Genomic DNA, 225,948 nt, shown 5'->3' with positions numbered 1-225,948 from the left:
ACATGGTCTGGACGCAACTGCAGCTTCAGCGCTGGACCGGGAGCCGCTGGGAACCGTTCGGCGGGATTCTTGACGCGACCTCAGAGTAACCCATCTGTCGCATGACGTTCCAGGCCTCGAGGTGCGGTCCAACGAGGGCCGGAAACGATCAGGATGAATCCACCATGGCTGACCTGCGGATATTCTCCTACTTGCCGAACCCCCGGGTCTGGAAGGCGACCATCGCAGCGCGGTTCTGCGGCGTGGAGGTCGAGGTCAGAGGAGCTCCCCCCAAGGAGCTGCGGGACTGGTTATGGGACTATGACGCCCGCCCATTGGCGGAGCATGAACGCGTCTCGCTATCTTCGCTGGCGCGAACCGGCCGGGTTGGGTTGACCGGTTCGCAACTCTTCAAGACCGATGCGTTTATGGAAGCGCAGCCGTTCGGCAATGTGCCTGCCGCTTTCGGGCCTAATGGCGAAATCGGGATCTTCGAATCGAACAGCATCATGCGGGCGGTGGCACGGCTCGGCGAGTCGAAGTCCACGCTCTACGGGCACGATGCCTATGAGGCGTCCAGGATCGACAGCTTTCTCGACGTCAGCCTGGTGTTTGCCCGAGATTCGCAGATCTATCTCCTGGCGCTGTCGGGCGGCACGGTCGATGCGGCCGTTCACGCGCGAGCAAGGGAAGCGTTTGCGATCTATGCATCGGGGATCGAGCAAGCGTTGTCCCCGCGGCGCGAGGCACTGGTGGGTACGGGATTATCGCTGGCCGATATCTGCTTTGCCGCAGAGTTTTCGCTGTTCATGAATGAGCATGCGCGGGCCGAGCAATTGCACAAGCTCGGGCTGGACAGGATCCTGCATCCGGCAGTGCAGGATGAATATCCGCGGACCTTTGCTCATTTCGCTCGTCTCGTCGAGCACGTGCATTTCCAGCCTGATCTGAAGCCATACGTCGAAAAGCTGTTGGCGAAGGCTGGCAACTGACCTGCCGGCCGAACGTGGAGGACTAATCGCATGACCGCGCCTGTCTGCCTGATATCCGGTGTCGGCCCTGGCACAGGTTCCGCTCTCGCCAGACGGTTTGCTGAGGGTGGCTATCGCCTCGCTCTGCTCGCCAGGAACGAGGAGCGTCTCGCTGCCCTTGAGAAGGAACTGCCGGGCGCGAAAGGATTCCGCTGCGATGTTTCCGATCCCGAGCAGATCGACGCGGTAGGGTCGGCCGTGGAGCGCGATCTCGGCTATCCCGCCGTGGTCATCCACAACGCCGTCGGTGGTGCGTTCGGCACATTTCGCGAGATCGATCCATCGATCCTGAATCGCAATTTCCAGGTCAATACCATGGGACTGCTGTATCTGGCGCGGCGGTTCGTCCCCGCGATGGTGACGGCCGGAAAGGGTGCGATCGTTGCCACCGGCAACACCTCGGCCCTGCGCGGCAAGGCCGGTTTCGCCGGCTTCGCGCCGACCAAGGCGGCGCAGCGAATCCTCGCCGAAGCGATGGCGCGCGATCTCGGGCCACAGGGCGTTCACGTCGCTTACGTCGTGGTCGATGCCGTGATCGACCTCGATTGGACACGGAAACGCTGGCCAGATCGGCCGGACGATTTCTTCATCAAACCGCGCGCCATCGCGGACGAGATCTGGCACGTCGCCCACCAGGATCGAAGCGCATGGTCGTTCAACGTCGAATTGCGGCCGTTTGGAGAAAGCTGGTAGCCGGGAGGAGTCGTTGCCGGTGGCATCGCGCCAACTCGAGGCGCTCTTTCGTCTCGTATTCCGGCGCTATGCCGAGAGATCATGGAGGAGGGTTGCGCAAGTGACCGCCTCGGCGGCGGTTTTCCCTCACCGCCGTCGCCGGCCTCTCTTGTCCGGCTTTGCTTCCCGCTGGTTGAAGCCCGAGGAGATGCCTTGCTGAACGTTTGCCCTGTCGTGGCCGCATATCACCGCCGCAATCGTTTCGGACCCTCCGGAACATCCGTTCGTCGCTCGTATCGGTCAGTCGTGCCCGGTGTTGGAGCTGGAGATCCTAGCACGCCATCGCCCTTCAAAAGTGTCAAAGTCCTCTTTCAGTGCCAACGCTTGGGCATCTAAGGGATTGCCGGGCTTGTCAGCAATGACAATGCCTGGAGCTTCTCCGCGAGATCCGAATTCGGGAAGCCGCTCTGTGGGCCATTCCAGCAATGCTTTCGATAGCATCGGCTTGCCTGCGTACCAGCATTTTCGTCCGTCGATGAGACGATAGGACCACCATTGCCCGTGTGGATTTGGCGGCATCGTGGCGTTGCATTGTTGCTTAGCGTGTCCACTAGTCATTTCGAGCGATGAGAGCGCGGCAATGCCAACTGTTAAAGCAAACGATCGAAGGGGTTTGCTCATGGGCCGCGCTCAACTGCCGTGTTGCTGCAATCGACTTAAAGCAACGATCAATGCAGGCCGTTCGAGAACTTCCACCAACTTTTCAAGGATACGCGCATTATCCTTGGGACAGGGCTGAAGGTATTCTTCCAGTATGAGTTGCGCGTCGTTAATCGCTTCCAAGGCTAATTGCTGATCAGTCATTGCTGCTTACTCATCAATTATTGGCGCCAAGGGTAACAGCGAAGGAACAGATCAAGTCAGCTTTGAGGAATATCCCCGCTCTTCTCTTCACTTTTTATTTCAAATTCTCGGCGCCTCGTCGTGCGTCGCGGTGTCGTCTCGGCGCTGCGAGATCCGCCTTCTCCATCCCCGCGCGTCGGAATTTGAAAGTTGCCGCAGTGTGAGGTGCGCGCCGAGGACGCGGGCGCCGCCAGCAGTGATCTTGAAAGGGAACTCCTCAGCGGGAAATTCGATCGAGACGTAGCCGGTGGCGATGATCGGTCAGCAGGTGTGCGCCGCCGAGGACCGCGGCCAGCGTTCCTAGCCCGGTCCCGCCGGCAATCAAGAACATGATCAGCAATTGATATTTTACCGCATCGACCGGCTCGACGCCGGCCAGTATCTGGCCAGTCATCATCCCCGGGAGGGAAACAAGGCCGATCGCCGCCATGCTGTTCATGATCGGCATGAAGCCGCTTCTCAACGCATCCCGTATGACTGGTAGCAGGGCTTGGTGTCGGGTGCCGCCGAGCGCAAGACAAGCTTCTATGGCGGCTCGTTCGCGCACCAGACTATTTGTCAGCACGTCCAGGCCCAGGCTTATGCCGGTCATGGTGTTGCCCAGGATCATGCCCAGCAAAGGCAGCGCATAGCGCGGATGATACCAGGGATCCGGGCGTAGCTCCGTCAAGAGCGCGAACATCGTGACGGTACCGGCGGCGAGCAGCGTGCAGCCGGCGCCCAAGCCGTAGCTCCAAATGCCGGGTAGGCGCCGCTTCTGCCGCGCGACGATCTCCCGCGAGGCGAAGAGAACCATGATGGAGGCGGCGAGGGCGGTCCAGAGCGGCGATACCGTGGCAAACAGGAACGTCAGCACGTATCCCACCAGGACGAGTTGAAGCACCATGCGCACGGTCGCGATGGCCAGTTGCCTCTCAAGCTTGAGGCGGAGAACAAGCGAGAGAACGCCGTCCATGACGACGAGGAGGGCGGGCAGGACTAGATCACCATACGAAAGCTGGATGTACGTCACGGCCGGTTTTCCTCGATGCCACCATCGGGGCTCATCGCAAATATCCTTGACCCGACGCGGCGGGCTTGGGCATCGTCGTGGGTACTCCAGAGGACGCTCGTTCCATCCGAGACGCGTTCGGCAATCAGCGCTTCCACGGCCGCAGCGGATGCTGGGTCGAGGGCCGAGGTTGGCTCGTCCAGCAGAAGCACCCGCGATCGCAGCATGAGCGCCCGCACGAGCCCCAATCGCTGTCTCTCGCCGGTCGAAAGTCTCTGGATCGGCCAAGGTCCGCAGTCATCTGGCAGCCCCACGCGTGTGACCAGCAGCAGGGCGTCATCCCATGCCGTGAAGTGTTCCTGCACGATGTCGGACCACCAGCCAGGCTCGGCGGCGAGATAGGTCACTTGTCTTCGCCACGCGGGGGCGGGCATCGCTTCTCTGAGCGTTCCGTCAAGCTTGACCGTTCCTTCGTTGGGATCGAGATCCGCGATGGAGCGAAGCAGCAAGGTCTTTCCGACCCCTGAAGGTCCCTGCAGGGCGACGCACTCACCGTCCTGCAGGTCGAATGATACCGAGATGTGCAGGCGCTTGAGCCCGCTGACCGTCAGCATGCGTCAAAGCTTAAGCTGCAGCCGATCGGCAACCCGCCTGGCGATCTCCGCCGGCGCCTCGCCTGGGTAGGGATGGACCGAACTGACGTTGATCTCGCCGAGCACGTAGCTGTCGCTCCCATCCGCCTGGACGGGGCCGAGCATAAAGTCGGCGTCCCAGATCGCGGGGAGGTCATCTCGCGCGATGTCCAGCAGCGAGGTTAACTGTGGCGTCCACTCGTCCTCCATCAACCGACGCAGCCGCTGGAAGCGCGGGTCTGCGTTTGACGTGTAGAGCCGCGGTCCAGCTTCGGAACGCGCGACCGGCGAGTCGACCAAGGCTTTGACTTTGTGGTGACCGAAGCCGGCGCAGCGATCGCCCGCCATGTAGCAGCGGACCACGCCCTCGCTCAGGCGAGGCTGGAACGCCTGGTCGATCACGCTGCCGTTCTCGAAATACTCCGCGCAGCGACGGACAAAATCATCCAGCGCCAGTTCCTCGGGTGCGTCCTTGGTCGCGTCCAGCACCTTTATCATGGAGGAGGTCGGCAGCTTCTCGACCTTCCAGACGCCTTGGCCGCCGTTGCCGCGGTTGCGTTTGATCACGCGCGGTCCGCTCGCGAGCCGGGTCGGCAACTCGGCGCGCATCGCCGCGGCGGTTTGATACAGCGCCGTGTCTGATCCCCAGCCCATCGAACGGGTACGATAGAGGACTTCCTTGGTACCTATCTTGAGGATGACATCGGGATGGGCGCTCACCCATACGCCCTGCGCTGCGACGTCGCGCAGCAGGGCGTCGAGACCGGCGCGGTTTCGGCCGTCTTGAATCGGGTTGACCCAGACGAGCACGCCGTCCACTGCGAGCAGTTGTTCGCGGACCGCGTCGGCGAAGCTTTCGTCGTAGATCGCGGGGCGCCCTTCCACGCCGACGGCGGCAAGCGCCTCGAAGACGTCGACGAAGCGGCCGTTTTTCGAGGTCGCGTCTCGACGCGCGATGGCGTCTCCTCGCGAGAGGATGGCGACGGTACGTCGGGGAGAGGGTTGTCGTTCGGTATCCATGCGCAAGCTCCACGTGTTGCGTGCTGCGCAGAACTTGGACCGAAGTCTCGCCGGGAGTCTGCTTGATCCCGCCCGGGCAGTCTACGTGAGGTCGCTTGGCCCCATCAAGTGGCCATTCGTCCTTCGGGATGCAAAGTCGGGTTCGCGCGCCGAGACCGACTTCTGGGCCGACCTACGGCTGGTTCAATTAGGGCTTCGACGTGCGCGACTTGAAGGAAAGCAAGACGCTGCTGGACGAACTCGGCGGGTGAATACGTGGCAATCCGCTCGATCCAGGTCTTGCCGGCGGCATTGCTTTCGCGCCGCGAAAGCCAGGCGCGTCCGGCCGGAAAGGGGGATTGCTCGATCGGCGGAGGGCGCGGTTTCCCCGAACAGCTCGCGGGATGAGCCTGGTTGAGGCACCCACAAAGTGCCTGCCTCGGGCGAAGGATTGGATGAGATATCGTAGGTTTGGTCGTGTGGGGAAAGGCGGTAGCGCCCCAGTGATTCGAACCCCCGACGTTTCCGATATCGATCTGCGCTAATCCCGACGCGCTCTTGCAGTTGGATGTTTCGCTGTAAGCCATTGATCTCTAATGATCGGATTTTGGCTTAGTTGGAAAAATTCTCTCGAAAAATCAACGGCCGTAGCATGTCTCTTAATCAGCGGGTCCCAGGTTCGAGCCCTGGTGCGCCCACCATATAATTCAAGACCTTAGCGAGAGAAACCGTTTGAGTAGGCCGGCCTAGAACGGTTTTTCAAACGGTGTTTTTCGTCCGTAAGGATCTCCGCAGACATTCCTTCCGCCGCCAGCGTGCGATTCAAGCCCGTTCGCTTTGTGCCGTGCCTGCCGCGCTGCGTTGACGACGCTTGGTGGTACGCTCAGGAGCAGGGCTCGTGGGCGGATTGTGCGGGGCTGGCTGATACCCCAGTCGGATCGACAGCAGCTCGGCATGGGTCATCACTGCACGTGCCAGCTCGGGCACACGTTCGGGCGTGACACGTCGGCTGGGGCCGCTCGCGCTGATTGCGGCGAAGACGCGGCCGGCGCTGTTGCGGATCGGCGCGCCAACGCAGCGCAGCTCAGGCTCGTGCTCGCAATCGTCGACCGAATAGCCGCGCGCCCTGATTGCCGCGAGCTCGGCCTTCAGCCGTTTCGGCTCGACGATGGTGTTCGGCGTGAAACGGGCGAGCCCGGCGCGGATGACGCGCTCGATCACGGCTTCGCTCTGGAAGGCGAGCGTGGCCTTGCCGACGCCGGTCGAGTGGCAGGGCGAGGCCTCCATCGTGATGACGGTGTTATGGGGCCGGGCAACCTGGTTGCGGCGGCTGACGAAGACCATCTGCGCACCGTCGAAGATGCACAGATGCACGTCCTCGCCGGTGAGCTTGGCGAGCGTGTCGACGAAGGGCGGCGCCTCGCGATAGAGCGGCAGGTTCGTCAGCGCGTTGCCGCCGAGCTCGAACAGCTTCAGGCCAAGCCGGTAGCGATCCCGGCTGGCGTCCTGCTCCAGGAAGCCGACGCTGCGCAGGCTGTCGACGATACGATGCACGGTCGTACGGGGCAGGCTGGTGCGCCGCGCGATCTCGACGACGCTGAGCTCCGGGTCGCTCGAGGAGAACGCCTCGAGCACTTCCAGCATCTTGAAGAGCGACTTCACGCTTTGTCGACTGCTGTCGGCGCTCGTCATGTCGGGACCTTCCGGGCGACGTGGCCTTGCGAAGCGCAGGCCACGATCAGGACCCCGGCTTAGACGGAATCGGGCGCGGCGGCAATGCGGCCGCGCCCGTTGTCGAATGCTCACTCGGCTGCGACCAGCCTCACGCTGCCTTCGACCTCCATCAGCGGCTTGAGCGCGGCGGCGATCGCCTCCTTCTGCCGGCTGGTCGGCGCCGGCATCGGTTGCCGCGGCAGGCCGCTCGGCGAACCCTGGAGAGTGAGGGCATGCTTCACGCAGGCCGGCAGGTTGTCGCCGACGATGGTGTTCCAGAACCGCAGCAGACGCTTGTGGATCTCGATCGCAGTGGCGTGGTCGCCGCGCTGGACAGCGTTCCACAGCGCGACGCAGGCGCCGGGCACGGCGGCCGGGTTGGCCGCGATCGTGCCGTGCGCGCCGAGCGCGAAGGACGGGTAGAGCAGCGCGTCGACCGCGGTCAGCACCACCTTGCCGGCGGGTACATCGAGCAGCAGGTCGGCCATCAGCTTGAGGTCGCCGGCGCTCTGCTTGACGCCGATCACGCCCGGCAGCTCGTTCATGATGCGCAGGAGCAGCGCAGGGCTGAGATAGTTCCAGGGCACGACGTTGTAGATGATGACCGGCTGCTTGACCGATTCCGACAGCGTCTTGAAGTGGCCGACGGTCGCATCCTCGTCCGGCTTGAACAGATAGTGCACCGGCGTGATCTGGAGCGCGGCGACGTTGACGTGCTCGACAGCACGGGCGCGGGCGATGGCTTCGCGGGTCGAGTTCGCGATGATGCCGGCGACGAGCGGCACCTTGCCGTTCAGCTCTTCCGCACAGGCCTCGATCAGGCGGCGGAATTCATCAGCGGTAAGCGTGTGACCCTCGCCGGTGCTGCCGCCGACACAGAGGCCATGCACGCCCTTGTCGAGCAGGAACTTTATCTGGCGGCGAAACGCCTTCTCGTCGATGTCGCCGTTCTGGTCGAACGGCGTGGTGAGGGGCGGAATGATCCCGGTGATCTTCGCTGGCATTTTTTCCTCCTTTGATTGTCCGGAATGTGAACATTCGAATACGACAAACGATCGCACGGCGTCAAGCATGGTTAGTTATGCGCTGGATTTCTAGCACTGTGAATTAGAACGAATGGCAAGCCTCGTCGAAAAATCTCCTTGACACGTGGGATAAGTCGCTGCTCATGATGTCCGCAATACGGACAAAACGTCCGCGGGGCCGTGCCCTGCCGAAGTCGGGAGATGACGTCATGAGCGAGATGGTTGGATCGATCGGGGCCGGCGCTGTTGCGGATCAGTCGTCCGCTGCGATCAAGGCGCGGGAGTCGAGCGACATCCGCAAGGTTGCGGTGGCAAGCGCCATCGGCAACATGATCGAGTATTACGACTTCACACTCTACGCGACCGCGACTGCGCTCGTGTTCAACAAGATCTTCTTCCCGAGCACCGATCCGCTGGTTGGCTCGCTGCTTGCCTTCGCTACCTTCTTTGTCGGCTATTGCGCGCGTCCGCTCGGCGGCGTGCTGTTCGGCCATTTCGGCGATCGCGTGGGCCGCAAGACCGCGCTGCTCCTCACCATCCTGATCATGGGGCTCGGCACGTTCCTGATCGGACTGATGCCGACCTATGAGCAGGTCGGCGTTGCCGCGCCGATCTGCCTGATCGGCCTGCGCCTGCTGCAGGGCATTGGCATCGGCGGCGAGTATGGCGGCGGCATGGTGATGACGGTCGAGCATGCGCCGGCCGACCGGCGCGGCTTCTTCTCGTCCCTCGTCCATATCGGGGTCCCCGGCGGCTTCCTGATCCCGATCGCGCTGCTCGGAATTCTCTCGACCTCGATGAGCGAGTCCGACTTCCTGGCCTGGGGCTGGCGGATTCCGTTCCTGTTCTCCATCGTCCTCGTTGGGATCGGCGTCTTCATCCGCTTCCGCATCGCCGAGACGCCGGCGTTCAAGCACGTGCTGAACGAGGAGGGTGCTGCCAGCGTGCCTGTCGTCGAGGCAGTGCGCAACCACGCCGGCAACATCCTGTTCGGCATCGGCGCCAAGATCGCCGAGAGCGGGCTGTTCAACATCTACGCGGTGTTCGCGATTACCTACTGCAAGACCAGACTGGGTCTTCCGAGCCAGACCATCCTGAACGGCGTCCTGGTCGGCTGCGCGCTGGAATGCGTGGCGCTGCCGGTGTTCGGCGCGCTGTCGGACCGGATCGGGCGCCGTGCCGTCTATGTCGGCGGCATGCTGTTCCAGGTCGTGCTCGCGCTCGTGTTCTTTCAGATGCTCAACACCGGCCACACCGGCATGATCTGGCTCGCGATCGCACTCGGTCTCGGGCTTGGCCATGGCTCGGTCTACGGCGTGCAGGGCGCCTATTTCTCGGAGCTGTTCCCGGCGCGTATCCGCTACAGCGGCCTGTCGCTGGTGCAGCAGCTCGGCCCGATCCTCGGCGGCGGCCTGTCGCCGCTGGTCGCAACCGCCCTGCTGGCCGAATACGGCTCGCCCGCCTGGGTCGCCGGCTACATGGCTGCCATGGCGCTGCTCTCGGCCGCCTGCACCTTCGGCCTGCGCCCACTGCGCGCAGGCGCTTGAGGTCCGACGTCCTGCTTTTGAAATCACCCGCCCGATCGAGGCGGGGCTCGTCAAAACATCGGAGGAAATTCCATGGTGTCTCCCGTGCACGTCTCTCGACGCAGTCTGATCCAGGCGCTCGCGCTTGCGCCGCTTGCCGCCCCGGCCATCATCGGCCGTGCCCATGCCGCCGATCCCATCCGCATCGGCATCTCAGGCCCGATGACCGGCCAGTTCGCCCAGAATGGCCAATGGATGAAGAACGGCGTCGCGATCGCCGTGAAGCAGGTCAACGACAAGGGCGGTATCAAGGGCCGCATGATCGACGTGCGGATCGCCGACGATCTTGGCCCGAACCCGACGGCTGCGGCCAACGCCGTCACCAAGCTCGCGACGCAGGACGAGGTGGTGGCGCTGGTCGGCCCGCACTACACGCCCGGCATTCTGCCGAACGTGCCGCTGCTCGGAAAATACAAGATCCCGGCTCTGACCGGCGCGACCGGTCCGGTGGTGACCCAGCAGGGCAGCCCCTGGGTGTTTCGCGTCCGCCTCAACGACGCGATCGGCGCGGATCTGCTGGTGAAATACGTCACCGAAGATCTGCAATGGAAGAAGATCGGCCTCGGCTACGTCAACACCGCATTCGGCCAATCCGGCATCGCCGTGGTGAAGGCCTCGCTCGCCAAGCGCAATGTCGAGCCGGTGCTGGTGCAGGCCCATACCGATGCGACCAAGGACTACACCTCGCAGATCCTCGCCTTCCAGCAGGCCGGCGTCGACGGCATCATCGTCTGGACCGACGACCAGCCGGCCGGCCTCATCGCCAAGCAGAGCAAGACGCTCGGCGTGAAGTTCGGCATTGCCGGCAATACCGCGTTCTCGCAGCCGATCTTCCTCGGCCTTGCCGGCGAGGGCGCCGACGGCTGCATGGCGATCGGCGAGTTCGTCAAGGACAATCCCGATCAGCGCGTGCAGGCCTGGAAGAAGCTCTACGCCGCGGCCTATCCCGGCGATGAGCCGGAGCTCTATGCCACCGTCTATCACGACGCCGCCAGGCTGATCATCGCCGCGATGGAGCGCGCCGACGCCATCTCGGGCGAGGCGATCCAGAAGACGCTCACCGAAATCCGCGACTTCCAGGGCATCGTCACCCGTTACGGCTGGACCGACAACGGCGACATGACCCATTCCGGCATCATCACCAGGGTCGCCGGCGGCAAGCCGGAGATCGTCAAGGTCATCACGAGCTGATGCGCGTGGCCGCCGAAGATCAGGCGGCCGACGCCCGCGATGGGATCATGCGATGTTGCAGACATTCATTCAAATCGTGCTGGTGGGATTGGCGGTCGGAGCAGCCTATGCGCTGGTGGCGCTCGGCTACACGCTGATCTGGAACGCGGTCTCACTGGTCAACTTCGCGCAAGGTGACCTCGTGATGCTGGGCGCCTTTGTCTCCGTCGGCTGGCTCGCCAACCGGCTCGGCATGCCGCTGTGGCTGAACCTCGTCACCATGCTGGTGATCCTCGGCATCTTCGGTGCCGCGCTCGCCTGGGGCATCTATCATCCCTTGCGCAACGCGCCGCAATTGTCGGCCATCGTGGCGACGCTCGGCCTGTCCATGGCGCTCCAGAACATCGCCGTGATCATCTGGGGACCGCAACCGCTCAACTTTGCCGGCGCGCTCGGCACGACCTCCGTGCATCTGTTCGGCTCGACGATCTATGCGCAATATCTCGTCATCCTGGCCGCGCTCGCGGCGATGATGGCGATCCAGCACGTGCTGTTCCAGCACACCGGGCTCGGCCGCGCCATGCGCGCCACCGCGCAGGATGCCGAGGCCGCGCGGCTGATGGGCATTCCGACCGCACGCATCATCGCCTTCATCTTCGCCTATGCCACCATGCTGGCGGCACTGGCCGGCTGGCTGATCGCGCCGCTGTCCTACGTCTCGTCCGACATGGGTGTGAACTTGTCGCTGCGCGCTTTCGCGGCGACCATTCTCGGTGGCTTCGGCTCGATTCCCGGCGCACTCGTCGGCGGCCTCGCCTTCGGCGTGATCGAATCGGCGGGATCCTTCTACATCTCCTCCGAATATATCGACGTCATTGCGTTCGGCGTGCTGATCGCGGTGCTGATGTTCCGCCCGCAGGGCATTTTTGGCGAACTCGAACTGGAGCGTCCCTGATGTCCGCCGATGCAAACGCCTTGACGATGCGCGCGCTCGCCGTCCTGGTGATCGCGACTGCGATCCTCTGCGGCCTGCTGCTGCCCCGGTTCCTGTCGGTGTACTATCTTCAGGTCGCCGACGTGACCCTGATCAACATCCTCCTGGTGCTCGGCCTCAACTTCATCCTGGGATTCGGCGGTCAGATGTCGCTGGCGCAATGCGCCTTCTTCGGCATCGGCGCCTACACCTTCACCTTACTCCAGGCCGCGGGCATGCCGGTGCCGGTCGCCGCGGTCGGCGCGATCGCGCTCTCCGCTGCGGTCGGGATGGCGCTGGGCTGGCCGACGCTTCGTCTGAAGGGCCATTATCTCGCGCTGTGCACGCTCGCTTTCGCGCTGATCGTCGAGCGCCTGCTGGTGAACTGGGAAGGCCTCACCAATGGTGCCAACGGCATCACCGCGATCCCCGGCATCGGTCTTGCCGGCGAGAACGACAAGATGCTGTGGGTTCTGCTCGCCATCGTGGCGATCGCCTATCTACTCCAGGTCTGGATCGCGAACGGCCCGCTTGGCCTGCGCATCCGTGCGCTGCGCGACGATCCGCTCGCCGCGCAAGCCGTCGGCGTCGACATCTCGCGGCTGAAGATCATGCTGTTCGTGATCTCGGCGGCCTATGGCGGTCTCGCCGGCATCTGCTACGTGCTGCTGCGCGGCTATATCAGCCCCGACGTGTTCTCCTGGCAGTCGACCTTCTCGTACCTCGCGATGGCGGTCGTCGGCGGTCTCGGCAGCCCGCTCGGTGCGGCGCTCGGCGCGATCCTCTACACCTTCGTGCCGGAGCTGCTGCGCTTCATGCAGGAATATTACTTCGCTGTGTTCGGCGTGATGGTGATCCTCGTCATCACCTTCTTCCCCGCAGGCCTCTCCGGCATGGTCATCTCCGTGGTCCGCAGCCTGCGTCGCCGCGAGAAATCCTTTGCACGATCGGATGTGACGCATCATGAACGCGCTGCTTGAACTCACCGGCGTCACCAAGCGCTTTGGCGGCCTGACCGCGCTCGAAGGCGTCTCGCTCTCGGTCGGACAAGGTACCATCCATGCGGTGATCGGGCCCAACGGCTCCGGCAAGACCACGCTGTTCAACATCATCAGCGGCATCTACACCCCGACTGAAGGCGAGGTGCGCTTTGCCGGTGCGGCAGTGACGTCGAAACCGCTGCATCAGCTCGCCGCGATGGGGCTGGCGCGTACGTTTCAGAACACCCGCCTGTTCGCCTCGATGACCGTGCGCCAGAATGTGCTCGCGGCGCGGCACGGGCGGGCGCATCCCTGGCGGTTCGACCAGGAGAACGCGCGCCGGGTCGAGGAGATAATTCAGTTCGTCGGCCTCGCCGACGTTGCCGATTCCAGCGCGGCCTCGCTGCCACAGGGGCAGCGGCGCCTGCTCGAGATCGCCAAGGCGCTGGCGCTGGAGCCGCGCCTCGTGCTGCTCGACGAGCCGCATGGTGGTCTCAACCACGCCGAAACCGCGCGCCTGATCGAGGTGATCCGCCAGATGCATGCGCGCGGCATGACCATCCTGCTGATCGAGCACGAGATGGAGGTGGTGATGACGCTCGCCGACCGCATCACCGTGCTCAATTTCGGCAAGGTTCTGGCCGAGGGGACGCCGGCGGAGATCCAGAAGAACGACGCCGTCATCGAGGCCTATCTCGGCCGCGCCGACCGCGAAGCCGAGCTTCATGCGCAAGTCGGCCGCGCCAGTGAGGGCACCGGCGCGCCGCTGCTGGAAGTCGCCGATCTCACCGTCCGCTACGGCGACATCGAGGCGGTGCGGAAAGTCTCCCTCAATGTCGGCGCCGGCGAGTTCGTGACGCTGCTCGGCAACAACGGAGCCGGAAAATCCTCGACGTTGAAGGCGATCGCGCGGCTTGCGCAAGCGTCCGGCTCGGTGCGCTTCGCCGGCCACGAACTGACAAAGGAGCCGACCGAGCGGCTCGTCGGCATGGGGTTGGCGCTCGTGCCCGAACGCCGCCGCCTGTTCGGTGGCCTGACCGTGATCGAGAATCTCAAGATCGGCGCCTATGGCCGTCCACATGCCGAGCTGGCCCGGTTGATCGAGGAGATGCTGGAGCTGTTCCCCAATCTCAAGCGCCTGTCGGCCTCGCTCGCCTTCTCGCTCTCCGGCGGTGAGCAGCAAATGCTGGCGATCGCGCGCGCCTTGATGAGCCGTCCGCGTCTGCTGCTGCTCGACGAACCTTCGTTGGGGCTGGCGCCGCTGCTGGTCGAGCAGGTCTTCGGCAAACTTGTCGAGGTCAACCGGCAGGGGACCGCGATTCTTCTGGTGGAGCAGAACGCGCGCATGGCGCTGTCGGTCGCGCATCGCGGCTACGTGCTGAGCTCGGGCCGCATCGTCGCGGAGGGAAGCGCCGCCGAAGTTGCGCGCGACCCGCGCCTGATGGGCGCCTATCTCGGCCACGGCGAGGCCGCGGAATAGGCCTCGGGATCAAATCAGTGCTCACGATCGCAAGCGACGTCGCGGGCAGGCACGGCATGGCCGTGCGCATTGTGGTCGCTGGAGTTGTCCGATGAAGAAATTGATGAATTCGCCCGACGCCTTCGTCGACGAGATGCTCGCGGGCCTCGTCGCTGCCCATCCGTCGCTGGCGCAGGAGGGCCGCGTCATTCGTCGTACGGGTGGAACGAAGAAGGGCAAGGTCGGCATCGTCTCCGGCGGCGGCTCCGGTCATCTGCCGCTGTTCACCGGCTATGTCGGCGACGGCCTGCTCGATGCCTGCGCTATCGGCGACGTGTTCGCGGGTCCCTCGGTCGATTCCTGCATCCAGGCGATCCGCGCTGCCGACGGTGGCGCCGGCGTGTTGCGGCTCTACGGCAATTACGGCGGCGACCGCATGAATTTCGACCTCGCCGGCGAGATGGTCGAGATGGACAGCATCCAGACCACGACCGTGCTTGGCACCGACGACATCGCCTCGGCCGCGCCGGAGGACAGCGCCAAGCGGCGCGGTGTCGCCGGCATCATCTATGCCTACAAGATCGCAGGCGCGAAGGCCGACACCGGCGCCGGCCTCGCTGAGGTGACGGCCACGGCGCAGGCCGCCGTCGGTGCCTGCCGCACCATCGGTGTTGCGCTCTCGCCATGTCAGATCCCCGGCGCGGCGAAGCCGACGTTCGAGCTGGGGGCCGACGAAATCGAGATGGGCATGGGCATCCATGGCGAGCCCGGCATTTGGCGCGACAAGCTGCGGCCGGCGGACGAGATCGCCGACGAGATGGTGCGGCGCCTGCTGGCCGATCCCGTCGCGCACGGGTCGGACCGCGTGTCCGTGCTGGTCAACAGCCTCGGCGCGACGCCACTGGAGGAGTTGTTCATCATCTATCGCCGCGCCGCCACGCTGCTGAAGAAGGAGGGCCTCGCCATCGTGCGCCCCTTGGTCGGACACTACGTGACCTCGATGGAGATGGCAGGATTGTCGATCAGCATCATCCGCCTCGATGCTGAACGCGAAAAGCTGCTCGCCGCGCCCTGCGCCTGCCCGTTCTGGAGGGTTTGACGTGGCGATCACGGCGAACGAAGTCCGCCACGCCGCCGCCCGCGCCAGGGAGGCCGCCGCGCTTGCGCAGGACGATCTCAACGCCGCCGACGGAAAGATGGGCGACGGCGACACCGGCGTGATGCTGCGCCGCCTGTTCGAGGCCATCGCCGCCGCCATCCCCGATCAGGAGACGGATATCGGCAGCGTCTTCCAAGCCTGCGCGAAAGCCTGTGCCAGCGGCACCGGGTCGAGCCTGGGAACGCTGGTCACCGTCGCGATGATGACGCTGGCCAAGGCGACGAAGGGGCGCGGTGAAGTCGGCTGGATCGAGCTCGGCCCATTGCTGGCATCGGTCCGCGATCAGATGATGGCGCGCGGCGGGGCGATGCTCGGTGACAAGACCGTTGTCGACATGGTCGATGCAGTCGCCGTGGCGCTCGTCGACGTCAGGACGCGCAAGGAGGCCGCTGAAGCCGCGCGAAAAGCCGTCCGCGAAACGCTCGATGCGTTTCGTAACCGTCCGAACCGGCTCGGCCGCGCCCGCATGTTCGGCGAGCGCACCATCGGGCTCGACGATCCCGGCATGCTCGCCTTTTCGCTCCTGCTAGTCGCCGTCGCGGCTTGATACGCGAAGGGCGCTCGTGCAGATGGGGGGAGAAAAAGGAGGCCGACATGAATGCCCAGGCCCTGCTGCGCCCGGCACCCGGGACAATTGCCGAGGTCAAGACAAGGCTCGCCGAGCGCTTGGGCGCGCGGGTCTCGGCCGCGCAGGCAGTGCTCAATCAGCACAGCCATGGCGAGGGCCTGCCGGCGATCGGCGTGCCCGATCTCGTGGTCTTCCCTGAGACCAATGAAGAGGTCGCCTTCATCCTCGCCCTCTGCAACGAATGTCGCGTGCCGGTGACGCCGTTCGGTGCGGGGTCATCGCTCGAGGGCCAACTCGCCGCGCTTGCCGGCGGCGTGTCGCTGGACATGGGCCGCTTCGACAAGATCCTGGACGTCTCGCCCGACGCGCTCGACTGCCGGGTTCAGGCCGGCGTCACCCGCGAGGCCCTCAACGCGCACGTCCGCGATACCGGGCTGTTCTTCCCGGTCGATCCCGGCGCCAACGCCTCGATCGGCGGTATGGCCTCGACCCGCGCTTCCGGCACCAATGCGGTGCGCTACGGCACCATGCGCGAGAACATTCTCGGCCTGACCGTCGTCACGCCCGACGGCCGCATCGTGCGCACCGGCAGCCGGGCGCGAAAATCCTCCGCCGGGCTCGATCTCACGCATCTCTATGTCGGCAGCGAAGGCACGCTCGGCGTCATCACGGAAGTCCAGCTCAAGCTTTACGGCCTGCCGGAGACGATCGTCGCCGCGGTCTGCCAGTTCAATTCGCTGGAGGGAGCGGTCGCCGCTGTCGTCGCGGCGCTCCAGTCCAACCTGAGGATGGCGCGCATCGAGCTGCTCGACGAGGTGCAGATGCGCGCCGCGATCCGCTATTCGAAGCTCGACTATGTCGAGACGCCGACGCTGTTTCTCGAATTCCACGGCACGCCGGCCGGTGTGCAGGAGGAGGTCGAGATGATGCAGGCGATCACGGCGGATCATGGCGGCGGCGAATTTCAGTTTGCCGAGCGTCCCGAGGATCGCAACCGCCTCTGGAAGGCGCGCCACAATTCCTACCAGGCGGTGATGGCGCTGAGCCCGGGCAAGAACAACATGGGCACCGACGCCTGCGTCCCGATCTCGGCCCTGCCGGCCTGCCTCCTGGAAACCAAGGCGGATATCGTCGCCTCTGGACTGACCGCGCCGATCGTCGGCCATGTCGGTGACGGCAATTTCCATCTCGGCATCCTGTTCGATCCCAACGACGCAGATGAGACCGAGCGTACCGAGGCGCTCGCCTTCCGCACCTCCCGGCGGGCGATCAGCATGGGCGGCACCTGCTCGGGCGAGCACGGCGTCGGGGTCCACAAGATCGTGCACATGCAGACCGAGCACGGCGAAGGCGTCGCGTTAATGAAAGCAATCAAGCGGGCGCTCGATCCGAACGGGATCATGAATCCGGGGAAGATCTACCCGTTGATCGACTGATCTTGCTGGCGAGCACGGCAGGACTCGAAGGTGCAACCCCACCGTCATGAGCGACGCGCGCAAGGTGAAAGGGGGAAATCGAGAATTTTGGTTATTCCGAATTTAGTCTAGCAGGACTCCGGCTCCGGCGAACTTGGCCAAATCCCTCCGTATAGTATAGTGTGTCAATTGCATAAGGGGCGCTGCCAAATAGCCGACTATACCGGGTTTTCTTCGGGAAAAAGCCGTGCAAGGGCAGCACAGGAGGGGTCCTGTGGAGACCATTGGCGTATGGCTCAACCGTCTCGGACTTGGGATGTACGAGACGGCGTTCGAGGCGAATAGGATCGATCTTGAAGTCGCTACTCAGCTGTCTAACGCCGATCTGAAGGATCTCGGTGTCCGCGCACTTGGCGACCGCAAGCGTCTGCTTCAGGCCATAGCGGACCTGCGGTCGAACCGCGAGCTGCTCGGCCCCAAACAATGGGAACGCCGGCAGCTTACAGTGATGTTTTGCGACCTGAAGGGGTCGACGGTTCTGGCGACGCAGCTCGATCCTGAAGATCTGGCGTCCGTGATCGGCGCGTATCAACGCTGTTGCGCGGCGGTGATCGCCCGATATGATGGATTTATCGCGCGTTATGTGGGCGATGGGATCATCGTCTACTTCGGATATCCGCAGGCTCACGAGGATGACGCCGAACGGGCGATACGCGCCGCGCTCGCGATTGTCGAGGACGTCAGCGCGCTCGAGGCGATTCCGAACCTGCGCGTCCAGGTTCGTGTCGGCATCGCGACCGGTCCGGTGATCGTGGGAGACGATAACGACGGAATGCTCATGGAGCGCCACGGGGTCGTCGGCCAAACGCCCAATCTGGCTGCACGCCTTCAGTCCATCGCAGAACCAAATGGCCTCGTGGTCGCGGACTCCACGTACAATCTCGCCGGTCACGTGTTTGAGTGTATCGAATTGGAGCCGCTGTCGCTGGCAGGTTTCGCGACACCCATCAAGGCATGGACCGTCGTCCGCGAGCGACCCTTTGCCGGCCGTTTCGAGGCGCGTCGCAAGGTTGGATTGACGCCTTATGTCGGGCGCAAAACCGAGATTGCCATGCTCACGAGCCGCTGGCATTCGGCATCCGGCGGATCGGGGCAAGTGGTATTGGTTAGCGGCGAGCCCGGCATCGGCAAATCCCGTCTCGTGCAGGAGTTTGCCGATCAGATCCAGCAGTCGCATCTGCGAACTGACTATTTCGGTTCGGAGTACTTGCGGAACAGCCCGCTCAGTCCGGTCATCGCACAGATCGAGCGCGATGCCGGGATCAGTCACGATGATCCTGCGCTGCAGCGGCGCGAGAAACTCGAGGCTTCACTCGCACCGACGCCGGAATCCCGCGACGGCAACGCGGCAGCCGTTCTTGCGTCCCTCATTTCATTGCCGCCCGCCGCTGCAGATCCTCCTGCTCATCGGGATTTGGAAGTTCGCAAGCGACGAACGTTCGAAATCATCGTCAATCTCATGGCCGAACGAGCCACGGCCGAGCCAATTCTGGTGGTGTGCGAGGAACTGCACTGGTTCGACCCGACAACGCTTGAACTGCTCGGCATCCTGATCGATCGCATCAAGACGCTTCCCGTCCTGATGATTTTGACGTTCCGACCGGAGTTTGCTTCATCCTGGCAAGGCCAGCATATCATGTCGCTTCCGCTCGAGCGACTTGACCGCAATGCGGGCGTCGTCATGGTCGACAAGATCATACAAGGCAAAACCGTACCCTCGGGAGTGCTGGACCAGATTGTCGCTCGATCGGACGGCAATCCCTTGTTCATTGAAGAGCTCACCAAGTCAGTGTTGGCTGCAAAGCTGAGTGGCGCCACCGGCGGAGCTCTGGCCGCCGAAATCCCCGAAACGCTCCAGGACTCACTGATCGCAAAACTCGACCGGCTGCAGGGGGCCAAAGACATTCTGCAAATTGGTGCCGCGATCGGACGCGAGTTCCGCGAGGATCTGATCGCAGCCGTTACGGCCATGAGCCGGGTCGATCTCCGGAGCAAACTCGACGAACTCATCAGGGGAGACCTGCTTTATCGTCAATCGCCGCGGTCCGGCACCATCTATGTCTACAAGCACGCTTTGGTGCGAGATGCGGCCTATGAGAGCATCCTCCATTCGCGTCGTCGCGACATCCACCGGCGCGTCGCGCAGACCCTGGAGGTCCATTTTCCTGCCCTCACGCAATCCCAACCGGAGTTGCTCGCCCAGCATTGGCAACGCGACAGCGACATCCGGAAATCGATTCACTATTGGGTACGCGCCGGCAAGTGGGCAGCCGAGCGTTCGGCGCCTGCCGAAGCCGACGCGCATCTCCGTCAGGCTTTGCGTCTTGTCGAGACGCTCCCCACCGGCCCGGAACGCGACGCCCTCGAGCTCGAAATTTGCGCGCGGCTCGGTGGCGTGCTGCGGGCAGTCGAGGGGCCGGCCGGGACCGAGACCGGAAAGGCGTTTCGTCGCGCAAAGGACCTCTGCTGGCAGACCGGTGACAAGACCTTGCTCGCACCTTGTCTGGCGGGTCTGTACGGATATCACCTGGTGCGGGCGGAAAATGCCGCCGCTGGCGACGCCGCGCGCGAACTGCTGGAGCTCGCGGAAACCCGCGCCGATCGGCTTTATCGAATGATTGGCCACAGGGCCGTCGGCGCAGTGTTGTTTCATAGGGGGCACTTCGCGGAGGCGCGCCAACACCTTGAACGTTCGCTTGCCTTGTATGACCCAGTCGAAGACGGGCCGCTGGCGTTTCTCTACGGCACCGACCATGGGCAAACGGCGTCGAGTTTTCTCGCGTTTGCGCTGCGGCTGATGGGTCTTCCTGACCAAGCCAATGATCGCGAGGAATGGACGCTCGCGCACGCAAAGAAGGTCGGCCACACGTACAGCCTCGTTCAGACGCATATGTTTCGTGGTGTCCTCCGGGTAGCCTTGGGGGAATGGAAAGCGGGCGCATCGGTAGCCCGTGAAATGCTCGAGCTGACCAAAGGACACTCCTTTCGCATGGCTGTGGCTGCCAGCGCCTTTTGTGTCGCCGCTTGTCGGCCTGCGCGCGGCCGGCTTCAGCGGCGGCTCGAGGAACTGCAGGATACGGCGGCAGATTGGTGGTCGACCGGCGCATTGAATTACCGCCCCATGCATCTGGCCCTCATTGCCGACGCACATGCGGCGGCTGGTGACCCGCTGCAGGGGCTGAAGGCGCTCGAGGAGGCTCACGCGATCGTCGAGGCAACGGACGAGCGCTGGATGGAAGCCGAACTGCACCGCCTGGTCGGCGAATTGAAAACGCTGGTCGACAAACCGCGCCTCGATGAAGCCGAAAGCAGTTTCCGCAAGGCAGTCGAAATCGCCAGACGACAATCCGCACGTGTGTGGGAGCTGCGGGCTGCGACCAGCCTTGCATCTCTGTTGCAGGCGATCGGCCGCGCGGCCGAAGCCAATGCAATCCTCAGGCCTGTTTACGATGGTTTTACCGAGGGCCGAGATGGCGCCGATATGAAAAAGGCACAGAAAATCCTGCGAGGCCTGAGCTCAAGCGTTCACTAGGATCTCACGCGCAATCATCCAGTCCAACAAGGCGTGGGCCTGCGCCGGCGTCGTCTGTCCGGACCATTCGGCGAGGATCGAAGCGGCGGGCCGCTTCGATCTGATTGCGGACAGGACGGTACCAAGGGGTACACCGCCAAGCCACGCAACTGGACGCTCCAGTCCGGGGTGCGTCAGAGCCGTGCGACGGCGAATCTCATCGCCTTCGATGACAGGCAGCGCGATCAGCCTGGCGTTCTGCGAGAGCATCAGCTCAGGATTGTCGGAAATCCTGATCGAGGCGGCAGGCTTCTTTTCCTCGAGGGATCGCGTGCTCGAACGCGATTGCCAGAATGACGACGCATACAGGGCCTGAGAGGCATAGACTTCGGACGCATGGCGATCGTGGACCTTGACCGCTCCCTGCAGCGTCGCGCGATAGAACTCCAGGGCCGCCTCCAGGTCCGCGCGGCGCAGGATTGTGTGAATGACGGCGCTCGCCTGCAGGCCGGAACGAATGGCGGCCTGAACTCCCTGAGAGGACAGCGGATCCATTGCGAATGCCCGATCCCCAACCTTGATGGAATTCGGCGTCACCGTTTCGTTGTCCACCCGAAAGGTGGCGTCGCGGATCCGGATATCGGCAAGCGACAAACCGCGCAGAAATTCTCGAGCCAGGCGCGACTGATCGAGCAGGGTGCGGTAGAGGGTAGCGCAATCCGCCGCGCCGCGGCGCGTATACGATTGCGGGTGTATGAACACCTGCGCAGTCGCGCTGTCATGTGAAAGCGGAGCTGCCCAGAACCAGGCATGCTCGCCAGCATCGATGCACATTTCCGCCGGCGATGAGGAAACCTTGCCCTGCCAGCGACCGCAGAGTGCGATGGTCGGCGCGCCGGCCGGCCGGCAGCCGCCGCGCCGTCCCGTCGCATCGACAAGGAATTGAGCCTCGACGACAAGGGCCCCCGCGTCCCGCGCGTCGATCGGAATAATCCAACGCTCGTCGACGAAAGCGGGCCGGCGCGCCCGCGCCGGACACAGGACGGTCACGCCAGCCTTTCTCGCTGCTTCGATCAGGAAGCGGTCAAAGAGCGTGCGGTCCACAATGATCGCGGCGTTATCCTGCTGCGATGCAGCCTCGTCACGCCATCTCGCGCGCATTCGATCGCAGCGCAAATAGCCAACCTGCTCGAGTCCTTCCCAGAGGTCGAGTTGCTCAAGCGGACCACGGATCGACGATGGAAGCGCCTCGGCCGCGGGCCGCCGTGACCCATCCTGACGCTCGATGAGGCAAACTCGATACCCGAGCTGGGCCAGGCGGCGCGAGACGGTCGTCCCCGCGGGCCCCCCGCCCACAACACACACGTCTTGGATCGAGCGATGCAGGCTCAGCTCCTCTCGGCGGAAAAGAAATCAGGTCGCTGCTCCATCACGTTGACATACGTGATCAGGCAATGGTGCAGCCATCCGCGGATGAAATCACATGCGGGTCGGCCGCGGTAAATGACCTCGTGGTGGCAACCACCGCCGCACAGATAGCGGGCCCAGCACTTGCTGCACGGCTCCTGGCGATGCACGTGGCGTTCTGCGAGCCAGGCGTTTCGCTTGTCGCGTTGCAGGCCGTCCTTGACGTCGCCGAGACGTCCATTCTCGTCGTCAACGAAGCGGTGACACGCAAAGAGACCGCCCTCCGCGGATACGCCAAAATACCCGGCACCGGCGCCGCAGGAATAGGGGCGGTGTATGCCGCGGTGGATCTGGCGAAGCGCCTCGGTCATGTTCGAGAACGGGTAGCGTCGACCGGCAACTGTCTCACTCTCGAATTTGCGAGCGCAGCCAATCATCTCTTCCAGCATCGTCATGAGATCTGGCTGGTTCAATTCCAATCGTCCCATCGGCGCGCTCAGCATCGGGGAAAAGCCGACACTGTGAAAACCCGTCGCAACGAATTCATCGAGCATGTCTTGCAGCTGGATGTTGAGCGGCGTCACGGTCACACGGGCCGAAACCTGCATGCGTTGCTGTCGGTCGAGCAACGGCTTCACTCGGGCCATGATCCTGGCATAGCTGCCGTCTCCTCCCCGGAACGGCCGTAAACGGTCATGGGTGTCACCGACGCCATCAAGGCTCACCGTTACCGCGAAGCCGTATTCCTCAAAAAAGGACGCGTCCTCCGCGCTCAGCAGCGTTCCGTTGGTGGTGATCGAGAATCCGACGCGGATATCCCTTGCCTTGGCCTGATCTGCGGCGAAGGCGGTGGCATCACGAACGAGCGCGCGGTTAACGAGCGGTTCGCCGCCGAGAAAGGCTAGATTTACGCGTTGCCCGGGTTCTGCAGCATCGATGAGTCGCTCGATGGCGGCGCGCGCGATGGGCCATGACATGTTCCTCGGGACGCCACCAAAGTCGCCGCCCTGCGCGTAGCAATAGGCGCATCCAAGATTGCACTTTTGCGCGACAGCAAGCGACAATGCGCGGATCGGCGGATCCTGCAACGGGACATCGTCGATGTAAGGGCTTGACGCGAGCCCATAGCGTTCAAGAAGGCGCGCCACCGCGTCCTCTCCCGCCGAGACGGCCGTATCGACCTCAAGCGCAAGCTCGGAGGCGAGATCGTAGATGCGTGACCCGTCGGGCACAAGAATGTGTCGCCCGCGCTGACTGTCGAAGGCGTGCACCAAGCTGGAATGCGCCGCCTCAGTCATCCCAGAACGGCACTCCAATGCCCCTCACTTCTGCAAGGTCCTCAGCCTCGTCGCGGAACATCAACATGGTTCTGCGCGCCGCGTCGATACAGGACCGCTCGAGCTTGGAGTTCCGTTCGGCCGCGTGCGCGTATGCCTTGCCGAGGTGGCCTCGTAGTTCTTCGAACAGTTCGAGCGCGCGTTCGCATTCGGTTTGGTCGCGTCGACCGCGTATCACCTTGCGCAAATAGGGGAAACTGCCGGAGCCGCCACCATAGGCCTGCAGGATTCGCTTTATGCCGAGGAAACGCTCGTAGTGATCCGTGCCCTCGCCGTCTATGCGCAGCGCCAGTTCGTAAGCTGCGACCGGGTATTTCGTGTTTCGCAGGGTGGCGACGCAGCGGCTGTAAGCCCGGGTAATCTCGCCGCTCGGTCTCTCGAGGTCGATGAAACGATCGAGCGTCTTTGGATTGAGCGGCTCCAGCCTGCGCTCGAGGCGGAGCGTTGGATAGTTCTTTGCCAGCTCGACGATGGGCGAGTAGCGCCAGCCATTCGGGCGGATGTTGGCCCGATCGAGCTCCCACAGCATCTCGTTGGCCCATCGAAGATGTGCCATCTCCCCGACTGCGACCAGCAGAATGAAATCCCGTACCACCTTGAGATCTGCTGCAAGACCCGGCCACTTGGCGTTACGGACCTCGGCCGACTTGGGATCACGCAGCGAGAGCAGGGCATAGAGGTATTCGAGCGCCAGCGTCAGCTCCATCCTCGCCAGCTCGCTCAATTCGTCGATGAGCTCTTGATCCGAGCCGTAGGGCTGGCCTGGCTCCTCCTGTCGCGGGCGATACTCCCGCCCGATCTCGCGACCTTCCAGAACGAACGGAAGCTTTTCCCATTTCTGGTTGATCTCGTAATGATCGATCTGGAACAGCCGGTTCTGGGCGATCGTCCCGGCAGCAGGAATGGTCGAGGTCCGGTCGACCACGGATAACCAGTCGACATACACCGTGGCCGCCCCGGCCTGCTCGACCGAGCCGGGAACGTCGCGGATCACCACGTCCGGGTGGTTCGATGCCCAGTAATGACAGGCACAATCGCGGAAATCATGCGACCACGGATTGCACATCGACTCCGTGAGCTCACCCGGCCGATAGGCTAGGTCGTACAGTCCGGCCGCATTGACATATCGGCGGCGCTCGCCGACCAGCTCGTAGTAGGGCTTGGGGTCCAGCGCATCCCGCCTGATGAGGCCGATGCGCAACTCCCCCTCGGGGCTGAGACCTCGAATGAACCGCCACGCGATCTCGCACGAGTAATAATTGCCCTGCGGGTCGGTCATCGATAAACGCTTGCCGTCCTGCTCGATCCAGTCGAGATACCAGCGTCCCTTCGAAACCGCCTGGGCCAGTTTGCCATTGGCATCGTAGTCGGTGAGAAGCTTCTTGACCCAAGACAACTCGCTGGTCTCGGGTAGCATCGGGTCGTTGAGGTAGTCGATGTAGAGCAGGCGCACGCCCTGTTGATTGGGGATCGTGCCCTCCTCCGGATAGAGCGGTTTCGTCACGAACCTGAACAGAAGTCCGGGAAAGAAACGGTTGTCGAGTGTTCGAACGTCAAACTCGAGGCCCGGAAAGCAATTGGCGACACCTGACTCGAGGCGGGTATTGGCGGGATTGCCAACCACTCGCTCCAGCGCACTGTTGCTCCGCGCGGTCAGATTGCGCGGAAAGATCTTGTTCCTGGCGGAGATCTCGTTGTCACTCATGAGGATTCGCTCACGTGCTTCCTGATCCGTTCGAGCCGTCATCCGGATGGGTTTGCAGATATTTGATCAAGGCGAGGAGGGTCCGATGTTGGCGATGGCTGAGCGAAAGCGGCTGCTGGGCGGCATCGCGCATATACGGAGGCATTCGCATATCGTGGAGCTGGTCGCGGAACACCCGCGGATCGCGATACTTCGCGTTGGCATTTTCCGGCGGATCCTCCGGCAATTGTGCAACCTTGCCGAAAGGCGGCCGGACAAGCTGCTCCACGAAATCGCCGCGGGTGCTCAGCAGGTCCATGAGAGCCGCGCGGTCCTGCAGCCGTGCATGGATCAACGGCAGGGCGGTCGTGTACGGAAGCGTATCGTTCGGCGACCCCTTGGTGAAATAGGAGGGCTCTTGCGGTGCGAGTGTCGGTAATTTGTCGCTATAGGGCCGGTCCTTGGCCGTCATGCTCTCCGGGCCCGCTTTCGGCTGGTCGATGCCGGGGCTGCCGGCGTGCAACGCAAAACGAATCTTGTTCTCCAGCAGCGCTCGCGCCCGCAACGCGTCGAGATTGAACAGGCTCGCCGTCTCGAACGCGCGCTGAAACAGGTCGAGCACCTCCATCTTTGTTTCTTCCATGGCGCCATCGCCGAGATCGATCGGCAGGTCGTCGCGATCGGCAATGTCGTCGGCGATGCTGAAGACCGGGCGACGATCCGGAGAAAAATCCGGTGGACTGGTGAAGACGCGTGCGGCCGCTTGGTAGCACCGGCCTCCAAAGGCCATGGTGGCCACGATGACGGAGTCGCTGATGTCGTCGACGCAGCCCCATGAGCGATGATTGCCGACGTTGGCGCCGTCGTAGCCGTCCTGAGGCTGTGGATCTTCGAATTGCCCGTTCAGCATGATGTATGCCGTCGACCAGGGCGTCTTGCTGCTCACGATTCGATGCTGCGGCGCGACGATCTCGTGGATACGGCCGTATTCGGCACTCGGCGCTTCGAACTGCCCGGGCTGAACCTGCGGAGCCGGGGCGGAGGTGGCCTCCGCGGGTCCGTAGATGATGCCTTTGGGAGGCGTGAAGCGGACGCGCAATATGCTGCGATCGACCTCCGGTTCGTCATCGCGTAAATCGACCCGTCCTTCGACCGGGCGCAGCACCTGAAAGTGGCCGATGGGAATCGGCTTGTCGGGCGAGACCAGCGGCTCCTGTCCGGAGGTGTGCGGGCTGAACGCCAGCAGCTCGCGTCGTTCGAAATCATCGCCATTCACCACTTCCCGAGCGGTGAAACCGCAGGGCGCGTAGTCGGTCCGGCGCGCGGCCTTGCGATTTGCGGCGACGATCTCATACTGAATGTCCTTGATCGAGGCGCCGAGTTCGGCCAGCAGCGTCGGCGTCAGCGGCTGCTCAAGCGTGCTTCCGTCCTCGACGGACTGCAGCTTCGCCCAGAGCTCGAAGAAAGGCGCGACCGGCCGGATCGCGCCGTCATCGTCCTTGAAGATGATCGAACGGGGGATGTACGGCGTGACGCTGCCGTCGGCTTCAACCTTTAGCGAGACCGCCGGCTCGATGACCGTATCGGCTTGCGCATGTGGCGAGTGGCTTTCCGTCCAGCGAAAGCTGTCCAGCGGCGTCGGACTGCTGCCGAGCCGCGCGATCGCCATCGGCGGCAGAAAGAACATCTCGAGCAGCTTGTGCATTTTCCCCCCTTTGCGTCCTCCTGCTGCAGGACCCCCCGCTAGTATGGTTCGGTTTCGATGCCCTCAGGAAGTTGCGGCAGATCGTAATGCGTCTCAGGGGTCTCCCGCGAGACGCTCTGAGCATATTGGAAGAAACTGTTCTTGTCGTATTTCAGCTTCACCGCGAGCAGCCGCTCGAACGAGCTGCCCCAATAGCGCCTGCGAAAATCCTGCTGCGTGCGACGCGGATAATTTTGATAAGAATGGTCGTTGAAATACGGCGCCATCATCGCCATGAATCGATCAAGGAAGGCGATCGCGTCTTTCCGCTGCTGGTCCTCCGACATCCAAAAGACATCGAGAAACAGATTCATGTCGACCTTGCGGTGAATGAATGCGTTCGAGGTTGCCGGTATCTCGTTGATGCGGCCGCCATAGGGCTCGATACAGACAAGGCTCGAACGGTTTGGGCTCGTCAGGAACACGCCGATGATGTGCGCCCAATCCTCGGCGTCCAGCTTTTTGTCGATGTAGCCGCACTGCTTTTCCTCCCGGGCGAGATCGGGGACCTGCGGCAGTCCGGGCGGACTCTCGATCAGCTTCAGGTCGAGGTCGGCATATCGGCCGACGCCGAAGTCCGTGTAGACAGGACCAAGACGCCGCAGCGAGTCGATCGCAAATTCGCCGTCCCGCTGCGGTCCCAGGTACATGCCGCGCATCACCACACAAGGCGTCTCGTCTTGCCAGGCCAGGAACGTCATGAATCCGAGCTCGGGAGGCGCCCCGGTCTGCATGTAATTGGCCTGCATTTCAGCGAGGGCGGCGGCGGCATTCTTGATGCCGTCCCTGCTATCGATCGACCATCGCAGCCCAAAACCCCACACGTCGCCGAGCTCATGCAGGTTATAGGTCACCTGCAGCAGAATACCGAAATTGCCGCCGGTGCCGCCACGGACCGCCCAGAACAGATCGGCATTCTTTTCGCTGTTGGCGACGACGATCGTTCTGTCGGCGAGCATCACCACGATCTCGTGCACATTGTCGCAATTCATGCCGAATTTGCGTGCAGTGAAGCCATAGCCTCCGCCCTGCATGTAGCCTGCGATGCAAACATCGCCGCAGCCGCCGCTCGGCACATGTAGGTTGTACATCTTGAGCGCGGCATTGAGGTCGCCGATCGTGGCTCCGGCACCGACGATGGCACGCTTCTCCTTCGGATCCACCACGACATGTTTGATTCGGCTCGTGTCGATGAGCATGCCGCTGTTGACGGAAAATCCGGCCGTGCTGTGTCCTCCGGAGCGGATGGTCACCCGAAGATCGTACTTTTGCGCAAATTCGAGGCATCGTCTCGCATCTTCGAATATCTCGCAAAAAACGATCAGCTGCGGAAACTCCTGAACCGCAAGGAGCGTCATCTGGCGATCTCGGTGATAGGTCAGATCGGTCGGCAGCACGACCGTTCCGTGGATCGCCTTTTGAAGGTCCTTTACGTCATCGACGCTGAAGCGCTGATCGAGAGGAATCGGCTTCTGCGCGCGCAAGGCCCGCAGCGTGTGAGCATCCTTGTCGCTGAAGAGAAGGTCGACCGAGGGCAGCGCATCCCAGCCAGCTACCCTGAGTTCTGCATCCTTGCGCTTCTTGCTTTTCCACTTCATCCCGCCCCCCCTCTGCACTGCGCCAAAATGATGAGCGCGCCCTAACAGCGAAGGCGCAAGGCCATGACGGTACAGGCCGGACACACTTTATGGATTGATTTCGTAAGGCCCCGTTCGCTCATTGTGGAGCGGCCGCGGGTCCATTGCAAATTTTGATGGGCTTGTGGACTCGAACAGATCCCAACGGTCCAAATGGTCAGGTGCATTGCTCGCGGCCTCGGATCGGCGGGCATTTTTCGGCTAGAACCATATTGCACGCGGCATCCTTGAAGTTGTGAAGTACTTCACATAAAGCCTAACTAATCATCCGGTTTAGCCCTTGGTCCGCGTCGGAGGATCAACAACATGGAATGGATTTGTGTTTGGGACGGCGACGTTTGGCCGGCTAAGTCGCCGTCGACAGGCAGTCAACGACGCATTATGAGCGTGCGACGAATACCCATTTCGGCCGGAAAACTCCGGTGATGCGATCTGTAAGTCATTGATTGTCCTCAGCCCGTGGCTGACTCTCTAATCAGCGGGTCCGAGGTTCGAGCCCTGGTGCGCCCACCATTTCCTGCAAGGCTTACCGCGGTTCGTGTCAGAACGGACCGTTTGGTTGGAAGCCGCCGAGGGCATATCGGCTTCAAAATGTGCCGGGATAGGCCCCGCCGTCGATCAGAATATTCTGTCCAGTGATGTAGCTCGCCTGAGCTGAACACAGGAAGGCGCAAGTCGCCCCGAACTCGTCCGGATGGCCGAACCGCTTGCTCGGGTTGCTGGCACGGACTTCCTCGGTGACCTCTGCGACGCTCCTTGACGAGTTTCGGGCGAGTGCCGCGAGATTGGATCTCAGCCGGTCCGTGTCGAACGTCCCCGGCAACAGGTTGTTGACGGTCACGTTGTGCTCGGCGACGGACCGTGCGAGACCTGCGACGAAGCCCGTCAGTCCACTTCGCGTGCCGTTCGATAGCGCGAGCATCGCGACCGGCGCCTTGACAGCGTGCGACGTGATGTTGACGATGCGGCCGAATTTGCGCGCGACCATCCCATCGATGGTGGACTTGATCAGCGCGATGGGCGCCAGCATGTTGCCGTCAAGCGCCCTGATCCAATCGTCACGCTCGAAGCTCCTGAAATCGCCCGGCGGCGGTCCACCGGCATTGTTGATGAGAATATCGGGCTCAGGGCCGGTCGACACGATGGCATCGCGTCCCTCGCGGCTCGTGACGTCGGCAAGAACTGTTTGAGGCCGGTTGCCCGTGGCCAGCTCGATCTCTCGCGCAGCACTGTCGAGGACCTCGCGCCGCCGGGCGACGATCACGACATCGACGCCCTCGCGGGCCAGCGCCATGGCGCAGGCTTTTCCAAGGCCCTGGCTCGCCGCGCAGACGATGGCCTTGCGGCCCCGCAATCCCAGATCCATGTGTCCTCGTCGGATGTTGCTGCGACCGCAGCGTGATTTGCTACTTGTTGGGGAGTGTCATGCCGGCGGGCTTGGAGCCCCACATGCAAAAGCTCGTCGGCTCAAACCCGAACTGGCGTGGGCGGTGCGTTGCCTCATCCTCGATTTCATCGACGCCCACCGAATATTCGAAAATCATCCCGTCTGGTCCTTTGAAATAGAGGAAGCGGGCCCCCGACGTCGGATGGCGCCCCGGGCCGAACACGATCGGCACGCGCCGTTCGTTGAGGAAGTGGTAGGAGCGCAGCACGTCGTCGCTGCTCTCGACCTGGTGATTGATGTGCTGGATGCCGGCTTGCGGGGCGCGGACCAGCGCGATGGTGTGATGGATGGCGTTGACGCGCATCAGCGGGATGTCGCCGATTCGATCGCTGACGCGGGCGTTGCAGATCTGGGTCCAGAATCGCTCGTCGCGCGCCGGATCGGTCGAGTTGAGGCCGACGTGGCTGAAGCCTGTGATACCCGCGTCGCGGCTTGCGAAGTAACGACGACCGCTGCGCTCCGGCCGCACCACCAGCTCGATGTGGTTGCCGCTGGGGTCACGGAAGCCGATGAACGCTTTTACCTTGCGCCGGTCTGCCTCCTCCGCGGTTCCCGCGTGGACGCCGTGGCCGAGCGCTTCGAGCGTGGCCGCCGCGTTCTGGAGACTTGCCTCGTCATCGACCTCGAAGCCGACCGTCTGGTCCTTCGGATTGCCTTCCGAGTAACACAGCGTGTGCGAGCGGTCGTCGGATCGAAGGTAGAGATCGGCCTTGCCGCGTTCGGCGATTTGCAGGCCGAGGCAAGCGGTGGCGAATTGCTCGGCCTGCTCGAGATCCGGTGATCCCAAGCGGACATAGCTCACATCCTTCAGCTGGATCATGCCTCTCTCCTCGGTTAGCTCTGCGCGCCTAGTTCGGAAACGCCCTTGCTTTCGCTGCCCCAATTGCAGAGTGAGCTTGCTGTGGGCGGGAATTGCCGGGGAGGGCGCGGCCTGCCGCCGGCCTCGGCTGTGCCGGTGACGTAAGACAGGATCAGGCCATCGGGCCCTTCGACATGAAGGAAGATCTGTTGCGAGGCCGGCTGCCGACCGGGGCCTTGTACGATCTTCACCTGGTTTTCCTGCATGTAGTAGCTGTTCTGCATGATCTGATCGAGCGCCTCGACCTCGAAGGCGGCGTAGAGCAGCCCGGGCCGCTGCGAGGGATAGAGCGCGATGCGATGGTGAAGATGGTCGATACGCAAATAGGCGATGTCGCCGACCCAATCGGCCACCTCGGCGCCGAGCAGACGCCAGAAGGCGAGATCGCGCGCGTGGTCGATGCTGCGCAGGCCGACGCCCTGGAATTGCACGATGCCGGCATCGCGCGGCGGAAAATAGCGACGGCCGCTCCGTGTCGGGCGGGTCACAAGATCAATGCGATTTCCGGAGGCATCGTCGGCAAGCAGGGCTGATTGCACATATCGCTGCTGGCATTCGTCCGGGCTTGCCGGTCTCACGGCAAAGCCCTGTGCACGCAGCCGTTCCCCGATCTCCTGGAGCGCTGCATCGTCCCAGGCCTCGATGCCGATGCTGGCGCCATCGGCTTGATCGCGGCTGAGGCTCACGGTGCGAAACCGGTCGTCCGAGCGGAAGGCGACCTCGCCGTCCTGACTCGCGACTTGCTGCAGGCCGAAGATCTCGGAGACAAAGCGCGCGCAGGCCTGCGGCTCCTTGACCGCGTAGCGGACGTAGCAGACCGACGTGATCAATGGCTTCGTGCCGTTCAACACGGCGATCATCGCAGCCGACCTCGCTTTTGCTCGGCTTCGATGAAGATCCTGATCATCTGGCGCCAGAGCCCGAACAGATGGTCGAACCATTTGGGATCGTTGTCCCAGAGCGTTCGCAATGCCATGCCGCGGACGACACCGAGGGTGAGTGCGACGATATCGGCCGCGACGGCTGCGGGAACACCGCCCGCCACCAGCGCCTCGGCCCAGGCCGCTTCGACCGGACGGCGCGCCTTGCGTGAGATGTCGAGGATCTGTTTGCGGACCGCCTGGTCGGTGGAGGTTGAGAGCACGATATCGATCGCCACCATGAAGTGCTCGCTGAAGAAGAATTCCCTGGCGTCGGCGATGACGGCCTCGGTCAGGTCGCGTGGCCGGTTCACCGCGGCGGCGCGGCGGCGGCTGAGGATCTGTGCTTGCTCGAACACATATTCGAGCGTTGCGACGACGAGGGAATCCTTGGTCGGGAAGTGATGGAGCTGGGCGCCACGGGAGACGCCGGCTTCGGCGGCGACCTCGGCAGTGCGAAATCGCGCATAGCCACGACGCCGGATCAGGTTGGCCGCTGCCTTCAGGATCCGCAGCCGCGTCTCGGCGGTCCGCTCGGCCTGGGTCCGGCGGCGCGGCGGCGCCAGCGATCGCCGTGCCGTCTTGAGCGGGGCGGGAGCGCGATTGGGTCGGGACGGCATGTCAAACCTCGATCTGGACTTTCCCGTCCGCGACCGTGACGGGATAGGTCTTCAAGGGAATCTCGCAGGGCATGCCGGTGGGCTCGCCCGTGGTGACGTCGAAGGTTCCGAAGTGGAAGGTGCATTCCACGATCTTGCCGTTGATGAGACCTTCCTCCGACAGCGAAGCCTCGCCATGGGTGCACATATCGGCCGTGGCGTAGATCGTGCCGGCCACGCGATACAGGGCGACGTTGGTGCCGTCGGGCAGGGGAGCCTGCTTGATTTCGCCTTCGACGACCTCGTCGGCAGAGCAGAGAATGACTGTTTCGGCCATGGCGAGAACCTAGAGCATGGTGCTGCCGCCATTGACGCTGATGACCTGGCCGGTCACGAACGACGCTTCGGCGGACGCGAGATAGGAGACCATCGAGGCGACTTCCTCCATTTCGGCTGGCCGCCCCATCGGGATGACGCTGACGAATTTGGCAGCGAGTGCCGGGTTGCTTTTGGTGATGGCGACCATCTGCGGCGTATTCACCGCGCAGGGAGCAACCGTGTTCACGGTGATGCCGTCCCGGGCGAACTCGCGCGCCATGCCGGTTGTGAGGCCGTGCACGCCGCCCTTGGCCGCGTTGTAGGCGGCATGATCCCAGAGGCCGTTGCGCACGGAATCGGCACCGAGATTGATGATGCGGCCATAGGCCTGCTTACGCATCACCGGCACCGCGTACCAGGAGCACCACAGCACGGTCCAGAGATTGCGATCGATCGTCGTTTTCAGCGTCTCCGGCGTATGTTCCGCGAACGGCTTGATGATGCCGCCGCCGGCATTGTTGACGAGGATGTCGAGGCGGCCGAAGCGTTCGCAAGCAAGCCGGATGGTCCTCTCGGCGGTGCCTTGCTCCGCGAGATCACCGGCTCCGCTCGCGACCTCCACGTCGAACTCATGGATGAGACGAGCCGACGCCTCCTTCAGCCCGGCCTCATCGAGGTCGGCGAGGATCAAGCTCGCGCCGTCCCTGGCAAGCCGCTCCGCGATCGCAAGGCCGATGCCCTTTGCGGCCCCCGTGACCACGGCAACATTGTTCTTGAGCTTCCTGTCCACGATCGAACGTCCCTAGAGGATGATGCTGACGCGCCCTTGCGTGCGCAGCCCTTCGCTGTCGAGCAGGCAGCGCTTCTCCTTGATGCGGAGGCGCCCATTGTCGGTAACCAGCCGATACCGGTTGCTGCCGAAATAGGTATCGGTGACGCCATCCTTGGTGCGATAGGTGATGAAGGCGGCGGCGACCTCCATCTCGCTGTCACCGCGGCTCCGGATCCGCACATTGCTGACCAGGTGCCGCGTCCGCGAATGGGGAAATTCGGCGTGCGCGGTACGCTTCATCAGGCGCTTGACGCGTTCGCTGAGGCGAAAGCGGTCATCGGCCACGTAAAACAGGTTCTTGTCGGGCGAGGAGTCCGCGGGAACGTCGGTGGATGGTACGTAATAGATGGCGTCGTCCGTGAACAGTTCGAGCCATTCCGGCAACCGCCATTCGTCAAGCAGTTCGGCCTCGGCGAACAGGAAATCCTCGACGTCGTCTCGGGTGATATTCTGCATGTGCCTCTCCTGACTCACGCCGATGCCGCGAAGACGTGCTTGTTCCAGTTCGACCAGAACGCGCGCATCTGCAACTCGTCGTCATAAGCGGGCGTCTCCTTGCCCATGCCTTTTGAAATGTCGTTCCACTGCGCCTCCGTGGCGTTGCGGAAGCCGCGCTGGCACTGCTCCAGCGCCTCGACGTCGTCGGGCGTCGCGAAGCCGCCGGGGCCCAGGAATTCAAGGAAATTGAACAGGCGGTACTTGCGCGCCCAGTCGGTCTCTTCCCGTGGTGCCAGCGCCCATGCGCTGACGGTCATGAAATCAGGCGCCTGCGGATAATAGGTGCGGATCGTCACGGCCATGATGTCGTTGACGACGAGGTTGGGGAACACGAACAGATTGCGATTGTAGAGCGCGATGCGCTTGGCGCGCTCCTCGCCGAAGCGGGTCACAAGTCCCTGGTAGAGCCGGTCGATCTCGCGCTTGCCATCGTCGCCCCACATCGGAACCCATTGTGCGACCGGACGTCCCCACGGCGCCTTGTACTCCAGCACTGCATGTCCATTGCCGAGATCGCGCGCGGCACCCTCCAGCGGCACCGGCACGAGGCCGCCATTGGTGGCTTTGAGGTAATCGAAATAAGTCGCGTGGGTGGTGAGTGCGTGATAGCCGTCGATCGAGTTTTCGGTGAGCAGCTTCCAGTTGGCGCGCATCGAGTATTCTTGCGTGCCGCCGACGATGGTCATGCTGGTTTCGGCCTGGTCGCCGATGATGTCGAGATATTCCTTGACCGGGCCGAGATAAGTGTCGAGCGTCTCGGCGTTCCGGTCGAAGCATACGAAACAGAAATCGCGGTAGGTTTCGAACCGCGGCACCGGCTGCATGTTGGACGTGCTGCGCTCCTTGAAATCAGGCGCATAGGAAGCCTCGCCGGGCTGACTGCGCAACGCGCCGTCGAGCCCAAAGACCCAGCCGTGATAGAAGCACTGGAAGGACTTTGCGTTGCCGTGCTTCTCGCGGCAGACCTGCGCGCCGCGATGCGGACAGGTGTTGAACATGGCGCGCAAGCCTCCCTTGGCGTCGCGCGCAAACAGAATGCTGCGCCCGCCGACCTGGCGGGTGACGAAATCGCCGGACTTGGGAAGCTCGGAGGCATGGCCGAGATAGAGCCAGCATTTGTCGAAGATGCGCGCGCGCTCGGCCTCGAGAATGTCGGGGTCGACGAAAGCCTGGCGGGAGACCTTGAAGATCTGCCTGGCCTCGTCGACCATCAGCGCCGTGTTCATTCGCTGGAACGCATTCATTGCAGTCCCTCCCTCGAATATCTCAATGTGATTTCAGCGCGGATCTGAGGTCGTAGCCCGGAGCCTCCAGATCGGCGCGCCGCGGCCTTGCGTTGGCGGCGATGACCCGCCGCAGCATCGCCATGTCCTTCGCCGCGTTCACCGAGAGCGCACCCACAAGCTCGGCGCCACGCATGGCTATGATTGAAAACCGATCGCCGTTCGGATCGCCGCGGGCGACATGCTCCGCATCGCGCATATCTCCTGTGACCTGGATGTTCAGGTCGTATTGGTCGGTCCAGAACCACGGAGGATCATTGTATTCCACGGTCTCGCCAATCATGTTGGCGGCGACCGAGATCGCCTGGTTCTGGGCGTTCGCCCAGGTCTCGACGCGGATCGCGCGGCCGTGGCATCGGCTCCATTGCAAGGCGGCATCACCCGCGCAGAAGATGTCGGGAGCAGCGGTGCGGCCGCAGGCATCGACGGCAATGCCTTCGGCCGCGGGCAGACCGAGCCGGACGGCGAGTTCGGCCGAAGGGGTGACGCCGACACCGACCAAAACCAGATCGGCGGCGATCTCCGCGCCGTTGCTCAAATCGACCGAACGTGACGTGCTTCCGGTCACCGTCGCGCCGAAGACAAACGTGACACCGTGACCGCGGTGCCTGTCGGCAACGAGGCTGCTAACCAGAGGCGGAAACGCGCGTGCGAGGAGGCGCTCCTCATTCTCGATCACGGTGACATGGCAGCCGCTCCTGGCAGCGGCGCAAGCGGCTTCGAGGCCGATGACGCCGCCTCCGACGATCGCAATGCGCGACTTTGCCTGGATATGACGACGAAATCGGAGCGCGTCCTCGACGCTGCGCAGATACTGCACCTCGATCTGCGCATCTTCCAGCGCGGAGAGCCGCCGCGGCCGCGTTCCGGTCGCAAGCAGCAGGCCGTCGAAACGGAAGTTGCGGCCGTCCGCAGTCGACACGATGCGGCGATCGGCATCGCACTCGATGGCCGCAGCGCCGGTCTCGATGCGGATATCAAGTGTCTTGGTCCAGTCTGCGGCCTGCTTGATGTAAGCGACAGGCGCATCAGAAGATTGCAGCAGGCTCTTTGAGAGCTGCGGCCGTTCGTAGGGTGGATGAGGCTCTTCGCCAATCATGGTGATCGAGCCCGTGAAGCCGCGCGCCCGCAGCGCTTCAGCTGCCCGCGCCCCGGCCTGGCCGGCTCCAGCGATCACGATGTCGTTCATCGTTCGCGCCACGCTCGCTTCGCTCCCTGATGCGATCGCCGACCGCACTGTTCGTTAGATTGTGCACTAGCATACGAATATTGGATTGCATAGATAATAAAAACAGTCCAACCTGCTTGTAAGTGGCCGGCCCTGCATGTTCCGAGCTGTCTGGTCGCGGGCGCAGCATTCAAATCTGTCGGGGAAACGTCTTGGTCGAAGCGATCGACACCCATACTCATTTCGTCCCGCGGCACATTCCGGCGGACTCCGCCCGCAATCCGCTCTGGCCCTCGGTTGAGCTGCGGGACGCATCGGCCGCCGTCATGGTCGGCGGTAAGGTGTTTCGGGTGATCGATTCCCGAAGTTGGGACGCGCGCCGCCGGCTCGACGATATGGCGATCGACGACGTCCAGATTCAGGTCCTCTCGCCCATGCCGGAATTGCTGTCACACTGGTTTCCACCTGCCGACGCGGACGCGTTGTGCCGCCATGTCAACGAGGGGATTGCCGCGCTATGCGCGGACCATCCGCGGCATTTCGTCGGCATTGGAATGGTTCCCATGCAGGATGTCGCGCTTGCCGTGCGGCACATGGACGACATCAGATTGCTTGGTCTGCGCGGCATCGAGATCGGCACGCACATCAACGGCGTGCCGCTCGGCGACGTGCGCCTCGATGACGTCTATGCCGCGGCGGAGCAGGGCGGGTTGATCGTGATGATCCATCCGCTGCATCCTCTCGGGCTTGATCGAATGGGCGGTCGCCCAGAGCTTGCGGCTGTGGCCGCATTTCCATTGGAGACGGCTTTCGCCGCCGTGTCATTGATGACCGGCGGTGTGCTCGAGCGCTTTCCCTCCTTGCGAATCCTGCTCAGCCATGGTGGCGGCGCGCTGTCCTGGCTATTGCCGAGATTGGGCCACGCTTTTGGGATGGGACCACCGCTGGAGAGCCTGTTTGCAAGGAATCCGACAGAGATCGCTCGATCCTTCTACTACGACACGATTCTCTACGACGGTGCGGCGTTGCAATACCTGGCCGACAAGGTCGGCACGAATCAGCTCGTTGTGGGATCGGATTATCCGTTCACGATCAAGCAGGACAAGCCTGCGCAATTCGCCGAACAAGTCCTGTCTGTTGCGCGTGCGGAGCTATCCGCCAATGCGAAGCGGCTGTTTGCGCTCCGGTAGGGAGGAGAGATTGGGACAGTGCTATTCCTATCGCCAATTCTGCTCGCTCGGCCCGTTGCCGCCGCGCACGCCGGCGCGGCCGGATCCGCAGGTGCCGAAGGACTACAAGCTCGGTCCGTGCGCGCACGGCAAGATCGGCGCGTTCTACTTTTACGCCGAGGGCTCGAAGGATGACCCCGCCTTCGGCTTCTGCGAGATCGAGCTGTCGGTCCAGCGCGTGGCTGAGAACAGACTGCGGCTCGAACTCTACTGCATCGCCGACGGCTATCAGAGCGCGCGCGGGGTGGGGACGAGCCATCCGCTGAAGATTGCGGTGCTCGCTGGCGAGACCGTTCTGGGGACCACGAGCTGGCACTTTCCCGACGTGATCTGCGGCCACGCGGATCCCATGCACTTTGCGGCCGATATCGGCCTCGACGACGCGCTCTTTCCGAGACTCGATCGTGTCGAACTGAGCAGGACGAGCGGCGAGTCGGCGCCGTGCAGCTAGCGAGACATGCATCGGACGCAGGCGGATGTCCGGCCGATGGACGAACGTTCCTCCAGATCGTAAAGTAGAGTACGATCAGAACAAATCGGGGACTGCGGCCACTGCTGTGCCGCAGCGTGGGAACGTCAAGCGCTTCAGGCCCAAGGAGAATCCATGCGAGTTCGGGATGCGATCGTTCTGTGCCTGATCACCGTGTCGATCGCGGCGTCCGGATGGCGGCAGGCCGCAGCGGAATCATACCCGTCGCGACGCATCAATCTCATCGTGCCGTTTCCGGCAGGCAGTGCAACCGATGCCGTGACGCGGCGTCTTGCCGAAAGCATTCGCATCGAGACCGGTGCGACCGTGCTGATCGAGAACAAGCCGGGAGCCGATGGCAATCTGGCGGCGCTTGCGGTTCTGAAGGCTGAGGCGGACGGTTACACCGTGTTCGTCACCACGAACTCGACGCAAGCGGCCAATATCAACCTGTTCAACGCGATGCCCTATGATCCCGCGGCGGACTTTGCGCCCGTGGCGGGGATCATGACCATTCCGATGATGCTGGCCGTCAAGCCGGAGTTTCCGGCACAGAGCGTCGCGGAGTTCATCGCCATGGCGAAGACGCGCGAGAAGCCACTCTCATTCGGAAGCGGCAACACGTCGAGTCGGGGTGCTGCGGAGTTGTTTCGGGCCAGGGCCGGAATCAACATGCAGCATGTTCCGTATCGCGGGATGCCACAGGCTCTGACGGATGTGCTGGCGGGCGAGATCGATTGCGTCTTCGCCGATCCGGCGAGTGCGCAGGGCTTGATCCAGGATGGTCGGTTGCGCGTCCTTGCCGTGACGAGCAGCGATCGGCTGGCGGGGATGCCCGACGTCCCAACGCTCGCGCAGGCCGGCCTATCTGGTGCCGAGCTGACCGCCTGGGTCGGCGTGTTCGTGCGGACAGGCACCGCGTCCGACATCGTGGCGAAGCTCAGTCAGGTCGTGCTGGCCTTCGTCAACAACAAGGAGACGGCGGACTATCTCGAATCCGTGGGGGCCAAACCGTTTCCGGCCGGAGCCGACCGGCTGAAAGCGTTCGAGGAAGCCGACACACGACGCTGGGCAGAGATCGTCGCGATCGCGAAGATCGAGAAGAAGTAGGTCAATCGCGGAGCACCGCCGTTCCCCGGTCGAGCACCACGACGTCGCGCTCGATGACGCGTGAGCGAAAGCGGATTTGGCCACCGACGGAGAGGAATTCCGTTCGGATAGTCTCTCCCGGAAAGACCGGACGACTGAAACGGGCCGATAGCGAGAGAAGGCGTTCGGGGCGGCCATCGGCGAGGGTGGCGACGACCGCGCGCGTTGCGATTCCTAGCGTGCACAGGCCGTGGAGGATCGGGCGGTCAAAGCCGGCCCTTGCGGCGGCGTCGGGATCGGCGTGTATCGGATTGTAGTCGCCGCTCAGCCGATAGATCAGTGCACTTTGGGGCAGCGTCGCGATGTCCTGGGTCTGCGAGGGGGCCTGTTCCGGAAGGGCGGTAGGCTCGGCCGGGACATTGCCAAAGCTGCCGCAGCCACCGTCGCCGCGCAGAAACGGCACGCTGTGAACCGTCGCCAATTTCAGTCCGCTGATGGCGTCGTCGAGTGTCTTGACGAGGTGAAGGATCGCGCCTTTTCCTGCACCCTTATCCGCCACGCTGACAATCTCATAGCTGGCTCTCACCGTGCCTTCGGCCGGCATCGGAGCGTGAATTTCGAAGTGCTGCTCACCGTGCAGGAGCTTTAGCCAATCGATGCCGAGCTCGGGCCGTTTCGCCCAGAACCCGGGATGAGCGAGCACACAGCAGATCGACGGCACGGCCTTGAGATTTGCCTCATAGACGAAATCGAGCTGCGCCGGGTCAAGCGGATCGGAACCAAAGCCGAGGCCGAGCGCGTACAGCATGGTGTCGCGACGGGTATAGCTCTGCGTGACTGGCTCAAAACGGAAATTTCGTACGGCTTCGAGGTTCAAGATGTCCTCCCATGCTGGCGAGTCCCGATTCATCGGGGTGCGGTTCGAATGGCAGTTGCAATCATGCTCCATCACATAGTACACAAGCGTACTAATTCGCGAATGGCGACGCAATGGGAGCGGAAAGGGAGAGCGCCGTGAAGTGGGATGCTGGCCATTCAAGTCGGGCGGCCCGTGTCGCGAGCCTTTGCAGGCGGCTTTTTGGCGGCCCCGGAGGTCGCGACGCCGTCCGGGCCGCGGCGGTGATCCTGGTTGGTCTGCACGCAAGTCAGGCCGCGGCTGGAGAGAAGCGATATGGACCGGGTGTCACCGACACCGAGATCAAGATCGGCAACACGTCGCCCTATAGCGGCCCGGCGTCCGCCTTCAGCATGGTCGCCAAGACCGAGGAGGCCTACTTCCGCAAGGTCAACGCGGAGGGGGGCATCAACGGCCGGCGCATTGTCTTCCTGTCATACGACGACGCGTACTCGCCGCCGAAGACGGTCGAACAAACGAGGCGGCTGGTCGAGAGCGACGAGGTTCTGCTGGTCTTCAACGCGCTCGGCACCGCGGCCAACTCGGCCGTGCAAAAATATCTGAACGTCAGGAAGGTGCCGCAATTGTTCGTCTCGAGCGGAGCGGCCAAATGGAATGATCCTCAGAACTTCCCCTGGACGATGGGATTTACCCCAAGCTACGAGACCGAGGGCTACATCTACGCAAGATACGTGCTGCGGGAACGGCCGACGGCGAAGATCGCGATCTTCTTTCAGAACGACGACTTCGGAAAGGACTACCTCAGGGGGATCAGGAAGGCGCTCGGCGACAAGGCCGCTTCAATGATCGTCGCGGAGGAAGCCTTCGACGTGTCGGAGCCGACGATCGATACGCACCTCGTCAAGCTGAAGGCGACCGGCGCGGACGTGTTGTTCGACATTGCGACACCGAAATTTGCGGCGCAGGCGATCAAGAAGGTGTCGGAGCTCGGCTGGAAGCCGCTGCATCTTCTCAGCTATGTCTCGGCATCGATCGGAAGCGTGATCAAGCCCGCAGGATTCGAGCACGCGCAAGGCCTGATCTCGGCAGCCTATTTCAAGGATCCGAACGACCCCGCGTGGGTGGACGATTCCGGCCTCAAGGAGCTCAACCGATTTCTGGACGGCTATTTTCCAGGCGCTGATCGCAGCGATACGCTGATCGTGAACGGCTACAACACGGCGCAGGCGCTCGTCCATCTGCTGAAGCAGTGCGGCGACGATCTCACGCGCGAGAACGTGATGCGGCAGGCGGCCCAGCTGAAAGAGGTCGAATTGGGCATGCTGCTTCCCGGCATCCGCTTGAATACGTCACCGGGCGATTTCGCCCCGGTGAAGCAATGGCAGTTGATGCGCTTCGAGGGAGCGAACTGGCATCTGTTCGGCGACGTCATGAGCGGCGAAATGAAGAACTAGGCAGGGAGACGACAAATGGGACGACTATGCGCCGGGCGGGTTGCGATCGTGACGGGTGCCGGCCGCGGGCTCGGTCGCGAATACGCGCTGATGCTGGCAGAGCAGGGCTCTAAGGTCGTCGTCAACGATCTCGGCAGCACTGCTGCGGGTGAGGGCGCCGATCTCTCGCCCGCACAAGAGGTTGTCGATGAGATCAGGCGCGCCGGCGGCGAAGCCATCATGAACGGCAGCGACGTCAGCAACTGGGCCGGCGCCAAGGCGCTGATCGATGCCGCCATCGACGCTTTCGGCCGGCTCGACGTTCTCATCAACAACGCGGGTATTCTGCGGGATCGCATGATGGTCAACATGACCGAGGCGGAATGGGACGCGGTGATCAAGGTGCATCTCAAAGGTACCTTCGCCCCGTCTCACCACGCCGCGCAGTACTGGCGCCAGGAAACCAAGAAGCAGGGAGCGCCGGTCAGCGCCCGCCTGATCAATACCTCGTCGGCCTCCGGATTGTTCGGCAATGTCGGCCAGAGCAACTATGGGGCTGCGAAGGCCGGTATCGCCGCCTTCACCATCATCAGCGCGATGGAGCTCCGCCAATACGGCATCACGGTGAATGCGATCGCGCCGCGCGCGCAGACCCGCATGACCGAAGGATTGCGTGAGCGCACCGAGGAGGAGATCAAGCGACGGAATCCGCGTTGGGTCGCGCCGATCGTGGTCTGGCTCGCGAGCGAAGAGTCAAAAGACGTGACTGGTCGCGTATTCGAGGCCGGCGATGGGATTCTCAAGGTCGCAGAGGGCTGGCACGCGGGCCCGGGAATTGACCCGGTCGAGGATCCCAACGAACTCGGCCCTCAGGTGGCGAAACTGATGCAGGAAGCGCGGCCCAACGCCGATATCTGGGGGCGCGACATCGTCTCATGAGCTTCCCAAGGACTCCTCCCGGAGCACCTCGGGCGGGTGGCTGGCCTCAGGCCGCCGCCCGCCGTTTTTTCCGGGTTTTGGACCGCGGCGCCTCTTCCTCCTCGTCCTCGCCGCTCTCGGTCTCCGTGCCATCCGACATGGCCAGAAGGTTGTGCTTCATCGCAAGGAGGGCCTCCGAAGCAGCTTCCAGCTGCTTGCGGTCGATGCCGTTGACGATCCTTGCATTGAACTTGTCGGTTTCCTTCCGGAGCTTTTCGAGGAACCCGCGGGCCTGCTTGGTGACATAGACGCGCTTGATCCGCCGGTCGACCGGATCGGCCTGCCGTATCACGAAGCCCGATGTCTCCAACCGGTCAATCAAGGCCCCGACGGCGACCTTGCCGACGTCGAGCTCGTTGGCGAGCTGCACCTGGGGAAGGCCGTCCTTGCGCGAAATGAACGCCAGGACCCACCATTGCGAGCGTGTGATCCCGAGCGGCGCGAGCGCGCGATCGAACATCATCCTCCTGAGCCGCGATACGTCATGGATGAGATATCCAAGCCGAAGATCCCAATCGGGCTGTTCAACCATCGATGTTTCCCTTGAGGCGAGCCGGAGGCAGAGGTTCAACTAATACCATACACCAGCGTATTTTAAAGGAAAGGTCGCTGGATCGGGCGGAAATCCCCCGATTTACTTGGCGGAGCGAGGATTTACAAAAGAAGTACGCTAGTGTATTAGTTTTTGCAGGGTGCCGGTCCTTTGGACGTAGAAGCGCCCGCCTGACGGGAAGCCGATCGCAGGAAGGAAGTGCCCATGTTCGATGCTGCTGTGCTCAAGGGAAAGCGCATCCTGGTTACGGGCGGAGGGACTGGCCTCGGCAAGGAGATGTCAGTCGGTTTCGCCGCCCACGGCGCTCACGTCTACATCTGCGGGCGGAGGAAAGAGGTTCTCGATCAGGCCGTGCGCGACATCGCCGAACGGTCAGGGGGAACGGTCTCCGCGCTGCTTGCCAACGTGCGTGATCCCGACAGCATAGAGGCTATGATGTCCAGCATCTGGGCGGAGGGGCCGCTCACCGGGCTCGTCAACAATGCCGCGGCCAACTTCCTCGCCCCCACTGAAAGCCTCTCGCCGCGCGGCTACGAGGCGGTCCGCTCCACGGTGATGGATGGCTCGTTCTATGCCTCGCTTGCCTGCGGCAAGCGGTGGATCGCCGCGGGCCTCCCAGGCAGCATCATCAGCAATCTGGTCACCTGGGTGTGGACCGGATCGGCCTATGTGGTGCCCTCGGCGATGGCGAAGGCCGCCGTGCACGCCATGACCATGTCGCTCGCGGTCGAGTGGGGACCCAAGGGGATCCGCGTCAATGCCATCGCGCCTGGCCCGTTCCCGACTGAGGGGGCGTGGGACAAGCTCAATCCGCTCGCCGAGACGGGCGTCGGCGCGACCCAGGCCGAGGAGGTGCCGCTGCGCCGTTTCGGCAAGATGGATGAGCTGCGCAATCTCCTGATCTTCCTGATGTCGGATGGCTCAAGCTACATCACGGGGGACACGATCAGCATCGATGGCGGGCATCATTTGGCCGCGCCGAGCACTTTTGCGGGGCTTTCAAAACTCTCGGCGACCGACTGGCAGCGTGCGCGCGAAGCCATTCAAGCGTCGGTCCAGAAGGAGAAACAGGCGCGCTCGATCTGAGCTTCTGGCGGGCGGGATTTGAATGCATCGAAGGGAAGAGCCAATGGGACTGGCCATATCGACCAAGAGCTTTGAATGCACCATCGACGGTGGTCTTGCCCATATCGCTCTGGATCAGCCCGCCCGTGGCAACCCGATCGATGGTGACTTCTGCCGCGAATTCGGCCTGGCGATTGCTGAGCTGAGCGAGCGTGCCGACGTGCGGGCCGTGCTGCTATCCGCCCGTGGGCGATTGTTCAGTGTGGGCGGCGACCTGATGGCGCTGGTGAAGCAGGGCGACGCGCTGCCTGCAACGATCAAGGCCTGGACCGCCGATCTTCACGTCGCGCTCGCAAGGATGGTGCGCATGCGGTCCCCCGTTGTCGCAGCAGTTCATGGCAACGTCGCGGGCGGCAGCGTATCGCTGATGGCGGCCGCGGACCTCGTGGTGATGGCGGAATCGGCGAAGATCTCGGCTGCCTTCTCCAGGATTGGCTTCAGCCCGGACAGTGGGTCGACCACGACCGTTACGCGGCGCATCGGCGTCGCGCGCGCAAGGCGGTTTTTCCTGCTCGGCGAGACGCTCGATGCTGCGACGGCGCTGTCGCTCGGATTGGTTGATTTCGTCGTTCCGGATGCTGCGGTGCGGACCGAGGCTGCGCAGCTCGCAAAGGAATTTGCGGCTGGCCCGACCGAGGCGTTTGGCGCGATCAAGCGTCTGTTTTCGCAAACGGCCGATCGGTCGTTCGAGAGCCAGCTCGAGGAGGAGGCGCAGACGCTCGCCGCGATGTCGCGAACGGCCGATGCGCAGGAAGGCGTCAGGGCCTTCGTCGAGAAGCGAAAGCCGGTGTTTTCCGGACGATGAATACCGCCGGAAGCGACAATTCGACCATTGGCACCAAATCGTACGCTACAGTAACGTATCATAACGAATGAATAATCCGGCAATGAGCCGGAAAGGACACCAGTAGAGGGAGAAATGATCGTGGTCGCGGCCCTACGAGACACGTCTCATGCGAACTTTCGGCAAGCCGGCTACTGGCTGGACAAAACCGTCGATCAGCTTCTGACGGAAGCCGTTGCGAGAGCTCCCGACAAGGTCGCGATGGTCGCCGACCGCGCCGATCGCGACCAGGCCCCGCGCTTCACCTATAGGGAGCTGGATGATCTCGCCAATCGGGCCGCGAGTTCGCTGCTGCGGCTCGGCGTCGGGCGTGGCGATGTCGTCACCGTGCAATTGCCCAATTGGTGGGAGTTCGTCGTCACAGCGTTCGCATGCAGCAAGATCGGCGCGGTCATGAATCCGGTGATGCCGATCCTGCGCGAGCGCGAGCTGGTCTACATCCTGAACTTCTGCCAGGCGAAGGTTTTCATCGTACCGAAACGCTATCGCGGCTTCGACTACGCGGCGATGGCGCAGGGCATGCGCGCCGAGCTGCCGCATCTGAAGCACGTGATCGTTGCCGACGGCGAGGGCGAGACTGGTTTTGAGAGGATGCTGCTATCAGCCGACGCGGGCGAGCTCCCGGCCGGCTTGCGCCCGGACGACATGGCCGTGCTGATGTTCACGTCGGGCACGACCGGCGAGCCCAAGGGCGTCATGCACACGTCGAACTCACTGATTGCATGCTGCAAGGCATTGTCGGGCCGGTTCGGTCTTGATTCCAGCGACGTGCTGCTGGTGGCCTCTCCGGTCGGCCACATGACTGGCTATGCTGCGATCGTCCTGTTGTCGGTCTATCTCGGCGGCACGATGATCCTTCAGGACATCTGGGAAGCCAAGCGTGGCGTCGGCCTGATGGCTCGGGAAGGGGTCACCTATACCGCGGCGTCGACGCCGTTCCTGAGCGACATCTGCGAGGCCGTGAAAGGTGGTTCGCCGCAGCCGAAGAGCCTGCGCTCCTTCCTGTGCGGCGGGGCGCCGATTCCGTCGGCTCTGATCGAGCGTGCGGCCGGTGAACTCGGTCTCAAGGTCTGCTCGCTCTGGGGCATGACGGAAGTGTTGTCGGGGACGCTGACAGAACCGTCACGCGCGGCCGACAAGTCGGCGAGCACGGATGGCCGATCGCTGGAGGGAATGGAAGTCAGGATCGTCGACACCGAAGGCAATCCGGTGCCTGCGGGCGAGCCGGGTCGATTGCTGGTCCGAGGCGCCCAGATGTTCAAGGGCTATTACAAGCGGCCGGAACTGCCGACCTTCGACGGCGACGGCTGGTTCGATTCCGGCGACCTCGCCTATATGGACAAGGACGGATACATCCGGATCTCCGGACGCGTGAAGGACATCCTGATCCGTGGCGGCGAGAATGTGCCGGTCGTCGAGATCGAAAACCTGCTCTACAAGCATCCCGCGGTTTCCGCCGTCGCGGTCGTTGGTTTTCCGGATGCCCGGCTCGGCGAACGTGGCTGTGCATTCATCGTGCCTCGCAGCGGCAGCACGATCGACCTGACGGCGGTACAGGCCTATCTCGGCGAAGCGAGGATGGCGAAGCAATTCTGGCCGGAACGTATTGAGCTTGTGGCCGAGCTTCCGCGCACGGCCAGCGGCAAGATCCAGAAATTTAGACTGCGCGAGCTTGCAGCGGCGTTTGCCGAAGCAAAGTAGGCTATTGGTCGGAGTAGGTCGGAGTCCGTCGCTCGCGAAACGCGGCGACTGCTTCCGCATGATCATCGGTTTCGAGGAGGATGACCTGCTGCCGGTCCTCCATCATCAGCGCCGCATCGAGGCTCGGCGCGTCGATCAGCGTGTTGAGGGCCTGCTTGGTCATGCGCAGCCCCATCGGCGACACGCGCAACATATCCTCGGCGAGCGCGAGGCCCTTGGTGAGAAGATCTTCGGCAGGAACGACGTCGCTCACCAGCCCGATCGCTTTCGCCCGTTCAGCCTTGAGGAAGCGGCCAGTAAGAAGAAACTCGGAGGCCACCGACAGGCCGACCAGGCGCGGCAGCAGATAGCCCGAGCCCATGTCGCAGCCTCCGACGCCGATGCGGATATAGGCGGCGTTCATCCGCGCGTCCGGCGTCGCAAAGCGGACGTCGCAGGCGAGCACGAAGGAGAATCCGGCGCCGCATGCTGCGCCGTGGACGAGCCCGATGATCGGCTGCGGACACGACCGCATCAAGCGGATCACGCCGGAATAGTTCTGCTGCATCTTGAGCTGACGTTGAGGGCGGCCCGTGCCGGGTGCGGCAAACGCATCCGATCCGAGCTCGGCGCCGGCGGAGAATTGAGGCCCGTTGCCGCGAAATAGCACGACGCGCGTCGTCGGCCGGTCGTGCAGGCCGGAGAAATAGGCGGTCAGTTCCGCGATCATGTCGGGGGAGACGGCGTTGAGCTGGGCCGGCCGGTTCAACGTCAGGATATCGATCGCGCCGCGGCTCTCGACGGTGATGGTGCTCGGCTGCGTCATGGGCTCGCTCTCCATCGTTGATTGTCTTTGATGGCAGATAGTAATAAAGTGTACGATCATGGAGTGCAATGCCGTCCTCGCAGCGAGAACGGCCAACGATACGACCTTCAAGGGAGACAGGAGATGCCATACCAGTCCGTGTTCAGGCCGGACCTGTTCGAGGGGCAAACCATCATCGTGACCGGTGGTGGCAGCGGGATCGGGCGCTGCACCGCTCACGAGCTCGCGGCCCTTGGCGCGAACGTCGCAATTCTCGGCCGTACCATGGAAAAGTTGGTCGAGGTCCAGCGCGAGATCGAGGACGATGGCGGACAGGCGATGAGCCATGCCTGCGACATCCGCGATGAGGCCATGGTGGTTGGCGCGATCGATGCCGTGCTCGCGCGTTATGGACGTATTGATGGCCTCGTCAACAATGCCGGTGGGCAATTTCGTGCGCCTTTGAAGACGATCTCGACCAAAGGGTTCGAGGCTGTCGTGCGCAACAACCTGACCGGCGGCTTCATCTTCATGCGCGAAGTCTATAATCGCTGGATGGAGGCCAATGGCGGGTCGATTGTGAACATCATCGCCGATATCTGGCATGGCTGGCCCGAGTTCGGCCACTCCGCGGCCGCCCGCGGCGGCATGCTCACCTTGACCGAGACGGCCGCGTGCGAATGGTCATCCTCAGGCGTCCGCGTCAATGCGGTCGCCCCCGGCGGCATCGTCTCCAGCGGGTTCGATACCTACACGCCGGAGATGCAGAAGAAGCTGCATGACTTCACTGCAGGCGTGCCGCTTCAGCGCTTCGGCACGGAAGCCGAGATATCGGCCGCAATCACCTACCTGCTGTCGCCGGCGGCCGCCTATATCACCGGATCCTGCGTCCGCGTTGATGGCGGCACGCCGAATGCCCGCACGACATGGAAGCTCGAACCGCACAGCCGCAGCCTGCCGTTCGAAGGCTTCCATCGCGCGAAACTGCCCGAGGTGATGAAGCGGAAGGCCAGCGCGTAGCGGCCCGCCGCCGAAAGCGCGATGAGATTGGGGTGAATCGTCATCGCGCTTTAGGTTGTTGTTTGAGCATGATCTCTTCGGAAAACCGCTCCGCACTTTTCCGGATCATGCTTTAGTCCACCGCGATGATCAGCTTGCCCTGGTTCTCACCGCGGTAAAGCCGTGCGATCGCGCTGGGGGCGTGCTCCAGTCCCGGCAGGACCTCCTCGTCGTGGACGATCTGGCCGGCAAGCGCGAGCTCGGCGAGGCGCGCTGCGGCGGCGTCGAATTCCGCGAGATGATCGAAGATGATGAAGCCTGACCAGCGCAGCCTGCGCGTGAGGATCTCACGTTCGGGGCGCGGGCCGGTCGGGACGGGAGTCCAGGACGCGTTCGCGGCCGTGCCGCACTGGATGATGCGTCCACGCAGCCGCATGGTCCGGATGGCGGCATCGGCGATTGCGCCGCCAGTGTTGTCGAAGAAGATGTCATTGCCATCAGGGCACGCCGCGCGAATGGCCGCGCCGAGGTCGCCAGCCTCGCGGTAGTTGATCATGTCCTGATAGCCGTAGCGGGCCTTGGCTTGTGCCATCTTGTCGGCGGAGCTGGTGAGCCCGACGGCGCGGCATCCGGCAATGCGTGCGAGCTGGCCGACAAAGCTTCCGACGCTGCCGGCAGCGGTCGACACCAGAACGTGCTCGCCGGGCTTGGGATCGCCGAGGCCGTGAAAGGCAAGATAGGCGGTCAGGCCGTTCATGCCGAGTACGCTGAGATTGGCGCTGAGCGGGAGGGCGGACGGAACGACGCGCCGCAGAACGGCGTCGGGTGTGGCGACGCAATAGCGCTGCCAGCCAAACCATCCATAGACGAACTCGCCTGCGCGAAGCTCCGGCACATTGCTTTCGATAATTTCCCCCACGGCCAGCGCGCGCATCGGCGTGTCGAGTGGCACGGGGGCGCTATAGTTCCCCTCATCATTGGCCCACCCGCGCTGCGCCGGATCGACCGAGAGATAGCGGTTTTCGACCAGGATCTCGCCTTTGCCGGGTCCGGCCACGGGCTCCGTCATGAGTGAAAAATGCTCGGCTTGCGGTATCCCACGTGGCCGGGCCGTCAGCCGAACCTGTCGATTTTCGCGGGCGGACATGAGCGATCCTCATAAATAGTACGCTTGTGTACGATATGAGTATACGGTAGAACTTGGTCGGGAGACAAGGACATCGCGGCGGCTGCGGGCCGCCTCACCCTCCAAATAGATGACAAGAGGCAAGCAATGGCGGGGCTCTATTTCGAGCAGTTCTCGGTCGGACAGACCTTCGTTCATGAAATCCGGCGCACCGTGACGGACATGGACAACATCCTGTTCTCGTCGCTGACCTACAATCCGGCGGCGGTCCATATCGATCACGACTACGCCAAGGGCACCGAGTTCGGGAAGCCCTTGATGAATTCGATCTTCACGCTCGGCCTGATCATCGGACTATCGGTTCAGGACACGACGCTGGGAACCACCGTCGGCAATCTCGGAATGGAGGACACCAAATTTCCGCGGCCGGTGTTCGCCGGTGACACGCTGCGAGCCGAAACCAAAGTCGTTGCCGTCAGGGAAAGCAAGTCGCGTCCGACGCAGGGCATCGTGACGTTCGAGCATCGCGGCTTCAATCAGCGCGACGAGGAAGTGGTTTACTGCCGCAGGAGCGGGTTGATGATGCGGAGGCCCGCATGAAGCTCCGCTCGCTGCTCTTTGTGCCTGCCGATAGTGAACGCAAGTTCGCCAAGGCGGACGGCATCGGCGCCGATGCGCTGATCCTCGACCTCGAGGACTCCGTGGCCCCGGGACGCAAGGCTTTTGCGCGAGGTGCCGTGAAGGATCTGTTGGGCGGCGGGCCGCGCAACTGGTCGTTCCTGGTCCGCATCAATCCGTTCGGGACGGGGCTCACGCTGGAAGACCTGGCGGCGGTGGTTCGTCCGGGTCTCGATGGTCTCCTCATCCCGAAGGTCAACGGCATCGAGGACGTCGACCTCGTCTCGCACTATGTCGATGTGCTGGAGGTCGCGACCGGTATTCCGCCGGGGGACGTCAAGCTGCTGGTTGTTGCGACTGAAACACCGGCCGCCATGATCGGGTTCAACGGCTACGCGCGCAAGAACGAGCGGCTGGTTGCCATGACCTGGGGGGCGGAAGACCTGAGCGCGGCCCTGGGCGCGCTCACGAACAAGGAGGCGGACGGCAACTGGACCTTCCCCTACCAGGTGGCGCGCGCGCAATGCCTGTTCGCCGCGGGTGCAGCCGGCGTCGCCGCGCTGGATACGCTCTATGCGGACTTCAGGGATCAGGATGGCCTCGCCGAAAGCTGCCGGCTGGCGCGCCGCGACGGTTTCGTCGGCCGCGTCGCGATCCACCCGGCTCAAGTCGCGACCATCAATACCTGTTTCACGCCCTCAGATGCCGATCTCGCGCATGCACGTCGCGTCGTCGCGGCGTTTGCCGCGGCGCCTGATGTCGGCACGGTCGGGATCGACGGGAAGATGTACGACATTCCGCATCTGGTCGCAGCGCGGCGCACCCTGGCGTCGGTCGGGGAGGGACATTCGAATGGATAGCAGGTCATTTTCCAACCAGCTCGACGTTCCGGAAGATCACGCCGCAATCCGCGAAGGCGTGCGCGCGGTCGTCACGCGGTTCGATGACGAGTACTGGCTGGCCCGCGATGACGACGGCGAGTTTCCCCGCGAATTCCATCGCGCCATGGCGGACGCCGGCTGGCTCGGCATTACCATGCCCGAGGAGTATGGCGGTGCAGGGCTCGGCGTCACCGAGGCCGCCATCATGATGCATGAGGTCGCGAGCCATGGCGGCGGGATGACGTCGGCGTCGGCCGTGCATATCAACCTGTTCGGGCCGCATCCGATCGTGGTGAAGGGGACTGACGAGCAGAAGCGCCGCTGGGTGCCGCGCCTGGTGTCGGGCGAGGACCAATGCTGCTTCGGCTTCACCGAGCCGGATGCCGGACTGAACACTACCCGTATCAAGACCTTCGCCGAGAAGGTCCCCGGTGGTTATCGCGTGCACGGACAGAAGGTCTGGACGTCCACGGCACAGATCGCGAACAAGATCATGCTGCTGACGCGGACGACGAAGTTCGAGGACTGCCAGCGGCCGACCGATGGCATCACCATCTTCTATACCGATCTCGATCGTTCCAAGATCGAGGTGCGGCGTATTCCCAAGATGGGCCGCAAGGCCGTCGATTCCAACGCCATCTTCATCGATGGCCTCTTCATCCCCGACGCGGATCGCATTGGCGAGGAAGGCAAGGGCTTCTCCTATATCCTGCACAGTCTCAATCCCGAGCGCATCCTGATCGCGGTCGAGGCGATCGGAATCGGGCAGGATGCGCTGCGACGCGCAACTCGCTATGCCAAAGAGCGGGTCGTGTTCGACCGTCCGATCGGCCAGAACCAGGGCATCCAGCACCCGCTGGCCGAGAAATGGATGTACCTCGAGTCGGCTTGGCTGATGGCGATGCGCGCCGCCTGGCTCTACGATGCCGGAAAGCCGTGTGGCGCCGAGGCCAACAGTGCCAAGTTCCTCGGTGCGCGCGCGGGGCATGATGCCGCCTGGCAGGCGATCATGACGCATGGCGGCTTTGGCTATGCAAAGGAGTATCACGTCGAGCGGCTGTTCCGCGAAGTCTCGATCACCCGCCTTGCACCGATCACCGAGCAGCTCATGCTGAGCTTCATCGCCGAGAAGGTGCTCGACCTGCCGAAGAGCTACTGAACGCGCCTCAGAGATTGCGGGAGATCAACTCCCGCATGATCTCGGACGTGCCGCCATAGATCCGCAGCACGCGTGCGTCCGCAAACAGGCGGCAGATCTCGTATTCGCGCATGAAGCCATAGCCGCCGAAGAATTGCAGGCACTGGTCGACCAGTCGCCCGTGCATTTCGGTGACCCACAGTTTTGCGGTCGAGGCGGCGTAGGTCGTCAACTCTCCACGAACGTGCTGGGCGAGGCACTGATCGACATAGGCCCAGCCGACCTGAAGGTCGGATTTGAGGTCCGCGAGCTTGAAGCGCGTGTTCTGATAGGAGCCGATCGCCTGTCCAAACGCCTTGCGCTCGAGGACGTAGGCCCTGGTGATGTCGAACGCCTTCTGCGCCGATGCGATTGAGTGAAGGGCGATCGTCAGGCGCTCCTGCGGCAGTTCGCTCATCAGCGCGGCCATTGCGCCGCCTTCCGAGCCAAGCAGATTGGTTACGGGAACGCGGACCTGGTCGAAGAATAGCTCCGACGTATCGGAAGAGAGATGACCAAGCTTGTCGAGGTTGCGACCGTGGCGAAATCCGGGCCGATCGGTTTCGACGAGGATCAGGCTCATGCCGCGCGATCCGCCGTCCGGATTGGTGCGCGTCACGGCGATGACGAGATCGCACATCTGGCCGTTCGAAATGAAGGTCTTCTGACCGGAGATGACATACTCATCGCCTTCGCGCACGGCACGCGTGCGAATGCCCTGGAGATCGCTGCCGGTTCCGGGCTCGGTCATGGCGATGGCGCAGACGGCCTCGCCCGAGATCATGCGCGGCAGCCATTTCTTCTTCTGCGCCTCCGTGCCGTAGCTCAGGAGATATCCGCAGCAGACGTCGTTGTGGACGGAGAAGTCGGTCGCCGGACCCGCAAAGCCCGAATAGGCGAGTTCTTCGATGACAACGGCATTGTGCCGGAAATCGCCGCCGATGCCGCCGTACTGCTCGGGCACCTGAGGGCAGAGCAGGCCGGCTTGGCCTGCCGCCGGCCACAATGCGCGGTCGATGATCCCGGCCTTCTCCCAATCCTGGAAGTGCGGCGCGATCTTCGCGGCGGCGAATCGCCGGACGCTTTCGCGCAGAAGGGTGTGCTCTTCGTCGAATACGGGGCGATTGGGCAGCATGTCTGTCGGCCACGATTTGAGAGTTGGAAGCGTTGAGAGTTAGAAGGCGACCTTGTCGCCGCCCTTGAGCTGAAGGATTTCACGCGCTTCGTTGGCACTCGCGATCTCGAGCCCAAGTCCTTCGATGATCTTGCGCACCTGCGTCACCTGCGCGGCATTGGTCTCGGCGAGGCGGCCTGCGCCGAGCCATAGGCTGTCCTCGAGCCCGACGCGAACGTTGCCGCCCATCGCCACTGCCATGGCCGCAACCGGCATCTGCGCGCGCCCGGCGCCAAGGACCGACCAGCGGTAGTTGTCGCCGAATAACCGATCCGCCGTTCGTTTCATGTGCATGACGTCGTCCGGATGCGAGCCGATGCCGCCGAGCAGTCCGAAGCACGTCTGGATGAAGAGCGGCGCCTTCACCAGCCCTTCCGTCCAGAAATAGTGCAGATTGTAGAGATGGCTCGTGTCGTAACATTCGAACTCGTAGCGCGCGCCGGAGCTGTTCAGCGTCTCCAAGGCGTAGCGGATATCCTTGAACGAGTTGCGGAAGACGAGGTCGTGGGAGCCCTCCAGCATCTGCGGCTCCCAGTCGTATTTGAACGACTTGTACCGCTTCAGCATCGGAAACAGGCCGAAGTTCATCGACCCCATGTTGAGGCTCGCGACCTCAGGCTTCCAGGTCGCGGCCGGACGCACACGCTCCTCGACCGTCATGTACGGCGAGCCGCCCGTCGTCAGGTTTACGACGACGTTGGAGCTCTGCTTGATCACGCGCAGGAACGGCTCGAACGCCTCCGGCGACTGATCCGGCCGTCCATCGGCCGGATTGCGCGCGTGCAGGTGCACGATCGCGGCCCCAGCCGCCGCAGCGCCGAGCGCGGCCTCGGCGATCTCAGCCGCGGTCACCGGCAGATGCGGTGACATCGTCGGCGTATGGATCGATCCCGTAACCGCGCAGGAGATGATGACCTTGTGGGGCGCCATGAGCGGCCTTTAGCGCGCAAATTTGTGGAAGTCCGGGTCGCGCTTCTCGTTGAAGGCCGCGACGCCTTCCTTCGATTCCGCCGTGTCGTAGAACAGCTTTACGGCGTGGAGCGCGAAGTTGCTGATGCCGCGGATATTGTCGGAATCTGCGTTGAAGGACCGCTTCGCCAGCGCAAGCGCAGTCGGCGAGCGCTGCGCGAGCTTGTCGGTCCAGTCCTTCACGGCAGCGTCGAGCTGCGCCATGGGGACGACCTTGTTGACGAGACCCATCTCGCGCGCCTGTTCGGCGGTATAGCGCTCATTCAAGTACCAGATCTCCCGCGCTTTCTTGTCGCCGACATGACGGGCGAGGAAGGCCGTTCCCCAGCCTGCATCGACTGAGCCGACCTTGGGGCCGACCTGGCCGAACTGGGCGTGCTCTGCGGCGATGGTGAGATCGCAAAGGGTTGCGAGCACGTTGCCGCCGCCGATGGCAAAGCCATTTACCCGGGCGATCACCGGTTTCGGTACGTCGCGGATCAGGCCCTGGATCTCGTCGATCGGCAGGCCGACCACGCCGCGGCCGTCGTATTGGCCTTCATGGGCCGATTGATCGCCGCCGGTGCAGAACGCCTTCTCGCCGGCGCCGGTGAGCACAATGCTGGCGACGTTGCGGTCGTTGCCGGCGAGCTGGAAAGCCTGGATGAGCTCGTCCAGCGTCCGCGCGCGGAATGCGTTGTAGACCTTCGGACGGTTGATGATGATCCACGCGGCGCGATCGCGGATTTCGTAGATGACGTCGGTGAATTCTTTGGGATCGGTCATGGGATTTCCTCGCGCAGGTTAGATCATGTTCATTCCGCCGGAGACGGAGATGGTTTGCCCGGTGATGAATTTGCCGTCGTCGGAGGCGAGCATCGCGACGATCCCGCCGTAGTCCTCGGGCTCGCCCATGCGACGCAGCGGGATGCCTCTGAGCATGGCATCCTTCCATTTCACCGCGTGCTCGCCTTCGCCCAGCACCGCGGCCATCATCGGCGTGTTGGTGGGGCCGGGGCAGACGGCATTGAGCAGGACGTTCTTGCGCGCCAGCTCGCGCGCCAGCGACTTGGTAAAGGAAATGAGTCCGCCCTTGCAGGCGGAGTAGACGGCCTCATCGCTGGTGCCAACGCGTGCCGCATCGGACGCGATGTTGACGATCCGGCCGCCGCCGCGCTCGGCCATCAACGGTGCAATTGCCTTGTGGGTGTTGAGCGGCCCATAGAGGTTGATGCGGATGATCTTGTCCCACAGCTCGCGATCGGTCTTCAGGAACGGCATCGGCCGGTCCCACCCGGCATTGTTGACCAGGAGCCAGATCGGCCCGAGCTCGGCCTCGACCTTGGCGACCGCGGCGTTGACGGACTCCGCATCGCCCACATCGACGGCATAGGTCTTGATGACGGCCTGCGGTGCGAGCTTTGCGGTCTCTTCGCCGCCTTGCGGGTTGATGTCGAAGATCGCGATCTTGCAGCCCTCTTCGGCCAGCCGCAGCGTCAATCCTCGTCCGATGCCCTGTCCGCCGCCGGTCACGACGGCAACTTTTCCCGATAGGCCCTTCAACGTCGATCTCCCTTGTCGTTTGTCGTTTCTTTGGCGGCCTTCGATGGGCCGAAGGCGTCGGCCCTATGAGGCGGACCCGTTCTTCTGAATGTCGTATCCGCGCTGCGAGTACATTTGTCGCGCGATGATCGTCTTCATGATCTCGATCGAGCCGCCGGCGATCTTGACGACGCGTGCGTCGGCATAGGCCCTCGCGATCGGATACTCCCACATATAGCCCCAGCCACCGAACAGCTGCAGACACTCGTCGACCGTCTCGCAGTGCAGCTCTGACGTGAACATCTTGGCCATGGCGGCGTCGACGGGATCGAGCTTTCCTTCCATGAAAAGGGCGATGCACTTGTCGGTGAAGACGCGCGCGACGGCGGCCTTGGTCCTGAGCTCGGCCAGCTTGAATTGCGTATTCTGGAAATCGGCGAGCTTCTGCCCGAAGGCGCTTCTTTCCGAGGTGTATTGCAGCGTCCAGTCGATCACGGTCTCGGCAACGGTCGCCGACCGGATGGCTTGCGCCAGACGCTCCTGCGATAGTTTTGTCATCATCTGCGCAAAGCCCCGGCCTTCCGCGCCGAGCATGTTTGTGGCGGGAATGCGGACATTGTCGAAGAACAGCTCGGAGGTATCTTGCGCCCTCATGCCGAGCTTTTCCAGATTGCGGCCGCGCCTGAAGCCGGGCCGATTGCTTTCGACGATGAACAGGGTCACGCCCTTGGCGCCGGCCTGGCCGTCGGTCTTGGTCGCGAGCACGATGAAGTCGCACAGCTGGCCGTTTGAGATGAAGACCTTCTGGCCGTTGATGACGAACTCGTCGCCGTCGCGCGCAGCGCGGGTGCGGATCGCCTTGAGGTCGCTGCCGGCGTGAGGTTCCGTCATACCCAGAGAGCCGATGGCTTCGCCGGATACCATCTTCGGCAGCCATTTGCGCTTTTGCGCCTCGCTCCCGAAGGACAGAAGATAAGTCGCGACCAGGTCGGTGTGGATGAGAAAGCCGGGACCGCTGGCGCCGGCCCGCCATAGCTCCTCGAACACGACGACATCGAAGAGGTAGTCGAGGCCCATGCCACCATATTCCTCAGGGACAGTGCAGCAGAGCAGGCCGGCCGCGCCGGCCTTCAGCCACAAATCCCGCGGGACGATGCCGTCCTCTTCCCATTGGGCGTGAAAGGGCACGATTTCGCGCTCGACAAAGCGGCGGACCGTCTGCCGGAAAATCTCGTGTTCCTCGCGAAAGATCGTGCGTTCGATCATTGTCAAAGCGCTTCCTGTCTGATTTAGTTTGCTAGTGTACAGTATTTGATCGTGTCGTACAACTCGAAAAGACAGGCGTGCAAGTACGATCGTACACCAACGAACGGTAACGGGAAGGGAGAGGAAGCAATGACGGTCGGGCCGGAGCTGAAGCAGTTTCGCATCGAATTGTCGGACCAGCGCGTCCTGCACCTCATCTTCGACATGCCGGGACGGTCGATGAACGTGTTCTCGAATGCGGCAATCGAGGAGCTTGGCCTGTTTGCGGACTGGCTCAGGCAAAGCGATGTGGTGGGCGTCGTCATCCGTTCCGGCAAATCATCCGCCTTCTGCGCAGGCGCCGATCTGGCCGAGCTGGAAACGGCCTATGACATGATCATGGCCGCGCCAGCAGGCGAGCGCGATCGGCTTGCCTTCGATCATTTCTTCCGATTGAGCCACGGTCTGCGCAGGCTCGAGACGGCTGGGAAGCCGGTCGCGGTTGCGATCGCCGGGCTTGCCTTGGGCGGCGGCTGCGAATTTGCCCTTGCGGCGCATCACAGGGTCATCGCCGATCATCCGCAGGCGACGTTCGGCCTGCCGGAATCACTTGTCGGATTGCTGCCGGGCGGCGGTGGAACTCAGCGTTTGCCTCGCCTGATCGGGATCGAGGCGGCGCTGCCCGTGTTGCTCGATGGCGCGCGGATCGGCGGACAGGCGGCGATCGCGGCGGGACTTGCGCAGGAATTGGTAGCGCCAGGCGAAGAAGTCGCCGCGGCCGAGCGTTGGGTGCTGTTGCGACCGCAGTCCGCGCAGCCTTGGGATCGGCCGAATTGGCATGCGACGGACGCGCAGCAGGTCGGGACGACGATCGAAGCGAAACGAAGCAAGATGCTGGCCGAGACGCTCGGCCATTATCCGGCGCTTTCCGCCGTTCTCGACTGCGTCGAGCAGGGGCTCCCGCAGGACTTCGATATGGCCATCCGCACTGAGATGCAGATCTTCGCAAAGCTGATCCAGCGGCGGGAGCCACGCAACATGATCAGGACATTGTTTCTCGGCCGGCTCGACTATGAACGGATGAAGAAGAAGGGCGCAAATCCCAGGATCACGGAAGCCGTGGCCGCGGTCTCGGAGGTGCTCGGCGTCCAGTCGGAGCGTGGCAAGGAGCTGGCGGAGGCGTTTGCGCGGGCAGGCTTCCGGGGCGAGCAGACGCACAAGGTCGAGTTCGATGGGGGTGTCGCGGGCGCCGTCTATTGGCATGACGATGAGCCGAGGACCTGGGGCAAGGAGCTGCTGCGCGCGCGGCTGGCGGATGCCGAGGCCGCCGCCACAGGCTGGCGATCCCAGCTTGACGAGTCCGAGCGTCGCGCTGCGGACTATGTCCTGGTCACGCAGGCGGGCTTTCCAGCCTATCTCGGCGGCCTGTTTGCAGCCGGGCTGAGCTAGTGGGTTTTTCGAAGGAGAGACGTCGTGTCCAGACCTCTTGAAGGGATCAAGGTTCTCGATCTGTCGAAGGTGCTCGCAGGTCCGCTCTGCGCGCAATACCTTGGTGATCTCGGCGCCGAGGTGATCAAGGTCGAGGCGGTGGGGCAGGGGGATGAGACACGCGGCTGGCCGCCGTTTCCGGCGCCCGGGCTCGGCACTGTGTTTCTAAGTGCCAATCGCAACAAGCGCAGCATCGCGATCAACATGAAGTCCGACAAGGGGCGCAAGCTCGTGCACGAGCTCGCGAAGTCGGCCGACGTCGCGATCGAAAGCTTCGGCACGGGCGTCGCCGAGCGCTTGGGAATCGATGCCGCGAGCCTGTGCGCGCTGAATGACCGCCTGGTCCATTGCAGCATCTCGGGCTTCGGCCGGACGGGCCCGCTCAGGAGCTCGCCCGGCTACGATGTGATCCTGCAGGCCTTCAGCGGCATCATGTCCATGACTGGCGACGAGGGCGGCGGCTATATCCGCAGCCCGATCTCGCCGATCGATCAGATGACCGGCGTGCATGCTTTCAGCGGTATCCTTGCGAGCCTGTTTGCGCGAGAGAAGTCGGGCAGGGGAGCGGCGATCCAGGTGTCGCTGTTCGACACGGCTCTGGGGCTTCTCGGCTACAATCTCCAGACGTTCTGGGAGCGGGGAACGCAGCCGGCCAAATGTGGCTCGAGCCATGAGTCCCTATGTCCTTATCAGGCCTTCGAGGCCGCGGACGGACCGATCATGATCGGGGTGGCCAACGACAATCTCTGGCGCAAGTTCTGCGCCGTCGCGGGCTTGAACGCGATCGTGGATGACCCGAAATTCCGCACCAATGCGGATCGAGTCAAGCAGCGCAATGAAACATTGCGCCACGTCCAGGCGGTGATCTCGACCAGGACAGTCGAGCATTGGAATGCAGCGCTGAACGAGGTCGGCATTCCCTGCTCGCCGATCAATACGCTGGCGCAGCTTCTCGACCATCCGCATACAAAGGCAGACAAGCTGATCATGCAGTACGATCATCCCAACGTAGGGCGGCTGAATTGCGTCGGACATCCCGTGACGTTTGTCGGAGAAGAGCGCAACCCCGGCCTGCCGCCGCCGACCCTTGGGCAGCACACGGACGACGTGCTGAAGGACTTGGGTCTTTCCGCCGCGAGCATCGCCGAATTGCGCCGTGAGGAGATCGTCAGTTGACCGGCGCACGTGCGACTGCGTCCGAAGATAGAATGGTCCGTCGCATCTACACCGGTGTAAAGAACGGCAGTGGCGCCCCGTCGGTCGGCTTGAATACCACCTTCACCTTCTGGCCGATCCTCAGCTTCTCGAGATCGCAGTCGACGAAATTGGTCTGGAGCGACGGCCCCTCCTTCAGCGTGACGTAGCCGATCGCGTAAGGACCGGTCGGCGACTTCCGCATCAGGCTCCAGGTGTAGATCGTCCCCTCGCCCGACGCCTCTTCCCACATCGTCTTGTCGGAGTAGCAGAACGGGCAGATCGAGCGTGGGAAGTAATGCGCTTCACCACAGGCAGTACAGCGCTTGATCATGAACTTGCCCTGCTTCGCCGCATCCCAGAACGCTGCGGTCTCGGGGTTCGTCACCGGGGCCGGATACTTTTTCGCTTCGCTCATCACACGCGCTCCAGAATGGCCGTCGAGGCGGCGTGGCGAACACCCAGAAGGCCGCCGGTGCCGTGGGCGATGGCGAGATCGCAATTCTTGACCTGCACCTTCGGATGCGCTTCGCCGCGCAGCTGCCTGGCGGCCTCGATGATCTTGGTCATGCCGCCGCGGTTGACGGGATGGTTGCTGCAGAGGCCGCCGCCATCGGTGTTGAACGGCAGCTTGCCGACACCCGAGATCAGATTGCCGTCGGCGACGAACTTGCCGCCGTCGCCCTTCTTGCAGAAGCCGAGGTCCTCGAGCTGCATCAAGACGGTGATGGTGAAGCTGTCATAGATCGAGGCGTATTTGATGTCCTTCGGCGTAATGCCGGCTTCCTCGAACGCGCGCGGGCCGGACCAGACGCCGGCGGAGTAAGTGAGATCGAGATCCTTGCCGCCGCGCGGGCCCTTCATGGCCTCGCCATGGCCGATCAGGCGGACCAGCGGCTTCTTCAGGCTCTTGGCGATCTCGGGCGTGGTCACGATCAGCGCGCCGCCGCCGTCGGTGACGACGCAGCAGTCGAGCCTGTGCAGCGGATCGGAGATCATCGGCGAGTTCACGACATCCTCGACGGTGACGACCTCCTTCAGCATTGCGTGCGGATTGTATTGGGCGTGATGGGAGGCCGCGACCTTGATCCAGGCGAGCTGCTCGCTCGTAGTGCCATAGTCGTGCATGTGGCGCATGGCGCACATGCCATAGGCATTGTGGGTCGTTGCGCCATAGGCGGTCTCGAAATCGGCTTCGGCGCCCGGAGCGCGCACCTGCGCCGGACCGGTGCGCGGCTTGCCCGCGAGCGTGATCAGCGCGATCGAGCACTTGCCTGCGGCAATGGCTTCCGCGGCGTGACCGAGATGGATGATGTAGGAGCAGCCGCCAGTGTCGGTGCTGTCGACATGGCGCACCTTCAGCCCGAGATAGTCGACCATCGGCCAGGCGCCGCCGGGCGCGTCGCCGGAGAGAAAGTAGCCGTCGATGTCGTCCTTGGTCAGCCCCGCATCCTCGATCGCGCCCTTGGCAACCTCGGCGTGAAGCTGCGCGGTGGATTTGTCCGGCGCATGCCGGGTCGGGTGCTCATAGATCCCGGCAATGTAGGCCTTGCCCTTGATGGTCAAAGAAAGTCTCCGTTGGGGTTGTCTGCCTTGCCGCGTGTTACGCGGCAGGGCAGTGCCATCGCTAGTCCTCGAGCAGCCTCCAGGACGTCTTGTCGAAGATGGCCATGCGCAAGGAGCGGTAGGGGGCGTAGTTCTCCTTGGAGTTGGTGAGTTCGATCCCCGGGAGCAGCATGCCGACCCGCTCCTTGTTGAAGCTCGTGGCCTGAGCAAGCAGATTCTCGCGGGTCAGATTGTCGCCGCATCGCTGCAGGCCCTTCGCAATCGCTTGCGCATTGATGTAGCCGGATAGCGCAATGAAGTCGTTCGGGCTGTCGTTCGGCGCCCATTTCTTCATGAAGGCGACATAGTCCTTGACCTCGGCATCCTCGGCCCAGGCGGGATCGTTGGCCTGCTTGGCGAATTGGGTCGTATAGGCGCCCTGGACGTTGTCGAGCCCGGCAGGCGTCAGCACGCCCTGGATCGAGTTGACCGGACTGGCGAGGAACTGGACCGGCTTCCAGTTCAGCTCATTGGCCTTCTTGATGCCCTGGGCGGCAAATTTCGGCGTCGTGAAATAGACCAGCGTATCGGCGCCGGCTGCCTTGAGCTTGAGGATCTCGGAGTCGATCGTGGGATAGCTGAGCTCGTAGGAAGCCTCCGCGACGATCTTCGCCTGGCCGTCGGAGCCCAAGCCGGCCTTGAGGCCCGTGAGGTAGTCCTTCCCATAGTCGTCGTTCTGGTAGAGCACGGCGATCTTGGCGTTCGGCAGCTTCTTGAGGATGAATTTGCCGAACGTGGCTCCCTCCATCTCGAAGGGCGGATAGAAGGGGACGGTCCACGGAAAACTCTTGGGATCGTTGAAGCGGCGGCCGCCTGCCGAGATGAAGACCTGGGGTACCTTGTTCTGGTTGAGATACTTTTGAACGGCGACGTTGGGAACAGTGCCCACGGTGCCGACCTCAGCCAGAACGCCGTCGTCGTCGATCAGCTTGCGGGTCTGTTCGATGGCCTTTGGCGGGCTGAATGCGTTGTCAAGCGAGATCAGGTTGACCTTCCTGCCGTTGATCCCGCCTTGCTCGTTCAGCATCTGGAAGTAGCCGGTCATCACGCGGCCGTAGCTCGAGAATGTCGACGCCGGCCCGCTATATGGAACGGTCTGGCCGATCTTGATCTCGGTGTCGGTAACGCCCGGACCATATTGCTTGTCGGCGGCTCCCGCCTCCACGGCTGCGCTGGATAGGAACAGGACCGAGGCGCTCACCAAAATCGAAGTTCTCATGCTGGCTCCCATATCGCTTCTTGTTTTATGAATTAAAGAAGTACACTATAGTACGATATCTTTGGAAGTCGAAAAATGCGGAATGTGCCGGCGCCGGAGGCCTCGAAATGTGTCGCGCTGCAACCAGGAGGCTGCTGGCCGTTGATCCGCATCTCGGCGCTGGCGCCGCCTTGACGTCAACGCGATTGTGGTTCAGATAGTACGTAAGCGTACGAAATATCGGGCGCGCGTCGCAAGCGCTGCGGCCGCTCACCGGAAGGGAGGGACCATGGCTGCATCGGGTGCAACGGCACTGGCTGCGCTCAGGATTGGCGGACGCGTCGCCTTCGAACGCCTGGTGCGGCCGAAAGCCCGCCGCGCGGAGGATGTTCCGTGCTCGCCGGGGGCCGTCACGCCGGAGTGGCTGACCGCCGTGCTCTGCCAGGAAAGTCCCGGTGCTGTCGTCACCGACGTCGTGGTGAAGCCTGCGAGCGCCGGGACGCACGAACGTCACCAATTGATCGTCAGCTACAATGACGCGGGTCAGCGCGCAGGCTTGCCGCAGTCGATGTTCACGAAGTCGCTGCCGAGCGTCGTCACACGCATGATCGGCGGCTTCAACGGCACCGCGCGGGTCGAGGGACGCTTCTACATGCAGCTGCGACCGCAGCTCGAGATCGAGGCGCCGGTCGGCTATCATGCGGCGTTCGATCGCCAGACCTACGCCTCGATCCTTCTCCTGGAGGACATGGTCGCAACCAAGTCGGCGACCTTTTGCAACTACAAGACCTATGTTGACCGCGAGATGGCGGAAGACATGGTCGACGTTCTGGCCGCGCTGCATGCGCGCTTCTACGGCGATGGCGAGCTTTCGGCACGGTATCCGTGGGTGGCCAGCTATCCGCGCTGGTTCACCATCGGTGCGGAGAAGATGAGCCTCGAGCACTACACCCGGAAGGCGTTCGACGCTGCCGCCCACGTCATTCCGAACAGCGTGCTCGCGCAGCGAGACGCGGTCTGGCCGGCCGCCGTGCGGGCGCTTGCCGTCCACGACAACGAGCCGCAGGGACTGATCCATTCCGACGTGCATATCGGCAACTGGTATCGCACCGGCGCGGGGAAGATGGGCCTGTGCGATTGGCAATGTCTTGCCCGCGGTCACTGGTCGCGGGACTTTTCCTATGCCGTGACGGCGGCGCTGACGCCAGAGGATCGCCGCAACTGGGAGAAGGATCTGCTCCGTCGCTATCTCGATCGGTTCGCCGGATTGACGGGGACCAGGCCGAACTTCGACCGGAGTTTCCTCAACTATCGGCAGCAGATGGTGCATGCGCTGCTGATGTGGACGATCACCTTGTGCCATTCGCCCTTGTTGCCGGCCATGCAGTCGGAGGCGACGACGCTCGCGATGATCGAGCGAATCTCGACGGCGATGGCGGATCTGGATTCCTTGCGCAGTTGAGGGGAGCGGCAGCCTGTCAGGCCGCCGTCAGCCGGCATTCGCCGCGATCGATCACCATGGTGTGGCGCTCCGCCGCCCAGGCCCTGAACCTGATGACGTTGTCTTCCTCGAACATGTCGATCCGGATGGTGTCGCCGGGAAAGGCTGGCGCGACAAATCGGGCTGCCATCGCCTCGACCAGCTCGGGACGTCCCGGCGCGTAACGTTTCAGGATGGCGCGGCAGGCGAGGCCCAGCGTGTTCAGGCCGTGCGAGATCGGGCGGTCGAAGCCGGCATCGCGGGCAATCGCCGGGTCGGCGTGGATCGGCATATAGTCGCGGCTGACAAGCCGATAGAGCAAGGCAGCCTGCTGCGGCGTTCGATAGACGATGCTGGCGCTGGGTCTGTCGCTACCAATCCGTGCGATTGCGGCGGGCGGCAAACCGTAGTTGCCGCAGCCGCCATCGCCGCGCAGGAACTCCGTCGCCCGAAGAGTGGCCAGCCGCTCACCGCTGGCGGCGTCGAACAGCTCGGTATCGAAATAGAGGAGGGCGCCGCGGGTCGGCCCTTTGTCTTCGACCGCGCTGACACGGTGTTCGGCGCGGATGGATGCGCTGACCGGAATTGGGCGATGCAGCGTGAGGCGCTGCTCGCCATGCAGGGCCTTGGTCCAGGCAATCCCCGTCTCGGGCTCGGCGATCCAGAGCGGCGGCCAGCCCAGCGTCACGCTCATGCTGGGCACGGCGCGTTGATCGCGGCCTTCGTACACGTAGGGCAGTTCGTCCTCATCGAGCGGATCGTCGCCCATGCCAAGGCCGAGCGCATAAAGGGCGCAATCGCGCCAGTCGTAAGATTGGCAGATCGGCGCGAAGCGCCGAGCGACGACATGATCAAGGTCCATGGAAGGATTCCGGTAATGCTCGCGCTTCTGACCTGACGCCGCTGTGCACGAGATGCCGCAGCGCAGGTCCCGATTTGGGTTTGCGGTGAACACTAGTATATGATAAACCAGTGTACTAATCGAGCATTGAACTCGAGATCGTCCGACAGGACGGGGAAATGCTGAAGGCCGGCACGGAGCGTGATTGAAACGCGCTGCGGCGCCGCGCAATGGCAGGAGGGCCCTTTGCGAGGTCAAGCGCGCAGACTGGCGCATCGGACGGCCGCATGCCGTCGCGGAATGCACCCGGGCAGGAGACCGCGGCCATGATCGCGCTGCTGATCGCGAATTCGCTGGCGCTTGCGTCACTGCTGATCATGCTGTCGAGCGGACTCGCCTTGATCTACGGCCTGCGCGACGTCATCAATTTCGGCCACGGCGCGATCTACATGCTCGGCGCCTATCTCGGCTACACGATTGCCCTCGTCGGCGGATTCTGGCTGGCGCTGCTGCTCGTTCCAATCCTGCTGGCGATTGTCGGAATAGCCTTCGAGTATCTGGCGCTGCGGCCGCTGCAGCGACGCTCGCATATCGAAGTCGCGCTGGTCACCTTGGGCCTGGGCATCATCCTCGGCCAGATCATCATCTACTTCTACGGCGGAGAGGCGCGCAGCGTCGATGCGCCGAAAATCCTGTCCGGCTCCGTGACCATCCTGCACCTGTCCTATCCGGTCTATCGTCTCTTCCTGATCGTGACGGGGCTCGGGTCCTGCGCGCTGCTCGCCTTGTGGCTGCGATGGACGGCGTCGGGGCTGTATGTCCGCGCAGTCAGTCAGGATCCGTCGGTCGCGCGCATGATGGGCATCAACGCCGACCGCCTGAGCCTGCTTGTGACCAGCCTCAGCACGGCGTTCGCCGGCATCGCGGGTGTGCTGGCCGGACCCTATTTGTCGGTCGATCCGGGAATGGACGTCGTGATGATCGTGAACTGCCTGATCATTGTCGTGATCGGCGGCACCGGCAGCATCGGCGGTGCAATCATTGCAGCTCTGCTGTTCGGCTTCGTTCAGGTCGCGGGGTCGGTGTTTCTGCCAAACCTTGCGGCGCTGGTGCCCTACATCCTGCTGATGGTCGTGCTGCTGATCGCGCCGGGCGGGATCGGACGCGGGAGGGTGCTGAGTTGAGCAACGGCACGATGACCGACGACCTGCATGCATCTGCGACGGCGACGGGCGGCGGCGCGTTGCCGCGGGTTTCGCTCGGCATTGTGGTCGGCCTGATCGGGCTTGGCGCCGGTGCCGTCGTCCCGACCTATTTCGCCAGCGATTTCATGCTTCGGCTTGGCAGCGAAGGCCTCCTGCTGGGCTTGCTCGCGCTCAGCGTCGCTTTCCTGATGAACCAGGCCGGCCTCGTTGCGCTCGGCGCGGCCAGTATCTATGGCGGCGCCGGATATCTGTTTGCGATCGGCATGAGCGATTGGGGCTTGACGCCGACTGCCGCGCTATGCGTCGCGTTCCTGATCCTTCTTGCCTATTCCGCCATGCTCGGCGCATTGATCGTCAGGACCAATCCGCTCGCCTTCATGATGTTGACGCTCGCCGCCGGCGAAATGATCAGTCATGCCGTTCTGCTCGAGGGACTGCGCGATTATACCGGCGGCGCAGACGGACTGGTTGTGCGGACCACCGGAACCGTCCTCGGCATCGACGCGGTTCGCTTTGCCGATCCCGCGCAATTCTGGTCGCTGGCCTGGGTCGTCACCGTCCTGGTCGGACTGGCATTCTGGGCCATCGCACGTTCCCGTCTCGGCGCGGTGCTTCGCGCCATCAGGGAGAACGAGGAGCGCATGCGCTTCTCGGGCTTCAATACCTTCCTGCCAAGGCTGATCGGGTATGTGGTCGTCAACATCGCGGCTGCGATCGCTGGATTCCTGCATGTGCTCAATGCCGGTTTCGTCTCGCCGGAGAGCCTGGGGCTGTTCGTCAGCACCAATACGCTGGTGGCCGCGCTGATCGGCGGCATCTCCGGTTCGCTCGGCCCGATTCTCGGCGGGCTGATCTTCTCCTTTGCGCAGGACGAGTTTGGCGCGCGCGGGGCTCACGCAGCTTCTGACCGGTGTTGCGATCGTCGTGTTCATTGTCGTGTTCCCGCGTGGTGTCGTCGGCGGGCTGTCGGGCCTGTTGAAGCGGCTCGGCTGGCGGCGGGAGGCATCCTGACATGCTCGCGATCGAAAAGCTGTCGGTGAGCTATGGCTCGGTGCGGGCTTTGACCGATGTCGATCTCGATATCCGTGGCGATGGCCTGCTTCACGGCATCATTGGTCCGAATGGCGCCGGCAAGTCCACCTTGCTTGATGCGATCTGCGGCCGACGGCGTCCGACCTCCGGCCGAGTTCGCTATTGTGGCGAAGACATCACGCGGCGTTCGATCAGCTGGCGCCGCCGGCAAGGCATGGCGCGATCGTTCCAGCGCACCAGTATCTTCCAGGACCTGACCGTGCACGAGCAGCTGCAACTCGTTGCACAACATCTCGGCGACGACAGGGTGGATGACGTCGTCGAGGTCATGGATCTCGGCGGCTATCTCGACCAGAAGGCCGGGCGCATCGCCTATGGGGTGCAGCGGCGGGTCGACGTCGCGCTGGCCCTGATCGGGCGTCCGCGCCTTCTCCTGATGGACGAGCCGGGAGCCGGTCTCTCGGCCACGGAGACGTTGCGCCTGTTCGAGCATGTACGCGATCTCGTTCGCGAGCGCAGGATCGCGGCCGTCGTGGTCGAGCACGATGTCGACGCGGTGTTCGCCTGCTGCGGCATGGTCACCGTGCTCGATCTCGGACGGCACCTTGCCACGGGAACGCCTGAAGCTATCCGCGCCGACCATCGCGTCATCGCGGCGTATCTGGGGACCGCGGCATGAGCGCGCTGCGGATCCACTCGCTGTTCGCCGGCTATGGCGCCTCGACCGTGCTGCGCGGCATCGACCTGACGGTCGAAGAGGGCGAGTCGGTGGCGTTGGTCGGCCGCAACGGCGCCGGCAAGTCGACGCTGCTGCTGTCGGTCTTTCGCGAAACAAATATCTTGTCGGGCGAGATCTGGGTTCGCGACCGCCGGATCGATGCGCTGCCAGGCTATACGGCTGCCAAGCTCGGTGTGGCGATCGCACCGCAAGGACGGCGCGTCCTTCCGAACCTGACCGTGAAGGAGAACCTGCTGCTAGGTCGATCGACCGGCAGGGCAGGGCACTGGACGCTGAAGACCATCTACGAGCTATTTCCGGTGCTCGAGGAGCGCGCCGACCGGCTGGGCACGATGTTGAGCGGCGGCCAGCAGCAAATGCTGGCGATCGGTCGTGCCTTGATGGCCAATCCGAGCCTCATTCTGCTCGATGAGCCCTCTGAAGGCCTTTCGCCCGTTCTGATCGATGGACTGGTCGACACGCTCAACAAGATCCGCGGCGCCGGCACCGGCGTGCTGGTCGTCGAACAGCACCTCAGCCTCGTCAAGCGCGCCACCGATCGGTTCGTCATCCTGGCAAAGGGCGAGGTTGTCGGTTCGGGCACGATCGGCGCCATCGGCAAGCCGGAGAACCAGGCGCTCATGGCGCTCTAGCGCAACGTCGAGATAACGGAGGAGGGAGGAACATGAAAAAATCATCCATGCGGCTGGCTTTCGGCATGCTGCGCGCGGCGACCATTGGCGCAACGATGGCCGTTGCCGTCGCGACCGCAGCCTCGGCCGAGGACACGGTGAAGATCGGCGTTCTCCTGATCGATAGCGGACCGCTCGCCGGCCTGAAGGACACCCAGGTCAAGGCCGTCAACCTCGCGATCGAGCAGATCAACGGCGCCGGCGGCGCGGCGGGCAAGAAGCTGGAGGCGACCTTCATCTCCTATCCCGGCACGCCCGATACCGCGGTGGACGGTGCCACCCGCGCCGTCCAGAAGGAGGGGGCAATGTTCATCACCGGCATGGATACCTCCGCTGTCACGCCTGCGCTTCAGGCCAAGCTTCCGGCGCTGAAGGCCTTGATGCTGGAGGTGATGGCCAATGCCGACGGACTGACCGGAAAGAACTGCTCGCCGAACTACTTTCGGGTCAATGCCAACGACTCCATGATCATGGGGACGTTCAGGGAATTCCTGAAAGATCAGGGCATCAAGAAATGGGACATCATCGCGGTCGACTATGCCGCCGGACGCGACTCCGCGGACAAGTTCAAGGCGCTGGTGACCTCGCAGGGCGGAACGATCGGAAAAACCTTGTTCTCGCCAAACGGGACGCCGGATTTCGGCGCCAAGATTTCGGAGCTGGGAGCCGAACCGGCCGACGGGCTGTTCGTGACGATCTTCGGCAGTGACGCGATCAATCTCGCCAAGCAGCAGCAGCAGTTCGGGTTGTTCAAGAAGTACAAGATGGTGCTGGGCAACTCGTTCGTGATCCCGCAGACACTGCCGGCGCAGGGCGAGACCGTGCTCGGCGTCTATCAGAATATCGGGTTCGTGGCCGGCTTCCCCGGCGCGCAGGCCGAAGCCTTCGTGAAGGCATATAAGGAAAAATACAACGGCGAGCTCCCGCCTTACACCAGCGCCGATCAATACGCGGCCATTCAGCTGATTGCCGCTGGGCTTCAGAAGGCGAACTCGACCGACATCAACGCGGTTCGCGCCGCGCTGTCCGGCCTCAAAGCCGAAACGGTCCTCGGCGATGTCGAGATCCGTGCAGCTGACCATCAGGTTGCGCGGCGGATGGCGATCAGCCAGATCGTGATGGGTCCGGAGGGCAAACCGATGTACCAGATCAAGAAAATCGAGCCGGGACAGGACATCATCCCGCCCGTCGATCCTGCCTGCAAGATGTGATGCACCGACGCTGTTGATCTTAGGTCGCTCGTGGCGCCGAAACCTACGCCACGAGCGACACTTTGCCAAACTGCGCCCCGGAGGCGAGATGGGCAAGCGCCGCAGGAGCGTCTGCCATCCGGAACGACGAGTCGATCACCGGCCATACCAGGCCGCGATTGAACACATCGAGCAACTGGCGGAACTCCGCGATGCTGCCGCCCGTCGAGCCATAGATCTCGAGCTGGCGGATGAAGACTCGCTGCAGATCGGCTGGTGGGTTCGAGCCAGTCGTGGCACCGCAGGTGACCAGCCGGCCGCCACGACGCAAGGAACGCAGCGATTCACCCCAGCTCGCTTCGCCGACGCTGTCGATCACCATGTCGACACCGCCGCCGCTCATCTGCTGGACGGCGGCCGACACCTTGTCGCTCCGATAGTTGACGCCGCCATCCGCGCCCATCGCGAGGGCCCTGGCGATCTTGGCGTCGCTGGAAGAGGTGACGAAGACGCGGGCGCCCACGAGCTTTGCAAGTTGCAGGCAGGCCACCGCGACGCCGCCACCGATGCCCACGATCATGACGCTTTCGCTGGGCTGCAAGGCGCGCTTGCCGAACAGCATCCGCCAGGCCGTGAGATGGCCCGTCATCAGGGCGCCCGCCGCCACCAGATCAGCATCATCGGGCAGGGGAAAGAAGCAAGCGCTGGGCATCGCAATGTAGTCGGCGAAGCCGCCGTTGCGATGCTCGCCCATGATCTTGACGTTCTGGCAAAGCGGCTGGTCGCCGGCCAGGCAGTATCGGCACCTGCCGCAAAACGCCTCGGAGAAAAGCACCGCCTTCATGCCCGGCTTCAAGCCGCTGCCGGGCGCGGCATCGACGATCTCCCCGGCGGCCTCGACCCCCATCACCTGCGGCAATGTGTGGGTGATGCCGCCGCCATTGTCGCGCATGTAGAGATCGACGCGATTGACCGAGGATGCGGCCACCTTGAGCACCGACTCGCCCGCAGCCGGTGTCGGGTCGGGGAAATCGCGCCAGGTCACGCCGTCCAGTCCGCGTCGTTCCAGCACTGCCGCCTTCATGGCCGCCTCCCTGCTTCCGGTCGCGTCGCCGAACTAATGCACTAGCTCACGAAAAGTCGAGCGCCGTGCCCGCTGCCGATGAGTGTGCGGCCGAATTTGATGTTGCAGTTCACTTTAAATATAATACACTAGCGAACTAATATTCCGTCAAGTGCATCGATCAATCGTCATGGAGGCAACGTCATGAGCGAAAGCCGTTTCGATCCCGTGACGCATGCGCGCGCGATGCGTGTCAGCGGTTTCTGGGTCGACAAGAGCTTTGACGAGTTCCTGCAGCAAGCGATCGCCGCCACGCCCAGCAAGCTCGCGTTGATGGCGGATCGCGCCGATCGCGACGCGCCGAAGCGTCTGACTTACGCTGAGCTGGGTGACATGATCTCGCGTGCGGCGGCGGCGCTACGTCGTCTTGGCATCGGCCCGGGGAATGTCGTGTCGGTCCAGTTGCCGAACTGGTGGGAATTCGCGGTGATCGCGCTGGCGGCGTTCCGCGTCGGCGCCGTGGTCAATCCCCTGATGCCGATCTTTCGCGAGCACGAGCTCAGCTACATGCTGGGCTTTGCCGAGACAAAGCTGCTGGTCGTGCCCAGGCTGTTCCGCGGGTTCGATCATGAAGCGATGGCGCGCTCGCTGCAGCCGGCCTTGCCCAAGCTTGCGCATGTCATCGTCGTCGACGGCGAGGGGCCCAATGGCTTCGAGCAGGCCTTGTTGTCCGGCAGCGAACGCCTTGGCCCGCCGCCGGTCGGTGAGATCGGCGCGCTGCCCGCGGACCGGATGGCCGTGCTGATGTTCACGTCGGGAACGACCGGCTCGCCGAAGGGCGTCATGCACTGCCTCAACACGCTGATGGGCTGCTGCATCGGACTTGCCGGGCGCTTCGGCCTCGACGCCGGCGATACCATGCTGGTCTGCTCGCCGCTCGGCCACATGACCGGCTTTGCCGCCGGCATGCTGCTCGGCTTGAAGATCGGTGCGACCGTGATCTTCCAGGACATCTGGGAGCCGAAGCGCGGCGTCTCGATCATGGCCAAGGAGGGCGTCACTTATTCCGCCGGCGCGGCGACGTTCCTGGCCGACATGTGCGAGGCCGTTGCGGCTGGCGCGGCGAAGCCTGCCGAGCTGCGCAAGTTCCTTTGCGCGGGCGCCCCGATCCCGCCTGCGCTGATCGATCGCGCCTATCGGGAGCTCGATCTCAAGGTCTGTTCGCTCTGGGGCATGACCGAGTCGCTCGCGAGCACGTTGACCGAGCCGGAGCGTGCGCTGGAAAAATCCTCCAAGACCGACGGACGTCCGGTCGAGGGCGTCGCGGTGAAGGTCTTGCGCATGGACGGCTCTCCGGCCGCGGCCGGCGAGCGCGGTCTGCTCAAGGTCCGCGGCGCGCAGATGTTCCTCGGCTACTACAAGCGCGAGGACATGGAGCCGTTCGATGCCGAGGGCTGGTTCGATACCGGCGACATGGCCTATATGGACGACGAGGGCTACATCCGCATCGACGGCCGGATCAAGGACATCATCATTCGCGGCGGGGAAAACGTTCCCGTCTTCGACATTGAAAACCTGATGTTCAAGCTTCCCGCCGTGCTGTCCGTGGCGATCGTCGGCTATCCGGACCCGCGGCTGGGAGAGCGGGCTTGCGCCTTCGTCGTACTGCGTCCCGGCACGACGCTCGATCTCGCCGCCGTGCAGGCCCACATGGCCGAGCACAAGGTCGCCAAGCAATATTGGCCCGAGCGTCTTGAAATCGTTGCCGACCTGCCGAAGACGCCGGCCGGCAAGGTGCAGAAATATCAGCTCCGCGAGATTGCCAAGGCGTTCGCCGAGCCGTCTCGCAAGGCCAGCGCATGAGTGCCCGTCTCAAGGATCGGGTCTGCGTCGTCACGGGCGCGGCGCGCGGCATCGGCTTTTCCATTGCCGAGCGCTTCGGCCGCGAGGGTGGCCGCCTCGCCTGTGTCGATATCAGCGCAAAGCGGCTGGAGCCCGCGGTCAGCCGGCTGACGGACATGGGGTTCGAGACCAGGGGATACGAGGTCGATGTCGGCCGTCGCGATGACGTTCATGCGCTGTTTGCCCGCGTCGAGCGCGAATTCGATGCGCCGGTCGCGGTGCTCGTCAACAACGCCGTGTTCGCGCGCTTCGAGCCGCTGGCGGAGATCGCTGTCGACACGGTGGAGCGGATGTTCGCCGTCGGCGTGCATGGCCTGATCTGGGCGACGCAGGCGGTGGTGCCGCAAATGGAGCGGCGCGGCGGCGGTGCGATCGTGAATCTCAGCTCGGTGTCGGCGTTTCATCCGGCCAAGGATTCGATCGCCTATTCCGCGCTGAAGGCCGGCGTCGTCGGCCTCTCGCGGGCTTCCGCTATCGAGCTTTCCGCCAGGAAGATCCGCGTCAACGTGATCGCGCCAGGGATGATCGGAACGCCGGCCTCGATCGCGCAGTTCGACGAGGCGACGATTGCGGCACGTCAGGCCGAGATGCCGGCGGGGCGCTTTGGCCAGCCCGAGGAGATCGCTTCGCTCGCCGCCTTCCTTGCGAGCGACGATGCCAGCTACATCCAGGGCGCGGTCATCACCGCCGACGGCGGTTGGACCGTTCCTGCAAAATAGGAGAAGGCGCATGAAGCGGCTCGAAGGCAAGCGCGCGGTCATCACTGGCGGTGGAAGCGGGATCGGCCGCGCCAGCGCCATCCGCTTCGCGCGCGAAGGTGCATCCGTCCTGGTGGTCGGCCGGGCCGGCAATGCCGAGGAGACCGCGTCGGCGATCCGGGGCGAGGGCGGCATCGCATCCGCCATGATCACGGATGCCGCGGTTGAGGAGAATGTGGCCGCAATCGTGTCGCGCTGCATCTCGGAGTTCGGTGGGCTGGAGATCTTCTTCGCCAATATCGGGGTTACCGGGACCAATACGCCGTTGCTGGAGCAGACGGTGGAGGAATGGTCCGAGGTCTACCGCATCAACACGATCAGCTGCTTCCTCGCCATCAAATATGCGGGACGCCATATGACCGCGCAGGGCTATGGTTCGATAATACTGACCTCGTCCGCGGCCTCGCTCCGCGCCAATGCCGGCGCGATCTCCTATAGCGCAAGCAAGGCGGCGGTGAACAATCTGGCGCAGACGGCGGCGAATGCCTTTGCCGGCACGGGCGTGCGGGTCAATGCAGTGTTGCCAGGCCTCGTCGAGACCCAGCTGACCCGCAAGGTCTTCGAGGACGCACGCGCACGAGGCATCGAATCCAAGCTCGGCCACGTCACACCGCTGAAGCGGCCGGGCCGCTCCGAGGAAATCGCGGCCGCCGCGGCGTTCCTGGCGAGTGACGACTCTTCATATGTCGACGGCCAGTTGCTGTCCGTCGATGGCGGTGTCAGCAGCACCCATCCCCATGGCCGGATCGCGCTCTAGCGGATTGGGCGGCCCAACAAGAACAGAGACAGGAGAGGCGCCGTGGATTTCGAGCTCCCGAAGGAGATCACCGACAAGCTCGCCGAGCTTGACGCGTTCATCGAGGCGGAGATCAAGCCGCTCGAACGGGACAATATCAAGTTCTTCGATCACCGCCGTGAGAACGCGCGGACCGACTGGGACAATGACGGCCGTCCCCGTGATGAATGGCGGGCGCTGATCACCGAAATGGAGCGCCGCGCCGACAAGGCGGGGCATCTGCGCTACGGCCTGCCTAAATCATGCGGCGGGCAAGGTGCCTCGAATCTCGCGATCGCCGCGATCCGCGAGCATCTGGCGGCCAAGGGGCTGGGTCTGCACAACGACTTGCAGGACGAGTCGTCGATCGTCGGCAATTTTCCGATCATCCCGGCGCTGGCCGACTATGGGACCGAAGAGCAGAAGACCTACATCGAAGGCATCATCACAGGGAAGAAGCATCTGTCGTTCGGCCTGACCGAGCCGGGGCACGGCAGCGACGCGACATGGCTCGAGACCACCGGCGTGCGCGACGGAAACCATTGGGTCATCAACGGCCGCAAGCGCTGGAACAGCCAGGTCGCGCGCGCCCATGCCAATCTGGTGTTCGCCCGCACCTCGGGCAAGCCAGGCGAGGCCAAGGGCATTACGGCCTTCGTCGTGCCGACCAACACGCCCGGCCACAACGTGCTCTACAATCACTGGACCTTCAACATGCCGAGCGATCACGCGGAAACCGAGCTCGTCAATGTGCGCGTGCCGGAAAGCGCGATTCTGCACAGGGAGGGCGAGGGGCTCGTCGTCGCGCAGCGTTTTGTGCATGAGAACCGCATCCGTCAGGCCGCCGCCAGCGCCGGCGCGGCGCGCTATTGCATCCAGGAGGCGGTCAAGTACGCCAAATCGCGCGTCGCGTTCGGCGAGCCGCTAGCCAAGAAGCAGGCCGTTCAGTTTCCGCTCGTCGAGCTCTGGGCGGACTATCAGATGCTGCGCAACTTCATCTTCCGCACGGCGTGGCAGATGGATCGCCGGAACCCGCTTGAGATCAGCGATATGGTCTCGATCTGTAACTTCCGTGCCAACCGGTTGTGTTGCGAGGCCGCGGACCGTGCGATGCAGGTGCATGGCGGCATGGGCTATAGCCGCGCCATGCCTTTCGAACACATCTATCGGCACCACCGCCGTTACCGCATCACGGAGGGAACGGAGGAGGTGCAGATGCGGCGCGTGGCGCAGTATCTGTTCGGCTTCAGCGGCAAGAGCGCGAGCTGATTGCGATGAACGGGCAGGCGAGCGATGGCGATCTGGATTTCGACCTTCGTCGGCTCGATGGCTATTTGAAGGATTGGCTGGGTGGAAGCTCAGCGACCCGCGTGACGCGAACCAGTGGGGGAATGTCGAACCCCACCTATTTCGTGATGCGCGGCGATTGGCGTGCGGTCCTGCGCAAACAGCCGAACAATGTGCTGATGCCGTCGGCCCATGCCATTGATCGCGAATATCGCGTGTTGACCGCGCTTCAGGACAATGCCGCCCCGACGCCGAAACCGTATCGGTACTGTGAGGACCGCGACGTCCTCGGGACGCCCTTCTACCTCATGGAATGGCTGGAGGGACGCGTGGTCTACGACTACGCGCTGCCCGGCTTCGGACGCGACGAGCGCATCGCATGCTATCGCTCAATGTGTGCTGCGCTGGCCGCGATCCACAAGCTCGACTTCCGGGCGGTCGGGCTCGCTGACTTCGGCAAGCCCGGAAATTATTTCGCCCGCCAGCTCAGCCGCTGGTCGAAGCTGTGGACCGAGTACCGCCGTGGCGACGACGACAACCCCGCGCTCGACAGCATGGTGCGCTGGCTCGCCGAGCGTGTGCCGGAAAGCGAACGCCTGGCGCTGTGCCATGGCGATTTCCGCATGGCCAATCTGGTGTTTCATCCGACCGAGCCACGTGTGGTCGGCGTCCTGGATTGGGAATTGTCGACCTTGGGCCACCCGCTTGTCGATCTCGCCTTCAACAGCCAGGCCTGGCGCATGGCGTCGGACGAGAATGGCGGATTGCTCGGTCTGCCACTCGACGACATGGGCATCCCGCGCGAGCAGGATTACCTCGAACTCTATTACCAGCTGTCCGGTGCGACCGAGCGCCTGACGGTCTTCCACCAGGTCTTTGCCATGTTCCGCGGTGCGGTCGGAAGTGCCGGCGTAGCGGCCCGCGGCGATCTCGGCAACAACGTCCTGCCCGATGCCGCCAATGTCGGACGACGGCTCGCCCGCGCCTACGCGACGCGGGGCTTGGCCCTGATCGAGAGCGAGTCATGAGCATGCTGGAACGACCGTCGATGAGCGTCGATGAAGCGATCCGCCAGCGGCGTTCCGTGCGCGGCTTCTTATCCCGCGAGGTGCCGAACGCGGTCCTTCGCGAGGTCTTCGCGCTGGCGCAATGGTCGCCATCGAACTGCAACGTGCAGCCGTGGGTCCCTCACGTGGTGTCGGGAGACAGGCTCAAGCAGCTTCGCGACGCGCTCGTTGCGGCGGGAATGCGCGACGAGCCGATCAAGCCGGACTGGCCGGCCGACGGCAAGTTCACGGGAATCTATCGCGAACGGCAGGTCGGTGCCGCGCAGGCGCTTTATGGCGCGATGGGTGTAGTGCGAACCGACGCGGTCGGGCGCAAGCTGGCCTATATCCGCAACCACGCCTTCTTCGATGCGCCCCACGCCGTCTTCATCTTCATGCCCGAGCCGTTCGATACGCGCGAGGCCGCCGATATCGGCATGTACGCGCAAACCCTGATGCTCGCGTTCATCGCCCGCGGCATCGCCTCCTGCGCGCAGGGCGCACTCGGATTGTTTCCGGACATCGTTCGCGAGCAGCTTGGAATTCCCGGCCATCAGAAACTGCTGTTCGGTGTCTCGTTCGGCTATGAGGATGTCGACGTCAAGGCCAATACGGCGCGCGTCGATCGGGCCCCGATCGATGACGTCGTGCGCTTCCACCGCTGAGATTTCCCATCAGAGGAGATGTCACCTTGACCGGACCGTTGGAGGGCTTTCGCATCGTCGAGATGGGCGGGATCGGCCCGGCGCCCTTTGCCGGCGCGCTGCTCGGCGATCTCGGTGCAGACGTGCTGCGGATCGATCGCGTTCCCCGGCCGGGCGTCGAACCGGACCTGCCGGCGCGGTTCGATTTTTACAACCGCAACAAGCGCTCGGTCGCGCTGGATCTCAAGCAGCCGCAGGCCGTCGCAACAGTGCTGCAGCTGGTTGCGCAGGCCGATGCGCTGATCGAGGGCTTCAGGCCCGCGGTGATGGAACGGCTTGGGCTTGGGCCCGACGCCTGCCATGCCGCGAACCCGCGTCTGGTCTATGCACGCATGACCGGCTGGGGGCAGCAAGGGCCGATGGGGCAGGAGGCGGGGCATGACATCAACTATCTCGCACTGACCGGCGCGCTGCATTGCCTGGGAGAGGCGGGTCGCCCGCCGCCGCCTCCGCTCAATCTCGTTGCGGACCTCGGAGGCGGCGCGCTTTATCTCACCGTCGGCCTGCTTGCTGCGGCCATGGAGGCGCGGCAATCGGGCAAAGGACAGACCATCGACGTCGCCATGATCGACGGCGTGACGCATCTGGTGTCGGCGTTCCAGGCGTTCCGCCAGCAGGGCAGCTGGACTGAGCGGCGCGCCGACAACATCGTCGACGGCGGCGCACCGTTCTACGGCAGCTACGCGACAAGCGACGGCAAGTTCATTGCTGTCGGAGCGATCGAGCCGCACTTTTACGCCAATCTGCTCGACGTGATGGGGCTCAGGGCTGCCGAATTGCCCGACCAGAACGATCGCGCCTCCTGGCGGCAGATGCGCCGGCGCTTCGCAGAGATTTTCGCCGGGCGTACGCGCGACGAATGGGTTGCTGCTGCGATGGGGCGCGACGCCTGCCTTGCGCCGGTCTTGACCATCGACGAGGCGCCCGCACATCCCCAGATGCAGGCGCGTGGCGCCTACGCCATGTTCGATGGGGTTCGACACCCGAGCCCCGCGCCGCGATTCTCGCGCACACCGTCTGCGCTTCACACACCGCCACCGCCGCCGGGGCGCGATACCCGGCAGGCGCTCGCGGACTGGGGCGTTTCGCCGGAGCAGATCGCGGTGCTGGAGTCGGTCCGCGCCATCGTGGAATGACGCGGTGACATCAACCTCGATCTAGTCCGCCGATACCGGATCACCCGACAGCGTCCAGCTCGTGCCGTCGAATGTGGCGATGCGCAGCACCCTGAAGGGCGTGTAATCCCCGGGCGACGTGCTGATCGAGATGCCTGGGAGCATCAGCGGCATCCGCTCGCCATGGAGGGAGGTGGCCTGACGGATCAGGTTGTCGCGCGTGAGCTGGTCACCGCATTTCTTCAGCACCGTCGTGAGCGCGTTCACATTCATGTAGGCGACGAGCACCGAGTAATCGTCCGGATTGGCTGACGGCGCGTACTTCTTCAGGAAGTCGTGATAGGCCTTCACTTCGGCATCGTCCGCCCAGGCGGGATCGCCGGGCTGCTTCAGGAACAGCGTGGTCACGAGGCCCTTCGAAGCTTCGAGCCCTGCAGGACGCAGCACGGTTTCGACCGATGCCGTCGATCCGCCGATGACATGCAGGGGGCTCCAGTTGAGCTCGCGCACCTTGCGGATCGATTGTGCGGCCGCCTTTGCCGAGGACTGCTCGATCAGCGTATCGACGCCCGCAGCCTTGAGCTGGACGACCTGGGAATCGATGGTGGGATCGGCGAGCTCATAGGAGGCTTCGGCGATGATCTGCGTTGCCTTTGCCCCGAGGCCGGCGCGCAACCCCTTCATGTAGTCGCGGCCAAAATCGTCGTTCTGGAACAGGATGCCGATTTTGGCGTCCGGCCTGGTGTTGCGGATGTAGTGCGCGATAACGCGGCCTTCCGTTTCGAAGTCCGGATAGAACGGCACGGTCCACGGGAAATTCTTCGGATCATTGAAGCGCCGCCCGCCGGCGGTGATCAGCAGCTGCGGCACCTGCTTGGAGTTCAGATATTTCTGGATGGCGACATTCGGAACCGTGCCGATGGTGCCGACCTCCGCGAGCACGCCGACATCCTCGACCAGCTTGCGCGACTGCTCGATGGCCTTTGGCGCGCTGTAGGCATTGTCGAGCTGCGTGAAGCTGATCTTGCGGCCGTTGATGCCGCCCTGTTCGTTGATCATCTGGAAATAGCCGACCACCGCGCGTCCGGCGCCGGCGCCGAACGCCGATGCGGGGCCGCTCAGCGGCGTCGATTGTCCGAGCTTGATTTCCGTGTCGCTGGCCCCCGGACCGTAGGCGTTCTGAGCGACGACCGGCGCGGCGGCGAGCGCTGCCGAGGCTGCGACGCCTCCCAAAATCCGTCGAAAGCTTCTATTCAAGGCGTGTCCTCCCGCTGATTGTCCTGGTTTGTTATCGAAGAAGCTCGCGCGCGATCACCATGCGCTGGATTTGATTGGTGCCCTCGAAGATCTGGGTCAGTTTCGCATCGCGCATCATGCGCTCGACCGGATAGTCCATGGTGTAGCCGTAGCCGCCGAAGATCTGCACGGCATCGGTCGTCACCTTCATGGCCATGTCGCTACCGACGCATTTCGCCATGCTGGCGAGCACGTTGAGGCGCTTCCAGTCGCCGGCATCGCCCGCGCGCGCGCATTCATAGACGAGGGCGCGTGCCGCCTCGATCTGCATGGCCATGTCGGCGAGCATGAACTGAATGCCCTGGAATTCGGAGATCGACTTCTTGAACTGTTTGCGCTCTTTGGCATAGGCGACGCAGGCATCGAGCGCGCCCTGTGCGAGGCCAACGGATTGCGCGCCGATGGTCGGACGGTTGAGGTCGAGCGCCCGCATCGACGCCCGAAAACCCTTGCCCTCCTCGCCGACGAGGTTCTCGACGGGAACCTGGACATTGTCGAAGAAGATCGGGGTGTTCGGCGCGCCGCGAAAGCCCATCTTGCGCTCGTGCCGGCCGAAGGTGATCCCCGGCATTGTCTTCGGCTCGACGATGAAGGCGCTGATGCCGTCGGCGCCCGAACTGTCGCTCGTCCGTGCCATCACCACGATGAAGTCGGCAACGACGCCATAGCTGCACCATTGCTTCCGCCCGTTGAGGACGTAACAGTCACCATCGCGTTTGGCCCGCGTGTTGATGGCGGTGACATCGGAGCCGGCCTGCGGCTCGGAGATCGCGATCGCGGTCACGACGCCACCCTTCGCGATGATCGGCAGATACCTCCTTCGCTGCTCCTCCGAACCGAAATGGAGCAGGGGCATGATGAACATGGTGTTGAGGCATGCGATGGAGGCGCAGGCCGGCGATATCCTGGAAATCTCCTCGCGCGCGATGCACGCCATGGTCAGGTTGCCGTTGGGGCCGCCATATTGCTCGGGCACCCAGAGCTGCATCAGACCCATCTCGCCGAAGAGCTTCACGAGCTCGAGCGGGAAGCGGTCGGTCTCGTCGATCTCGGCGGCGATCGGGGCCACGTGCTTGGCGGCCATTCGGCGGACGTTGTCGCGAAATGCGATCTGCTCCTCGGTGAAGCTCATGGACAACCTCCGCTGATTTTTCTGTTGGGAGGCCCCAAAAAGGGGCTTCCATTGAATGGGTGATCCATTTAATAATTCATCCCATGTCGTCCAAGTCAAGCCCCCGCACATCCTCCGGCCCGCGGCCGATCCCTGCCTCGCGGCGCGACCGCCCGTCCGATCACCGCACCGCCGGAGCGCCGGCCGCCCCGACGTTCCGGCCGATTCACACCAAGCGGGCGTTCGAGGAGATCTGTGCGCGCATTCGCGAGCAATTGGCGCTCGGCGTTCTCAAGCCCGGAGACAAGCTGCCGGCCGAGCGCGACCTCGCGCAGCAGCTCGGCGTCAGCCGCAATGTCCTGCGCGAGGCGTTGCGCAGTCTCGAGATGGCGGGCGTGCTTCGCCTGCAGAAGGGCGTCAAGGGCGGTGCCTTCGTCCAGGCGGGCGATACCAGCCGCATGAACGTCGTGATGCGCGACATGCTGAGCCTGGGGACGATCTCGGTGCGGGAATTGTCGGAAGCGCGCGTCCATGTGCTGGATCTCGGCGTCCAACTGGCTTGCGCCAATGCGCGGCAGTCCGATTTCGAGGCGCTTGAGGCTAATGTCGAGCGCACGGAGCTCGCGACGCGCGAAGGTCGGCTGCTCGACCGGGTCGAATGTGCCCGGGAATTCTACAAGCTGCTCGCAGAAGCGAGCGGCAACAAGGTGATCGCCATGATCATGGACTCGGTCACCGAGATCCATATGCGCTTCGTCTACGCCAAGGTGGCGTCGAGCGGGGTCGCGATGGCCGGGCTGGTCGAGCGGCGCCGCAAATTCCTGGCGGCGCTGCGCGAGCGGGACGTGTCATCCGCGACGCGGCTGATGCGCAGCCATCTTGGCGCCGTGCAGCGCATGCTAGAGCAGGATCCCGGCGCGATGTCGCTTCAGGTTGCGCTGGCGGAGATGCAGCCGGGCATGAGGCGATGAGAGACGATCCAGCGACGAGATAGATCGCGCGTGAACAAGAAAAATAGACGGAGGAAGTCATGTCCCAGTATGCCAAGTACGAATGCTTGAAGGTCGAGGTGGCCGACAAGGTCGCAATCGTGACGTTGAACCGCCCGCAGGCGCGCAACGCGATCAACCAGAAGCTCATCCGTGAGCTGCGGACGATCTGGGACGATCTGGCCGACGATCATGCCGTCAACGTCGTCGTGCTGACGGGTGCCGGCGAATTCTTCAGCGTCGGCGGCGACGTCAAGGCAATGTCCGAGCGCCCGGGAGGCGATGTCCTCGAGGAGGGCGAGGTGCACGATCCCATGATCAGCCGCCGCGGCGTCACCCGGCAGCTCGAGCTCGACAAGCCGATCATCGCCGCCATCAATGGCGATGCCATCGGCCTTGCGGCGACGCATGCGCTGCTGTGCGACATCACGGTGATGGCGGACGACGCCCGGATCGGCGACACGCACGTCTCGCGCGTCGGTCTGGTCGCGGGCGACGGCGGCACGGTGATCTGGCCGCTGCTCGTCGGCATCAACAAGGCCAAGGAATTCCTGATCCGCGGGACGCTCCTGAAGGGCGTCGAGGCCGAGCGTATCGGGCTGGTCAACCACGTCGTGCCGCGCGTGGAGGTCCTGACCAAGGCGCGCGAAATCGCCATCGAGCTCGCCAACGGTCCGACCTGGGCAATCCGCTGGACCAAGCTGTCGATCAATCAAATCGTCAAGGACCGCGTCAACATGCTGCTCGAGGCGTCAATGGCGCTCGAGCAGGTCACGTTCGAGACCGCAGACCACAAGGAGGCGACGATGTCGTTCAAGGAGAAGCGCAAGCCGCGATTTGGCCGGGGCTAGGTCGCTCCTCATGGTCGTGGCAGGGTCTGCGGACGACGACATCGGGGACATGCTGCGGGAGTCCCTGCGCGGGTTTCTCGGCGAGCAATGGAACGCCAATTGTATCAGGCTCGGACCGGCGCCGCAGGACATCGCCGGGATATGGACCAAGCTTGTCGGGCAGGGTGTTGCCACTCTCGGCGGCAAGCCCGATGCGGGCGGCCTCCGTGAAGCTGTGGTCGCGCTCGCAGAGCTCGGCCGCGCGGCGTGCCCAGCCCCTCTGTGGTCTGCGGTGCTCGCCAATCTCGCGCTCTCGACCTCCCCGTCAAAAGTTGCTGTCGATCTTCTGCAGGCGCTGCACGCAGGCTCGGCCTGCGTGGCGTTTTCGTTCGGGACGCTCGATCCCGATCCGGCAGCGGGCACGCTTCGCGCCTCCGACGGCCGTGTGGACGGATTGGTCCGCTTTGTCGAGACCGCGGGAAGTTGCACCCATCTGCTCGTCGCAATCGATCGGTCGAGGCTGGGGCTTGTCGCGCTCGATGGAGCAGGTGTGGAGATGGTCCCGACCCGCGCCATGGGCGCGTGGGGCCTTTACGAGGTCCGGCTGAATACGGCGGCCATGTCCTTCATAGCGCTGGACGACGGCGTCATCGACGATCTCCTGCCCAAGGGAAAACTGATGCTGGCCGCGCGGGCGCATGGCGCGGCCCGGCGTGCGTTCGAGCTGGTGGCGGACTACGCCAGGGAACGTCACCAATTCGGCCAGCCGATCGGGAGGTTCCAGGCGATCCAGCACAAGCTTGCGAATGGGCTCATCGCCCTCGAAGGCGTGCGCCTGATGGTCGATCATGCCGCGAAACTGCACGATGTGGACGATCGCGACTGGCGCCACTTTGCGAGCTGCGCCATCACCTTCGCAAGTGACGCCTTGCGGCGGACCTCGCTCGAGACCCAGCACGCGTTCGGGGCCATTGGCTACGCCGACGAACACGAGGCGCCGCTGCACTTCAAGCGCGTGCATCTCGACATGATGGCGCTGGGTGGAGCCTCGCATGCCAAGCGCTCGCTCGCCTCGTCCTTGCTGGATGCCGATAGCTCGGGCCTGCCCGAGTACGATCTCGGCCCAGCCGGCAACGCGTTGCGCGAGCAGGTAAGGGGCTGGCTCGAACAGAACTGGTCCGGAGAACGGAAGGCCGCGTTCGAACGGCGGCCATTCTCCAGGCGCGAGTTCGATGCCGGCTTTGCCCGCGATATCGGCGAGACCGGCTGGATCGGTCTCGGCTGGCCCGAGAAGTTCGGCGGCCAAGGGCGTTCGCCGCGCGAACAGATCGCTTTCATGGAGACGATGGAGCGGGGCGAAGCGCCGCGGATCGGCGCGGCGATCCAGGCCAATGCGCTCATGATGTTCGGCACGCCCGAGCAGCAGCGAAACTATCTGCCGGACATCCTGCAGGGCGAGGCCATGCACGGCATGGGCTACAGCGAACCGCAGGCCGGCTCCGACCTCGCCGCGCTGCGCACCAGCGCAGTGCGCGACGGCGATCACTGGGTGATCAACGGCCAGAAAATCTGGACCACCACCTGGTGGGGCAAATACATGTTCCTTGCGGCCCGCACCGACAAGGATGCCAAGCCGCCGCATGCCGGGATCAGCATGTTCATCGTGCCGATGGATGCCGAGGGCATCACGGTTCGGCCGGCAACCACGATGTATGACGGCAGTTTCGCCAATATCTTCTACGATAACGTCCGCATTCCCCTCGAGAACATCGTCGGCGAGGTCAATGGCGGCTGGAAGGTCCTGACCGGCGCGCTCGCGTTCGAACGCGGCCTGGTCGGCGGCGGCATCGTGCTGAAGGTCGCCCACGCCTTCGAGCAATTGCGTCGTCTTGTCATGACAAGGGACGATACCGGGCGTGCGCTCGCCGATGACCCGATCGTTCGCGATCGCATGGCGACGCTGGCGGCCGAGATCGAGGTCGGCCGCCAATTGATGATGCATTGCGCCGATCTGGCCGCTGACGGCATGACGCCGCCGGAATATGGCGCGATCAGCAAGGTGTTCTCCGGCGAATTGATGGAACGGTTCGGCGAGGCTGCGCTCGACATTCTTGGCATGCGCGCTGCGCTCTCGGAGCAGATGCCCGGCGCGATCGACAACGGCCGGTTCGAGCAGAACCTTCGCCACTCGCTGATGTGGGTCATCAGCATCGGCACCAACGAAATCCAGCGCAGCCTGATCGCCCAGCGCGGGCTTGGGCTGCCCAGATAGGAGCAACCGCATGCAGCAGCAAACCGCGAGTCGGCCTCTCGAAGGTGTGCGCGTGCTCGATTTTTCGATCATGCTGGCGGGACCCTATTGCGCGCGGTTGCTTGCCGACGTCGGCGCCGAGGTGATCAAGATTGAACCGCCGGAGGGCGACGACATGCGGTTGCGGACGCCGCTCCGCGACGGTCACAGCGCCTATTTCGGGCAGCTCAATGCCGGCAAGCAGAGCCTTGCGCTCGACCTGAAGAGTGCCGAAGCGATCAGCCTAGTGCATCGACTGGTCGCGGAGGCGGACATCCTGGTCGAAAATTTCCGGCCGGGCGTGATGGATCGCCTCGGCCTCGGCTACGACGCTCTGCGCGCAATCAATCCGCGCCTGATCTATTGCTCGATCTCGGGCTACGGACAGTTCGGCCCTGCGGCCGAGCGGGCGGCCTACGCCATGATCGTCCATGCCGAAAGTGGCTTCGATCGATCCCTGATGCGCTATGCCGGCGACCGCGATCGCCCGGCCGCCGGCGCGATCTTCGTTGCGGATGTGCTCGGCGGCATCTTCGGCTACGCCGCGATCCAGACCGCGCTCGTCCAGCGTGCACGAACGGGCGAGGGGCAGCGGATCGACGTTGCATTGATGGACTGCATGCTGAACCTGTTGGTCTATGAACTGCAGGAGGCGCAATTCCCGAGCCCGGTGCCGCGCGCGGCTTATGGGCCGGTGCGCGCCGTCGATGGCGATATCCTGATCGCGCCGATCACGCCGCGGAACTTTGCCGCGCTCTGCGAGGTGACTGGGCAAAGCGAGCTCGCCGATGATCCCCGCTTCAAGACGGTGCCGGGACGCGGCGCGAACTGGACCGCGATGATGCAGGTCGTCGAGAAATGGACCGAGCGGCATTCCGTCCGCGAAAGCATGGATGCGCTGGGTAAGGCCGGCGTGCCCGCCGCCGAGTATCGCGATCCCGGCGCGGCGTTCACCGATCCGCATCTTCTGCAACGCGGTGTATTCGAGACGATTGCTGACGGAGCAGGGGAGTTCATGGGAGTAAACGCGCCCTGGAAGATGTCGGGTGCGGCGGCCACTTCGATGCAGCGGGAAATCCCCGCGATTGGTGCTCATCGCGATGAGGTGCTCTCGCGCGTCCTCGGCCTTTCGGCGGGGGCAATTGCCGACCTTGCCCGGGCAGGAGCATTTGGAACGACGGCGGACTAGCCGACCTTCAGGTGACGAACGGCGTGGCATGGGTGCGCCGCGAGCTGTCCCTCGTGAGGCTACGTTGGTGCCCAATATCCAAGGTCTGACGGGATCGCAGCGAGATCGGTCGCGGCCTTTTCAGTCACGCCAGTGTCGCGATCGCTTGCGGTCCGCTCACGTCGCGAGAGCGAGGCTTGCCATCATCAGGCCGATCGCAGCGATCCAGCCTCCGAGGGCGCGAACGGCGATGAACCGCCAGGATGCTGAATTGTCGGGCAGCGTTTGCCTGAACATGGCGGTCAGCGCCATCGTCAGCGTGATCACTGTGTAGCCCACACAGGCGAGGCCTGCCGCAAACAGCAGCCGATCGGTCTCGGGCCCGAGCTCGGCGCCGTTCGCCGCGCCCCGTATCACGGCGACCGCGAACGCAATTGCGCACAGCACGACGGTGGGAACTTGCGCGGCTGCTGCGAGCAGCATGCCGATCGCAAGCATCATGGTCGCGTCGGCGAGCTGCGTCGCGGCCGCGCCGAAGAAGGACGCGAGCGGCAGCCCGGCCAACAGGCCGAGCGGAAACACCAGGATGAGCCAGCGCCCTTTGGTGGCGCCAAGCGTGCCTGCCAGCACGCCGGTCGCGGTCCAGAGCAGGACATCCTGAAGATCGGTGAGCGGGTGCGAGGCTCCCATGTAGAAATCACCGAGGCGGGCCGCGACGATATGGGCCTCAGCTGCGTTCGCCCCGGTCAGCAGCAACGCTGCGGCGGTCAAGGCCCGTGCAAGGTGCAATCTCATGCGACGGCTCCGAGACCCTGCGCGAGGAAGTAGCAGCCGATCCCGGCGATGCCGGCGCCAAGTCCCTGAATGATGCGCTCGCCGGCGGGCCAGCGCGTCAACGTGCCGATCATGATGCCGCACAGATGCAGCAGGCCGGTGGCGGTGACGAAGCCGACGCCGTAGGCCAGCGCATTCGCCGCGCGGGGAAGCTCGGCGCCGTGCGCATGTCCATGGAAGATCGCGAAGATCGCGACGATCACGGCGGCCACAGCAAAGGGCAGGCGCAGCCGGGCCGCGACAGCGACACCGAGGATCACGGCGGAAATGGCAATCATCAGCTCGGGCATCGGCAGCGGAACATGCAGCACGCCCAGCACCCCGCCGATCGCCATGACGAGCGGGAACGTGATCGGCAGGATCCAGATGGCGGGCGCGCCGAGCTGCGCGCCCCAGATCCCGACAGCCACCATGGCAATCAGATGGTCGATGCCGGTGACCGGATGCAGCAGGCCGCTGGCGAGGCCGCCGGCCACGCCAGCCTGCTCGTGCGCGAAGGCCGGTTGCGCCAGTGCGAACGAAGCGATTGCGATCGTGAGGGCTCGGGAAACGCGTAAAGACATCATGTGCGACTCTCGCTCAGATCACGGCGAACACGCGCGCCAGACGGCCGAAGAACCAGAACATCGACACCGACCCGATGAGATAGGCCGGCAGCGCCTCGCCCCAGCGCGGCACGACGGCATCGAGCCGCCGATGCGCCCAGATCAATGCAAGCACCAGCAGCACGAAGGCAAGCTGTCCGATCTCCACGCCGATGTTGAAGAACAGCAGCGCCGCCGGCAGCAGGCGGCGTTCGAGCCCAAGTCCCGCCAGCGCGCTCGCGAAGCCGATGCCGTGAACCAGACCGAAGCTGAAGGCAACCATCCAGGGATAACGCGCGGTGAGCCCGATCTCGCCGCGTTGCTGCTTGACGATCTCCACCCCGACGAAGGCGATGCTCAACGCGATGCAGGCGTTGAGCGGGCGTTCCGGCACGCCGATCAGGCCGAATGCCGCCGCGGCCAGCGAAGCGCTGTGCCCGATCGTGAAGGCGGTGATGGTCTTCACCAGCCGCCAGCCGCCGCCGACGATCCAGATCAGGCCGAGCACGAACAGCAGATGATCGGCGCCGAGCAGAATGTGATCGATACCGTAATTCACATAAGTCTTGGCCAGCTCGATCCAGGTCTCGAGCGTCGGCGCGCCGGTACCGAGCACGGAGACGACGGGATTGGCCGTCGAGATGGTGTAGCTGCGCGGCTCGCCCTCGATTGGGATGACCTTGATCAGGACGACCGACATGTTGGAGCCGAGATTGGTGATGGTGATCGGACCAATCAGCCCCTTCTGGCCGCAGTTCATCTCGGGCAGGCGCAGGAAGCAATGCGGCGGCACCCGCAGGTCGACCCGCGAGGCGCCGATCGACGGCTCTATGCTCCAGCGGCCGACGAAGGCGCCGGGCCGAACCTCGCGGAATTCGAGCACGCCCATCGCCGCTTCATGCGCATGAAGCGCCGACGGCCGGATCAGCACAGCCAGCGCGAAGGTCAAGGCCAGCAGCGCCAGCCGCAAATATCGAATCGCGGTCACGGCTCGTTCCGCACTTGATAGGATGCCTTGAGCCGCTTGACCGCTTCCCAGGCGCGCTTGCGGGTTTCCTCCGTGTGCCAGTTCCTGGCGGCCTCATCCCGAACGCTGTCGAGACTGGCAAGGTTTCCGGCCTGGCGCGAATCCAGCCGGGCGACGTGCCAGCCATCCTTGGACTGCAACAGTTTCCACTCGCCCTGCGGCATCGCCAGCAATCCGTCACGGAAGCTGTCGCCAAAGGATGCGGAGAGACTCTCGACGGGGCGGCCGAGGATGGCGCGCGTGAGCTTCTGCAACTCCTCGGATTCGCGCTGCTGGGTGATGTCGTCGAGCTGACGTTGCGCCGTCTCCTGATCCGTCGGCGGGGTGATGTAGAATGAGACGCGCTCAGGCTCGTCGAAGCGGGCGTGATTTTCCGCGAACCATGCTTGCAGCTGCTCGTCGGTGGGACGCGGCACGCGGATCTGATCGAAGATTAGCAATTGCATCTTGTAGGCGACCCGGTCGCGGATCGTCTCATCGCCGCGATCCACGGCAAGCGCTTTGCCTTCGCGATAGAGAATCTCGCTCGCGACCCAGCTATCGATCATCTTCTGGAGCTGCGCCTCGGAAGGAGCGCGTTCCTTGTCCTCGTCGAAATTGTCGATGAAGGACTGCCGCATCGCCTTGGTGACGGTGATGACCTTTTCGTCCTTGGCCGGCGGATGCAGCACCGCGTCGATGCCGAAGATGATCGCCCCTAACAACGTGAAGTGCAGCAAAGGCTCACGCGAGAGCCGCACCAGTGTCGAGACGAACGAACGCGAGGACTTCGTTGCTCCATGCGCGATATCATTCGGGTCTGAACCTTCGATACGCGATATCGGAAAGGGCTGCACTTCAACTGGTGTCGCTGGCATTGACATACGGTTGTCACAAACTTTCTTGGCACGCGCGTTCGCCGCGTCTTATGCGGCAGTGCTTTTCATCTGTCATCCTCTATCGCTCATGCGGCGAAGAAAAATGCAATGGGAAAACGCAAGAGACAAGATGCCGCACATGCAGCGCGCAGTTGTCGCGGTCAAACACAAATCCTTCACGAAGCTGTATCGTAACTCTGGCCAGTATCGCCGCGTGCAGGGAGCCGCGCACGCGGATGAGCCAAACGGCTCTCAACTCCCCGCACCTCTGACGAATTTTCTCGATATATGACACGAGGGGCGATAGATGTTTCCATCCGGCAAGACGATCCTGTTGACTGCAGCATCGGCAACCTTGGCGCTGACGCAGAGCGCTGCAGCCGACGACTGGGGGCGCGGCGAGCGCCGCGGCAATCCCTATGTTGCCGGTGACATGCACAACCACAACACCTGCACCGATGGTTCGGTCGCAGCCGGCTACACGATCGACCGCGCGGTCGGCCGCGGCACCGCGTCTGCCGGCGGAAATAACTTCGATCTCGACTGGTTCACGCTCGGCAACCACGGCGGTTCCGGCAACCGCGACTGCCGCTTCAGCGACACCAGCGCCAATCTTCCGGGACAGACCACGACGACCTGGAGCCAGACGCTCGGTCAGACCATCGACGGCATCACCATCAGCAGCCTGAAGGGCACCCCGAACGGCACCGGCAGCGGCGCGCAGATGTGGCGCTGGCAGTCGATCCGCGAGGTCGAGTATCCGACCATCGTCAATCGCACCAACACCTACGATAAGGTGCTGATCGAAGGTCTCGAGTGGATCGCGCCCGGCCATGAGCACGTCGACGTCGCCGTGATCACCGGACAGCACCCGAAGCACCCGCGCAAGTCCGGCAACGCGGACAAGATGGCGGAATTCGAATACCGCTTCGACCGTGCCGACACCGATGCGATCGGTCCCACCATCGACGCCGGCGGCAACCAGCTCTGGCCCGGCAAGGACAACGTCAACAACACGGGCACTGCGGGTCACCAGAAGGCGCTCACCGGCATCAAGTGGCTGCAGCAGAACTATCCGCTGCAATCCTACGTCATCCCGACCCACACCGAACGCCAGGGTCCGTTCAGCGCGACCGCCAACAAGGGCTATAACATCGAGCACTTCCGCGACTTCAACAACGCGGGCCCGACGGTGGCATTCGGCATCGAATCGCCCGGTCACTTCGCTGAGGGCGGCGCCACGGGCGGCTCCGGCTCGTACACGACCGGCGCGGTCGGCGGCGGCACCTACGGCATGAGCGGCATCTACACCGCGAAGGTCGGCGGCCTCTGGGACGGTCTGCTCGGCGAAGGCCGCAACTTCTTCATCTTCGTGAGCTCCGACTGGCATAGCCGCGGTGCGGGCGGTGCGCGTGATTCCTTCACGACGGCCGACTTCATCCCCGGCGAGTACACCAAGCTGTACGTTCCGAATGCCGGACGGTTCTCGTCGCAGCACGTCGTCGACGGCATGCGTTCGGGCAACTCGTACTCGGTCAACGCCGACCTCATCGGACCGGATCTGGTGTTCCGCGCCAAGGCGCGTGGCGACGACTGGAAGACGATGGGCGAGACGCTGGTCGTGCGGCCGGGCGACAAGGTGACGGTCGAGATGGAGATGACCGTCCCGGCCGAGAACAACGCGCCCTACAGCTTCAACAACCCGCTGCTGCTGCCCGTCGGCATCAAGCAACCGCTGAACAAGCCGTCGCTCGACCACGTCGACCTCATCACCGGCAAGATCACCGGCGTGGTCGCGCCCGATGCGGCCGGCTATGCGGTTCCGAATGCGGCCGGTACGGCTGGTGCGGCGATCGTGTACAATCCGACGGCGACCATCGCCCAGCAGATCCTGGCAAAGCAGATGCATCGCGAGCATCGGGACCATGGCGCTGTCCGCCTGAAGTTCACGACGACGTTCACCGCCGGCAACACGCCGTTCTACATCCGCGCGCGCGGAACCAACATTCCGAACGGCACCCCCAACGTCAGCGACACCGCCGGCAACCCGCTGGTCGACGCCAACAACGCGCTGGTCAGCTGCACCGATCCGGCTTGCCCCGCGCATCTCGAAACGGTGAACGGCGCCAAGAAGGTGACCCACGACGTTCAGGCCTACTCGAACGTCTGGTTCTACGCCAACCCGATCTTCGTGCGGCCGGAACGTTCGCCGAAGCTGCTGGTCGAGACCAATGCCGAGCTGGCTCGCCGGCTCGGGCAGCGCGCGGACAACGATCATGATCACGATCATCACGACCATGATCACGACGATCATCATCACGACCACCACTAACGCGATGATTTGAGGCCATCCGGCGGGGCGCATGACAAATGCGTCCCGCCGTACTTTCTTTCGCAATGCGCAAGTCCGACAGCACGACCTCGATGTATCTGCTCCGTATCTCGATCTGCACGCTCTCGTTCCTCCTTGCCGGCTTCGGCTGCGCCCTAGCCACCTCCGGTGCGGTGCCTGCCTCGGACGAGCCCACCCGGGAAGACTGCAACGCCGCGGTTGCGGAGGCGCGCGCGTTGGCGGCCGATCTGCCGCCGGATCATCTGTCCCGCTACTTTGCCGAGCGGCATTTGCACCAGGCGCTGGTCGAAGCCGGCAATGGCGAGTTCGACGAATGCGTCGATATGGCCGCGCGTGCCTCCGACGAGGTGCGCGAACGGCGCCATGAGCTGCAGCCGGGCGAGCAGCTGAGAGTGCTCAAGCCCAACGAGTAGCGGGAGCGGAGATCTTGCGCGCTGTCATTGCAGCGTCATCTTTCCCCGCGCATTGTTGGCCGAGCTTCACCAACAGGTAGATGTCGCGACATGGATCAGATCGAGCCGCTTTTCCCGATTCCCCTCATGCGCTCGCCTGGGCTGCTGCCGCCGTCGCTGAACGAGGCCGCCGTCACCGCGATCCGCAGCACCAAGATCGAAGGCAATCTGCGCTCGGGCCAGCTGTTTCACACCGAGGTCGCCGATCCCCGCGACAACGAGCTGTTTCGCCAGATCGCCGAGCTTGCCATGCCGAAGCTGGTCGATTTCGGCGTCCTGCTGTTCGGCGAGCAGCTGCGCTGGACGGTCAAGGAGATGTGGACCAACATGCTCGAGACCGGCGGAAACCAGACGCTGCATTCCCATGCCAACAGTTTCGTGTCCGGCATCTTCTATCTCACGCCGTCACACGCGGCGTGCAAGACGGTGTTCGTGCGGCCGCCCGGTGGCTCCGACTTCTCCTTCCGCCACCACACGCGCAGTGCTGCCATCGGGCCGTTCAATGCGGGTAAATACGTCTTGCCGGAGGCCGAGCCCGGCGATCTCGTGCTGTTCCCGAGCTATCTCTACCACGAGGTCCCGCGAAATCCGGGCGGACAGCGGATCACGATCGCCTTCAACGCGATTCCGGACCATCTGGACTGTTGGGGCTATCGCATCAACTTCGCGCCGTGAGGCCGTCGATCACTCGTTTCTCAGGCCGAACTCGCGAAGCAGCAGGTCCCTTGCCTCGCGGCGGGACGGCGCCGCCTCGTTGATCCTGCGCAGCAGGCGTGCGGCGGCCGCGCGGTCCGAGCCGAGCAGGGATTTTGCCATCCCCATCAGCGGCCCATAGGCCGGATCGAACTCGGCGCTCAGGCGAAGCGCGTCGATAAGGCCAGGCGCGGCCGCGTCGATCAGCGCGGCTCCGCGCGGATCGCCTGGCAGAGATGCACCGGCCTCGAGAAAGCGGTTGCGCGCGGCCCAGTAGGCATTGAGGCGCGTGCCCAGCGCGTCGCGCTCGGCTCCGCGGGCGAGGAGTTCATTCGGATCCGGGCGAATCTCCTTCGTGACGGCAAGCAGCAGTGACCAGGGTGCTGCCGTGAGCGCACGGACATTTCGGCGCGCATCGAAGGTCACGAACGGATAATCGTCGGTGTTGCGCGGACCCTCGCCGGCGAAGGCGGAGAGGGCTTGCGGGCCTGCCACATACTGGCCGAGGATATCGATCGGCGCCTCGAATCCGAGCGGTCGAACGACGGGCGCGATGGCGGGATCGCGAAGCCGTGCAGCCAGCGCGTCGGTGTCGAGATGGCCGCCGTCCCGCGTTCCGATCAGCGCAAGCATCGGTGTGCGGACGCTGTAGTGATTGAGCCAGGCCGCGCCGTCGGGATAGATCTCGAGAAAACCGCGGACGATGGCGCGCAGCGACGGCATGTCGAGCTGGTACAGCGGCAGCCATTGGCAGAAGATCCCGCCGGGCGCGAGGCGCCTTTTCACGGCTGCGAAATGCTCCACGGTGTAGAGCGCGCCGCTGCCGTCGAGCGCGGGATGAAACAGGTCGGCGATGATCACGTCGTGCTGGCCGGTGTCCGCAGCGACGTAGCGGCGGGCATCCGCCACCGTCACAAGCGGCGCTGAGGCTGGCGGCGGATTGACGAACCAAGGAAGCAGGTCGACCACCTCGCGCGACAGCTCGACCGCACGCACGCTGACGCCGGGCATCTGCGCGCCGCCGACCATGGTGGCGCCGGTACCGATGCCCAGGAACAGGGCGTGGTGCGGGGCTTCGTGCAGCAGCAGCGGCAGCATCGCCTGCCGGTAATCGGAGCGCGTCGAGCTCGTTCCGCCCATGCGGAAGTGGCCGTTGATCTCGAGGTAGCGCACGCCCGCGGCGTCATCGACCACGCTGGCGGTCGCCATCGGCCCTTCACGCACCGCCAGCAGCGCTCCACCCGGCGGCACGCGCGTCAATGATGGCGCAGGATTGAGCCACAGGATGAGCGCGGCGATCGCCGGTACCGCGGACCACAGCAGCGCCGATCGGCCGGGCGGCAGCAGCAGCAGATAGCCGATCGCAACGGCAAGCAGCGCCGTCCAGGCACCAAGGGCCGGAATCAGGAATTGCGCCGCCAGCAGCGGCGCGATGCAGGCGCCAAGGCTGTTGATGCCGACCGCCGCTCCGACCGAGCCGCGCTGATCGCTCACCCGCTGCGCCAGCAGGCCGAACAGTGCACCCATGGCGGTTGCGGGGACCAGGAACAGCGCGATCGCGACGGCCAGCTCACCGAAGATATCCGCCGAGGATACGGTCTCGACCAGACGGCCGGCATAGGGTGCAAGCGCCGCGGTCGCGATGCAGGCGAGTGCGGTTGCCGCGAGCAGGCCGCGGAGGTTTCCATCCCCCGCACCGCGCCCGGATCGCTGCCAGAGCAGGCTCCCCGCCGCGGTGCCGAGCAGATAGGCGGCGAGCAGCCCAGCGAACGTGTAGACAGTGTCCTCCATCACCTGCGCGGCGAGCCGGACCACAAGGACCTCGAAGGTGATTCCGAGCAGTCCCGTGGCGAACAAGGTGATGGTGAGCCGCACATCGCGGATGCGTTCCGGCCGGCGTTCCTCAGCATCGGCCTTGGCTGCTGGCGATCCGAGCGCAAGCGCGCCAAGCGCGCAGAGCGCGTTGACAGCCGCGAGGCAGAGCAACGTGCCCGAAAATCCCAGCGCCGGGATCAGGAGGAATGTCGAGACGAGCGTGCCGGCCAGAGCCCCGGCCGTATTCGCGCCGTAGACACCGGCCGTGACGCGGGCTTCGCCACGCGCGTCCCGCATCAACCGTTCCAGCGCGGCCAGGGTTCCGCCCATCGCCATCGTTGCCGGCAGCAGCACGAGGGTCGGCAGCGCCAGGCTGCCGGCCCAGAGCAGGGCAGGCGACGGCTCGGTGCCGAGCAGGGGAGCAAGAGCACGCCCCGCGGCGGGCAGCAACCAGACGCTGATCAAGCCCCACACGGCGATGACGGCTTCGAGCATCGCATAGACGCGCCATGGCGATGTCGCGCGGCGGATCGGCCGATCGAGCGCGAACGCGCCGAGAGCTAGGCCGCCGAAGAACCCGGCGATGACCCCAAGCACCGCCATCATCTCGGTGCCCAGCACAAGGCTCAACTGGCGCGTCCACACGATCTCGTAGCCGAGGCCCGCAAAGCCCGACGCCGTCACGATCGGCACGAGGGCCCGGGCGCGGCTTGCAGCCTGGCGCGCGCGCGCCGGTGCGGTCTCGCTCTGGACCGCGCCCGCGAACCGGCCAGCCGAAGCGATCGCGATGCTGTCCGGCTCAGATTGCATTCCCCTCACTCCTGTTCGAACGCGACCGCTTGCGCGAGGCAAGCTGAGCGCTTTGCATCGGCCGTCGTTCTCAGGGCCGATCAGAGCATTTGCTCTATGTCAGATTTTTTCAGGATTTGTGACGGCAGGTCGGCGCCGGTTGCCGGTGCGATCAGAATCTCGCCGCCACCGTCAGCCGCACCGCAAGCGGCTCAGCCGGATGGACGTGACGGTCAGCGACGCCGTCGATGGGCTCTCCCGGCAGGCGGGACAGATAGTAATATTCGATCTGGTTGGTCTGGGCGTTGAAGAGGTTGAGCACGTCGAGCTGCACCTTCACGCCATTGTCGAACCTGTAGCCGGCGCGTGCATTGAAGATCAACGACGACCGCGAACGGACGCTGTCGTCCTCGATGAGCGGACGCGGACCGAAATAGCGCGCCTTCAGGCTGCCGAACCAGCCGGTGTCGCCGCCCAGCGTGATCGCGCTGCTTGCGACCCACGCCGGTGCGCCGGGGATTCGGGATCCGGCGGGGTCGAAATCGGTGAAGCGCGCGTGGGTCTGCGCGACGTCGAGATCGACCGTCATCCACGGCAGGGGCTTGTACTCGTTCGTCCACTCGACGCCGACGCGGCGGCTGGGCCGGCTCGGCTCGGTGGTGCCGGCGTCCCCGACGAACAACAGCTCGGAGTCGAAGTCGAGCACGAACACTGCCAGCGAGCTGGTGAGGCCCTCGATCACCTTGGTACGGATACCGAGTTCGGCGCCGCGCGAGCGCACCAGCAGCGGCACGCGGTCGAGCGGGGTCACCTTGTCGTTGGGATCGACGGTGATCGTCGCGCCGCGGATGTCGTTGCTGTGCAGGCCGTAGCCGGCATTGCCGTAGAACTCGGTCTTGTACCAGGGGCCGAGCACGATGCCGGCCTTCGGGCTCGCCATCGAGGCCTGCGCGTTGCCCGAATTCTGCGGCGTATCGCTGAAGACGTGTCCAGCGAAGAAATCCTCGCGGATGCCGGCCGTGGTGTGCAGCCAGTCGTTCCAGTGCGTGGTCGTATCGGTCCAGAGGCCGACATTGCCCTCCTGCACACGGTCGTCGCGCACGGTCAACAGCCAATTGCGCTGCTCGGTCTTGAACAGGCCGACATGGATGTCGTCGTAGCGGCTCTGCAGGCCGACGCGGGTCTGCGATTCGAGGCCGGCAAAGCGCCAGTCGAACGTATGGCGCGCATCGAAGCCGCCGAGCGTACGACCGTCGAGCTGGCTGAACTGGTCGCCATTGACGGGATTGTCGAGGAAGTAGGTGAAGTTGTTGAACAGCCGCAGGTCGGAGCGCACGACATAGGCGCTGACATTGGTTTGCCCGTACTCGCTCGACTGCGCCCAGTTGCTCGACAGGCTGAACCGGCTGGAGGTGCCGCCATCGGTCGGATCGAGTGTGCCGAGACGGCTGATCAGACCCTGGTCGATCGCGCGTTGCGGGACCTGATCGGTCGAATTCCAGCCGTTGGAATAGGCCATTGCCGTCAGCGTCAGGCCGTCGGTCGCGGTGCCCTGGCTGTAGCGCATGACGCCATTCAGCTTGCGGACATCGTCGGGGATGTCCCACGGCCCGTCATACTTGTTGGCTTCGAACGCCGTCAGCAGCGTGCCATCGCCGACGCGGGTCGATCCCGCCGCCAGTGCGCGCCGATAGCCGAAGCTGCCGAAGGTCATCTCCGCGAAATTGTGCGGCAGCTTGTTGACATAGTCGATCGCCACGGCGCCGGCGGATGCGAAGTCGCCCTGGTCGGCGAAATACGGTCCCTTGCGGACGTTGACCGACTGGATCAGCTCCGGGATCAGGAAGTTGATATCGGCATAGCCTTGCCCATGACCGTGGGTCGGCATGTTGACGGGCATGCCGTCGACACTGATCGCAAGATCGGTGCCGTGATCGAGATTGAAGCCGCGCAGGAAATACTGGTTGGCTTTACCCTCGCCGGAATGCTGCGTGACGATCAGGCCCGGCACCACTTCCAGCGCCTCGCCGGGGCGCGAGAACGGGATAGCGTTCACCTGCGCGCCGCTGATGCGCATTGCGCTGGCGGCTGTGGGTTGCAAGGCGGTCGAACCGGCCGGCGCTGCGCCGGCCGCACCGCCGCCCTCGGCCTGGCTGTCCGCGCGAGCGGCAGTCTGGCTGTGCACACCAAGGTCCTTCCGCGGTTTTCTGCGAGCGTGTCGTTTGGGATGCTGATGGTCTGCCGCCGCAATGGTGACCGGCGGAAGCTCGGCGGGTGCGGCCGAGCTGCTCTCATGGGCCGGAGCCGGGAACGCGCAAAGGGTGGACGATGCGGCGGCGGAAAACACCCGCAACAAGACCCTACGCACCACGATATCTCCGCACGACAACCATTGCAGTCCAATGGCCATACTATGGCAGGTGAGTATGACGATCCAGCAACAATATCATACTAGACCTCAGGCGGCCATTGCGAGTAGCGAATTGTTACAGTTACAACCAAAAAGGCGCATTGCCGGCGGCTTGGACGCTCAAATTCATCTCTGCGCCGTTGCAGTCGGATAAGCCGTTGAAACATCGGGCAAGGTAATCGCCGCTTCGCACGGTTGTCACATCGGTAACCGATAAGCCTTGCTTCCCTCGGCGCTGCCTGTCCTGCATATGCAGGCCGCCAGCTTTGCGTGACTGAGAAACTTGTACTGCTGGCAATTGGCTGATGACGAGGGACATGCGAGCACATCGGGCGATACGGCGGATCTCGGCATGGTTCGCGCCCATGCTGGCGGCATTGCTTGCCGTTTCCGCTCCGACCTTTGCGCTGCCGTCGGATTTTTCGGATGCCGACGCGCCAGCCTACCTCGTGCCGGCGCCTGACCGCCCGCTTCCGGAAGTTCCCGCAACACCGGCATCGGCCGTCGGCCCTGCGGCGCGATCAGCCTCGCCAGTCAAGCGGGAGGCGATGAAGGGCAATCCGCTTTGGGCGGTGCCGCTCGCAACGTTGTCGGAGACGGGCGAGCGACCGATCTTCTCGGCCTCGCGGCGCCCGCCACCGCCCGTGGCTTCGGTCGCCGCGTCGAGCGCGCCGCCACCGCCAACGCCGTCCGGCCCGCCGCAGGCCGAGTTGCATCTGGTGCTGGTCGGAACGGTCATCGGCGGCGACCAGAGTGTCGGGATTTTTGTCGACGAGGACAGCAAGACCACACTGCGCCTCAAGCTCGACGGCGACTATCAGGGCTGGAAACTTCTTTCGGTGCATCGCCGGGAGGTGATCATGGCGCGCGGCGAACTGACCGAGACCTTGGAGCTCACGAAGACGGGCCAGGGCGCGTCCGCAAACGTGTCGGCAGTTGCGGAAAGCACCGCAAAGCGCGGAAGCTCGCACACGGCGCAGTACGATTAGGTGAGTTGGTTTACGCGCGTTCGATATGAGCCCGGATCGCGGCTCGCTCGGCGTCGATCCAGCCATGCTCGCGGGCCTTGGCCACCATCTCGGCGTAGCGCTGGTCCCAGCTCGCATCGTCAGGACGGCCGGTCAGGGTCGGCACGAGATCGATCGCGACGAGCGCATCGCGCTCGTCGAGTAGCGTGATCCCTTTCCAGCCCTGCGTTTCGGGCCGGGCGCCGGCATGCAGCACCAGCTTGAACCTGCGGAAGTCCATCGGCTCCGTCAGCCGGACGATGCCACCCTCGAAGCATTCGATGATCACGACGCCGCTCCCTCGTGCGATGCCCGGCTAGAGCGTGATCCGGAAAAGTGCGCAGCGGTTTTCCGAGAAGATCATGCTCAAACAATACCCTAAAGCGCGATGACGATTCATCCTGATCTCATCGCGCTCTAGGCTTGCGGCAAGGCGCGTAGCGCGCCCTGGAAATTGACGAGGGGATCGCCATTCCCGCCGCGCGTCGCCACGATCCTGCCGATGAAGAGACCGTGCGTGCCGACCACCTGGTGGTGATGTAGCACGCATTCCAGCGCGCCGATCGCCGGTTCGAGCAGCGGCACGTCGAGGACACCTTGCTCCCACGGCGCCGTCGCGAAGCGCTCGAGGCCCTTGATGCCGCCGGCGAAACGCAGCGCCAGATCTTCCTGACCCCGGCCAAGGAGGCTCACTCCGAAGCGGCCGTTGGCGAGGATGGCGGCGTGCGTTTCGGAGCTCGAGTTGACGCCGACGAGCAGACAGGGCGGGTCCATGCACAGCGAGGTGACGGAGCTGACCGTCAGCCCGCGCCGTGTGGTTTCCGTTCCCGTCGCAACGATCGCTACGCCGCTCGCGAGATTACGCATGGCCAGCCGGAATTCGGCGGCTTCGACGGAGTGGAAATCGGTCATCTGCGAGATCTGACATCCCATGACGTACCTCCGGGCCTGCGCTCGCGCTGAGCTATGCCGAAACCGCTTCGCCCGCGACTTTGCCGCGACCGGATTTCAGCTCCTTCCGGATCGCGGGAATGATCCTGCTGCCCCACAATTCGATCTGGCGCAGCATCGTGCGCTGATCGAAGTCGCCGAGCTGGGTCTGCAGCGCGATGTGGGTCGGCTTGAGAATGCTGATCTCTTCCAGCATGCGGTCGATCACCTGGTTGACGTTGCCGACCGGCAGGTTGCTGCGCATCGTCTCCAGGCTCATGTCGTTCGGTCCGGCTTCCTCCTTGATCAGGTAGCCGTCGTCGCTCTGGGCGCGGCGGAACTTCAGGCTTTCGGAGAGCCGGCGCTGGAAGCGCGCGTTGTCGAGATAGGACTGGATCTCGCTGTCATTGTCGCTGGCATAGGCACAGCGCAGGAAGCCGAAATGCGTATCGTCGATGGAGCGGCCTTCCTTGGCCGCGATTCCCTCGAGACGTTCGCGCAAGGCCTTGATTGCGTCGAGGCCGTTCAAGAGCGCGGTGACGAAGAGGTTGTGGTTGTCGCGGATGGCGCGGCCGAGCGTCTCGCCGTGGCCGGACGTGACCCAGATCGGCGGCATCGGTTTCTGCACCGTGCGCACCGCGATCGCCGTCGGTGGCATCTTCAGGTGCTCGCCGGAATAGGAGAAGATGCGCTCGCGCATGCCGGCCTGGAGCACGTCGTAGAACTCGGCGAACAGCGCATGCGAATGGTCGAGGTCGACGCCGAAGCGGTCGAACTCGAATTTCTGGTAGCCCGAGCCGATGCCGAGATCGAGCCGCCCGTTCGAGACAATGTCGGCAAAGCCGATTTCGCCGAGCAGTCGCGCCGGGTTGTAGAGCGGCAGCACGCAGACGGCCGAACCGAGGCGGATGCGCTTAGTGAGGCCCGCGCAATGCGCGACCATCATCAGCGGCGAAGGACACAGGCTGTAATTGTTGAAATGGTGCTCGGCATACCAGGCCTTATCGAAGCCGGCATGCTCGGCGGCAACGGTCTGCTCGACGGCGTTGTTGATCACCTGCTGCGAGGTCTGATGATAACCGCGCTGCTGCGCCAGAATGAATACGCCGAATTCCATCGGTTGCCTCCTCCACCCAATTGCGGTCGCTCTTGCGACGCGTTCTCATGAGATTATGGCCTTGAGCTTTTTCGAACAATTGGCGTAATCTGAGCATGTCTTTTGCAAAATCTGAAAAGATCGATGAATCGCCTCCAGGCCATGGAATTGTTCGTCAGCGCCGTCCGTGAGGGCAGCTTTTCGGCGGCCGGGCGCCGCGTCGGGCTCTCGCCGGCGTCGGTGTCGCGCTACATCGGCGAGCTCGAGGCGCAGCTCGGCGTGCAGCTTTTGAACCGCAGCACGCGCCATCTCGGCTTGACCGATGCGGGCAAGATTTTCTTCCAGCGCACCGAGCAGGTGCTGCACGGCATCGAGGATGCCGAGGCTGCAGCGCTCTCGCTCCAGACCGCGCCGCGCGGAACGCTGCGCGTGCACTCGCGGACGCTGTTCGGCATCAAGGTGCTCTCGCCCCTGATCCCGGGCTTTCAAAAGCTCTATCCGGAGCTGAAGGTGGAGCTGCGTCTGTCCGAGCGGCGCCCTCAGCTTCGCGAAGATGAATTCGACGTCGACTTCCAGATCCAGGCAGCGAAGGACCCAGGCCTCATGCAGCGAAGGCTGCTGCGGAGCGAGCGGATTCTCGTGGCCTCACCGGACTATGTCGGCCGGATGCCGAAGTTGCGCGAACCGGAAGACATCACCCGCCATCATTGCCTGACCTACTGGATGGGCCCGGACGATGTGGTCTGGAAGTTCATGCGCAGGAACAATTTGCGCGAGATCGTCGTACCGTCGTCCCTCAGCAGCAACAACGGCGTGGTGTTGTGCGATCTCGCCGTCACCGGGCACGGTATCGCGCTGCTCGACGATTACACTGTGGCGGAGGAATTGAAGAGCAGGCGCCTGGTCCGTCTGTTGCCCGGCTTCCGGGTGACGAATTCCACCTTCGACGAAGGAATCTACGCGACGTTTCTCCAGAGCAGCTATCTGCCGGAGAAGATCAGAGTCTTTGTGGACTACATGGCGGAGAACGTGCCGAAGCAGATCAAGAGGTCGGCGCACTAGAGCAGAGGCGCTCAGTCGGGGCCAAACCTGTGCGCCGGCAGGCCGCGGACGCCGAGGCCTTCGACCGCGAACAGCCCGCCGGCATCGGGGTGATCGTCACCGAGCGCGTGGCTGCGCGAGATCGAGGTCACGTAGAGAACATCGAGATCGGGCCCGCCGAAGGCCACGCTGGTGGGGTGACGGACCGGCATGTCGATCGTCCGCACCATTGTCCCATCCGGTGCGAACCGCGCGATCTTGCCGATGCGCACCAGCACCGACCAGAGACAGCCTTCCGCATCGACCGTTGCACCGTCGCATCCGGACCCTTGCGCCTCGGTATCGACGAAGACGCGCTTGTTCGCGGGCGGACCGTCCGGACTGTAGTCATAGGCCCAGATGATCCGTCTTGCGCTGTCGGCGAGATAGAACGTCCGTCCGTCCAGACTGAAGCACGGCCCGTTGCTGACCGCGAGATCGGTGTCCAGCAGCTCCAGCGCGCCCGATGCGTCCAGCCGATAGAGACCGCCGAGCGGCGCCTCCTCCTGGGCGCGGTCGCCGTGCATCGTGCCTGCCACGAAGCATCCATGGGGATCGGCCTTGCCGTCGTTCAGCCGCACCTTGGCGTGGTCGAGCCCGATCGAGGGACCGTCGGTCAGCGCGCGCGTGTCGAAATCAAGGTGCGCAAATCCATGGCGCAGCGCCAGCACCGCGCCGCCGTCGCCTCGCAACGCCAATGAGCCGATTGGCGCGGGAGCGCCGAATTCGTCGATAGCGCCGGTGACGGGATCGAGCGTGCGAATCAATCCGGCGAGGGAATCGATCCAGAACAGGCGCTGCCTGCGCTCGTCCCACACCGGGCTCTCGCCGAGCTGGTCCCTGGTCGTGCCGACGCGCGTGATCCGTACCATGCTCATGGTTCCTCGCATGGGAATCGCCGGGCTTGACCGATCGGTCGGTGAAAACCTAGTTTCATTCTAAAGACTCGCTGGCTGATGAATGGATTGCGGAGTTCATGACTGAACTGTCAACGATGAAGGATGGCGTTGCGAACCAGGCCGAGGCCTCTGATCGCGTGCTTCAGATCCTCGCCGAGGCCGGCCGGCTGTTCGCCAGCAAGGGATTCGAAGGAACCTCGATGCGCGACATCGCGCTCGCCTGCGGTATCTCCAAGTCGCTGCTCTACCATCATTTCTCCAACAAGGACGAGATCTACGCGCGCGTGGCGGTCGGCTCGACGCTGGAGCTCTATCTGTTTGTGCGCGATCGCATTCCCGACGGGCCGCCGTCGCAGAAGATCCGCGCGTTCATGGTCGCCACGGCGGAATATTTCCGCCGCTACCGCTGGGCCTGGATCGCTTCGACGACCGCCTTCTGGAACGATCCCGACCGGCACCGGCACAAGGAACGGCTGACGCGGCGCGACCGCTTCGAGAACTTTCTGCGCGGCCTGATCCAGGAAGCCATCGATGCCGGCGAGATCCGCAAGGTCGATGTGCCCATGACCGGCCGGCTGATCCTGTCCTCGCTGAACTGGATGCATCGCTGGTACAATCCCAACAAGTCCGCAACCCCCGAGCAGATCGCGGACATTTTCTTCGACATGATCTTCAATGGTCTGCGCAGCGGCGAACTTGTCGAGCTTCCTGGGGCTGAGCCGCCCAAGGCCGGCCGGCGCAAGTCGCGCTGACCGGCGAGCGGCGGCCGCGCCTCATTCCAGAACGATGTTCTGCGCCTTGATCACCGGTCCCCAGAGCGCGGCATCCTTGGTCAGTTGGGCGTCGAGCCGTTCCGGCGCGCCGGTGTCGACCATCAGGCCATCGGTATCGAGCTGCTTTGCAATCTCCGCCTTCTGCATCGCGGCGTTCGCTGCCGCATTCAGCCGCGCGATGACGTCGCGCGGCGTGCCGGCGGGCGCGTGCAGCGCGGTCCAGAACGACGCCGTGAGGTCGGGATGGCTGGATTCGGCCAGCGTCGGTATCTCGGGAAAGCTTGCCATGCGCTTTTCCGAGGACACCGCGAGAATGCGGAGCTGACCACCGCGCGCGTGCTCGATAACGGCGGCGGGCGTTGCGAAATTGAGATCGCACTCTCCCGACAGCGTCTCCATGATGGAGGCCGGATTGTTGCGATAGGCAACCTCGGTGACGGAAAATCCCATCGACTTGCCCATCATGATCCCGAACAGATGCGTGACGCTGCCCGGGCCTAGCGTGGCGTAGAACAGCGGCTTGTCGCGGCCCTTGGCGTAGGCGACGAAGCTCTTGACGTCGGTGGCTGGCGTCCGCGCGTTCACGGTCAGCGACAGCGGCCCGTTGCAGAGCATGGCGACAGAGGCGAAATCCTCGAGCTTGTAGGGCAGGTTCTTGCGTAGCAGCACGTTCAGCGAAATCGGCCCGGTGCCGCCGGCCAGGAGGACCGAGCCGTCCTTCGGCGCGCGCGCCACATATTGCGATCCGACGATGCCGTTGGCGCCGGGCTTGTTGTCGACGAGGACGGGTTGATCGAGGTTTTCCGCCATCGCCTTTGCGATCGAGCGCATCAGGCTGTCGATCGAACCGCCCGGCGCATAGGGCACGATGATGAAAATCTGCGACGCTCGCGCCCTGACGATTGCGGGTGCGCCAAGCGGCGCGGCGAGGGCGCCGGCGATCAGAGCTGTCGCCTGGCGTCGGCTGATCCTGGGCATGGAAAATCCTCCTCAAGGTCATTCTTGCTTGCCGTGAACCTAGCGGCTGACCGATCGGTCGGTCAATAGGAGCGCGAGAGGATGTTGCAAGCAGGTGCGGTTGGTGTTATCAGCACAAAAAGCTGACCGGTCGGTCAGGCGTAGCGATACGACCCCAAGCAAGACGAACAGAAGCCAGGAGGAAGCCCAATGTCAGGAGATATCGTCACCCTCGAAGTGTCCGACAACATCGCGCTGGTGACGCTGAACCGGCCTCCGGTGAATGCGCTCGATCGCGCAATGCGCGACCGCATCGTGGCGGTGTTCGACGAGATTTCCGAGCGCCAGGACGTCAGGGTCGCGATCCTGACCGGCGCCGGCAAGGTGTTCTGCAGCGGTGCGGATCTGAAGGACCGGCCGGACCCGACCAAGATCGGCGCGTTTCACAGCCATAACCGCATCACGCGCGAGACCGGCAATTGCATCCGTGAATGCGCCAAGCCCGTCATCGCGGCGATCAACGGCGTCGCGCTCGGCGCGGGTGTGGGCCTGATGGCCTCCTGCGACATCTTCTACGCCTGCGAGGAAGCCGTCTTCGGCATGCCCGAGATCAATGTCGGTCTCGCCGGCGGTGCTGCGATGCTGAATACGATATTTGGCCGCTCGCTGATGCGTCGCATGTTCTTCACCGGCTATCGGGTGCCGGCCGCCGAACTCTATCGGCTCGGCATTATCGAGGCCTGCACCACCAAGGAGAACCTGCTCCCCGAGGCGATGAAGCTCGCGCGTGAGATCGCGTCCAAGAGCCCGATCGCGATGGAATACGCCAAGAACGCGGCGAACATGGTCGAGCTGATGCCGCCGCGCGATGCCTACCGCTTCGAGCAGAACATCACCATGGCCCTGTCCAAGACCGAGGACGCCAAGGAGGCGCGCATGGCGTTCCTGGAGAAGCGCGCGCCGGTGTTCAAGGGGCGCTGAGATGCGGGCGGGGGAGGGTCTCGACGCGCTGATGTCGCCGCGCTCGATCGCGATCATCGGCGCCTCGCAGGAGGCGACGAAGATCGGCGGTCGGCCGGTCGATCTGTTGCGTCGTCACGGCTATGCCGGCCGGATCTATCCGGTCAATCCCAGGGCTGCGACGGTGCAGGGGCTGCAAGCCTACGGCTCCGTCGCCGACCTGCCGGAAGCGCCCGACCTCGCCATCATCGCGGTCGATGCGGAACGCGCCGGCGAAGCGGTCGAGCAGTGCGCCGCCCGCGGCGTCCGCAGCGTCGTCGTCTTCTCCTCGGGTTTTGCCGAGCTCGGCGAGCAGGGTCGCGCCATGCAGGACCGGCTGCGCGTCGCCGCACAGCGCAGCGGCATGCGCCTGCTGGGGCCGAACTGCCTCGGCGCGGTCAGCATCGCCGAGAAGAGCATCGCGACCTTCTCGATCGTGCTCGAGCACGGCATGCCGGCTGCGGGTTCGCTCGGCATCGTGTCGCAGAGCGGCAATCTCGGCAGCTACACCATGCGTCTCGCCAGCGAGCGCGGCGTCGGCGTCAGCCGCTTCATCACGACGGGCAACGAGTGCGACATCGACATTGCCGACGGCATCGCCTGGATGGCGCGCGACCCCGCCACCAAGGTGATCCTGTGCTGTCTCGAAGCGTGCCGCGACGCCGGCCGCCTGATCGCCGCGCTTGAGGAGGCACGCGATGCCGGCAAGCCGGTCATCGCCATGAAGATCGGCACATCAGCGGCAGGCCAGGCCGCCGCGGCCTCGCACACCGGCGCGATGGCGGGATCGGATGCGGTGTTCGACGCGCTGTTTGCCCGCTGCGGCGCGGTGCGGGTGCGCAGCATCGACGAGCTGATCGATCTCGGCCATGCCGCATCGATCCTGCTGCCGGACCGGCTGCCGAAGGGGCCGGGCATCGCGATCCTCACGGCGTCGGGCGGTTTCGGCGTGCTGCTCGCGGATGCCGCGCAGTCGGTTGGGCTGACATTGCCGGAGCTCGGCGAGGAGACGCAGCGCCAGATTTTGGAATTGGTGCCCTTTGCATCCGCCCGCAACCCGGTCGACGCCACCGCGCAGATGTCGAGCCGTCCTGATCTCCTGGAGAAGATCATGACTGCCGTCGTGGCGGACGAACGGACCGACACGGTGATCCTGCCGCTGCCGTTCTCGCTGCATCTGCCGCGCCTGCGCTCCATCTACATGGACAGCTTGCGCAACATGCGTGCGCAATTTCCTCATCGCCCAATCGTCCTGTGCGTGGACGGCCCGGATGATGCGCTGGCCGAACTGCACGCGCTCGGCTTTCCGACCATCGCCAGCTTCGATGGCTGTTGCGCAACCGTTGCCGCACTGGTGCGGTTGCAGGCCGCATCGCAGCGTCCGCAGGACGCGCCCGAGGCAGTCGCGCAGGCGGCGCCGCTTCCGGCAGGCGCATTCCGCCATGAGCTTGGCGCCAAGCGCGCGCTTGCCGACGCCGGCGTTCCGGTGCTGGTCGAACATCTCGTGCAGGATGCGGATGCGGCAGTGCGCGCCGCCACCGAGATCGGTTATCCCGTGGTGCTGAAAATTGCCTCGCCCGATCTGCCGCACAAGACCGAGGCCGGCGGCGTGGTCGTCGGCCTCGGCTCGGAAGCCGACGTCCGGCGCGCCTATGCCCAGATGCGCGATCGCGTCGCCACCCGCGCGCCCACGGCGACGATCGACGGCGTGATCGTGGCGCCGATGGCCAAGGGTGTCGCCGAGCTGATCCTCGGCAGCCGCATCGACCCCGTGTTCGGACCGGTGGTAATGGTCGGCCTCGGCGGCATCTTCGCGGAGATCCTCCACGATTCCGCCGTGCAGATGGCACCGGTCAGCGAGGCGCAGGCCATGGCGATGCTGAGATCGCTCAAGGCCTTCGCGGTGCTCGACGGCGCACGCGGGCGGCCGCGTGCCGACCTCGACGCCGCGGCCCGGGCCGTTGCCGCACTGTCGCGCTTTGCCGCAGCGCATGCCGACACGGTCGCCGAGATCGACGTCAACCCGCTGCTGCTGCGCGCCGAGGGCGAGGGGGCCGTCGCGCTCGACGCGCTGCTGATCCGGCACGGCGCGCAGGCACGACACTGAATTCAAAACCACAAGAGGCCGCACAAGCCGGCCCAGAGGAAACGCGAAAAGCAGGAGGAAACGGTGAAGAGATCGACGATCGCTGCGCTCGGCATGATGGCCTTGCTGCTCACGAATGCGCCCCTGCACGCGCAGGGTATTTCCGGCGATGTCGTCAAGATCGGCATCATGAACGACCAGAACGGCCCCTACGCCGACAATTGCGGCCTCGGTTCGGTCGCGGCGGCCAAGCTCGCGGTCGCGGATTTTGGCGGAACGGTCGGCGGCAAGAAGATCGAGCTCGTGATCGCCGATGACCAGAACAAGCCCGATGTCGGCGTCGCCATCGCCATGCGCTGGGTCGACAATGAAGGCGTCGATGCCATCGTCGGCTGCTCGGCGTCCTCGATCGCGCTTGCGGTGCAGGAGATCATGAAGAACCGCAAGAAGCCCTACATGCTGGCCGGCACGGCGGGCTCATTCTTCACCAACGACAAATGCTCGCCGATGACGACGCAATGGGTGGTCGATACCTACGCCCAGCCCAAGGCCACCGTGAAGGCGCTGCTCGCGCAGGGCGTCGACAGCTGGTTCTTCCTGACGGTCGACTACGCTTTCGGCAAGGCTTGGCAGACTGACGCGACCAACTTCATCAAGGCCGGCGGCGGCAAGGTGGTCGGCTCGGTGCTGCATCCGCTGAATGCGTCGGATCTCTCCTCGTTCCTGCTGACGGCGCAGGCCAGCGGCGCCAAGGCGATCGCGCTCGCCAATTCCGGCTCTGATTTCGCCAACACGATCAAGCAGGCTCAGGAGTTCGGGCTGACCAAGTCGCAGCTGCTGGTCCCGCTCGGTCTCATGATCAGCCAGACTCACGGAATTGGCCTCAAGGACCTCCAGAACGTGCGGCTGACGACGCCGTTCTATTGGGACATGACGCCGGAAAGCCGGGCCTTCGCCAAGCGCTATGCCGAGGCGACGGGCGGTCAGTTGCTCAACGAGGGCAAGTCGGCCACTTACAGCGCCATCACGCATTATCTGAAAGCCGTCGCCGCCGCGGGGGCCGACGACGGCGAGGCCGTGATGCGGCAGATGAAGAACACGCCGGTCAACGATTTCGAGATGAAGAACGTCAGCATCCGGGCCGACGGCCAGGTGATGCGCCCGCTCTATGTCGCGCGGATCAAGACGCCGGCGGAATCCAAATACACCTACGACTATTACGAGATCACCGGCACGATCGCGCCCGAGGACGCGTGGCGGCCGGCATCGGAGAGCGCCTGCGACCTTCTCAAGTCGCAGTGAGCAACGGGTAGCCGGACATGCCGGCACGGATGGCGAAAGCAGGAAGCAGGCGATGAGTGTAGTTGAAGCGGTATCGATGCAAGCGGTCGCGGGCGAGAACCTGACGGGCGAAGCCTATCGCGATGCGATGCATCGCTGGCTGCATGCCAATCTGCCCGCCAGCTTCCGCAGCGACAGCGCCGCGTTCGCGGCGCCCACGCTGCAGCAGTCCGTCGCCTGGGAGGCGGCGATGTACCGCGCCGGCCTCACCGGCATCACCTGGCCGCAGGCCTATGGCGGGCATGGCCGCTCCTTGCGCGAACATCTCATCGCCAATCAGGAGATCGGCCGGCTTGCGATGCCGGAGAGCGTCAACTCGATCGGCAAGGAGCTTGCCGGTCCGATCATCCTGGCCGTCGGCACCGAGGAACAGAAGCGGCGCTTCCTGCCGGCGATCCTCGAGATGCGCAACATCTGGTGCCAGGGCTTCTCCGAGCCCGAGGCCGGTTCCGACCTTGCGGGCCTGCGCACCCGTGCCACGCGGGATGGTGACGGCTGGCGTATCAACGGCCAGAAGATCTGGACCAGCGGCGCCTATCGCGCACAGCGCTGCCTGGTGCTCGCGCGCACCGGACCGCTGGAGGACCGCCATCGCGGCCTTGCCATGTTCGCGGTGCCGCTCGATGCCAAGGGCGTGCGCGTGCGCACCATCAAGTCGATCGACGGCCGCGAGAGTTTTTGCGAGGTGTTCTTCGACGAGGTCGAAGTTGCCCAAACGGATGCGATCGGCGCGCCCGACGAGGGCTGGGCCGCGGCGATCCGCGTGCTCGAGATCGAGCGCGCGACCAACCGGATGTACCGCGCCTGGCGCTTCGAGAACGAGCTGCGCCATCTGATCTCCGCCAGCAAGACCGACCCGGTGCTGTCGGCGATGGTCGCGGACCGCCACTATGCGGTCCGGCTCGGCGAAGTCGCGGTCGATATCGAGGTGCTGAAGGCGCATGTCGAGACGGCCGTGGAAGCGCTCGCGAGCGGCGACAAGATCGGGGCGCGCGGCAGTCTTGCGAAGCTGTACTGGAGCGAATCGCATCAGCGCTTCGCTGCGCTCGCGATCGAGCTGCTGTCGCAGGCCTCGCTGCCGCAGAACCCGGCGATCAAGGTGGCACGGCGACGCTTCGAGACCATCTATCTTCAGGCGCGTGCCGAGACGATCTATGCCGGCACCACCGAGATTCAGCTCGGTATCATCGCCGACCGGATCCTCCAGCTGTCGCGAGGCAAATAATGGCCGCGCAGGGTCAGGTCGCGGGCCTGCTGCACGATCGCCGCGTCGTGGTGACGGGGGCGGGGCAGGGGATCGGACGTGCCATCGCGCTCGGCGTCGCCGCTGCCGGCGCGAAGGTGGTCGTGACCGATTTGCGGCAGGACCGGGCGGAGTCTGCCGCGCGCGAGATCAGGGACGCGGGCAAGGAGGCGCTGGCCTGCACGCTCGATGTGACCGATGCTGCGGCCTGCGGCGAGTTGGCGAAGCGCGTGGACGAGGAGATCGGTCCCGCCGACGTCGTCGTCAACAGTGCCGGCATCATCATCCGCGAGTCGATCGACAGCCCGCGGGCACACGAGAACTGGCGCCAGGTTTTCGACGTCAACATCAACGGCACCTTCAACGTGGTTCATGCCTTCATCCCCGCGCTGCGCAAGACGCACGGGTCCATCATCAACGTTGCCTCGGTCGCGGCCTTTGGCGGCATGAATGGTGCGCTCGGCTATTCGCCGTCCAAGGGGGCGGTGCGGTTGTTCACGCAGGCGCTGGCCCGCGATCTCGCGCCCGACGGCATCCGGGTCAACGCCGTTGCGCCCGGCATCATCGCGACCGAGATGAGCGAAAGCACGCGCGACAATCCGGCGCGGCTCTCCGGCCTGATGGCGCGCACCCCTATGAAGCGCGTAGGGCAGCCCAACGAGATCGCTGGACCCGTGATCTTTCTGGCATCGGCGATGGCCTCCTATGTCAACGGCGTCATCCTGCCGGTCGACGGCGGGTATCTCGCCTAGTGAACGATTGTAGTCGCAGGGTTTTGAGAAGAGGACGATGATGAGCATGGCCGAAGGACTTCAGCCCGCCGAGTTCGCGGCAACCGCGACACGCGCAGTGATCGCATGCGCGGGCCTGGACGTTCGCGAACAGGCGCGCAACCTCGCCGGCGACGGTTTGCTCGGCGTCATCGCGGATGAGGAGGTGGGTGGGCTTGCCCTGCCGCTCGGCTTCGCAGTGCCGGTGATCGCGGCCGCGCATTCGGGATTGCTCGGCTTCCCGCTGCTGGAAACCATTCTCGTCAGCCGGCTGCTCCAGTCGTCGCTGACGCGTCTTGCCGGTGCGATCGTGTCCGGCGAGAAGCTGGCGACGATCGCCTGGCAGGGCGAGGCGATCGCCGACCGGGAAGACGGACTGCTGATGCTGAGCGGTACGCTCGCGCGCGCCCCTTGCGCTGCATCGGTCGACCACATCCTGGTACGGATGAGTGGTGGTGCGGCAGCGCTGATCCCGGCCAATGCCAAAGGCGTCCTGGTGGAGGACGCGGCCGGCCTCGACCTGACGGTGCCGGAGCACGTGGTGCGGCTTGAGAAAGTCGAAGTTCCCATCGGCTCCGTCCTGCCGGCCGGAACATGGAATGGGCTCAACTCGGATGCCAATGTGCTTCGTGCCGCGGCCATCCTGGGATCGGCTGAGGCGTGCCTGGCGCTCGCGCAGGAGCATGCCTCGACGCGCCGTCAGTTCGGCCACGCCTTGTCCTATAATCAGGCCATCCGCCATGCGCTGGCGCGCCAGAAATTGGGATTAGAGAGTATCCGTCATGCGATCACGCGCGGCCTGTCCGAGGGCGGTGGCCCGGTTCAGCGTGATGCGGCGTTCCTGGCGGCAGCGACCTATGGCAGCTCGATCAGCGAAGGCGCGCTACAGATGCATGGCGGCATGGGTTTCACCTGGGACGTGCCGGTGCATCGCCATTTGCGCCGCATCCGCACGCTCCAGGCACAGGGCGATGCCAGCGGCCTGATCAGCGCATTCGGCCGCCGTTACGTGTCGGAAATTGCACCGTTCGCAGAGACGGGAGCGTGAGGAGATAGTCATGACCGAGATCAAGGATCAAACCCTCGCAGGCCGCATCGCCCTCGTCACCGGCGCTGGCAATGGCATCGGCCGCGCGACCGCGCTCAAGCTGGCCGCGCGCGGCGCGATCGTCGGCGTCAATGATTTGAAGCCGGAATTTGTTGATAGCACGGTGGATGCGATCAAGGCAGCGGGCGGCAACGCGGTTGCCGTCACGCAGGACGTTTCCAGCCGCGACGGCATGCGGCAGGCGGTTCTCGGATTGGCGGAGCGTCAGAGGCGTTTCGACATCCTCGTCAACAACGCGGCGTGGGTGCGCTATCAATCCGTCCCGGACATCGCTCCGGAAACCATCGATCGCATGCTCAACATCGGCTTCAAGGCGATCATCTGGGGAATCCAGGCCGCCGCGGAGGTCATGGACGCCGAGCGCGGCGGCGCCATCGTCAACGTCGCCTCGGTGGCCGGCCTGATCTCAGCCAAGAACAGCATCGTCTATAGCGGCATCAAGGCCGGCGTCATGGGCATCACGCGGGCGGCCGCGGCCGAGCTCGGCGCGCGCAACATCCGCGTCAACGCGGTCGCGCCCTCGGCGATTCCGACCGAGGGCACGATGCGCAACCGCAACGCCGAGCTCGATGCGCGCCGGGTCGCGCGGACGCCGCTGGGGCGGCTCGGCACCGTCGACGACATCGCCAAGGCGATCTGCTTTCTCGCCGGCGACGAGAGCGGCTTCATCTCGGCGCAGGTGCTCACCGTCGACGGCGGCATCACCCTGACCAACATTGCCTGACGGGACGATCGCGATGTCCAATCTGACGCCGGAACAGCAGGCGCTGAAGGACGCCTACGTCAAGGCCCGCGGCTATTGGCGGCCCTGGACGGAAGGCCTGTTGCGCCTCGATCCCGAATTTCTCCAGACCTACGGCAGATATGCGGGCTATGCCGCGGAGAAGGGGCCGCTGTCGCCCAAGATGCGGGAGCTGATCTATGTCGCGCTCGACGGTTCGGCAACGCATCTGTTCCGTTCCGGCCTCGCGCTGCACCTCGTTCTTGCGCTTCAGGCGGGAGCCTCGGCGCAGGAGATCATCGACGTATTCCGGCTCGCGACGGCTCAGGGGCTCGACGGCAGCAATGTCGGCATCAATATCCTTGCCGAGGAATTGGCAAGCGCGGGCCTCGCGGTCGATCAGCCCGAGCTGACGGACGGGCAGAGGGCGCTCCGGAGCGCCTATGTGGCGAAATTCGGAGACTGGCCCGACTTCTGCGAGCAATGGCTGCGGCACGATCCCGGCTATTTCGCCGTTATGCTCGATCTCCTCGCGGGCGGGCACGCCGAAGGTGGTCTCGACCAGCGCTCGCGATGTCTGATCTCGATCGCATTGAACGCCTGCTTCACGGGGCTCGATCCGCACGGGCTGCGTGTGCAGATCAGGCGCGCCCTGCGGCTTGGCATCGACCAGCGCGAGATCGTGCAGGTCCTTCAGATGACCGCACATCTCGGCGTGCACGCATGCGCCGTCGGCGTGCCGGTTCTGATGGAAGCCCTCGACGAACGCTCCAGAACCGGCGCAGGCAAGGGCGAGGCAGGAGGAGCGGAATGAAGGGATTGGCCATCCGCAACCAGCGGGCGTTCGCGTCCGGCGCGCTGTTCCTCGCCTTTGCGATCTTCTTCTTCCTGGTCGCGCTGGAATATCCCGCCGGCACGGCTGCGAAGATGGGGCCGGGTTATTTCCCGCGCATGCTCGCGATCGTGCTCGCTGCCATCGGTCTCGTCGTGATGCTCGGGGCGATCAAGCCGGGCGCAAGTCGGGAGGCGCTGCGCCAATGGGATCTCAAGGGGCTCGCCTGGATCACCGGATCGGTGGTGCTGTTCGGCGCCCTGCTGTTTCCGCTCGGCCTGGTTGGCGCCTTGTTCGTCCTGATCATGGTGTCGAGCAAAGCCAGCCCTGAATTCACCTGGACGGGCGCGCTGACCAATGCGGCGGTGCTCATCGTGCTGTGCCTTGCCGTCTTCGTCTATGGTCTCGGGCTGCCATTGCCCGTCTGGCCTTCCCTTTTCAACTGAACGAGCCGGTCGATGGATCTCTTCCACAATCTGGCGATCGGCTTTGCGACGGCAGCCCAGCCCGCCAATCTGCTCTACGCCTTCTTCGGCTGCCTGCTCGGCACCTTGATCGGCGTGCTTCCCGGCCTCGGTCCGCTCGCGACCATCGCGATGTTGCTGCCGATCACCTATGCGCTGCAACCGGACGCCGCGCTGATCATGCTCGCCGGCATCTATTACGGCGCGCAGTATGGCGGCTCGACCACGGCCATCGTGGTCAATCTGCCCGGCGAGTCCTCGTCCGTCGTCACCACGATCGACGGCTACCAGATGGCGAAGCAGGGCCGCGCCGGCGTCGCGCTCGCGACCGCGGCGATCGGCTCCTTCTTCGCCGGCTGCGTCGCGACGCTCGCTCTGGCGGCCCTCGCGGGCCCGCTGACTGCGACCGCGCTGCTGTTCGGCCCGAAGGAATTTTTCGCGCTGATGATCCTGGGCCTGATCCTTGCCTCGGTGCTGTCGAGCGGTCCCTTCATCGAGGGCATCGGCATGGTCGTGCTCGGCATGCTCCTGAGCCTCGTCGGCACTGACCTCAACAGCGGCAGCCAGCGCTTTGCCTTCGGCATTCCCCAGCTGTTCGACGGCCTCGATTTCGTGCCTTTGGCGATGGGCATCTTCGGCTTCGCCGAGATCGTCAAGAATCTCGAGCAGGACGACAAGCTGTCGCTGGTGACGCAGAAGATCACCAATTTGTTTCCGACCCGCGACGACTTCCGTCGCATGGTGCCGGCGATGCTGCGCGGCACGGCGCTCGGCACGCTGCTCGGCGTTCTGCCCGGCGGCGGCGCGGTGCTGTCGTCGTTTGCGTCCTATACGCTGGAGAAGAAGCTGTCGCGCCACCCCGAGCAGTTCGGCAAGGGCGCCATCGAAGGCGTTGCCGGCCCGGAATCCGCCAACAATGCCGGCGCCCAGACTTCGTTCATTCCATTGCTGACCCTTGGCGTTCCCTCCAACGTCGTGATGGCGCTGATGGTCGGCGCCATGAACATCCATAACATCCATCCGGGCCCCGAGGTGATGACGAAGAACCCGACCCTGTTCTGGGGCCTGATCGCCTCGATGTGGGTCGGAAATCTGATGCTGCTGATCCTCAACCTTCCGCTGGTCGGATTGTGGGTGAAGCTGCTCACGATTCCCTATCGCTATCTATTCCCCGCGATCATGGTGTTCTGCTCGATCGGCGTCTATTCCATCAACAGCGGAACGTTCGAGGTCTATGAAGCTGCTGTGTTCTGCGTGTTCGGCTATATCCTGATCAAGCTGCAACTGCCGGCGGCACCGCTGCTGCTGGGCCTGGTGCTGGGTCCGGCCATCGAGGAGAACTTCCGCCGCGCCATGGTGCTGTCGCGGGGCGATGCCACCGTGCTGCTGACCTCGCCGCTCTCGGCGAGCCTGCTGGCTGCCGCTGCCATCGCGGTCCTCCTGATCATGCTGCCGACAATCCGCGCCCGGCGCGAGGAGGCGCTCCAGGAATGAGAGACTTCGGAAGGCTTCCGTCATGATCCGTGAACCTGCCGCCTTCGAGGCCCTACTGGAGCGTGTCCGCTGCTTCGTCCGCGACATCGCCATTCCGACCGAGGCACGCGTCGAAAGCTGCGATGAGGTCCCGGCGGACATCGTCGCCACCATGCGCGAGGAAGGCTTCTTCGGCTGGAGCATTCCCGAGGCCTATGGCGGTGCCGGGCTCACCACGGAGGAGCTCGTCCTTGCCGCGTTCGAGCTGTCGCAATGCTCGGTCGCCTTCCGCGCCCGCGTGGGCACCAACACCGGCATCGGTTCGGAGGGAATCGTCGCCGATGGCACCGAGCAGCAGAAGCAGACCTATCTGCCGCGCCTTGCCAGCGGGGAATGGACCGGCTGCCTCGCGGTGACCGAGCCCGACGCCGGCTCGGAAGCTTCGAACGTGCGGACCATCGCCCGCCGCGAGGGCGATCACTACGTTCTCGACGGCGAGAAGTGCTTCATCACCAATGCGCCCGTCGCTGATGTCTTCACCGTCACCGCGCGAACCGACCCGCATTCGAAGGGAGCAGCGGGCGTCTCGGCCTTCATCGTCGAGCGCAGTAGCCCGGGCCTTGCGACCGGCGCGCCCTATCGCAAGATGGGGCAGGCGGGCTCGCCCGTGAGCGCGGTCTATTTCAACCAGTGCCGGGTGCCCGCGGCCAATCTGATCGGCGGCCGCGAAGGCGCGGGCTTCAAGACCATCATGAAGGTGCTGAACAAGCAGCGCATTCATCTGGCCGCCCTGTCGACCGGGCCGGCGATCCGGATGCTAGACATGGCGATCCGCTACACCGGCAGCCGTGTTCAGTTCGGCGAGCCGGTCGCGAATTACCAGCTGGTGCAGGCGATGATCGCGGACTGCCGGACCGAGATTTTCGCGGCGCAGTCGATGATTCTCGAGACCGCGCGCAAACGCGACCGCGGCGAAGACATCGCGCTCGAAGCGTCGATGTGCAAATATTTCGCGACCGAGATGTGCGGCCGCGTGGCCGATCGCTGCGTGCAGATGTTCGGCGGCGCCGGCTACGTCGCCGATCACTCCTCGATCGAACGCTGGTACAGGGACGTCCGGCTGTTCCGTCTTTACGAGGGCACCAGCCAGATTCATCAGCTCAACATCGCGCGCCTGCTGCTGCGGGACGCAGTGTGAGCCGTCAAGCCAAATTGAGGAAGTGAGATGAGCGGGCCGCTCGAAGGACTGAAGGTCCTGGACATCGCGACCATCGTCGCTGCGCCGTTCGCGGCAACGCTGCTGGCCGACTACGGTGCCGAGGTGCTCAAGATCGAGATGCCCGGGCAGGGCGACGGCGTGCGCGCCTTTCCGCCGTTCAAGGACGGCAAGCCGTTGTGGTGGAAGAGCGTCAACCGCAACAAGAAGTTCGCAACGCTCGACCTGCGCAAGCCGGAAGGCGTCGCGCTGTTCAAGCGGATGCTGGCGCAATTCGACGTGCTGATCGAGAATTTCCGCCCCGGCACGCTCGACCGTTGGGGATTGTCGAAGGAGGTGCTGTGGCAGATCCAGCCGCGCCTCGTCATCCTGCGCGCCACCGCGTTCGGCCAGGACGGACCGTATCGCGACAGGCCCGGCTTCGCGCGGATTTTCGAGGCGATGGGCGGGCTCACCTACATCACCGGGGAGGCCGCCGGTCAGCCGATGCATCCGGGCTATCCGATCGGTGACGCGATCGGCGGCCTGTTCGGCGCGGTCGGCGCGCTCGCGGCGCTGTGGAAGCGCGCGAAAAATCCGGATGCACCGGGCGAGGAGATTGATCTCGCGCTGACCGAAGCCGTTTTCCGGCTGCTCGACGTTTTGCCGATCGAGTTCGATCAGTTGGGAGAGGTGCGCGGCCGGATCGGAAACGGCAACGCGTATTCCGCGCCCGCCGCGGTCTACCGGACCCGCGATGATCGCTGGGTCACGCTGGCGGGCTCGACCAATGCGCTGTTTGCGGCGAATTGCCGGGCCATCGGCCGGCCTGACCTGATCGAGGATCCCCGTTTTTCCAACAACGCGCGCCGCGTCGAGCATTCGGCGGAGTTGAATGCGATCTTCTCGCAATGGTGCGGCGACCATACGCTCGAAGACGTGCTTGCCGCCTTTGCCGCCGAGGAGGGCACGCTGGCGCCGATCTATGCGATCGACCAGATCGCCGCCGATCCGCAATCCCTGGCGCGCGAGATGATCACCCGCGTTCCCGACCGGGATTTCGGCTCGGTGGCGATGTCGAATGTCGTGCCGCGTTTCACGGTCGATCGCGCGCGGTTGAAGACATCCGCGGGCGACATCGGCCAGGACAATCGCGAGATCTACCAGCGCTGGCTCGGGCTTTCAGAGGCCGAGATCGATCGCCTCGCCGAGCTGAAGGTCATCTGACAAGGTCGCGAGGGCCGCAGGGCGAAGCAGGCTCGGCGGCGCTATTGCCGGGCCGCGATCGCGGTCATCTCGAGCTTGACGCCCGGACCGAGATCGGCCACGCCGATTGCAGCGCGCGCCGGCAGATGCGCTTCCGCGAAGTGCGCCTTCCAGGCCGCGTTGAACTCGGCCTTCTCCTTGAGATCGGTCATGTAGATGGTCACCTGCAAGACCTTGGAAACATCGGACCCGAGGGTCTTCAGCAGCTGCGCCAGCTGCCGGAGGACGTCGTTGGCCTGGCCCGACATATCGAGGCTCGTATCCTCGGGGACGATCCCGCCGATGTAGAGCACACCATTGTGCTCGACCACTTCGTGGAGAAGTCCTTCGTAGGGCAAGACGCGATTTATCATGATGAGACCGATACTGCTCGGGGGGATGCGTGGCGTATCGCATATTCCGACCACCATTGCGAGACCCTTACCTCACTCGCCCTCCGCGCCTTCTGATCATGAGGAGGAGCGGGGGACGCAGCAAGGTGCATTCCCGCTTTGCGGCCGGTGCTGCCGCGCACGGCTTTGACCGGAAATCAGGAAGCTCGCCAGCGCCAGCATCCAGACGGAAAGCCCGCCATAGAGCATCACCAGCCTGAAGCCGTGGATCAGCGCATCCTGCAGGACGGCTTCCGCCGCCGGCGTCAGGCTCAGCTCGGGGATATCGGACGCGCGGACGGCACCGCCGGCGATCTTCTGCGCAACATCTTGCAGGCGGCCGGCGTCGAGCGCGGCGGGAAGTGTGCTGCTCAGCCGGGACGAAATGCCCGCGATCAGGATGAAGCCCATCAAGGCGATGTTGATCGCCAGCGAAATCATGCGGGCGCTCATGTCGATCCCTGAGGCCATGCCGGCCCGCGTGCTCGGCACCGATGCGGTCGTGACGTTGGTCACCGGCGTATTGGTGAGACCGAGGCCGACGCCTGCGAGGAGGCATCCCGGCGCCAGCGTCAGCCAGCTGACATGCGCGACGCCGCTGCCGGTCCACATCAGTAGGAAGCCGAGACCGATCACAAACAGGCCGGCCGGGATGGCGATGCCGCCGCCAAACCTCAGCAAGATCCGTTCGCCGAACGGCGGAACGACGAGCGTCGGAAGTGTGTAGGCGAGCAGCGCCAGGCCTGCCGCGATGTTGTCGTAGCCAAGCGCGCTACGGAAGAAGATCGGCAGGTAGATCATGAACGGCCAGAAGCTGAAGTTCATGCCGGCCGACCCCAGCAGGGCGCCAGAGAAGGCGGGTATGCGCAGGACCGAGAAGTCGAACATCGGGCGGGCGCTACGCGTCTCCGCCAGCACGAAGGCGACGAAGCTGAGAACCGCCGTCGCGACAATCGCAAAGCCGGTCGGACTGGTGAAGCCGAAATCAGGACCCTGCGTGATGTAGAAGGCCACACAGAACACCGAGGTTGAGAGCGTCGCGATCCCCGCGACATCGAGATGCGTCGCGTCGGGATCGCGCGACTCCTGCACACCGGTCGCGGCGAGCGCAGTCGTGGCAATGGCGATGACGGCATGGACCAGGAACACCCACTGCCAGCCGGAGACTGCGACGATCGCCGCCCCGATGATGGGGCCGAAGCCAAGGCCAATTCCGAAGATGATCCCCCAGGCCGCAAAGGCGCGAGCGCGCTCCGGTCCTTCCTGGAATTGATGTGAGAGAACGGCAACCTGGCAGATCAGCATCGCACCGCCGCTCATGCCCTGAAGGAAGCGGCTCACGATGAGGACCAGGGCGTCCTGTGCGAGGCCGCAGACCAGCGAGGCAAGTCCGAACACGACGATGCTGACGACGAACACAAGCTTTCTGCCGTAGCGATCCGCCAGCGTCCCCGTCGCCATCAGAACCGTCGTAACTGCGATGGTGTAGGCGTTCATGATCCACTGGAGCTGCTGGAAGGTTGCGTGCAGCACCGTCTCCAGTGTCGGCAGGATCGTCGGCACGCTGGAGATCTCCAGGCCGAACATGAGGGACGCGAGGCACGCCGCGGCGAGGGCAATTGTGTTTCGTCGTGATGGTGAGACCGTCAAAGCTGTGACCTCCAAACTTGGTGCCGATGACGGACGTGCAGGCGCGACATCCCTCGATCGAAGGATGCTGCTTTCCGCTGCGCTGCCGTGCGTCTGGCCGCGCGAACATAGGGGGGCCTTGACCACAACAAAATCCGATCAATATTGATTTCAGAGACAACAAAGCCGGATGTTGGAATGCTCTCGCTCGATGTCGATGCCGTCAGGGCTTTTGTGATGGTGGCGGATCTCCACAGCTTCACGCGCGCCGCGAAGGCTTTGGGGACTACGCAAGGGGCGATCAGCGTGAAGCTGAAGCGGCTCGAGGATCGCATCGGTCATCGCTTGCTCGAACGCACGCCGCGCTCGGTGCGGCTGTCGGCGCAGGGAACCGCCTTCCTCCAGGGCGCGCGGGACTTCATCGCGGCTCACGAGCGCGCGATCGCGGGACTCACTGCGCCGCCGCGTCACTTCGGCCTCGGCATTGCCGCGCATGTCGCAGGCCCGGAGGTTCCGTCCTTGCTGTCGCGGCTCCATGCGCATGATCCGAATTTGACCATCGAGGTCCAGCTCGACAGTTCGCGAAACCTCCTCGATCTGTTCGATCAGGGACGGCTGGACGCGGCCATCGTCCAGCGCGAGGACGATCGTCGCGACGGCGAGACGCTTGCACACGAGCGCTTCGGCTGGTTCGCAGCGCAGGGGTTCGAGCACAGGCCGGGAGAGCCCTTGCGCCTCGCCGCGCTGGCCGCGACCTGCGGTGTCCGCAACATCGCCACGCAGGCACTGGACGCTGCCGGCATCAAATGGACCGAGGTGTTTTTGGGAGGTGGCTCCTCTGCGGTCCACGCCGCGGTTGTGGCCGGACTCGCAATCGCACCGTTGTCGTATCGGATCGCTCCTGGCGGCACGATCGACATCGGCGAGCGGCTTGGGCTACCAAAACTTCCACCGTCCGAGGTCGTGCTTCATTCGTCCTTGACGGATCGACGGTCGCGGGCTGCCCTGGCCGCATTGGCGGCCGCATTCCGCGAGCATCGTGCGCCGGCGTGAGCCCACGCGAAGCCAGCGACTGTCGTTCCAACGAAACGTTCACCAGACCGCACGGCGTACAGGGGAGCCCCGCGTCTACGTCAGCCTGATCGCCATGACATCGGGATGTGGATCGGTATACTGCCACCACGCACCGGAACAAGGATCTCGCGATGGACGATACGATTGGCTTCCCCGACCCGGGCCTCGACCTGTCGGACGGCTTCAAGCCGCACACCTCGCATTGGGGCGTGTTTTCCGCGCGTCACGGCGAAGCCGGGCTCGAGGTCAGGGCCTATGCGGGCGATCCTGATCCGAACGGCATCATCGAAAATTTCCCCGGCGCGCTGCGCCACCAGGCGCGCATCGCCCAGCCGGCGATCCGCCGCGGCTGGCTCGAGCGGGGTCCAGGTCCGGACGATCGCCGCGGCCGCGACGAGTTCGTCTCGGTGAGCTGGGAGAAGGCGCTCGATCTGCTCGGCGACGAGCTCGGCCGCATCCGCGACACGCGCGGTCCCGGCGCCGTGTTCGGCGGCTCCTATGGCTGGTCGAGCGCGGGCCGCTTCCATCATGCCCAGAGCCAGGTGCACCGCTTCCTCAACATCGCCATGGGCGGCTATGTGCGCTCGGTGAACACCTACTCGTCGGGTGCGTCCTCGGTGCTGCTACCGCAGATCCTCGCGGGCTACGAGGACATCACCAAGCGCAACGTCACTTGGGAGCAGATCGCTGCCGAGACCGACATCGTGCTCGCTTTCGGCGGCATGGCGCTGAAAAACTCCATGGTGGCCGGCGGCTCGATCAGCAAGCATGTCGAGCGCGGCGCGATGGAAGCTGCGCGTCGGCGCGGCTGCGAGTTCATTCTGGTGAGCCCGCTGCGCGACGATCTTCCCGTCGAGGCGGGCGCGGAGTGGATGACCTGCGTGCCCGGCACCGACACCGCCCTGATGCTCGGCATCGTCCACACGCTGGTCGCGGAAAACCTGCACGACCAGGCCTTCCTCGATCGCTATACCGAAGGCTGGCCGGTTTTCTTGCGCTATCTCCTTGGCGAGAGCGACGGGCAGCCCAAGCACGCCGACTGGGCCGCATCGATCTCAGGCGTCGACGCCGACGCCATCCGCTCGCTTGCGCGCCGCGCTGCCGGCAAGCGCGCGCTGATCACCGTCTCGCATTCGCTCCAGCGCGCCGAGCATGGCGAGCAGCCGGTGTGGATGGGCATGGTGCTGGCGGCAGCCCTCGGCCAGATCGGACTCCCCGGCGGCGGCTACGCCTATTCGCTCGGCGCGATCGGCTATTACGGCCGCCGCGTCAACGACGTGCCGGGGCCGACGCTGGGGCAGGGCCGCAACGGCGTTGCCGATTTCATTCCAGTGGCGCGCATCGCCGACATGCTGCTCAATCCCGGCACCACCTATCGCTACAATGGCGAGACGCGGACCTATCCGGACATTCGCCTCGTCTACTGGGCCGGCGGCAATCCCTTCCATCACCACCAGGACATCAACCGCCTGCGCAAGGCGTTTGCGCAGCTCGATACCTTCGTGGTGCACGAGCTCGCCTGGACTGCGACGGCGCGTCACGCCGACATCGTGCTGCCGAGCACGATGACACTCGAGCGCGAGGACATCGGCTATTCCACCAACGATCCCCTCATGGTCGCGATGCACCGCATCGCCGAGCCGTTCGGCCTTGCACGGGACGATTACGAGATATTTGCCGATCTCGCCGAGCGTCTCGGCGCCCGCGAACCCTTCACCGAGGGCCGCACATCGCGGCAATGGCTGGAGCATCTCTACGAGCCGACCCGCGCCTCGCTGGCCAAGCGCGGTCTTGAGGCCCCCAGCTTCGAAACATTCTGGCAGCGCGGCAGCCTGGTCGTGCCGCAGCAGCCCGACGATGGCGGCCGGCTGCGCCGCTTCCGCGAGGATCCCGTGAATCATGCGCTGCCGACGCCGAGCGGCCGCATCGAGGTCTTTTCGCAAAAGATCGCCGGCCATGGCGATGCGGATTGCCCCGGCCATCCGGTCTGGCTGAAAAAGACCGACATGCCGAGACCGGGCGCGCCGTGCTTCCTCGTTGCCAACCAGCCGGTGACCCGCCTGCACAGCCAGCTCGATTTCGGCGGCCATTCGCTTGGCGCAAAGCATCGCGGCCGCGAGGTCGCGCGCATGAACCCGGTTGATGCAAATGCCCGCGGCATCAAGGATGGCGACATCATCCGCCTGTTCAACGAACGCGGCGCGTGCCTTGCCGCCGTCCACGTCACCGACGGCATCGCGGCCGGTGTCGTGCAGCTTCCGACCGGCGCCTGGTACGATCCGATGGATCCCGAGGACGAGGCGCCGCTCTGCGTGCACGGCAATCCGAACGTGCTCACCCGCGACATCGGCACGTCGTCGTTCGCGCAAGGCTGCACGGGGCAGCTGACGACGGTGGAGGTGGAGAAGTTCACCGGCAATCTGCCGCCGATCCGGGCGTTCGATCCGGTGTAGGGGGAAGGCGCCTTCGCCTTCCTGTTTGCGGAAGGGCGCCGTTGCCGGCTACGCATGACTCTGCCGGGCGCCCTGCTGAACGGCCGCTGATGCGCTGCATCAAAAACGATAGCGCAAATGACTGGGGCCGACGCAAGTACCTGCAAGGACGCGGCTTGTAGCGATTTCGCCCCAGTGCATCTTCAAAACGCATCGGTCGTGGTCCCACGAAACCTGTCTGCACGCCCAGCGTCCAGGACGCGCCCCTACACCTCTGGATTGTACGATCGAACAGGAATATACTGGCTAACTGCGCCCCCTTTTTATTAGGCGCCCCGTTGATACGCTTCCACGTTGCTTCCTGCGAATTGCGCGCAGGCGCTGATGCGAACGAAGACTTTTTCCGTATTACAAATAAAGATTTTGAACATGTCGATTCCAGCAGCTGCGGCCCCGCCACGAGGAAGCTTTCCGTTTGTCGTCTGCTTGGTTTGCCTGGCGGCTTACTTCAGCTACCATCTTGTCAAATTCTCCCCGCTCTCGGACTACTTCCTGTACACGGCGGAGTTTGCGCACGACAATTTCGGCTGGCGATTGATCGCTCAATTCCTGCTCTGCATCGGGTTGTATCTGATCTTCGCCATTCTGCTATTTCGCAGAGTCATTTCGCGTGCAAAGGGCACCGCGCTCTCTCCGGCACCATCGGTCATCGAACGATTGGCGCGGTTGATCATTCTCGTCATGCCGGCCGTTGCTCTCAGCTATTTGCTGATCGATGCCGCGGGCCAAGCCGCCGGCGGGTCATGGGTGATCTGGCTGGCTGCCTCCGTTGTCATCATTACCACCGTGATTCAGGCGATCATGGCCTCAATTCCGATAAATCAAGAGCAGCGTGTTGCGTCCGTCGGGAAAACGCTGGCCATTCTGGTGTTGGCCGGCGGCTGCGCGCTCGCGCTTTATTTTTGGCTTTGGTACGACGTGATCGGTGCAACCTTCTTCATCGGTGGCGTCGGAATCATCCTGCTGTTTCTCGTATGTCTGTTGCTGCTCGGTGAGGCCCTCATTTGGTTGAACGGCATCGTTTATGGGGCCACTGCTTGGCTCCTTGTGATAGTTCTGCTGAGCCAATTCATTGGCGGTTCATCGCCTGAATTTCCCTACAGCGTCGTTGACATCGGCGACGCAAAGCCGGAAACGCCCGCAGCGATCGAAAGCACCGTTCAGAATCGCCAGGTGCCAAGCCTTGTTCCTGCTTTCCGCAGCTGGCTGGAGCAGCGTCATGTTTCGGCAGGATCGGGTGAGCAAGGACGGAAATATCCGATCTTCATCGTAGCAGCGCAGGGAGGCGGTCAGTACGCCGCCTATCACACGGCACTCTCCCTTGCCCGCCTCTATGACAGTTGCCCGAAACTCAAGGACCACGTCTTCGCGATCAGCGGCGTCTCCGGTGGAAGTCTGGGCGCGAGCATCTTCAGCGAACTGTTGCGTCGATCTGAACCGCTCGGGGACGGGTGCTCCGCTGTTCCGGTCAATGACGGCAAGCTGGAGAAATCCGTCCGCGAGTTCTTTGAGTACGATTTGGTGACCCCGGTCGTCGCGAGCGGACTTTTCTTCGATGTGCCAACGCTCGCCATTCCGCAACTGCATCTTGCTCCGGACCGGGCAAACACGCTCGAGCTAGCCGTCAAGAACGCGATCAACGCCGTAACGGGCTCGAACGGAGACGGCAGCTCGACACAGTTCTATTCGTCATGGTCTGCCGCAGGTGTCACTCCAGCGCTGTTCTTGAATACGACCAGCGCGAACTATGGAAGGTCGACCCTGATTTCGCAGCTATATATGACAGACAAGCGTACCGCAGTTGCGTTCTCCGACCTGTTCGCCCTCGTTTGGGGCCGGCTCACACAACAAACCGAGAAAGATCCTGAGCGGCTGAGGCTTGTTCAGCGCATGGTCACCGCTGGGATTCGTTCGAGCGAGTATTCGCGGCCGGCCTATTTCAACATTCTCGAATATCGCCCCAATCTTCAATTGTCGCTTCTGACGGCAGCAATACTGAGCGCGCGCTTTCCCTATGTAACGCCGCCCGGCGTGTTGTACGCAGACAAGAAGATCGTAGCCGCGGACGCGACATTGCGGGAGACCACCGGGCTTCAATTGATCGACGGCGGTTTCTGGGACAACAGCGGCATCGCGACCGCTATCGAGATCATCAAGCAGTTGCAGGCTGCCGAGGATACCAAGACCCTCGTGTCAAATCTCGAACTTCATCTGATTTCGTTCGGGCATTCGAATGCAGCATTGCAATTGGAGGGGCAGCGAGGTGCCCAATCAGAGCTCGTCGCGCCGATCACGACATTCGAAGCCGTGAGGACCGCGCGCAGTCTCCGCCAGGCCGATGCGTTGGCTGCCGGATTCAAGTTCGTGCACGGCTATCAACTCTTCGATCATGAATTTCAGGCGCCTTTGTCATGGACGCTGTCGGCTCGTATGCGGGCTCAGATTGAGGCGCGGAGCGGCGGCCGTGCTGATCCGTCGCTATGTTGTATGCTGAACCTGCCGCCTATTGCCTCAAACATCATGACTTTGCTCGGTTCCATTCCTGAGTTCGTTCTGGACGTGCATCTGTTCAAGAAGTACCTGGACACGAGCTCCGTCTCCGATCTGCAGCGACAGGGCCTTAAGCTGTTTGCTCCGAACGCGCGGCAATTTGCGGACGTTGTCCGGGCGGTTCGTGAAAATTCAGAGATCCCAAGGCAGCCTTCGAAATAGCTCGCAGGCTGGAATATCGGCCAAGCGGTGCGCCGCACCGGCGCGCATGAGCGGTTCCCGACGGGAAGAGAATGGGGCCGTCCTGTGTGGGCGCAGGGACGGCCCCGAGAGGCTCGCGGGGACCCGGGAGGAGGAGGGTGCGAGCCGGCGCAAGTGCTACGCGGCGGCGCTCGTGATCCAATCCCCATCGGCCGAAGGACGGCGTCGCGGCAGCGCTTCGACCTCGAAGCGCTGGTTCTTGCTCGCAAGGCGCCAGCGTGCCGGAGACTGGCCGCTGATGCGCTTGAACACGGTCGAGAAATGCGCCTGCGTGCTGAAGCCCACGGCGAGTGCGATCTCGGCCAGCGGCCGTCCGGTCGTCGCGAGCAGCGTCTTCGCGTGCTCGATCCGGTATTTGAGCAGATATTCGCGAGGACGATAGCCGGTCGCGGCGCGGAATTGTGCCGCAAAGTGCATCCTGGACAGGCCGGCGACATTGGCGAGCTCGGACAGGCTGATGCAGCGGTCGAAATGATCGGCGATGTATTGCTCGACCCGACGCAACCGCCATTTCGGCAAGGCATTGACCCGCGCGCGCGGCAATTCCAGCCGGGTCAGATGCATCGCGAGGGTCTGGCCGATGCAGAAGGTGAATTGGTGGTCGGCGGCATCGCCACGTTCGATCAGCGCCTTGGCAAGCTCGGCTGCGAGCGGGTCGCGCAGCAGCACCAGATCGTTCAGTCCCTCGGCCGCGGCGAGTTGCGCCGGAAAATGGTCCGCGGAGATGTGGAAGTGCAGGAAGGCGCACGGCGACTGGAATTGCACGGCGAGGGGTTTTGATGGCGCGGTGACATACAGCGTGCCCTCGGGCATGGTGCCGTCGAAAACGACCTGGCGGTCCCGGGTCAATTTCGCGCGTGTGGACTTGAGGGCGATGGCGACGAAATAGCAATCCTCGGGCGTCGTCGCCTGATGCGAGGAGGTGCTTCGCGCCTCTTCCCATCGCGAGATCGTGATGTCCGCGATGTCGGCCTGCGGACTGCGGACGACCTGACGCCATTGGCTTTCCCGGGCGATAGCCTCTGTGGCTCGGGACATCTCGTGATCCCGCGAGCGGATCGGAAAATCAATCGAGCCGTGCGCCGCGTGCAAATTGATCGACATCGTTGGTCCTCTCCTGGCTCTGCCGCTCTTGCAACGACGGGCGAGCGCGCAAACCCATTCCTTTTCATGCTGGGAGAATAGGCGCGACTTGGCCAGGAAGCCCGTTAGGGGTGATTAGGATGTGTTAGTTTTTGTGCGTGCTCACTGGGTGCGACAGCCCGCCGCAGTAGCTCTGATTGCGCTCAGTTTTTCAGACAATTGCGTGGATGCCTCGTCATGGGACAGCGCAGCGATAGTCGCGCGGCGATCGATGCGGCCCGGCACGGCCTAACCGAACAGCCATGCCGGACCAAACTGGATGAGCACGAGAAGGACAACGACGAGGAGAGCCGTCGCGGCAAGCAACCTGCGCATGCTTCGTCTCCCGTTGCTGCGGACCTCGCGGGCGTCATGGCTAACTTGCGGCCGCCACGTCCAGGATAGCGTCGGCAAAGGCCTTCGGTGCCTCCTGCGGGAGGTTGTGGCCGATGCCGCCCTTGATGGTCCGGTGCGAATAGTGCCCCGAGAACTTCTTGGCATAGGCCGACGGCTCCGGATGCGGCGCGCCGTTGGCGTCTCCCTCCATGGTGATGGTGGGCACGGTGATCACGGGCGCCTGCGCCAGCTGCGCCTCGTAGGCGTCGTATTTCGCCTCGCCCTCGGCGAGGCCGAGCCGCCAGCGGTAATTGTGGATGACGATCGCGACGTGATCCGGATTGTCGAAGGCCTTGGCGCTGCGCTCGAAGGTGGCATCGTCGAAATGCCATTGCGGCGAAGCGAGCTGCCAGATCAGCTTCGAGAAGTCGCGCCGGTACTTGTCATAGCCTTCGCGGCCGCGCTCGGTCGCGAAATAGAACTGATACCACCATTGCAGCTCCGCCTTCGGCGGCAGCGGCATCTTGCCGGCCTGCTGGCTGCCGATCAGATAGCCGCTGACCGAGACCATCGCCTTGACGCGCTCCGGCCAGAGCGCCGCGACGATGTTGGCGGTCCGCGCGCCCCAATCGAAGCCGGCAAGCGTGGCCTTTTCGATCTTGAGTGCGTCCATCAGCGCGACGATGTCGGTTGCGATCGCCGCCGGCTGGCCGTTCCGCATCGTCGCGTTGGACAAGAAGCGCGTGCTGCCGTAGCCGCGCAGATAGGGGACGATCACGCGACGCCCGGCCGCCGCGAGCATCGGTGCGACGTCGACGAAAGCGTAGATGTCGTAAGGCCAGCCGTGCAGCAGGATCACGGGCGGCCCGTCGGCCGGCCCCGCTTCGGCATAGCCGACGTTGAGGAGGCCGGCGTCGATTTGCTTCAGCGATGCGAAGCTCGTGTTGGCTCCCGGCTTGATGGCGCCGGCGGACTTCGCCGGCTTCGCCGTCTCCGCGGCGGCCGTCGCGGTCAGCGAAAGCTGCGCTGCCGCGAAGGTCATGGCCGCGCCGGCGAAGAACTGGCGGCGTTCACGGTCGATCTTGTCGGACATGTCGATCTCCTCTCGTCCTTGTCTTGCAGGACGTGCGGCCGTTCGCCGTGCTGTTGGTACCGGCTGTCGCCGCCGCTACTCGAACACGGCGTCGAAAATCTCGACGTCCATCAGTACGGGCTTTGCGATCACGCTTCCGTCAGGGCGCAGCGCCTGCGCGCGTCGAAGCGTCGGCACCACGATGCCGCCAAAACTGTCATGCGCCCAGGAGTAATGCGCGACCTTCGTTCCAAAAAGATCGTGATCGGTCCGCCGCTGCAGCGCGTTCTCGTCGAAATAGAAGATCTGCTCGGGCGCGAGCGTGATCAAATGCGGGGGGAATTGCGCCCGTAGCCGCCGCCACGTCTCGGTGTTCTCGCGCCATGGCGCAAGCTCTTCGGTGACGACATCGGGATGGGCGAGCAGGAACGGATTGGTCAGGTAGTTCCAGATCGCGACGCCGCAGAAGAAGACGAGGTGCAACTCGTCGGCGAGCGCAGGGGAGCCGACCTCGGGAAACGCAAGGCTCGGATTGCGCCAGGTCCGCAGCACCTCGCCGTCCACGCTCTCGATCGTGATCGCATCGGGCTGAAAGGTGCCGGAATGTTCGCCCCCGGTGATGCCGGTGAAGCGGACCGATTGCGTGCGGGTCGAGCCTTCCGCGGTCACGTCCTTGAATTCCCTGGCATGCCCAGCGCTGGTGAACAGCGTGCCGCCGACGGAAAGGTGGAGCGTGAACCGGTCCAGGCTGTTCCAGTGGGCCATGCCGCCGCAGGCATCGATTGCATCGTCAAGAAGCGCCATATCCCGTCATGTCCGCCGTGAAGCGGCACCACCATGGCGGGGCGCATGCGGCTTGGCATGTTAGAAGTTGTTAGGAGTTGCGAGCGCTTGGGATGGCAGTATCTCGTTGAAGACGCTCTCAATTCAGCGTGTTCAGCAATCCCTTTGCGGCGACCAGATCGCGGCTCTGAAGACCCTCTTGATATTGCGCGACGAGCGGGGCGAGCAGGGCGCGTGCTTCGCCTGCTTTTCCGGCCCGCTGCCAGATACGGCCGAGGCTGATCGCGCCGCGGAGCTCCCAGCCGAGCGCGCATTGCCGCCGCGCCAGATCGAGCGATCTGCGCAGATAGCTCTCGGCCTCTGCCGGATTGCCCGACCGCGCCAGGATCTCGCCCTTGACCCTGAGCATCTCCGGCATGTCGAACGACTCGCCGTGATCGGGGACCTGACCGATGGCCTCATTGATGGTCTGCAAGGCCTCTTCGGACAGGTCTTGCGCGGCGAGACCCTCGGCGAGCGCGGTCGCGAACACCGTCGTCATGATCCGGTGCCGTGTCACGTACAGCGTCGCCTGGCTGCGGCGGAGGTGCTCGATTCCCGCAGCAACCTCGCCGCGGCGCAGCATCAGCTCGCCCTTCTGGCCGATGCCGACCGCGTGATAGGGACCGAGGAAGTGCCGCGCCGAATGGTCGATCAGCCGCTCGATCAGGATCTCGGCATTGGCGAAGTCACCAACCCAGAGAAACACGTAGATCGTCCAGACCAGGGAGATGCCGAGCGTCAGCGGCTGTTCGAGCAGCTCGGCCTCGCGCACGGTGTATTCGGCCGCCTCGATCGCGCGATCGGGCCGGCCGGTGAGCCACAGCCCGCGTGCCAGCGCCACCAGCGCGACGATGCGGTCGTCATAGCCGAGATGGCCGATATTCAGCCGCTGCGAGCCGGGATTGTGCAGCATCGCGCTTTGGCAGAACTGCACGGCCTTGTCTTGGTTGCCGATCAGATGATGCGCGACGCCCAGCATCCATTCGACGTTCAGCGTCGCGGCGGGATCGTTCAGCTTGCGCGCGACGCTCTCGCCCTGTTCGCCGGTCCCGAGCGCGCCGTGAAAATCTCCGACCCTGGTCAGGTAAATGTGCAAGCCGCGCAGCAGCCAGAGCTGCCAATGCAGATCCCCGAGCTCCCGTGCCAGCTTGAGGCTGCGCGTGAATGCTGCCCGGACCGCGTCGGTATTGCCTTGCGTGAACATCACGGAGACGCCAAGCGCAGCCTGCAGCGTCATCTCCTGGCGGTTGTCCATCGTGCCCGTGTCGAGCGCCTGCTGGGTCCAGCGATAGCACTCCGTCAGCAATGTCAGCTCGAGGAAGAACTGGGCTGCGGAGGCCGCCAGATCCACGCCGATCGTCCGGTCGCCGCCATCCGAGAAGCTCCAGGTCAGCGCGGCCCGGACATTGGGCAGGTGGTCGGCATAGGGAAGGAAGCCGCCTGCCGTCTGCATGCCCGTGGACTTGAGCGCGATGTCGCGCAGGAAGTCGCGGAAATATTCGGCGTGGGCACGCGCGACGCGGGTCGCTTCGCCGTTCTCGACAAGCTTGTCGCCGACGAAGGTGCGGGTGGTGTCGAGCAGGCGATAGCGCAGCCGCCGCTCCGCCGGCGAGGTCGCGATCAGGGATTTGGAGAGCAGGTTCGAGATCGCCTCGGCGGCTTCAGACTCGCTGATGCCCTGGCTGCATGCGACGGCCAGCGCAGCCTCCAGCGTGAAGGGGCCGACGAACACCGACAGTGCGCGCAGCGCCGCGCTTTCGGTCGGCGGCAGCAGATCGTAGCTCCAGGCCAGCGCGGCGCTCAGGGTCTGGTGCCGCGGGATCGCGGTGCGCCGTCCGCGCCACAAGAGCGAGAAGCGGTTGTCGAGCAGCGAGGCGGTCCCGGCGATGCCGTAGGCGTTGACGCGTCCGGCCGCGAGCTCGATCGCGAGCGCGATGCCGTCCAGCCGCCGGCAGATATCGGCGACGAGCGGGGCGTCCTCCTCGCTGAGCTCGAAGTCACCCAGGCTCTCGGCGATGCGCTCCACGAAGAGCTGGCTTGCGGGATAAGCAAGGATGTCGGCGATGCCGAGCCCGTCGCGCTGTGGCGGGCAATCCAGCGGAAACAGCCGATGAACGCGTTCGCCTTCGGTGCGAAACGACTCGCGGCTGGTGGCAAGAACATGCAGCTCGCCCGCCTCGCGGATCATGCGCTCGGCCAAGGGCGCCAGTTCATCGATGATGTGTTCGCAGCTGTCGAACACCAGCAGCATCCGCCGGCTGCGCAGGAACGTCAGCAAGCCAGGCATCGGGTCGTCGGAATTGACGGTCAGGCCGAGCGCGGCCGCAATCGTCCCGGGAACGAGCCGCGCATCGGTCAGCGCGCCGAAATCCACGAAGCTCACCCGGCCGTCGAAAGCCTGGAGCTCGCCATGCGCCACGGCGAGCGCGACCGAAGTCTTGCCGATCCCGCCGGGGCCGACGATGGTGACGAAGCGATGCTGGGCGAGCTCGGCGGAAATCCGCTCCACCGCCTCGTCCCGCCCGATCATCTTCGCAAGCTGCGCGGGAAGTGCGTGAGGAGCGGGGACCGCCGGGCTCGGCCGCCGCTCCGGAGTTTCGGACCGCTGCAGCGGAGCCGCGAAGCAATAGCCGCGTCCGGGCACGTTGACGACATAGCGCGAGCCTTCGCCGGCATCCCCTAAGGCCTTGCGCAGCGTCGTGATGTGGAAGCGCAGACTGCCCTCGTCGACATTCACGTCGGCCCAGACGCGCTTGATCAACTCCCGCTTGTCCACGACCTCGCCGGCGCGCTCGGCGAGAAAAATCAGGATGTCGAGCGCGCGGCCGCCGAGGTGAAGCGGCGCGCCGTCCTTCTCCAGAAGGCGAGACTTGGCGAACAGGCGGAATGGCCCGAAGGCAATAGCCGAATCCTGGTCGCTAATGTTCGGCACGGGCCGTCGATTCCAGTGAAAGAGCTGACATCTGCGCTTTGGTCTAGCAGAACGAGGTCGTCAGTAAACTAACCGAAAGTGGCGAAATCGCGCGGCAATCTGTCAGCCGATCTGTGGCAAATTTTGCTTAAACGCGAGCGGCTTACCGCGCGGTCTGCGACGATTCGTCAGCCTGCTTGACCGTGCAGAGGACAGCTTCGCTGCCACTCTCTGTTTGCAGCCGATCATAACAGAATCTTGCAACGTCTAACGAGCAATGCGCGCAGACTGCATCCAGTATGGCCTCCGAGTTCAGCACTACGTCAAACGGGGAGGCTATGATGTCCGGTATCGGCGCTCGACCGAACGACCACGTTGTTCGACCTGAATTCGTAGCCAGTCTCGACGATCAGTTGCGCGATTGGGAACTCGTGCTGCGGGAATCCCACCATCGGATGAAGAACACGCTGACGCTGCTGGGCGCGTCAGTCCGTCGCGATTTCACGCGGGCAGGGCCAAGGGACGTCTCGGTTGCGTTGGACCGGTTCGAGCGGCGCATCGTCGCCTTCGGCAGGCTTTATCAGCTGCTGTCCGACAACGACGATCCCGCGCCGGTTTCGATCGGGGTCTTCTTCGAGAATTTGTGCGGAGCGCTCTCCGAGGCGGTGCTGGCGCCTGCGGGCATCCGCTGCGAGGCTGCGATCGCGAGCGGCACGCTGTCGGCGTCTCAATGCCATCGGCTCGCGCTGATGTTGACGGAGCTGGTGACGAATGCGGCAAAGCATGCCTTCCCGAACAAGAAGGGTGCGTTGATCCGCATCGACATGGCGCGGCACGACGGCGCCTGGCTCTGTACCGTCGCCGACAACGGCATCGGTGCGACCGGTCCGCTTCAGGGCACCGGCAGCCGCATCCTCGAGGGGCTTGCACGCAGCGTCCAGGCGCGGCTGCATGGCGAGACGGGACAGGGCGGCACGCGGGTAACCATCGTGATGCCGGCGGCCGCCTGAAAAACCATCTCTCTCTTCGCAATCGCTGCACCTCACACCTGGGAGTTCCACATGGCCACACTCGATATCAACCGCGACGCCGCCTCCAAGCCCTCGACATCGCGCAGCGTCGATCTGAAGCTCGAGGTCATCGTCATCCCCGTGTCCGACGTCGATCGTGCCAAGGCGTTCTACACGCGTCTCGGCTGGCGATTGGACGCAGACTTTACATCCGGCGACGACTGGCGGGTGATCCAGTTCACGCCGCCAGGTTCGGCCTGTTCGGTGATCTTCGGCCGGAACGTCACGTCCGCGGCGCCCGGCTCGATGCGTGGCCTGTACCTGATCGTCGCCGATCTGGAGGCGGCCCGACAGGATCTGCTCGACCGCGGCATCGCGGTCAGCGCACCGTTCCACGGCGGCGGCGATGTTCACGCCGGGCTGGACGAGCCGTATCTGTTCGGCAGCGTTCGGGTCAGCGGCGCTGACCCGAAGCACGGCAGCTATAGCTCGTTCGCCTCGTTCAGCGATCCCGACGGCAATGGCTGGTTGTTCCAGGAAGTGACGTCGCGGCTGCCTGGACGCATCGAAGGAGGCAGCACGACATTCGCCTCGACGGCCGAGCTCGCGGCAACATTGCGCCGCGCGGCGGCGGCGCATGGCGAGCACGAGAAGCGGACCGGCGGGCATGACGAGAACTGGGCGGATTGGTACGCCGACTACATCGTCCGCGAGCAAGCCGGCCAGCCGCTGCCGTCTTGAGCATGCGTCGCAAAGAAGAAGCGCAAGTGGTCGGCACGCCGCTCGCTTTGTTCTGCATCGGAACCGCTGCGGCGCTCGACCGGTTGGAACGGCCGCAGGCGGTCACGCCGATGTCGCCTCCACCGGTACGGAGCGCCGGTGCTTGAAAACAAACAAGGAGAACCGAGATGATCCGCAAGGCAAAAGCAGTCTGGAAGGGCACTGGTCGCGACGGCACCGGCCATCTCTCGAGCGAATCCGGCGTGCTCACTGATACGCCCTATTCGTTCAAGACCCGCTTCGAGAACGAGAAGGGCACCAATCCCGAGGAATTGATCGCGGCGGCCCATGCCGGCTGCTTCACCATGGCGCTGGCCTTCGGACTGCAGATGGCCGGCTTCACGCCGGACGAGCTGTCGACGGAAGCCGCCATCACGCTGGAGCCGGAAGGCAAGGGTTTCAAGATCAGCAAGTCGGCGCTCACCCTGCGGGCCAAGGTGCCGAATCTGGACGAGGCAGGATTTGCCAAGATTGCCGGCGAGGCCGAGAAGAACTGTCCGGTGTCGAAAGTGCTCAACGCCGCGGTCACGCTGGACGCCAAGCTGGGCTAGCCGCAGGCCTTCAACGCTTGTCCATCCGGTTTTGAGGAACCGGGTGGACATAGGCGAACGGCCCGCCTTTCGGACGGGCAGCCGAATGCATATGATAAGACAGATGCAGGGCGATCAATCGGGAGCGGAGAGATGACGACGGAGCGTGCAGTTTTGGCCGGAGGCTGTTTCTGGGGCATGCAGGATCTGATCCGCAAGCAACCGGGCGTGATCTCGACCCGAGTTGGCTACACCGGTGGGCACGTCAAGAACGCCACCTATCGCAACCACGAAGGCCACGCCGAAGCGATCGAGATCAACTTCGATCCGGCCAAGACCAGCTTCCGGACCATGCTGGAGTTCTTCTTCCAGATTCACGATCCCACCACGCTCAACCGTCAGGGCAACGATCTCGGCACGAGCTACCGCTCGGCGATCTTCTACACCAGCGACGAGCAGAAGCGGGTCGCCGAGGACACCATTGCCGACGTCGAGGCGTCGGGCCTGTGGCCGGGCAAGGTTGTCACCGAGGTCGCGCCGGCGCGCGAGTTCTGGGAAGCCGAGCCGGAGCATCAGGATTATCTCGAACGTTATCCCGATGGCTACACCTGCCACTTCATCCGGCCCAACTGGAAGCTGCCGCGGCGCGCGGCTGCCGTGGGCGGCTAGATCTACTCCGACGGCAGGCGCGAGAAGCGGAAATTGCAGTGGCTCGCGCCGCCGGCCAGCGTTTGCGTCCGTTCCAGGCGGATCCCTCGCGTCGCATACGCGTCGAAATCAAGCCCGCAAATGTTGGGCAGGATGTCCTTGTCGCCATGGCGAGCGGCAAATTTGCAGAAGCCGCAAGCCTTGTAGTTGATGCCGAATTCAAACTTGTCACCCGGGCCGGGCTCGACGAAATCGTAGACGAAATCTTCCGGAAATGCGTCCTGGTGGCTTGCGTTCGTGCTTTTTGCAGCCTGCTCGCGCAGCAAGGCCTGGTTCTCTGACGACATAAATTGGCGCCCCGAAGCGAGACGTTCCGCTTCGGGGACGGTGAGCAATTGCGCCTTGTAGGTTTCGCGCTCGATCTCGCCGATCACGGGCAGCGGTACACCATGCCGCCGCAGCACCCGGCTGATCGCCATGAAGCCCATCAGGCGCATGAAGAAGTCGCTCATGCGGCTCGCCGTGCCGCCCACATAAGGCATCTGGGTGAGCACGATCTCGAATTCGTCCATCACCTCTCGTCTGATCGCGTGGATGTCGGAGACATGCGCGCGCTCGCAGAGCATCGCTTCGGCAAGGTCGAGGCGATGGCGCATGGCGGCCTCCATGGCGTTGCGATGCTGCGCGTAAAAGGGATGGACGGTCTCAGCCATTGGACACCTGACAAGTTTGGCTCATCGCAAAGTCGGCGAAGCCGGTTTCATTCCGCCGCGATTGCCTCGATCTCCAGCAGCCATTTGCTGTTGACGGTCTGGGCGATCACGACCGTCACCGCGGGCTGATGGTCGCCGAGCATCGCGCGGCGAATGGTGCGGTTGGTCACGAGCTGAGCCCGGTCAGTCAGGAACGTGGTGACCTTGACCAGATGCTCGACGCCAAGGCCGGCGGCGGCGAGCACCTCCTTGACGTTGCGCCAGGCCTGCTCGCATTGCGCCTCGAATCCTTCAGGCACGGAGCCGTCGGATCTCTCGGGCACCTGGCCGCTGATGAACAACAGGCGGCGATGCTGCGTCAGTTCAAGTCCCATGCAGTAGCCGCCGGCGGGAGGGTAGACCGTTGCGGGATTGTGGCTGACGATATGAGGTAGGGGCATAGGGTTTCTCCGGATTGCGGCGTAACCGTACCCGGCGACATCGCCGCGGCGCAAAGCATCATTGCTGCGGTTCAGCGCAAGAAAATCTATTGCAAGGCCGGCGCCTATCAGTGTCAAACTTGCGGTGCGATGACCTACGCCCTTCCACCACTCAACGCGCTTCGCGCCTTCGAAGCCGCCGCACGGCATCTCAGCTTCAAGCTGGCCGCGCACGAGCTGCATGTGACGCCCGCCGCCGTGGGGCAGCAGGTGAAAGCGCTGGAGGCACGCCTCGGCGTGCAGCTGTTCGAGCGGCTGCATAAGCAGCTGATCCTCACTGCGGCCGGGCAGGCCTATCTGCCCGGGGTGTCCGAAGGCTTTCGCCACATTGCCGAGGCAACCTCGCAATTGAAGCCGTCAGGTGCAGTGTTGTTGCAATTGGGCGTCCATGCCAGCTTCGACCTGCGCCGGCTCGATCTGGCGGCGTTTCGCAGCGCGCATGCCGACATCGGCTTGCGCGTGCTGCAGCCCGCCGGCCTGCACGAGCTGGTCGAGGGCAAGGTCGACCTCTTGATCGCCCGCGGTCTCGGTCATCATCCGGGCTATCGCGGTGACCGCGTCGATGAGGGATCCGGCCTGGGAGACTGGCTGATCGCGCCCGAAGGCACCGCGGATTGTCCTGAAATCGTCAGCTTCCGCGCGTGGCTGCGCGCTGTGATCGCGCAGAGCCCGCACACAAACCGCCGCCCTCGACTGGTCGGCGGTGTCGGAATTTGAGGCGCCGTCAGCTCCGCAATTGCGCGATCAGGTCGCGCGCGATGCGCATGTCGGCGATCTCCAGGCCCTCGGCAAACGCGGCGCAGGCGTGCTCGAGAGCCGGCAGGGCTTCCGTGGTCCGGCCGGCCCCGATCATGAATCGCGCGAGGCTGGTCGCACAGCGCAGCTCCCAGAACCGCGCGCCCTGCTGGGCCGCAATGCCCATGGCCTCGCGAAAGCGCGCCTCGGCGTCGCCGGCGTGCCGCGGGCTCCTCAGCATCAGCTCGCCCTTGATGCGGATCAGCTCCGGCAGATACCAGAGCTCCTGCCGGTCGTTGCAGCGGGTCAGGACGTCCTCGATCACGTCGAGGCCGCGGTCGATCTGGTCGGCCTCCAGAAAGCACGCGGCGAGCTCGCCGAGCAGCGGCAGGAAGCGCGGCAGGAAGCGCGCATCGCCGGCGCGATTGAGTTCTTCGCGCAGGAGCGGCAGGCCTGTTGCGATATCGCCCCGCCTTGCGATCACCGCGGCGTTGAAGGCCCGCGCCCACAGCCCCCACAGCCGGATGGCGTGGCGCTCGGTGTGTTCGACGAGCTCGGCGCCGTGGCGCTCCGCGGCCTCGAAATCGCCGGCCCAGAACGCGATCGGGCAGGTGGCTTGTCCCAGCACGCTGCAGAAGGTCAGCGCGTGGCCGTTGGCGCGGCCCTCCTCGATGTTCCTGGCGGCGAGCGCCTGGGCCTGATCGGCGAGCCCCTGAAGCCACAGGATGCGGGCGCGGAAATATTGCGTGGATATCCGCAGGTCGAGCGGGAAGATTTTTGGCTTCTCCGCCAGCACATGCAGCGATGCATTCACCCGGTCGATGCAGACGCGTGCCTCGTTCTGCTCGCCGAGATAGTGCAGCGCCACGGCCATCAGCCGGTCGCCCAGCATCACATCGGTCCTGTCGGGCGAGTTCGCCGCGGCATTCGCAAACCGATCGGCCAGGGCGCGGGCCTTGCCGAACTGCCCGTTGTTGAACTGGTCGATGCACAAGCCCCAGAGCGCGCGCAGCCGGAAGTCCTTGTCGTCGAGCCGGTCGGCGAGCTCCAGCGTCGTCTCCAGGATCGGACGCGCCTCGCGGGCGCGGCCCTCGCCATACATCAGCGACCAGCCGAGCGCTGACAGGAGCTGCATGCGGACACGCTCGTCGCCGGCATCTCCGAGCGCCGTGAGCGCCGTTCTGGCGCGCTCGCGGCATTCGGCGAACAGCGACAGGCGCACCCACATCGTGACCGCGGCTGCGGTCAGCGCGATTCCCAGCGCAGCGTCGCCGTCGGGCGCGAAGGCCCAGTCCAGCGCCGCGCGCACATTGTCCAGCTCGGCGCCATAGATGCCGAGCCATTCCGGCAGCGGCGTCGACGAGTCGGCTTCGGCGCGCTGGAAGAAATCGCGAAAATGCTCGGCGTGGCGCCGCGCGAACTGCTTGGTTTCGCCGAGCTCGGCGAGCTTTCCCTGCGCGTAGGTGCGCGTCGTGTCGAGCAGGCGATAGCGCAGCATCCGCGAGCCCGACGGCGAGATCAGCGATTTGGTGACGAGGCTATCAATCGCCTCCAACGTCTCCGAGGTGCTGAGGCCGTCGCCGGATGCGACCGCCGCGGCCGCCTCCGGCGCGAACGGGCCGGCGAAGACCGAGAGCCGGCGCAAGGTGGCGCTCTCGGCGGGAGGCAGCAGGTCGTAGCTCCAGTCGAGCGCTGCGGCGAGAGTCTGGTGTCGCGGCACGGCTGTGCGCCGCCCCCGCCATTGCAGCGAAAAGCGGCTGTCGAGCAGCGATGCCGTGCCGGCGATGCCGTAGGCGTTGACGCGGCCCGCCGCGAGCTCGATTGCGAGCGCAATGCCGTCGAGGCGCCGGCAGATGCTGGCGACAAGCGGCGCCTCTTCCGCGCTGAGCTGGAACGGACCCGAGCTCTGCGCGATGCGCTCGACGAAGAGCTGCGCCGCGGGATAGGCGAGCACATCGTCGACACCGAGGCCCTCGCGCTCGGGCGGGCAATCCAGCGGGAACAGCCGGAAGATGCGCTCGCCTTCGCTCCGGAACGATTCGCGGCTGGTGGCGAGCACGCGAAGCTGCGGCACGTCGCGAACGATGCGCTCGACCAGCGGGGCGAGCGTATCCAGCACATGCTCGCAGCTGTCGAAGATCAGCAAAGCGGGGCCGGTCTTCAGGAAGGTCAGCAGGGCCGGCGTCGGATCCTCCGCGCTGATGGTGAGGCCAAGCGCGGAGGCGACGGTGGTTGCGACGTGGCTGGCATCGCGCAGCGGACCGAAATCGACGAAGAAGACGCGCCCGCCGAAATCCGCCGAGCGGCGATGCCCGACGGTGACCGCGACGGCGGTCTTGCCGATGCCGCCGGGGCCGACCACGGTCATGAAGCGATAGAGCGAAAGGCCGTTCGATATTTTTTCGACGATCTCCTCCCGTCCCACCATCTTCGAGAGCGGCGCGGGGAGGGAGCGGGGCGGCAGGATGTCGACGGTGGGCGGCGCGGCCGGCGCCGTGGCTTGGGCGAACGAGGCGACGAAGCAATAGCCGCGGCCGGGCACGTTGACGACATAACGGGCCGACTTGCCGGTATCGCCGAGCGCCTTGCGCAGTGCTGCGACATGGAAGCGCAGGCTGCCCTCGTCGACATTGACGTCGGCCCAGATCCGCTTGACCAGCTCGCGCTTGTCGACGACCTCGCCGGGGCGCTCGGCCAGAAAAATGAGAATATCGAGCGCACGGCCGCCGACATGCAGAGGCGAGCCCTCTTTTTCCAAGAGCCGGGACTTCGGAAACAGTCGAAATGGCCCGAAGGAAATGGCCGAGTCTTCGCTACGATCTGGCACGCGCCATGGCCCCCGCAACGGGAGTCAAAAGGTATGACTTTCTGCTCTATCAGAACGAGGCGTACAGTAAACTGGCCGAAAGCAGTGGGGTGGGGCTGGCAGCCCTGCGTGCACCGCTTGGGTCAGAGGGGCAGCGGAATCCTGGTTGAAAAGGAATGGGTTAGCAGAATATGACACGGCAATGACGCTGCCGACTTATCCGGAGGGAGCATTGACGGCGGTGAATCATTGCTGCGATGGAAGGGTTCTGGAGCCGGCCCCGCCTCGACAGTGACAACCGACGTCCGGATTCGAACATGCCTTCCTTCTCGCGGCGACAGATCGTCCATGCATTGCCGGGCGCGGCGGCGCTTGCCGCAATCCCGCGCAGTGGACGAACCGCCGACTATCCGTCGCGTCCCATTCGCCTGGTGATTCCCTATGGGGCAGGCGGATCGGGCGACCAGATCGGGCGTCCCTGGGCGGAGAGGATGTCCTCGCTGCTCGGACCCGTCTTCATCGAAAACATCACGGGTGCAGGCGGCGCGATCGGGACAACCGCGGTCGCGCGCGAGAAGCCCGACGGCTACTCGCTGCTGCTCGGAAACGACAGCACGCAGGCGGCCATTCCGCTGCTCGCGCAAAACCCGTCCTATGCAATGGACGATTTCCGCGCCATCTACCGCCTCATCACCAGCGCGCTGGTTTTCGCCGTCCATCCGTCGCTGCCCGTCAAAGACCTGCGCGAACTGGTAGCCTACGCAAAAGCCAATCCGGGAAAGCTGTCCTACGGGACGCCCGGCATCGGTAGTGGAAATCACCTCGTCGGCGAGGCCTTCAAGCTGCAGACGGGTGCGCTGGACATTGTTCATGTCCCGTATCGGGGCATCGCGCAGGCCAGCAACGACCTCCTCGCCGGTCAGATCCCCCTCATCATTGCCGTGATGTCGGTGCAACTGCAGCAGTGGAGCGAGGCCGGCAAGATCCGGATGCTTGCGGTCGCCACCGAAAAACGGCTGAGCGTTGCGCCGGACATTCCGACCGCCATCGAATCCGGCATGCCGGGCCTGCGCTATGATGGCTGGTTCGGCCTGTTCGCGCCCCGGCAGACCGACGATGCGATCATCGACCGGATCGCGCAGGCGACGCGCCTTGCCATGGCCGACAAGGCGATGCAGGCCAATTACCGCGCCGAGGGCATGGAGCCGGACAGCGACTCCAACCCGGCCACATTCCAGCGCCTCGTCGAGGCGACCTCGGCGAGCCTCGCGTCCATGATCAAATCGATCGGACTGGAGAGGTTTTGACGGAGCTCACGCCGCAGGCCGCGTGACGATGCGCGCCGACAGCGTGACGAGACCCATCAGCGCGGCCAAGAGCCAGAACGCCAGCGGCAATCCCCCGATACGCGCGACGAAGCCGACGCCTGCCGGGCCGATGAGGATGCCGGCATAGCCCGCGGTGGTGATCGCGGCCACCGCAAGCCCCGTCGGCATCACCGTCTGCCGCGCCGCCCGGCGGAACAGCACCGGCACGAGGTTCGAAGCGCCGAGGCCGATCAGCAAGAAGCCGGCGATCGCGACCGCAGCCACCGGCGCCGTGAGCAGGACGACGAACCCCGCGATCGCAATGAGGCTGCCCCAGAGCAATGTCGCGCGGTCTCCAACGCGCGCGACGACGACATCGCCGCCGAGTCGCCCCATCGTCATCGCGATCGAGAACACGATATAGCCGATCCCGCCTTGCGTTTCGGAGACGAGGCCCGCGCCGATCACGAGCAGTGCGCCCCAGTCGAGCATTGCACCTTCAACCAGGAAGGTGATGGCGCCGAGCAGCGCCAGCAGCAGCACCGAGCCGTGCGGCAGCACGAACAGCGGTCCCTCCTGCACCTGCACGGAGCGAAGCAAACGCGGCCAGGCGACGAGCATCGCGATCAGCATCAGGGCGGAGCAGACCAGTGTACATGCAAGCGCGGAGAGTTGCAGCGAGAGCAGCGCGGTCATCAATGCCGATCCGGCAAAGCCGCCGATGCTGAACAGCGCGTGGAAGCCGGACATCAGCGGCCGGCCCGCGTCGCGCTCCACCTCCACCGCGTGGATGTTCATGGCGACGTCGATCGAGCCGAGCGCGGCGCCGAAGGCGAACAGCGCCAGCGCCAGCGTTGCCGGCGCGCTCGCGACCGCCAGCAGCGGCAGCATCAGCGCAAGGCCGAGGCCTCCCGCGATGATGATCGGCCGGCTGCCGTAGCGCGCGCTCATGACGCCGGTCAGCAGCATCGCGAGCACCGAGCCGATGCCGAGACTGAGCAGCAGCAGACCGAGCACGCCGTCGTCGACGGCGAGCCGCGCCTTCGCGAACGGCACCAGCGGGGCCCAGCAGGCGATGCCGAAGCCAGCGACGAGAAAGGCGAGCCGCGTCGCAAGACGGGTCGCCGGCCGATCGGCAGAATGCATGGGAACTCCGGGAGATGAAGCCAGGCGGGAGCCGCCGACAAGCCCCAGAATTGCCGCGCCTTTATGTCCGAGCGGTGCTCGAATTGTCGCGGCCGGCGCGAGCGAGCTGCAGGCGGACGCGCAAGCCCTTTGGCGCATTGTCGAGCAGCTCGAGCGTTCCGTCATGCGCGGTCACGATCGCCTGCGCGATCGAGAGGCCAAGGCCAAATCCCGATGTCTCGTCCATGGTACGGGCTTCCTCGCCCCGCACGAACGGCTCCAGCATCGCCGCCTTCTTGTCATCGGGAATGCCAGGTCCATTGTCGGAGACGTCGATGACGAGCCGATCTTCGGCCATCACCAGCGCGACCTCGACGTCGGTACCGAAGCGCGTCGCGTTCTCGACGAGATTGGTCACCGCGCGGATGATCTCGTCGGGCCGCATGACGAACGCGGCCCTCGCGGGCCCCGAATAGGTCACCGCATGGCCGCAATCCGAGAACTGCTCGCAGACCATTTGCAGCAGCGCGGCAACATCCACCAGCGTCGGCTTGACCTGACTCTCGTTGCGCAGCAGCGACAGCACCGATTCCAGCATCGACTGCATCTGGTCGAGATCGCGCACGGTTTGCGTGCGCTGGGCCGGATCCTCGATATATTCCGAGCGCAGCCGCAGCCGCGTGATCGGCGTGCGCAGATCGTGGCTGATGGCCGCGAGCATGCGGGTGCGGTCGTTCATCAGCGCCGTAATGCGCTCGCGCATCCGGTTGAGCGCGCGCGCTGCGGACTTGATCTCCTCCGGTCCGTTTTCAGGGAGCGGCGCGGACGACCGGCTCAGGCTGAAATCCTCCGCCGCGCGGGCGAACGCCGACAAAGGCGAGGAGAGCGCGCGGCCGGCCCAGACGCCGAGCAGCGTGACGCTCGCGACCAGGAACAGCAGCGTGGAGGTCCACAGGCCGCTGACGAAGGCCGGCATTTTCGGCGAGCCGATCGTTGCCTCGAGCACGTCGTCCTTCGACAGGTGAAACCAGACGCGATCGTCTTCCGACGTGCTGCCGCGAATGAGGTCGACTTCGCCATTGAGCGGCGAGGGGACGTTCAGCGTCCGCTGCGGCAATGGCACGGTGGAGGCGGAAACGCCTTCTAGCAAGCGGAGCCTCAACGCCGGAAAGGTCCGGCTGACGCTCTCCAGCACGGTCGCTCGCTCGGCCTGTGGCGTGTTGGCGATGATCCGAACGATCAGCGCGAACTGCTCCAGCGGCCTGTCCGCCAGAAGCTTCGGCCTGTTGAGCAGGAAATATCCGCCGATCAGGACATGGATCAGGACCAGCGAGAACAGGACCAGCGCGGCGATCTGGCCGCTGATCCGCCTGAAGCTGAACAGCGCGATGACGTCGGCAACGCGCCTCATGCTTCCTCCACGACCGGCGTGAAGATGTAGCCGCCGGTGCGGATGGTCCTGATCATGGACGTGCCTTCCGTCCGGTCGAGCTTGCGGCGCAGCCGGCTGACCAGCACGTCGATGCTGCGGCCGAAGCTGCCGCCGGGACGGCCGCGCGTCATGCTCAGCAGATTGTCGCGGCCGAGCACGCGGCCGGCACGTTCGCAGAAGGCTTGCAGCAGATCGAACTCGGCGCTGGTCAGCGGCACCTGCGCGCCTTCGGGGTCGCGCAATTCCCTGAGGCGCAGATCGATGGTCCAGCCCTGGAACTTCAGGCGCGTCGCGGTGGAGGCGGCAGTGAGGCCGCTGGCGTTCCGGCGCAGCACCGCATTGATCCTGGCGAGCAGCTCGCGCGGGTTGAACGGCTTCGGCAGATAATCGTCGGCGCCCATCTCGAGGCCGAGGATGCGGTCGAGGTCCTCGCCCTTGGCGGTGAGGATGACGATCGGCGTCATGGACTCCATGCGCAGCCGGCGGCACAGGCTGAGCCCGTCCTCGCCCGGCAGCATCAGGTCGAGCACGATCAGATCGACCCGGTTCTGCGAGAGGTAACGGTCCATCTCCTTGCCGTTCGTGACGGTGCTGACCGCAAACGAATGGTCGCGCAAATAGCGCGCGATGAGGTCGCGGGTCGGCTGATCGTCCTCGACGATCAGGATGTTCGGCGTGCCGTTGGTCATGGTTGAAATCGCATCGGGATCGCCGATCGTTGGTCGATTTGCGGACGGTTGTCTCGTCCGAAGAACTACGGGCATGGTGCAATCCTAGAGTTAGTCACGGCTGAGCGCCACCACGGGGTCGAGGAAGGCGGCACGGCGGGCGGGGAAGAAGCCGAAGGCGATCCCGATCCCGGTCGAGGTCAGGAACGCCGCGCCGACCGAGAACATCGAATAGCTGACTTGGAATCCAGGCACCGCGGCGTTGATGGCGACGCCGAGCAGGATCGCGATCAGAATGCCGGCGATGCCGCCGATCGAGGAGATCAGCGTCGCCTCGACCAAGAACTGCTGGAGGATGTCGCTGCGCCGCGCGCCGACCGCCATGCGCACGCCGATCTCGCTGATGCGTTCGGACACCGACACCAGCATGATGTTCATCACGCCGATGCCGCCGACGACCAGCGAGATTACCGCGATCGCGGCGACCAGGAAGGCGAGGGTCTGCGTCGTGCTGGTGATGGTGCGGCGGATGTCGTCGGTATTGAGGATGACGAAATCCTTGGTGTTGTGCCGCTGCCTCAGAAGCGTGGTGACCGCATCCTGAGCCAATGTGGTCGAGATCTCGTCGCTGATCCGCAGCAGCACGCTGCGCAGCGCGCGGTCGCCGGTGAATTGCGCCTGCACGGTGGTGTAGGGCAGATACACAGACAGGTTCTGGTTCGAGCCGAACCCGCCCTGCTGCTGGGCGATGACGCCGACGATGCGGCACGGCACCTTGCCGAGCCAGATCACGCGGCCGATGCCCGAGGTCTGGTCGTCGGCGAAGAAGGTCTTGCGGGTGTTGTCGTCGATGACGGCCTGCCGCTCGATGTTGCGGACCGCATCGGCGTCGAACAGGCGGCCTTTTGCCAGCTTGGCGCCCTTGACCTGGAAATAGCTTTCGCCGACGCCGTTCACCAGCACGTTGGATTCGTTGCCGCGATAGCGGACGGTTGTGCTCGTCGAGACCGTCGGCGTGACGCCGGCGATAAAACTCTGCCGGTCGAGCGCGCGGGCATCGTCGAGCACCAGCGTCTTGATCTTGCCGGCGCGCGCATCGCCAAAATCCTTGCCGGGAAATACCTCGATCGTGTTGGTGCCGAGGCTTGCGATGTCCGACAGCACCTTGCGTTGGGACGCATTGCCGAGGGCAACCACGGACGAGACCGCGGCGATGCCGATGATGATGCCGAGCATGGTCAGGAACGCGCGCAGCCGGTGCGCGGCCATCGCGACCAGCGCCATGCGCGAGGCCTCCCGCAGGCGCCGCAATCCGCCGGACCAACGAGCGCCGCCGTTCCCTGAGGTCCGGGACGCCGGGGCAGGCGGCTCCGCCATGGCCTCGCTCTCCGTGCGGCGATCGGAGACGATCTTGCCGTCGCGCAGCTCGACGATGCGCTCGGCCCGCGCGGCGACACCGGCATCGTGGGTGACGATGATGATGGTCCGCCCCTCGCGGTGCAGCTCTTTCAGGATCTTCAGGACCTCCTCGCCGCTGCGCCGGTCGAGTGCGCCGGTCGGCTCGTCCGCCAGGATCACCTCGGCGCCGTTGATCAGCGCTCGCGCGATCGAGACGCGCTGCTGCTGGCCGCCGGAGAGCTGGTTCGGGCGATGGCCGCTGCGTTCGCCGACGCCGAGCCGCGCCAGCAGCCGGTCCGCGCGCGTGCGCCGCTCCCGCGCCGTCATGCCGGCATAGACGGCGGGAATCTCGACGTTGTCGGCCGCGGAGAGATCACCGAGCAGATTGTAGCGCTGGAAGATGAAGCCGAAATGCTCGCGCCGCAGCGCCGCCAACTGATCCGCATCCAGCTCAGAGACGTTCTTGCCCGCGACCCGATAGGTGCCTGACGTTGGACGGTCGAGACAGCCCAGGATGTTGAGCAGCGTCGACTTACCCGACCCGGACTGACCGATGATCGCGACCATCTCGCCGGGCTGGATGCTCAGCGAGAAATCATCGAGCGCCACCACAATGGTGTCGCCGGCCGCGAACTCGCGGCGGATGTCCTTGAGATCGATGATCGGGTCGGTCATCTCACGGACCTCCACCTCCGGGCGGGCCGCCGGGCATGCCGTGCGATGCGGTCTGCTCGTTGGCTTCCCCGGTGACGACCCGTTCGCCCTCGTCGAGGCCGGATCGGATCTCGACGGTGGTGCGATCGTTGAGGCCGGTCTTGACCTCGCGCTCGCTTACGTCACCGGATGCGGCAAGCGTCCGCACCGTGCTGCGGCCGTCGGATTTACGCATCACCGCCAGCGCGGGGATGACCTTCACCCGCTTGGCCTCGCCGGTGACGATGTGCACCTCGGCGGTCATGTAGGTCCGCAGTGCATAATCCTTGTTCGGCACGTTGAAGACGCCGATGTAGTAGATCGCCGTGCTGGTCGAGCTCGATGAACTGGACGAGCTCGAACTCGACGTGGTGGTCGAGGAGAAGCTGGCGTCGTTCTTGATCGATTCCGGCGCCGGCTCGATCTGTTCCAGGCGGGCCTCGTAGCGATGGTCCTGGTCGCCGAGGATCGTGAAATAGAGCGATTGTCCCGGCCGGACCTTGACGATATCGGCCTCGGAGATCTCCGCCCGCACCGTCATCGTCTCCAGTTGGCCCAGCACGACGATGGTCGGCGCGGACTGCACCGCGTTGACCGTCTGTCCCTCCTGCACCACGGTGGCGAGCACCGTGCCGTCGATCGGCGCGGTGATGCGGGTGTATTCGAGATTCACCCGCGCGGTCTGGACGCTGGCCTCGGCGCCGACGATCAGCGCCTCGAGGGCTGCGATCTGGGCGCGGGTCTGGCGCACGGTCGAATCCGCGCTGTCGAAATCGCTGCGCGAGGTCGCGCGCTGCGCCAATGTCGCCTGCTGGCGCACGAGGTTCGCCTCGGCCAGCACCAAGGCGGCCTCCTTCTCCTCCTTCTGCGCGCGATAGTTCTTCAGCGAGGCTTCCGAGCTGCGCAGATCGTTCTGCTTGGTGACGGGATCGATCTGGGCGATGACGTCGCCGGCCTTGACGGTGTCGCCGACGCGGACGTTGAGCGCGGTGATGCGGCCGGACACCTGGGCGCCGACGGCGGTCAGCCGCGCCGGTTTCAGGGTGCCGCTGGCGAGTACCTCCTCGCGCAGATCGCTGATCGTGACGGGTGCCGTGATGTAGGATTGCGCCTTGCTCGACGTTCCCGGGAAACGCGAGGCCGCGACGACGCCGGTCGCAACGACGGCGACGATTGCGGCGGCGACCTTCATGTGCCTGGCGGTGATGAACTCGGTCACTTCTGCACCTCCCGGAGATGCGGTCCGGTGTTGGTGTCCACGATGATCGGCCTCGAGACGTCGACTGGATCGGTCCAGCCGCCGCCGAGCGCCTTGGCGAGCGAGATGTAGTCCTTGGCCGCCGCGACCTTGCTCTGGATCAGCGAATCCTCGGCCGAATAGAGCGATCGCTCGGCATCGAGCACGTCGATGAAGCTGGCGCTGCCGGTCTCGAACAGCGAGCGCGACAGCTTTGCCGCCTCGCGGTAGTTCGTCGCCGCTTCGGTCAGCTTGCTGGCGCGGACGCGTTCCTGGGCCAGCGAGACCAGCGCGTTCTCGACATCTTCGAGCGCGGTGAGCAGGGTCGAATGGAACGTGGCGAAGGCCTGGTCGCGCTGCGCTTCCGCGATCCTGACCGTCGCGAGGCGCTTGCCCGCATCGAACACTGGCACGGTGACGGAAGGGCCGACCGACCAGCTCACGCTGGAATATTTTGCGAGATCGCCGACGCGCATCGCCGAGGTGCCGACCGAGCCGGTGAGCGACACCGCCGGGTAGCGGTCGGCCTCGGCCGCGCCGATCTTGGCGGTCACCTGCGCCAGCTTGCGTTCGGCGCTGGCGATGTCGGGGCGGCTCATCAGCAGATCGGCGGGCAGCCCCGTTGGCAATGGCATGCGCGGCGCCGGCACCGGCGCGGACTTCGCCAGCAGCGCCGCGACGCCGTTGGGCGGGCGGCCGAGCAGGATGCCGAGCCGGTGGATGTCGGCGGCAAGCGCCGCCTGATAGGTCGGGACGTTGGCTTCGGTGCTGGCGGCCTGCGCCGTCGCTTTGGCAAGATCGACGGCGTTGCCGCTGCCGGCGTCGTATTTGCTGCGGGTCAGCTTCTCGGTGTCGCGCTGCGAGACCGATGTGCGCTCTGCCAGCGCGATCCGGGCCTGATAGCCGCGCGCCTCGACATAGTAGGCGGCGACGTCGCCGATCAGGGTGACGAGGCTGTCGCGCAAATCCTCCTCGGCGGATTGTTCGCCGCGCACCGCCGCCTCGATGCTCCGCTGCGTGCCGCCGAACAGGTCGAGCTCCCAGCTCGAATCGAAGCTCCCCTGGTGCAGCGTGTAGGGCGCGCTGTCCGCGATGGCCGAGGCGGAGCCGGAGCTGGTCTTGTTGTTCGTCCCCGAGGCCGTGCCGCTCACGGACGGAAACAGGCCGGCGCCGGTCTGCTGCACGGTTGCGCGCGCTTCGCGCACGACCGCTTTCGCCTTGGCGACGCTGGGATTGGCTTCGACGGCCTCTTCGATCAGCCGGTTGAGCAGGGGATCGCGCAGGCGCAGCCACCAGCGATCAAGCGTGCCGGCATCTCGCCGCGAAGCGGCCTTGGTGCTCCAGTGCGAAGGCAGGTTCAGCCTTGGCGGACCGGCATAGTCCGGGCCCACCGCGCAGCCGGTCAATGAGCTACCCAGCATCAGCGCGAAGCAAACTGATCCGCCACGCGACAGGGCGGCGCGCAACAGGCTGGGCGTTGGATGGGGATTCTCCTTTGCGGATGGCACGGGGATTGCGACGAACGAGTGAGACGGCATCAAATCGGCTGAGATCCATTGGCCTGGCCCGGGAAGGAACGGCGCCCATCGTCCTCGGAGGCGGGGTCGAGGCAGGAACCACTAGCCGGGCGATCGTGGCCTTTCGGCAGCCCCAATGTTTCTGAATGTAAACAGATATTGCGCGGCATCTCGGCGCTGGCGGCACGGTGCCTGCCGGGAAGAACATCGGCCCTGTGTCGCCGCCTGGTCAAGCCCTCTAGACAAAAATATTCCACTTTACCGAAATTCGGATTTGTCGTATGTCTTGCCCAGCCCGGCTCATCCTTGAGGGGCGATCGTGAGGTCGTCATGTTCGCGAGCCGGGCTTGCGGTGGACGCGGCAGCGTCGGGCGCGAGAGGTTAGGGCAGGGCGGATTGCTCTCCGCGAGCCCGAAACCGCGCGTGGACGAACGGCGCTGTCAGGTTCGTCTCGCCTGTAAGTTTCCGGCTCTGTCGACAGGGCTGGGAAAACTGCGGCGAATAGCGGGCCGTGCGTACGGCAAAACCGTGTGGTCCTGGCCGTCGTTGCTACGGTCAAGCTCTTGCGGATGCGGCAGTTGCGTCAACCGGCGCGCTGCCGGCGACTTTCGTGAGGGTGAGGGAGGCCAGAACGAACTCGGCTCCCGGGAGAGCACGGCATAAGCCGTCCAACCATCGCGCAGGGAAGGCCGTGTGTTGGGCTTCACCTGTATGCTGCTGTGCGGTCTCCTTGCGCTACCTATTCGCGCAGCGGACCGCGGGTGCTAGCCGGCACCCGGCCTTCCCTGCGCCCTCTTGGCTTTGAGGGTGGAATGACCAAGCAAAGCTCGGGTGAATTGAGCCGCGAGAAGGCGAAGGCGCGTCCGCAGCGCCGTAGGATGGGTAGAGCGAAGCGAAACCCATCATGCTTCGGCGCCAACGAGTCGATGGGTTTCGCTTCGCTCTACCCATCCTACAAGAGCGGAAATCTGAGATGCCGCCTCCGGGCGTTGCCGCGTGTCCGGGACACGTCTGGTCACCACGAGATCGGGATCCTTTGCACAAATCCACCGAGATCCGAGTCAGGGCTCAGCGGCTGCCGATCGAGCGGCCGGTTGTTGTTGCCGCGCGCGAACGACGTGCCGGGCGGCAGGGCGTAGTCGGTGAACTTGCGCTCGCCGGGAAGCACCTCGGTCCCGCCATCCAGCCACGACCGCTTGCTCACATAGATGCGCGTGTGCGGGCCTGAGGGGTAGGAGCGGTTGGGGCCGTTCGGACCGTACTCATAGGCGGCATTCTGCCTCGTCGGCGATTGATCGCGCTTGCCGGCTGTCTCGGCATGCGCGGCGAGGGTCGAGGCGAGGAGGGCGACCAGCGCCGTTCTGGTCATGACAATCGCGTTCATCGGCAAACACCCCATGCGAGTTCCTGATGCCGCCGCCTCTCGCACCGGATCGGGGGCCTGTAAAGAATTCGGGCGTTGCGCGATGTTGCTGAAGCTGCACATGGGGCAGGCCGCTTCGCGGCGGCTTCAACCTCAGCCAGCCGCCATTGATGGCCCGCGCCGTCATCGTGGCGGCAACGCCGACGCGGCTGATCGGCCAATCAAATTCAACGACCGGAAACAGTACAGCAATCTCAAAGCCACACCGCGGCCACAGCCGTTTCGTTTGAGCAGGTGACGTGCTCTTGAGGTGTGGAATGTCGGTTTTGCGGGCCTGGCTGATCGCGGTGGCGATGAGCGGTGTATCGATTGCGAGTTCAATTCCGGTCGCGCTGTTGCCGCAACCGGCCGCCGCGCAGAGCGTGGAGACGATCGTGGTCGAAGGCAATCGCCGCGTCGAGGCGGAGACGGTCCGCTCCTACTTCAGGCCCGGCCCCGGCGGACGGCTCGATCAATCCGCGATCGACGACGGTCTCAAGGCGCTGATCGGGACCGGCCTGTTCCAGGACGTGAAGATCAGCCAGGCCGGCGGCCGCATCACCGTGTCGGTGGTCGAAAACGCCGTGATCGGCCGCATCGCCTTCGAGGGCAACAAGAAGATCAAGGACGAGCAGCTTTCGGCCGAAATCCAGTCCAAGGCGCGCGGCACCTTCTCCCGCGCCATGGTGCAGTCCGATACGCTGCGCATCGCCGAGATCTACCGGCGCTCGGGCCGCTACGACGTCCACGTCACGCCCGAGATCATCGAGCAGCCGAGCAACCGCGTCGACCTGATCTTCACCATCGAGGAGGGCGCCAAAACCGGCGTCAAGTCGGTCGAGTTCATCGGCAACAACGCCTATTCGGCGGCGCGGCTGCGCGACGTGATCAAGACGCACGAAAGCAACCTGCTCAGCTTCCTCGGTAACAACGACATCTACGACCCCGACCGCGTCGAGGCCGACCGCGACCTGATCCGCCGCTTCTATCTCAAGAACGGCTATGCCGACGTCCAGGTCGTGGCCGCGCTCACCGAATACGATCCGGAGAAGAAGGGCTTCAACGTCACCTTCAAGATCGAGGAAGGCCAGCAATATCGGGTCGGATCGGTCGACTTCCGCTCCAGCATCCCGAATTTCGACGCAAGCTCGATGCGTTCCTATTCGCGCGTCGGTACCGGTTCGCTCTACAATGTGGAAGCGGTCGAGAAGTCGACCGAGGAGATGCAGATCGAAGCCTCGCGACGCGGCTATGCTTTCGCCATCGTTCGGCCCAGCGGCGACCGCAACTTCGAGGCGCATACAGTGTCGGTCGTCTTCAACGTCGACGAGGGGCCGCGCACCTATATCGAGCGCATCAATCTGCGCGGCAACACGCGCACCCGCGACTACGTGATCCGCCGCGAATTCGACCTCTCGGAAGGCGACGCCTACAACCGCGCCCTGGTCGACCGTGCCGAGCGGCGGCTGAAGAACCTCGACTACTTCAAGAGCGTGAAGATCACGACCGAGCCGGGCTCGTCGAGCGACCGCGTCATCCTGGTCGTGGAGATGGAGGAGAAATCGACCGGCGACTTCTCGATCTCGGGCGGTTACTCCACCACCGACGGCGCCCTGGCCGAAGTTTCGGTCTCCGAACGCAACCTGCTCGGCAAGGGGCTCTACGCCAAGGCATCCGTCAGCTACGGCCAGTATTCGCGCGGCATCTCGCTGTCGTTCGTCGAGCCCTATCTGCTCGACTACCGGCTGGCGCTCGGATTCGACACCTATTGGCGCCAGCAATTGTCGAACAGCTATACGAGCTATGGCGTGACGACGCTGGGCTTCTCGCCGCGCCTCGGCTTCGCGCTGCGCGAGGATCTCTCGCTCCAGCTGCGCTATTCGCTCTATCAGCAGAGCATCACGCTCGCCAGCGCCTACAACAACTGTAACAACAACGCATCGAACAGCTCGCTGGCCTTCAATCCGACGCCGGCCTACATCAAGAACGTCCTAGGCGGCGTGGACCCGACCAATGCGACGGATTCGGGCGTCTATGGCTATGGCTGCTATGGCGACGGCGAGTCGAGTCTGCCGGTCCGGAAGGAATTGGCGAACGGCGCGACCTGGACTTCGGCGCTCGGCTACACGCTGAACTACAACACGCTCGACAACAACAAGAACCCGACCGACGGTCTGCTGGTCGACTTCCGGCAGGATTTCGCCGGGGTCGGCGGTGACGTCACCTATCTGAAGACCGCCGTGGACACCAAGTACTACACGTCGCTGGTGTCCGATATCGTCAACGTGATCCACCTCCAGGGCGGCATCCTCAACAAGATCGGCAACAACGATCTGCGCATGCTCGATCACTTCCAGATGGGCCCGAATCTCGTCCGCGGCTTCGCTTCCAACGGCATCGGCCCGCGCGACATCACCTATTACAATTACGGCACCGCGGGCGATGCGCTCGGCGGCACCAAATATTGGGGCGCGTCGATGGAATTGCAGATGCCGTTCTGGTTCCTGCCGAAGGAAGTCGGCCTCAAGGGCGCGGTCTATGCCGATGCCGGCTCGCTCTGGGGCTACCAGGGGCCGACGTCATGGTCGGCCACCGGCGAGGTCAACACCAAGGCCTGTCCGACCTGCGGACTGCAATATGACGACGGCAATGTGGTGCGCTCGTCGGTCGGTGTCGGCCTGATCTGGGCCTCGCCGTTCGGGCCGCTGCGTTTCGACTATGCGGTGCCGATCACGAAGGGCAAATACGACATCGTTCAGGAGTTCAGGTTCGGCGGCGGCACCTCATTCTAGGACGCGGTGCTGCGGCGGGACGCCGCGGCATGCCTCGTGCGTTTGTGAAAATCTGTGACGGGCTTGTTGCGCGCAAGCGTGGACAGCTATTGGCGAATGTCCGATAATGCGCGCTGCAATTGCAGGGCCCTGTGGCCTGCACTTGAGTTTCCACAGAAGGACGATCCCGATGACACAGGTAGGCGCCTACGGGCAGAGGCTTGGGCAATTCCTGCGTTTGAAGGATGCGCCGCCCTCGCTGGTCACGCGCTCGCTGCGCAGCGCCGCGCTCGCGGTCACCGAAACCCGCAATGACCGCCCGGTGCGTGGCCTGTCCGGCTCGCTGACCGCCGAGGATGCCTTTCTCGTCAGCCTGAAGCTGCACGATTATCCGGACTGCGAGCTCTGGGAGCGCGGCAAATGCATCATGCGGGCGGATGTCCGCGCCGGGACGACCTATCTCTACGATCTCAAGCGCGATCCGCGCTACGTGATCGACAAGCCGTTCCACTCGCTGTTCTTCTACATTCCGCGCTCGGCGCTCGACAGCATCGCCGAGCAGTGCAATGCGCCGCGCGTCGACGAGCTCGACTGTCAGATCGGCATCGGCCATGACGACGGAATCATCCGTCACATCGGCGCCTCGCTCCAGGAGGGCCTGCGCAGACCGGACGAGGCCAATCAGCTGTTCATCGATCACATGATGCTCGGCCTGACCGCCCATGTCGCCCAGACCTATGGCGGGCTTCAGCGTACGACCGCATCCGCGCGCGGCGGCCTCGCGCCATGGCAGGCGAAGCGCGCCTGCGAGCGGCTCGAATCCGACCTCAGCGGCAAGCTCTCGTTGCAGAAAGTCGCGGCCGAGCTCGACCTCTCGGTCAGCCATTTCTCGCGCGCCTTCCGGATTTCGATCGGCCTGCCGCCGCACCAATGGCTGCTGCATCAGCGCGTCAAGGCCGCCAAGCAGTTGATGAGCGTTCGCGACCTGCCGCTGTCGGAGATCGCGATGTCGGCCGGCTTTGCCAATCAGAGCCATTTCACGCGGGTGTTTTCCTCGATCGTCGGCGTCAGCCCGGCGGTATGGCGCCGCGAGGCGCTTGGGGCCTCGCGCGTCGGGGCTTGAAATCGGTGATGCCGTGCGCCTCAGCGGCGCTTGGCCAGTGAAATGGTGTAGGCGGCGCGCCGCGCCGCAAAGATCTCGTCCGGCGGGTGGCCGATGCCATCGGCGAGATTGGCCGGATTGAAAATGGAGGCGTCGCAGGCCTCGTTCGGCTCGAAGCCGGTGATCACGATCGTGCCGAGGCGCACCTCTTCGCGATCATCCTCGTCGGGCCAGCGGATCGTGACGTCCTTGATGGGATCGCCGGGACGATCGAGCAGCGCCATCACGTTGAAGCGGGCATGGCCTGCCGCGATCCGCGTGCCGAGATCGTCGCGCAGGAAATCGGCCGGCTTCGCTCTCGCTTCGTCCTCGCTCAGCGTGATGTCGCCTCCGGCCGGGGCCACCTTGAACTTGATGAAGCGCGTCTCGCCTTGCTCATTCGTTGCCGGAAAGGCGTGCACGCCCCAATAGGTCGTACCGGCAAGGCTTCCGGGCAACGGGCGCGCAGCGATGTAGTTCGCCTGATTGAGTGTCTCGGGATTGGCCACCGAGAACGCCTTGACCTTTGCCATATCAGGCTTGCCGTCGGCGCCCGGAACGCGCGCCTTGAGGAAGGCCAGCATCTGCTCGAGCGTTCGCGCAAAATGCACCGGCGCGCTCTCGACGAGAATGTCGGATCGATGATCCTCGTCGCCGAGCTTGAAGCTGAAGCCGCGCAGCACCAGATTGTTGGTGTCGGCGACGCCAGGATTGCCGCCGCCGACCGAGAAGCGGGCTAGCACACGCGATGGCCTTGTGAAGCTCTGGGATCGCGTGATCTCTCCCGCGCGGTCCGATGGAGTGTAGGTGCCGCGAACGCACCAGCCTTTGGCGAAACTCGCGCGCACCTTCGGCGGATTGCCGGCAACCGCCTTCAGGGCATCGACGATGGCGGCGGGCGTTGCCGTGGAACTCCGGGGCATGATGGGCCTTCTCGCGTGGGGGCGCGCAGATTAGGCCTCGTGCGAAATCAGAGTCTTTCCCGAACCGATCGCGCTTGGCACGATCCTGCCCAAGATGCGTGCATGGCTGAGCGCGCGGACTTGGCCGCCGCGCCGGCTGGACGGCGCCCGGCTAACCGCCGAGGATCCGCCGGCAGGCGTCGACGAACACCTGCGCGCCGGTGACGATATCGGCGTCGGCAGTATTTTCGGTCCAGTGGTGGCTGATGCCGCCGATCGACGGCACGAACAGCATGCCTGCGGGCATCACGGTTGCCAGCATCTGCGCGTCGTGGCCGGCGCCGCTCGGCATGCGAATGGAGCGTCCGTCAGCGAGAGCCTTGCTCGCAGCCTCGATCGCGTCCTGAATGCCCGTGTTCATCATGGCGGGCGCGCCGGTGCGGATCTTCTCCACGGTGACGGTGCAGGGGCCTTTCGCGCTGGCCTCGTCGGCCATGGTCCGCAGCAGCTCCTCCAGCCGCGCGATCACGGCCGGGTTGTCATCGCGGATCTGGAACAGCATCTCGGCGCCGCCCGGGATGATGCTCGGCGCACCGGGATCGAGCGTGATGCGGCCGGTGGTCCAGACGGTGCGGGGTCCGCAGGCGCCCGGAAAACGCTCGTCGATCGCGACGCAGAATTTGGCCAGCGCGAGACCGGCGTCCTTCCGCACGGTCATGCGCGTGGTGCCGGCGTGGTTCTGCTCACCGGTGAAATTGATCTTGTATTGCCAGATGCCGACGATGGAGGTCACGACGCCGATCGCAAGCTTGCCGCTTTCGAGCGTGTCGCCCTGCTCGATATGCGCCTCCAGATATCCGAGGTGCCGGCCCGGCTCGGCGGCAACGCGCGCCCGCCCGGCGAGACCCATGTCGGCGAGGGCCTCGCGCATGGTCCGGCCGCTGGTGCGGTCGCGCGCGGCGTCGATCTCGGCTTCGGTCACTTGTCCCACATAGGACCGCGAGCCGAGAAAGCTGCCGAAATGACCTTCTTCGTCGCACCACGCTGCGACCTCGACCGCGCCCCTGAGCGCGGGATCGGCGTTGAGCACGCGGGCGGCTTCAAGCGCATAGACGACGCCGAGCGGGCCATCGAGCCAGCCGGCGTAATTCTGGCTCTCCAGATGCGAGCCGGCGAGCAGTTTTGGCCCCGGCTTGGCGCTGGTGCCGAATACGTTGCCGATGCCGTCGATCGCGGCGGCAAGACCGGCGTCGGGCAGCTTCTGCACCAGCCAGTCCAGCGATTGCCTATGCGGCTCGGAGAAGGTCGGCTTGTGCACGCCGGTCTTGTAGGCGCCGATGGCGCGGAGGGCATTGAGGTCGGCGAGGACGCGCTCGCCATTGGCGCGCGGCTTGGTGTTAGGCATGTTCGGCAACCTTCAACGCCTCGGTGCGGATCTCCTCGACCAGCCGTTCCTTGAGCTGGACGAATTCCGGCGTGGTCTTGATCTTGTAGGAGCGCGGATGCGGCAGGTCCACATTGATCTCGGCCTTGATCCGGCCCGGGCGTGCGCTCATGACGATGACGCGGCTGCCGAGGAAGATTGCCTCCTCGATGTCGTGGGTTACGAACAGCACGGTCTTCTGGTCGCGTTCCCAGATTCCCAGCAGCATTTCCTGCATCAAGGCGCGGGTCTGGTTGTCGAGTGCGCCGAAGGGCTCGTCCAGCAAGAGAATCTTGGGATCATTGGCGAGCGCACGCGCGATCGCGGTGCGCTGCTGCATGCCGCCCGAGAGCTGTTTCGGCCAGTGATTCTCGAAGCCGGACAGCCCGACCTGGCGGATGAAGGCATCCGCGATCTTGTTTCGCTCCGCCTCGGCCACGCCGCGCTCGCGCAGGCCGAAGGCGATGTTCTCGCGCACGGTCAGCCAGGGGAACAGCGTGTAGGACTGGAACACCATGCCGCGATCGGCGCCGGGTCCGATGACCTCGCGGCCGTCGAGCGTGACGCGGCCGCTGGTCGGACGGTCGAGGCCGGCGACGATGCGCAGCAGCGTGGACTTGCCGCAGCCGGACGGCCCGAGGATGGTGACGAAGTCGTTGTTGGCGATGGTGAGGTCGGTTGGCTCCAGCGCCCTGGTCGGCGCATTGCCGTGGCGCGCGGGGAAGGTTCGCGAGACCTGCTCGATTCTGAGCGTGGTCATGCGAGCCTCCACGGAAACAGCCAGGCGTTGAACGCCTTGAACATGAAGTCCGAGAGAAGGCCGATCAGTCCGATCACGATGATGCCGAAGATGATCTGCCCGGTGTTGAGCAGCGCCTGGCTGTCGGTGATCATGTGGCCGATGCCCGAGGACGAGCCGATCAGCTCGGCGACGATGACATAAGTCCAGGCCCAGCCCAGCACCAGGCGCAGGATTTCCGCGATCTCGGGCGCGGAGGAGGGCAGCAGCACGCGGCGGATGATGCCGCGATCGCTGGCGCCCAGCGTATAAGCCGCCTCGACCAGATCGCGCCGCGTGGCACCGACGGTGACCGCGACCATCAGGATGACCTGGAATACCGAGCCGATGAAGATGACGAGCAGCTTCTGCAACTCGCCGATGCCCGCCCACAGGATCAGCAGCGGAATGAAGGCGGAGGCGGGCAGATAGCGTGCAAAGGACACGAACGGCTCGAGGAACGCCTCGACCGGCTTGTAGGCACCCATCAGCACGCCGAGCGGCACCGCGATGATGGCGGCGAGCGCAAAGCCGCCGACGACGCGCCAGATCGTCATGCCGATGTCGTAGATGAATCCCTGCTTGGCCAGGAGGTCATAACCTTCCTGCACCATGGTCAGCGGATTGGCGAGGAAGGTCTTCGACACATGGCCGCCGAGCGTCGCCCATGACCAGAGCGCAACGAACAGGACAAAGAACGCAAGGCCGTAAACCATGCGCTGCTTCGATGTAACAGGGTCCAGGGGACGCATCGACGATCTATCCAGGCGGTGAACAGATTTGCCGGCCCCGCCGCGAGACGGGGCCGGCAGCTCCAAAGTGACTTACTTGATGTAGCTCGCGTCGAAGAGGTCCTCGACCTTCGGCGCGGCCTTGATGATGCCGATCTCGAGCAGAAGGTCCGCGGCCTCCTTGTTGAAGGTCAGGAAGTCGCCGGCGAAGAATTTCTGGTTCGCGGCCTTGTCCTGCCAGCGCAGGTACTTTGCCGAGTTGCCGAACTGCTCGCCGCTCTGCTTCACGTCCGCGCCCATGATCTCATAGGCCTTGGCCTGATCCTTGGCGATCATGTCGAGCGCCTCGAAATAGCTGTCGGCGAGCGCCTTGGCGGCTTTCGGGTTCTCGCTGAGGAACTTCGGCGTGCAGCCAAAGGTGTCCATGACCATGGGATAGTCGAGCGTGGTCGCGATGATCTTGCCCTTGTCGGGCGCGGCGCGGACCGTCGACAGATACGGCTCATAGGTCATGGCGGCATCGTTCTGGCCGGAGACGAAGGCTTGCGCGGCCGCGGCCGGCTCGAGGTTCACGACGGTGACGTCCTTCACCGACAGACCATTTTTCTTGAGCATCCAGGCCAGCGCGAAATAGGGCGATGTGCCGGGTGCGGAGGCTGCGACCGTCTTGCCCTTCAGCTCCTTGATCGCGCTGACGTCGTTGCGCACGGCCATGCCGTCGGCGCCATAGCTCTTGTCGAGCTGGAAGATCTGCTTGGTCGCAACGCCGTTGGCGTTCCAGGAGATCCAGGTCTCGACCGTCGTCGCCGCGCATTGGACGTCGCCGGAGGCGATCGCGAGATGACGATCCTTCTGCGGGATCTTCTTGATGGTGACGTCGAGGCCGTTCTTCTTGAAGATGCCGGCCTCCTTCGCCAGCGTCAGCGGCGCGAAACCGGTCCAGCCGGAGATGCCGATGCCGACCTTGACATCGTCGGCGAGCACGGGAGTGGAGGCCGCAAGAGCAATGATTGTCGCAAAAATCGTCGAACTACGCATGATTGTCGTCCTCTTGCCGATCGATGGATTGACGTCCTGTTGATCTCTGTCGGCCCCTACGGACCGTTGCCCGAAGCATTGCACGAATTGTGCCGACATTGCTCTCTCAACCTCCCTTGAATCGGGCGACAAGGCGGTGGGAGTCACCGGGATAGAGCAGGCGGACCGCGGTGATCGTGCGCGCGCTGCGCCAGGTATAGCGGTCGATCACGAGACAGGGCGCGCCGATTGCGATGTCGAGCGCTTCCGCCGTGCGATCATCCGCGACGATGGCGCTGATCGTATGCTCGGCCTCTGTCCATGGGACATGATGAAGCAGCCACGAGCCCGGCGGCTCGCGCGAGAAATCCGCGGTCGCAGCACTGGGCACGGAGGCGAGATCGATCAGCCTGTCCTCGACCGCGAATGGCACCTTGTCGGCGCTGTGACGGCAGGTGATCGCGACGACCTTGCCGGCTTTCTTGACGCCGAGACGCTCGCGGTCGGCGGCAGTCGCCGCCCGCAGCTTGCGGCCGATCAGCTCGTAGCCGTAAGCGCGCCCGAGCGCGGTGATCTCGGCGCGGATGTCGGCGATCTTGAGCACGGCTGACTGATGCTGCGGTCGCCGTACGAACGAGCCGGCGCGCCGCCGTCGCTGGATCAGATCGGCTTGCGCCAGTTCCGACAGCGCCTTGTTCACCGTCATGCGCGAGCAGCCGTAGCGCGCGACGAGCTCGTGCTCGAATGGAATGCGATGTCCGGGCGGCCATTCGCCGGTGAGGATCCGCTTCTCGATGTCGGCGCGGATACGCTTGTAGAGTGTCCGCTTGTCGGCGGCATCGCTGGCAAGGCTCATGCGACGAGCCTCCGCACCGCCGCGTTGAATCGCTCGCGCGCGGCCTGGCGTAGCCTGTGCCGACCGCGCTCGACGACTTTGTGGCCGCCAGCCCAGACGCAATCGATCACGCATCCGCTGGCGGCAAAGATCCAGCCGTCGATGACCGCGTCGTGCGTGCGGCCGGCCAGCGACGGATGCGCCGCATCGAGCGTGACGATGTCCGCGCGCGCGCCCGGCGTGAGGCCGACCATCGCCTGCGCCATTGCCTGTGCGCCGCCGGCGAGCGCTTGATCGAATAGCGTACGCCCCGTCGAGCGGCCTGCACCGCTGGAGAGAACGTTGCGCTGGCGATGCTTCAGGCGCTGGCCGTATTCGAGCTGGCGCAATTCGTCGGCGACGCCGACCAGCACGTTGGAATCGGTGCCCACACCGAACGCGCCGCCGGCGGCGAGAAATTCGCGCGCCGGAAAGATGCTGTCGCCGAGGCTCGCCTCGGTGATGGGGCAGAGGCCAGCAACTGCACCGGTCTTCGCGAATGCCGTGATTTCCGCATCGGTCATGTGGGTCGCGTGGATGAGGCACCAGCGCTGATCGAGCGGCGCGTGCTCCAGCAGCCACTGCACCGGGCGCCGGCCGGACCAGGCGAGGCAATCCTCGACCTCCTTGACCTGCTCGGCGGCGTGGATGTGCACCGGCCCGCCGTTCGCAAGCGGAATGATCGCCGCGAGCTCGTCCGGCGCGACCGCGCGCAGACTGTGAGGCGCAATGCCGATATTGGCGCCCGGCAATGTTGCGATCGCCTTGCGCGATGCATCCATCAACGCGGCGAATTCATCGACCGAGCAGATGAAGCGGCGCTGGCCGTCATGCGGCGCCGCGCCACCGAAAGAGCCGTGCGCGTAAAAACTCGGCAGCAGCGTCAGTGCAATGCCCGAGGCCTCGGCAGCCTGCGCAATGCGCCCGGCCATTTCGCCGATATCGGCGTAATGCGAGCCGTCGCGATCATGATGCAGATAATGGAATTCGCCGACGCGGGTAAAACCCTGTTCCAGCATCTCGACATAAAGCAGCGTGGCAACGGCGGTAACGTCATCCGGGGTCATCGCCAGCGCGAAGCGATACATCGTCTCGCGCCAGGTCCAGAACGTGTCGGTGCTGTCGCCGCGCAGTTCCGCAAGTCCGGCCATGCCGCGCTGGAAGGCGTGGCTGTGCAGGCTCGCAAGTCCGGGAAGTGCGATGGCGTGGCGTTCGTCGCCGGCGGCCGGCGCCACGCCTGGCGTCACCTCCGCGATCGCGCCGGCGGTGATCACCACCTGCACGTCATTGGCCCAGCCCGAGGGCAGGAGCGCGGAGGCGAAATGCAGTCGGGTCATGATTGATTACACGCCGGCTGGACAGAACCGCCTTACGATTATATGTCTAGACATATAAGTCAAGCATCCCACGGCGAAGGGACACCTTCATGGCAGAGCGCTTCGACCGGATCTGGCATAATGCCCGGCTCGCCACACTGCGGGCCGACCGTCCCGATCTCGGCGAGATCGCGCATGGCGTGATCGCCGCGCGCGGCGGCCATATCGTCTATGCGGGCGCCGCTGCGGAGTTCTCGGCCGATGCGGACGCCATCGTGCGGATCGATTGCGAGGGACGCTGGGTCACGCCCGGCCTCGTCGACTGCCACACCCATCTCGTCTATGGCGGCAACCGCGCGCACGAGTTCGAGCTGCGCCTGAAGGGGGCAAGCTATGAAGAGATTGCGCGGGCCGGCGGCGGCATCGTCTCGACGGTCGCCGCGACTCGTAAGGCGAGCGAGGCCGAACTCGTCGCGAGCGCGCTGCCGCGGCTCGACGCGCTGATTGGCGAGGGCGCAACCACGGTCGAGATCAAGTCGGGCTACGGCCTCGATACCGAGACCGAGATGCGGCAGCTGTCCGCCGCGCGCAACCTCGGCGCTCAGCGGCCGGTTGCGATCCGCACATCCTTCCTCGGCGCACATGCGCTGCCGGTGGAAGCCAACGGCGACAAGGATCGCTACATCGATCTCGTGTGCAAACAGATGCTGCCCGCCGTCGCCAAGGCTGGCCTTGCCGATGCCGTCGATGCCTTCATGGAAGGGATCGCGTTCTCGGCTGAGCAGACTGCGCGGGTCTTCGAGGCTGCGAGAGGGCTCGGGCTGCCGGTGAAGCTCCACGCCGACCAGCTGTCGAATCTCGGCGGCGCCGCGCTCGCCGCAAAATTCTCGGCACTGTCGGCCGATCATTTGGAGCATACCGACGAGGCCGGCGCCGCTGCGATGGCGAAGGCCGGAACGGTGGCCGTGCTGCTGCCTGGCGCGTTCTACTTCATCCGCGAGATGCAGAAGCCGCCGGTTGAGGCATTCCGCAAGCATGGTGTTCCCATGGCGCTCGCGACCGACTGCAATCCCGGCAGCTCGCCGCTGACCTCGCTGCTGCTCGCCATGAACATGGGCGCGACGCTGTTCCGGATGAATGTCGCCGAATGCCTCGCCGGTGTTACCCGAGAAGGTGCGCGCGCGCTCGGTGTGCTCGATGAAACTGGCACGCTCGAACACGGTAAGTGGTGCGACCTCGCGATCTGGGACATCGAGCGGCCCGCCGAGCTGGTCTACCGCATCGGCTTCAATCCGCTGCACTGCCGGGTGTGGAGGGGACAGTGACGGAGCAGGGCGCAGCGATCGTCGTTAAGCCGGGAACGGTCACTCTCGACGATATCGCGCGCGTGCTTGCGGGTGCGTCCGTCGTGCTCGATCCCTCGTTTTGGCCGCGCGTAGAGGCGGCTTCGGAGATTGTCGCGAAGGCCGCGCATGCCGCCGCGCCAGTCTACGGCATCAACACCGGCTTCGGGAAGCTGGCCTCGAAGCGCATTCCGCCCGATCAAACCGCGCTGCTCCAGCGCAATCTCATCGTCTCGCATTGCTGCGGCGTCGGCCCGGCGACGCCCGAGCCGATCGTCCGCCTGATGATGGCGCTGAAGATCATCTCGCTCGGGCGCGGGGCCTCCGGCGTCCGCCGCGAGGTGATCGAGCAATTGCAGGCCATGCTGACGCGCGGCGTCTACCCGCTGGTGCCGCAACAAGGCTCGGTCGGCGCCTCCGGCGATCTTGCGCCGCTCGCGCATATGACCGCGGTGATGATTGGCGAAGGGCAGGCGATTTTTGACGGGGTGACTATATCCGGTGGCGAAGCGCTCGCCGCTGCCGGCCTTACGCCACTGACGCTCGGCCCCAAGGAGGGGCTGGCGCTGATCAACGGCACGCAGTTCTCGACCGCTTACGCCATCGCCGGCGTGCTGCGTGCATTCCGCCTGATCCGCGCCGCGCTCGTCACCGGCGCATTGTCGGTCGATGCGGCAATGGCCTCGACGGCGCCGTTCCGTCCCGAAATCCAGGCGCTGCGCGGCCATGCCGGTCAGATCGCCGCGGCCGCCACCTTGACCGTGCTGCTCGACGGCAGCGATATCCGCCTGTCGCATCTCGAAGGCGACGAGCGCGTGCAGGATCCTTATTGCCTGCGCTGCCAGCCGCAGGTCGCAGGCGCCGCGCTGGACCTGATCACGCAGGCCGCGCGCACGCTGATCGTCGAGGCCAATGCCGTCACTGACAATCCGCTGGTGCTGGTCGAGACCGGTGAGATCGTCTCTGGCGGCAATTTCCACGCCGAGCCGGTCGCCTTTGCCGCCGACGCCATCGCGCTTGCGCTGTCGGAGATCGGTGCGATCAGCGAGCGGCGCATCGCGACGCTGGTCGATCCCGCTCTCAATTTCGGTCTGCCGCCGTTCCTGACACCGGATCCCGGCCTCAACTCCGGCTTCATGATCGCCGAGGTGACGGCGGCCGCGCTCTATGCCGAGAACAAGCAGCGGGCGGCTGCCTGCTCGATCGACTCGACGCCGACCAGCGCCAACCAGGAAGATCACGTCTCGATGGCTGCCCACGCCGCGCGGCGCCTCTCGGATATGGCCGACAATCTCACCGCCATCTTGGGAATCGAGCTGCTGGTCGCAGCCCAAGGCATCACGCTGCGGGCGCCGCATGCGACCAGCGCGCCGCTCGTTGCCGTCATTGCCAGGCTTCGCGAGCAGGTGCCTGCACTCGGTACTGACCGCTACATGGCCGGCGATCTCGCCAAGGCTGCGGCGCTTGTCGAAGCCGATGCGCTGCCGGTCGCGGCGATCGCCAGGCTTTCAGCCGATCCGTTTCCAAAACTTGACTGAACAAGACTTGACTAAGGGGTGTTCCGCATGAACCGCCGACTGGACAATGACCGCACTATCCGTGCTCCCCGCGGCAGCGAGATCAGCGCCAAGAGCTGGTTGACCGAAGCGCCGCTGCGCATGCTCATGAACAATCTCGATCCTGATGTTGCGGAGCGTCCGAGCGAGCTGGTCGTCTATGGCGGCATCGGCCGCGCCGCGCGCGACTGGGAGAGCTTTGACCGGATCACCGCGGCCTTGCGCAAGCTCGAAGCCGACCAGACGCTGCTGGTGCAGTCCGGCAAGCCGGTCGGCGTCTTCCGCACCCATGCCGATGCGCCGCGCGTGCTGATCGCGAACTCCAACATCGTGCCGCACTGGGCGACGCTCGACCATTTCAACGAGCTCGATCGCCAGGGGCTGATGATGTACGGCCAGATGACCGCGGGCTCCTGGATCTATATCGGCAGTCAGGGCATCGTGCAGGGCACCTACGAGACCTTCGTCGAGGTCGGCCGTCGTCATTATGGCGGCAGCCTCGCCGGCAAATGGATCCTCACTGCCGGCCTCGGCGGCATGGGCGGCGCGCAGCCGCTGGCGGCGACCATGGCCGGCGCTTCGATGCTCGCGGTCGAGTGCCAGCCGAGCCGCATCGAGATGCGGCTGCGGACGGGCTATCTCGACCGCCAGGCAGCCACGCTCGACGAAGCCCTTGCGATCATGGAAGAGGCCAAGGAGACCAAGAAGGCGGTCTCGGTCGGGCTGCTCGGCAATGCCGCGGAGATTTTCCCCGAACTGGTGCGCCGCGGCGTCAAGCCCGACATCGTCACCGACCAGACCAGCGCGCACGATCCGATCAACGGCTATTTGCCGAAGGGCTGGTCGCTTGCCGATTGGGAAGCCAAGCGCGCGTCCGATCCGAAGGCGGTCGAGCGCGCCTCGAAGACGTCGATGGTCGAGCATGTCCAGGCCATGCTGGATTTCCATGCGCAGGGCATTCCGACGCTCGACTACGGCAACAACATCCGCCAGATGGCGCAGGACATGGGCCTGAAGAACGCCTTCGATTTCCCCGGCTTCGTGCCGGCCTATATCCGCCCGTTGTTCTGCCGCGGCGTCGGCCCGTTCCGCTGGGCCGCGCTGTCGGGCGATCCCGAGGACATCTTCAAGACCGACGCCAAGGTCAAGGAGCTGATGCCTGACGACAAGCATCTGCACAATTGGCTCGACATGGCCAAGCAGCGCATCAAGTTCCAGGGTCTGCCGGCGCGGATCTGCTGGGTCGGCCTCGGCGATCGTCATCGCCTCGGCCTCGCCTTCAACGAGATGGTGGCGCGCGGCGAATTGAAGGCGCCGATCGTGATCGGCCGCGATCATCTCGACAGCGGCTCGGTGGCAAGCCCCAACCGCGAGACCGAGGCGATGAAGGACGGATCGGACGCGGTGTCCGACTGGCCCCTGCTCAACGCGCTGCTCAATTGCGCCAGTGGCGCGACCTGGGTCTCGCTGCATCACGGCGGCGGCGTCGGCATCGGATATTCCCAGCATGCCGGCATGGTGATCGTCGCCGACGGCACGCCGGAAGCCGCCAAACGCATCGAGCGCGTGCTGTGGAACGATCCCGCCTCTGGCGTCATGCGCCATGCCGATGCGGGCTATGACATCGCGATCGACTGCGCGCGCGACAAGGGGCTCGATCTGCCGAGCCTGGCGAAATAGCCTCGCCTCAAGCCACGACCCTGGCCGCTGCACCATCGAGGCGTTGCCCCTCGTTCGCGAGGTAGTCGCCGATCGCATCGCCCGGCATCGGCTTTGCGAAGTAATAGCCCTGGATGTAGTCGCATCCGAGGCGGCGCAAGGTGTCGAGCTGCGCGCGGGTCTCGACGCCCTCGACGACGCAGGCGATCTCCATGTCGTCGCACAGGCCCGTGAGCGACTTGATGATCTTGTGGCTGACAGGATTTTCGTTGATGTCGGCGACGAAGCTGCGGTCGACCTTGATCTTGTCGAGCGGCAGCCGGTGCACATGGCTCAGCGAGGAATAGCCGGTGCCGAAATCGTCGAGCGAGATGCCACAGCCCATCGCCTTCAGCGTCGCGATCGACTGCTGCGCGCGCACGAAGTCGAAGGTGACGGCGGTCTCGGTGATCTCGAAATCGATCCGGTGCGGCGGCAGGCCGCTCCTCTCGATGATCGAGATCAGCGGCAAGATGCCCTCGGCTGCGCAGACGTCGTGGGCCGAAAGGTTGAACGACAGGCGGATGTGGTCGGGCCAGGTCTTCGCCGCTGCAAGCGCGCGCGCCAGCAGGGCCCGCGTCAGCGGCCGGATCAGGCCGATGCGCTCGGCGGCCGGAATGAAGTCGGCCGGAGAGACCCAGCCGAGGCGGGGACTACGCCAGCGTGCCAGGGTCTCGAAGCCCGCAGTATGCTCGCTCATGGCATCGACGATCGGCTGAAACACCAGCTCCATTTCCGTGTCGAAATCCGCACTGCGCAGCAGGGTCTCGATCACGCCGCGGCTGCGGATCTCCGCCTCCAGCTCGCTCGAGAAGATTACGGTGCGACCGCGCAGATGGCGCTTGGCGTGGTAGAGCGAATAGTCCGCGCATTCATAGAGCGCCTCCGCCGTCGTTGCGGAGTCCGGATAAAGCGCAAAGCCGATCGAGCAGGACAGGCCGGTGTGGGCAGTGTCGAGCTGGTAGGGCAGCTTGACCCGCTCGCCGATGCGTTCGCCGAGCCGCACCAGATCGGCGTCCTCGGGGTCGCCGCACACGACGAGACCGAACTCGTCGCCGCCGAGCCTTGCGAACTCGACGCGCTGCGGACCGAAGCCTTCGCAGACCTCGCGGATGCGCCGGCCGGCCTCGATCAGGACGCGGTCGCCGACCGAATGGCCGTAATTGTCGTTGATCGGCTTGAAGCCGTCGAGATCGATGATGCCGACCGCGACGCGAACGTTCCTGCGCTCGGCGTCGATGAAGGCACTCGACAGCTCGGCGAAGAAGCGGCGGCGGTTCGGCAGCTCGGTGAGCGAATCCAGATTGGCGAGACGGAAGTTCTCGTCCGACAGCGCTTGCGTCGCCGCCTGCTGCGCCAGCAGCGATTTGCGGCTGGCGACGAGATCGGCGAAGTTGCGATAGTAGATGACCAGCACCGTCACCATCGCGCCGGAAACCAGAAGGTTGTTGACGGCGATCGCCTTCAGCGTCGGCTCGCCGGTGGCCCAGAAGAACAGCACATAGGGCACGTCGACGACCAGCGTCACGATCAGCGCCGCCGAGCGCAGATGCATCAGCGAGAAGATGCAGCCGATCACGGTGACGGCCATGTAGAAGGCGACCTGGCTCTTGGCGAATGGATCACCGTAGGGATAGAGCGCGAAGGACCATGCAGTGAAGCCCGCACCGATCGGCAGCGTCATCCAGTTGGTGGCGCGCAGATTGCGCAGGATGTCGGCATCGCTGCGCACGAGATGACGCTGGCGCAGCCACCAGATGGTCCGGAGCGCCGCAAGCACGGTCAGCACGGAGGGCACGATCATCGTCAGCCAGTCCGGCGCCACGTTCACATACGTATAGGCGACAGCGATCGTGTTGCTCATGAGGATGAAGTAGAGCAGCGGAATCTGCTTGGAGAAGGCGTCGAACTGCGCGCGCGTCAGGTCCGGATTGTCGGCCGGCACGCGAAACAGCCGCATCGCGGCGGCGAAATGAGACTTCAAATTGGCGACAGGCATTGCAATACGCGCCCCGTATCCCTTCAAAAACGGGGGCGATCTTGCACGGCGGGGGTAAAGGGCGCGTTAGACGGGTTCCCTGCGAAAAGGCCAGCGCAGGTTGCGCGCGGCCGCAAAAATTTCCGGCCGCGTGCATTGGTCAGGTCCCGTTAAGCATTACAGGCTGCCGGGGGCAGCGCTTCGGCCCCATCGGCGCGTTCGTGGTCACGTCCTGCTAACCATGCGCATGGGCGCCGCGGATCGCCGCACGCCGGTCGTGCCGGACGACGTGCGGCATCCACCTCTCCGCGTTGGAGTGAGGTGAAGTATCTCCGCTATTTCTTCTCCAGCGCCGCGGTCTGCTTGGCGAGCTGCTTGTCGAAATCCTCCGACAGGCCGGTCGCGTAGGTGGTGAGCTCGCCCGGCTTGACGAACGGGTTCGGCGCGCCGTCCTTCATCTCCGCACGCTTGGCCTGCATGCCATAGACTTCCGGATGCGGCCCGAGCAGCACGTCGATCTTCATCGCCTTCACCTTCGCGTAAGTCGCGCGGTAATCGTCGACGATGCCGGGATAGGTCGGCTGGCCGACCAGGCGGTTCAGCGCAACGGTGCCGCTACAGAAGAACAGCACGTCGCGGTCCTGGTTGCCGTCCTTGACGGTCATCTCCCAGCTCGTGCAGCCCGGCGAGTGGCCGGGTGTCGCGTGCGCCGTCAGCGTGGTGTCGCCGAGGGTGACCTTGTCGTCTTCCTTCACCGTGCGGTCGACCTTCACCGCGGGGAAGGAAAGGTCCGCGTTCTTCTCGTCGCCGGGATAGTAGCCGCCTTCGAGCAGCGGCTTGTCGCGCTCGCCGGCGATGAGCTGTGCGCCGGTTTCCTTCTTGATCTCGGCGAAGCCGCCGGTGTGGTCGAGATGGGCATGCGTATTGAGGATGATCTTGATGTCGGCGACCTTGAGGCCGAGCTTGGCGATGTTGTCCTTGATCATGCCGGTCGACTGGGGCATCGCCGTGTCCATCAGGATCAGGCCCTGCGAGGTCTTGATGACGTAAACGGCGATGCCGTCGGTGCCGACATAGTAGACGTTGCCGATGAGCTGGAACGGCTCGAACGGCGCCGTCCACTTCTGCATGACCGTTGCCAGGAAGTCCTTGATGGTCTGCGCCTGCGCGCCGGTTGTGAGGAACGCCAGCGCACACAGCGCGGCCGTAAGCTTTCTCATGGTTGCCTCCCGAGTGTTCTTGTCGTTTCAGCCAGACGCGGCATCTGCGCGGCCGATGCGCAAGCTACGTCGTGCGAAGGACGGCAGCAACGGCATCGAGCTCTCAAATTTTCGCGGCATGCGCGGAATAAGGAGCGCCGTCCGGTTTGAGCATGGGGCTATCGCTGCAATGCGGCCGCTTGCTGTTTGACCCGGCATCGGCGGCCCGGCATACTTTGCTTCAAGATGGGCCAGCAAGACTCGTCGGCACGGGGAGCTGAAATGACCAATCCATTGTTCGTCCTTGCGGGGACGCTCATTTCCGTCGTCTCATTCTCGTCGATCGCGTCGGCCCAGCCGGTCTGCGTCACCCAGAACATGGCCGTGCCGCCTGGTGCCAACACCACCGACAAGGCCGCGCCCTTCTTCATCGACACGACAGGCCTCGATTTGAAGACAGCGCCGCCGACGCGAGATCCCCTTAGTGCCAACTACCCGCGCGCGACCGAGCTGCCGGACGGGACGCTGCCGCCGCCGGGCGCCGAAGGCAATTTCATCATCGGCCCGACCCACAATCCCGCCCCGGAGACGATCGCAAAGGAGGGCGTGCCGCGCGGCACGACGAAATCCTTCACGCTGTCATCGAAAGAGAGCGCGGTCTACAATCCCGGCCTGATCCGCGACGACGTCGCGGGCTGCACCAATTCCTCGATCATGACGACGGTCACTGCGGCGGACGACAAGTCGCACATGATCGTCATCACCAGCCATCCCGGTGTCTGGTCGCGCACGATCGACGTCTACGTGCCGGCCCAATATGTGCGCGGATCCGAAGCGCCGTTCATCGTGGTCGGCGACGGCGGCTCCAACGCTTACAAGGACCTTGCCACGACGCTCGACAACCTGATCGCGCAGCGCCGCGTGCCACCGATGATCGCGATCCAGATCGGCAATGGCGGGCAGGATGCGCAGGGTAGCCAGCGCGGTCGTGAATATGACGCGGTCTCGGGCATCTATGCGCAGTTCGTCGAACGCGAGGTGCTGCCGCTGGTCGAGAAGAACGCCGACGTCAAGCTGACGAGGAATCCCGACGGACGCGCGACGATGGGATTGAGCTCGAGTGGCGCCGCCGCCTTCACCATGGCCTGGTTCTATCCGGATCTCTATCACCGCGTGCTGGCCTTCTCGCCGACGATGGTCAACCAGCAATGGCCGCATGATCCGTCGCTGCGCGGCGGCGCCTGGGAGTATCACAGCGCCTGGACGGGGCCGGCTGGTCCCAATTTGATCTCCAAGGCGGGTGTGCTGACGCCGGCCGAGCCGCCCGGAGTGCCGCTGATCGTCGCCGCGCCGGCCAAGCCGATCCGCTTCTGGTTCTTCGGCGGCGACCAGGACCTGTTCTATCCGAACCCCACCATTCCCGACGGCATGCACGACTGGACCCTGTCGAACGCGCTGATGGCCAAGGTGCTGGCGGAGAAGGGCTATCACTACCAGTTCCTGTTCGTGCGCAACGCCAAGCACGTCGATCGCCCGACGATCGCGCAGACGCTGCCGTCGGCGCTGGAGTGGGTCTGGAAGGGCTATCCGATCCCCTGAGCGCAAAGCGGATCAGGCTTTAGCGCCCGATCGTCACGCCGGCGGTCGAGCGCATGGCGTCGCGGAGGCTGGTGGCGTTCATGTCGTCGAGCCTCTGACGCGTCAGCACGGTGGTCTGGCCGGGCGTGTTGAGGATGGTCTCGCCGCGCGAGGAGGACAACCGGTCGGCCTTGTAGGGTGCTGCGGGATCGGTCGCGGCCGCCGTTGCCGGCACGTGGCGCGGCCGTTTGCCGGACGCCGCAAAAGCTCCTTGCGAGACGCAGAGAGCAGCGATCACGACCAGTCGCAATGATGTTGCGAACATGCGGTCTCCCATATCCAGGGTGTCAGCCTAGCATATGGCGAGCGCGATCGCAGATGAAAAGGGATCAGGCGAGGGCGGCCTGGCGTTCCCGCGCCGGTTCGCGGACCCGCTCGGAGTGACGCGGCTCGGCGAGCCGGGTGAAGCTGCGCCTGTCCGCCTGCGCGGGCGCTTCGACGATGACACCCTCGCAGACGATCTGCCCGCCGAGCATCTTGAATTCCAGCTTCTCGTAGCGCGGCATCGTCTCGCCGGGCGCGGGCGGCAGCAGCCCAATCCGCCCCTGGATGTTCAGCGTCGCATCGCCACTGCCGTGAAGCCGCGGATTCCACATCCTGATCCCGGTCTCCGCCCAGCGCTGCCGGATCAGCGCGGCACGGTCGGTGGGTTCCGTGACCTTTGCGCGGGCCTTCGCTGCGCGGGAGATTTCCGGAACGGGAGACTCGAGAGCCGGCTCCGGCGCGCTGTCGGCGATGCCGCTGGCAGCCTCAGCGGAAGAATCCTCAGCGGCGACCACCATGACAGGGGCAGGATCGTTGGCGGTGGCAGGCTCGATCTCCGCCGCGACGCTGGGCGAGGGATCGCCGTCGATGCTGCTCTCGGAGACATCCAGGACATTGTCATCGGCGCACGCGACACACGAGCCGTCGATAGCGGCCGGCGCGTCATCCACGAGAACGTCAGGAGCGGAGTCGTCGGTGACGAGAAGAACGGGAGCATCGACCGCGTCGATCGCGACGTCGACCGACGCGACCGGAGTCTCCTCCGCGGCAGCGGGCTCGATCTCGGTCACGAGCTCGTATGATGGGACGCTGCCGATGGCAGCTTCGAGAGCCTCGGCCGGCTCGCTCGCAACCGCGACAGACGAGACCGGCGTCTCTTCCACGATGACGGGCTCAATGCTTGCAAGCAGTTCCGCCGGAGGATCGTTGCCGACGACTGCGGGAGCCGCAACGTGCTCGCTCGCGACGTCGACCGACGCGACCGGAGTCTCCTCCGCGGCAGCAGGCTCGATCTTGGTCGCGAGCTCGAACGATGGAACGCTGCCAATGACAGCCTCGGGAGCATCGGCGAGCTCGCTCGCAACCTCGATGGATGAGACCGGTGCCTCTTCCACGATGACGGGCTCAATGCTCGCAGGCGATTGCGCCGGAGGATCGTTGCTGACGACTTCGGGAGCCTCAACCTGCTCGCTCGCGACATCGACCGGCAAGACCGAAGCCTGCTCGACGACAGCAGGCTCGACGTCCACGCTTGTCTCGCCGGAGGGTTCGTCGCTGAGGCTGATACCAGCCGGCGTTGCTGACGGGCTCTCCACGATGACGGAGATCGCGGGCTCGTCCTCGACGACGGGAGTCGTGACCGTGATGTCGGCCTGGCCATGCAACGGTTCGGCGCTACTCGCGTCGCGCACCGGCGCGGCTTCCGCGACGTCGGCAAGGATGGCAGGCGAGTCACTTGCTTCGTTCGCCGCGACGTCGATGCTGCCGCTGTGCGGCAAGGGCCGAAGCCGGGTGAACGCCCATTTCACCGCTGGAATGCGGCGCAGCAACGATATCAGTCTCGAAAGCACTGGGAGTTGTCCAAGAGGTACTCGGCGTGAGGCAATCGCTGATTCGTCAGCAATATGAAAAACTGCCCCGCCTGTCACACCGATGTCAATCTGACTGGGACCAATTGCAGAACATCCACACGTGCCGTGCAGATGAGATTACCGTCGGCAGTTTCCAAGACTTTCCGAACGTCGATGTCGCGTGCCTCGCGGTGCGGTAAGAGTCGTCCGAGATCGTTGATCCCGCGGGAAGGCACAGTCGTGCCTTCCCGACATGTCGATCTTGCGGCTATTTCCTGGAACCGGCGCCGCCGCCGGCCTGGCTGCCCATGTTGTTGGTGTTGGTGCCGCCCGCGCTCGGCGACTGTGTGCCCTTGCTGCTGCCGGCCTCGTTCTGCATGTTCGACGACTTGCCCGTCGTCATGCCCTTGGTCGCGGGACCTCGCGAGGATTGACCGACGCCGCCCTGACCAGATGCGTCCGGCGCGGGTTGTGTCTGCGCAAAGGCGCCACCGGTCGCCAGCGCCATGATGCAGGCGGATGCGAGAATGATTTTCTTCATCAGGATCTCCCTGGGTTCGTGTCTGGACAACCGGGACACGGGAGCGACGTTCCTGAGCGGCCGGATCGCGCCCGGGCGGGGCCGATCGTCGGGGTTCCCTGCGCAGTTTGCCTGACGTAATTTGCAGCACTCGATATCCAGGTGTGAGGACGACGCAATGAGGAAGCTTGCCGCCATCGCAACGGTTCTGTTCTGGTCGACATGCTCATTCGCGCAGGATCGCAGCATCACCGTAGCCTCGACGACGTCGACGGAGCAATCTGGCCTGTTCGGCTACCTACTGCCGCTGTTCTCGAAGGCCGAGGGCATTGAGGTGAAGGTCGTGGCCGTCGGCACCGGTCAGGCGCTCGACATCGGACGACGCGGCGATGCCGATGTGGTTTTCGTCCACGACCGGCCGGCCGAGGACAAGTTCATGTCCGAAGGGCAGGGCGTGAAGCGCTTCGACGTCATGTACAACGACTTCGTCATCGTCGGCCCGAAGGCTGATCCCGCGAAGATCGCCGGCGGCAAGGACGTCGCTGATGCCTTGCGCAAGATCGCAGCGGCGAAAGCGCCGTTCATCTCACGCGGTGACAAGTCCGGCACGCACGCGGCCGAGCTGAGATTGTGGAAAGAGGCAGGCATCGACATCGCTGCCGCCAAGGACAGCTGGTATCGCGAGATCGGGCAGGGCATGGGCCCGGCGCTGAACATGGCCTCGTCGTCGAGTGCCTATCTGCTGTCGGACAGCGGCACCTGGCTCTCGTTCAAGAACCGCGGCGAGCTCACCATCCTGACCGAGGGCGACAAGCGGCTGTTCAACCAGTACGGCGTCATGCTGGTGAATCCGGAAAAGCATCCGAACGTGAAGGCGAAGGAGGGGCAGGCCTTCATCGACTGGCTCGTCTCGCCGAAGGGGCAGGATGCGATCGCCGGCTACAAGGTCGGGGGCGAGCAGCTATTTTTCCCCAACGCGTCCCACTAGCAGGAATGCGACGGTCGATACCGCGACGCTGAGCGCGAGCAGGATCAGCCCGAGCCCGAGCGCCAGCGGCAGGTCGCCCTTGCTGGTCTCCAGCGCGATCGCGGTCGTCATCGTGCGCGTGAAACCGCGGATGTTGCCGCCGACGATGATGATGGCGCCGACCTCGGCGATGGCGCGCCCGAAAGCCGCGAGAAAGGCGGTCAGCAGCGAGGTCCGTCCCAGCGCGAACAAAAGCGCCATGCTGCGCAGCGCCGACAATCCGTCGATCCGCGCCAAGTCGCCGTACTCGGCCCACAGCAGGCTTGCCGGCCGGTGCACCAGCGCCACCACGATCGGCGTGGCGAGCAGGGTCTGCGCGATCACCATGGCGGTCGGCGTGAACAGCAGGCCGGCAGCCCCGAGCGGACCGGACCGCGACAGCAGCAGATAGAGCGCGAGCCCGACCACGACCGGAGGAAGGCCGAGCAGCGCATTGGTCAGCACGATGATGACCTGCCGTCCGCGGAAACGGGTGATGGCTAGCAACGCCCCGAACGGCGCGCCGATCAGCAGCGCGACGATGCTGGCGGTGAGGCTGACGCGGACCGACAGGGCGACGATGCCGAGCAACTCGGCATCGGCTTCGCCGATCAGCGTAAAGGCCGCGGCAACGGATCGCGCGAAATCGTTCATTCGGCCGGACGCTTTGGCGCCGGGCGGAATGCCTCGGAATCATCGATGTCGAAGCGACGTGATCGCGTCACGGATCGGTCTCTGCTGGTCTTGTCGACATGCACAGAATACCCGCGGGAAGCGATTTGGAAACGCGATTCATCTCAGGAAATGAATTTGAGGCCTGGTTATACAGGCCCGCCGGACGGGAGCTGAGGAGCGCTCCACGTTTCAGGGGCTCCGGCCCAGAGCCAGCGTGCCAGCAGAACGGCAAGGCCGGCCCCGATGAGTTGAGCGGTGATGAAAGCTGGAACGCCCCAAGGGGCGATCCCTGCGAACGTATCAGATAGCGAGCGGGCGATGGTAACGGCGGGATTGGCGAACGATGTCGACGACGTGAACCAGTAGGCCGAGGTGATATAGAGGCCGACCGCGTAAGGAACGGCCGCTGGGGTCCGATAGCCGACGCCAAGGATCGTCGATAGCAGGCCGAAGGTGGCGACGGCCTCGGCCAACCATTGTCCGGCGCCGCTGCGTTCCGTGAGCGACAGCTGGAGGAGTGGAAGCTCGAACATCAGATGCGCGAGCCCCACGCCCGCGATTGCGCCGGCGATCTGGGCGGCGAGATAGGCAATAGCGTCGGTCCATGGTACCTCGCCGCGCAAAGCGAATGCCAGCGTCACCGCCGGATTGAAATGCGCACCCGATATCGGGGCGAACATCAGGATCAGCACGACGAGGACAGCGCCGGTGGCGATGGTATTGCACAGCAGCGCCAGCGCGACGTTTCCGCCTGAGAGTCTCTGCGCCATGATCCCGGAGCCGACGACGGCTGCGAGCAGGAACGCCGTTCCGAGCCACTCGGCGAAGGCGCGCTGTGCAAGCCCTGGCATCAGGCGCCGCGATCCAGCCTGACGCGCTCGCCATCTTCTTTGACGAATTCGCCGTGCTGCGCCGGCAGCAGATCGAGCACCAGTTCGGAGGGGCGGCAGAGCTTCACGCCTTTCGGCGTCACCACGATCGGACGATTGATGAGGATCGGGTGCGCCATCATCGCGTCGAGCAGTTGCTCGTCGGTCAGCGCCGTATTGCCGAGCCCGAGCTCCGCGTAAGGCGGCGCCTTCTCGCGAACCGCCTCGCGTACCGAAATTCCCATGCGCGCGATCAACTGCTGCAACAGCGCGCGCGACGGTGGCGACTTCAGATATTCGATCACGTGCGGTTCGATGCCGGCGTTCCGGATCATCGCAAGCGTGTTGCGCGACGTGCCGCAATCGGGATTGTGGTAGATGATCGCGTCCATTCGAGAACCTCCGCGCTCAGCAGCACGCCTTTGAGGCCGTCGGCGCCGCCTGCGGCGCGCAGCAAGCCGACTGCGTCTGTTGCTTCTCGTGCGCGACCCGCGCCCGGTTCTCGCCGCTGCCGTCGCCGTAATCGGTGCTCTCGCCCGTGGTGTGGAAGGTTTCCCAGGCGATGCCGGCGGGATCGTCGATCCAGGATTTTTCCGACTTGGCATAGCAGCAGGTGGTCTGCCCCTGTTCGATGATGTCGCCGCCGGCCTGGCGCAGGCGTGCATAGACCTCTTGCAGCTCCTCGCCGGTCTCGACCTGGATGCCGAGATGGTCGAGGCCTGCCGCGCGTCCGCGTGTCGAGATGGCAAAATTTACGCGCGGGTCTTCAAGCATCCATTTGGCATAGTCGGCTTTCACGACCGAAGGCTCGCTTGCGAACAGGGCGGAGTAGAACTCGATCGAGCGGGAGAGATCCTCGACGGAGACGTGAACGTGCAGGCGCTTCATGGTCTGTCCCTTCAGGTTGGCACTTTGCTGCGCTTTCGCGCGGATGTCGCAGGCGCCGCCGGAGCGCATGACGCTCCGCCGCAGCAGTTTTCGGTGAGGAAGCCGACGAGCGCGTTCATGGTCTCGAACCGCGCCGCATAGATCATCGAGCGCCCCTCGCGCCGGACGGTCGCAAGCCCCGCCATCCGCAGCCGGTCGAAGTGGAATGTCAGCGTGTTGGGGGCGAGATCCAGCGCCTCGGCGATCGCGCCCGCCGCCATGCCGTTCGGGCCGGCCTGCACCAGCAGGCGGAAGACATCGAGACGGTTGTCCTGGGCGAGCGCGGCGAGTGCCGCGACGGCATCTGTCTTTTCCATATTTCAACGATTATGGAAATATCGGGTGTCTGTCAATCGAGATCGGGGCGAGCATGCCCCGATCTCGACCTGACGGCCGGCCCTTTGGGCCTCAACGTTTCACGCTGGCCGCTGCGGAGACCGTCTGCGCTTCAAAGTTCTGCTGCCAGTAGCGCTCGATCTGATCGATCAGGGCGGCGGGCAGGGGGACGTAGTTGAGCGTCTCGGCCTGCGACTTGCCGTTCTCCAGCGACCAGCGGACGAAGTCGATCGCGGCTGCGGAACGCTCCTGTGATTTCGGCATCTTCGGCATCAGCACGAAGGTCGTCGCCGTGATCGGATAGGCGTCTTCGCCCGGCGCATTGGTCAGCACGAGATGGAAATCCTTCTCCGCCTCCCAGTCCGCGCTTGAGGCCGCGGCCTGGAACGAGGCGGCGTCAGGGACGACGAAATTGCCGGCGCTGTTCTGCACTACACCGAAAGAGATTCGATCGAGCCGTTGCAGCGCGTAGGTGTATTCGAGGTAGCCGATCGCGCCCGGAACGAGGCTGACCAGCGAGGCGACGCCGTCATTGCCCCTGCCGCCGAGCCCGAGCGGCCATTCGACCGAGGTGCCTTCGCCGACGCTCGTCTTCCATTGCGGGCTCACCTTCGCGAGATAGTTCGACCAGTTGAACGTCGTGCCCGATCCGTCGACGCGATGGACCACCGTGATCGCCGTGTTCGGCAGCTTGATGTCGGGATTGATGGCGCGAATGGCCGGATCGTTCCAGGATCTGAGCTTGCCGAGATAGATGTCGGCGAGCATAGGCCCGGTGAAGCGGATCTGGCCGGGCTTGACGCCGTCGATATTGACCACGGGCACGACGCCTCCGATCACGATCGGGAATTGCATCATGCCGAGCTTGTCCAGCTCCTTGGGATCGAGCGGCATGTCGCTGGCGCCGAAATCGACGGCTTCCTTCTTGATCAGGCCGACGCCGATGCTCGAGCCGACGGCTTGGTAGCTGACAATGTTTCCGGTCTTCGACCTGTACGCGTCGATCCATTTCGCCATCACGGGCGAAACGAAGGTTGAGCCGGCTCCCTTGGTCTCGGCAGCCAGGCTCTGCGTGGCGACCAGCAGAGCGGCGAGGACGATGGGAAGTGCAATATGTTTTGTCATGTGCGCGACGCTAACAGGTGGGGCACGAGGCTGATGTGGGCTATGTCACAATGGCGTCGCGAAGCATTCGCACTGGCCATTGCGCATCAATTACAGCACACCGTCAGCGAGCTCCGCATCGTCCGATTGATGTAGATCAAGGTGGTCCGAACGGGCCGGGTCCAGCCGCCCCGCTGCAAGGCGCTGGGGGTAGAGCACGCGCAGATTCGGGAAAACCGCCTGCCAGACCGCCAAATCATGCCGTTTTGCGGCCGAATGGCGGCTTTATTCCCGCTTCGGATGCTTTAAGGAAGGGGCATGATCAGGTCGCCCCCGCCCGGTGGCGGTGCTAGACCCTGATGCAGAAACAATTGGGGCCGGGCCGTACCGGCACGCCCCGCAAGGATGAAGGATGTGAGGCAATGATCCAGACCGTTGGCATCATCGGGGCAGGTACCATGGGGAACGGCATCGCGCAGGTTTGCGCCGCGGCCGGGCTTTCGGTCGTGATGGTCGACATTTCGGATGCGGCGGTGAACCGCGGGCTTTCGACCGTCGGCGGCAGCCTCGAGCGCCTGGTCAAGAAGGAGAAGATCTCGGCCGCCGATCGCGAGGCCGCACTCAAGCGCATCACAGGCACCACCGATCGCGCCAAGCTCTCCGACTGCGACCTCGTCATCGAAGCGGCGACCGAGAACGAGGAGCTCAAGGTCAAGATCTTGAAGGACCTCTGCGCCACGCTGTCGCCGCGCACCCTGGTGGCAACCAACACCTCGTCGATCTCGATCACCAAGCTGGCCGCCGCGACCGATCGTCCCGATCGTTTCATCGGCATGCATTTCTTCAATCCGGTTCCGGTGATGGCGCTGCTGGAACTCATCCGCGGCTTGCAGACCTCCGACGACACTCACGCCAAGGCGCTCGATTTCGCCCAGCGCGTCGGCAAGGTGGCGATCACGGCCAAGAACAGCCCGGGCTTCGCCGTCAACCGCATCCTGTGCCCGATGATCAACGAGGCGATCTTCGCGCTGCAGGAAGGGATCGCAACGGCGGAAGAGATCGACGCCGGCATGAAGCTCGGCTGCAACCATCCGATCGGACCGCTGGCGCTGGCCGATCTCGTCGGCCTCGACACCATGCTCTCGGTGATGGAGGTCTTTTATAAGGGCTTCAACGATCCTAAATACCGTCCGGCCCCCTTGCTCAAGGAAATGGTCGACGCCGGCCATCTCGGCCGCAAGACCGGGCAGGGCTTTTACACTTACGGCACCTGATCATGGTGCAGGCGGCGGGCCTTTCGCGTCCGCCGCCCGATCCCCGCAATTTGCGCTGCGACAAAGACGCCGCGCGCAAATGGCCCGACAATGTCGAACGGGCGGCGTCGCGGGAACAACGAAAGCGGATAGCAAAAAACATGTCGGATCGACTGAAGGCCGAGCGCGAGGCGGCGGCCGCGCGGCGGAGCCTGTTGACCCAGGATGCGATCGAGCGCACCGGAATCACCGAGGAGATGATCGGGGAACTCGTCACCCGTTTCTACGGACGCGTGCGCGAGGACGCGCTGCTCGGGCCGGTGTTCGCGATCGTGCAGAATTGGGACGAGCACCTCGCCAAGCTCAAGGATTTCTGGTCGTCGGTCGTGCTGATGAGCGGCCGCTATCATGGCTCGCCGATGCGAGCGCATATGCCGCTGAGTCTGGTTGGCGATCATTTCGACCGCTGGCTCGATCTGTTCGAGCAGACTGCGCGCGAAGTCTGTCCGCCGCCGGCGGCTGCGCTGTTCATCGACAAGGCGCGGCGTATCGCCGACAGCTTTGAAATGGCTTCGGCCACCATCGCGGGCCGCATCGCTTCGCCGCGTCACGCGCTGAGGTCCTGACATACAAAATGCCTGCCTGAGAAACGCGCAAGTTCGCTTCGCGCAATGGCGCGTCGCACCAATTCCAGCATCATCGGTCTGATCTGCAAAATCATCATGCCGTTCGCGCGGTGTGACGTAGAACTCGCGAAAACGCGCGCGAACGCGTTCACTCTTGCTCAATCAAAGCGAGCAAAGACATATTGATGCACTGCGGCGCCAATTCTTCGCCTTGTTTTCGGCAGAGTTCCAGCGCCTGCTAGCGGGCATGGCGAGTGCACCGTTCAACACCCATTCCTCATTCTCCGAGACGATTGCGGACCCCGAAGCTGACGCGTGCACGGAGCAGACTCGACGAGCGATCCTGCTCGGCGCACTCGCCAGCACCGCGTGTCTCGGCTGCTCCACACGGGCGCGCGCGGGTGAGGATCCGCCTGGCTCCGACGAGCGTCCGCAAAACGGCGACGTGCTCGTCTTCTCCGAAGGAGACCAGGAGGGAAAGCTCATCACCGCAGCCGATCTGCCGGCGGGCGGACCGCCGGTGCATGCCTGGCCGAAGGATCCCAAGACATCGGTCGTGCGCAGCGCCTCGCGCCTCAACGAGATCCTGATCATCCGGCTCGATCCCGCCGAGCTCGACGAGAAGACCCGCGCGCGTGCGGTCGACGGCATCCTCGCCTATTCGGCGATCTGCTCGCATGCCGGCTGTCCCGTCACCGCCTGGGTCAAGAGCGATGTCGGCGACAAGGACGTGTTCAAGTGCATGTGCCACAACTCGGAATACGATCCTCGGGAGGGCGCGCAGGTCGTGTTCGGGCCGGCGCCGCGACGGCTCGCCGCGCTGCCGCTGGCGCTCGCCGACGGCTCGCTCAGCGTCGCCGGCAATTTCATCGGAAAGGTAGGTGGCGCGCAGCCAGGATGATGGACGTTGCGGGTTATGCCCGCGTCACGAGAGGCCGCATCCGCCGAGGGGCGGACGACGGGACGAACGACAAGAATTCAGAACAAGAATTCAAGCGGATGAAAAAGGGGAACGTCCATGAAAACGTCGACCACCAGGAAGCAATGGTACCTGTCCGGCTTCGTCGCCTTCACTTGTCTTGTCTCGACCGCTGCAATTGCCGGCCCGATCGAGAGCTACGCGCCAGTCACCCAGCAGCGCCTGGAAAATCCGGAAGCCGGCAACTGGATGCTCTATCGCCGCACCTATGACGGCCAGGGCTATAGCCCGCTCGACCAGATCAACACCTCGAACGTCAAGAATCTCACGCCGGTCTGGACCTTCGCCACCGGCGTCGTCGAAGGCCACGAGGCGCCGCCAATCGTCAACAACGGCGTGATGTTCGTGGCAACCCCGATGGGGCAGGTGATCGCGCTCAACGCGAAGACCGGCGACGAATACTGGCGCTACAAGCGGCAGCTCCCCGACGATCTGTTCCAGCTGCATCCGACCAGCCGCGGCGTCGGCCTCTGGGAGGACAAGCTTTATCTCGCCACCACCGACGACCACGTCGTCGCGCTCGACGCCAAGACCGGCAAGGTGGTGTGGGACACCAAGGTGCAGGATTACAAGAAGGGCCAGTACATGACCCTCATGCCGCTGATCGTCGACGGCAAGGTCATCGTCGGCGGCTCCGGCGGCGAGTTCGGCGTGCGCGGCTATGTCGCTGCCTTCGATGCCAAGGACGGCAAGGAGCTGTGGCGGACCTTCACCATTCCCGGCGAGGGCGAGCCCGGTCATGACACCTGGCATGGCGACGACTGGAAGAACGGCGGCGGCTCGGCCTGGATGACCGGCAATTACGACAAGGACACCAAGACGATCTATTGGGGTGTCGGCAATGCTGCGCCGTGGCCCGGCGAGATGCATCCCGGCGACAATCTCTACACCTCGTCGGTGCTCGCGCTCGATCCCGGCACCGGCAAGATCAAGACCTATCACCAGTACCACCAGAACGATTCCTGGGACTGGGACGAGGTCGAGGCGCCGATCCTGATCGACCTGCAACGCGATGGCCGCAACATCAAGAGCCTGGTCCATCCCGGCCGCGACGCGATCTTCTGGGTGCTCGAGCGCACACCGACCAAGATCAACTACGTCGCCGGCTGGCCGTTCGTCTCCACCGACGTCTGGAAGGGCATCGATGCGGAGACCGGCAAGCCGATCGTCGATCCCGACCACAAGCCGGTCATCGGCAAGCGCGTCGAGTTCTGTCCGTCGCTATGGGGCGGCAAGGATTGGCCGTCGGCGGCCTACAGCCAGAAGACGGGTCTCGTCTATGTGCCGGCCAACGAGAATTTCTGCGGCGGCTTCACCGGCGAGAAGCTCCCGCTCAAGCCGGGTGAGCTCTGGCTCGGCACCAAGCCGGAGGACATCGGCCTGAAGGCAAAGCCCGGCGCCGATCATTTCGGCGAGCTCCAGGCCTGGGATCCGACCACGGGCAAGAAGGTCTGGCAGCACAACTTCCCGAAATCGCAGTTGTTCGGCTCGGTGACGGCGACCGCGGGTGATCTCGTCTTCGCCGGCGGCACCAACGACCGCAACTTCCGCGCCTTCAACGCCAAGACCGGCGAGCTCTTGTGGGAGCAGAAGACCAACTCCGGCATCATGGGCATGCCGGTGTCCTATGAGGTCGACGGCACCCAATATGTCGCGATCCAGTCCGGCTGGGGCGTCGACGCGCAGCGCATCCAGGATGCGCTCGCCACCAATAATATCGGCATCGAGTCCAACGTGCCGCAGGGCGGCGTGATCTGGGTGTTCGCGCTGAAGAAATAGCTCCGCGGCGGATCGACGAAAGCGGAGCAGCAGGGGGGTGGAGAATGCGGCGGACGGCAACGTCCGCCGCATTTTGCTATGTGACTACGCGCCTTTGCAAACGCGTCTCATCATGCCCGGGCTTGTCCCGGGCATCCACGTTCTGGGTGCCACGGCAAAGGTCGTGGATGGCCGGGACATAGGCGAGCAAAAGCGACGCCGTCCTTCGGACGGCTATGCCCGGCCATGACGGTGTGGTGACGTTCAGCGCACCAAACGTGGAGCAGCGCTACTTCCCCTGCCTGTCCACCTTGTCCTTTTCCTTCTGGTTCATCTCCCGAACCTTCGGATCCGGATTGTGCTGCCCGGTGGTCTGGGTGGTCGAAGGCGGCGGGGCGGTCGCATTGGGAAGTGAATTCTGGTCGGGCGCGGTGGGGCGCGTCGCCGTGGTTGGGGGCGTCGTGTTGCTTTGGGCGAACGCGCCCGTGGTCATGAAAAAAGCGCCCGACAGCAACGAGACTGCGAGCGCCTTTGAGATGTTGGTCATCGATCTGCTCCTGTCAGATCGATGGAAACGGCGCGAGGCCGCCTTGTGTTCCCCGCCCTAAAGCGCGATGGGATGAAGATGAATCACCATCGCGCTTTAGGTTATTGTTTGAGCATGATCTTTTCGGAAAACCGCTACGCACTTTTCCGGATCACGCCCTAGGTTTCGAGTTGCTTGCCGAGCGGAAGGTTGCGGATGCGCTTTCCGGTCGCGGCGAAGATCGCGTTCATCATCGCCGGTGCGAACGGGGGAACGCCGGGCTCGCCGACGCCGCTCGGCGGCGTGTGGGGTTCGGGCGGAACGATGTAGACGTTGGTGACCACAGGAGATTCATCCATCCTGATGACCTGGAAGTCGTCAAAGTTCTTCTGCTCCACCTTGCCGTCCTTGAAGGTGACCTCGCCATATTTGGCAAGACTCAACCCCATGATCGCCGCGCCTTCGATCTGCGAGGCGATGCGCTCGGGATTGACATAGGTGCCGCAATCGATCGCGGTGTCGACCCGCGGCACCGTCAGCTTGCCCTTCTCGTCGATAGCCACCTCGACGATGGTCGCGATGTAGCTGACGAAGCTGCGATGCACCGCGATGCCGAGGCCGTGGCCCTTCGGGACCTGGCGGCCCCATTCACCCTTCTCGGCGACCAGCTCGACCACCTTGCGCAGGCGCGCGGTGTCGATCGGATAGCTGTCGAAGGGCTCGCCATAGTTCCACAGATCCTTCACCGCCGGCTTGACGATGCGCGGGCTGCCGATCAGCGCGAGCAGCGTCTCCTTCTGGTCGCGGCCGGTCGCAGCCGCGATCTCGCCGACCATCGACTGCACCGCGAACGCGCGCGGAATGTTCGAGACCGAGCGGAACCAGCCGATACGGGTGAACGCCGCAGCTTCCGGATTCTCGCAGGTGATGTTGGCGATCTCGAACGGCATGTCGACGAGGCCCATGCCGAGCTCGAAGGGAGCTGCGTGATTGGCGCCGGCGGCGAAGGTCGAGGCGATCGTCGGTGCCACGCTGCGATGGCGCCATGCGACCACCTTGCCGCTCTTGTCGAGCCCCGCCTCGATGCGTTCCACCGAGACGGTGTGCAGGAAGTCGTGATGAAGATCGTCCTCACGCGTCCATTGCACCTTCACGGGTGCGCCCAGTTCTTTCGAGAGGAGGGCAGCCTCGAGCGCAAAATCGCATTTCGATTTGCGGCCGAAACCGCCGCCGAGCAGCGTCACGTTGACGGTGACGTTGCCCTCGGGGATGCCGAGCGTCTTGGCGACATCCTCGCGGGTGCCGCCGGGGCTCTGCACCGGCGCCCAGATCTCCGCCTTGTCGCCCTTGACGTCGGCGACCGCCACCGGCGGCTCCATGCTGACATGGGCAAGGTGCGGCAGATAATATTCGCCGACGATGACCTTGTCGGCACTCTTCAGCGCGGTGTCGGCATCGCCCTCCTGGCGCACGACGAGTCCCGGCTTGCGCGCGGCCTCCTCGAGCTCCTTGCGATAGGCGACCGAGTCGTACTTGCCGTTGGCGCCGTCGTCCCAGGTCAGCTTCAGCGCGTCACGGCCCTTGATCGCCGCACCGGTGTTGCGCGCGATCACCGCGACGCCGCCGAGCGGCTGGAATTTCGACGGCCATGGCCAGCCCTGCACCTGCATCACCTTCTCGACGCCGGGGATATTCAGCGCGTTGTCCGGCTCGAACTTGACCAGCTTGCCGCCGGTCACCGGCGGACGCGCGATCACGGCATATTTCATGCCGGGCAGGCGTACGTCGGCGCCATATTGCGCCTTGCCGGTGGTGATGTCGTGGAGATCGACGATGCCGACCTGGCCCTTGCCGAGATAGCGGAAGTCTTTGGGGTCCTTCAGCTTGAGGCCTTCGATAGCAGGCACCGATTCCTTGGCGGCGTCGGCTGCGAGCTCGCCGAAGCCGAGCTTGCGACCACTGGCGCTATGGACGACCTCGTGGTTGACGGCCTTGACCTCGGTCGCCGGCACGTTCCAGCGCTTGGCCGCGGCCTGCTCCAGCATGGTGCGGGCGGAGGCGCCGATCTGGCGCATCGGGATCAGGTAGTGCCGCGTGCTGCGCGAGCCGTCGGTGTCCTGGTTGCCGAACTTCACCTCGTCGCCATGGGCCTGCTGCACCTTCACCTTGGACCAGTCGGCTTCCATCTCTTCCGCCACGATCAGCGGCAGACTGGTGCGGACGCCGGTGCCCATCTCGGAACGGTGAGCGAGGATGGTGACGATGCCGTCGGGCGCGACCGCGACGAAGACGCGCGGATCAACCACGACGCCATGCGGCATCTTGCCGGCGCCGGTTTCGTAGGCGAAGGCCTGGCGCGACATCACGGGTGCGGCGAGCACGAACCCGCCGGTGATGCCGAGCCCCTTCAGGATGCTGCGGCGCGAGACCTTCTCGACCTTGATGTTCTTTTCGAAGCCACGGAGCTTGCCGGGATTGTCGATGAAATTCATGTCACACTCCCGTCGATGCGAGATGGACGGCGTTCTCGATGCGCTGATAGCAGCCGCAGCGGCAGATGTTTCCGGCCATCGCCTCGCGGATTTGGTCGTGGGACGGCTTCGGGTTCTCCATCAACAGCGCCGCGGCCTGCATGATCTGGCCCGCCTGGCAGAAGCCGCATTGGGGCACGTTGACCTGGCGCCAGGCCTTCTGCACCGGGTGGTCGCCGTTCGGATGCAGCCCCTCGATCGTGGTGACCTCGCGTCCGGCGACGTCGTTGATCGACGTGATGCAGGCGCGCACGGCCTCCTTGTCGACGATGACGGTGCAGGCGCCGCACAGGGCCTGGCCGCAGCCATATTTGGTGCCGGTGAGCCCGGCCTCGTCGCGCAGGAACCAGAGTAGCGGGAGATCCGGGTCGCCGTCCCAGCTCTGTTCCTGGCCGTTGATCTTCACCTTGATCATGATCGTCCCTCGCTCTTCATAAGCATGTCGAATTCAAATTCGCCGATTTGGATCGGCGGCGGCTCGTGCGTCGTATCGGCAAATATCTGCCGTCATCCCGCGCGGGCAAATCCCGGAGGGAGGCAGCTACGCCAATGGCGATGTCTGGATGTGCTCGATACCTCCCGTGTTGTTCTTAATTGATTGAACTTCGCGCGGCATCGTGACGGCGCGACCGTAGCAGAGATCGCGCCGGCCCGGCGTTCACAGCCGAGTGTTCTCACCGGGAAAAGATTGCATCGATGGTTTGTCAAAAGCAGGGCGCGACATCAAGCCGCGCGCCTCCCAGGCGGGCGCACCAAAAAGGCTTCGTCCGCGAGAAAAGACTGCACGGACGAAGCAGGATGCCTCAGTCGAGGGAGGGAGAAGCGCAGTCCGCGGACTTCAATCAGGAAGCAGGCGGCACTGCGCAGTCATTCAGAGACCAGGACTGAGGAGCCTATGGCCCTCACGCATACGCGCCGTACAGAGGCGGCGGGGCACGCCGCGATCGTTCCGAGGCCAGACCCGTCCGGCTCGCTGGCGTGGTCGACGCCAGTGAGCGGACGGGCAGGGCCTGTGTTCAGGCGACCTCGTTCAGGCCGCTTTGGCCTTGGCCACGTGGGTCGCGATCGCGTCCATCAGTGCGGGCGACAGGCAGTCATAGGGCTCGAGCCCGATTTCCTTCAGCCGCGCGCGGATGCCCGCCATCTGCTCCGGCTTCACGCCCGATTCGATCACGGAGGAGACGAAGGCGGCGAATTGCGGCGCCTGCGAGCCCTGCTCCTGGAACAGCTCGGGATGGATGAAGTCGAGGCCGTAGAACGGATGGCCCTTGTTCTCGATGCGGCCGTACATGTGCGTGCCGCAGGCCTTGCAGGCGTAGCGCTGGATCACCGCAGAGGGATCGACGATCTGTAGCTTGTCGCCGTTCTCGGTCACGGTGACGTTCTGGCGCGGCACTACGGCCACGACCGAGAAGTTTGCGCCTTGCGGCTTCCAGCACTTGGTGCAGCCGCAGGCGTGGTTGTGGGCGACGTCGCCCTTCACCGCGACCTTGACCGGGTGGTCGTTGCATTTGCAGACCAGCGTGCCGCCGGCAAAGCTGCCGCTGCCCTGTTTGACGCCGTTATCGATCGAGGGATGGAGTGCAACAGTCATGGGTCGATCCTCCTTGGGTGCGATGCCTGTGGGCTAGTACACGACGACGGAACGGATGGATTTGCCCTCGTGCATGAGGTCAAATCCCTTGTTGATCTCTTCGAGCTTGAGTACGTGGGTGATCATCGGATCGATCTGGATCTTTCCGTTCATGTACCAGTCGACGATCTTCGGCACGTCGGTGCGGCCGCGCGCGCCGCCGAAGGCGGTGCCGCGCCAGTTGCGCCCGGTGACGAGCTGGAACGGGCGGGTGGCGATCTCCTTGCCGGATTCGGCGACGCCGATGATGATCGAGGTGCCCCAGCCGCGATGGCAGGCTTCCAGCGCCTGGCGCATCACGGTGGTGTTGCCGGTGCAGTCGAAGGTGTAGTCGGCGCCGCCATCGGTGAGGCCGACGAGATGCTGGACGATGTCGCCCGTAACTTTCTTGGGATTGACGAACTCGGTCATGCCGAACCGGCGGCCCCAATCCTCCTTGGCGTCATTGATGTCGACGCCGATGATCTTGTCGGCGCCGGCCATCTTGGCGCCCTGGATCACGTTGAGGCCGATGCCGCCGAGGCCGAACACGACCACGTTGGAGCCCGGCGTGACCTTGGCGGTGTTGACGACGGCGCCGACGCCGGTGGTGACGCCGCAGCCGATGTAGCAGCTCTTGTCGAACGGCGCGTCCTCGCGGATCTTCGCCACCGCGATCTCCGGCAGCACGGTGAAGTTCGAGAAGGTCGAGCAGCCCATGTAATGGTAGACCGGCTTGCCCTTGTAGGAGAAGCGGCTGGTGCCGTCGGGCATCACGCCCTTGCCTTGCGTCGCGCGGATCGCGGTGCAGAGATTGGTCTTCTGGCTCAGGCAGCTTTTGCACTGCCGGCATTCCGGCGTGTAGAGCGGAATGACGTGGTCGCCCGGCTTCACCGAGGTCACGCCGGGACCGATCTCGCGGATGATGCCGGCGCCCTCATGGCCGAGGATCGAGGGGAAGATTCCCTCGCTGTCGAAGCCGTCGAGCGTGTAGGCGTCGGTGTGGCAGATGCCCGTCGCCTTGATCTCGACAAGGACCTCGCCGGCCTTGGGTCCTTCCAGATCGACTTCGACGATCTCGAGCGGCTTCTTGGCTTCGAAAGCGACGGCGGCACGTGTCTTCATCGGTAGCTCCTCAAATTCTCATCAGACGCCAGGAAGTAGTCTTGGCAGTCTCCGTAACGTTCATTTCTTGCCCATGCAGGCGTCTTCAGCCTTGGTGTAGGCCTCGTTCTTCTCTTCCTTCTTGGAAGGACGCTGCCGGCCCCAGGCTTCGGTCGAGCGCGCGCGGAGATAGACGTAGAGATCGTCCATGTAGCAGGCGACATTCGGGTTGTCGCCGAACGCCGGCATGACGTTCTCCTGCGCGGTCGAGATGTTCTTGCGGCCAGAGGCAACGACGCCGAGGAAGTCGCCGTAGCTCATGGTCTTGACGGAATCCTTCAGCGCCGGTGCGTAAGTGGATCCCATGCCGTCGGGGCCATGGCAGACGTGGCAGTCGGAGTGATAGCGGCGGTAGCCGGAGTAGGTGAACCAGTCCACGGTGCCATCGGCCGAAATCTTGTAGGTCGGGTTTCCTTCCTTATCGAGCCATTTGCCGTCGTCTTCCTTCTTCACGGCGGTCGGGTCGCCCGGACCGTCCGCGATCGCAATTCCTCCGGACCCAACGAAGATCATCGCAGCAATGACAAAGCAGATTTTACGCAAGAGATTTTTCCTCGGAAGGCGTTCGGTGGAGACGAACCGGCGCGTGGAGCGATCCACGCGCCGGAGCGATGCTGAGGGGCCTAGTTGGGCAGCGAGAACACGGTCAGCGTACCGCCGAGAGCCGTGTAATTGCTGAGAGCCGCATAGCCGCCGACTGCGCCGAGACCGGCGGTCGGATCGGTCAGACCAGCTGCCAGACCGATGCCAGCCCAGCCGCCGACACCCGAGAGCACTGCGACATACTGCTTGCCGCCGTTCTCATAGGTGGTGACGTTGCCGATGATGCCGGAGGGAGTCTTGAACTTGTAGAGCTCCTTGCCGGTCTTGGCGTCGACCGCCTTCAGGTAGCCTTCGAGCGTGCCGTAGAACACCACGCCGCCGGCGGTTGCGAGCGCACCCGACCAGACCGAGAACTGCTCCTTGTTCGACCAGACGATCTTGCCGGTCTTGCCGTCCCAGGCGATGAAGTTGCCCATATGGCTTTCACCCTGCGGCGGATACATCGAGAGCGTCGCACCCACATAGGGCTGGCCCGCGGTGTAGCTCACCTTGAACGGCTCGTAGTCCATGCAGACGTGGTTGGTCGGAACGTAGAACAGCTGCGTTTCCGGCGAGTAGGCTGCCGGCTGCTCGTCCTTGGTGCCGAGCGCGGCCGGGCAGATGCCCTTCACGTTGTGGTCTTCACCGGCCTTGTCGGTCGAAGCTGCGTCGAGCACCTTCGGACGGCCATAGGTCGCCGAGTTCTTGTCCATGTCGACGCCGGAGGTCCAGTTCACCTTCGGATCGTACTTTTCGGCGACCAGCAGCTCGCCGCTCTCACGGTCCATGGTGTAGGCGAGACCGTTGCGGTCAAAATGGGTCAGGAGCTTGCGCGCCTGGCCGTTGATCTGCTGATCCGAGAGGATCATCTCGTTGACGCCGTCATAGTCCCACTCGTCGTGGGGCGTCATCTGGTAGACCCACTTGGCCATGCCGGTGTCGGCGTCGCGCGCGAAAATGGTCATCGACCACTTGTTGTCGCCCGGACGCTGCTTCGGATTCCAGGTCGAGGGATTGCCCGACCCGTAATAGACGAGGTTCAGAGCGGGATCGTAGGACATCCAGCCCCAGGTGCAGCCGCCGCCGATCTTCCACTGATCGCCTTGCCAGGTCTTCAGCGAGGAGTCGGCTCCGACCGGCTTGCCGAGCGACGTCGTCTTGGCCGGGTCGACCTTGATCTGGTCATCCGGGCCTTCCGAGAAGGCGCGCCAGACCTGCTTGCCGCTCTTCAGATCGTAAGCGGTGACGTGGCACTGCACGCCGAACTCGCCGCCGGAGATGCCGACGAGGACCTTGTCCTTGACGACCAGCGCCGCCGACGTGCCGGTCTCGCCCTTCGCCGGATTGCCGTTCGTCGCCGACCAGGCCACCTGACCGGTCTTGGCGTCGAGCGCGACGAGGTTGGTGTCGGCCTGATGCAGGATGATCTTGCCGTCGCCGTAGGACAGGCCGCGGTTAACCGTGTCGCAGCACATCACCGGGATGACGTTCGGGTCCTGCTTCGGCTCGTACTTCCAGATGATCTTGTTCTCGTTGGAAAGGTCAATGGCGTAGACCTTGTTCGGGAACGGTGTGTGGACGTACATGACGTTGCCGATGATCAGCGGGCCGCCTTCATGGCCGCGCAGCACGCCGGTGGAGAAGGTCCAGGCGACCTGGAGCTTGCCCACGTTTTGTGCGTTGATCTGGTTCAGCTTGGAATAGCGGGTATTGGCGTAGTCGCCCGCCGGCATCACCCAGTCTTTCGGGTTCTGCGACATCTTGATCAGCTCATCATTGGCTGAGGCGCTGCCGACGGCGAGAGCCGCCGCGGAGCCAAGATAAGTCGCCAGTAGCACCTTGCGCATAGTTATTCCTCCGTTGGTCTCGTTTATTGTTTCCGAAGCATTGATCAATCACCGGGCTTCTCGTCCGGCGTCTGCTCGTGCAGGGCGGTCACGATTGGGACCAGAAACGATGCTGTGCTGTTTCCTCCTCCTGGATGAGAGCCACGGGTCCACGTGCAGGAGCGGCCCGTTCTTGTTGTTCCTGACGCAATCCGTAACGGCTTCGTCATCGGGAAACTTGCCCAAGAGAGAAGGCGGTTTGCTCGACAGCGCACGGAGGTGAAGATTTTGATTTTGCAGTAGCGAATTCAGCGGCTTCCGCGCGGCTTCTGGAGCGCCGTCAGCACTCAGGTTCCCCTTGACGGCGGTGCAACTAAGGCGGAGGATTAACTTTAAAGGGTGGCAATGGGGCGATGGCGCTCGCTGCAAAAGACCGCTCAAATTCGAGGTAAACGTCACGCAATCACGGCTGAGGGCTCCGGCAGCGCCGGTCGCGATTCGCGTCCAATCTCCGGATCAAACCAGTGGCTGGATTAATGTCCGACACAATTCACACGCTCTCGACGACCGGAATGACGCCGAAGCGCCAGATCCAAAGCTGGATCGACGGGCTCACGAGCCTGTGTGGGCATTTCGACGTCGATCCACTGGAGGCGTCCTCGCTCGAAGGCCGCATCGACTACACCTCCGTCTCGCGCCTGAAGCTGTGTCAGATCGAGGTGAGCCAGCATCGCATCGCGCACACGCTGGCGCGCGCCAAGGCCAATGAACACCCGTACATCAAGATCCACTTCCAGACCTACGGCGTGTCCTATTTCGAGCAGGAAGGCCGCCATATCGAAATCAATCCCGGCGACATCATCGCTTATGACGTCTCCTGTCCGCATTCGATCATCAGCCCCGCCTTCACGCGTCACGACGTCGTGATCGTGCCCAAATCGTTGCTGCGCGATCGCGGCTTCCCGTCGCAGCGGATGCCAGCCTGCAAATTGTCGGCGAAGACCGGCACGGGGCGTATCGCTCATGACTTCGTCCATGCAACCTTCGACGAGGCGGCCAAGCTGTCGGCGAACAGCGCGGTCGGCGTCGCCGATTCGCTGATCGACCTGTTGCTGCTGCCGCTGCGCGAAGCCGACACGATGTTCGATCGCGTCGGGCCCGAGGCGATGTATGTGCGCGCGCAGTTCTTCATCCGCGAGCACCTGCGCGACCCAGATCTGTGCATCGACCAGATATCGGCCGAGCTCGGCTGCTCCAAGCGCTATCTGCACATGCTGTTCTCGGAGCGCGGCACCACCGTGAGCGACTACATCTGGCAGGCCCGCTTGCAGAACTGCCGCCAGGAACTCGAGGCCCACGCCGGCAAGACCATCACAGACGTCGCGTTCTCCTGGGGCTTCTCCAGCTCATCGCATTTCAGCCGCGTGTTCCGGAAATATTTCGGCGTGGTGCCGTCCTCGATCCACAAGGCGCAGCAGGCCAGCGCCGTCGCAGACGAGCATTAGACAGTCGTCGCCGCGGTCGCTCCAGCGATAATGGTGCCGCTCAGGCCGTCGTCGCCATGTAGGGAATGCTGGTCAGGAGCGCGGCGAGCAAAGCCGCGTTGCCGAGCATTCCGCTCCAGTGCAGCCGGCGTAGCCGACGCGGCGCCTCGGCATCGCCGGCATCCCTTGCGCTGAGCTCGTCGTCCATCCGTCGCATGAACCACGGGCGTCCCCAGATGGCGAGGGCTGTGAGCATGGCGACGCCCAGCGCGGCGAGCAGGCGACCGTCGAGGAGCAGAGCCACCGTTCCGATGAGGCCGGCAACACGCATCACCAGGAAATGCGCATTGAACATTCCGCGCAGCAATTGAGCGACGGGCTGGATGTCGAGCTTCACCAGCAGGAAGGCGGGCGAGGCCAGCGTGAAATAGCCCATCGGAAAGAGCAGGATGATCATAACGGCGACGGCGACTGCATCCGGTGTCATGCGATCTGCCCTTCTTGTGTGCGCTGGCGAGGGTTTCCGGCGCACAATCATAGCGGGAAAGTACGTTTTCCGACACTAGGCTTTTGGTCGGACGCCGGGCCGAAGAGTGACCGGCGCCGTGTCGCGGTTCGTGCTTCAGGCCGGCTCGAGGCCGAGCGACTTTGCGCTCTCGATCCAGATCGGCAGCTCGCGCTGATACAGCTCGTTGGTCTGCTTGAAGCCGATCGCCGGCTCGAGCACGAAGGTCGCGAGAACCTCCTTCACCTTCGGATCGCTGTTGGCGGCAACGCAGAGCTCGGCGAGGCGGTCGACGACCGGTTGCGGCGTCGCTTTCGGCACCGCCCAGCCGGAGAAGCCGCTCACCGTGAAGAATTTCGACGTCGCGCCCTGCTCGGGGAGGGTCTTGATCGCCGGGATCGCGTCGACCTTCTTCGAATGCACCGCGAACACGGTGCCGCGATCGCTTTGCAGGACCGATTGCGCCGCCGTGTAGCTGCCCATGGCGGCATCGAGCGTGCCTTCCAGCATGCCGGTCCACATCGGCGCCTCGCCGCGATAATGGACCGGCTCGATGTTGAGGCCGTACTGCTTGTTGAGCTCGTTGATCGTCATGTGCGGCGCCGAGCCCGCGCTGTAGGTGCCGAAATTCACCTTGCCGCTCTTGCGCGCGAAGGCGACGAAATCCTCCAGTGTCTTGACGCCGGTCTTGGGGTTCGCGATCAGCAGCAGGCCGGCGCCCGGGATGACGCTGACCAGCGTCAGATCCTTGTCCATGTCGTAGCCGGGATTCTTCATCACCACCCGGTTCATGATGAAGGTGGTCGAGATCGAGCACAGGATGGTGTGGCCGTCAGGCTCGGCGCGGGCGACTTCCGCCGTGCCGATCGCGCCGGAAGCGCCGGGCTTGTTCTCGACGACGACGGTCTTGCCGACCTGCTTGGAGATGAATTCGCCATAGGCACGCGCGAGCAGGTCGGTCTGCCCGCCGGCCGGGTAGCTGCAGATCATGCGGATCTGCCGCGACGGCCACGTGCCTTGTGCCGAGGCGCCGCGCGGGACAAAGGGCATTGCGAGTACGGCGCTGCCGGCGGCGATGAAGTGGCGGCGATCGAATTTGGCGGACATGATTCCCTCCTGATTTTTGCCGAACCTACTGCATCAGGCTGGCGCCATCATGGGCGGGAGGCGAGACAGATTGGCGCATTCGAGACGGTGTGGACGGACCTTTCTCCCGTCTGCCGGACAATCAGGCCTTCCGCATCATCCGCAGCCAGACAATCTCGGTCAGCGCCACCGCAATCAGGCCAAAGGTGCCGCCGATCAGCACGTTGACGATACGCTCCTCGGCAATGCCGCTGGCGCCGCCGGCGAAGGATGCCGCCAGCGCGATGAAGAAGCAGCGCAGGCCGAAGCCGACGACATAGCGGGAGAACGAGATCAGCGTGAGAGTGGCCGCGAGCACCGCGATCGCATAGCCAACGCGGCTTTGCGGCAGGGCAAGGCCGGCGAGAAAGCCGAGCGGCACGCCGACGACGGCGCCGATCGCCCGCTGCTTCAGCTTGCCGGTTGACGCGGTGAGGTCGCCGACCACGACGCTCGCGGCCGACCACATCACCCATTGCCCCTGCGCAAGGTTCAGGATCTCGACCAGCGCCGCCGCCGCGAACACCGCCATGGCAGTCGCGAGCGCGGCCAGAAACCATTCGGCCGCGGGCGGTCCGAACGAGGTCGCTGCAGTGCCGCCCCGGCGCTGGTCGTAAAGCTGGATGGCGCAGACCAGCGCCAGCGCGATCGGAGAGGAGACGATGATCACGCCGGCATGACGCAGCGCTTCCGAGGCGCTGACGCCCTCCCGCACCTCGCAGGCGAGATAGACGGCGGGGATGAACACCCAATTGCCGAGCGTGCGAAAATGTTCGCCGTAGCGCGTTCCCGCGACAGCCAGGAAGCCGGCGAGCGCCGTCAGCACCACGAACAGCGGCTTGACTGGAGCTGCGAAGAACAGCACGGCAAAGGTGACGAGGATGGCGAGATAGTGCCAGGCGACGACTTTCGGCGGAAAGTGCTGCCGGAGCGCGGGAATGAGCAGCGACACCGCAACTAGGCCGAGATTGAGCAGTGCCGTCTCGCGCGCGATGAAATAGGCGGCGACCATCGGCCCGACCACGATCAGCGCGCGCACGAGCTCGGCGGACTTGACCTCGCGGGCGAGGAGACCGCGCAGGCCCGCGGCGGAGGGAATCGTGGGGGAATTCACGGGGCACCAAAGCGGCGAATGAAATGCCGATCATAGCACGGAATGGTGCAGAAACTTTGCGTATGGCGCGACGGCCTTTCCACGCACTCGCTGTCATCGCCCGGCTTGACCAACCGCCAACCTGTCAGTGATGTGTCCGAACAGGTGTCAGCCATGTCTCCGGTCTAAACATCAAGCCGGGGCATGAAAGCGGTGGCGTGCGGCACGCAAGGCCACCTCACCGCTGAATGATCTTCGTCCAGACCTCACCCAGGATCGCGGGCTCGCGTGGCGGCAGATAGGTGAGGCCGGCCTGTTTGCCGAGCTCCGCGATCTTGCCCTCGGCCGCAAGCTCCGCCAGCGCCTTGTTGACCGCATCCATCAGCTCGCCGTTGCCGGCAAGCCCGACATAGCCGCGATTGGCGCCGATCGGGTAGTAATAGCCGGAGGCGGTCACGGCCGTATCGGGATGCACGGCGCGATAGGCATCGAACCGGGCGAGATCGATCAGCGTCGCGTCATAGTCGCCGCGCTGGAGCGCGCCGAGCAGGTCGTCTCGGCCGGGGACGAGATGGGTGATGCTGTCGATCAGGCGTCCCTTGTCGAACGTCATCAGGATGGCATCGCCGAGCGAGCCGGTCTCGATCGCGAGGCGAAGGCCCGCAAGATCGCCGATGTCGCCGATCTTGCGGCCCTGCACCTTCGGCCCAAGCAGGACCGTCATCGGTGAATAGACATAAGGCTGGCTCGGCGCGAGCACGCCGAGCGCGACGCGGCGGCGCCTGTCGTCGCGCGTGGCGCCGGCAAAGTCCGGTAGGCGCGCCGTCTTCATGCCGGGCTTGACGAGGGAATCCGTCGTCAGCGCGTAGCCGCCGACCAGCGCGCAGCGCCCGTCGGAGAGCAGCGCGTTGGCTTCGAGCTGCGGGCTCGAATCCTCATCCAGCTTGCTCTCGAACCACTGGATCGCCAGCGGTCGCCCCAGCCGCTGCGCGATCGCCTGTGCCAACAGGACGTCGAAGCCGGCATCCGGCTTGCCCCTGTGATGCGCCGAGAGCGGCGGCCGGTCCTCGTCGAGGCAGATCCTGAGTGGATCGTCGGCCGCATGCGCGGTGGTCGCCGCGAGAATCGCGCCAACGCTCCATGCTGCAAGCCAGGCCCTCACGGCTTTCTCCGGCTCGAGACGAAGGCCCAGAGGTCCCCGATCTCGTCGTCGCTGAGGATGTCGCTCCAAGGCGGCATCTTGTTGTTCTTGCCGTTCTTCACGGTGGTGACGAAGCGCGTCTTGTCGTCGGGAAAGGCGCGCAGATCCGGCGTGATGGTGCCGGAATTCATCATGTTGGGGCCGTGGCAGTGCGAGCATTTCGAAGCATAGGTCGACTTGCCATGATCGATCTGAGCCTGCAGTGGATTGCCGGTTGCGTCGTCCGCGGCACGGACGGTCGCCGCAAGCGCGACCGTCAGCACCACGGCGGTGGCGAGGACCGCCACCGTCTTGTGAGATATGTCTTTCAGCATCGCGCCGCGGTTATTGCTTGACCGCGAAGACCCACAGCGAGCCGCCGGCCGGCACGCTCGCAAGCCGTTCGTCGCCCGAGAAGATCGAGTAGACGCCGCCATAGCCGCTGGTCACGGCGACATATTGTACGCCGTCCTGCTGCCATGTGATCGGTTGTCCCTCGATGCCCGAGCCGGTCTGGAACTGCCAGAGCTTCTTGCCGCTGTCGGCGTCGAACGCTTCGAACTCTCCGGTCAGTGCGCCCGTGAACACGACGCCGCCCGCCGTCGACAACACGCCGGAGAAGCGCGGAATATCGCTCGGCGCCTCCCACTTCGCCTTGCCGGTCATCGGATCGATCGCCTTGAGGTGACCACGCGGTCCGTCGGGCCAGTCCCAGAGGTCCGTCAGATCCATGCCGAGGTACCATTCGCCGGCCTTATAGGTCACCGGCTCGGTCTTGTAGTGACCGCCGAATGCGAGCGTGTTGGCATAGGCAAGTCCGGTCTGCGGATTGAACGACATCGGCTCCCAGTTCTTGCCACCGAGCAGCGATGGGTAGACGACGACCTTCTTGCCTTCGCGGGCATCCTTGCTGACGTCCGTCTCGATCGGCCGGCCCGTCTTCATGTCGATGCCGGTCGCCCAGTTCACCTTCACGTAAGGATTGGCCGCCAGCAGCTTTCCGTTGGTGCGGTCGAGCACGTAGAAGAAGCCGTTGCGGTTGGCGTCCATCAGCACCTTGGTCGGCTTGCCCTCGACGTTCATGTCGGCGAGCACCATCTCGGCCACGCTGTCATAGTCGAACGGATTGTTCGGCGAGAACTGGTAGTGCCATTTGATCTTGCCGGTCTTGGGATCCATCGCCAGCACGGAGCAGGTGTAGAGATTGTCGCCCGGGCGCACTGCCGAATTGAACGGGCCGGGATTGCCGATGCCCCAATAGACAGTGTTCAGCTCGGGATCGTAGGAGCCGGTGATCCAGGTCGAGCCGCCGCCGAGCTTCCAGGTGTCGCCTTTCCAGGTGTCGCCGCCGGGCTCGTCCGGCGAGGGGATCGAATGGGTGCGCCAGAGATGCTTGCCCGTCGCGGGATCCCAGCCGTCGATGAAGCCGCGGGTGCCGAATTCTGCGCCGGAGATGCCGGTGATGACGACACCGTCGGCCACCAGCGGGGCCACCGTCATCGAATAGCCTTCCTTGATGTCGGCGGCCTTCTGCCGCCACAGCTCCTTGCCATCCTTGGCATCGAGCGCGATCACGTTGGCGTCGAGCGTGGTGCGAAACGCCTTTCCGTCGTAGAGCGCGGCGCCGCGGTTGATGATGCCGCAGCAGACGACGCGCGGCGTCTCGGCGGGATATTCGATCTTGGATTTCCAGATCTGCTTGCCGGTCTTGGCGTCGACCGCCATGGTCGCGTTGTGGGAGGTCACGTAGATCACGCCCTGGTACACCAGGGGCTGGGATTCCTCGCTGCGATCATCGTTGAAGGAGTAGTTCCAGACCGGGACGAGGTTCTTGATCGTATCCTTGTTGATCTGGTTCAGCGTCGAGAAACGCTGAAGATTGTAGCCCATCCCGTAGTTGAGAACGTTCGATGTATCGGTCGCGCCCTTGACCAGTTGCTCGGTGGTCTGGGCGCTTGCACATGTCGATGCAAGCATGACGAGGCTCGCGGCCATCGCAAAGCGTTTCATCCGTTCCTCCCAATATGCGCGCCTTTTGACGCCGCGACGTAACACTCCGCCCGAATGCAAAACCCGTCAATACGAAAGTCGAAAGGGTGCTGGATGCGCCTTCCGGAAACCTGACAATCGACCCGCGCTTGTGTGCAGGCGCTGCAAAAATTCCGCGGCGTGAAGCAGTGCCGAGCACGGACCGCCGATTTCGACAACTGGGTTCCGCGGGTTGTGCAGTGCGCAGGTTGCATTCCGGGCTTGAACCGGGGCAGGCTTGCGGACTTATGTCATTTCGCCCCGCGAGGATCGCGGCTCATGGCCAGGAGGTTTCGATGATGTCACGTCGCTCGATTGCGCTTGCGCTTACGATTGCAGTGCTGTCCGGTCCAGCCTGGTCGGCTTCCGGCAGTGCGGTGAAGATGTTCGACACCGACAATGACGGCACGCTCGATCTCGCCGAGGTGAAGAAGGCCGCGAGCGCATTGTTCGCCAAGCTCGATCCCGACCACGACGGCACGCTCGATGCGCGCGAGTTGCGCGGGCGGTTATCGGCGAAAGAGCTCGCCGCCGCCGATCCTGATCATGACGGGACTCTCACGCTCGACGAATACCTGGCGGTGGTCGAGCAGCGCTTCAATGCAGCAAATCCCGACAAGGACGGAACGCTGGATGCGAAGGAATTGAACTCGCGCGCCGGCCGCGCGCTGCTGCGCTTGTTGCGCTGAGCGCGTCAAGGGGAACAAGCCCGACGACGGCGGACGCGATCAATTCCGCTCCGACATCCGGAACATCGGGCTGCTCGGCCTGTTCTCTCCGCAATTCCCGCCGGCGACCGGGGCTGCGCGACGGGAGCAGAGGAGATGACGCAGATGAACACGAAACGATCCGTCCTTGCTGCATGCGCGATCCTGACGTTGAGCGCTGGTGTCGCCGTCGCAGGCCCCTGCAACACCGGTAGCGCAGCCAACGACAAGGATGCCGGCTCCGGTCCCGTCACAGTGGGCTCGGCGCAGTCCCATTCGTCGAGTTCAGCGAGCGACACCAGCCAGCATCCGCCGACCAGCACGATGAATCGCGCAAGCGGTGAAACGCCGGCGTCGTCCGAGGATGCGCAGCGGCAGATGCAGAGCGAGCCGACAGCGGCTCAGCGGGCCGAAGGTGCCAAGCCGAACACAGAGACGGCCGACAAGGGTTGCTGACGGCGAGGCCCAGGGTCGTGTCGATTCGACGTGCGGTGCGCCGCACAAGCGGGTTCTCTGCGGGTCGTGTTTGACCAAGAGGGAACTGGCTTTGCCCGAGAGAGAAATGCAGTCGCGAAGAATCGACACAGACCTGCGCGGCACTCGAATCGAAGCTTGAACTATGGATGACGCAGCCCTAGGTTTTGCCCCGCGCGATGTCGCGCTCAATTCCTTGGGGAGACCCCGAATGGCCTGGAAAGCTCCGAAGATCGTCGAAGTGCCGGTCGGCATGGAAATCAACATGTACGCCTGCGCTGCGCGCAAGTAAGACCGACGACCTGCCGCGGCTTCGATGGCGAATGTCCTCGCAGCCGTGGCAGTGTTGTTGCCTGTCACAGCCGCGTCCCGCGCTTTTCCCTTGATGCTTTGCCGATGATGCAAAGCCACACTTGTTTGGATGGCGGCACTCCACCTCCAAAAATCCCGATCGTGCTCTTGCTGCGGTGTGCTACGCTGATCCTCAGTCAGCGCTATTGCCGCATCAAATCGGCGCGCGCATGCGGAAGTCGGGATGCGGATCGGAGCTTTCAGATTTTGGACGGCGGTGGTGTGCGGCCTCGCGGCTGCCCCGGCATGCGTCAGCGCCGAGGAGGGCTTCGATACAGAGCACATCTTCGGCTTCATGATCGGCACCGATGTCGGCAATCCCGGCGAGCGTGAATTCCAGACCCAGACCACGGGGCGCTTCGGCAAGGGCGGCACCTATCGTGCCCTCGCGCAGGAGGTCGAGATCGAGGTGGTGCCGCTGCCGAACTTCCGCATCGAGCTCGGCGGCACCGCCAGCTGGCACGATATCACCGGCGTCCCCGATCTCGACGACCGCCGCCAGTTCAACTTCCAGGGCGCCTCGCTCGACCTGCGCTATCGCCTGCTCGACCGCGAGCGCGCGCCGTTCGGCCTGACCATCGCCGCCGAGCTCCACGGTGACCGCATCGACGAGACCAGCGGCGCCAAGGGGCGGATGTACGGCACCGACTTCACGCTCGCCTTCGACCGCGAGCTCGTCCCGAACTTCGTGATCGGCGCGCTCAATTTGATCTATCAGCCGGAATGGGCGCGCTTCGAGGTGGCGGGCGTCTCGGAAAAGAGCTCGACCATCGGCGCCGCCATCGCCGGCCTGGTGCGCGTGCGCCCCAACGTGCTGCTCGGCGGCGAGATGCGCTACTTCCGGCAATATGAAGGCATTGGCCTCGGTGAGTTCTCAGGGCAGGCCCTGTTCGTCGGCCCCACCGCCTATTTCCAGCTTTCGGAGCAATCGCGGCTCACTCTCAGCTGGAGCATGCAGGCCTGGGGCCGGCCGGCAGGGATGGGCGGCAATCTCGATCTCGTCAATTTCGAGCGGCACCAGGCAAGATTGGTGTTCGGAGTGAACTTCTAGGACGAGGTCGTCATGCCCGGGCATAGCCGTCTGAAGGACGGCGTCGCTTCCGCTCGCCTATGCCCGGGCATCCACGTTCTTTCGTGCCGCGGGGCAAGGCGTGGATAGCCGGGACGAGGCCCGGCCATGACGATGCGGAAGCCTTTGGTGTTTCGCTTCCCAAGGGCGGCGCGGGGTGCGGCCAGTTCCCTCCACCCCCTCACGCCGGTTTGAAACTTCCCTCTCCGTGGAACGTAGCCTTTCATGCTAACGTTGATTGCCCCGCGAGAGGACCCGGCATGAATCCGATCGACCTTGTGGTGACTGTGTGTGCGGTGCTCTCGCCTGCGACCTGCGAGGAGCAGCATCTGGTGTTCAACTATGCGGGCTCGCCGCGGCAATGCGCGATGGCTGCGCCGCCCTATATCGCGCAATGGATCGGTGATCACCCGAAGTGGCAGGCGGTGCGATGGCGCTGCGAGTATCCCCATCCGAACGACAAGGCGTGAGGCGCGCGCACGGGCCTTAGTCCCTCATGGCGAGGAGCCGCGAAGCGGCGTCTCCGGACGATGCTTCGCATCGCCGGGAGAACCATGAAGGCCCCGCTGCTGCAGCCGGGCCCTTCATCCTTCGAGACGCCTGCTCCGCAGGCTCCTCAGGATGAGGGAGAGCCACTACTTCGTGCAGTCCTTCAGATCCTTGTCGGCGATCGAGAATACCGCGTCGGCCCTGATCTCGATGTCGCGAACGATGCACTGCCGCGCGCTGGGATAGCTGACCTTGGCGTCGTAGCGGCCAGGCTCGACGCCGGTGATGCGCAGCCGCTCGTCGTGGTCGACCTCCTTGTCCTTGTCGTTCAGGCACTGGTTCGGGCCCCAGTCGGCCTTGCCGGCAGGCGAGAGCTGGAAACCGGAGATCGTCTCGGTCGTCAGATTCCAGAGCCGGATGCCCTTGCCCTTCGTTTGGGCGGCGGCTTCACCGGCACACACCAACGCCGCGATCAAGACGAGACACCAACGCATCATTTCGCACTCCCCAAAGCGGCGCCGCTATTGTCTGATCAGGCGCTCCCGGTTCTTTGCCTTGTCGAAATTCTTGGCGCGGTCAAGGCCGATCGGCGCGACCAGCCTGGTCGAGACGAGATCGGCGTCCTCGAAATCGGTGCCGATGACGGTTGCTCCACTCAGGTCGGCGCCACCGAGCTGGGCGCCCTTGAGCGAGGCGGCGGTGAGATCGGCGCCTTTGAGGGAAGCAAATTCGAGGTCGGCGCGCGAGAGATCGGCGTCGCGCGCGTTCAAGCCGGTCAGATTGGCCGAGCGCAGGACGGCGCGCATCAGCCCCATCGACTGGTTGCGCATGTCGGCGCCAAGACGCGCCTCCGCGATCGAGGCGCCGACGAGGCTTGCGCCGGTGAGATCAGCGGCGATGCGAGCGCCGGTCAGATCGGCGCCGTCGAGTCGGGCACGGACCATTTGCGTAGCGAACAGGTTCGCGCCCCTGAGGCTTGCGCCGGTGAGATCGGCCTCCAGCAGCCAGGCCTGATCGAGGATCACGCGATCCAGGTGGGCGCCTGCGAGCTTGGTCTTGTTCAGCCGTGCCGCGCGAAGAATGGCGCCGGACATGTTCAGGCCCGACAGGTCGAGGCCCGAGAGCCGCTTGCCGGTGAAGTCGGCGGGTGCGGCCGCGCTCGCTCCCGCGAGCATGGTTTCGACCTCTGCCCGGCTCATCTCGGCCGACGTCATCGCAGGCGAGGTGAGGTCAACGTCGCGCATCATGTCCTGCGCGTTTGCCGCTTGTGCGGCGAGCACGACACCGAGCGCTGTCAGGACAACCGTTGCCTTCATCGTAGGCTCCGCTTCACGTCTGTCTAGCACGCAGGCGGCACGGGTGCCTATGAGATATCCCGCCCGGCGTGCTCGCTCTGCGTCCACCGCACCAGGCTGGCCTTGATTGCGGCGATCTCGGCCTCGCCCCGCGCGGCGCGCGGGATAGCGATCGGCACTTCGGCCAGAATCCGCGCCGGGCGCGGCGACAGGAAGAACAGGCGGTCGCCGAGACGGATCGCATCGTCGAGGCTATGGGTGACGAGCAGTGTCATCACCGGGCGGCTCGCTACCAGTGTCGCGATCTCGTCGCGCAGCCGGCCGGCGAGCGCGTCGTCGAGCGAGGCGAGGGGCTCGTCGAGCACGAGCAGATCGGGCTCGACCCCAAAGGCGCGGGCCAGGGCGACGCGGCGGGCGAGCCCCAGCGACAATTCGCCCGGAAAGTGGCTGCGATGGGCTTCGAGCTCGAGGATTTTGAACAGCTCCGACAATTTTGCGTCAGTGACATCAGGCGCTGCAAGCCGCACATTCTGTTCGACCGAGCGCCACGGCAGCAGCCGTGGCTCCTGGAACACCATGCCGATCCGCGCCTCCGGCGGACGCGTGATGTGACCCTGGAAGTCGTGATCGAGCCCGAGGATGATGCGTAGCATCGTGCTCTTGCCGCAGCCGGACGGCCCGATCAGCACGCCGACCTCGCCGGATTGAATCGCGAACTTGACCGGCGCCAACACCTCGTGCGTTCCGCCCGCGGCACTCCTGAAGGTCTTGCCTGTGATGCCGACCTCAAGCCGCACGGGGTCGCCACCGTGTTGCGCGGGCTTCGAACGGCTGCACCAGCAAGGTCTCGATCACGAGCACGACCGCCGCGAAGGTCAGCGAGTAGGCCAGCAGCCGCGGCGTGTCGAACAGCTGGAAGGCGACGCCGATCTCGAAGCCGACGCCGTTGGGCCGGCCCAGGAGCTCGGCGACCAGCACGATCTTCCACACCAGCGATAGTCCGGAGCGGGCCGAGGCGGCGATATAGGGCGCAAGCTGCGGCAGCACGACATGGCGGAAGGCGCGCCAGCGCGGCATCGCGAACACGCTCGCCATCTCGTCGAGCGAACGGTCGAGCGCGCGCGTGCCCTCGCGCAGGGTGACGATGGCGGTCGGCAGCTTGTTGATGGCGATCGCCGCGATCGCGGCGGCTTCGGTTAGCCCGGCCCAGATGTAGGCGAGCACGATCACGACCAGCGCCGGCAGATTGAGCAGCAGGATCAGCCAGGGATCGCCGAGCCGGTCGGCGAGCCTGACCCGTCCCATCAGATAACCGATGGCGCTGCCAACCGACATTGCGAGCGTGAAGGCGAGCGCGACGCGCGCCAGCGTCGCGCCGAGATGCAGGAACAGCGCGCCGCTCGAGGCCTCCGCGATCATCACCTGGAGCACGGCCGGCGGCGAGGGCAGCTTTGCGCCGCCGACGAACAGCGCGGCGATCCACCAGATCGCGAGAAACAGGGCGAACGAGAGAAGACGCAGCACCTCAATCTCCGGGGACCGCGTGATAGAAGGTACCGGCATCGAGCTCCGCCGCGGGGCCGACGAGGTCCCGCCCGCCGATCTCGGCCAGCACGCGGTAGAGCACGCGTGCGTCCTTTTCCTCGTCGTCGATGCTCCGGCGCGGAATGCCGTCGCGATAGCGGTCGCGGTAGGCCTTGAGCATGGTGGCATCGCTGGTGCCGGTCAGCGGCGCGATCTTGTCCCAGGCTTCGTCCGAGGTGGTCAGCAACCGCTTGGCCTTGCGGGTCATCGTGATGAAGCGCGCCACGGCATCCTTACGACTGGCCGCCCAATTCTCGTCGAAGACATAGCCGACCGCAGACACAGCGCCATCCGCGCCCAGCTTCGGCAAAATGTCCTCGATCCCCGCAAGGCGCCGAAACCCCTTGGCCTCGAGCTGGGCGCAAAAATTCCAGAAATTGAGACTCGCATCCATCTCGCCGTCGAGCGCCTTGGCGGCGATCAGCGGCGGGGCGCCATAGACGATGGTCGCCGCCGACTTGAGGTCGATGCCATCCTGCTTCATCCGCGCCTGCAGCAGCAGCCAGCTCTTGTCGATCGCGCCGCCGCCAACGCCAAGCTTGCGGCCCTTCAGATCGGCCAGCGTCTTGAGCGGTGAGGCCGCGGGCACCATTACCGCGCCGAGCGCGCTGGAATAGGGATAGAAGGTGAGCTTGGCGCCGAGCGCACGCTCGCGCGACACCCACAGCCAGTCCGACAGGATGATGTCGGCACTGCCTGCGCGCAGCGCGATCTTGCCGGCTTCGGGGCTCGCAAGCTCGGTGACCTCGAGCGACAGGTCGGCCTCCTTGTCGAGCCCGGCGCTGCGGATCGCAGCCAGCTCCCAGGAGAATGTTCCGGTCTTCTGCACCGCAAGGCGGATCGTATCCGCGGCGTGGCCGGGCGCAACCAGCGTCAGCGCCAGCGTCGTCGCGAGCGCCAATGTTCGACCAAATGCTCTCATCACCTTGTGAGCCGTTTCCTCTGACAGAGTGCTTTTCAGGACAATACGCATAGCATAGCTTTGGTCGCAACCAGCGGGAGGACGCTCATGAAACTGGCCGGGCAGCTAGGACCGATTGTCGCCGCATTGGCGGTATTGGCGGCGACCGCATGCGTGGCGCGGGCCGAGGAGGCCAATGATTATCCGACGTCGGCGCGCGCGGAATATGTCTATGGTTGCATGAAGGCGAATGGCGAGAGCCGGCAGTCCATTGAGCAATGTTCCTGCTCGATCGACGTGGTCGCCTCGATCGTGCCCTATGCGCGCTACGTCACCGCAGAGACCGCGCTCAGCATGTCGCAGGTGCGCGGCAATCTCGGCGTCCAGTTCCGAACCTCTGAGCAGGCGAACTCGGCGGTGAACGATTTGCGCCGCGCGCAGGCCGAGGCTGAGGTGAGGTGTTTTTGATTTAATGCTGCGCAGACGGTGCTCTGTTCCTTCTCCCCTTGCGGGAGAAGGTGTCGCGAAGCGCCGGATGAGGGGTTCTATCCGCGAATTCTAGTGAGAGCGGCGTGCGCGGAGGGATACCCCTCACCCGTCTCGCCGCTATGCGGCGATCCACCCTCTCCCACAAGGGGAGAGGGGGAGAGAAGCAAGCCTCTCGTCTTAAGTCCCCGGCTTCTCCACATCCCACTCATTGCGGAACACGTGTCCATCCGTGTCCTTCGCTTCCGCGCGGAAACGCTTGGCGCCGTTGGAGACGTAGGTGAAGCGCAGGTTGGGATCTTCCGAGATCGAGATGCCGCCTTCCATCGACAGCACCGGGCTGTCGTCCTGCGTCAGCTTGAGCTGGTTGATGAAGAAGGCGGGGATATAGAGCTGCGTGACCTGGTCCATCTGCAGGCCGGAATTGTTGGGATGACCGATCATGATCTGCGCTTCGCGGACACGGCTCGCGGGCGCGTCCTCGCGCACGAACTGACGGTAGCGCATCTGGCCGAGGCGGTTCTTGGCTTCCTCGACGTTCTTTCCGGCCGGCGCGGAGCAGCCGCCGGACGCCTTCACATACACTTTCGAGACGTAAAGCTGGCCGTCGCTGAGCTCGGCGACCGCATGCACGTCGGTGTAATTGTTGACGCGCACCCGCGTGGAAATCTCGGTGACGTTGGCATCCGCGCCGAGCTCGAACTTCGCCGCCATCGGCGCGGGGTTGCGGTCGATCACCAGCGTGATCGAGCGGATGCGGCGGCCGTCAGCCGGCGACAGCTTGCTGCGCAGGGTCACGGGCACGATGGCCGCGTCCTCGGCGCGATAGGGCATCTCGATGCCGATGACGTCGTTGCCGTCATTCATCGGACGGCTGCTGAAGATGTCCTGCACCAGGCCCGGCCAGGGATCGTAGGCCTCCTCAGCCTGTGCCGGCCCGGCGAAAGCGAGGCCGAGCAGTGCGGCGATCAGGGGCAGGCGGCGTGTGCATCCCGTCATGGTCGTGGTCCCGTGCGGACGAAGCTGTCCGGGTCAGCGTAGCTGATCCCGTGTAGTCCAGCGTAGCGCGCCCGCTACTCCCATTCAATTTCCGAAAATGCTGCGGTTGCGTTGCGGGCGTTGTAGTCGTCGAACAATTGCCAGTTCGGTCGCTCCTCGGCGGCGGCCTTGTCCGCGGCGGCCCGGATCGGCTCGCCCTTCTTGTTCGACGCCCGGACATCCGCCAGCAGTGTCGTGAGGTAACGCCGTTCGTCAGCCAATGCCGCAGGCCAGGTACTCACAGGCCCGTGACCCGGAACGACGCGAACCGCCGGAATTGCCTCGAGTTCCCCGAGAATGCCGAGCCAGCCGCGGATGCTGCCGTCCATCACCGGGATATGGCGGAGGAAGACGAGGTCGCCCGCGAACAGCGTCTTGCTCGTCTCGTCGAACACGGTCAGATCGTTGTCGCTGTGTCCGGCCGGCCAGGCCCGCACGGTCAGGCGGCGCGCGCCGAGATCGAGCGTCAGCGTGTCGTGCACGAGCACCGTCGGCGGCACGATCTTCACGGGGTCGATCAGCTCGCTGCCCATGATCCGTTTAAAATTGTCAAGATAATACGGTCCGCGGCTCGCCAGCGCCTGCGGCAGCTTGCTGTGGCCGACGAAGCTCGTTCCGTCGGCCACGAAGGCGGCATTGCCGAAGACATGGTCGGGATGGCCGTGGGTGTTGATGACATAGCGGATCGGCTTGGACGTGCGGGCCCGCACCGCCGCCAGCAGCGCTTCGCCCTCGCGCAGGCTGCCGCCGGTGTCGATCACGGCCACCGCGTCCTCGCCGACAACGAAGCCGACATTGGCGATGTCACCCTCGTTCTCGCGGGACATCAGGGCGATGGTCCCGGAGTGTACGAAGATTCCCGTTGCGACTTCGCTCACAGGCAATTCGGCCGCTCCGGCGCGTGCTAGCGTCGGTGTCCCCAGCAGGGACAAGGCTGCGATCACGAGAGCGATGCGAGACACTTTTCCGCCTCAGTTCAAAGGGTTTGCCGCATTGCACTGCAACAAAATCAAGCCAACCAAAGTTTGGCAAACATGGCGCGTCATGCGTTGCATGGATAACATCCAAACAAAACGAGGAGGAAGCGCGATGACGGAGGCCGGACGACATCGTCGCTGGTTGTACTCGCTGGTGTTGATGGCTGCATCTTGCGTGATGAATGGCATCGCCATCGCGCAGACGAACGAGACGGGTGATCTTTCGTTCGAGTTGGTTGATCCCAAAGTGCTGCGCGTCTGTGCCGACCCGCGCAATCTGCCGTTCTCCAACGAGAAGGGCGAGGGTTTCGAGAACAAGCTCGCCGAATTTTTTGCGGACAAGCTGCAGAAGAAGCTTGACTACGTCTTCTTCCCGCAGGCCACCGGCTTCGTGCGCATGACGCTGGGCGCGCATCGCTGCGACGTCATCATGGGCTTTCCGCAGGGCGACGATCTCGTGCAGGGCACCAATCCCTATTACCGCACGACCTACGCGCTGGTTGCCAAGACCGGCAGCGGGCTCGAGGACGTCGACACGCTCGGGGATCCGAAGTTGAAGGGCAAGCATGTCGGTATCGTCGCCGGCACGCCGCCAGCGACAAACATGGCGCTGGCCGGGCTGATGGGCGATGCAAAGCCCTATCCGCTGATGATCGACACGCGCTTCGACAATTCGGCGCAGGCGATGATCGACGACCTCGCCGCCGGCAAGATCGACGCCGGCGTGCTGTGGGGACCGATGGCCGGATATTACGCGAAGAAGGCGGGATCACTCCATGTCACGCCGCTGGTGAAGGAAGCGACGGGACCAAAACTGGTTTATCGCATCGGCATGGGCGTGCGTCCTGCCGACCAGAACTGGAAGCGGCAGCTCAACAAGCTGATCCAGGAGAACCAGGGCGAGATCAACAAGATCCTGCTCGACTTCGGCGTACCGCTGCTCGATGAGAGCGACAAGCCGCTCGGTGCGGAGACGGCCAAGAAGACGCCATGACACGGCGCCTTGCCGCTGCGCTGATCAGCGCCGCGCTGGTCGCGCCGGTGTGCGCGCAGCAGCAGGAGCCGTTCGAGCCCGAGGGTTATCGCACCGACAATTACCGGGCGCCGGTGCCGGCGACGCTCGAGGGCGCGCGCGTGCTGACCACGGCAGAGGCTGAAGCGATCTGGCGCGCGAAGAGCGGCGCGTTTGTCGACGTGCTGCCGCGCGCCCCGAAGCCGAAGAACCTGCCCGCAGGCACGGTGTGGCGCGATGCGCCGCGGAAGAACATTCCGGGCAGTCTCTGGCTGCCCGACACCGGCTACGGCGCGCTGCCGCCGGCGATGGACGTTTATTTCAAGCGCGGCCTCGCGCAGGCATCGCGCGGTGACAAGGCCGCGTTGCTGGTGGTCTATTGCCTCGCCGACTGCTGGATGTCGTGGAACGCCGCCAAGCGCGCGCTGGCGTACGGCTATTCCAATGTCGCCTGGTATCCCGACGGCACCGACGGCTGGGAGCGCGCCAAGCTTCCGACGGAAGAGGCGCAGCCGGAAGCGCGGCCTGAGCAGTAGCTCCTGCATCGAAGAGCGCAGGTGCGCTCCCTCGCCCCGTTCTTACGGGGAGAGGGCTGGGGTGAGGGGCCTCTCTCCGCGTATGATCACGCAGACAGACCTGTACCCCCTCACCCGGATCGCAAGCGCGATCCGACCTCTCCCCGCAAGCGGGGAGAGGTGAAAGACGGCACTACTGCTTCTGCAACTTGGTCAGCGTCCCCGTGCCGTTGGTGTCGGTCGCGGAGTAGCTCACCCTGTCGCCCGCATGAACCGCATCCAGCATCGCGGCGTCCTTGGCCTTGTACTCCTGCAGCGCGCCGGCGCCGCCCGCGCTGCCACCGACCGTGCCCTTCTGCATCTGCTGGATCGAGATCGTGTTGTTGAGCCGATCGATCCGCGTGACCATTCCGGTCATGTCGTCAGCAAGAGCACTGGTTGCGAGCATGCCGAGGGCCGCAGCGCCCGCGAAGATGAATTTTGTAGTTCCCATCGTGGCCTCCCGACGTCCTGGAGTTCACTTCGACAAGACATCTTAAATGGGTTTGGTTCCGGCAGATAGCGGGGCAAAAGCGTAACGATCCCGAGGCGATCGCGGGAACTTTTCATGAGCCGTCAGCGGGGCTGACGCTATTCGATCTCCTGCTGGATCACGCGCCCCAGCGCGAACAGACGCTGATCGATCGTGGTGGGAACCTCGCAGACGAATCGCACGACCTTGTGACGGTCCTCGAAAATGCGGGTCTTCCAGATCAGCTCGTTGCTGAGCGCTTCGACCTTGGCGTCGTCACGGGGCGTCGCCCCTTGCAGAGCCTGAAGCTGAAGCGTTTCGTCGCGGATCGTGTCGGCGGCGTCGCGCTGCTTGCGGCTGACGCGTTCGAGCCCGCTCATGACCTGGGAGCGCTGGGCATTGAGCGTGTCGAACAGGCCGGCGAACAGCAATTTTGCGTTCGCGGTCTTGTCGGCGGCGGAGCCTGCAAGAAACTCCTTCACCGACTTCTCGGCCTCGTCCAGCGGCGTCTTGCGCGCCGACAGCTTTGAGACCAGCGCGCTGACCTTGGCGTCGTCCTTCCACTTGCTCTGGACATCGTCGAGCGGCGGGCCGGCCCATACCGCCGCCAGCGAGATTTCCGGCACCTTGGCCTGCGTGCAGGGCCAGTCCGGATAGCGCGGATCGGCTGCGCGCGCTGTCGCGCCCGACAGTGCGAGCGCCAGAACAGCCGTCGCCAGAACCCGAACCTTCATCCTTCGCCTCCCGCAGGGCCCCGCCGCGCCAGCCCGCGCGAGGGATCATAGGCCAAAATCGCGCCGATCATGAAGACGATTGTACAGGCGGCGACCACCGCCAGCGAGATCCAGTTGATTTGCCCGTAGAGTGCAAAACGTATCAGCTCGACCGCATGGGTGAACGGATTGGCCTGGCAGAGATAATACAGATAAGGGCTGCCCTCCTGCACTCGCCAGAGCGGGTAGAGTGCGGAGGAGGCGAAGAACATCGGGAAGATCACGAAGTTCATGACGCCGGCGAAGTTCTCGAGCTGCTTGATGCCGGAGGAGATCAGCATGCCGAGCGAGCCCAGCATCAATCCGGACAGGATCAGCGCGGGCAGCACGGTGAGATAGCCTGACGGAGGCGGGGTGATGTCCCAGAACCAGGCGATCAAGAGGAACGCATAGACCTGGAGCAGCGACACCGCGGTGCCCGCGAGCAGCTTGCAGAACAGGAGGAAGCCGCGCGGCAGCGGGCTCACCAGCAGCGTGCGCATGTTGCCCATCTCGCGGTCGTAGACCATCGAGAGCGAGGACTGCATGCCGTTGAAGAGCTGGATCATCGCCATCAGTCCGGGCGCGATATAGACCTCGTAGAGGATGTAGGTCTCGTAGGGCGGGATGATGGAGATGCCGAGCACCTGGCGGAAGCCGGCGGCGAAGATGAACAGCCACACCAGCGGTCGCACCAGCGCCGAGACGAAGCGCTCGCGCTGATGCAGGAAGCGCAGTCCCTCGCGCCAGACGATGCCGGTGAGGCAGGTCATGTACTCGCCGGCCGAGAAGCCGCGCGGCGCGCCGTGCGTCGTGATGCTGCTCATGCCCCGCCTCCCGGCATCGTCTGCGCGCCGGTCAGGCGCATGAAGGCGGTGTTGACGTCCTGTGCACCGGCCTCCGCGACGACGCGGCTCATCGGCCCCTGCGCCAGCACCTTGCCCTGGTGCAGCACCACGAGATCGTCACCGGGCATGATTTCGTCGAACAGGTGCGTCGCCCAGAGCACGCCGATGCCTTGCTCGGTCACGAGCTGGCGGACATGGCTGATGATGTCGGCGCGCGCCTTGACGTCGAGGCCGACGGTCGGCTCGTCCAGCAGAAGCAGGCGCGGCCGGTGCAGCAGCGCGCGGGCAATCTCCAGCCGCCGCATCTGTCCGCCCGAGAGATCGCGCACCTTGCTTGCTGAGCGGTCCGCAAGCCCGATCCGGCCGAGCAGCTCGGCGCTGCGCGCGGCGGCCTCGCGGCGGCTGATGCCGTGGAGTGCGGCGTGATAGAGCAGGTTCTGCGTCAACGACAGGTCGAGGTCGAGGGTGCGCGGCTGGAACACGACGCCGAGCAGCCGCAGCGCTTCGCCCGGACTTTTGCTGATGTCATGGCCGAAGATGGAGACACGGCCGGTCTGGATGCCGAACAGGCGCGTGATGAGTGAAAACAGCGTGCTCTTGCCCGCGCCGTTGAGCCCGAGCAGCGCAGTAAAACTCGCGGGCTGCACGTTGAAGGAGACGTCCATCAGCGCCCGGCGCGGGCCGTAAGAATGGCCGACGCCGTCGATTGCCAGCGCCGGCACCGCCGCCGGGTCAGGACTCGGCGTCTCGCGTTGTTCGGCGATGGGGGCAGGGCTGGTCATGGCGCGATCGTGATGCCCCAGGGCAGTTCGCCCACCTGAATGGTCTTGATCACTTTTTGCGCGGCCACGTCGATGACGGAAACGTCGTTCGACACGCCATTGGTGGTGAGCAGATATTTTTCGTCCGGCGTGAACGCCATGTGCCAGACGCGCTGGCCGACTAGCAGATATTTCGTCACCTTGCGCGAGGCGACATCGACCACGGCGACGCGGTTGGCCGGGCCGAGCGCGATGAAGGCGGTTTTGTCATCCTTGGTCATGCCGATGCCGACGGGCTGGATCGCCTCTTTCCTCAGGCCCGGAATCTCGAAATTGACCTTGCCGATCACCTCGTGCTTTGCGGGATCGATCACCGAGACCGTGCCGCCGATCTCCGAGGACACCCAGACTTCCGAAGAGTCATGCTTGAACTCGGCAAAGCGCGGCCGCGCGTCGACCAGCACGTTGGCGACGATCTGGCGCGAACCCGTGTCGATGAAATGGGCCATGTTGGTCGTCTCGGAGGTGTTGATCAGCGTCTTGCCGTCGGGGCTGATGGTCATGCCCTCCGGCTCGACGCCGACCTGGATGTCGCCGAGGCGCGCGCGCTTCTCAAGGTCGATCACCGTCACCGTATTGTCGTTCTCGTTGGCGACATAGAGAATTTTTCCCGCCGCATCCTGGGCGAACAGCTCGGGGTCGGGGCCGGAGGGCAGGCTGTCCACCACGGCCTGCGTCTTGGCGTCGATCACCTGGATGGTGTCGTCGTCGCCGACCGCGACCATCACGAACTTGCCGTCGCGCGTGAAGTCGATGCCGCGCGGGCGCTGGCCGACCTTGATGGTCTTGGTCACGGTCCAGCTGTCGGTGTCGATCACCGAAACCGTGTTGCTCTTCTCGTTCGAGACATAGGCGATGAACGCATGCGCGGGCGCGGTGGCCGCCACCAGTCCGGAGAGAAGCCCAACACTCCACATGCGCAACATCTGCGTCCTCACTTCAGCTTGCATTTGCTCTCCGGGCGGTCGTAGCCGAGCGTGTCGAGCTCGGAGACCTGGTGCAGGAATCCTTCCTGCGGCGACACCGACACCACCATGCGGCCGTCGACCAGCAGGATCGGCTGGCGCAATTGCAGGTTCCAGTCGCGCAACGTCAGCTTTGTGCCCTTGAAGGCGGCGACGGAGAAATCCGGGCCCTTGATGAAGTCGGTGACCTTCTTGACGTCGCCGGAGTTGGTGCGCGAGGTGGCTTCACCGATCATGCGCACCGCAGTCCAGGCCTGCATGTCGAGCGCGGTCATGCGCCGCGAATTCAGCTTGATGAAGCGGTTCTGCATCTGGATCGCGCCCCATTGGTCCTGCGAAGCATCCCAGCTCCGCGGCACGAGGCCGGCTGAGCCCGCGACGGGACGGGGATCCCAGGTGCGATAGGGCAGGTAGGCGCCGAACACCTCGCTCTCGTCGGCGGCGACCAGCACGTCGTAAGCTGGTGCCTGCTGTGTAAAGACAGGCATCTGCCGCTGGATCAGCGTCACGCCACTGTCGGTGCGCCGTGCGCCGCCCTTGTCCTCGAAGGTCCGTTCCTGCACGATCTTGGCGCCGAACCGCGCCGCAGTGCGCCGGAGCGCATCGGCGAACAGCTTGTCCTCGTCATGCGAGCCGACCACCAGCAGCCAGCGCGACCACTTCTTCCACACCAAATATTGGCCGAGCGCATCGGCCAGCATCGCGCGGGTCGGCGCGGTGTGGATCACGTTGGCGCGGCAATCGGCCTCGCGCAGCCGCTCGTCGATCGCGCCGGCGTTGAACAGCAGCGTGCCGCGATCGCGCAGGGCGTCCGAGACTTTCAGCAGTGCGTCGGCCGGAAGATCGGCGATGATGAAGCCGTTACGCGCGGCAAGGTCGGTCGCGGCCTGCACCGCATCCTCACCCTCCTTGATGCGCCGCTCCTCCAGCGTGAAGCGCTGGCCCGTGAATGTTCCCGTGGTGTTGTTGTCCTCGATGGCAAGGCGCGCGCCGGCGACGCCGTCATTCTCGGCGGGCTGCTCGACCAGCGACAGCGTCGATCTGGTACCGGCGACACCGAGATAGCCGACGCCGATCGTGACAGGGTCGGCCGCGAGCGCGCTCGTCGCGGCAAGACCTAAGCCGATCAGGCCGACCAACCATCGGATCATGTTTTCCTCCAAACGTTCTCCCCGGCTTGACCGCCGGTGGAGAATTGTCTCTGCTGAAGCATGACCGATTTGTCAGGGCATGCAACCCCGCATTTCGTCGTCGCAAGCTGTGGAGGCGGAATCACGATCATGCGAGCGCTGATATGTTTCGCGGCTTTGCTGCTGACCAGCTCGGTCGCGTTCGCCGATCCGCCGAAGCTCGCGGTGTTCGATTTCGAGCTGATCGACACCAGCCTGCCCGGCGAGTTCTACGGCTCCAAGCCGGAAGAGGCGAGGTTGCTACGCATCAGCGAGCAGCTGCGCAAGGAACTGGCGGAGTCAGGCAGGTTCCAGCTGCTCGACATCGCGCCGGTCAGGGACGCCGCCCGTCACGCCAATCTGCAGGCCTGCGGCGGCTGCGACCTCAAGCTCGCGGCGCAATTGGGCGCCGAGCTCGAGATCACCGGCATGGTGCAGAAGGTCTCGAATCTGATCATCAATCTCAACATCTATCTGCGCGACGTGAAGACCGGCAACATGATCGCGGCCGCCAGCGCCGACATGCGCGGCAACACGGATGAATCCTGGTCGCGCACGATGAGCTATCTCATCCGCAACCGCCTGCTGGCGCCGAATTACGGCAAGCCGTGAGATCGTCGCCTCTCCCCGCGTGCGGGGAGAGGCCGGAATTTGCGAGAGCAAATTCCGGGTGAGGGGGAGTCTCCGCGAGTCCAGTTCTCAGCGTATTTGCGGAAGCAGCCCCTCACCCCAACCCTCTCCCCGTAAAGGACGGGGAGAGGGGGAGGAGAGAGCGCGATCACCCCTTCAATCGCTCCGCATGCCAGTGCAGGTGATCGCCCATGAAGGTCGAGATGAAATAATAGCTGTGGTCATACCCCGCCTGGCGCCGCATCGTCAGCGGGATGTTGGCCTTGGCGCAGGCGGCCTCCAGCAGTTCGGGCTTGAGCTGCTCTTTCAGGAAATTATCGGCCTCGCCGACATCGACCAGAAAGCCGGAAAACTTCGCGCCGTCCTCGATCAGCGCCACCGTGTCGTGGTTGCGCCAGGCATCCTTGTTCGGCCCGAGATAGCCGGTCAGCGCCTTGATGCCCCAGGGCACCTGCGACGGCGCCACAATCGGCGCGAATGCGCTCGCGGCGCGAAAGCGGTGCGGGTTGCGCAGCGCGACCGTCAGCGCGCCATGGCCGCCCATCGAATGGCCCATCACCGATTGACGTTTGGCATCGACGGGAAAATTTCCCGCCACGACATTTGGAAGCTCGTCGGTGACGTAGCTCCACATGCGATAGTTGCGCGCGAACGGCTCTTGCGTCGCATCGACATAGAAGCCGGCGCCGAGGCCGAAATCATAGGCGTTGTTGGCATCACCGGGTACGTCGGGTCCGCGCGGCGAGGTATCGGGTGCGACGAAGATCAGGCCAAGCTCGGCGCAGGCCTTGCGGAATTCGCCCTTCTCGGTGACGTTGGCATGCGTGCAGGTGAGGCCGGAGAGATACCAGACCACGGGCAGCTTGGCGCCGTCGGCATGCGGGGGGACATAGACCGAGAACACCATGTCGGTTCCGGTCGCCTTACTCGCATGGCGATACACGCCTTGCACGCCGCCGTAGGATTTGTTCGTCGAGACAGTCTGGATCGTCATGCCTTTTGCTCCGTGGCATCTAACCACATCAACATTGCAACGCTTGTGTGACCGAATCTGCGGCGCTACGTGCCGTCAGGCGACGCCGCTGTCGATGGCCAGCCGTACCAGCTCGACCGAGGTCTTCACGCCGAGCTTCTGTCGCATGATCGAGGAGGTGTTGGCCACCGTCTTGTAGGACGACTGCACCAGCCAGGCGATCTCGGACAGGCTCTTTCCGGCGCTGAGCAGCCGCAGGATCTCCATCTCGCGCGCGTTCAGCTTCGACAGCGGGCTTTGCGCCAGCGCAGGCCCGGCAAAGGCAATGCTGCGCGCGATCGCCGTGGGCAGGTAAGTGCCGCCGGCGCCGACGGCACGGATCGCCTCGACGAGGTCGTCGGGGTCGCCGGTCTTGGAGACGTAGCCCTTGGCGCCGCATTCGATTGCGCGCGCGGCAAACGCTGGGTCGTCGTTCATGCTGAACATGATGATACGAGCCTCGGGCGCGCGCTCGAGGATGCGGCGCGCGAGCTCGAAGCCGGAGACGGTCGGCAGGTTGATGTCGATGATCGAGAGGTCGGGGCGCTCAACGATGAAGACGCTTTCGCCGTCCTCGGCGTCGGCGGCCTCCAGGATTTCGATCTCGCCTTCGTCGGCCAGCACGGCGCGGCAGCCGGAGGCGACAATGGGATGATCGTCGACGATCAGAATGCGCATAGGCGTTTCCCCGTAACAGCGCCGGCCTCTTTATTTCGCGCCGCATGATACCGAGCAGGACGCCATGCGCGTCTCACGTCGCCTCATGCAACCCGGCCGGGATTGCTGTACGCTTTCGATTAGATATCGGGCGCTTCGTCCCTGTCAACGTCATCGGACAGGTGCTGGCCAACCTTCGCGAGGCACGGGCGGCATCAATGTGGCAAAATCTATCGTTGCGTGCGCGCATCAACCTGCTGCTGGCGCTGTTGCTGGCACTGGGGCTCGCCGTCAATATCGGCCGGCAGGTCGCCGAGGCAGGTCCCCGCGTGCAGGCCGAGGACCAGAGCGTGATCCGGCTTGCGCGCGAGTTCATCGAGATGATCGTTGCCGATCTCAACGAGGCGCCCGATCCGGATGCCAGGCTGAACCAGATCGCGCGCGATCTCAGCCGGCTCCGCCATGTCAGCATCGCCCTCATGGATTCCAGCGGGAGCCCGCTGACGCCGCCGCGCCCAGACACCGATGACGACACGCGCGGGCCGCCCGCCTGGTTCGTGAGTTTGGTTCATCCCGAGCAGACCGCGGTTAGTGTCCCGGTCTCGGTCCGTGGCAAGCCCGGCTCTCTCCTGATCATCTCGCATCCCGATGACGAGATCGCCGAGATCTGGGACGGCATCGTGACCCAGCTCGAGGTCGGCTCGGTGATCGCGCTCGCGCTGTTTTTCCTGATGATGACGGTGGTTGGCCGCGCGCTCACCCCGCTTAAATCCCTCTCCGACGTGATGGCCGAGCTCGAAGACGGCCGCTATGAGGCGCGCGTCGCGCCAGGCGGCGCGCCGGAGCTGGCCGCGATCTGCACCAAGCTCAATCACTTGGCCGCAACGCTCGGCGAGGCCGTCGAGGACAAGCGGCGCCTTGCCGAACGCGCGGTGTCGCTCCAGGATATCGAGCGCAAGGAGATCGCGCGCGAGTTGCACGACGAGTTCGGGCCCTATCTGTTCTCGCTGCGGGCGCATGCCAGTGCGCTGGCGAAGCAGGCGGACGGGCGTGATCCGAGTGCGGAAGCGGTGCGAAAGCACGGCAGCGCGATGATGGAGCAGATCAACGCGCTCCAGCAATTCAATCGCCGCGTGCTGGAGCGGCTCCGCCCCGTCGGCTTGGCCGAGCTCGGCCTGCGCCAGGCGCTGGAATCGCTGTCGCGGCTGTGGCGGGAGTCACATCCCGATGTCGCGATCGAAACCGTGATCTCGCCGGCGCTGGGCCCGACGACGGGCGAGACCGCCGATCTCACCATCTACCGCATCGTGCAGGAGGCGCTCACCAACGTGTTCCGCCATGCCGGCGCCACCTCCGTCCACGTCGTCATCGAACCCGTGGAGCAGGCCGGCGGCCGCTCCTGCGCGCGGGTGCGGGTCAGCGACAATGGCCGCGGCATGGAGCCGGGCCAGAAGCTGGGTTTCGGCCTCGTCGGCATGCGCGAGCGGATTCTAGCACTGGGCGGCACGCTCAACGTCGTTTCTAGCGACGGCGGTCTGACCTTGGAGGCGCTGGTTCCCACAGTGGTGTCCTGACTACGTCGGGAAAAATTCCCGATCCGGTCGGGAAAACGGGTTCGGATATTGCCCGACCTTTTGTGGCTGGTGCGGGGGCTCTCGCCGACTACACTCGTCTCCACCAAACGGCGAAATCAAAACAGCCGGGGGATCGGGGATGGGAAGGCTGGGATGGGCAAGCGTCTTTGGTTCAAGCGTCGTTGGTTGATGGCCTCGGTTTCGACCGGGCTGGGGCTGGTCTTCGCGGGCCAGGCCGGCGCCGCGCAGGACGAGGAGACCAACGTCCAGAACCTGCCGGCGGTCGAGGTGACGGCGCCGCCCTCGACACCGAGGCGCACCGCGCCATCGCGCCCGGTCGCGCGCGTGGCGGGAACATCGTCGTCCACGCGCCCCAAAACGCGCATCTACGTCTACCCGACGTCGCCGGGCACGGGCAGAGGTCTCGATGTCGACAAGGTCCCGTCGGCGATCAATGCCGTCGATGCCAACCAGATCAGGCGCACCAACTCGCCGAATATTGCTGATGCCCTGCAGCAGTATGTGCCCGGTGTCAGCATCAATGAGGTAACCGGCAATCCCTTCCAGCCTGACGTCCAATTTCGCGGCTATGTGGCTTCGCCTCTGGCCGGAACGCCGCAGGGGCTCGCCGTTTACCAGAATGGCGTACGCATCAACGAAGCTTTTTCCGACATCGTCAATTGGGATCTCATCCCGACGGCAGCCATTCGATCCGCGGTGGTGGTGACCAACAATCCTGCTTACGGCCTCAATGCGCTCGGCGGCGCCATCGATCTGCAGATGAAGAACGGGTTCAACTACCAAGGCGCCGAGATCGACGTCATGGGCGGCTCATTCGGCCGCATCCAGGGCTCCGCACAATGGGGCAAGCAGGTCGATAGAAACTGGTCTGTCTACGGCGCGCTCGAAGGCATTCACGACAACGGCTTCCGCAATTTCTCGGCATCGGACGTCCGGCGCTTCTATGGCGATGTCGGGTATCGCTTTGAAGGCAACGAGTTCCACCTCAATGGCGGCGTCGCCAACAATTCCTTGGCAGGACCCAGCACTGTTCCGGCCGAATTGCTCCAGCAATACTGGGGGGCGACCTATACAACGCCACAAACCATTTCCAACAAGGTCGGCTATCTCAACCTGACCGGCAAGGTGGAGGCGACGCCGACCTGGACCTTTGAGGGCACGGCGCATGTGCGGGCCTTCAAACAGAATACCGTGGACGGAAATCCGACCGATACGGTGCCCTGCGACGCCGATGCGACGCTGCTTTGCTTTGGCGATGTCGACCCTTTGACTGGCCTCCAACCGTCGGCCAATGGCCTCAATGGCGTTCAGCTCGCAAATCCCTTTGCGCCAGGTGCCATCCTCGGCGAGATTGATCGCACCAGCACGAAATCGACCACGTTTGGCGTATCCGGGCAGGCGACCAACATCGATCAGCTATTCGGTCACGAGAACCGCTTCGTGATCGGCGCAAGCTACGATGTCAGCAGCACGCGTTTCATCGGTAGCGCTGAATTGGGAACCATCGGCACGAACTATGTCGTCACGGGCAGCGGCATATTCCTGGGGCAGTCCGGCGATCCGACATCGATCGGTCCGGTGTCCCTTCGCACCGTCAATCAATATCACGGGCTCTATGCGCTCGACACGTTCAACGTGGACGATCGCTTTGCGGTGACGGGGGGCGGCCGGTTCAATGCGGCCCGTGTCACGCTGATGGACCAGCTCGGCACCGCCCTCAATGGCGATCATACTTATGATCGTTTCAATCCGATCATTGGCGCCACTTACAAGATCACGTCCGAGGTGACCGCCTATGCGGGCTATTCCGAGGCCAACCGGGTGCCGACGCCACTCGAACTCGGCTGCGCCGATCCGGCGAGGCCGTGCATCATCGGGCAGTTCCTGATCGCTGACCCCCCACTGCAGCAGGTCGTATCCAAGACGTTTGAAGCTGGCTTCCGCGGTACCAAGGAATTGAACATCGGTTCGCTCGGCTGGAAGATCGGTGCCTACCGTGCCACCAACTACGATGACATCCTCGCGACCCCAATTCCGGGCCTGACGGGCTTCGGCTTCTTCCAGAACGTCGGCCGGACGCGCAGGCAGGGTATCGAAGCCGAGGTGAGCCTGAAGTCGAATGTGCTTCAGTTCCAGGCGAGCTACGCATTCCTGGATGCGCGCTTCCTCGATGCGCTGACGCTTGGCTCAGACAGCCCGTTCGCCGACGCCGACGGCAACATCCAGGTCTTGCCGGGTAATCACATTCCGCGGCTGCCGAGCCACCTCATCAAGGCCAGCATCGAATATGCTATTACCGATGTTTGGAAGGTCGGGGGTGACGCGCTCTTTGTCTCAAGCCAGTATTTCGTCGGCGATGAGTCCAACCAGTTTCCCAAGCTGCCATCCTACGCCGTGTTCAACCTCCACACCTCCTACCAGGTCACCAAGAACCTCCAGCTTTACGGTCGCGTCAACAACATCTTCGACAACCGCTACTCGACCGTCGGCACCTTCTTCGATCGCGAAGCCTTGCCCAACTTCACCAATGGCGGCGCGGAATTCACCGACCCGCGCTCACTGAGCCCGGCAAGACCGCGCGCGTTCTATGCGGGCATGCGGGTGACGTTCTAGGTATCTGCGAAGCGCGGGACGTGCGATCGACAGCGCGGAGACTAGGTCAGTCCCAGGCCGCCATCGACGGCCAGAACCTGGCCGGTGATCCATTGCGAGGCGGGGCCTGCCAGCTGGACGATCCATGGCGCAATGTCGTCGGGAACGCCGCGACGACGGAGCGGAATCCGCGCGCGCTCGTCGTCCTTGACGGCTTCAGCCTGTTCCGCAGATAGCCCCATCATCCCCGTCAGGGCCCCCGATTCCGTAGGGCCGGCGGCGACCGCATTCACCCTGATTCCGAATGGCGCCAGCTCGAGCGCCCAGCAGCGGGTCAGTTGTTCCAGCGCCGCCTTGCTGGCGGCGTAGTGGGACAGCCCCGCGGCAGGCCGATGACCGAACGTGGAGGAGATGTTGATGATGGTGCCCTGCGTCGCCTTCAGGTGAGGAAGCGCGGCGCGGGCGAGCAGGCTTGGACCGACCACGTTGACGGAAAGGATGTCGTCGATCCGGTCCGCCGCCGCATCCGACAGCGGAAGAATGGCTCCGGCGCCGGCGTTGTTGACGAGCGCGTCCAGCCGGCCCCATTTGCCGACAGCCTCAGCGATGGTCCGATTGGCGTCCTCGGCGGAGGCAGTGTCCGCAACCAAGCCTGCGATATTCCGATGCTCCGCTGCTGTCTGTTCGATGGGACCGGCGCGGCGGCCGGTGATGAGCACCTTGTCGCCCTGGTTGGCGAAACGCAGTGCTGCCGCCCGGCCGATGCCGGAGCTGCCGCCTGTGATGATCACGACTCTTTCGTTCTGCATGTTCATTCGCTTTGTTGCGTCGTTCCAAATGGAAGGAGAGCGTGGGCCAGTGTTCGGCGAACCACAGCTCGGTGTTTGAGGAAGACCAGGGCGCGAACTCATCAATGCGATGAGCACGCGCCCTCGGATTCATTTGATCAATCGCTCAATAGTCCCAGAACACCGGCACCCAGCGGAACGCATCGCCGTCGGCCGCGACCCGTCCGACGGACGGGAACGGCAGGTGCGTCGCCACCAGCAGCCCTTTGGTCTCGACCAGCTCCTTGAACAGCTGAACCCGAACGCGAGCGGCTTCCTCGGGATCGTGCTCGAAGCCGTTGTACCATTCGGGGTGCTCGAACCCGACTGCGAACACGGCATCGCCCGCGAACATCAGCCGGTCGCCGCCGGACGCGACGCGAACCACGCTGTGTCCGGGCGTGTGACCGCCGGTGCGACGGACGACGACGCCCGGCGCAACTTCGTGCTCCTCATCGAACTGGCGCAGCTGACTGCCGTATTCTTTCACGAAGCGCTTGGCGGCCGAGCGAAGCGCGTCCGGGAATCCCGGCGGCATGGAGACGTGGGAGAAATCGGGCGCGTCCCAGAACTTGACCTCGGCGGCCGCCACATGGATGCGCAGGTCCTTGCGCAGCCGCTCCTTCACGCCGTCGACCAGCAACCCGCCGACATGGTCCATGTGCATGTGGGTGAGCACCACGTCGGTCACGGACGAAAGATCGATGCCGGCGGCTTCCAGTCGCTTGATCAACTGCCCGGCCCGCGGCAAGTGCAGGTCCGGATCGAATCCCAGCCCGGCATCGACGAGGATGGTCTGGCTGCCGCTCCGCACCACGACCGCGTTCAGCGCCCAATCGAAAGCGTCCGGTGGCAGGAACATCTCCTTCAGCCAGGCCGCCCGGGCAGACGGGTCGACATTGTGGGCCAGCATGGCCGTTGGCAGCGGCAGCACGCCGTCGCTGACCACCATCACGTCGATGTCGCCGATCTTCAGCGCATAGCGCGACGGGACCAGCTCTTCGGGCTTCGACGTCACGGGGGATGAGGTGTTGTGCATGTTCATGTTCGTCTCCTGGTTCAAGGTGAAGGCCCCCGGCTGGTCCTGGTCGAGCAGGCCGCGCCGCCGGGAGAGCGCGGCCGCCGTTGCGTGATGCGACTAGAGGCTCGTCACGCGCTCCGGATCGGCCGATGCCAACGCCGCGGCGCGCTCGGCGCGGGGCGGGTAGATCCAGACGGTGTTGATCTCCCGCTTGGTCTTCTTGGCGACGTCGCCGACCAGCTCGACCGTGCGCTCCCAGCCGCGCGTGAACAGCGCGCCGGCTTCGCCGAGATCGAGGCAGGTGACGTAAGCTTTCTGGTGATACGGCCTGGTCGGAACGCCGAGCAGCTCGGCGGCGGCGTTGTTGCCGGCAAAGGCGCCCATGCGCGTCGCGTGCTGGCATGACATCAGTGCGTAATTGCCGGTGTCGTCGCAGGCGGCGCGCGCCGCATCGCCGGTGGCGAAGACGCCGGCGATGCCGGGCACGCGCAGGTCGCGGTCGACCAGCAGCCGGCCGAAACTGTCGCGCTCGGCGGGAATCTGTGCCGTCAGCGGCGCGGCACGAATGCCGGCTGCCCACACCACCGTCTCGGTTTCGATGTGCTCGCCGGTCGAGAGCGTCACGCCGGACTTGTCGAGCGAGGCAACGCCGGTGCCGAGCCGGGCCTCGACGCCGAGCTTGCGTAGCGCCTCCTCGATCACGGGGCGGGACCCTTCGCCCATGTCGGGGGCAATCGCGCTGTTGCGCTCCACGATGATCACGCGCGCCCTGGAATCCTTGCCGAAGATCTGGCGCAGGCGCGCGGGCAGCTCGGTGGCCGCCTCGATACCGGTGAAGCCGCCGCCGGCAACGACGACCGTGTCGCGCCCGTTGACGGCCGGCCGATTGGCAAGGCTGTGCAGATGCCTGTCGAGCGCGACCGCGTCATCGAGCGAATCGACGCTGAAGCCATGCTCGGCAAGACCTGGAATGTTGGGGCGGAACAGGCGGCTGCCGGTGGCGACCACCAGCCGGTCGTAGGACAGCGTCTTTCGCGTACCCTTGGCTGTGGCGATCTGCACCGTCTGCGCCTTGGTGTCGACCGCCTCGGCGCTGCCCTGGATGTAATCGACGTCGATGGCCTCGAGGACGTCGAGCAGCGGCGCCGTCAAGGTTTCCGGCTTCGGCTCGTAGAGCCGCGGGCGGATCACCAGCGTCGGCTGAGGCGCGATCAGCGCGATCTCGAGATCGTCGGGCGAAACACCCTGGATGTCGCGGAGGCGAGCGGCGGAGAGGGCGGCGTACATGCCGGCGAAGCCGGCACCGATAATGAGTAGTCGCATGTGGTTGTCTCCAGGATTGGATTGGTTCGAAACGCGCGCGTCATCGCTGCCGCTCGATGCGAGCGGAGTCTGTTGCGACCCGTGATGACGCGAAGAGGTGAGGCGGAGAGCGCCGGGCCGTTACGGCGCGGTGCAGTTCGGCAGCGAGGACAGGAGGGCGGGGCCCTCGCAAGCCGCGCGGCAGCTGCGCGGGCCCAGCGGCCAGCCGCGCAGGGCGACCGGCATCGCGGGCTTCCCGAGCCAGCCGCGATCGAGCAGGATCGACGTTGCGGCATTGGCGCTTCGTGGGCCCTGTAACTCCGCCTCTTCGGCGGTCGGCGAGGTGAAGCGCACCGTCAGCGAGAGCCCGTACACGAGCGCCGAGGCGGCGGCCTTCCGTTTCGGTGCGATTGCAAGCTGTTTCCAGTCCATCGTTCGTCTCCGTCCGGATGATGTGACATTGCGATCTTTAGCGAACCGGATAGTCGACTGCGCCAGAGCGATTGCCGTCCCTGTCGAGCGATTGCTGCTACCGCACGCGCCTGCGCCAATCGCTCGGCGTTTCGCCGGTCAGCTTCTTGAAGGCCGCGGCGAAGGCGGTCTGCGAGGAATAGCCGAGCGCTGCGGCGATCGAGACCACCGGCTCGTCGCTCCCGCGCAGCATGTCCATGGCCTGCTCGAGCCGGTGCTGGCGCAGCCAGGCATGCGGCGAGAGCCCGGTGCTCTCCTTGAAGGACCGGCAGAAATGGAAGCGCGACAGTCCGGCGTCGGACGCGAGCGCCGAGAGCGAGACATCTGCATCGCTGTCCGAGCGCAGACGTTCGATCGACCGGCGCAGAACCGAAGGCGAAAGACCGCCGATGATCGGCTGCGGCGTAGCAGCAACGCCCGCATGAGCGGCCAAGAGGCGCGTGGCGAGCAGATCCGTCAGTTGTTGCCTGAACAGCGTGTCCAGCGTGGCGCTGCCTTCGAGCGAGTCGGCGGCGCTCAGCAGCAGCCGCGACGTGATGGCGTC

210 protein-coding genes (2 of these 210 only partly in view) are annotated in these 225,948 nt (G+C 64.5%); 94 read left to right on the top strand and 116 right to left on the bottom strand.

Features of this window, described 5'->3' with window-relative positions; all coding sequences use genetic code 11:
• From WN72_RS34925 to WN72_RS34915, 3 genes are all read left to right on the top strand, one after another.
• Positions 1–89: the 3' portion of an ABC transporter substrate-binding protein gene (locus WN72_RS34925; RefSeq protein WP_027564485.1), read on the top strand. The gene continues 1,111 nt to the left of window position 1, outside the view; only the last 89 of its 1,200 coding nucleotides appear in the window; its start codon lies beyond the left edge, outside the window; it ends in the stop codon at positions 87–89.
• A gap of 75 nt (positions 90–164) precedes the next feature.
• On the top strand, positions 165–971 hold the full coding sequence (locus WN72_RS34920; protein WP_092218367.1) for a glutathione S-transferase family protein: 807 nt from the start codon (positions 165–167) through the stop codon (positions 969–971).
• 30 nt (positions 972–1,001) lie between these two features.
• A complete protein-coding gene (locus WN72_RS34915; protein WP_092218366.1) occupies positions 1,002–1,703 on the top strand; it encodes an SDR family NAD(P)-dependent oxidoreductase in 702 nt (233 codons plus the stop codon).
• Positions 1,704–1,982: 279 nt separating this feature from the next.
• Here the strand turns inward: WN72_RS34915 and WN72_RS34910 are convergent, their stop codons facing one another.
• From WN72_RS34910 to WN72_RS34880, 7 genes are all read right to left on the bottom strand, one after another.
• Positions 1,983–2,363: a hypothetical protein gene (locus WN72_RS34910; protein ID WP_244553905.1), complete on the bottom strand. Its 381-nt coding sequence runs from the start codon at positions 2,361–2,363 to the stop codon at positions 1,983–1,985.
• Positions 2,364–2,372: 9 nt separating this feature from the next.
• On the bottom strand, positions 2,373–2,546 hold the full coding sequence (locus WN72_RS34905; RefSeq protein WP_167336480.1) for a hypothetical protein: 174 nt from the start codon (positions 2,544–2,546) through the stop codon (positions 2,373–2,375).
• Between the two features lie 256 nt (positions 2,547–2,802).
• Positions 2,803–3,597: an ABC transporter permease gene (locus WN72_RS34900; protein ID WP_092218364.1), complete on the bottom strand. Its 795-nt coding sequence runs from the start codon at positions 3,595–3,597 to the stop codon at positions 2,803–2,805.
• A complete protein-coding gene (locus WN72_RS34895; RefSeq protein WP_027564481.1) occupies positions 3,594–4,190 on the bottom strand; it encodes an ABC transporter ATP-binding protein in 597 nt (198 codons plus the stop codon). The genes WN72_RS34900 and WN72_RS34895 overlap by 4 nt, the downstream gene beginning before the upstream one ends.
• A gap of 3 nt (positions 4,191–4,193) precedes the next feature.
• Entirely contained in the window at positions 4,194–5,228 is a 1,035-nt protein-coding gene (locus tag WN72_RS34890) for a Cj0069 family protein (protein WP_092218363.1), read from the bottom strand.
• Between the two features lie 801 nt (positions 5,229–6,029).
• Positions 6,030–6,899 carry an IclR family transcriptional regulator gene (locus WN72_RS34885; protein ID WP_092218362.1) on the bottom strand — a complete coding sequence of 290 codons (870 nt, stop codon included), beginning with the start codon at positions 6,897–6,899 and terminating at the stop codon, positions 6,030–6,032.
• A 110-nt stretch (positions 6,900–7,009) separates the two neighbouring features.
• On the bottom strand, positions 7,010–7,924 hold the full coding sequence (locus WN72_RS34880; protein WP_092218361.1) for a dihydrodipicolinate synthase family protein: 915 nt from the start codon (positions 7,922–7,924) through the stop codon (positions 7,010–7,012).
• A 230-nt stretch (positions 7,925–8,154) separates the two neighbouring features.
• Here WN72_RS34880 and WN72_RS34875 point away from each other — a divergent pair, with 230 nt between their 5' ends.
• From WN72_RS34875 to WN72_RS34835, 9 genes are all read left to right on the top strand, one after another.
• Positions 8,155–9,492 (top strand): MFS transporter, encoded by a 1,338-nt coding sequence (locus WN72_RS34875; protein WP_208617513.1) that lies wholly within the window; start codon positions 8,155–8,157, stop codon positions 9,490–9,492.
• A gap of 72 nt (positions 9,493–9,564) precedes the next feature.
• Positions 9,565–10,722 carry an ABC transporter substrate-binding protein gene (locus tag WN72_RS34870; protein ID WP_092218360.1) on the top strand — a complete coding sequence of 386 codons (1,158 nt, stop codon included), beginning with the start codon at positions 9,565–9,567 and terminating at the stop codon, positions 10,720–10,722.
• Between the two features lie 52 nt (positions 10,723–10,774).
• The gene (locus tag WN72_RS34865) at positions 10,775–11,656 is read left to right on the top strand and encodes a branched-chain amino acid ABC transporter permease (protein ID WP_092218359.1); all 882 of its coding nucleotides are present in this window, start codon (positions 10,775–10,777) and stop codon (positions 11,654–11,656) included.
• Positions 11,656–12,654: a branched-chain amino acid ABC transporter permease gene (locus WN72_RS34860; protein ID WP_027564476.1), complete on the top strand. Its 999-nt coding sequence runs from the start codon at positions 11,656–11,658 to the stop codon at positions 12,652–12,654. Before WN72_RS34865 ends, WN72_RS34860 begins: the two co-directional genes overlap by 1 nt.
• The gene (locus tag WN72_RS34855) at positions 12,638–14,134 is read left to right on the top strand and encodes an ATP-binding cassette domain-containing protein (protein ID WP_092218358.1); all 1,497 of its coding nucleotides are present in this window, start codon (positions 12,638–12,640) and stop codon (positions 14,132–14,134) included. The genes WN72_RS34860 and WN72_RS34855 overlap by 17 nt, the downstream gene beginning before the upstream one ends.
• Before the next feature lie 91 nt (positions 14,135–14,225).
• Positions 14,226–15,212 (top strand): dihydroxyacetone kinase subunit DhaK, encoded by a 987-nt coding sequence (locus WN72_RS34850; protein ID WP_092218357.1) that lies wholly within the window; start codon positions 14,226–14,228, stop codon positions 15,210–15,212.
• A gap of 1 nt (position 15,213) precedes the next feature.
• Entirely contained in the window at positions 15,214–15,819 is a 606-nt protein-coding gene (locus WN72_RS34845; protein WP_244553904.1) for a DAK2 domain-containing protein, read from the top strand.
• Positions 15,820–15,866: 47 nt separating this feature from the next.
• Positions 15,867–17,276, top strand: a complete 1,410-nt coding sequence (locus tag WN72_RS34840; RefSeq protein ID WP_092218355.1) for an FAD-binding oxidoreductase — start codon at positions 15,867–15,869, stop codon at positions 17,274–17,276.
• A gap of 253 nt (positions 17,277–17,529) precedes the next feature.
• Entirely contained in the window at positions 17,530–20,847 is a 3,318-nt protein-coding gene (locus WN72_RS34835) for an AAA family ATPase (RefSeq protein WP_143130761.1), read from the top strand.
• Here WN72_RS34835 and qhpG read toward each other — a convergent pair.
• From qhpG to WN72_RS34765, 14 genes are all read right to left on the bottom strand, one after another.
• Positions 20,833–22,191, bottom strand: a complete 1,359-nt coding sequence (gene qhpG, locus WN72_RS34830) for a flavin-dependent monooxygenase QhpG (protein WP_167381052.1) — start codon at positions 22,189–22,191, stop codon at positions 20,833–20,835. The genes WN72_RS34835 and qhpG overlap by 15 nt on opposite strands.
• 23 nt (positions 22,192–22,214) lie before the next feature.
• Positions 22,215–23,531: a radical SAM/SPASM domain-containing protein gene (locus WN72_RS34825; protein ID WP_092218352.1), complete on the bottom strand. Its 1,317-nt coding sequence runs from the start codon at positions 23,529–23,531 to the stop codon at positions 22,215–22,217.
• The gene (locus WN72_RS34820) at positions 23,524–25,275 is read right to left on the bottom strand and encodes a ferritin-like domain-containing protein (protein ID WP_167381051.1); all 1,752 of its coding nucleotides are present in this window, start codon (positions 25,273–25,275) and stop codon (positions 23,524–23,526) included. Before WN72_RS34820 ends, WN72_RS34825 begins: the two co-directional genes overlap by 8 nt.
• A 10-nt stretch (positions 25,276–25,285) precedes the next feature.
• Complete coding sequence (locus tag WN72_RS34815; protein ID WP_092218350.1) at positions 25,286–26,959, bottom strand: hypothetical protein; 1,674 nt, start codon at positions 26,957–26,959, stop codon at positions 25,286–25,288.
• A 38-nt stretch (positions 26,960–26,997) separates the two neighbouring features.
• Positions 26,998–28,596, bottom strand: a complete 1,599-nt coding sequence (locus WN72_RS34810) for an FAD-binding oxidoreductase (protein WP_092218349.1) — start codon at positions 28,594–28,596, stop codon at positions 26,998–27,000.
• A gap of 625 nt (positions 28,597–29,221) precedes the next feature.
• Positions 29,222–30,001, bottom strand: a complete 780-nt coding sequence (locus WN72_RS34805) for an SDR family oxidoreductase (RefSeq protein WP_092218348.1) — start codon at positions 29,999–30,001, stop codon at positions 29,222–29,224.
• Positions 30,002–30,041: 40 nt separating this feature from the next.
• Positions 30,042–30,902 (bottom strand): VOC family protein, encoded by an 861-nt coding sequence (locus WN72_RS34800; RefSeq protein ID WP_027564466.1) that lies wholly within the window; start codon positions 30,900–30,902, stop codon positions 30,042–30,044.
• A gap of 14 nt (positions 30,903–30,916) precedes the next feature.
• Positions 30,917–31,801, bottom strand: coding sequence for a VOC family protein (locus WN72_RS34795; RefSeq protein ID WP_167381050.1), 885 nt, complete (start codon positions 31,799–31,801; stop codon positions 30,917–30,919).
• Positions 31,798–32,481 (bottom strand): TetR/AcrR family transcriptional regulator, encoded by a 684-nt coding sequence (locus tag WN72_RS34790; RefSeq protein WP_092218347.1) that lies wholly within the window; start codon positions 32,479–32,481, stop codon positions 31,798–31,800. The genes WN72_RS34795 and WN72_RS34790 overlap by 4 nt, the downstream gene beginning before the upstream one ends.
• Position 32,482: 1 nt before the next feature.
• Positions 32,483–32,797, bottom strand: a complete 315-nt coding sequence (locus WN72_RS34785; protein WP_092218346.1) for a non-heme iron oxygenase ferredoxin subunit — start codon at positions 32,795–32,797, stop codon at positions 32,483–32,485.
• A 9-nt stretch (positions 32,798–32,806) separates the two neighbouring features.
• Complete coding sequence (locus tag WN72_RS34780; protein ID WP_027564463.1) at positions 32,807–33,568, bottom strand: SDR family oxidoreductase; 762 nt, start codon at positions 33,566–33,568, stop codon at positions 32,807–32,809.
• 12 nt (positions 33,569–33,580) lie between these two features.
• Positions 33,581–34,066 (bottom strand): aromatic-ring-hydroxylating dioxygenase subunit beta, encoded by a 486-nt coding sequence (locus WN72_RS34775; RefSeq protein WP_092218345.1) that lies wholly within the window; start codon positions 34,064–34,066, stop codon positions 33,581–33,583.
• 14 nt (positions 34,067–34,080) lie between these two features.
• Entirely contained in the window at positions 34,081–35,352 is a 1,272-nt protein-coding gene (locus WN72_RS34770) for an aromatic ring-hydroxylating oxygenase subunit alpha (protein ID WP_035729352.1), read from the bottom strand.
• Between the two features lie 22 nt (positions 35,353–35,374).
• Positions 35,375–36,580: an NAD(P)/FAD-dependent oxidoreductase gene (locus WN72_RS34765; RefSeq protein ID WP_028146197.1), complete on the bottom strand. Its 1,206-nt coding sequence runs from the start codon at positions 36,578–36,580 to the stop codon at positions 35,375–35,377.
• A 191-nt stretch (positions 36,581–36,771) separates the two neighbouring features.
• Between WN72_RS34765 and WN72_RS34760 the strand changes: the two genes are divergently transcribed.
• The 3 genes from WN72_RS34760 (at position 36,772) to WN72_RS34750 (ending at position 39,367) form a co-directional block, all read left to right on the top strand.
• Positions 36,772–37,749: an amidohydrolase family protein gene (locus WN72_RS34760; protein ID WP_051377677.1), complete on the top strand. Its 978-nt coding sequence runs from the start codon at positions 36,772–36,774 to the stop codon at positions 37,747–37,749.
• A gap of 10 nt (positions 37,750–37,759) precedes the next feature.
• Positions 37,760–38,239 (top strand): hypothetical protein, encoded by a 480-nt coding sequence (locus WN72_RS34755; RefSeq protein WP_027564460.1) that lies wholly within the window; start codon positions 37,760–37,762, stop codon positions 38,237–38,239.
• A 153-nt stretch (positions 38,240–38,392) separates the two neighbouring features.
• Positions 38,393–39,367, top strand: coding sequence for a Bug family tripartite tricarboxylate transporter substrate binding protein (locus WN72_RS34750; protein WP_092218344.1), 975 nt, complete (start codon positions 38,393–38,395; stop codon positions 39,365–39,367).
• Between the two features lies 1 nt (position 39,368).
• Here WN72_RS34750 and WN72_RS34745 read toward each other — a convergent pair whose 3' ends face one another.
• Complete coding sequence (locus WN72_RS34745; protein ID WP_244553903.1) at positions 39,369–40,223, bottom strand: MaoC/PaaZ C-terminal domain-containing protein; 855 nt, start codon at positions 40,221–40,223, stop codon at positions 39,369–39,371.
• A gap of 242 nt (positions 40,224–40,465) precedes the next feature.
• Here WN72_RS34745 and WN72_RS34740 point away from each other — a divergent pair, with 242 nt between their 5' ends.
• Both WN72_RS34740 and WN72_RS34735 read left to right on the top strand, forming a co-directional pair.
• Positions 40,466–41,656 carry an ABC transporter substrate-binding protein gene (locus tag WN72_RS34740; protein ID WP_244553907.1) on the top strand — a complete coding sequence of 397 codons (1,191 nt, stop codon included), beginning with the start codon at positions 40,466–40,468 and terminating at the stop codon, positions 41,654–41,656.
• Positions 41,657–41,671: 15 nt separating this feature from the next.
• The gene (locus tag WN72_RS34735) at positions 41,672–42,574 is read left to right on the top strand and encodes an SDR family oxidoreductase (protein ID WP_092218342.1); all 903 of its coding nucleotides are present in this window, start codon (positions 41,672–41,674) and stop codon (positions 42,572–42,574) included.
• Positions 42,575–42,620: 46 nt separating this feature from the next.
• Here the strand turns inward: WN72_RS34735 and WN72_RS34730 are convergent, their stop codons facing one another.
• On the bottom strand, positions 42,621–43,145 hold the full coding sequence (locus WN72_RS34730; protein ID WP_063617235.1) for a MarR family winged helix-turn-helix transcriptional regulator: 525 nt from the start codon (positions 43,143–43,145) through the stop codon (positions 42,621–42,623).
• A gap of 225 nt (positions 43,146–43,370) precedes the next feature.
• Between WN72_RS34730 and WN72_RS34725 the strand changes: the two genes are divergently transcribed.
• From WN72_RS34725 to WN72_RS34715, 3 genes are all read left to right on the top strand, one after another.
• Positions 43,371–44,252: an SDR family oxidoreductase gene (locus WN72_RS34725; RefSeq protein ID WP_027564456.1), complete on the top strand. Its 882-nt coding sequence runs from the start codon at positions 43,371–43,373 to the stop codon at positions 44,250–44,252.
• Between the two features lie 43 nt (positions 44,253–44,295).
• A complete protein-coding gene (locus WN72_RS34720) occupies positions 44,296–45,096 on the top strand; it encodes an enoyl-CoA hydratase/isomerase family protein (protein ID WP_027564455.1) in 801 nt (266 codons plus the stop codon).
• A 114-nt stretch (positions 45,097–45,210) separates the two neighbouring features.
• A complete protein-coding gene (locus WN72_RS34715; RefSeq protein ID WP_092218341.1) occupies positions 45,211–46,836 on the top strand; it encodes an AMP-binding protein in 1,626 nt (541 codons plus the stop codon).
• A 1-nt stretch (position 46,837) separates the two neighbouring features.
• On the opposite strand, the gene WN72_RS34710 is transcribed toward WN72_RS34715, so the two are convergent.
• On the bottom strand, positions 46,838–47,641 hold the full coding sequence (locus tag WN72_RS34710) for an enoyl-CoA hydratase/isomerase family protein (protein WP_027564453.1): 804 nt from the start codon (positions 47,639–47,641) through the stop codon (positions 46,838–46,840).
• 123 nt (positions 47,642–47,764) lie between these two features.
• On the opposite strand from WN72_RS34710, the gene WN72_RS34705 reads away from it, so the two are divergent.
• Positions 47,765–48,640 (top strand): SDR family oxidoreductase, encoded by an 876-nt coding sequence (locus WN72_RS34705; RefSeq protein WP_027564452.1) that lies wholly within the window; start codon positions 47,765–47,767, stop codon positions 48,638–48,640.
• A gap of 112 nt (positions 48,641–48,752) precedes the next feature.
• Here WN72_RS34705 and WN72_RS34700 read toward each other — a convergent pair whose 3' ends face one another.
• Positions 48,753–49,688 carry an NADP-dependent oxidoreductase gene (locus tag WN72_RS34700; protein WP_244553902.1) on the bottom strand — a complete coding sequence of 312 codons (936 nt, stop codon included), beginning with the start codon at positions 49,686–49,688 and terminating at the stop codon, positions 48,753–48,755.
• A 204-nt stretch (positions 49,689–49,892) separates the two neighbouring features.
• On the opposite strand from WN72_RS34700, the gene WN72_RS34695 reads away from it, so the two are divergent.
• The 3 genes from WN72_RS34695 to WN72_RS34685 are packed head-to-tail and all read left to right on the top strand — an operon-like array spanning position 49,893 to position 52,403.
• Entirely contained in the window at positions 49,893–50,345 is a 453-nt protein-coding gene (locus WN72_RS34695; protein ID WP_027564450.1) for a MaoC family dehydratase, read from the top strand.
• Entirely contained in the window at positions 50,342–51,223 is an 882-nt protein-coding gene (locus WN72_RS34690) for an HpcH/HpaI aldolase/citrate lyase family protein (protein WP_092218339.1), read from the top strand. The genes WN72_RS34695 and WN72_RS34690 overlap by 4 nt, the downstream gene beginning before the upstream one ends.
• Positions 51,216–52,403 (top strand): acyl-CoA dehydrogenase family protein, encoded by a 1,188-nt coding sequence (locus WN72_RS34685; protein WP_092218338.1) that lies wholly within the window; start codon positions 51,216–51,218, stop codon positions 52,401–52,403. Before WN72_RS34690 ends, WN72_RS34685 begins: the two co-directional genes overlap by 8 nt.
• Positions 52,404–52,410: 7 nt before the next feature.
• Here the strand turns inward: WN72_RS34685 and WN72_RS34680 are convergent, their stop codons facing one another.
• The 5 genes from WN72_RS34680 to WN72_RS34660 all read right to left on the bottom strand — a co-directional run bounded on the left by WN72_RS34680 (position 52,411) and on the right by WN72_RS34660 (position 57,351).
• Complete coding sequence (locus WN72_RS34680; RefSeq protein ID WP_092218337.1) at positions 52,411–53,556, bottom strand: acyl-CoA dehydrogenase family protein; 1,146 nt, start codon at positions 53,554–53,556, stop codon at positions 52,411–52,413.
• A gap of 39 nt (positions 53,557–53,595) precedes the next feature.
• Positions 53,596–54,525 carry a 3,5-dioxohexanoate:acetyl-CoA acetone transferase gene (gene kce / locus WN72_RS34675; protein WP_092218336.1) on the bottom strand — a complete coding sequence of 310 codons (930 nt, stop codon included), beginning with the start codon at positions 54,523–54,525 and terminating at the stop codon, positions 53,596–53,598.
• 9 nt (positions 54,526–54,534) lie between these two features.
• Complete coding sequence (locus WN72_RS34670; protein WP_027564445.1) at positions 54,535–55,329, bottom strand: enoyl-CoA hydratase-related protein; 795 nt, start codon at positions 55,327–55,329, stop codon at positions 54,535–54,537.
• 18 nt (positions 55,330–55,347) lie between these two features.
• Positions 55,348–56,106 (bottom strand): SDR family oxidoreductase, encoded by a 759-nt coding sequence (locus WN72_RS34665; protein WP_027564444.1) that lies wholly within the window; start codon positions 56,104–56,106, stop codon positions 55,348–55,350.
• A gap of 63 nt (positions 56,107–56,169) precedes the next feature.
• On the bottom strand, positions 56,170–57,351 hold the full coding sequence (locus WN72_RS34660) for an acyl-CoA dehydrogenase family protein (protein ID WP_028146198.1): 1,182 nt from the start codon (positions 57,349–57,351) through the stop codon (positions 56,170–56,172).
• A 129-nt stretch (positions 57,352–57,480) separates the two neighbouring features.
• On the opposite strand from WN72_RS34660, the gene WN72_RS34655 reads away from it, so the two are divergent.
• Together WN72_RS34655 and WN72_RS34650 are read left to right on the top strand one after the other, a co-directional pair.
• On the top strand, positions 57,481–58,779 hold the full coding sequence (locus WN72_RS34655; RefSeq protein WP_092218335.1) for an enoyl-CoA hydratase-related protein: 1,299 nt from the start codon (positions 57,481–57,483) through the stop codon (positions 58,777–58,779).
• Positions 58,780–58,803: 24 nt separating this feature from the next.
• Positions 58,804–59,994, top strand: a complete 1,191-nt coding sequence (locus tag WN72_RS34650; RefSeq protein WP_027564443.1) for a CaiB/BaiF CoA transferase family protein — start codon at positions 58,804–58,806, stop codon at positions 59,992–59,994.
• 46 nt (positions 59,995–60,040) lie between these two features.
• Here WN72_RS34650 and WN72_RS34645 read toward each other — a convergent pair whose 3' ends face one another.
• The 3 genes from WN72_RS34645 to WN72_RS34635 form a co-directional block, all read right to left on the bottom strand.
• Positions 60,041–60,430: a Zn-ribbon domain-containing OB-fold protein gene (locus WN72_RS34645; RefSeq protein ID WP_092218334.1), complete on the bottom strand. Its 390-nt coding sequence runs from the start codon at positions 60,428–60,430 to the stop codon at positions 60,041–60,043.
• The gene (locus WN72_RS34640) at positions 60,430–61,578 is read right to left on the bottom strand and encodes a thiolase domain-containing protein (RefSeq protein WP_028146199.1); all 1,149 of its coding nucleotides are present in this window, start codon (positions 61,576–61,578) and stop codon (positions 60,430–60,432) included. Before WN72_RS34640 ends, WN72_RS34645 begins: the two co-directional genes overlap by 1 nt.
• 61 nt (positions 61,579–61,639) lie before the next feature.
• Positions 61,640–62,836 (bottom strand): ABC transporter substrate-binding protein, encoded by a 1,197-nt coding sequence (locus WN72_RS34635; protein ID WP_244553743.1) that lies wholly within the window; start codon positions 62,834–62,836, stop codon positions 61,640–61,642.
• 268 nt (positions 62,837–63,104) lie between these two features.
• Between WN72_RS34635 and WN72_RS34630 the strand changes: the two genes are divergently transcribed.
• A complete protein-coding gene (locus WN72_RS34630; RefSeq protein ID WP_092216142.1) occupies positions 63,105–64,277 on the top strand; it encodes an aminoglycoside phosphotransferase family protein in 1,173 nt (390 codons plus the stop codon).
• A gap of 16 nt (positions 64,278–64,293) precedes the next feature.
• On the opposite strand, the gene WN72_RS34625 is transcribed toward WN72_RS34630, so the two are convergent.
• The gene (locus WN72_RS34625) at positions 64,294–65,250 is read right to left on the bottom strand and encodes a MaoC/PaaZ C-terminal domain-containing protein (RefSeq protein WP_159073979.1); all 957 of its coding nucleotides are present in this window, start codon (positions 65,248–65,250) and stop codon (positions 64,294–64,296) included.
• A 173-nt stretch (positions 65,251–65,423) separates the two neighbouring features.
• Here WN72_RS34625 and WN72_RS34620 point away from each other — a divergent pair, with 173 nt between their 5' ends.
• Genes WN72_RS34620 through WN72_RS34600 form a run of 5 tightly spaced genes read left to right on the top strand, consistent with a single transcriptional unit; the run spans position 65,424 to position 69,994 of the window.
• Positions 65,424–66,320, top strand: a complete 897-nt coding sequence (locus WN72_RS34620; protein WP_051395273.1) for a branched-chain amino acid ABC transporter permease — start codon at positions 65,424–65,426, stop codon at positions 66,318–66,320.
• Positions 66,317–67,381 (top strand): branched-chain amino acid ABC transporter permease, encoded by a 1,065-nt coding sequence (locus WN72_RS34615; RefSeq protein ID WP_194482941.1) that lies wholly within the window; start codon positions 66,317–66,319, stop codon positions 67,379–67,381. Before WN72_RS34620 ends, WN72_RS34615 begins: the two co-directional genes overlap by 4 nt.
• Complete coding sequence (locus WN72_RS34610; RefSeq protein WP_092216162.1) at positions 67,354–68,052, top strand: ABC transporter ATP-binding protein; 699 nt, start codon at positions 67,354–67,356, stop codon at positions 68,050–68,052. The genes WN72_RS34615 and WN72_RS34610 overlap by 28 nt, the downstream gene beginning before the upstream one ends.
• Positions 68,049–68,744, top strand: a complete 696-nt coding sequence (locus tag WN72_RS34605; RefSeq protein ID WP_027564628.1) for an ABC transporter ATP-binding protein — start codon at positions 68,049–68,051, stop codon at positions 68,742–68,744. The genes WN72_RS34610 and WN72_RS34605 overlap by 4 nt, the downstream gene beginning before the upstream one ends.
• A 32-nt stretch (positions 68,745–68,776) precedes the next feature.
• A complete protein-coding gene (locus WN72_RS34600; protein WP_084335036.1) occupies positions 68,777–69,994 on the top strand; it encodes an ABC transporter substrate-binding protein in 1,218 nt (405 codons plus the stop codon).
• Between the two features lie 43 nt (positions 69,995–70,037).
• Here the strand turns inward: WN72_RS34600 and WN72_RS34595 are convergent, their stop codons facing one another.
• On the bottom strand, positions 70,038–71,057 hold the full coding sequence (locus tag WN72_RS34595; protein ID WP_092216141.1) for a zinc-binding dehydrogenase: 1,020 nt from the start codon (positions 71,055–71,057) through the stop codon (positions 70,038–70,040).
• Between the two features lie 183 nt (positions 71,058–71,240).
• Between WN72_RS34595 and WN72_RS34590 the strand changes: the two genes are divergently transcribed.
• From WN72_RS34590 to WN72_RS34560, 7 genes are read left to right on the top strand one after another with little or no spacing between them, the layout of a single operon-like run.
• Positions 71,241–72,899: an AMP-binding protein gene (locus WN72_RS34590; RefSeq protein ID WP_092216140.1), complete on the top strand. Its 1,659-nt coding sequence runs from the start codon at positions 71,241–71,243 to the stop codon at positions 72,897–72,899.
• Entirely contained in the window at positions 72,896–73,657 is a 762-nt protein-coding gene (locus WN72_RS34585; RefSeq protein WP_092216139.1) for an SDR family NAD(P)-dependent oxidoreductase, read from the top strand. The genes WN72_RS34590 and WN72_RS34585 overlap by 4 nt, the downstream gene beginning before the upstream one ends.
• Positions 73,658–73,667: 10 nt before the next feature.
• Complete coding sequence (locus WN72_RS34580; protein WP_092216138.1) at positions 73,668–74,453, top strand: SDR family NAD(P)-dependent oxidoreductase; 786 nt, start codon at positions 73,668–73,670, stop codon at positions 74,451–74,453.
• 42 nt (positions 74,454–74,495) lie between these two features.
• Complete coding sequence (locus tag WN72_RS34575) at positions 74,496–75,740, top strand: acyl-CoA dehydrogenase family protein (RefSeq protein WP_092216137.1); 1,245 nt, start codon at positions 74,496–74,498, stop codon at positions 75,738–75,740.
• Between the two features lie 5 nt (positions 75,741–75,745).
• On the top strand, positions 75,746–76,786 hold the full coding sequence (locus WN72_RS34570; protein ID WP_092216136.1) for a phosphotransferase family protein: 1,041 nt from the start codon (positions 75,746–75,748) through the stop codon (positions 76,784–76,786).
• Complete coding sequence (locus tag WN72_RS34565) at positions 76,783–77,469, top strand: nitroreductase (protein ID WP_092216135.1); 687 nt, start codon at positions 76,783–76,785, stop codon at positions 77,467–77,469. The genes WN72_RS34570 and WN72_RS34565 overlap by 4 nt, the downstream gene beginning before the upstream one ends.
• A gap of 26 nt (positions 77,470–77,495) precedes the next feature.
• On the top strand, positions 77,496–78,644 hold the full coding sequence (locus WN72_RS34560; protein ID WP_092216134.1) for a CaiB/BaiF CoA transferase family protein: 1,149 nt from the start codon (positions 77,496–77,498) through the stop codon (positions 78,642–78,644).
• 21 nt (positions 78,645–78,665) lie between these two features.
• On the opposite strand, the gene WN72_RS34555 is transcribed toward WN72_RS34560, so the two are convergent.
• Positions 78,666–79,859, bottom strand: coding sequence for an ABC transporter substrate-binding protein (locus tag WN72_RS34555; RefSeq protein WP_430640368.1), 1,194 nt, complete (start codon positions 79,857–79,859; stop codon positions 78,666–78,668).
• A gap of 52 nt (positions 79,860–79,911) precedes the next feature.
• Positions 79,912–81,051 (bottom strand): acyl-CoA dehydrogenase family protein, encoded by a 1,140-nt coding sequence (locus tag WN72_RS34550; protein ID WP_092216132.1) that lies wholly within the window; start codon positions 81,049–81,051, stop codon positions 79,912–79,914.
• Positions 81,052–81,134: 83 nt separating this feature from the next.
• On the opposite strand from WN72_RS34550, the gene WN72_RS34545 reads away from it, so the two are divergent.
• The 4 genes from WN72_RS34545 to WN72_RS34530 are packed head-to-tail and all read left to right on the top strand — an operon-like array spanning position 81,135 to position 86,328.
• Positions 81,135–82,001, top strand: a complete 867-nt coding sequence (locus WN72_RS34545) for a FadR/GntR family transcriptional regulator (RefSeq protein ID WP_092216131.1) — start codon at positions 81,135–81,137, stop codon at positions 81,999–82,001.
• 59 nt (positions 82,002–82,060) lie between these two features.
• Positions 82,061–82,870, top strand: a complete 810-nt coding sequence (locus WN72_RS34540) for an enoyl-CoA hydratase/isomerase family protein (RefSeq protein ID WP_092216130.1) — start codon at positions 82,061–82,063, stop codon at positions 82,868–82,870.
• Positions 82,871–82,919: 49 nt separating this feature from the next.
• Complete coding sequence (locus tag WN72_RS34535) at positions 82,920–85,121, top strand: acyl-CoA dehydrogenase family protein (protein ID WP_244553742.1); 2,202 nt, start codon at positions 82,920–82,922, stop codon at positions 85,119–85,121.
• Positions 85,122–85,131: 10 nt separating this feature from the next.
• The gene (locus WN72_RS34530) at positions 85,132–86,328 is read left to right on the top strand and encodes a CaiB/BaiF CoA transferase family protein (protein ID WP_092216128.1); all 1,197 of its coding nucleotides are present in this window, start codon (positions 85,132–85,134) and stop codon (positions 86,326–86,328) included.
• Positions 86,329–86,484: 156 nt separating this feature from the next.
• On the opposite strand, the gene WN72_RS34525 is transcribed toward WN72_RS34530, so the two are convergent.
• Genes WN72_RS34525 through WN72_RS34510 form a run of 4 tightly spaced genes read right to left on the bottom strand, consistent with a single transcriptional unit; the run spans position 86,485 to position 89,471 of the window.
• On the bottom strand, positions 86,485–87,102 hold the full coding sequence (locus WN72_RS34525; RefSeq protein ID WP_092216127.1) for a HupE/UreJ family protein: 618 nt from the start codon (positions 87,100–87,102) through the stop codon (positions 86,485–86,487).
• Complete coding sequence (locus tag WN72_RS34520; RefSeq protein WP_027564612.1) at positions 87,099–87,704, bottom strand: HupE/UreJ family protein; 606 nt, start codon at positions 87,702–87,704, stop codon at positions 87,099–87,101. Before WN72_RS34520 ends, WN72_RS34525 begins: the two co-directional genes overlap by 4 nt.
• Before the next feature lie 16 nt (positions 87,705–87,720).
• The gene (locus WN72_RS34515) at positions 87,721–88,713 is read right to left on the bottom strand and encodes a HupE/UreJ family protein (protein ID WP_092216126.1); all 993 of its coding nucleotides are present in this window, start codon (positions 88,711–88,713) and stop codon (positions 87,721–87,723) included.
• Positions 88,710–89,471 carry a peptidylprolyl isomerase gene (locus WN72_RS34510; RefSeq protein ID WP_322596972.1) on the bottom strand — a complete coding sequence of 254 codons (762 nt, stop codon included), beginning with the start codon at positions 89,469–89,471 and terminating at the stop codon, positions 88,710–88,712. The genes WN72_RS34515 and WN72_RS34510 overlap by 4 nt, the downstream gene beginning before the upstream one ends.
• A 445-nt stretch (positions 89,472–89,916) precedes the next feature.
• Between WN72_RS34510 and WN72_RS34505 the strand changes: the two genes are divergently transcribed.
• From WN72_RS34505 to WN72_RS34495, 3 genes are all read left to right on the top strand, one after another.
• On the top strand, positions 89,917–91,941 hold the full coding sequence (locus tag WN72_RS34505) for a hypothetical protein (protein ID WP_027564609.1): 2,025 nt from the start codon (positions 89,917–89,919) through the stop codon (positions 91,939–91,941).
• Between the two features lie 38 nt (positions 91,942–91,979).
• Entirely contained in the window at positions 91,980–92,375 is a 396-nt protein-coding gene (locus tag WN72_RS34500) for a hypothetical protein (RefSeq protein WP_322596971.1), read from the top strand.
• 90 nt (positions 92,376–92,465) lie between these two features.
• Positions 92,466–93,089 carry a 2OG-Fe(II) oxygenase family protein gene (locus WN72_RS34495; protein WP_092216124.1) on the top strand — a complete coding sequence of 208 codons (624 nt, stop codon included), beginning with the start codon at positions 92,466–92,468 and terminating at the stop codon, positions 93,087–93,089.
• A gap of 9 nt (positions 93,090–93,098) precedes the next feature.
• On the opposite strand, the gene WN72_RS34490 is transcribed toward WN72_RS34495, so the two are convergent.
• The 3 genes from WN72_RS34490 to WN72_RS34480 form a co-directional block, all read right to left on the bottom strand.
• Positions 93,099–95,732 (bottom strand): spermidine synthase, encoded by a 2,634-nt coding sequence (locus WN72_RS34490; protein ID WP_092216123.1) that lies wholly within the window; start codon positions 95,730–95,732, stop codon positions 93,099–93,101.
• A 151-nt stretch (positions 95,733–95,883) separates the two neighbouring features.
• Positions 95,884–98,121 (bottom strand): TonB-dependent receptor, encoded by a 2,238-nt coding sequence (locus tag WN72_RS34485; RefSeq protein ID WP_092216122.1) that lies wholly within the window; start codon positions 98,119–98,121, stop codon positions 95,884–95,886.
• Between the two features lie 82 nt (positions 98,122–98,203).
• Complete coding sequence (locus WN72_RS34480; protein WP_143130596.1) at positions 98,204–98,440, bottom strand: hypothetical protein; 237 nt, start codon at positions 98,438–98,440, stop codon at positions 98,204–98,206.
• A gap of 229 nt (positions 98,441–98,669) precedes the next feature.
• Between WN72_RS34480 and WN72_RS34475 the strand changes: the two genes are divergently transcribed.
• On the top strand, positions 98,670–99,110 hold the full coding sequence (locus WN72_RS34475) for a general secretion pathway protein GspN (RefSeq protein ID WP_141263130.1): 441 nt from the start codon (positions 98,670–98,672) through the stop codon (positions 99,108–99,110).
• A gap of 10 nt (positions 99,111–99,120) precedes the next feature.
• On the opposite strand, the gene WN72_RS34470 is transcribed toward WN72_RS34475, so the two are convergent.
• The 3 genes from WN72_RS34470 to WN72_RS34460 form a co-directional block, all read right to left on the bottom strand.
• Positions 99,121–99,417, bottom strand: a complete 297-nt coding sequence (locus tag WN72_RS34470) for a hypothetical protein (RefSeq protein WP_092216121.1) — start codon at positions 99,415–99,417, stop codon at positions 99,121–99,123.
• A gap of 128 nt (positions 99,418–99,545) precedes the next feature.
• Entirely contained in the window at positions 99,546–100,040 is a 495-nt protein-coding gene (locus tag WN72_RS34465; protein WP_027564603.1) for a flavin reductase family protein, read from the bottom strand.
• Positions 100,041–100,092: 52 nt separating this feature from the next.
• Positions 100,093–101,175, bottom strand: coding sequence for an LLM class flavin-dependent oxidoreductase (locus WN72_RS34460; protein WP_092216120.1), 1,083 nt, complete (start codon positions 101,173–101,175; stop codon positions 100,093–100,095).
• A 123-nt stretch (positions 101,176–101,298) separates the two neighbouring features.
• Between WN72_RS34460 and WN72_RS34455 the strand changes: the two genes are divergently transcribed.
• Positions 101,299–102,216 carry a LysR family transcriptional regulator gene (locus WN72_RS34455; protein WP_092216119.1) on the top strand — a complete coding sequence of 306 codons (918 nt, stop codon included), beginning with the start codon at positions 101,299–101,301 and terminating at the stop codon, positions 102,214–102,216.
• Between the two features lie 11 nt (positions 102,217–102,227).
• Here WN72_RS34455 and WN72_RS34450 read toward each other — a convergent pair whose 3' ends face one another.
• On the bottom strand, positions 102,228–103,112 hold the full coding sequence (locus WN72_RS34450; RefSeq protein ID WP_027564600.1) for an SMP-30/gluconolactonase/LRE family protein: 885 nt from the start codon (positions 103,110–103,112) through the stop codon (positions 102,228–102,230).
• A gap of 98 nt (positions 103,113–103,210) precedes the next feature.
• Between WN72_RS34450 and WN72_RS34445 the strand changes: the two genes are divergently transcribed.
• A complete protein-coding gene (locus tag WN72_RS34445) occupies positions 103,211–103,885 on the top strand; it encodes a TetR/AcrR family transcriptional regulator (RefSeq protein WP_027564599.1) in 675 nt (224 codons plus the stop codon).
• A gap of 21 nt (positions 103,886–103,906) precedes the next feature.
• Here the strand turns inward: WN72_RS34445 and WN72_RS34440 are convergent, their stop codons facing one another.
• Entirely contained in the window at positions 103,907–104,884 is a 978-nt protein-coding gene (locus WN72_RS34440; RefSeq protein WP_027564598.1) for a tripartite tricarboxylate transporter substrate binding protein, read from the bottom strand.
• Between the two features lie 189 nt (positions 104,885–105,073).
• On the opposite strand from WN72_RS34440, the gene WN72_RS34435 reads away from it, so the two are divergent.
• The 12 genes from WN72_RS34435 to WN72_RS34380 all read left to right on the top strand — a co-directional run bounded on the left by WN72_RS34435 (position 105,074) and on the right by WN72_RS34380 (position 118,322).
• Positions 105,074–105,844 (top strand): enoyl-CoA hydratase/isomerase family protein, encoded by a 771-nt coding sequence (locus WN72_RS34435; RefSeq protein WP_027564597.1) that lies wholly within the window; start codon positions 105,074–105,076, stop codon positions 105,842–105,844.
• Position 105,845: 1 nt separating this feature from the next.
• Positions 105,846–107,969: an acetate--CoA ligase family protein gene (locus tag WN72_RS34430; protein WP_092216118.1), complete on the top strand. Its 2,124-nt coding sequence runs from the start codon at positions 105,846–105,848 to the stop codon at positions 107,967–107,969.
• A gap of 63 nt (positions 107,970–108,032) precedes the next feature.
• Positions 108,033–109,250 carry an ABC transporter substrate-binding protein gene (locus WN72_RS34425; protein WP_092216117.1) on the top strand — a complete coding sequence of 406 codons (1,218 nt, stop codon included), beginning with the start codon at positions 108,033–108,035 and terminating at the stop codon, positions 109,248–109,250.
• A 52-nt stretch (positions 109,251–109,302) separates the two neighbouring features.
• Complete coding sequence (locus WN72_RS34420; protein ID WP_092216116.1) at positions 109,303–110,514, top strand: acyl-CoA dehydrogenase; 1,212 nt, start codon at positions 109,303–109,305, stop codon at positions 110,512–110,514.
• The gene (locus tag WN72_RS34415) at positions 110,514–111,284 is read left to right on the top strand and encodes an SDR family NAD(P)-dependent oxidoreductase (protein ID WP_167380811.1); all 771 of its coding nucleotides are present in this window, start codon (positions 110,514–110,516) and stop codon (positions 111,282–111,284) included. The genes WN72_RS34420 and WN72_RS34415 overlap by 1 nt, the downstream gene beginning before the upstream one ends.
• Before the next feature lie 40 nt (positions 111,285–111,324).
• Positions 111,325–112,350: an acyl-CoA dehydrogenase family protein gene (locus WN72_RS34410; protein WP_245003220.1), complete on the top strand. Its 1,026-nt coding sequence runs from the start codon at positions 111,325–111,327 to the stop codon at positions 112,348–112,350.
• A gap of 10 nt (positions 112,351–112,360) precedes the next feature.
• Entirely contained in the window at positions 112,361–113,134 is a 774-nt protein-coding gene (locus WN72_RS34405; protein ID WP_092216114.1) for an SDR family NAD(P)-dependent oxidoreductase, read from the top strand.
• A 13-nt stretch (positions 113,135–113,147) separates the two neighbouring features.
• Positions 113,148–113,945, top strand: coding sequence for a carboxymuconolactone decarboxylase family protein (locus tag WN72_RS34400; RefSeq protein ID WP_092216113.1), 798 nt, complete (start codon positions 113,148–113,150; stop codon positions 113,943–113,945).
• Positions 113,942–114,409, top strand: coding sequence for a tripartite tricarboxylate transporter TctB family protein (locus WN72_RS34395; RefSeq protein WP_084335030.1), 468 nt, complete (start codon positions 113,942–113,944; stop codon positions 114,407–114,409). The genes WN72_RS34400 and WN72_RS34395 overlap by 4 nt, the downstream gene beginning before the upstream one ends.
• A gap of 12 nt (positions 114,410–114,421) precedes the next feature.
• Complete coding sequence (locus WN72_RS34390; protein ID WP_027564588.1) at positions 114,422–115,921, top strand: tripartite tricarboxylate transporter permease; 1,500 nt, start codon at positions 114,422–114,424, stop codon at positions 115,919–115,921.
• Between the two features lie 22 nt (positions 115,922–115,943).
• Positions 115,944–117,098, top strand: coding sequence for an acyl-CoA dehydrogenase family protein (locus tag WN72_RS34385; RefSeq protein ID WP_092216112.1), 1,155 nt, complete (start codon positions 115,944–115,946; stop codon positions 117,096–117,098).
• A gap of 27 nt (positions 117,099–117,125) precedes the next feature.
• Positions 117,126–118,322: a CaiB/BaiF CoA transferase family protein gene (locus WN72_RS34380; protein ID WP_092216111.1), complete on the top strand. Its 1,197-nt coding sequence runs from the start codon at positions 117,126–117,128 to the stop codon at positions 118,320–118,322.
• 41 nt (positions 118,323–118,363) lie between these two features.
• On the opposite strand, the gene WN72_RS34375 is transcribed toward WN72_RS34380, so the two are convergent.
• Both WN72_RS34375 and WN72_RS34370 read right to left on the bottom strand, forming a co-directional pair.
• On the bottom strand, positions 118,364–118,714 hold the full coding sequence (locus tag WN72_RS34375) for a RidA family protein (RefSeq protein WP_027564585.1): 351 nt from the start codon (positions 118,712–118,714) through the stop codon (positions 118,364–118,366).
• Between the two features lie 96 nt (positions 118,715–118,810).
• Positions 118,811–120,319 (bottom strand): MFS transporter, encoded by a 1,509-nt coding sequence (locus WN72_RS34370; RefSeq protein WP_092216110.1) that lies wholly within the window; start codon positions 120,317–120,319, stop codon positions 118,811–118,813.
• Positions 120,320–120,559: 240 nt separating this feature from the next.
• On the opposite strand from WN72_RS34370, the gene WN72_RS34365 reads away from it, so the two are divergent.
• The 3 genes from WN72_RS34365 (at position 120,560) to WN72_RS34355 (ending at position 126,639) form a co-directional block, all read left to right on the top strand.
• Entirely contained in the window at positions 120,560–121,414 is an 855-nt protein-coding gene (locus WN72_RS34365; protein WP_027564584.1) for a LysR family transcriptional regulator, read from the top strand.
• 152 nt (positions 121,415–121,566) lie between these two features.
• The gene (locus WN72_RS34360) at positions 121,567–123,888 is read left to right on the top strand and encodes a molybdopterin guanine dinucleotide-containing S/N-oxide reductase (RefSeq protein ID WP_167380810.1); all 2,322 of its coding nucleotides are present in this window, start codon (positions 121,567–121,569) and stop codon (positions 123,886–123,888) included.
• 363 nt (positions 123,889–124,251) lie between these two features.
• A complete protein-coding gene (locus tag WN72_RS34355; protein WP_143130595.1) occupies positions 124,252–126,639 on the top strand; it encodes a hypothetical protein in 2,388 nt (795 codons plus the stop codon).
• A 156-nt stretch (positions 126,640–126,795) separates the two neighbouring features.
• Here WN72_RS34355 and WN72_RS34350 read toward each other — a convergent pair whose 3' ends face one another.
• The 4 genes from WN72_RS34350 to WN72_RS34335 all read right to left on the bottom strand — a co-directional run bounded on the left by WN72_RS34350 (position 126,796) and on the right by WN72_RS34335 (position 132,965).
• Positions 126,796–127,782, bottom strand: a complete 987-nt coding sequence (locus WN72_RS34350) for a helix-turn-helix domain-containing protein (RefSeq protein WP_092216107.1) — start codon at positions 127,780–127,782, stop codon at positions 126,796–126,798.
• Between the two features lie 394 nt (positions 127,783–128,176).
• Entirely contained in the window at positions 128,177–129,229 is a 1,053-nt protein-coding gene (locus WN72_RS34345; protein ID WP_027564580.1) for an alpha/beta fold hydrolase, read from the bottom strand.
• Positions 129,230–129,304: 75 nt separating this feature from the next.
• Positions 129,305–130,012 (bottom strand): hypothetical protein, encoded by a 708-nt coding sequence (locus tag WN72_RS34340; RefSeq protein ID WP_027564579.1) that lies wholly within the window; start codon positions 130,010–130,012, stop codon positions 129,305–129,307.
• Positions 130,013–130,130: 118 nt separating this feature from the next.
• Positions 130,131–132,965, bottom strand: coding sequence for an ATP-binding protein (locus tag WN72_RS34335; RefSeq protein WP_092216106.1), 2,835 nt, complete (start codon positions 132,963–132,965; stop codon positions 130,131–130,133).
• Positions 132,966–133,285: 320 nt separating this feature from the next.
• Between WN72_RS34335 and WN72_RS34330 the strand changes: the two genes are divergently transcribed.
• The 4 genes from WN72_RS34330 (at position 133,286) to msrA (ending at position 135,933) form a co-directional block, all read left to right on the top strand.
• Positions 133,286–133,954 (top strand): sensor histidine kinase, encoded by a 669-nt coding sequence (locus tag WN72_RS34330; protein ID WP_027564577.1) that lies wholly within the window; start codon positions 133,286–133,288, stop codon positions 133,952–133,954.
• A 51-nt stretch (positions 133,955–134,005) separates the two neighbouring features.
• A complete protein-coding gene (locus WN72_RS34325; RefSeq protein ID WP_027564576.1) occupies positions 134,006–134,695 on the top strand; it encodes a VOC family protein in 690 nt (229 codons plus the stop codon).
• 167 nt (positions 134,696–134,862) lie between these two features.
• Positions 134,863–135,285 (top strand): OsmC family protein, encoded by a 423-nt coding sequence (locus WN72_RS34320; protein WP_027564575.1) that lies wholly within the window; start codon positions 134,863–134,865, stop codon positions 135,283–135,285.
• Positions 135,286–135,417: 132 nt separating this feature from the next.
• Positions 135,418–135,933, top strand: coding sequence for a peptide-methionine (S)-S-oxide reductase MsrA (gene msrA, locus WN72_RS34315; protein WP_027564574.1), 516 nt, complete (start codon positions 135,418–135,420; stop codon positions 135,931–135,933).
• Positions 135,934–135,935: 2 nt separating this feature from the next.
• On the opposite strand, the gene WN72_RS34310 is transcribed toward msrA, so the two are convergent.
• Positions 135,936–136,625, bottom strand: a complete 690-nt coding sequence (locus WN72_RS34310) for an L-2-amino-thiazoline-4-carboxylic acid hydrolase (RefSeq protein WP_027564573.1) — start codon at positions 136,623–136,625, stop codon at positions 135,936–135,938.
• Positions 136,626–136,672: 47 nt separating this feature from the next.
• Positions 136,673–137,065, bottom strand: coding sequence for a RidA family protein (locus tag WN72_RS34305; RefSeq protein WP_027564572.1), 393 nt, complete (start codon positions 137,063–137,065; stop codon positions 136,673–136,675).
• Positions 137,066–137,194: 129 nt separating this feature from the next.
• Between WN72_RS34305 and WN72_RS34300 the strand changes: the two genes are divergently transcribed.
• On the top strand, positions 137,195–137,821 hold the full coding sequence (locus tag WN72_RS34300; RefSeq protein ID WP_092216105.1) for a LysR family transcriptional regulator: 627 nt from the start codon (positions 137,195–137,197) through the stop codon (positions 137,819–137,821).
• 7 nt (positions 137,822–137,828) lie between these two features.
• On the opposite strand, the gene WN72_RS34295 is transcribed toward WN72_RS34300, so the two are convergent.
• On the bottom strand, positions 137,829–140,666 hold the full coding sequence (locus WN72_RS34295) for an ATP-binding protein (protein ID WP_092216104.1): 2,838 nt from the start codon (positions 140,664–140,666) through the stop codon (positions 137,829–137,831).
• Between the two features lie 296 nt (positions 140,667–140,962).
• Here WN72_RS34295 and WN72_RS34290 point away from each other — a divergent pair, with 296 nt between their 5' ends.
• Positions 140,963–141,952, top strand: a complete 990-nt coding sequence (locus tag WN72_RS34290; RefSeq protein ID WP_027564569.1) for a Bug family tripartite tricarboxylate transporter substrate binding protein — start codon at positions 140,963–140,965, stop codon at positions 141,950–141,952.
• Between the two features lie 6 nt (positions 141,953–141,958).
• On the opposite strand, the gene WN72_RS34285 is transcribed toward WN72_RS34290, so the two are convergent.
• The 7 genes from WN72_RS34285 to WN72_RS34255 all read right to left on the bottom strand — a co-directional run bounded on the left by WN72_RS34285 (position 141,959) and on the right by WN72_RS34255 (position 151,406).
• A complete protein-coding gene (locus WN72_RS34285) occupies positions 141,959–143,098 on the bottom strand; it encodes an MFS transporter (protein WP_092216103.1) in 1,140 nt (379 codons plus the stop codon).
• Between the two features lie 61 nt (positions 143,099–143,159).
• A complete protein-coding gene (locus WN72_RS34280; protein ID WP_092216102.1) occupies positions 143,160–144,488 on the bottom strand; it encodes an ATP-binding protein in 1,329 nt (442 codons plus the stop codon).
• Positions 144,485–145,198 (bottom strand): response regulator, encoded by a 714-nt coding sequence (locus tag WN72_RS34275; RefSeq protein ID WP_092216101.1) that lies wholly within the window; start codon positions 145,196–145,198, stop codon positions 144,485–144,487. The genes WN72_RS34280 and WN72_RS34275 overlap by 4 nt, the downstream gene beginning before the upstream one ends.
• 90 nt (positions 145,199–145,288) lie before the next feature.
• Entirely contained in the window at positions 145,289–147,250 is a 1,962-nt protein-coding gene (locus WN72_RS34270; RefSeq protein ID WP_092216159.1) for a MacB family efflux pump subunit, read from the bottom strand.
• 1 nt (position 147,251) lies between these two features.
• Positions 147,252–148,460: an efflux RND transporter periplasmic adaptor subunit gene (locus WN72_RS34265; RefSeq protein WP_430640367.1), complete on the bottom strand. Its 1,209-nt coding sequence runs from the start codon at positions 148,458–148,460 to the stop codon at positions 147,252–147,254.
• A 23-nt stretch (positions 148,461–148,483) separates the two neighbouring features.
• A complete protein-coding gene (locus tag WN72_RS34260; protein ID WP_244553739.1) occupies positions 148,484–149,926 on the bottom strand; it encodes an efflux transporter outer membrane subunit in 1,443 nt (480 codons plus the stop codon).
• 1,111 nt (positions 149,927–151,037) lie between these two features.
• The gene (locus WN72_RS34255) at positions 151,038–151,406 is read right to left on the bottom strand and encodes a hypothetical protein (protein WP_092216098.1); all 369 of its coding nucleotides are present in this window, start codon (positions 151,404–151,406) and stop codon (positions 151,038–151,040) included.
• Positions 151,407–151,488: 82 nt separating this feature from the next.
• Here WN72_RS34255 and WN72_RS34250 point away from each other — a divergent pair, with 82 nt between their 5' ends.
• From WN72_RS34250 to WN72_RS34240, 3 genes are all read left to right on the top strand, one after another.
• Entirely contained in the window at positions 151,489–151,683 is a 195-nt protein-coding gene (locus tag WN72_RS34250) for a hypothetical protein (protein ID WP_141263128.1), read from the top strand.
• Positions 151,684–151,738: 55 nt separating this feature from the next.
• A complete protein-coding gene (bamA, locus tag WN72_RS34245; RefSeq protein ID WP_416207782.1) occupies positions 151,739–154,216 on the top strand; it encodes an outer membrane protein assembly factor BamA in 2,478 nt (825 codons plus the stop codon).
• Between the two features lie 169 nt (positions 154,217–154,385).
• On the top strand, positions 154,386–155,318 hold the full coding sequence (locus WN72_RS34240; RefSeq protein WP_092216097.1) for a helix-turn-helix domain-containing protein: 933 nt from the start codon (positions 154,386–154,388) through the stop codon (positions 155,316–155,318).
• A 20-nt stretch (positions 155,319–155,338) separates the two neighbouring features.
• On the opposite strand, the gene WN72_RS34235 is transcribed toward WN72_RS34240, so the two are convergent.
• The 7 genes from WN72_RS34235 to WN72_RS34205 form a co-directional block, all read right to left on the bottom strand.
• The gene (locus tag WN72_RS34235) at positions 155,339–156,259 is read right to left on the bottom strand and encodes a catalase family peroxidase (RefSeq protein ID WP_092216096.1); all 921 of its coding nucleotides are present in this window, start codon (positions 156,257–156,259) and stop codon (positions 155,339–155,341) included.
• Positions 156,260–156,410: 151 nt separating this feature from the next.
• On the bottom strand, positions 156,411–157,643 hold the full coding sequence (locus WN72_RS34230) for a Zn-dependent hydrolase (RefSeq protein ID WP_092216095.1): 1,233 nt from the start codon (positions 157,641–157,643) through the stop codon (positions 156,411–156,413).
• A complete protein-coding gene (locus WN72_RS34225; protein WP_167380809.1) occupies positions 157,636–158,421 on the bottom strand; it encodes an ABC transporter ATP-binding protein in 786 nt (261 codons plus the stop codon). Before WN72_RS34225 ends, WN72_RS34230 begins: the two co-directional genes overlap by 8 nt.
• A complete protein-coding gene (locus WN72_RS34220) occupies positions 158,418–159,191 on the bottom strand; it encodes an ABC transporter permease (RefSeq protein WP_027562329.1) in 774 nt (257 codons plus the stop codon). The genes WN72_RS34225 and WN72_RS34220 overlap by 4 nt, the downstream gene beginning before the upstream one ends.
• Before the next feature lie 72 nt (positions 159,192–159,263).
• Positions 159,264–160,208: an ABC transporter substrate-binding protein gene (locus WN72_RS34215; protein ID WP_027562330.1), complete on the bottom strand. Its 945-nt coding sequence runs from the start codon at positions 160,206–160,208 to the stop codon at positions 159,264–159,266.
• 106 nt (positions 160,209–160,314) lie between these two features.
• The gene (gene hutC, locus WN72_RS34210; RefSeq protein WP_092216093.1) at positions 160,315–161,043 is read right to left on the bottom strand and encodes a histidine utilization transcriptional repressor HutC; all 729 of its coding nucleotides are present in this window, start codon (positions 161,041–161,043) and stop codon (positions 160,315–160,317) included.
• Positions 161,040–162,398, bottom strand: coding sequence for a formimidoylglutamate deiminase (locus WN72_RS34205; RefSeq protein ID WP_092216092.1), 1,359 nt, complete (start codon positions 162,396–162,398; stop codon positions 161,040–161,042). The genes hutC and WN72_RS34205 overlap by 4 nt, the downstream gene beginning before the upstream one ends.
• Before the next feature lie 89 nt (positions 162,399–162,487).
• On the opposite strand from WN72_RS34205, the gene hutI reads away from it, so the two are divergent.
• The 3 genes from hutI to hutU are packed head-to-tail and all read left to right on the top strand — an operon-like array spanning position 162,488 to position 166,956.
• Complete coding sequence (gene hutI, locus WN72_RS34200; protein ID WP_092216091.1) at positions 162,488–163,702, top strand: imidazolonepropionase; 1,215 nt, start codon at positions 162,488–162,490, stop codon at positions 163,700–163,702.
• The gene (gene hutH, locus WN72_RS34195) at positions 163,699–165,258 is read left to right on the top strand and encodes a histidine ammonia-lyase (protein ID WP_092216090.1); all 1,560 of its coding nucleotides are present in this window, start codon (positions 163,699–163,701) and stop codon (positions 165,256–165,258) included. Before hutI ends, hutH begins: the two co-directional genes overlap by 4 nt.
• 27 nt (positions 165,259–165,285) lie before the next feature.
• Positions 165,286–166,956 carry a urocanate hydratase gene (gene hutU / locus WN72_RS34190; protein ID WP_092216158.1) on the top strand — a complete coding sequence of 557 codons (1,671 nt, stop codon included), beginning with the start codon at positions 165,286–165,288 and terminating at the stop codon, positions 166,954–166,956.
• Positions 166,957–166,963: 7 nt separating this feature from the next.
• Here the strand turns inward: hutU and WN72_RS34185 are convergent, their stop codons facing one another.
• Together WN72_RS34185 and blaBJP are read right to left on the bottom strand one after the other, a co-directional pair.
• Positions 166,964–168,973 carry a putative bifunctional diguanylate cyclase/phosphodiesterase gene (locus WN72_RS34185; RefSeq protein WP_092216089.1) on the bottom strand — a complete coding sequence of 670 codons (2,010 nt, stop codon included), beginning with the start codon at positions 168,971–168,973 and terminating at the stop codon, positions 166,964–166,966.
• Between the two features lie 314 nt (positions 168,974–169,287).
• Positions 169,288–170,172: a BJP family subclass B3 metallo-beta-lactamase gene (blaBJP, locus tag WN72_RS34180; protein WP_092216088.1), complete on the bottom strand. Its 885-nt coding sequence runs from the start codon at positions 170,170–170,172 to the stop codon at positions 169,288–169,290.
• Positions 170,173–170,433: 261 nt separating this feature from the next.
• On the opposite strand from blaBJP, the gene WN72_RS34175 reads away from it, so the two are divergent.
• On the top strand, positions 170,434–171,750 hold the full coding sequence (locus WN72_RS34175; RefSeq protein ID WP_092216087.1) for an alpha/beta hydrolase: 1,317 nt from the start codon (positions 170,434–170,436) through the stop codon (positions 171,748–171,750).
• 19 nt (positions 171,751–171,769) lie between these two features.
• On the opposite strand, the gene WN72_RS34170 is transcribed toward WN72_RS34175, so the two are convergent.
• From WN72_RS34170 to WN72_RS34160, 3 genes are all read right to left on the bottom strand, one after another.
• Complete coding sequence (locus tag WN72_RS34170) at positions 171,770–172,054, bottom strand: TonB-dependent receptor plug domain-containing protein (protein ID WP_027562339.1); 285 nt, start codon at positions 172,052–172,054, stop codon at positions 171,770–171,772.
• 64 nt (positions 172,055–172,118) lie between these two features.
• Positions 172,119–173,624, bottom strand: coding sequence for a hypothetical protein (locus WN72_RS34165; protein WP_143130593.1), 1,506 nt, complete (start codon positions 173,622–173,624; stop codon positions 172,119–172,121).
• 268 nt (positions 173,625–173,892) lie between these two features.
• Positions 173,893–174,165 (bottom strand): hypothetical protein, encoded by a 273-nt coding sequence (locus tag WN72_RS34160; RefSeq protein WP_092216085.1) that lies wholly within the window; start codon positions 174,163–174,165, stop codon positions 173,893–173,895.
• A 157-nt stretch (positions 174,166–174,322) separates the two neighbouring features.
• Between WN72_RS34160 and WN72_RS34155 the strand changes: the two genes are divergently transcribed.
• Positions 174,323–175,132: an ABC transporter substrate-binding protein gene (locus tag WN72_RS34155; RefSeq protein ID WP_092216084.1), complete on the top strand. Its 810-nt coding sequence runs from the start codon at positions 174,323–174,325 to the stop codon at positions 175,130–175,132.
• Here WN72_RS34155 and WN72_RS34150 read toward each other — a convergent pair.
• From WN72_RS34150 to pstS, 6 genes are all read right to left on the bottom strand, one after another.
• Positions 175,106–175,804 carry an ABC transporter permease gene (locus WN72_RS34150; RefSeq protein WP_027562343.1) on the bottom strand — a complete coding sequence of 233 codons (699 nt, stop codon included), beginning with the start codon at positions 175,802–175,804 and terminating at the stop codon, positions 175,106–175,108. The two genes, WN72_RS34155 and WN72_RS34150, sit on opposite strands and share 27 nt — an antisense overlap.
• 167 nt (positions 175,805–175,971) lie before the next feature.
• The gene (locus tag WN72_RS34145; protein ID WP_092216083.1) at positions 175,972–176,676 is read right to left on the bottom strand and encodes an aquaporin; all 705 of its coding nucleotides are present in this window, start codon (positions 176,674–176,676) and stop codon (positions 175,972–175,974) included.
• Positions 176,676–177,086, bottom strand: a complete 411-nt coding sequence (gene arsC / locus WN72_RS34140; RefSeq protein WP_027562344.1) for an arsenate reductase (glutaredoxin) — start codon at positions 177,084–177,086, stop codon at positions 176,676–176,678. The genes WN72_RS34145 and arsC overlap by 1 nt, the downstream gene beginning before the upstream one ends.
• Positions 177,087–177,102: 16 nt before the next feature.
• Complete coding sequence (locus WN72_RS34135; RefSeq protein WP_027562345.1) at positions 177,103–177,582, bottom strand: ArsI/CadI family heavy metal resistance metalloenzyme; 480 nt, start codon at positions 177,580–177,582, stop codon at positions 177,103–177,105.
• An 11-nt stretch (positions 177,583–177,593) separates the two neighbouring features.
• Positions 177,594–177,938, bottom strand: coding sequence for an ArsR/SmtB family transcription factor (locus WN72_RS34130; protein WP_027562346.1), 345 nt, complete (start codon positions 177,936–177,938; stop codon positions 177,594–177,596).
• A gap of 91 nt (positions 177,939–178,029) precedes the next feature.
• Positions 178,030–179,082, bottom strand: coding sequence for a phosphate ABC transporter substrate-binding protein PstS (gene pstS / locus WN72_RS34125; protein ID WP_092216082.1), 1,053 nt, complete (start codon positions 179,080–179,082; stop codon positions 178,030–178,032).
• 401 nt (positions 179,083–179,483) lie between these two features.
• Between pstS and WN72_RS34120 the strand changes: the two genes are divergently transcribed.
• From WN72_RS34120 to WN72_RS34105, 4 genes are all read left to right on the top strand, one after another.
• Positions 179,484–180,335 (top strand): 3-hydroxybutyryl-CoA dehydrogenase, encoded by an 852-nt coding sequence (locus WN72_RS34120; protein ID WP_027562348.1) that lies wholly within the window; start codon positions 179,484–179,486, stop codon positions 180,333–180,335.
• Between the two features lie 140 nt (positions 180,336–180,475).
• Positions 180,476–180,940: a group III truncated hemoglobin gene (locus tag WN72_RS34115; RefSeq protein ID WP_035730946.1), complete on the top strand. Its 465-nt coding sequence runs from the start codon at positions 180,476–180,478 to the stop codon at positions 180,938–180,940.
• Positions 180,941–181,187: 247 nt separating this feature from the next.
• Entirely contained in the window at positions 181,188–181,841 is a 654-nt protein-coding gene (locus WN72_RS34110) for a QcrA and Rieske domain-containing protein (RefSeq protein ID WP_092216081.1), read from the top strand.
• Positions 181,842–181,958: 117 nt separating this feature from the next.
• A complete protein-coding gene (locus WN72_RS34105; RefSeq protein WP_092216080.1) occupies positions 181,959–183,698 on the top strand; it encodes a methanol/ethanol family PQQ-dependent dehydrogenase in 1,740 nt (579 codons plus the stop codon).
• Positions 183,699–183,966: 268 nt separating this feature from the next.
• Here WN72_RS34105 and WN72_RS34100 read toward each other — a convergent pair whose 3' ends face one another.
• The 7 genes from WN72_RS34100 to xoxF5 form a co-directional block, all read right to left on the bottom strand.
• Positions 183,967–184,224 carry a hypothetical protein gene (locus WN72_RS34100; RefSeq protein WP_027562352.1) on the bottom strand — a complete coding sequence of 86 codons (258 nt, stop codon included), beginning with the start codon at positions 184,222–184,224 and terminating at the stop codon, positions 183,967–183,969.
• Positions 184,225–184,382: 158 nt separating this feature from the next.
• Positions 184,383–186,695 (bottom strand): xanthine dehydrogenase family protein molybdopterin-binding subunit, encoded by a 2,313-nt coding sequence (locus WN72_RS34095; RefSeq protein WP_092216079.1) that lies wholly within the window; start codon positions 186,693–186,695, stop codon positions 184,383–184,385.
• A 1-nt stretch (position 186,696) separates the two neighbouring features.
• Positions 186,697–187,149 carry a (2Fe-2S)-binding protein gene (locus WN72_RS34090; RefSeq protein WP_027562354.1) on the bottom strand — a complete coding sequence of 151 codons (453 nt, stop codon included), beginning with the start codon at positions 187,147–187,149 and terminating at the stop codon, positions 186,697–186,699.
• Positions 187,150–187,764: 615 nt separating this feature from the next.
• Positions 187,765–188,328 (bottom strand): S-(hydroxymethyl)glutathione synthase, encoded by a 564-nt coding sequence (gene gfa / locus WN72_RS34085; protein WP_027562355.1) that lies wholly within the window; start codon positions 188,326–188,328, stop codon positions 187,765–187,767.
• 33 nt (positions 188,329–188,361) lie between these two features.
• On the bottom strand, positions 188,362–189,471 hold the full coding sequence (locus tag WN72_RS34080; protein WP_027562356.1) for an S-(hydroxymethyl)glutathione dehydrogenase/class III alcohol dehydrogenase: 1,110 nt from the start codon (positions 189,469–189,471) through the stop codon (positions 188,362–188,364).
• Between the two features lie 60 nt (positions 189,472–189,531).
• On the bottom strand, positions 189,532–190,023 hold the full coding sequence (locus WN72_RS34075) for a c-type cytochrome, methanol metabolism-related (RefSeq protein WP_027562357.1): 492 nt from the start codon (positions 190,021–190,023) through the stop codon (positions 189,532–189,534).
• A gap of 110 nt (positions 190,024–190,133) precedes the next feature.
• Positions 190,134–191,939, bottom strand: a complete 1,806-nt coding sequence (gene xoxF5, locus WN72_RS34070; protein WP_027562358.1) for a lanthanide-dependent methanol dehydrogenase XoxF5 — start codon at positions 191,937–191,939, stop codon at positions 190,134–190,136.
• Positions 191,940–192,454: 515 nt separating this feature from the next.
• Here xoxF5 and WN72_RS34065 point away from each other — a divergent pair.
• Complete coding sequence (locus WN72_RS34065) at positions 192,455–193,423, top strand: helix-turn-helix domain-containing protein (protein WP_027562359.1); 969 nt, start codon at positions 192,455–192,457, stop codon at positions 193,421–193,423.
• Between the two features lie 40 nt (positions 193,424–193,463).
• On the opposite strand, the gene WN72_RS34060 is transcribed toward WN72_RS34065, so the two are convergent.
• The 6 genes from WN72_RS34060 to WN72_RS34035 all read right to left on the bottom strand — a co-directional run bounded on the left by WN72_RS34060 (position 193,464) and on the right by WN72_RS34035 (position 199,315).
• A complete protein-coding gene (locus WN72_RS34060; protein ID WP_092216078.1) occupies positions 193,464–193,889 on the bottom strand; it encodes a hypothetical protein in 426 nt (141 codons plus the stop codon).
• A gap of 135 nt (positions 193,890–194,024) precedes the next feature.
• The gene (locus WN72_RS34055) at positions 194,025–195,014 is read right to left on the bottom strand and encodes a Bug family tripartite tricarboxylate transporter substrate binding protein (RefSeq protein WP_027562361.1); all 990 of its coding nucleotides are present in this window, start codon (positions 195,012–195,014) and stop codon (positions 194,025–194,027) included.
• Between the two features lie 121 nt (positions 195,015–195,135).
• Positions 195,136–196,146, bottom strand: coding sequence for an FUSC family protein (locus WN72_RS34050; RefSeq protein WP_027562362.1), 1,011 nt, complete (start codon positions 196,144–196,146; stop codon positions 195,136–195,138).
• 217 nt (positions 196,147–196,363) lie between these two features.
• The gene (locus WN72_RS34045) at positions 196,364–197,287 is read right to left on the bottom strand and encodes a substrate-binding periplasmic protein (RefSeq protein ID WP_092216077.1); all 924 of its coding nucleotides are present in this window, start codon (positions 197,285–197,287) and stop codon (positions 196,364–196,366) included.
• Complete coding sequence (locus WN72_RS34040; protein ID WP_027562364.1) at positions 197,284–197,640, bottom strand: c-type cytochrome; 357 nt, start codon at positions 197,638–197,640, stop codon at positions 197,284–197,286. The genes WN72_RS34045 and WN72_RS34040 overlap by 4 nt, the downstream gene beginning before the upstream one ends.
• Positions 197,641–197,650: 10 nt before the next feature.
• The gene (locus tag WN72_RS34035) at positions 197,651–199,315 is read right to left on the bottom strand and encodes a methanol/ethanol family PQQ-dependent dehydrogenase (protein WP_092216076.1); all 1,665 of its coding nucleotides are present in this window, start codon (positions 199,313–199,315) and stop codon (positions 197,651–197,653) included.
• Between the two features lie 314 nt (positions 199,316–199,629).
• Here WN72_RS34035 and lanM point away from each other — a divergent pair, with 314 nt between their 5' ends.
• The 5 genes from lanM to WN72_RS34010 all read left to right on the top strand — a co-directional run bounded on the left by lanM (position 199,630) and on the right by WN72_RS34010 (position 202,404).
• Positions 199,630–200,022, top strand: a complete 393-nt coding sequence (gene lanM, locus WN72_RS34030; RefSeq protein WP_027562366.1) for a lanmodulin LanM — start codon at positions 199,630–199,632, stop codon at positions 200,020–200,022.
• Positions 200,023–200,166: 144 nt separating this feature from the next.
• Positions 200,167–200,496 (top strand): hypothetical protein, encoded by a 330-nt coding sequence (locus WN72_RS34025; protein WP_167380808.1) that lies wholly within the window; start codon positions 200,167–200,169, stop codon positions 200,494–200,496.
• A gap of 229 nt (positions 200,497–200,725) precedes the next feature.
• Positions 200,726–200,806 (top strand): pyrroloquinoline quinone precursor peptide PqqA, encoded by an 81-nt coding sequence (pqqA, locus tag WN72_RS34020; RefSeq protein ID WP_012029362.1) that lies wholly within the window; start codon positions 200,726–200,728, stop codon positions 200,804–200,806.
• A gap of 243 nt (positions 200,807–201,049) precedes the next feature.
• Positions 201,050–201,916 (top strand): DUF6662 family protein, encoded by an 867-nt coding sequence (locus WN72_RS34015; protein WP_092216074.1) that lies wholly within the window; start codon positions 201,050–201,052, stop codon positions 201,914–201,916.
• A 278-nt stretch (positions 201,917–202,194) separates the two neighbouring features.
• A complete protein-coding gene (locus WN72_RS34010; protein WP_027562369.1) occupies positions 202,195–202,404 on the top strand; it encodes a hypothetical protein in 210 nt (69 codons plus the stop codon).
• A gap of 165 nt (positions 202,405–202,569) precedes the next feature.
• Here WN72_RS34010 and WN72_RS34005 read toward each other — a convergent pair whose 3' ends face one another.
• From WN72_RS34005 to WN72_RS33985, 5 genes are read right to left on the bottom strand one after another with little or no spacing between them, the layout of a single operon-like run.
• A complete protein-coding gene (locus WN72_RS34005; protein WP_092216157.1) occupies positions 202,570–202,917 on the bottom strand; it encodes a hypothetical protein in 348 nt (115 codons plus the stop codon).
• Positions 202,918–202,944: 27 nt separating this feature from the next.
• Positions 202,945–203,739, bottom strand: a complete 795-nt coding sequence (locus tag WN72_RS34000) for a pentapeptide repeat-containing protein (protein WP_092216073.1) — start codon at positions 203,737–203,739, stop codon at positions 202,945–202,947.
• Positions 203,740–203,786: 47 nt separating this feature from the next.
• Positions 203,787–204,515: an ABC transporter ATP-binding protein gene (locus WN72_RS33995; RefSeq protein WP_092216072.1), complete on the bottom strand. Its 729-nt coding sequence runs from the start codon at positions 204,513–204,515 to the stop codon at positions 203,787–203,789.
• Positions 204,505–205,242, bottom strand: a complete 738-nt coding sequence (locus tag WN72_RS33990) for an ABC transporter permease (RefSeq protein ID WP_092216071.1) — start codon at positions 205,240–205,242, stop codon at positions 204,505–204,507. Before WN72_RS33990 ends, WN72_RS33995 begins: the two co-directional genes overlap by 11 nt.
• Position 205,243: 1 nt before the next feature.
• Positions 205,244–206,224 carry an ABC transporter substrate-binding protein gene (locus WN72_RS33985; RefSeq protein ID WP_167380807.1) on the bottom strand — a complete coding sequence of 327 codons (981 nt, stop codon included), beginning with the start codon at positions 206,222–206,224 and terminating at the stop codon, positions 205,244–205,246.
• Between the two features lie 87 nt (positions 206,225–206,311).
• Between WN72_RS33985 and WN72_RS33980 the strand changes: the two genes are divergently transcribed.
• A complete protein-coding gene (locus tag WN72_RS33980) occupies positions 206,312–206,671 on the top strand; it encodes a hypothetical protein (RefSeq protein ID WP_092216070.1) in 360 nt (119 codons plus the stop codon).
• Positions 206,672–206,869: 198 nt separating this feature from the next.
• Here the strand turns inward: WN72_RS33980 and WN72_RS33975 are convergent, their stop codons facing one another.
• Both WN72_RS33975 and WN72_RS33970 read right to left on the bottom strand, forming a co-directional pair.
• Positions 206,870–207,688: a quinoprotein dehydrogenase-associated SoxYZ-like carrier gene (locus tag WN72_RS33975; RefSeq protein WP_092216069.1), complete on the bottom strand. Its 819-nt coding sequence runs from the start codon at positions 207,686–207,688 to the stop codon at positions 206,870–206,872.
• Between the two features lie 74 nt (positions 207,689–207,762).
• Positions 207,763–208,689 carry a quinoprotein relay system zinc metallohydrolase 2 gene (locus WN72_RS33970; RefSeq protein WP_027562377.1) on the bottom strand — a complete coding sequence of 309 codons (927 nt, stop codon included), beginning with the start codon at positions 208,687–208,689 and terminating at the stop codon, positions 207,763–207,765.
• A gap of 127 nt (positions 208,690–208,816) precedes the next feature.
• On the opposite strand from WN72_RS33970, the gene WN72_RS33965 reads away from it, so the two are divergent.
• Together WN72_RS33965 and WN72_RS33960 are read left to right on the top strand one after the other, a co-directional pair.
• The gene (locus tag WN72_RS33965; protein ID WP_092216068.1) at positions 208,817–209,698 is read left to right on the top strand and encodes a substrate-binding domain-containing protein; all 882 of its coding nucleotides are present in this window, start codon (positions 208,817–208,819) and stop codon (positions 209,696–209,698) included.
• Positions 209,695–210,252 (top strand): PQQ-dependent catabolism-associated CXXCW motif protein, encoded by a 558-nt coding sequence (locus WN72_RS33960; RefSeq protein ID WP_092216067.1) that lies wholly within the window; start codon positions 209,695–209,697, stop codon positions 210,250–210,252. The genes WN72_RS33965 and WN72_RS33960 overlap by 4 nt, the downstream gene beginning before the upstream one ends.
• Before the next feature lie 172 nt (positions 210,253–210,424).
• On the opposite strand, the gene WN72_RS33955 is transcribed toward WN72_RS33960, so the two are convergent.
• The 6 genes from WN72_RS33955 to WN72_RS33930 form a co-directional block, all read right to left on the bottom strand.
• Positions 210,425–210,724, bottom strand: coding sequence for a copper-binding protein (locus tag WN72_RS33955; RefSeq protein ID WP_027562380.1), 300 nt, complete (start codon positions 210,722–210,724; stop codon positions 210,425–210,427).
• Positions 210,725–210,861: 137 nt separating this feature from the next.
• Entirely contained in the window at positions 210,862–211,476 is a 615-nt protein-coding gene (locus WN72_RS33950; protein WP_092216066.1) for a BAR domain-containing protein, read from the bottom strand.
• Complete coding sequence (locus WN72_RS33945) at positions 211,473–212,321, bottom strand: ABC transporter permease (RefSeq protein ID WP_092216065.1); 849 nt, start codon at positions 212,319–212,321, stop codon at positions 211,473–211,475. The genes WN72_RS33950 and WN72_RS33945 overlap by 4 nt, the downstream gene beginning before the upstream one ends.
• Positions 212,318–213,124, bottom strand: coding sequence for an ABC transporter ATP-binding protein (locus tag WN72_RS33940; protein WP_092216064.1), 807 nt, complete (start codon positions 213,122–213,124; stop codon positions 212,318–212,320). Before WN72_RS33940 ends, WN72_RS33945 begins: the two co-directional genes overlap by 4 nt.
• Entirely contained in the window at positions 213,121–214,089 is a 969-nt protein-coding gene (locus tag WN72_RS33935) for a YVTN family beta-propeller repeat protein (protein WP_027562384.1), read from the bottom strand. The genes WN72_RS33940 and WN72_RS33935 overlap by 4 nt, the downstream gene beginning before the upstream one ends.
• A gap of 8 nt (positions 214,090–214,097) precedes the next feature.
• Complete coding sequence (locus tag WN72_RS33930) at positions 214,098–215,279, bottom strand: ABC transporter substrate-binding protein (RefSeq protein WP_092216155.1); 1,182 nt, start codon at positions 215,277–215,279, stop codon at positions 214,098–214,100.
• Between the two features lie 60 nt (positions 215,280–215,339).
• Between WN72_RS33930 and WN72_RS33925 the strand changes: the two genes are divergently transcribed.
• A complete protein-coding gene (locus tag WN72_RS33925) occupies positions 215,340–215,909 on the top strand; it encodes a DUF3280 domain-containing protein (protein ID WP_027562386.1) in 570 nt (189 codons plus the stop codon).
• A 166-nt stretch (positions 215,910–216,075) separates the two neighbouring features.
• Here the strand turns inward: WN72_RS33925 and fghA are convergent, their stop codons facing one another.
• Positions 216,076–216,921: an S-formylglutathione hydrolase gene (fghA, locus tag WN72_RS33920; protein ID WP_092216062.1), complete on the bottom strand. Its 846-nt coding sequence runs from the start codon at positions 216,919–216,921 to the stop codon at positions 216,076–216,078.
• Positions 216,922–216,996: 75 nt separating this feature from the next.
• Positions 216,997–217,617, bottom strand: a complete 621-nt coding sequence (locus tag WN72_RS33915) for a response regulator (protein ID WP_027562388.1) — start codon at positions 217,615–217,617, stop codon at positions 216,997–216,999.
• A 197-nt stretch (positions 217,618–217,814) separates the two neighbouring features.
• On the opposite strand from WN72_RS33915, the gene WN72_RS33910 reads away from it, so the two are divergent.
• Together WN72_RS33910 and WN72_RS33905 are read left to right on the top strand one after the other, a co-directional pair.
• On the top strand, positions 217,815–219,170 hold the full coding sequence (locus WN72_RS33910) for a histidine kinase (RefSeq protein ID WP_167380806.1): 1,356 nt from the start codon (positions 217,815–217,817) through the stop codon (positions 219,168–219,170).
• A 153-nt stretch (positions 219,171–219,323) separates the two neighbouring features.
• Positions 219,324–221,804, top strand: a complete 2,481-nt coding sequence (locus tag WN72_RS33905) for a TonB-dependent receptor (protein WP_092216060.1) — start codon at positions 219,324–219,326, stop codon at positions 221,802–221,804.
• A gap of 41 nt (positions 221,805–221,845) precedes the next feature.
• Here WN72_RS33905 and WN72_RS33900 read toward each other — a convergent pair whose 3' ends face one another.
• The 5 genes from WN72_RS33900 to WN72_RS33880 form a co-directional block, all read right to left on the bottom strand.
• The gene (locus WN72_RS33900) at positions 221,846–222,598 is read right to left on the bottom strand and encodes an SDR family NAD(P)-dependent oxidoreductase (RefSeq protein ID WP_092216059.1); all 753 of its coding nucleotides are present in this window, start codon (positions 222,596–222,598) and stop codon (positions 221,846–221,848) included.
• Positions 222,599–222,737: 139 nt separating this feature from the next.
• Positions 222,738–223,655 carry an MBL fold metallo-hydrolase gene (locus tag WN72_RS33895; RefSeq protein ID WP_194482940.1) on the bottom strand — a complete coding sequence of 306 codons (918 nt, stop codon included), beginning with the start codon at positions 223,653–223,655 and terminating at the stop codon, positions 222,738–222,740.
• Between the two features lie 93 nt (positions 223,656–223,748).
• Entirely contained in the window at positions 223,749–224,954 is a 1,206-nt protein-coding gene (locus WN72_RS33890) for an NAD(P)/FAD-dependent oxidoreductase (RefSeq protein ID WP_092216057.1), read from the bottom strand.
• A gap of 120 nt (positions 224,955–225,074) precedes the next feature.
• Positions 225,075–225,365, bottom strand: a complete 291-nt coding sequence (locus WN72_RS33885; protein ID WP_027562394.1) for a hypothetical protein — start codon at positions 225,363–225,365, stop codon at positions 225,075–225,077.
• Between the two features lie 97 nt (positions 225,366–225,462).
• A protein-coding gene (locus WN72_RS33880) for a helix-turn-helix transcriptional regulator (RefSeq protein WP_092216056.1) crosses the window boundary here: on the bottom strand, positions 225,463–225,948 show its 3' portion. The gene runs 474 nt beyond the window's last position; the window shows 486 of its 960 coding nt (coding positions 475–960); its start codon lies beyond the right edge, outside the window; its stop codon occupies positions 225,463–225,465.

Origin of the sequence: Bradyrhizobium arachidis, assembly GCF_015291705.1 — a bacterium.
Lineage (GTDB): Bacteria > Pseudomonadota > Alphaproteobacteria > Rhizobiales > Xanthobacteraceae > Bradyrhizobium > Bradyrhizobium arachidis.
Note: the sequence above shows the minus strand (reverse complement) of the source record. Positions and strands in the feature narration are given on the sequence as shown.

What these genes read in the sequence shown, in the direction of transcription:
- WN72_RS34920 (WP_092218367.1), top strand. Translation starts at nt 165, where the DNA reads ATGGCTGACCTGCGGATATTCTCCTACTTGCCGAACCCCCGGGTCTGG.
- WN72_RS34915 (WP_092218366.1), top strand. Translation starts at nt 1,002, where the DNA reads ATGACCGCGCCTGTCTGCCTGATATCCGGTGTCGGCCCTGGCACAGGT.
- WN72_RS34910 (WP_244553905.1), bottom strand. Translation starts at nt 2,363, where the DNA reads ATGAGCAAACCCCTTCGATCGTTTGCTTTAACAGTTGGCATTGCCGCG.
- WN72_RS34905 (WP_167336480.1), bottom strand. Translation starts at nt 2,546, where the DNA reads ATGACTGATCAGCAATTAGCCTTGGAAGCGATTAACGACGCGCAACTC.
- WN72_RS34895 (WP_027564481.1), bottom strand. Translation starts at nt 4,190, where the DNA reads ATGCTGACGGTCAGCGGGCTCAAGCGCCTGCACATCTCGGTATCATTC.
- WN72_RS34890 (WP_092218363.1), bottom strand. Translation starts at nt 5,228, where the DNA reads ATGGATACCGAACGACAACCCTCTCCCCGACGTACCGTCGCCATCCTC.
- WN72_RS34885 (WP_092218362.1), bottom strand. Translation starts at nt 6,899, where the DNA reads ATGACGAGCGCCGACAGCAGTCGACAAAGCGTGAAGTCGCTCTTCAAG.
- WN72_RS34880 (WP_092218361.1), bottom strand. Translation starts at nt 7,924, where the DNA reads ATGCCAGCGAAGATCACCGGGATCATTCCGCCCCTCACCACGCCGTTC.
- WN72_RS34875 (WP_208617513.1), top strand. Translation starts at nt 8,155, where the DNA reads ATGAGCGAGATGGTTGGATCGATCGGGGCCGGCGCTGTTGCGGATCAG.
- WN72_RS34870 (WP_092218360.1), top strand. Translation starts at nt 9,565, where the DNA reads ATGGTGTCTCCCGTGCACGTCTCTCGACGCAGTCTGATCCAGGCGCTC.
- WN72_RS34865 (WP_092218359.1), top strand. Translation starts at nt 10,775, where the DNA reads ATGTTGCAGACATTCATTCAAATCGTGCTGGTGGGATTGGCGGTCGGA.
- WN72_RS34860 (WP_027564476.1), top strand. Translation starts at nt 11,656, where the DNA reads ATGTCCGCCGATGCAAACGCCTTGACGATGCGCGCGCTCGCCGTCCTG.
- WN72_RS34855 (WP_092218358.1), top strand. Translation starts at nt 12,638, where the DNA reads ATGAACGCGCTGCTTGAACTCACCGGCGTCACCAAGCGCTTTGGCGGC.
- WN72_RS34850 (WP_092218357.1), top strand. Translation starts at nt 14,226, where the DNA reads ATGAAGAAATTGATGAATTCGCCCGACGCCTTCGTCGACGAGATGCTC.
- WN72_RS34840 (WP_092218355.1), top strand. Translation starts at nt 15,867, where the DNA reads ATGAATGCCCAGGCCCTGCTGCGCCCGGCACCCGGGACAATTGCCGAG.
- WN72_RS34825 (WP_092218352.1), bottom strand. Translation starts at nt 23,531, where the DNA reads ATGACTGAGGCGGCGCATTCCAGCTTGGTGCACGCCTTCGACAGTCAG.
- WN72_RS34820 (WP_167381051.1), bottom strand. Translation starts at nt 25,275, where the DNA reads ATGAGTGACAACGAGATCTCCGCCAGGAACAAGATCTTTCCGCGCAAT.
- WN72_RS34815 (WP_092218350.1), bottom strand. Translation starts at nt 26,959, where the DNA reads ATGCACAAGCTGCTCGAGATGTTCTTTCTGCCGCCGATGGCGATCGCG.
- WN72_RS34810 (WP_092218349.1), bottom strand. Translation starts at nt 28,596, where the DNA reads ATGAAGTGGAAAAGCAAGAAGCGCAAGGATGCAGAACTCAGGGTAGCT.
- WN72_RS34805 (WP_092218348.1), bottom strand. Translation starts at nt 30,001, where the DNA reads ATGGATCTGGGATTGCGGGGCCGCAAGGCCATCGTCTGCGCGGCGAGC.
- WN72_RS34800 (WP_027564466.1), bottom strand. Translation starts at nt 30,902, where the DNA reads ATGATCCAGCTGAAGGATGTGAGCTATGTCCGCTTGGGATCACCGGAT.
- WN72_RS34795 (WP_167381050.1), bottom strand. Translation starts at nt 31,801, where the DNA reads ATGATCGCCGTGTTGAACGGCACGAAGCCATTGATCACGTCGGTCTGC.
- WN72_RS34790 (WP_092218347.1), bottom strand. Translation starts at nt 32,481, where the DNA reads ATGCCGTCCCGACCCAATCGCGCTCCCGCCCCGCTCAAGACGGCACGG.
- WN72_RS34785 (WP_092218346.1), bottom strand. Translation starts at nt 32,797, where the DNA reads ATGGCCGAAACAGTCATTCTCTGCTCTGCCGACGAGGTCGTCGAAGGC.
- WN72_RS34775 (WP_092218345.1), bottom strand. Translation starts at nt 34,066, where the DNA reads ATGCAGAATATCACCCGAGACGACGTCGAGGATTTCCTGTTCGCCGAG.
- WN72_RS34770 (WP_035729352.1), bottom strand. Translation starts at nt 35,352, where the DNA reads ATGAATGCGTTCCAGCGAATGAACACGGCGCTGATGGTCGACGAGGCC.
- WN72_RS34765 (WP_028146197.1), bottom strand. Translation starts at nt 36,580, where the DNA reads ATGAACGACATCGTGATCGCTGGAGCCGGCCAGGCCGGGGCGCGGGCA.
- WN72_RS34750 (WP_092218344.1), top strand. Translation starts at nt 38,393, where the DNA reads ATGCGAGTTCGGGATGCGATCGTTCTGTGCCTGATCACCGTGTCGATC.
- WN72_RS34735 (WP_092218342.1), top strand. Translation starts at nt 41,672, where the DNA reads ATGGGACGACTATGCGCCGGGCGGGTTGCGATCGTGACGGGTGCCGGC.
- WN72_RS34730 (WP_063617235.1), bottom strand. Translation starts at nt 43,145, where the DNA reads ATGGTTGAACAGCCCGATTGGGATCTTCGGCTTGGATATCTCATCCAT.
- WN72_RS34725 (WP_027564456.1), top strand. Translation starts at nt 43,371, where the DNA reads ATGTTCGATGCTGCTGTGCTCAAGGGAAAGCGCATCCTGGTTACGGGC.
- WN72_RS34720 (WP_027564455.1), top strand. Translation starts at nt 44,296, where the DNA reads ATGGGACTGGCCATATCGACCAAGAGCTTTGAATGCACCATCGACGGT.
- WN72_RS34715 (WP_092218341.1), top strand. Translation starts at nt 45,211, where the DNA reads ATGATCGTGGTCGCGGCCCTACGAGACACGTCTCATGCGAACTTTCGG.
- WN72_RS34710 (WP_027564453.1), bottom strand. Translation starts at nt 47,641, where the DNA reads ATGACGCAGCCGAGCACCATCACCGTCGAGAGCCGCGGCGCGATCGAT.
- WN72_RS34705 (WP_027564452.1), top strand. Translation starts at nt 47,765, where the DNA reads ATGCCATACCAGTCCGTGTTCAGGCCGGACCTGTTCGAGGGGCAAACC.
- WN72_RS34700 (WP_244553902.1), bottom strand. Translation starts at nt 49,688, where the DNA reads ATGACGGAGCCCGTGGCCGGACCCGGCAAAGGCGAGATCCTGGTCGAA.
- WN72_RS34695 (WP_027564450.1), top strand. Translation starts at nt 49,893, where the DNA reads ATGGCGGGGCTCTATTTCGAGCAGTTCTCGGTCGGACAGACCTTCGTT.
- WN72_RS34690 (WP_092218339.1), top strand. Translation starts at nt 50,342, where the DNA reads ATGAAGCTCCGCTCGCTGCTCTTTGTGCCTGCCGATAGTGAACGCAAG.
- WN72_RS34685 (WP_092218338.1), top strand. Translation starts at nt 51,216, where the DNA reads ATGGATAGCAGGTCATTTTCCAACCAGCTCGACGTTCCGGAAGATCAC.
- WN72_RS34680 (WP_092218337.1), bottom strand. Translation starts at nt 53,556, where the DNA reads ATGCTGCCCAATCGCCCCGTATTCGACGAAGAGCACACCCTTCTGCGC.
- kce (WP_092218336.1), bottom strand. Translation starts at nt 54,525, where the DNA reads ATGGCGCCCCACAAGGTCATCATCTCCTGCGCGGTTACGGGATCGATC.
- WN72_RS34670 (WP_027564445.1), bottom strand. Translation starts at nt 55,329, where the DNA reads ATGACCGATCCCAAAGAATTCACCGACGTCATCTACGAAATCCGCGAT.
- WN72_RS34660 (WP_028146198.1), bottom strand. Translation starts at nt 57,351, where the DNA reads ATGATCGAACGCACGATCTTTCGCGAGGAACACGAGATTTTCCGGCAG.
- WN72_RS34655 (WP_092218335.1), top strand. Translation starts at nt 57,481, where the DNA reads ATGACGGTCGGGCCGGAGCTGAAGCAGTTTCGCATCGAATTGTCGGAC.
- WN72_RS34645 (WP_092218334.1), bottom strand. Translation starts at nt 60,430, where the DNA reads ATGAGCGAAGCGAAAAAGTATCCGGCCCCGGTGACGAACCCCGAGACC.
- WN72_RS34635 (WP_244553743.1), bottom strand. Translation starts at nt 62,836, where the DNA reads ATGAGAACTTCGATTTTGGTGAGCGCCTCGGTCCTGTTCCTATCCAGC.
- WN72_RS34630 (WP_092216142.1), top strand. Translation starts at nt 63,105, where the DNA reads ATGGCTGCATCGGGTGCAACGGCACTGGCTGCGCTCAGGATTGGCGGA.
- WN72_RS34620 (WP_051395273.1), top strand. Translation starts at nt 65,424, where the DNA reads ATGCCGTCGCGGAATGCACCCGGGCAGGAGACCGCGGCCATGATCGCG.
- WN72_RS34610 (WP_092216162.1), top strand. Translation starts at nt 67,354, where the DNA reads ATGCTCGCGATCGAAAAGCTGTCGGTGAGCTATGGCTCGGTGCGGGCT.
- WN72_RS34605 (WP_027564628.1), top strand. Translation starts at nt 68,049, where the DNA reads ATGAGCGCGCTGCGGATCCACTCGCTGTTCGCCGGCTATGGCGCCTCG.
- WN72_RS34600 (WP_084335036.1), top strand. Translation starts at nt 68,777, where the DNA reads ATGAAAAAATCATCCATGCGGCTGGCTTTCGGCATGCTGCGCGCGGCG.
- WN72_RS34595 (WP_092216141.1), bottom strand. Translation starts at nt 71,057, where the DNA reads ATGAAGGCGGCAGTGCTGGAACGACGCGGACTGGACGGCGTGACCTGG.
- WN72_RS34590 (WP_092216140.1), top strand. Translation starts at nt 71,241, where the DNA reads ATGAGCGAAAGCCGTTTCGATCCCGTGACGCATGCGCGCGCGATGCGT.
- WN72_RS34585 (WP_092216139.1), top strand. Translation starts at nt 72,896, where the DNA reads ATGAGTGCCCGTCTCAAGGATCGGGTCTGCGTCGTCACGGGCGCGGCG.
- WN72_RS34580 (WP_092216138.1), top strand. Translation starts at nt 73,668, where the DNA reads ATGAAGCGGCTCGAAGGCAAGCGCGCGGTCATCACTGGCGGTGGAAGC.
- WN72_RS34570 (WP_092216136.1), top strand. Translation starts at nt 75,746, where the DNA reads ATGAACGGGCAGGCGAGCGATGGCGATCTGGATTTCGACCTTCGTCGG.
- WN72_RS34565 (WP_092216135.1), top strand. Translation starts at nt 76,783, where the DNA reads ATGAGCATGCTGGAACGACCGTCGATGAGCGTCGATGAAGCGATCCGC.
- WN72_RS34550 (WP_092216132.1), bottom strand. Translation starts at nt 81,051, where the DNA reads ATGAGCTTCACCGAGGAGCAGATCGCATTTCGCGACAACGTCCGCCGA.
- WN72_RS34545 (WP_092216131.1), top strand. Translation starts at nt 81,135, where the DNA reads ATGTCGTCCAAGTCAAGCCCCCGCACATCCTCCGGCCCGCGGCCGATC.
- WN72_RS34540 (WP_092216130.1), top strand. Translation starts at nt 82,061, where the DNA reads ATGTCCCAGTATGCCAAGTACGAATGCTTGAAGGTCGAGGTGGCCGAC.
- WN72_RS34535 (WP_244553742.1), top strand. Translation starts at nt 82,920, where the DNA reads ATGCTGCGGGAGTCCCTGCGCGGGTTTCTCGGCGAGCAATGGAACGCC.
- WN72_RS34530 (WP_092216128.1), top strand. Translation starts at nt 85,132, where the DNA reads ATGCAGCAGCAAACCGCGAGTCGGCCTCTCGAAGGTGTGCGCGTGCTC.
- WN72_RS34525 (WP_092216127.1), bottom strand. Translation starts at nt 87,102, where the DNA reads ATGAGATTGCACCTTGCACGGGCCTTGACCGCCGCAGCGTTGCTGCTG.
- WN72_RS34520 (WP_027564612.1), bottom strand. Translation starts at nt 87,704, where the DNA reads ATGTCTTTACGCGTTTCCCGAGCCCTCACGATCGCAATCGCTTCGTTC.
- WN72_RS34505 (WP_027564609.1), top strand. Translation starts at nt 89,917, where the DNA reads ATGTTTCCATCCGGCAAGACGATCCTGTTGACTGCAGCATCGGCAACC.
- WN72_RS34500 (WP_322596971.1), top strand. Translation starts at nt 91,980, where the DNA reads ATGCGTCCCGCCGTACTTTCTTTCGCAATGCGCAAGTCCGACAGCACG.
- WN72_RS34495 (WP_092216124.1), top strand. Translation starts at nt 92,466, where the DNA reads ATGGATCAGATCGAGCCGCTTTTCCCGATTCCCCTCATGCGCTCGCCT.
- WN72_RS34490 (WP_092216123.1), bottom strand. Translation starts at nt 95,732, where the DNA reads ATGCAATCTGAGCCGGACAGCATCGCGATCGCTTCGGCTGGCCGGTTC.
- WN72_RS34485 (WP_092216122.1), bottom strand. Translation starts at nt 98,121, where the DNA reads ATGGCCATTGGACTGCAATGGTTGTCGTGCGGAGATATCGTGGTGCGT.
- WN72_RS34480 (WP_143130596.1), bottom strand. Translation starts at nt 98,440, where the DNA reads ATGTCCCTCGTCATCAGCCAATTGCCAGCAGTACAAGTTTCTCAGTCA.
- WN72_RS34475 (WP_141263130.1), top strand. Translation starts at nt 98,670, where the DNA reads ATGAAGGGCAATCCGCTTTGGGCGGTGCCGCTCGCAACGTTGTCGGAG.
- WN72_RS34465 (WP_027564603.1), bottom strand. Translation starts at nt 100,040, where the DNA reads ATGACCGATTTCCACTCCGTCGAAGCCGCCGAATTCCGGCTGGCCATG.
- WN72_RS34460 (WP_092216120.1), bottom strand. Translation starts at nt 101,175, where the DNA reads ATGGAATTCGGCGTATTCATTCTGGCGCAGCAGCGCGGTTATCATCAG.
- WN72_RS34455 (WP_092216119.1), top strand. Translation starts at nt 101,299, where the DNA reads ATGAATCGCCTCCAGGCCATGGAATTGTTCGTCAGCGCCGTCCGTGAG.
- WN72_RS34450 (WP_027564600.1), bottom strand. Translation starts at nt 103,112, where the DNA reads ATGAGCATGGTACGGATCACGCGCGTCGGCACGACCAGGGACCAGCTC.
- WN72_RS34445 (WP_027564599.1), top strand. Translation starts at nt 103,211, where the DNA reads ATGACTGAACTGTCAACGATGAAGGATGGCGTTGCGAACCAGGCCGAG.
- WN72_RS34440 (WP_027564598.1), bottom strand. Translation starts at nt 104,884, where the DNA reads ATGCCCAGGATCAGCCGACGCCAGGCGACAGCTCTGATCGCCGGCGCC.
- WN72_RS34435 (WP_027564597.1), top strand. Translation starts at nt 105,074, where the DNA reads ATGTCAGGAGATATCGTCACCCTCGAAGTGTCCGACAACATCGCGCTG.
- WN72_RS34430 (WP_092216118.1), top strand. Translation starts at nt 105,846, where the DNA reads ATGCGGGCGGGGGAGGGTCTCGACGCGCTGATGTCGCCGCGCTCGATC.
- WN72_RS34420 (WP_092216116.1), top strand. Translation starts at nt 109,303, where the DNA reads ATGAGTGTAGTTGAAGCGGTATCGATGCAAGCGGTCGCGGGCGAGAAC.
- WN72_RS34415 (WP_167380811.1), top strand. Translation starts at nt 110,514, where the DNA reads ATGGCCGCGCAGGGTCAGGTCGCGGGCCTGCTGCACGATCGCCGCGTC.
- WN72_RS34410 (WP_245003220.1), top strand. Translation starts at nt 111,325, where the DNA reads ATGAGCATGGCCGAAGGACTTCAGCCCGCCGAGTTCGCGGCAACCGCG.
- WN72_RS34405 (WP_092216114.1), top strand. Translation starts at nt 112,361, where the DNA reads ATGACCGAGATCAAGGATCAAACCCTCGCAGGCCGCATCGCCCTCGTC.
- WN72_RS34400 (WP_092216113.1), top strand. Translation starts at nt 113,148, where the DNA reads ATGTCCAATCTGACGCCGGAACAGCAGGCGCTGAAGGACGCCTACGTC.
- WN72_RS34395 (WP_084335030.1), top strand. Translation starts at nt 113,942, where the DNA reads ATGAAGGGATTGGCCATCCGCAACCAGCGGGCGTTCGCGTCCGGCGCG.
- WN72_RS34390 (WP_027564588.1), top strand. Translation starts at nt 114,422, where the DNA reads ATGGATCTCTTCCACAATCTGGCGATCGGCTTTGCGACGGCAGCCCAG.
- WN72_RS34385 (WP_092216112.1), top strand. Translation starts at nt 115,944, where the DNA reads ATGATCCGTGAACCTGCCGCCTTCGAGGCCCTACTGGAGCGTGTCCGC.
- WN72_RS34380 (WP_092216111.1), top strand. Translation starts at nt 117,126, where the DNA reads ATGAGCGGGCCGCTCGAAGGACTGAAGGTCCTGGACATCGCGACCATC.
- WN72_RS34375 (WP_027564585.1), bottom strand. Translation starts at nt 118,714, where the DNA reads ATGATAAATCGCGTCTTGCCCTACGAAGGACTTCTCCACGAAGTGGTC.
- WN72_RS34370 (WP_092216110.1), bottom strand. Translation starts at nt 120,319, where the DNA reads ATGTTCGGCCTGGAGATCTCCAGCGTGCCGACGATCCTGCCGACACTG.
- WN72_RS34365 (WP_027564584.1), top strand. Translation starts at nt 120,560, where the DNA reads ATGCTCTCGCTCGATGTCGATGCCGTCAGGGCTTTTGTGATGGTGGCG.
- WN72_RS34360 (WP_167380810.1), top strand. Translation starts at nt 121,567, where the DNA reads ATGGACGATACGATTGGCTTCCCCGACCCGGGCCTCGACCTGTCGGAC.
- WN72_RS34355 (WP_143130595.1), top strand. Translation starts at nt 124,252, where the DNA reads ATGCGAACGAAGACTTTTTCCGTATTACAAATAAAGATTTTGAACATG.
- WN72_RS34350 (WP_092216107.1), bottom strand. Translation starts at nt 127,782, where the DNA reads ATGTCGATCAATTTGCACGCGGCGCACGGCTCGATTGATTTTCCGATC.
- WN72_RS34345 (WP_027564580.1), bottom strand. Translation starts at nt 129,229, where the DNA reads ATGTCCGACAAGATCGACCGTGAACGCCGCCAGTTCTTCGCCGGCGCG.
- WN72_RS34340 (WP_027564579.1), bottom strand. Translation starts at nt 130,012, where the DNA reads ATGGCGCTTCTTGACGATGCAATCGATGCCTGCGGCGGCATGGCCCAC.
- WN72_RS34330 (WP_027564577.1), top strand. Translation starts at nt 133,286, where the DNA reads ATGTCCGGTATCGGCGCTCGACCGAACGACCACGTTGTTCGACCTGAA.
- WN72_RS34325 (WP_027564576.1), top strand. Translation starts at nt 134,006, where the DNA reads ATGGCCACACTCGATATCAACCGCGACGCCGCCTCCAAGCCCTCGACA.
- WN72_RS34320 (WP_027564575.1), top strand. Translation starts at nt 134,863, where the DNA reads ATGATCCGCAAGGCAAAAGCAGTCTGGAAGGGCACTGGTCGCGACGGC.
- msrA (WP_027564574.1), top strand. Translation starts at nt 135,418, where the DNA reads ATGACGACGGAGCGTGCAGTTTTGGCCGGAGGCTGTTTCTGGGGCATG.
- WN72_RS34310 (WP_027564573.1), bottom strand. Translation starts at nt 136,625, where the DNA reads ATGGCTGAGACCGTCCATCCCTTTTACGCGCAGCATCGCAACGCCATG.
- WN72_RS34305 (WP_027564572.1), bottom strand. Translation starts at nt 137,065, where the DNA reads ATGCCCCTACCTCATATCGTCAGCCACAATCCCGCAACGGTCTACCCT.
- WN72_RS34300 (WP_092216105.1), top strand. Translation starts at nt 137,195, where the DNA reads ATGACCTACGCCCTTCCACCACTCAACGCGCTTCGCGCCTTCGAAGCC.
- WN72_RS34290 (WP_027564569.1), top strand. Translation starts at nt 140,963, where the DNA reads ATGCCTTCCTTCTCGCGGCGACAGATCGTCCATGCATTGCCGGGCGCG.
- WN72_RS34285 (WP_092216103.1), bottom strand. Translation starts at nt 143,098, where the DNA reads ATGCATTCTGCCGATCGGCCGGCGACCCGTCTTGCGACGCGGCTCGCC.
- WN72_RS34280 (WP_092216102.1), bottom strand. Translation starts at nt 144,488, where the DNA reads ATGAGGCGCGTTGCCGACGTCATCGCGCTGTTCAGCTTCAGGCGGATC.
- WN72_RS34275 (WP_092216101.1), bottom strand. Translation starts at nt 145,198, where the DNA reads ATGACCAACGGCACGCCGAACATCCTGATCGTCGAGGACGATCAGCCG.
- WN72_RS34270 (WP_092216159.1), bottom strand. Translation starts at nt 147,250, where the DNA reads ATGACCGACCCGATCATCGATCTCAAGGACATCCGCCGCGAGTTCGCG.
- WN72_RS34265 (WP_430640367.1), bottom strand. Translation starts at nt 148,460, where the DNA reads ATGAAGGTCGCCGCCGCAATCGTCGCCGTCGTTGCGACCGGCGTCGTC.
- WN72_RS34260 (WP_244553739.1), bottom strand. Translation starts at nt 149,926, where the DNA reads ATGCTGGGTAGCTCATTGACCGGCTGCGCGGTGGGCCCGGACTATGCC.
- WN72_RS34255 (WP_092216098.1), bottom strand. Translation starts at nt 151,406, where the DNA reads ATGAACGCGATTGTCATGACCAGAACGGCGCTGGTCGCCCTCCTCGCC.
- WN72_RS34250 (WP_141263128.1), top strand. Translation starts at nt 151,489, where the DNA reads ATGTTGCTGAAGCTGCACATGGGGCAGGCCGCTTCGCGGCGGCTTCAA.
- bamA (WP_416207782.1), top strand. Translation starts at nt 151,739, where the DNA reads ATGAGCGGTGTATCGATTGCGAGTTCAATTCCGGTCGCGCTGTTGCCG.
- WN72_RS34240 (WP_092216097.1), top strand. Translation starts at nt 154,386, where the DNA reads ATGACACAGGTAGGCGCCTACGGGCAGAGGCTTGGGCAATTCCTGCGT.
- WN72_RS34235 (WP_092216096.1), bottom strand. Translation starts at nt 156,259, where the DNA reads ATGCCCCGGAGTTCCACGGCAACGCCCGCCGCCATCGTCGATGCCCTG.
- WN72_RS34230 (WP_092216095.1), bottom strand. Translation starts at nt 157,643, where the DNA reads ATGCCTAACACCAAGCCGCGCGCCAATGGCGAGCGCGTCCTCGCCGAC.
- WN72_RS34225 (WP_167380809.1), bottom strand. Translation starts at nt 158,421, where the DNA reads ATGACCACGCTCAGAATCGAGCAGGTCTCGCGAACCTTCCCCGCGCGC.
- WN72_RS34220 (WP_027562329.1), bottom strand. Translation starts at nt 159,191, where the DNA reads ATGCGTCCCCTGGACCCTGTTACATCGAAGCAGCGCATGGTTTACGGC.
- WN72_RS34215 (WP_027562330.1), bottom strand. Translation starts at nt 160,208, where the DNA reads ATGCGTAGTTCGACGATTTTTGCGACAATCATTGCTCTTGCGGCCTCC.
- hutC (WP_092216093.1), bottom strand. Translation starts at nt 161,043, where the DNA reads ATGAGCCTTGCCAGCGATGCCGCCGACAAGCGGACACTCTACAAGCGT.
- WN72_RS34205 (WP_092216092.1), bottom strand. Translation starts at nt 162,398, where the DNA reads ATGACCCGACTGCATTTCGCCTCCGCGCTCCTGCCCTCGGGCTGGGCC.
- hutI (WP_092216091.1), top strand. Translation starts at nt 162,488, where the DNA reads ATGGCAGAGCGCTTCGACCGGATCTGGCATAATGCCCGGCTCGCCACA.
- hutU (WP_092216158.1), top strand. Translation starts at nt 165,286, where the DNA reads ATGAACCGCCGACTGGACAATGACCGCACTATCCGTGCTCCCCGCGGC.
- WN72_RS34185 (WP_092216089.1), bottom strand. Translation starts at nt 168,973, where the DNA reads ATGCCTGTCGCCAATTTGAAGTCTCATTTCGCCGCCGCGATGCGGCTG.
- blaBJP (WP_092216088.1), bottom strand. Translation starts at nt 170,172, where the DNA reads ATGAGAAAGCTTACGGCCGCGCTGTGTGCGCTGGCGTTCCTCACAACC.
- WN72_RS34175 (WP_092216087.1), top strand. Translation starts at nt 170,434, where the DNA reads ATGACCAATCCATTGTTCGTCCTTGCGGGGACGCTCATTTCCGTCGTC.
- WN72_RS34170 (WP_027562339.1), bottom strand. Translation starts at nt 172,054, where the DNA reads ATGTTCGCAACATCATTGCGACTGGTCGTGATCGCTGCTCTCTGCGTC.
- WN72_RS34160 (WP_092216085.1), bottom strand. Translation starts at nt 174,165, where the DNA reads ATGAAGAAAATCATTCTCGCATCCGCCTGCATCATGGCGCTGGCGACC.
- WN72_RS34155 (WP_092216084.1), top strand. Translation starts at nt 174,323, where the DNA reads ATGAGGAAGCTTGCCGCCATCGCAACGGTTCTGTTCTGGTCGACATGC.
- WN72_RS34150 (WP_027562343.1), bottom strand. Translation starts at nt 175,804, where the DNA reads ATGAACGATTTCGCGCGATCCGTTGCCGCGGCCTTTACGCTGATCGGC.
- WN72_RS34145 (WP_092216083.1), bottom strand. Translation starts at nt 176,676, where the DNA reads ATGCCAGGGCTTGCACAGCGCGCCTTCGCCGAGTGGCTCGGAACGGCG.
- arsC (WP_027562344.1), bottom strand. Translation starts at nt 177,086, where the DNA reads ATGGACGCGATCATCTACCACAATCCCGATTGCGGCACGTCGCGCAAC.
- WN72_RS34135 (WP_027562345.1), bottom strand. Translation starts at nt 177,582, where the DNA reads ATGAAGCGCCTGCACGTTCACGTCTCCGTCGAGGATCTCTCCCGCTCG.
- WN72_RS34130 (WP_027562346.1), bottom strand. Translation starts at nt 177,938, where the DNA reads ATGGAAAAGACAGATGCCGTCGCGGCACTCGCCGCGCTCGCCCAGGAC.
- pstS (WP_092216082.1), bottom strand. Translation starts at nt 179,082, where the DNA reads ATGACAAAACATATTGCACTTCCCATCGTCCTCGCCGCTCTGCTGGTC.
- WN72_RS34120 (WP_027562348.1), top strand. Translation starts at nt 179,484, where the DNA reads ATGATCCAGACCGTTGGCATCATCGGGGCAGGTACCATGGGGAACGGC.
- WN72_RS34115 (WP_035730946.1), top strand. Translation starts at nt 180,476, where the DNA reads ATGTCGGATCGACTGAAGGCCGAGCGCGAGGCGGCGGCCGCGCGGCGG.
- WN72_RS34110 (WP_092216081.1), top strand. Translation starts at nt 181,188, where the DNA reads ATGGCGAGTGCACCGTTCAACACCCATTCCTCATTCTCCGAGACGATT.
- WN72_RS34105 (WP_092216080.1), top strand. Translation starts at nt 181,959, where the DNA reads ATGAAAACGTCGACCACCAGGAAGCAATGGTACCTGTCCGGCTTCGTC.
- WN72_RS34100 (WP_027562352.1), bottom strand. Translation starts at nt 184,224, where the DNA reads ATGACCAACATCTCAAAGGCGCTCGCAGTCTCGTTGCTGTCGGGCGCT.
- WN72_RS34095 (WP_092216079.1), bottom strand. Translation starts at nt 186,695, where the DNA reads ATGAATTTCATCGACAATCCCGGCAAGCTCCGTGGCTTCGAAAAGAAC.
- WN72_RS34090 (WP_027562354.1), bottom strand. Translation starts at nt 187,149, where the DNA reads ATGATCAAGGTGAAGATCAACGGCCAGGAACAGAGCTGGGACGGCGAC.
- gfa (WP_027562355.1), bottom strand. Translation starts at nt 188,328, where the DNA reads ATGACTGTTGCACTCCATCCCTCGATCGATAACGGCGTCAAACAGGGC.
- WN72_RS34080 (WP_027562356.1), bottom strand. Translation starts at nt 189,471, where the DNA reads ATGAAGACACGTGCCGCCGTCGCTTTCGAAGCCAAGAAGCCGCTCGAG.
- WN72_RS34075 (WP_027562357.1), bottom strand. Translation starts at nt 190,023, where the DNA reads ATGATCTTCGTTGGGTCCGGAGGAATTGCGATCGCGGACGGTCCGGGC.
- xoxF5 (WP_027562358.1), bottom strand. Translation starts at nt 191,939, where the DNA reads ATGCGCAAGGTGCTACTGGCGACTTATCTTGGCTCCGCGGCGGCTCTC.
- WN72_RS34065 (WP_027562359.1), top strand. Translation starts at nt 192,455, where the DNA reads ATGTCCGACACAATTCACACGCTCTCGACGACCGGAATGACGCCGAAG.
- WN72_RS34060 (WP_092216078.1), bottom strand. Translation starts at nt 193,889, where the DNA reads ATGACACCGGATGCAGTCGCCGTCGCCGTTATGATCATCCTGCTCTTT.
- WN72_RS34055 (WP_027562361.1), bottom strand. Translation starts at nt 195,014, where the DNA reads ATGTCCGCCAAATTCGATCGCCGCCACTTCATCGCCGCCGGCAGCGCC.
- WN72_RS34040 (WP_027562364.1), bottom strand. Translation starts at nt 197,640, where the DNA reads ATGCTGAAAGACATATCTCACAAGACGGTGGCGGTCCTCGCCACCGCC.
- WN72_RS34035 (WP_092216076.1), bottom strand. Translation starts at nt 199,315, where the DNA reads ATGAAACGCTTTGCGATGGCCGCGAGCCTCGTCATGCTTGCATCGACA.
- lanM (WP_027562366.1), top strand. Translation starts at nt 199,630, where the DNA reads ATGATGTCACGTCGCTCGATTGCGCTTGCGCTTACGATTGCAGTGCTG.
- WN72_RS34025 (WP_167380808.1), top strand. Translation starts at nt 200,167, where the DNA reads ATGAACACGAAACGATCCGTCCTTGCTGCATGCGCGATCCTGACGTTG.
- pqqA (WP_012029362.1), top strand. Translation starts at nt 200,726, where the DNA reads ATGGCCTGGAAAGCTCCGAAGATCGTCGAAGTGCCGGTCGGCATGGAA.
- WN72_RS34015 (WP_092216074.1), top strand. Translation starts at nt 201,050, where the DNA reads ATGCGGATCGGAGCTTTCAGATTTTGGACGGCGGTGGTGTGCGGCCTC.
- WN72_RS34010 (WP_027562369.1), top strand. Translation starts at nt 202,195, where the DNA reads ATGAATCCGATCGACCTTGTGGTGACTGTGTGTGCGGTGCTCTCGCCT.
- WN72_RS34005 (WP_092216157.1), bottom strand. Translation starts at nt 202,917, where the DNA reads ATGCGTTGGTGTCTCGTCTTGATCGCGGCGTTGGTGTGTGCCGGTGAA.
- WN72_RS34000 (WP_092216073.1), bottom strand. Translation starts at nt 203,739, where the DNA reads ATGAAGGCAACGGTTGTCCTGACAGCGCTCGGTGTCGTGCTCGCCGCA.
- WN72_RS33985 (WP_167380807.1), bottom strand. Translation starts at nt 206,224, where the DNA reads ATGAGAGCATTTGGTCGAACATTGGCGCTCGCGACGACGCTGGCGCTG.
- WN72_RS33980 (WP_092216070.1), top strand. Translation starts at nt 206,312, where the DNA reads ATGAAACTGGCCGGGCAGCTAGGACCGATTGTCGCCGCATTGGCGGTA.
- WN72_RS33975 (WP_092216069.1), bottom strand. Translation starts at nt 207,688, where the DNA reads ATGACGGGATGCACACGCCGCCTGCCCCTGATCGCCGCACTGCTCGGC.
- WN72_RS33965 (WP_092216068.1), top strand. Translation starts at nt 208,817, where the DNA reads ATGACGGAGGCCGGACGACATCGTCGCTGGTTGTACTCGCTGGTGTTG.
- WN72_RS33960 (WP_092216067.1), top strand. Translation starts at nt 209,695, where the DNA reads ATGACACGGCGCCTTGCCGCTGCGCTGATCAGCGCCGCGCTGGTCGCG.
- WN72_RS33955 (WP_027562380.1), bottom strand. Translation starts at nt 210,724, where the DNA reads ATGGGAACTACAAAATTCATCTTCGCGGGCGCTGCGGCCCTCGGCATG.
- WN72_RS33950 (WP_092216066.1), bottom strand. Translation starts at nt 211,476, where the DNA reads ATGAAGGTTCGGGTTCTGGCGACGGCTGTTCTGGCGCTCGCACTGTCG.
- WN72_RS33945 (WP_092216065.1), bottom strand. Translation starts at nt 212,321, where the DNA reads ATGAGCAGCATCACGACGCACGGCGCGCCGCGCGGCTTCTCGGCCGGC.
- WN72_RS33940 (WP_092216064.1), bottom strand. Translation starts at nt 213,124, where the DNA reads ATGACCAGCCCTGCCCCCATCGCCGAACAACGCGAGACGCCGAGTCCT.
- WN72_RS33935 (WP_027562384.1), bottom strand. Translation starts at nt 214,089, where the DNA reads ATGTTGCGCATGTGGAGTGTTGGGCTTCTCTCCGGACTGGTGGCGGCC.
- WN72_RS33930 (WP_092216155.1), bottom strand. Translation starts at nt 215,279, where the DNA reads ATGATCCGATGGTTGGTCGGCCTGATCGGCTTAGGTCTTGCCGCGACG.
- WN72_RS33925 (WP_027562386.1), top strand. Translation starts at nt 215,340, where the DNA reads ATGACCGATTTGTCAGGGCATGCAACCCCGCATTTCGTCGTCGCAAGC.
- fghA (WP_092216062.1), bottom strand. Translation starts at nt 216,921, where the DNA reads ATGACGATCCAGACTGTCTCGACGAACAAATCCTACGGCGGCGTGCAA.
- WN72_RS33915 (WP_027562388.1), bottom strand. Translation starts at nt 217,617, where the DNA reads ATGCGCATTCTGATCGTCGACGATCATCCCATTGTCGCCTCCGGCTGC.
- WN72_RS33910 (WP_167380806.1), top strand. Translation starts at nt 217,815, where the DNA reads ATGTGGCAAAATCTATCGTTGCGTGCGCGCATCAACCTGCTGCTGGCG.
- WN72_RS33905 (WP_092216060.1), top strand. Translation starts at nt 219,324, where the DNA reads ATGGGCAAGCGTCTTTGGTTCAAGCGTCGTTGGTTGATGGCCTCGGTT.
- WN72_RS33900 (WP_092216059.1), bottom strand. Translation starts at nt 222,598, where the DNA reads ATGAACATGCAGAACGAAAGAGTCGTGATCATCACAGGCGGCAGCTCC.
- WN72_RS33895 (WP_194482940.1), bottom strand. Translation starts at nt 223,655, where the DNA reads ATGAACATGCACAACACCTCATCCCCCGTGACGTCGAAGCCCGAAGAG.
- WN72_RS33890 (WP_092216057.1), bottom strand. Translation starts at nt 224,954, where the DNA reads ATGCGACTACTCATTATCGGTGCCGGCTTCGCCGGCATGTACGCCGCC.
- WN72_RS33885 (WP_027562394.1), bottom strand. Translation starts at nt 225,365, where the DNA reads ATGGACTGGAAACAGCTTGCAATCGCACCGAAACGGAAGGCCGCCGCC.